The sequence below is a fragment of the Lysinibacillus sp. FSL W7-1291 genome (genome assembly GCF_038593415.1).
GTDB lineage: Bacteria > Bacillota > Bacilli > Bacillales_A > Planococcaceae > Lysinibacillus > Lysinibacillus fusiformis_D.
Map to the genome: position 1 here is coordinate 3631864 of NZ_CP151994.1, position 230686 is coordinate 3862549.

Sequence of the window (230686 nt, forward strand, 5' to 3'; positions counted from 1 at the left end):
TTTATTATCCATTTGGATCCCCTTTCGTACGAAGTCGTTTGACCAGACCTAGATTCATTGTACGGCTGGGGATTTTTTTCTTGTCCATAGCTAAAAGCTTATTGAAACTACTCGTATTGTAAGAGGCTTTCAAAAGAATATAAAAAAAGAGCCTGTTAAACAGACTCTCGTTTCCTCTTCATAATATGGCTGTCTTCACCTCTTTAATTTTTATCGATGATAATAGCTTTCTTCACTACTCAATAACCGTTTGCTATATTTTTTTACTCTTTTCTTGTTCTTCAACTTGCCATTGTTTAATTTGTAGCTACTTTTGTAATAAATCATCAACTTTTATAGTTCCTCTTGCCTTTGGATTGTCTTCCAACATTAAAAGTGATCGATATCGATATGTGAATTATTTCAATCCATTTTTACAATGGGCATATCAATATCGTTTACAAAATAATTTTCATATTAGCATCAAAATAATTCCTATGTAACTATACAACCTTACTATCCATTACTTTCGCAAACTTAATTTTACCCCTTATTCTACTCTATTTATTTCTCTCAACAATCATCGCCTGGCTTCCCAGTTCTTTATAGCTTCTGAAAAACTTCTCGGCATTATGTGAGACTCTTCCTTTTAGCGGATTCATCACATGAACGGTATTATTGAGCTCATTATATCCAACTAACACAACAGCATGTAGATTAATCGGTGCTTTAAAATATTCCTTTGTATCACTGAAATACCAAGAAGACGATACTTTTGGCGTACTTAAATCCAAGGTTACCCAAATGACTACTGGAACGTTATGATTAATTTTCTCATAGAAAAACTCTTTTTCCTTGCCGCTTACATCAGTTGCTGTATATTTAGTCGTTCTTCCAACGAAAAAATTTTCAGCAGCCGCAACAATGGGAGGTGCATAAGAAAAGAAGCCTGTCTCTAAACGAGGGTCACCTGCATATGCCTTATAAGGATTCGGACCGTATCTTTTATTATTTTGATAGGTAAATGATTCCTTTGGTAAATAATTATTGGCCATTTCCATTTTGTTTGTGGAAAATCCATAATAGTTTAAGACAGCTGTTAAAGAGGTTATTTCACAGCCATTTGGCAATTCTGGATTTTGCTTAACAATTGGAACCGTTATGTACATTTTATTTAGCTGAGGTTCTTCTACAGGAGCTTGCGCTTTTGGCGGCTCTGGTGCTACACGATATGTTTCATCTAATAACCTCGCCATCATCACGGCAAATTCTGCTCTCGTTAAAAAGCGTTCTGGTTGAAACGTCCCATCCGCAAAACCAAAAACAATTTCATTTTTCACTAATGCCTGAACAGACGAATAAGCCCAATCGTTCGGTGTAACATCCTTAAATTGAACTGAAGAAAGACCACTTAATTCAAAAGCTCTTGATAGAATCGATGACATTTCCTCCCTTGTCACAAATGCGTTCGGTTTAAATTCTTGCCCCTTTACAACATCATCAAAAACCCCTTCAGCCATGACGGCAGAAATGATATCGAAATGAGCATCTTCATTTTTTACATCAACCAACTGTGGGTCAGGTCGATCGATCACACTATATCCCTTCGCTCTCGTAACCATTAACGCAATTTGTAAACGCGTTAATTTATCATTAGGTGCAAAACTCCCATCCGGACTTCCTTGAATAATATTTTGTTGAGATAAGTATTGGATTTCCTTTGCTGCCCAATGCTTTTGATCCACATCGTTAAAAATCATTTCAGCTGCATAAACATTTGATGCAAAGTAAAGATTATTAATCGCAATCGTTAAAACAACCATTAGTAATAGTATCTTTTTCCTCATATAACGCTCCTCTGTTTTCAAAAATAATCATATTTATACTAAATTACAATAATTATATTTTCTGCATAAGAGGATTTTGTATCATAATAGGAGCTTAGTAAAAAAGGGGGGCATTTTGTAAAAATTTCACTGAATTTGTTTATAGTTTGAACACACCAAATCTACACTATGTAAATTCTAGCTATATTTTACTGCTGGTTGAGGTTGTCTCGCACATATACTGATTCAGTATGACCATCTAGTTGGCTCGTTCTCATCTTTGCAAATAAGAGGGACAAATTAGAGTACATTCACTTTACTACATTTCAACTTCTTTAAAACTTTCAATAGTTTCTTGTGCTTTAGTACGATATAAATAATGAACTCCTTCAAATATCATCACTTTCCCATGTATTAAATCTTTTATTATTTTTTTCCAATGAGAGTGTCTTCCCTATGACAACAAATAAAAAATGCTAGGGTGGGACAAGAAATGTCAAAATCGATTAATGAGGAATCGATATTTGATGAAAGGTTTTCTGTCACCGAATCTGCAATTTGAAAAATTCTACCGTTAATATCAAAGAAAAACATAGGGAGATTTTAGTCTTCCTATGTTTTCATTCAAATTATTAATCTGTTTGTTCTTGCTTCTTTTTCAAATACTCAGCACGTATTTTCTCAAGTTGCTGCTTTTTATCAAATTTGGCCGGCTTATGTTTTTCATGATACTTTGCCACAGCCACCTTACCTTTAGTATCCAATTGATATTTCCCCACTTTGGTTCACCTACTTTTCCTGCCTTTAAAGAAATCTATTCAACAAATATAGTATACCTTATTTTGTTGATGTAAACCTTTTTCCTATATTGGTGTACTGCTTAACCTTAGTTTCGGTAAAAGCTTAGTAAATAAATCATAACCAAATGTATTTAAAATATCTGTATCCGCACACATTTCAGATGATGATCCTTTATTCTTATATACCGCTATAATATTGCTCACCTTTATGTATGGAGACGGCGGGTCTTAAAACAGAAAATATAAAAAGGGCTGAAATACCAGTGTTTTAAATGGTTTTTCAGCACCTGTTTTAAGGCCTGACCCATAGTTTGACCCAAAACGAATTATCGAGAAAAATATTCCTTACGGAGACTACAAAAAAAATTTCCATAAAATAAATTAAAAAGTTCAATAACCTTCAAACATGATTTTAAATCTATGATCCCAATTTGAAAATACAAAACTGTTCAGTAGTAAAAACTTTAACAAAATTCACTGGATAATCTAATAAATACAAGTATAACTTATAAAACTAAATGCTTATTTATACTTGTTATCTATAAGTAAATTTGTATAATATAATTTAAATGGAAAAGTATGATATGTAAATATATACATAATTTATCATCATAATTTTCCCAATCAAAGGAGATTACAATGACAGCTAAATTACTTATTTTCGCCATAATTTGTATATTAATTATTAGAGTATTAATTATTTTTGGCGCACTACTTATCTCTCCAAGTAAAACAAAACACCCTTTAAATTCAAAATACGATGAATCTGAAAAGCTTTGCTATATTAATACTAGGCTTATACCACAGATAAATTGGTTTGATTCGAAAAGTAAAGAATGTAAATATAGGTATCAATGTATAAAAACCATCCAAATTATTTTATTAGCTTCATTACCCTTTTTAGCTGGTTTAGTTGGAGATTACCGTTTTCTGGTTTATGTTATAGGTTTAATTGGAGTTATTCTTTCTATATTAGAGGGGCTTTTATCTTTAAAAAAATATCATGAACATTGGTTGATTTATAGAGCAAAGTGTGAATTTTTACAAAAACAATTAAATTTATACATACATAAAGTTTATCCGTATGATACGGATAAAAGCAATGAAGAACTAATTAAAGCTACAGAAAGTTATCTAGAAAATGAAACTTTAAATTGGCATTTTAGAAATGGTATTAGTTAAAATGAAACTTCCAATAATTGCAATAATATATAACAATTATTGGAAGTCACTAAAATTACGGCAAATATTTAATTAATTTAATCCAACTTTTCATAGGTTTGTTTAAAAATATCTGGCTTTACGGGATACTGCTCCCCATCAATTCCCGTAACAATCCAATCTCCAATATCTGCTTTCATTCTTCCTTCTAATGTGTCAATATACTTTCTAACTTCAGTCTGATAAGCTTCGACTACAACTGGTTTTTTTCTAAATTTATTCTGAATAACGGTTTCTTTTTCACTTTCATTCACCAATTTTACTATTCTTCCCAATTCTTTTTTGTTATTCTCATAATCTTGTGTTGAATATCCCAAATCTCTACATATTTCAAGGATTTGGTGTATGAATAACTCTGATTCTTCTTCATCGATATAAATAGTACCAGAATCATCTCTATAACTGTTGTGCCAAACCATTCCGTTTTTCCTCATAGGTTCACGGGGTTCGAAATTTTTTATATTAAAAATTTTATAGTTTGACTTTGTGACCCAAGAAGCTCCTAGTTCAACTAAGCCACCCCAACTCCCTTCAAGATCATGACTTGTAATAAAGACAACATAGATATTTTGAGTAGAAATACTTTCAACAAAAAATGTACGTAAATAATCAAAAATATCATCTATTTGATTTTCTAATATAGGAATTATTGATTCTGAATCGTCACTATTAGAATAAATAATATCCCGCTTAGGCACACCATTAAAACTCAGCATTTCATACACAATATCAGATAAATCTTTATCCGCTTTAGTTTGACTAATAAGTATCTTTTTCTTATTTGCATCTACCTCTTGCTTCAAGCCAATATCAAAAAAGTTATTATTTAGTTCGTCATTTAATAATTTCTCAATTTCTTCTCCTTGTTCTTTATTAACAGTTACCTTTTCTTTAATTTTATTTGTAACATTACTAGTTATTTTACTTTTAAACATATCAATATCTTCTCTTAATTTTTCTTCCTTCTTTATGGTTCTTTCATATGCTTCTTTATCACTTTGGCTTTTTTTAAAATCCGTATACTTTTTTCTTAAATTTAGTATTTCTGGGAGTAAATCATTTTTTACATACTCTGTAACTATCTGATATCTAGGATCATCAGAGACATAACCTTGTCGATTACTTAATGCCATATCCGGCAACTCTGTCTTTTCAAAAAGATCAACATGTAATTGCCCAACTAAGTAAACCTCATTCAGGTTATTTTTCCCCACTATAGGTAGTATATTAAACTCTCCTAATTTTTTATTCGCATATAAAGAAAGAAAATTATCCGGGAAATCTGTAGGGTAAGATTTCCTGCCTCTAGTAGATTTATAAACTCCTATCCACCCCTCAACTTCTATTTTTTCTTCATCCCATATAGAATCTTCTAATTGATTATACTTTTGAACTAATTCAGGGGTTTTTATATTAACTTCATAAGTCGGTTTCTTAATACACAGTACTTCTTTATCATATTGCGTTTCAAATATCTCACTTAAATAAGTGTATTCTTCTCCTAGTATTATTATTGCCGCAAGATCTTTAATAATTTCTTTGTCAAACTCTTCAATTGTTTCAATTTTTTCATCAATAATTATATGAATTTTAAATTCATTATCAGTTAAAGGAAATAATCTAGCTATATTCTTTTTTATAACAGCTATTTCTTTATGTAATGTATATCGCGGATTATTCATTGTGATAGATGTACCTTTAGTCTTAACTTTTTCAAAAGTTATTTCACTCATAGGAATAGGCTCTAACTCATGATTCTCTGGGACATTTTTAGTCAAAATAAAACCAGACTTTTCACCATCTTCTGTCATAGTTTTAATAATCACATTATTAGAAACTGATAATGCTGCCAACTTTCCGATTCCCTTCCTCCCCATTTTTTTCCTTCCCTTTTTTGTGAAAGTTCCGTGATCATTATTACGAGATACAGCTGCAACATCTAAATATTTTTTAACTTCCCCTTTTTTATAGGACATGCCTTTTCCATCATCTTCTACTACAATTCTTTCTCTATCATTAAGAATAATATACACATTTGATGCATCTGCATCATAAGCATTCGCAATAAGCTCTGCTAGTACATAATATATATTTGTATACAAACTCGGTCCCAAAAGTTCTAATATTCTTGGATCTACATTTATTTCATATTTTCTATTCTCCAAAAAAAATCCTCCTTAGATTCATCTAAAATTATTTTCTATATGCTTTTAATATACTCTCTCCAATTACTTCTCCTAAACGTGGGGGAACAGCATTACCTATATGACGGGCTACTGATTTTAAGGAAAATTTGCCTTCATAGATAAAATCATAATCTAAAGGAAATGATTGTAGTAAAGCTCCTTCTCTTAAGCTTAAAGCTCTATCTTGCTCTGGATGGCCAAATCTACCTGTTCCATATGAATTAAATTGTGTTGTTATAGTAGGTGCGAACCCATCCCATCCCATTCTCCCATAAACTGAACCGTAAGTTTTTCCACTCTCCTTTTTATGACATTTTAAAAGCAATTCATCTGGCCAGTCTCTCCAAGTACCATTTGGTTTGGATATTTGTATTCTCTTTAAATTTATTTCACTTAACCCTGATGTTTGATGTAACTTATCTGACGAAGATATATCCCCAGCTTTAATAGGTTCTAGGTGTCCAATAACATCTCTTACTGTAACTTTTTTTAAACTATGAGTAGGCTCAATCAATTCTATTTTCTTAAGGTTAGATGCCAATAATATTAACCTTTTTCTGTTTTGTGCCAATCCAAAATCAGCCACATTAACAATTGAATACGAGATAAAGTAACCTAAATCCTCTAACTCTGAAATAAAATCAAAAAATACTTGCTCTTTAATTAACGCAGGTACATTCTCCATAGAAATTAGATTTGGTTTAGCTTCTTTAACAATTCGAGCAAATTGATATAGTAAAGCCCAATCTTTATGACTTTTTCTATCTTTTTTATCTTTTTGATAATTAGAAAATGGTTGGCAAGGCGCACAACCCACAATCATTTTTATTTTATAATTTTTCAAAAGTTGATTAACTTCTTGCCCAGTAACATCTTCAACACTCTTATTAATAAATTGAGATTGATTATTTTTTTCAAATGCATATTTACACGAAGGATCCAAATCAATACCCGCAACAACCTTAATTCCTGATTTTTGCAGTCCATTTGTCAGGCCCCCTACACCACAAAATAAGTCAATAGCCCCTATTTTAAATTTCTTCACTCTTTATCTACCCCTAACAAAATTTCTTACGTTTCTTTATCTAGTTTTATTTTGTAAAAATTTTTTCTTACATAATAATTAATTTTTAACTTTTTGTTTTTGCAATTTTTACCAAAAATTCCACTTAATACTTTTGATGCATTATTCACCTACATTATAAATATTTCGAAAAAAGTTCTAATTATTTATCTATTAAAAAATTTTTGTGAAAAGCAATAATTTTAACATAAATTCAATATACATATTCCGTACTATTAACTATATGTATAATCTCTTTTGTAAGTATACTAAAAAAAGCTAATCATTTCTCTTCTTTCAAAATCTAAAGAACTGTACTTCTTACAATACAGCATCTTTCTCAATATTAAGTAGCACTTTCACCTATATTATAATTCTTGATAACTAGACAGTTAATATCGAGCTCAAATTTTACAAACACTGTAAACATTCCAATCAAGTGTTATTGTATCAAAGTTATCATTAATGCTGAAGAAATCAATATTTCTTTCAAGAATGGCGTCAATTATCAGATAACCAGCTAATTGTCATTTAAAAGTCGTTCAAATTTGGTGAAATATTGTTTTTAGATGATACTTACAAAAATTTTTTATTTAATGTCTACCCAGACTATTCAAATATAATATATTGACTGTTATCATATTTAAAAATACTTCATTATTCTTAAACTTTTTTTCTATCAAAAAATTTAAAACGGTCTCTTAGACTGAAAAAACAATTAATTTTTTCTTTTTATTTATAACTCAATTTTATTGAATGTCCCTCAAAAATTTCCTCGTGCTCATTTTAGAGCCTATTTCTTTTTATCAAATAATCCGAATAATTCTTCTAATCGGAGTTTAAACCCATTATTCAATGTAGTATAGAGCAAAAAAGATACGCTGATTTTTTACTCTAACAGAATCAACACAGCGTTTTATATAAAGAAAAAATCCAATATCAGATCGTGCTGTTGCCTAACTCTGTTTTGGTCTGGTTCAAATAGCTGTTGCTTGATACCAGTTGTTCTAAGATCTTATCTCAAGATTAGCTTGGGGATAAAAATTAAATGGTGATAATACACCTAAAAATATAAGAAGCTAACACTCTATGGGCAAGAGTGACGGAAATATCGCCAAGTGCATTAGCGACTACTTTTAAAAGTAGGTTATATGTTAACTTTAGTCATTGGATTTTTTGTCTGCGGACATTGACCTCACTTCTCATTTTTAAAATGAATCTTACTTTAGAGTAAGCATAAGTGAGCTGCACCCGCTAAATTAGCGTTAAGCATCATTGCTTAAAGTTGTGCAAATGTATTACTTAACACTTTTATTATCGTTATGAAATTTTATAAGACCATATAGACAGTATGTATTATGAGAAAAGGACGTTTGCTATTGCGGGCTTTTTCTATATCCCACTATATAAATTTCATAAAGATAAGCTAATTTCATATATGGGTGGGGTCTGCCCTTTTTTATACAGCTATGAAGAAAGGAATGCTTGTTATCGGAAATCGAGGATGGATTAAAACAGAAAGAGAAATTCGTGTGGCCATATCTACTAATGAAGATGTGAGCAATAAAGGAGCCTATTTAAACTTGATGTTGCAATTAAATAAAATTGCTAGACATGCAAAAGGAGTTAGTGTGAATAAAACTCTACCTCAATACTACAATCATATGGACTTATTTTGCCGCTTCATAGCGGACAACTATAATTTAAAAGTACTTGCTAACATTCAGAATAAGCATCTCGTAGATTATGTAAGTGAACGACAAAGCGAGGGCAAATCCGCTTCTACAATTAAAAATGATTTAGCTGCTATCAGATATTTTCATGATCAAATCCCTAATCCTCGTTATCAGCTGAGCAGCAATCAAATTTTAAGCGAAAATTATAATGAATTCCATTTAGAAAGAAGGCGCTTTGGTGGAGTTGATCGTCGTCCTACCGAACTGGAATATCAAGCCTTAGTAACATTGGCACAACAATCTAATTCTCCTTCCCTCGCACTTATTATTATGCTGTGTCGTGAACAGGGCTTACGTGTACATGAAGCGGTTAGATTAAGCCGCGTGGATGCTGAAAAAGCATTACGTGAAGGCTTTCTAACTGTTAAAGGAAAAGGTGGACTAATACGACAAATTCCCTTACAAACACAATCCTTTAGCGTTTTACAAGATGCAATGCAACAGGTCAATCGCGGAGAGAAACTTTTTGTTTTGCGAGATCAGAAAGCGCATCAAGTAATTCAACGTGTGCAAGATTTTATTAGGAATAATCGCCAAAAAGTATTAGACCCACTCAATACTCGGCCAAAGGGTGTTGAAATTACAATGCATAGTTTTAGACATGCCTATGCAAAAGAACAATATGAATTATTTATTGAAAAAGGTTATACAGAAGGAGATGCACGATTAGCAGTCTCCAAATTAATTGGTCACAACCGTGAGGATGTTACACGAATTTATTTAGCTGAATAAAATTTGTAATTACACTAGTAATATCATTTTTTGCAGATATAATGTTTTAAAATATCAAAGGATGTGGTTAAAATACGAAATCAACATGAAGAAAATGAACAAATTGTAGAACTAGAAAAGAAAATTAATTCGTTGGAACGCTTACTAAAAATTGAAACATATCGATTAAAAGAAGCAGTTGGAGCATGGAGACGTAAAATTGAGGGAAGAGGGTTACGTAAAGACTCTATTAGAGAAGGCTTCAATGCTGAAAGAGGAACACATTATAAAGTATTTGTCTTAGATTTACCTGGGGATTTAGAGATTGAGTTTGTGTTAGATATTATTAAAAATGAAATGTTAGAAGACTTATATCCCTTTACTTTTCGCAAGGTTGATTTTTCGCGCCGCTATAAAGGTTGGTTAATGGAGGTAGAAAGAACTTTAAATAAAGAAATGCAACTAGAAACAGATTTTTTAATGAAATACTATAGTCAAAACTAAAAACTCATTTTCCATATAATCAAAACAGAATAATACAAAACACAAAGAAAGGAGATTATTCCATCTCTTTATGTTTTGTATTATTTAGTCATTAATAAGGTACCATCTTTAAACCCCATCAAAATGTCACTCTCTAATAATTCTGACCCCATATTTATTCTAAGTAGATTTTAAATTCAATATAAAAGTATTTATAAATTCTCTATTTCTTTCAGTAAACTCCATTTTCTTAGTAGTTTCTCTCTCAATTTCTTTATATAGTAGAAAGAGTTCTTTTTCTAAATTACTTTTACGTTCTTGTTCAACAATAATTTCATTTTTCAAATCTTGGATTTGTTTACTTAAATATGATGTACATTCACTATCTCTCACATCCAATGGACTGATATTTAATAACCTTTTAAATAAGCCATTCTCATGAATTTTCGAACAATAGTCATTTTTCAACAACAAAATATTAAAATCACTTTCAAGATAAAGTAACTTTCTCAAACAAATATTTATCTCGTCGTTTATCCCAAAAGCTTTCTTATGCATTATATTTAAGGACTGCTCTATTCTAAAAATTTCTTCTTGATTTTCATTCCAAGACAATATTACTTTTTCAATTATCCTCATTTTTTTATTTAATACTTGGACTTCTTCATTCGTTTGCATATTCCCTTTTTCAAACTTAAAAAGGAAGCCAATATATTGATCTAGTCTTTTTATGGCATTCTTTATTAATTTAATTTCTTTTTGATAACTATCAACGCTTTCATGTAACAATAGCTTAACATTATTCAAATTTTTACCTTGCCTCTTTAAAAACTGCTGCACTAAATACAATTTATAAATACTTATATAATTAAACTTATAATTTCTCCCCTCTCTTACATTCTCAAGATACTCAAATTTACAAAGGTTTGTAACATAATAGCGTAAACTACTAACATTCATGTTAAACATTGTAGAGACTTCTAAAGAAGTATAAAGCCTTTTAGCATTTAAAGTTTTAATAAACTCAGGAAAAAGCACCTCTTCCTTATAACCATACTTTGTTAGCGCATTATAGATTTTATCTTCTAAAAATAATGATTTAAATTTCTCAATTTCTATGTTTTCATTATTCAATTACGTCACCTCTTGTATACAAGGATTTCCAAATTGAATTTACAAGTTATAAAAAAGCAGTTTTTTAGAAGATTTTACTTACAAAAAAACTGCAAAATTAAATGCTATTTAAAAAGATATATTTGTTATAGTCCCTTTTCCACGAATATATATTTCACTATTCTTAGCTTCTTTAATAGCTTTATTTACTATTGATTCATATTGTGTAGTAGGTACACCCTCATATTCTAAATTTATCCCCACGTAAGGAACGCGATAGCCTTTTGCTTCTACTAATATCCTTAGTTCTTTTAACAATTCAGATGTAATATCTTCATGTGCAACATTTCGTGTAGCTTCTTCATCCCCTAAACTCTCTACAATTTTGTATACATCCATCGTGAGTTGACCTTTAAAAAGTGCTTTCATCGTTTATCGATCCCCCTGATATTTTTTCTCTGAGTACAATCCCATCTAAAAAGCCTTGCTTGTATATATCTTGAAATAATAAGTGCTGATAATTAAGAATTGATATCTGTATTGACTCAGAAATCTCTTTAACTTCTATTTCACTTATACCTGAAAGAGTTTTGGATAATTTCTGTTTAACATCTTTAACCATTTCATTTTGGTGATTCCTAAAAACTTTATTATGATAAAGCACATCAATCCTTTCATCTATTAATAAAATAAGTGCCGATTCAAAGTTTCCGATAACGTTCAACCCCATTCATTACTTATTATGTATATTTACGTTTTAAGTATAATTTATTTTCTATTGATTGTAAAATACAATAACTGTACGATTAATTAAACGATAAAAGTGGAGTTGAAATAACATTTATGAATAACTTGCAAATAGGACAGTTAATACGTTCGTTACGCAAAGAAAATAATTTAAGTATGAGTGATCTTGCTCAAAAATTAGATATTTCTCAAGCATCTATTTCACGAATAGAAAGCGGTATTCAGGAAGCTAACTATGCACTGTTAAGTGAAATTTGCGAACAATTTGGACTAACGCTTAGCTCATTCTTTTTATTACTGGAAAACAAAGTTGATACAACTATTAAAATTCCACAAGATAAACCTCTACAAAGTGAAAATATAGATGACGAATTATTTAATATAATTAAAAATTTATCAGAGGAACAAAAAAAGGGATTATATGTACTGTTACTTCCCTATATCAGATAATTTCCCACAAGAAAAACCTTAGTTTCTCGTATTCAAACGAAAAACTAAGGTTTTTAAATTGCCTTTTAAATGTTTTATAAATTTATATCTCATTGTATTTAGTATTTTTTCCAGCAAACTTTTCAATTGGATATTTTTCATTATTTTTTTGAAGTTTATTATTTATTATTTTTACTAAGTCCAAATCCGTTTCATTCGCAAACAATATCGCATAAATCAAAACATCCGCTAGCTCCTCCTTCATCTTATCTAAATTCTTTTCAACTGCTTCCTCACTCGTTTTCCATTGAAATAGCTCTAATAATTCACTTGCTTCTAATGATAAGGAGAGTGCTAGATCCTTAGGATTATGGAATTGCTGCCAGTTACGTTGGTCTCGGAATTGCAAAATACTTTCACGTAGTTGTTCTAACTCACTCATACTATTCACCTGCTTTTTGATATTCTAGAAGTTTATTGCGCAACGCTTCATCACTTGAATAAATGTACAGACCCTTAATTCCACGCTTCATCAAGATATTGATTGAGTTTAGGACGATTTTTTCCTTTGCCTCATTGACATTTTCAATTCCGTCCATACCTGTATATGCACCTTTGTCCATATACTTACTCGTATCAATGATGATTTCATCTTTAGCAGCGTTATATTGAACAGATGGCCCAAGCACGACACCAACATAATTTAAATCAAAGCCTTGTATTGTATAAATTGATCCAGCCTCGTGAACGGTTTCTGCTTTTTCTGCCCATGTATATTTCGTACTTGTTGTATTCCATGGCAGTTGGTATTCACCATTTGATTCTTTCACGTAGTAGGTCCCACCATCTTTTTTATGTATATAATCAAACGTTGATACAACACGACTTAAACCGTGCTGTGTATTTTTGTATTTAATTTCATCATGCATGTCCTTCAAAGATTCAAATACTTTAAATTCATAGTTTTTATCTTTAGGAAGGGGCAATAATTTTTTTTGCTTAAATTCATTTATCCAATTGATTACGTCATCATTTGCTTGCATGCGGAATTGGTTTGTTAACTGGTATTCTTCGTGAAAAGTACTTAATTTCTTAAGCCCTTCTAATGTTGCTGCTCCCCATAGACTCTTCAGTTTTAATACTTGATCTTGATCATAGATAATGACAACTACTTTTGCTAGCTTCAAAAACTCCTCTAAATGATTATTGCCATGGAAACCATTATAAGTATCTGGCTTTGTTAGCAATAAATGTGCTTCATCAACGAAAATGATATCAACCCTTTTTCCCTCTTTTTGCAACATATTAATCAGAGACGTAGGTTTTGCAAAGTTTTTCCCTTTTAAATGTTTCACTTGTTTTGCTATATTTTTATATGTTTTAAACATTTCCTCATGGTTCACAGCTAAATAATTTTCTGTACGATATAAATTTGAAGATGCTTCTTCTACTCTTTCTTGAATCGTATTGAAAATAGAACTTAACACAACGCTTTTTCCAACGCCCGCTTCACCTTCAATAACTAATAGACTTCCATATTCATTTGAGTTTTGAGTAACTCGTTTCTCACAAAACTCTAGTACTTTATCTTTTAATTCAAGTTGTTCTAAAGATAAATCTTTGAAAGGAGATAATTTAAAAATATCTTTGTTTTCAATTACATGTAACTCATTGTCGACAAGCTTTTGTTCATATAGTTTTTGCCAAAGTTCTTTAAATAGTTGTTGGTCGTAATAAGGTTTATTGTAGTAGTTATGAGTAAAATCGTTAGCCGTCTTACTTTTATTTTGAAGCGTATATTTTTCATCACCAAGGAAGTAGTTAATTAGCTTTGTCTCTAGATGAAAAGTTGCTGAACGATTAAAGTGTTCATGCTTAATCAAATTTACTTGTTTAATATTTTTACGTGCTTTTAAATGAGCTTTCATACGATTTTTAAAATAAACCGTTTCACCAATATAAGCTTCTTTATTGCCATTCAAAACATAGATAACTGGATAATTTAAATACTGCTCTTTGTTGTTAATTTGATTGATACTTTCTTGTATAAAAGGCCATGATAGTATTTCGATAGCTGTCATTTGTTTTCTCCTTATTACAATACTCTGGTTAAGAATCATTATTTATAGAACTTTCTAACTAAATTTCACGTTATTATTTTATCATAATTACCCCTTTTTGTTTGTAAAGACCGCTAACCAAATAGAGGCTAATATTATTCGAATCATATATTTAATCCATCTCTTAATTCAATTAAGAGTTACTTAGTTGCGTTCTGGTTTCAGGGATGCTATAAATAAAGTTAATTTTTCATTAGATAAACCTTTTTAAAACCAATGTTTTCTATTATTGAATCCGATGTTTTAAAGATGGAGATGCTGAGACATTCAGGTTTTAAAAAATAAATATATAAATTAATACTAGAGGTTAGAGCATCGAAGAGTTTGAAACATGCATTCACTTAAATTCTTTGACCTTCCTTTGAGCCCAAAAGTTTGATCTCAGTTTAAAGAGAAAAACACTTGGTTATCTCACCTCATGACTATCTCCCCTCAATCGTAGTTGGGGCTTAATTGTAATTGCAATATTACACAGCAGATTTTAAGCTTTTTATCAAAACAGAAAAATGTAGTCAAATCATGTAATTTCTGTCCTCAATCGAAGAAGTCGGCCCCAGCTACATGGCTATGTTGTTTCAAATTATCGAGGAACGGATATCTAATGACGAGTTTCTATCGCCACATCTAAAATTCGGGAGAATATTAACCCTACGACCAATTGAAAAGAAAAAACATAGGGAGATATTAATCTTCCTATGTTTTCATTCATATTATTGATCGGTTTGTTCTTGCTTCTTTTTCAAATACTCTGCACGTATTTTCTCAAGTTGCTGCTTTTTATCGAATTTGGCAGGTTTGTGTTTTTCATGATACTTAGCCACAGCTGCCTTACCTTTGGTATCCAATTGATATTTCCCCACTTTGGTTCACCTACTTTTCCTGTCTTAAAGAAAATCTATTCAACAAATATAATATACCTTATTTTGCTGATGTATACATTTTTACTATATCGTTGTACCGCTTAACCTTAAATTCAGTAAAAACTTAGTAAATAATTCATAGCCAAATGTATTTAAAATATTTGTATCCATACATACACATTTCAGATGATGATACCTTTATTCTTTTTTATGTGACGTAAATCATAAAATTTCCGTTGAATAAACGATATAGTTTCCCGCATTAATACAAAAGAGCTTTTCGGGAAAATCCCATTCCAAATTAATATAAAACACCTAGATAAATCATAAAAGTTCATAAAATAGTGCTTCCGAAACTCCAAATTCAACTAGAATTTAAACTTTTGGAAGCATTATGTTTGATATTTTTTTTTTAGGAAATCTTATGGTTTAATCCACTTTGTAACCTAAATTTATTACTACTTCTCTCTAACCCTGCCTAATTTCTTCTTCCCAAAAAATACTTTTGTTACCTAATTCCCTTTGGATTTTCCCTATACTTGGTTAAAAACCTTGGTTATGTAGTGTAGTAGCAGCAACTTCTATTTCAGCTACAATTTTAGCTATTCTTATTTTTCTCAATTCAGATGAGTATGCTTTGTATCGCTTAACAATTTTTTCGCATAAATCTGGCGCATTCTTTCTAAGCATTTTTTTCGAAATAAGCTGTTCAAGAAAAGTTGCGGGATACTTGGTCACCTGAACAAATTGTCGGCCGCTTGTATCAAGGACATCTGCGTTTTAAAACCATCTATCGCTGGATTTAGGATGGTCTTTTAGAAGTGCCTATAACCGTTCTCCGTCAAAAAGGTAAGCGTCAAAAGCCCCGCGAAACAAGGGGTAGATTTAACATTGGTACACCAATTTCTAAACCCCAAAAGAAGTACATAAACGTGAAACCTTTGGACATTGGGAGTTAGATACAATTGTATCTGGACGTGGGAAAGCAAAAGGTTGTGTAGCAACATGTATTGAGCGAATGACACGGTGGTATGTTGGCTTTTTGATACCAAATCGCTCAAGAGCAGTACGTCTTCTTCATACTAAATTACCAAAAGGCACTATAAAAACAGCCACAACAGACAGAGGTAAAGAATTTAGCTGCTATAAAGTGTTAGAAAAAGACTTGAAAATTGATGTTTATTTTGCGGACGCATATTCTTCTTGGCAACGCGGAAGTAACGAAAATGGAAATGGATTACTTCGCGAATTCTTCCCTAAGCAAACAAATTTCGAAGAAGTATCACCAGAAGAACTTACAGAATCATTAAACTATATCAACAATCGACCAAGAAAATGTCTTGGTTGGAAAACTGCAAACGAAGCTTTTAATGAGCAATTGTTGCACTTAATTTGACAAATCATCGTATACAAAAAATAAAGCTGACTTTAATAAGCCAGCTTTACCCACCATTTACTGTTTATTACCTCATGATTACAAAAATGTGCATAAGTAATATACTATGATTTTCTATTATTTATTCTTACAATTTGAACTCCAAATACAATTGAATTGTAATAAAAGTAATTAATACTATCACAATCCACAGGTTGTTAAGCCACTTTGAACCGGTTTTATTATTTATTTTTTTATAATGGATTAAATAAAGCTCAAACATCCAAAAAATCCAAATAAAAATATAAATGATATAAAAGTTTTGTTTTGTAGTAAATATTACTGTAAACATCATTAAAAATATACAATACAAAAATACTCTCATTGAAAGAAATTTTATCATTAAAAATTGAATTATAGGTTAGAGAACGCCTATATTTCCCCTTCTTTTTACTGTAGTAATCTCATCTATTCTACCAACCATTGAAATAACCATTTTTACGTTTTGCATCTCTTCGATCGAGATAATCAAATAGAATTTCACCTGGGCTACCTATATTAACCAAGAAATCGGTAAACACAACTAAACCTGAAATTATACCACTTATCACTAAATTAGACACACCTCTTCTTTGAAGGGATTTTCTAATACTTTTAGCGAATATATGTTTCTTAGCTTGGGCAAGTTGTTTGACGCTTTTCAAAAAGAGTTTACCATTGACTAAGCCACCCAAACCAGATACAGCAACCATTAAAGCCATATTTATTAACGTCGATAATATTTTCTTAGAATTCCAAAGAGCGTTTTTCCAATATTCTCCATAAGGATCCACATTCATCACTGGATTATTATTCGCATAATTATAGCCATTTAATGATAAAGGATTCATTGTATTTCCACGTAAAGGATCTAACGATAAAAACACACCTGTATCTGGATTATAATAACGCGCCATCAAATAGTATAGTTTAGTATCTTCATCATATCGATATCCTGCATAACGATATGGGTTAATAGTTGCCATATTACCTTTTTGGCTCATAATATTTCCCCATGCATCATACGTGTATTCTGCAACAATGTCACCCTTTTTATCTGTTAAGGCTAATACATCTCCTCGATAATTCGTTAAGTAGTAATAAGTTAAGCCCAAATATGTCATTGTTAAAGGGGAACCATTATCGTTATAGGTATAGGATTTGGTAATAACTCCACTTGCATCTTCTTCAAACAAGACTTGATTTGTCAGACCATTATAACGATAATACGTTTCACCATTACTATCTTTACTATATACACGACGTCCGTTTTCATCATAACGATAAGATGCAACTGTTGCACCTGTTGGAGACTTGATTTCTGTTAATTGATCAAAGGCATTCCAAACATATTGGAATACACCATCGTTTTCTACATTTCCGTTGGCACTTACATTATAAGTCTTATCACCAGCAGTCTTCATTTGATTCGCATTATTATAACTATAGCTGGTTGTAGTTGAACTACCGTTTTGCAAAATAGTTTTAGAAGTACGGTTTCCTACTGAATCGTATGTGTATGATATGGATAAACCATTACTGTATTGTTCTTTGATTAGCTGATTTAAAGGGTCATAAGTGTAAGTGACTGTTCCATCATTATTCGTCACTTTAGTAATTTGCTGATTTTTATCATATTCATATGAATTTGTACGCCAAATTGCTTCACTATTTGTTTTCAAAGTTTCAGTTTGTAACTGATTCGCCTTATACTTATTTAAAATAACTGCACCATTTACAAAAGTTGTGCTCTCCAATAAGTTGTTTTTGTTCCATATGAAGCTTGCTGATAATTGCCCATCGAGTGTGACATTGGTTGTTTGACCATTTTCATCTGATGCATACTCAATTGTATTTTGGCCAAATTGAATTCTTGCTAAATCTTTTTCATTTTTGTAAGTATACATAATCGAGCGATTTACAGGTGCGTTAATGTCTACTCTTTGTAATAGTTCATTTTCTGATTGTGTGTACGTAACTTTTTGATTATTTAGAGTATGATTTGTCACAGTAGTGGATAAACCATCTACTTGTGTTGAAAACTGATTAACCCCATTTACTTTCACAGCCTGTGTATTAGTATCACTTGAAGTTGTATAGGCGATTTTTTCACCTGATGCTTTGATAATCTCATTTAATGCTCCGTCAGCATTATAATTATAAGATGTTACTTTTCCCTCGGCGTTTGTTTCTTTTTCTATGGCATTTTGTGCATTATAGCTGAGAGACATTTGTTTTTTACCATCAGCATTTATCACAGATGTTAAATTACTGTTGGCATCATACGTATAAGTCGTTATTTTCTTTGCAGCATCTTCTACTTCTACTAATTCATTTTTAAGATTGTAGCGATACCTAGTTTTCCCCTTTTTTCCGTCTTCATAAGAAAGGATATTTCCATTAAAATCAGTTATAGTTTCAGTTGTGATACCTAATTCAATATCTTGATAGGTTGTTAGTTTTTGATTATTCTCATAGCTTGTACTATACGTTTCGATTTTCCCATCCGGATATTTTACTTGTATCAAATCCCCATGGCCATTATACATATAGGATGTTGTGTCTCCCTTAGGTGTTGTGGAGGTTTTTAGATTACCATTCTCATAAGTGTTGGTAGTTGTTTGCTGATTGGCATCTGTCTGAGTTAAAAGATTACTATACTCATTATACGTATAGGATTCTATCCCACCTTTTGAATCATTAGTGCTTAATAAATTTCCCTTTGTATCATACTTTAAATTTTTAGTGTAAGTAGAACCATCTGAATAGACAATCTTTTGTGAAAGAACATTATAACTATTCTCATCTAGTGTATAGGTTGTTGTATCACCTGAAGGATCAAATATTTTCGTTACGCTAAAGTTGTTATTTAAACCATAGCGTGTAACTATACCTTCGGGGCTAGTAACAGTTACTATATTGTTTGTTCGATCTAAAGAGTAATTGGTCATAGAATCTACTTGACCGTCTAATGAAGGTTCTGTTACAGATACTAAATCTAATTCACTATTATATCCATAAAGCATTATTTTCTGTTTACTATCAATGATTTTCGTTAACTGTCCATTAGTCGTGTAATAGAATGAAGTAGGTGTTGATGTAGTGTCATCTTTCTTAACCAGTACTCGTGTTAAATAACCATCAGTATACGTATACGTTATATCCTGTTTATTGTATTTTGCATTTGTAATAAGCCCATCAGTATAAGTTAATAGTAATTTTGTCCCTAGATTAGTACTGATAGAAGTAAGCTGATTTGATGTATCATAATTATAAGTGATTGTATTGCTATTTAAATCTTTTTGCTCTGTAATGTATGCTACTTCAATATCTGTATCACTAGTGCTTTCTCTAACTTTAAATGTTGTTGTGATACCAGTTTTGCTAGTCAGTCTAAAAGTGTACTTATCCACCATATCTAAACTATCATAATTACCTGCAGGTGCAATATACTTATCTCCATCCCATGAGTAAACATGGACCGTACCATCTGCATCTTTATATTCGACATTAAAATATTTATCATTATAAAATAATTTCTCTGAACCTGTAAAACTCCAACCATAGCCAAATGGAGATTTTTCAAAATCTTTACTATTATAAGTTCTAGTAAAATCTAAACCAAATCCTCCATAGTTGAATAAGCTAAAATCTGTGTATTGAATAACATTATTATTTGTGCCTAAATTTACATAGTTCGTTCCATTTGAAATATCATGTGTGGCATAATCCCAATAATCTTCTAAACCTAAACGGTTAGGTGTTTTATAAGTAACGACAAGTTTTGGTTTATAGGCGAGTGGGTTGGTTGTGCTTTCACTACTGATGAATTTTTTGTAAATCATTGTACTTTCTGAAGTGCTTTTTAATAATAAACCAAGATTTGATTCTGGATTATATAGCCATCCGCTCACCATACTAGTTGGAATAGACCATCGTTTAATACCTTCTTCTACATTACTCGGTACTGAAGAGACTCCTGTAACAGTTGAAAGAGGCGTGGTATTATAATCTCCCCCTACTGTTGTCCAGCCTCCTGCTGTTGAATAGTTATTCCATGTTGCTGTATTTTCATCCCATGAACGTTTCATCGCATGCATACTTAAATTAATTGGGCTTGAATCATTTGTTGAAGAGAGATAAAGACTTACATCCGCAGACATAATAACGCTTTTTTCAGGAATAGGCGTTACATCAAACTTCAATAAGCTTCTTACAATATTTCCGTCTGTGGCTGTACCTGTAGCTAATTCTGTGTCATTTCCTCCGGTTTGCGTTGGAAACTTTTTACGAATTGTTGTATCCACCATTTTTGAGTTTCCTTGAATACGTACAATTGTTGGATCAATGACGATCGGATATTGTCGTTTATTATCCTGTAGCCAAGCTGCATCAGGAGTTAAATCAATCCATAAAGTATTGTTTTCTTCTCGTGTTTTTAACGTAATATCATAGGACTTTGCTTCCTCTGGTATAGAATTTGCACCGTCAATAGATTGAAAGCCTACAGGTTTAGAAGCATCATACATAAACGGAGCTTCTATAACATAAACCATCTCCCCCGTTTTAGCGTCCTTTAAATGGATTTGATTATTAACTTGTTCATATGTCAAACTTTCAAGGGATAGCTGATATGAGAAGGTTTGTGGTAAACCTTTTTCGGGCTTTTTGTTAATTATAATATCTTCTTTTACAAAATTTTCTCCAACAGAATATGTAGTTGAAATATTATCAAAAACATTTTGGTACTCAATTTGGTTATCTGTAGCAACCCCGATAACCTCTTTAGCAGGAATGATTTCACCTTTTTGTTCCATTTCTTTTAATCCAATATTAAGGTTGTATTGGTTATCGGCTACTTGTACGTTGTTTGTTTCCTCTTCAATTTTTTCATCAAATGTCACAGCAAAGTTATTGGCTTTATTTTCAAATTGCCCTTTGCCATTATTTTTCTTTTTTTGTAGATCGTTATCAATATCTTTCCAGTTACCTTTATTATCTTTAAAATGAATAGGTGCTTCATATATTTCAGTTGTATAAGTACCATCAGAATTGTTAAACGTTTTAGAAGTTTGCGTCCGTTCTCCTACTACTTCAGTTTTTTCATTTCCTTCCGTATTTGTTTTGGGAGATTCTTTGGCAGCCACACTTGCAAAATTCCCAATAGGAATAAAGGCAATGAACATTGCCAAAACAATCAATTGAATGAAAATTTTCTTTAGCAATTAGTTCCCTCCTAATAATTGTGATTTTGGAAATATTATCTATTATAGACAGACAATCACTATTAAGATGGTGCTAAACTATCTATTTTTGATAGTATATTATGGATATAAATAGTCATAAAAACCTATCATCAATAACAAGAAAATAACTAAATCTTAAAACCTTTTTGGTAAATAAACAACAGAATAAGATAATTGCAATATTGGCACTATTTTCACTTCAAAATAAAAATCCTGCAGTATATTACAGGATTTTAACTCAATCTTCTTAGTTCCTTACCTTCTCTACAAGCACCTGGTCCCCTAATGAAAAAACACTTTCCTTTATCGAGGAGAGCGCCCGATTGCGGTATCGTTTTCAAAATCAAGCATAAGACTTCCAAAAATAAAATAAAGCATAAAGTTTCCAAACGGAAATTTTATGCTTTACGTCACAGACACTCATTGAAATCATTTGATTTCTACAAAATGGAGAAGGCGGGAGTCTACTGTCATTTTATTAAAAAGGTTATTATATCAACGTTTAGACAGGTTATTTTGATGTATTTTCTTAGATTAACTTTCAAAATAACTTTTTCGAGATTAAGAATACCACTACTTACAGAGAAAAGGTACACTAAAATTTATATTAAGTATTAAACATTATAATAAATGTAGTCACTCGTTAAATTTAACAAGTGACTACATTTATTACATTGGAATTTGATATTGTCCTAGATGAGTAGCTCAAATAAAATTTAAATACAACCAAATAATTAAAGCTAATAATATTTACACCAAGATGGCTGATATTTATGAGTGACTTTCTCTACTTCTGAAATCCACAATGCAATATCAGCAACTTTTTCTTCAAGTTCTTCTATACTCATTTCATTTGAATCTGCTTCTTCCCATAAATTTTCAAAAGCGTACTTTACCCCTTCTTTAGGAAATTGTACCGAATCATGTCTTAAAATATAATACAATCCACTATCTGAATCTCCATCAGGACTTAAACTTTCCCCATTATAGGTACATTCAACATCTTGATATACACCTGAATAAAAAGTCCATCCTACTTTTGTTCTTTTAACAGTATATCTATCATAGTGTCCCCATCTAGTTGTATATATCTTCATTGATATTTCTTTTTCTAAATTAATATCCCCTTGAGTACTTTTCCAATTTATTTTTTTATCACTATTAGTTATCTCTCTATATAAATCCTCTATCATATGAAAATGATAATAATATTCATATAAATTCGTTTCTGGAATCATTCCAGAGTTAGAAATGAATTCTTCTTTATATACAGGAAAATACAGCCAATGTAGTTCTTGAGCTATTCTTGCACCTTTATCTAATAAGTCATTTAAATTTACTTCTCTATCCACATTTGAATAATAGTTTACTAAAGCCTGATATATATCTTTAAATTCATTAACATCACTTTCTTGAACTGTTTCTAAAACAGTATCTCGCTTTTGAATATAATCATTTAAAGTTTCTTTAATTTCTTCTGTAAAATAATTATTATTTATAAACTCTTCTTTAAATGTAATTACATCGCTCTCTTTAAAATAAAATTTTTGCTTCAAGTCACTAACATTGATTTCACTATCAAAATCAAAAGTAGGATTCTCTAGACTATACTTTAAAATATGAAAAATAAGATTTCTTTTTCTTTCTTCAACAAATTTTATCAATGTTATTCTTCCTTTCTAGTAGTAATGTATTTCTCTTTTAAATATCTTGATAAGCCCTCAACATCTGGATAAATTGTAGAACTATTTATTCCCATATCATCTAATTGCTTTACTATGGTCTCTTTAGCTTCCTTAGGAATTAAAATTTTAAAATGATTATCTTTACGCAATATATTATTCATATTATGTTCTCTAGGTATCATTTTATTTAAATAAATCAATATTTTAGATATTTCCCTGATAATACTAATTTTATTTTTTTCGTTGTTAATAGGGAAATCGTCTATAATTTTTTCCGCTTTTTTTTCAAATTGACGATTGTTTTCTACCTCTATAGGGAATCTAAGCTCCTTTATTTTCTTTAAAATGTTATTAATATGTACTTCACTTAAATCTAAATTATTTCCAATAAATCGAATATCATTATACTTTTTATTTTTAATCATTTTAATCTCTTCTTCTGTTTGCTCAAAGTATATAGAAAAGTAGCCTTTTTGATTTCTTATCCTGTCGTTATAATATTTTGTTTTAAAAAAATAATGATATATTCCTTCTTCAGTAATCCTATCAAAAAATTTAAATACATTCTCATAGTTATTTCCGTTTAGATACTTATATTTTATGAAATCAGCAATATAGTCCTCTTCTTCAGAACCAATCTCTATTAAATTATCAACTGATACTAAGAATACAGCACCATCTTCATTTTCATTTTCTTTACTTACACAAGCAAAATATAATGCATGTAGTGAATTGCTCGTCCAATCTAATAGCCTTGTCGGTATTCCATAATGTTGCATATTTACAGCAACTTCAATAAAATCGTCTTTGGTAAAATCTTTATGATTATGTTGTTTTATCTCTGTATAAATCTCTTTTTCAGGTGGTGGAGTCGACCTAAATACACTAGGTAATAAATCCCACTCAAACACTGCCTGCCCTCTATAGAGGTTATTAGATTCAACAGCTAGCGCAACCGAAATATAGTCAAATAAATCTTGAATTTCTAACTTTAATTTTTCTTCAAAAGGTATGAAATCATATAAAACATTTGGACTTTCAGGCAAAACCTTACCTATTAAAGTTTCTTTACCTGAAATAAATTTAACATTCACGCTATCTTGAGTTTTACTTGCGAGCCCGTAAACACTTTCAAATTTATCATTTATTAAATGAATTACTTCTTTACTTTTCAATTTCTTTAAATCTTCATCTGACAACTGAATAGATATGGAATGGAATTTTTCAATATCTATATCGTTTATTAATATTTCATATTTTATCAATATAAATTCTCCTTCTACATTATCTCCTAATATAATTAATGTCTTTAAATCATTATTAATAAACTTTTTCTTCTTTCAGCCGCTTTAATAATTCATCTGCTATTGAAATCCATAGTGCTAGTTTATTGAAAGTATTTCTTCAATTGTTGGTTCTAAACCTTTATCCAATAAAACAGTAACAAATCTTTGTGCTTCGAAACGATTTACACCATAAGCAATATCATTTAATATCCTAGCAGCTATTTCTTTCGTTATATACGATGTATTGTCTAAATTCAAAATATCAAAAGCCAACCTAGAAAAATTATCATATATCGGGAAATCATTGCAATAATCACGATACGTATCTCCAATAAGAGATAATATTTGGTTACCTCTTTTCTCATTTTCTCTTAAAAACCTTATTAATATATCACTAAAATTAGTTAGAGAGATTATATTCATACATAGCTCTTTTTCAGTTAGGTTATAAATATAATTTTCAACATCGTCATCATATTGATTTAAAATAATTTTATTTTTTACTACTTCATTTCTTTCTCTATTTTCACCATAGACTAATCCTTTTTCAACAGCTTCAGAAAGTCTTTTTGCATCTTCATATCTATACTCCGGCGTTTCATTAGTTGCCTTTTCAGCTACGCTTCTTAGTACATGATTATAATCTCTAGGGTCTTTTTTAAAAATAAAATTAATTAGTCTCCCCATCGAAAATACATCACTTCGTTTATCACCATCTCTTAATTGCATAAATTGTTCAGGTGCACAGTAATAAAATTGCCCAAAAGCATTTGTGTGTACTGTTTGATGAGAATGGAATATATCTAAATCTTTCCCTAAACCAAAATCTGAAATGTGTAACATTCCATTTATTATTAGAATATTATTTGGCGAGATATCTCGATGAATGATATTTCTCTCATGTACTCGTGTCATGATATATAGTATTTGTCTCAACATAGTTTTTAGATTCTCATCTGAAAGGCTATTCTTTGTTACGTAATCATATAATGATGTTTCTGCACATTTCATCGTATATGAACAAGAATCATCATCAAAATTATATACTTGAATAATACCCGGTATATCACTAAGTGATTTAGTTAATTCGTACTCTCGTTTGAAACGACTACGAATATCCCTTTTAGTCATAAACTCCTCTCTCAATTTTTTTATAATTAATCCATTTGATTTTCTTTTATGGACTACTGCAAACCCCCCTTCACCAATAAACTCCAAGTCAGTATCTTCTGTAATTAACTGAATTTCTTCACCTTTTTTAACTAAAATTAAGTTATCCGGTTTTAAAATCTTATTAAATGCAAGAATCATTTTTTCACTTAATATTAGCGCATCTACTTCAGTTAATTGTTGCTCATTCATTAAATAACTTTTACTTAAAATTAAACTAAAAAATTTATTACCTTTATTAGAATTTAACAAATTTCTTATCTTCTCTACCGTATAAAGCCATCTTGATGGAAATCCTTGTCCATACCTATCATTAAAGCCAAAATTATCATTAAAGAATTTAACCAACTTAGGTCCAGTTTTATAAGTAAACAATTCTTCTTGGTCCCTTATAAAAACCTCTGCAATATTTCTTAATGCATCTTCTGAAAGCAATTTATTTCCTCCTTACACTCATAGAGATTTCTTCTTAAAAATATATCGTTAGCTATATCTATTTTATTATAATTAGATTATTCTTGACTTTTACTTCAACACCAAACTATTCATTGTAAATTTCAATAATCTCTTGTTCAATTATTATTTCATTCTCTAAAATAAGATTTATAACATCTTCAAATTTGCTAAATTCATTTTGCTTAAGTAATCCATGTAACTTATTCAAATATGTTTTTTCTTTAATAGGTTTTCCAAACTGTAGATACTTCAAATATGTTTGTTCATCCATAAATAGAGGAGTAAATGGAATTCCTGTCTTTTTAATTAAATTTACTAATATTGAAAATCCTCCTAAATCAATATCTCCCCAATGATAAAATTGTATGTTCAAATGATTTGCATTACTAAAAGCAAACAAATTTTTTAATAAATACGTTCGAGTGGTATTATGAAATCCCCCTAGATAGATTACAAGTTCCTCCTCGATATCCTTAGCATTTCTTAAATAATCGTGATAGCTTGTTTTATTTTCAATTGTGATTAAACGCTTTACATTTAATAACTCGATTGCAGCATCCTTAAAAAAGGAAGGGTATGCTGCAATGCCACTATCATCCGTTGAAAAGTCAATTTTTTTATCACTTTTCACCATTACACACTGGCCGTACATATCAATAGGAACTGGATTTTCCAAAATATCGAAGTATCGAATAATACTCTCATCTTCTATATTTTTATATTCTGGGTAGATATCATTAATTAGCACTGATAACACTTTCTTCTCTATCTCTTCCCAGCGCTTTGAATTATTATAAACCTGTATACTCCAATGCCTTTTGCTTAACTCTTTAATTTTAGGTTTTATTAATTCATTAAGCCCCTTCAAACAATTATTCGTTAATAATTCATTATCAAGATTAATAATTTTATGTGGCGTTTCAAAGTTAGCGAGCTTTTCTAAATTATCTTGAATGAATGGCTTTAAATCATCTTCGCAATATTGTAAAAAGTCCTTTAAAATCAACTCGAACTTTTTACATTTCCCCGCTTTAGAAGTTCTATTTAATAATTGATAGATTGATTCTATATAATTTTCATTTAAATAGACTTTATCTAAATATTGATTTAAGCTATGTTTCTCCCACAGTAATTGCACAAATTGATATTCTTCTAACACTTTCATTTCAAAATTAATTTCATTCTTAAACTTGCTAGAACTTACATCCATATACTCTTTAGAAAACTTTTTAATATCGATGCCAATTTTTCTAACGGCAGCTTCTTTACCATAATTCAATCGGTTCTCGTATTTATCAATTAAAGTATTCAAAATCTTTTTTTGATATTCAGACAGTTTCCGGTTCTGTATCATAATCTTCAACCTCAAATTCTAGCATTTCATCTATAGTAATTGGATAAACCATACTTTGATGTTTTTCTTTCATTACAATAATTGAATTATCAAAGTGTGGTGCTAAAAGAGCTACTTTTCCTGTTGGAGCTACTATTAATGTTTGGAAGCCACAACTTTTAATAAACTCTATAGCTTCATCTACTCGATTGCTATCCATTCGATTGAATGCTTCATCAAATATAACTAAACGTAAAGTATCGTCTTTTCTCGACATATGATATGTGTGATAGAAGGATGCTAATATCGAAACATAGAATGGTACTTGTGTCTCGCCCCCCGACTTTTCCAATGCAACTTCTGAATAAGCTGTAGAATTTCCATCTTCATCAATAATGAGTAATTCAAAATCTAAATACGTACGATAATCCAATAAATCAGCATTCTGCTCTGAATTTTCACTACTAATCTCTTCAAACAATTGATTTACTACTTCATTATATTCATCATCAAATGTTGAAGAAAAAATAGAGTATCCATTATCAAGATTAGAGTCCGTTAGCATTTTATAGTACTCTTGATACAATTTATGTCCTGTCACTCTAAACTTATATTGGTCCGTACCAAATTTCAAATCCCTTAAAATATAATTTAATTCTTTAAAATCACTTTTAGCTTTCTCTATCTGGTCTTTTAGTTTTGAAATAAAATCTTCTCTAAAAGATTCCTTTGCCTGCTTATCTGCTTCCTGTGCTTTTTCCTTGTATTCAACAATTGCTGAGTCTTCGAGATTTCTTAAAAATGCTTCATAATCATTATTATGTGTATTTAACGGTTCAGAATTAAAAAGATTCCTATCATTGAATGTTGTTCTTAAATTCGTTAATTTTATAAATGTTTCATCAGAGTTCTTTCTATATTTTTCAACTTGCTCTTTATAGAATTGACTAGTTTGATTATTATCTTTTTCAACTTTCCATCGTTCGATAGCATTATTTATGACTTGCCGAGAGTTATTTCCCATTAAAATATCAACTTCTTTTTGATGTTCTTCTAATGCTCCTCGAATGATTCCAATACCATTATTTAATTTTTCTATCGCTACATTAACCTTAATACTTCTTTCGTAAAAATCTTTTTTATTTATTTCATTAGTTGTCATTAAATTTCGTTTTTGCTCAATTTGTTCCTCAAGTAGTTTAATTGGCGTTGTATCTAAAGAAAATAATTCACGATTTAATTCTGCTAAAAAGTCTTCTAATTCCACTAATTTATTTTCTTCTGTCCATTGACTGCCTATGATTTCTATATAGCCACTCTTACCACCAGAATAATTTAATACCCTACTTAAAGATTTAAGGGAAATTTCAAGTTGGTTTACATGGTAATTAAGTTCTGATAATTCAGTTTTTTTGTTTTGTAATTGCACTTTAACAGCTTCTTTACCGATATACGGTGTAGCATAATTTTTCTTTGGAATTTGACGCGCTACATACCCTTGATACAGCATACAACTTTGCGTGATTGACCTTGAATTATTCCTAATTTGATTTATATCGTTACATTTTATGAGATTCCCCATTAAATAATCGACATATGATTTCACATAGTCCAAATTGTTATTTACTATAATTTCTTCCGATAATGCTCCTACTTGCGCGACACTATTTGCTTTAATTATTTTTTCAGTATCTACCACACCAACATTTTCAATTTTATGCACTGTCTTGTTGTTTTCATATATTTGTATCGCTGCTTTCACGTATTGAGGTGGCACAATAATATTAAATTTTTGGGCATTCAACACCCCTTCAATAGCATTTCGCCATGTTTCATTTTTAATATCAATAACTTCACAGAGCAAATTAATTTCAACAGAACCATTCTCACTTTTCAATTCTCGTTGTAATAGTTTTTTCAATTTCATCTGAGGTGTATTATTTGAAAGTATTTGATTTTTTTCTAGTTCTTGAATCACCTTTTCAACTATACTTTTTTGTTCTTTAAAGCCCTCTAGTTCTGTATTAAATTTATATTCAGTGCTTAATAAATAATTATACGCTGCACTCCAAATTGATGAATAATTCTCTAGATAAGAAGGAGTAAATTCATTATTATTAAATAAAAAACTTTCAAAAATACTTAATTGATAATTAAGTTGGCGTAATAACTGATTATCAACATCATACTCTTTTAAGACTTCTATCATTTCTTGAAGTTGTTCATATTCTACTTTCAACTTTTGCATAATATTTTTATTTACTGCCTTCGCACTATCTATTTGACTACTAACTGTTACAATCTGATTATTAAGTTTCACTTGTTCAACTTTAATAGAATGCTCCGATAATTCTTCACTCAAATTGATGATATTTTGATTTAATTCTGAATTTTGCTCTTCAATAGAATCAATAGTTTTATTTATATCTGTTAATTGAATTTGCTTTTCGCTAACTTCAGTTGTTTTAATTTTTAAATCCTTATTTAGCTGCTCTATTATTGAATTAAATAAAATTAGCTCATATATAACAGCTTCTTCCTTTGCAAACTTATAATCACTATAAACTTGACCAATTTCCTTAAGTGCCTCAATTTGTCTTTCTGCCTTTTCTATTGCTACTACAAATTCATTAGTCTGTTTAACATAGTCTTGCATCAACGAAATATCCACTTGATGTTCATCGAGAATATAGTCATATGCAAATTTGCGTATATTAGTAATAGGAGAAAATGCTATACCTTTAGATAGAATTGAGAAGAAGTTATCTTTTATTCCTCCTAATAAATGAAGCACGTCACTTTTATAGTGTTCAATCGTATTATACTTTTCGTATTCAATTTCATTTACTTTTAAATTATAGAAAAATTGGTCTGATGTTCTTACTAAGTTTTTCTCATCATAAAAAAGATTGTCATTTAATGCTGTCTTATCTATTTTAAAAAACTTAAGTTCTTCGTCGTCTTGGTCAGAACTATAATCAAATACTGCTCCAATTATATATGTAGCAGGTAACATTAGTTTCCCTGAATTCAAATTTATCTCTAAAGCTAAATAAGAAGTAAAATCTCTATTTCTAATGAACCCTCCATAATTGTTGATTTTCCCACGTAAATATGAAATTAGCGTTCTTTCTGATTTTTTTTCGTGAGCAGAAGAATTAAATTTTATATTTGTCAGATTAGCAATAAAAATCATTTGTAATGCATCAATAATTGTTGATTTTCCAGCACCATTGTCTCCAGTTACCAACGTACTCATACCTTTGAAATCAACTACTTGATTATCAAAATAATGCCAGTTTATTAACTGTAACTTATTTATTGACCTCATTATCTTCCCACTCCTCGATATTATTCAATTCATTTATCCATGTATCCATTTCTTTTAATATCGTTGGCTTAATTATTTCAGCGATAGAATCATAGACTATAAATTCTGATGCCTCATCATCCCAATTACCTTGCACTAGTTCTAAAATAGAATGCCTTTGAAACTTTTTTAAAGCTAATGTCATTTTTTCTCTAGGTGGTAATTTATTATGAATGTTTAGATGAAAAAATTGTTCACGTATTTCCAAATTACTTATACGAACATCTCTTACTAATCTTAATGATGTTAGTTGGTCTATATATAATTTATAAATAATAAACAATAATGTACTTTCGAATAAAGTTAAATTCACCTTATTCTTTCCTGTAGTATTCCTTAGAGTAATTACTTTGTTCTCGCTTGTTTTAACTTCCCATCCAGCAAATAAAAAATATTCTTGTATTTCTTCAGCATGCATCTCATAAAATCGATAATGTCTTTTATCACTTTCTTTAGCTGCAACAATAACGGATTGAGCTAACAAAGTGTTTACAAAATCAATAAAATTGACCTTCTCTTCTTCACTATAGTTGTTCAGTTTAGTTAACGAGTCCATTATATTCACTCCTCCATATGTATCTCCACATTAGGTACCACTCCATTTTCTAATTGCACAAAGCTCTTTTCGTCAAAATCTACTGCTAACTTATAAACAGCTTTTTTATTTGTGCTATAAAGGACTGTATAAATAATTTGCATATAATCTTCATGATTTTCGAATGGAAATTGGTCTAAATGTTTTCGTTTAGCATTCCCTAATACTTCTTCTACATATTTATTAACTTTTTGAATTGTCATTTCATTTTTCAAAGTTTGCTTGAATTGATTTAGGTTTTTACTTACCATCTCTGGATTGATAACTCTTGGAGGCTCGGGATTTTGTTTTACTGGAGGTCTTTTTTTAGATTTAAATTTGAAACTTGTCTCATCTATATAACTTTGAGTGTAAATTTGGAGAAATTCATCTAACCCTTCCTCTAAATATTTTAAAGCGAAGCTGTTATCACTTCTTATTGTTGTTGATATTTGTAGTAATAAATTATTAATAATTGAGGTAAAACTTTTTCCTTTATTAAGATGAAAGTTAACTTGTGCGAAAGCTGCTCTATGATATTTTCTATTTTTATCATCAATTTCTGTAAGGAAATCAAATATATTTATAAATGCATTTTCAATGGCTTCTAACCAATCATAAAGTTGATTCTCACCGTCAATAACATCTCTAACAAATCCTAGTTGTACCATTCGTTCAGCTTGTGTTTTTATAATTTCATTACTGTGTCTATATTCCCTAGCTTTATTAATAATTTTAATTCGGTACTTCGCAATATTATCCGATGTTTTTAACCGATAATAATGTTTTCCTAATACTTGTTCTCCATAATTATCAAACAGTTGAACTAAGATTTCTTTCGCATTCTCTTGCTCAAGTAAATTTTCTGTATATTGTTTTATATTATGGTTCAGTTCCTTTAAACCATTGATTAATTCCAGTGTATTTTCAAAAGCTTGTTGCACACCATAAAATGATTCATTTTCTTCGTTTGCTAAATTTGAATAAATCGACATTACAGTACCACTAAATTCTAATTGATAACCTGAAGCTATTTTTTCAAAAGTGTCTAATATTTTCACAGCATAATCTGGAATTGAAACTCTGTATTTATAATCAACATATTGCTCTTGTCTCAACCAACCATGTTCAAAAAACTTATTTAAGTACTGATGCGCTCTTTCTCGCTTATTCCTAATAAAATCAACATTGTTATCATAATCACTTTCATCATCGTATTGCTCTAAGTAATCAACAAATAAATCAATTACCACTTCTTTTTCAATAACGTTTATAGTTTTTTTATAATTTTCGTAAACTAAACCTAATAATTGAATATGTACCTCTTTCAAACTTCCTGAAAGTATTGAAAAGAAATTTGAAGGGATTTGATTAAAGAGATTCATGAAATCACCCCGTCATGCATTATATAAATAATATTCGACAGTATTTATCCGAAAGCCTGTTATTACTTGAAAATAATTACTAATTTTTTAAATTTAAATAGAATATAGCCCTTGGTTCTTCATTATTTTCTGCTAAATATCCTATCGTAGCTGCTTTACAAACAGCTGTCTCTCCATAATAATTAGTCCCCTCCTTCTGAAGAAAGCCTTTAAAAGTTTGGAACATGTTTATGATATCCTTTTTCAGAAATTGCAAGTATTCCTCTATAACTTTTTCCATCTTTTCCGTTACATCTCTGGAAGAACCATAGGATAGCCTATCTTTACCTAGAAAAAAATTAATTACAACCATTTCTTCAATAAATACATTCTCTGCTTTTTTTAAAAACGAAAAAGCTATTGACCCGCGAGCGATTCAGACCGCTCAAGGTTTTAAGGTGTGGGCTATGCAATACGGAATCGAAGATTTAAGAGTTTACACGAACAAAAACAATTTCGTAGTAGACGAAAAAACGCAAGACGATGAAGACCCTTACTAAAACATTTTTTGGATTAGTGATGATTATATCCCTCTGAAAGAATTAGTGTGTGTTTGCGATGAAATACAGTTAGAGGTTGATGATTTATAGGTCAAATCTTATAAGATGAAAAATTTTAAAAACCTGAAAACAGATTTGATTATCTGTTTTCAGGTTTTTGTTTGAGTTTTTTCCAAATCGACTATAAAAATAAGTGTTTGTTTAAATATAACTTCAACTCTGTTTCATCATTAATGAAATACAGTCCGCCAATCATTTCATCTAATAATGAAGCATTTTGTGGTGGTGATTACAAACAACAACGCAGTTCTTGTAATCATCTAGTATCATTTCCGTTTCATCTTCTGCGACAATACTTGTAGACGAAATCGGAATGATGTGATGCATTTCGACATAGTTGAAGCCGTTTGTCATTTCTATAACGGATATTGGATTTTCTGGATTACATAATTGACACTGATGGTTATAAAGTTATTTCATTTTCTTTACAAGCGTCTGAGAACGCTTCTTTTTTCAATAGTTATTGTAGTATTGACTATATCATTTGATAATTCATCTAAAAAGCGTAATAAGGAATCATCATCTAGAGAACTCAAATCTATTTCAGTGGTGGTTTGAGTAGATTCTTCTTTTGAATTATCTTCTGTTGTTGTGTCCGATTTACCTTCTACCTCTGGTTCATCTTCTGCATCTACTTCTTCCTCTTCTATCTCTTCGTCTAATATTTCTTCGAAGACGGAACTTTCATGGTCAAGTTCGTCTTTATCCTCTTGTTTTTCTTCTGCATCTTCTTCAAGTTCATTAGAATCTGAATATTCAGCTACAACTCTATTCAGATAAGTAACGGCTTCTTCTTCTGAAAATGCCAACTCATCAATTAAATATTTTAGTGCCACATTGTAGCTAAGTCTTATTAATTCCCACTTTTCGAAAAACGCTTCTACACTGATACCGATAAGGTTGCAGTATTTCAAAATCGAACCATAGAATTTAGTACTGCTATCGATATAAAAATAAGATTCGTCCTCATCTAGCATCAAGTTGCTCTCGATATATTGAAAGAAGTGTTCTTCTTTGTCTAGATTTTCTTCTGAATCCCCTAATTCGAAAGGAATGTAGCCATCAGGCAGGTCTTTGTGTTCCATTCGCTTCAATCCAAATTCATTCCATAAATATTCAGTCAAATTATAACCAAGCAAACGGCCTTGATTCGTTAAGTGGTTGTATACCTTAGAATACGAAGAAACATAAACTGTATCATCAGTCACTTTGTAATTTTCTAAATGTTTCATTCTTTTCTCTTTCAGGCATTTTTTATGGTCCTTATCGAATTGGCGAATGCGTTTGTAATTGAAATCGAAAAGTTCGATAAACCCTTTCAATTAGTATACACAGTTTTTTGCTAAATTGACGAATCGATGGTATTGAGAGTCGGTTACAGGAATTTTAATGATGTTCGTTCCCGGTATTAAAAACCTCAACAAATCTGCTCGAATCTCTTCATCGGGAATGGTACGTGTATCTTTTACGAAGTCTATATTTTTGTATCGAGCAAATGCTTCGTTTTTATTGCTGGTATCGATGGAGATACGCGTTATAAGTTTCAAATCTATGTGGGGGTTGACCCACTAACTGGGAACGAAAAACGTACTACTCGAAGCGGGTTTAAAACGAAGAAAGAGGCGGAACTAGAACTCTCTCGTATAAAGCTCGAAATTTTTAAGCGAACGTTTCGGAAAATACAGGCAGAAACCTACCAAGATATGTATGAGTTATGGATTAAACAGTACGAAAAACGGTAGAAGAAAGTACATTCGTTAAAACGAGAGGCTACTTCAAGAACCATATATTACCTGCTATGAGCTTATATAGAGTCGATAAGATTAATGTAGATGTATGCCAAAAGCATGTGGATGAATGGGCGGATAAGGTTAAGAAATATCGAGTAATAAAACCCTACACCGCAAAAGTACTAAATTTCGCGATTAAGCGCAGCTATCTACAAACGAACCCTTTTACGCTAGTCGATACGCCGAAGCCCAGCAAGCCCCGCTCGAATTAACGAAGGACGTAGAGGAGAATTTTTATACGCGCGAGCAGTTAAACGAGTTCCTCCGCTATCTTAAAGAGGAAAATAACCCCAAAGTATGTACATTTTTTAGACTCCTCGCCTATTCGGGTATGCGTAAAGGCGAAGCGCTCGCACTTCAGTGGAAGGATATAGACTTTACAAAGTCGGAAATCCGTATTAATAAGGCGCTAGCGAGAGGTAAACATAGTAAGCTCTATCTTAAAAAGACGAAAACGGGTATAACTCGAACGATTAAAATGGATGTGGAGACGATGAAAATATTAGCGCTATGGAAAAAACAGCAACAAAAGGAGTACCTTACGTTAGGCTTTAATACGTTAAATAACGAGCAACTCGTAGTTAGTAACGAAATAAATACGTTCGTACAACCTACAAAAACTCGTAAGTGGCTCGTTCGTATACTCGAAAAGTATAACCTAAAGCCGATTACAACTCACGGACTACGCCATACCCACTGCTCCCTCCTGTTTGAAGCGGGCGCTAGTCTTAAGGAAGTCCAAGACCGCTTGGGACATTCCGATATTAAAACGACGATGGATATTTATACGCACCTTACGCCAGAGGCTAAATCGGGAGCGATTCAAAAGTTCGATAATTACTTGAACCGCTCGCTTTAAAATTAACTACGATTTTAACTACGGTTTGTTTAAAATCCTATAAAACTATACGAAAGAAAAGAACACCGAAATCTCATATATACCATGGGATTTCGGTGTCCATTCAAACCTATAATTTCCATATTATGGAGACGGCGGGAGTCGAACCCGCGTCCAAAGACTCCAATACTTCAGCTTCTACGCGTGTAGTTTGCCTATTTAGGATTCACGTAACATTATGCCGACAAACAGGCGTCCTGTACGCTAACCTGGAAATCTCTTGTCGATGACTCAGGTGGTACCATCGACCGTATCCCACTAAAGTTGGGCCCCACGTTCTCTACATGGGCGATAGAGAGGCAGAGCGCTTACGAGCTTACGCTGCGAAAGCTAAGTTTTGTTGTTTGCCAGTTATTATATAACTGTCGTTGATGACGGAGCCGAGCCCTCCGACGCGCGACTAAAGCTTGAACCATCCCTGTCGAATCCGTAACGTCCCCTTGATATATGAATCAAAGCGGTTGGGCTTCGTTCAAACAAAGAGCTAGAATTGCTTCTAGTACGGTGGGAGCTTAAAGTACGCTTCCATGAAATCTGGCAATCAGTAATACATATTATAAAACAAAACTAGCGATAGTTCAAGTATCCCGCTATTGTATAAAAAATTGGCTTAAATACCTAGGATATCCGCTAGATTGGGCTTTCTATCCATCACTTTTGTTGTTCTATCCACCACATTTCAATCTCTATCCATCGCTTTCGCCGTGCTATCCGCCTCGCCACTCACTACCACCGCACCACGCACAACACCTAAAAAAACTCACCAACAACAAGGTGAGCTTTCTCGAAATCTATTAATATTGATTTTTTGATTTGAAGGTACGTTCCATTTCGCGTTTGGCTTCTTTTTTGCGCATGTCGTTACGTTTATCGTAGTCTTTTTTCCCTTTGCCGACGCCGATTAAAAGCTTGGCATAGCCGTCTTTGATGTACATTTTCAATGGAACAATTGTGTAGCCGTCACGTTTTACGGCACCGACTAGCTCGCCGATTTGCTTTTTATGGAGCAGCAGCTTGCGGGCGCGCAGTGGGTCGTGATTGAAACGGTTGCCTTGATCGAAGGGGCTGACATGCATGTTGCTAATCCATGCTTCGCCATTGGTGATTCGGACATAGGAGTCCTTTAGTTGGGCCTTGCCTGCACGGATGGATTTGATTTCTGTGCCGGTTAGGACCATGCCTGCTTCGATTGTTTCCTCAATAAAGTAATCATGTCCAGCTTTTTTGTTTTGTGCTAATACTTTTCCAGAACCTTTTGCCATATTCTTCACCCTCTACTTAAAGGTTGAGCATTAGCGAAAGCATCCTTACTTAGGACACTTTCGCTAATGCTTATTTACGTTTTGATTTTTTCTTTTTGTTTTTCTTTGCAATGCCCTCGTAAAACTTTTGCTTTTGTTTCACGCGTTTTTTAGGACCTGGGCTTGAGTCATCTTTGCGGCGACCACGCGGGTCACGGTCGCTTTCACGACGTTCACCTTGCTTGGCGCTACGACTTCCACGGTCATCCTCTTGGCGACCGCCTCTACGGTTGCCACCACGTCCGCCTTTTTCTTCGTCGCTGCGTGTACTTCGTTGACTGCGTCCACCCTTGTTATCACTATAATTTTTACGTGCATGGATGACAGTAGGAGCTGCTTTACGTGTTCGTCCATATGAAGTTACCATTCCAACGATTTCAAAGTCAATGGATGACTCCTCAATAATGACATTGGCAACACGGACTGTCACTTCATCACCAATACGGAATTGACGATTTGTTCGTTCACCAATCATAATCATTTGACGATCATCGAAGCGGTAGTAATCATCTGTCATATTACTGATGTGAACAAGCCCTTCGATTGTGTTTGGCAGCTCCACGAAAATACCGAAGTTTGTAATAGATGAAACGATCCCTTCGAATTCCTCGCCAATTTTATCAGACATGTACTGTGCTTTTTTCAAAGCGTCCGTATCACGTTCGGCATCTACAGCACGACGTTCACGCTCAGAAGTATGGTCGGCAATTTCATCCATTGCCATACTCCACTGTGCAATCGTTTCTCTAGAAGTATCCTTATTAATTATATACGTACGAATTAAACGATGTACGATTAAGTCTGGATAACGACGAATTGGTGATGTGAAGTGTGTATAGAAATCCGTTGATAAGCCAAAGTGACCAAGGCTTTCAGGATAATATTTTGCCTGTTGCATCGAGCGTAGTAGCATTGTTGAAATAACTGGCTCCTCTGGCATACCATCAATGGCTTTTAAAACATCTTGCAGTGCCTTCGGATGCACTGTATTACCAGTACCTTTAATTAAAATACCGAAGTTCGTAACAAATTCAAAGAAGCGTTGGAGCTTTTCAGGCTTTGGATCTTCGTGAATACGGTATAGGAACGGTACATTCATCCAGTGGAAGTGCTCTGCAACTGTTTCATTGGCAGCAAGCATGAAATCCTCAATTAGCTTCTCTGCTACTGTACGTTCACGTAATTCAATATCAACTGGCCAGCCTTCTTCATTGACAAGGACTTTGGATTCTTTAAAGTCAAAGTCAATCGCCCCTCGTGTTTCACGTTTACGACGTAAAATACCAGATAGCTCAGCCATATTTTTAAACATTGGCACAAGTGGCTCGTAGCGTTCGATTAGTGCCTCATCCTGCTCCTCTAAAATCATGTAAACGTCCTTATATGTCATACGCTCTGTCGTTTTAATGACACTTTGGAAAATTTCGTGTGAAATGACATTACCATTCCCATCAATAATCATTTCACAGGATAATGTTAGACGGTCAACCTGTGGATTTAATGAACAAATACCATTTGATAGACGATGTGGAATCATAGGGATTACACGGTCTGTTAAATAAACACTTGTTGCACGGTCATAAGCTTCGATGTCAATGACCGAGCCTTGCGTAACATAATAACTAACGTCTGCAATATGTACGCCAAGCTTGTAAGTACCATCTACATTTTTCGTTACGGTTACCGCATCATCCAAGTCTTTTGCGTCTGCACCATCAATGGTCACGATCGTTTCATGTCGCAAATCACGACGACCTACTAAATCTGCCTCTGTAATTTCATCTGGGACGCGTTGAGCAGCTGCGATGACTTCGTCTGGGAATTCAGGTGGAATGTCGTGCTTATATAAGATCGATAAAATATCCACACCTGGATCATTTTTATGCCCTAAAATTTTGGTAATATAGCCTGTTGCGGATTTTAAATCCTCTGGCCATGTCGCAACCTCAACAACAACCTTATGACCGTCAACAGCTCCTAATGTGTCTCCCTTTGCGATAAAGATATCCATCGGTAGCTTTTTATCGTCTAAGACAACAAAGCCAAAGCCTCGATTAGCCTGGAATGTGCCGACAAAGCTTGTTTGACCGCGCTCGACGACCTTTGTGACAGTCCCTTCTCGTCGGTCCCCAAATGATTCTTTTAAGACACGAATTAAAACGATGTCTCCATTAATCGCACCATTAATTTCATGCGGTGGAATGAATACATCATCCATGCCCTCGACATCAGGTGTCACAAAACCGAAGCCCTTCGCATGTCCGATAAATTTACCCCTTAGCAAATTCATACGCTCTGGTAGGCCATAACGATTGGAGCGAGAACGCACAACTAAGCCTTGCCCTTCCATACGGACAAGGGTTTTGACAAGCTCCTTGAACTCCTCAGCATCCTCAAAACCGAATTCATCCTCGATTTCACCGACAGTTAATGGTTTATAATCATCTTTGCTGAAAAAATCGAGTAAACGACTTTGTAGTGTATCTTTTTGGTCTTTCATACATATTCCCTCCTTCATGAGAAAATCCTATTTATAATTATTGTGCCCAATTTAGGCTTTCTAAAAAGCGATAAATATCTTCATGTAATTGATCTTTTTCTTGATCCAATGTAATAACATGTTTTGAGTTTTCATACCACTTGATATGCTTTTCAAGTGACTCAGTTTGATTATATATAATGTTGGCAGATTCTGTCTCTATTACTTCATCATTTGTAGCTTGTACGACAAAAATAGGCGCATAAATCATGTCAATTTCTTGTCGTGTACGGGCAATAAATTCACGTAGCTCCTGTAGAGATGGCATCCCTTTTTCAGCAATGAGTGCTACTTCTGCTTCAATTTGCTCATCTTGTTTTCCTAAAAACTTTTTATAATCCCTTGCATATTTCAAGACACCCTCAAACATAACGTCTGTTGTACGCATTGTCATAGGGGCGCACATTGTGACAATTCCTTTAACAGGATTATTTAATGCCACGTTTAGTGCCATCACACCGCCTAATGAAAGACCAGCGACAGCAATTTCTTGATAGCCAGCATCCTGTAACTGTTTGTAGGCGGCAACGACATCCTGCCACCAGTCTGCTGGACCTGTTGTGATTAGTTCTTCTGGTTCCACACCGTGACCTTTATAGTGAGGTGCCAAAGTAGTATACCCTTTTTTCTCTAAAAATCTACCAAGCATTCGTACATCTGCAGAGCTACCAGTAAAGCCGTGTAATAATAATACAGCACGTGGTCCTGCTTGAAAGAAAAATGGCTGTGATAATGATTTGTTCATTGTAAGCACTCCTTCATCCTAAAACACTCATCCATACTATACCCATTATAGCCATCTCGATTATGTCTAGCGAATAACAAGCTGGATCGCAAATTACAATTCAATTTTTGCTATGGAGAGAGAATTTACCATTTAGTTTTGATAAAAGAAAACGCCCAACCAATTTGGTTAGGCGATATATCTTCAACTATTAGATTTTTGTAATAGCAACTGCTAAAATGAAAAATAGTATAGCTAACACAATTGTTGCACGGTGAAGGATTAAATCCATACCACGTGCTTTTTGCTTTCCAAATAGTTGCTCAGCTCCACCCGAGATGGCACCTGATAAGCCTGCACTTTTACTAGATTGAAGTAATACCACAACGATCAACGCTAATGATACGATAACTAATGAAACTAATACTACTGTATGCATTCACTGCACCTCCCGAACTTTGAAACATCACAACACCTTTTAGTATAACAAAAAGTGGATTATGTGACAACTTTCATGATGAAATCATTTACAAGCTCTATTGGAAATTTACTAGAATCTTGAATTTTATCAATTTCCTCGTATGATCAGGGCTAGCGTTCATTCTAGAAAAATTCTTCCTGAGGTCGCAGTTAGTATACATGCTCTTGTGGTACTGCATTCAACGTGGTGACTATCAGCTATGATGGTTGGACTTTCTTGACAGTAAGTAGCGCTATTACCATGAATATGGCACAGCAGGCAAATAGACTAATTAAAAAAATCCCGCCTACCAAATAACCCCAATATTCCACAAGTGAACCAAAAACCGGTGGAATTAAAAATACACCTATGGATGCCACCATTATACTAAACCCACTTGCAAAGCCACTCATCGATTTTTCTACACTTTCAACAGCTAGCGTCATCCATATACCATTAAAGCCCGCAAGAGAAAAACCTATAATTGCTATACACATCACTATAAAAAAGGTGGAATAGGTAAAATACATAAGGATTATCCCATTTGCACTTAGTATAGTAATGATTAATAATACAGCCCATCGATTTTTATTAAAAAATTTATCACTAATAATCCCCCACAACACTCGCCCACTTGCCCCACTAATTTCAGCAATAGCCAAGCATATGCCAGCACTATAAATGGGCCAGTCCTTTATTTCATACAAAAATAATATAATGTAGGTGTTAAATGTCATTTGAATACCCATTAAGATGAATGCAGAGCTATTCGTAAAAAAGAGCCATTTTGAATGAAGGAAAATGCGTAACTGCTGACGTAAAGGCAATTTAGTAGCTATCTCAGTTTGTGAATCTTCTTTTGTTTTTAATACAAAAGGCATTATGAAACTAAACATTAATAATACTACTGCCGCTACAGACAATGTATAACGCCAACCAATGTAAGCTACTAATGGAATCAGGACAACACTCGAACCTGCTGAACCTAGTGTAATAGACATCTGTTTTAACCCCATTAGTAATGAAACTTGATTTACTGGAAGTATGTTCATAAGGAAACGATTTGTAACAGGATGCATTCCTCCATAACCCATCCCTGCTAATACAACAAATACTAAGGCCAACGTATAATTGTCTATCCAAGCAAAGCTTAAAAAGCCTGTTCCAACAATAATCATTAAGCAAACCATTATTTTACGGGTACTCAATCGATCTGCTAAATAGCCAACTAGCAATGTTGCTATAAATTGACCAATAAAAAGAGCAGTTGGAAGAAATCCTAACTGCCCTTTATTCAATGATAAGTCTGCACTAATATAGAACATTAGAGGGCTAATGCTTCTCCCAACAAAGGCAGTTAAAAATTGAGCAATGATGATCCACATTGCAATACGTTTCATCTGTTGCATAATCCATCAAAACCACCTTTTACGCTCGATGAGCCAATTCATTTCCACCTAATACAGTGGTCAATCTTTCAAGTGTGTTGTGATTAGCCTACTTTAACCATTACTATTAAAGTTGTGATTGATTTCCGCTACAGGATGCTCGTTTTCTGGGCAAGCAGAAGTCGTGCACCCTCCTTCACAATTAACTAAAAAAATGTAGTACCATATATTAATTGACTATAAAAGCAACCATAAGATAGCCTAATATTCTCCTAATTAACGTACCTGCTACTCCCTACATCCCCAACCATCTTGGTACGAATAATACAAGGTCTGGAATATATGTTAGGAATAGTAGCACGATAAAGGAAATAACAATAAAAGGAAAAACACTCTTTACTAGCGTTTCAAACTTCACTTTTGCCATCGATGATACGATGAAAAGTCCTGTCCCTACTGGCGGTGTTAATAAGCCTAACGTTAAGTTAATACAAATGATGACTCCAAAATGCACCGGGTCAATATTAAATGCTATTACGAGTGGCATCATGACAGGTACTAGAATAATTAATGCGGCAATTCCATCTAGTATCATGCCGATTAGTAACAATGCTAAATTCACTAATAATAAGAATACCCATGGACTTTCTGTAATGTTTAACATATTTTCTACTAACAATTGTGGAATTCGTTCAAAGGCAATCATCCATCCAAAAATATTGGCCATAATAATTAAATATGTTACTGTAGCTGTATTTGTCACCGTATTGATTAGCATTTTAGGGAGCTTTTTGATATTTAACTCTCTATAGACAAATAAACCGACAATTACTGCTAGTAAACAAGCGATAGCAGCAGATTCTGTTGCTGTAAATACACCTGTTAGAATACCTACAACAATTGTAATGGGTATTAATAGTGCTGGGATTACTTTTAATGACTTGCTTCGAATATCTGCCCACGAAGCCCGTTCACTTTTCGGGAATTGTTGTTTATAGCCCATATAAGAAATAACTAAAATAAAAACAAGACCATAAATAATCCCTGGGAGAATCCCAGCCATAAATAGAGCGCCAACAGATGTACTTGATAACGTACCGTAAATAATGAAAATCATACTTGGTGGAATAATAGGTGCGATAATAGAAGATGCTAATGTTATAGACGCTGCGAATTCACGTTTATAGCCTTCCTTCTCCATTTGCGGTACCATTACTTTACTCATCATTGCAGCTTGAGCATTTGCTGAACCTAGAATCGATGCTAAAAACATATTAGCAATAACTGTCACATAGGCCAGCCCTCCCCTAAAATGCCCAAAAAGGACACGAGCAAATTGAACAAGCCTCGTTGTAATACCGCCCTCATTCATAATTTCACCCATTAACATGAATAACGGAATCGCTAATAGGCCAAAATTTTCAAGCCCTGAATACATACGTAATGGTGTAGAATCTAATAATGTCACCTGACCATTTAAGATGAAATAAATAACTGTCGTAATACCAAGCACCATTGAGATGGGAATACCAATGATAAGTAAAAGAAAGAAAATAACGAGTACAATATAAGTCATGTATTTTCTCCTTCTCTATTTTTAAGTGTGTCAATTAAATGTGAAAGAAGATGAATTGCTGCAAAAATTAATCCTATAAATACTGCACTATAAGGAATCCACATTGGTAATTGTAAGGAGCTCGATTTTTGTAGCAACATGGCAGGATTCATCATCCATTTGTAAGCGTAATAGATTAATATAAATAAGAACGCAATCATCATGCAATCCTGAACAATTTTAAAAATCCTTTTACTACGCTTAGATACAGCATCATATAAAAATGTAACTGAAGCCTGAGTACCATATTTCAGACCCCAGCTTCCTCCAATAAACGAAGTCCATATTAATAAGAAAATCGAAACTTCACCAGCCCAAGGGATGGGATCTTTAAAGAAATAACGAAAAATAACCGCAAATATCATTAAGATAGCAAGCGCAGCCATTAAAATGATCATCAGTAGTTCTTCGATTTTAGTAATAACTTGACTAATTTTCGCCATCTAGCCATTCCCCCATTTACTTACGGAATTCATTAATAAACTGTTTAATTAAAGCAGATTTTGCACTATACTCGGCGTCAAATGCTTCGATTTGCTCTTTAAATACATCTGCCCCTAACTCATAAACAGTCACTCCTTGACTGGCAAGTTCTTTTTTGAATTCTTCTTCTTGTCCAGTTCGTGTTTCTACTGCATAAGCTATTGTTGCTTGTAAGGAATCAATAATGATTTTTTGAGCATTTTCAGATAATCCATCAAACATTCCCTCATTTGCTACGACAATTGATGGCCATACCATGTGATTTGTTACAGCTACATATTTGGCTACTTCGGAGTATTTATTTGTGATTGTCGCATCTAAGTCCATATCCATTCCGTCAATAACGCCTGTTTGTAATGCTGAATATACTTCTGGTAATGGTAATCCTTCTGGTGCAGCTCCCGCATCTTTATAAAATTTTTGGAGCGGCGGACTTGGTGTTACTCGCATTTTTAAACCTGCTAAATCCGAAGCCTTTTTAACTTCTTTTGATTTCAATACCATCGTACGTTGACCAGCGAATAGATAATCTAACCCTTTTAAGCCCGTTCCTTCTATTTCTCCTAAAATCTCACGTGCAATATCAGTATGACTTGCATCTGAAGCTTCTTGTAAATTTTCAAACATGTATGGTGCGAACCACGCGGCCATCTCAGGTGTACGCGTACTTAAAAAAGCGGCTGTAATAAAAGCAAAGTCTATCGAGCCTGCCTCTACTTGTTGTGCCATATCCGCTTCAGTCCCTAATTGACTTGCAGGGTAAATTTCAAGCTCCATTTTGCCATCTGAGCGTGCCTTTAATTCTTCATTAAATTTTTCAGCAGCTTTATGCCACATATGATCTGTTGATGTAATATGGGCAAGCTTAAATTTCTTCTTTGGAATATCTTCATCCGAACTAGTTGCTGACACAGCTGATTTATTGTCCGTCTTTGCATCTGTTTCATTTGTTGTGTTTGAGTTACCACAAGCTGCCAAAACGAATAAAAGTGCGAATAAACAACTAACTAGCATAAACTTTAGCGGTTTTTTTATCATAAAATATCCCCTCTATTTTTGATTTAATATGTTGCATTGGTTATGGCTCCGCCTTCGTCTTTCCACTAATTCCCCAATGAACGGGTGGCACTTCTATTAAAATAACTCTTACACTATCAATTGGAACTCGTGCCGTTTGAACAATGGTAGTTGTAACTTCCTGTATAATTTTTTTCTTTTGCTCCACAGACCGTCCTTCTAATAACTGAATTTGAACAATTGGCATATTTAGTCCCCGCTACTTCACAACTAATGTTAGCTTGCCAAGTGTCCCATAGTCTGCTTCTATTTCATCACCAGCTTTTACTGGAATTGCATCTGTTATGCCACCTGTTAAAACGAGTTGACCAGGCAAAATACCTCTACCTTCTTTTGCTAACATCGCTAATAATTCAATGACCGAATAAATGGGATGACCAAGTACCGCAGCTCCTGTACCATGTAGTTTCTCTTCTCTATTTTGTTTCAAAATGACTTCTATAGAAGCCCAATCACATGTATAAGGTGAAAATGCTTGCGCACTCAGCCAAATTTTCGATGAAGAAGCATTATCAGCTATTACATCAGGTAAAGTAAATGAAAAGTTTTTATAGCGACTGTCAATGACTTCAAGTGCTAGAAATACGTTTTCAATCGCATCCCATACTTCTAATGGTGTTAAATCCGCACCTTGTAGCTCTTTTTTAAAAACAAAGGCTACCTCTGCTTCCACACGTGGATGAATATATTCAGCAGCTATAATTTCATTTGTCCTAAGATTCATTTGTGAGGTTAAACGCCCATAAATTGGGGAATCCACCCCTACTTGTTGCTGTTTAGCAATACTCGTTAGGCCCATTTTCCAACCGATAAACCGATTGTCAGCTGTCATCGTTTTTTCCATACTAATTTTTTGAATCTCATAGGCTTCTTCTACTGTCAAATTTGGTTTTGAGTTAGTAATCTTTTCAACTGCCTCTTTTGTTGCTTGTGCTTCCGCCACCCGCTCAGCATATTCAAATAAAGACACTATGCACTCCCCACTTTCTGTTGTGCAATTTTTTGTGCTACTTCAATGATCGTATCCTCTTGTCCACCTACAACATTTAATTTGCCTAACTCTACTAAAATATCTCTAGCATCAACACCCACTTTTTCAGCAGCTATATTGGCATGACGTAAAAAGCTCGAATATACGCCTGCATAGCCCATTACTAAACTACCTGTCGTAATATCTTGTGGATGTGGCAAAATATTGGCACGAACATAGTCAGCCAAATCGAGTATTTGGTATAAATCTATGCCTGTTTCAATACCCATGCGATTTAATACAGCGACCAATACCTCAGTTTGTGTATTGCCTGCACCTGCACCTAAACAACAAATACTGCCATCGATACGTGTAGCACCTTCTTGAATCGCTACAAGTGTATTGGCAACAGCCAGAGACAAATTATTATGCGCATGAAAACCAATCTCAATGTTTAAATGAGCACGTAATAAACGAATACGATTCTGTACATCAGCCGGTAGCATAGCTCCTGCTGAGTCCGTAACATACACGGCATCAGCCCCATATGATTCCATTAACAACGCCTGCTCTAATACTTTTTCAGGTGATGCAGAATGTGACATCATTAAAAACCCAAATGCCTCCATCCCTAGTGCTTTTGCTGTTTCAATATGTTGCTTTGATACATCTGCCTCCGTTACATGTGTAGCAACACGAACAACTCGAGCACCTGCCTCATAAGCCTCTTTCAAATGATGTATTGTGCCAATTCCAGGAATAAGCAAAACTGTTATTTTAGAATCTCCAGCAACTTCTGCTGCCGCTCTTATTAACGCAATATCATGCTCTTTAGAAAAACCATATTGAAGGGACGAGCCTCCTAAACCATCTCCATGCGTGACTTCAATATACGGTACACCGGCTTCACTTAATTGCTTCGTTACATAACGAACTTGCTCAGAAGAAAATTGATGGGCAACCACATGGCTACCATCACGAAGTGCAACCTCTGTTAAATAGATTTGACTCATCGCACTTCCACCTCCCTAACGCTCATTGTTTTTGCCATTTCTTCAGCCACCTTCAATCCAGCGGCCGTCATAATATCCAAATTTCCAGCATAGATCGGTAAATAATCTCCCAATCCCTCTACTTCAATAAATACGGTAACTTTCTTTCCATCTACAATCGGATCTAGCTTCAAGCGATAACCTGGTACATATTCATTTACTTTTGCGACCATATTTTTTACGGATTTAATAATCTCTTCCGTATTCGCTTCTTCTTCAAGGAGACATAACACCGTATCACGCATCAATAAAGGTGGCTCTGCTGGGTTTAAAATAATAATTGCCTTTCCTTTTTTTGCACCGCCAATCAGCTCAATTGCATTGGATGTTGTTTCTGTAAATTCATCGATATTAGCTCGTGTTCCTGGACCTGCACTTTTCGAAGCAATTGTTGCAACAATTTCAGCGTAATCAACACTTTGTACACGGCTAATGGCGTAGATGATTGGTATCGTCGCCTGACCTCCACACGTAATCATGTTTACAACAGGCTTTTCCATATGCTCTGTCAAATTCACCGTCGGTACAACAAATGGACCTACAGCGGCTGGCGTTAAATCTATTAGTCTTTTGTTTAAACCTTGTAAAGCTTTCACATGAGCAATATGTGCCTTTGCTGATGTTGCATCAAATAAAATATCCGCCAAATGTGGTTGCTCTAGAAATCCTTCAATCCCATTGGAAATCGTCTGAAAACCTGCCTCTTGTGCACGTCTTAAGCCATCTGATTCAGGATCAATGCCAATAAGTACTGACATCTCTAAGTACGGAGATCTTTGAATTTTCATCATTAAATCCGTACCAATATTACCTGAACCAATAATGCCCACTTTCATTTTTGTCATGGTAGCTTCCTCCCTTTACACAAACTCTAGTTCGACTGTACCTAATAGTTCACCGAAGTCGGCTGTGAACTTATCACCTTGTTCAGCATCCAATGCTGCCGATAAAGCACCTGATAATATAACTTCTCCTGCTTCAACACCAATATCGAAATCTGCTAGACGGTTTACAAGCCAAGCGACACAACTTGCTGGATTGCCTAAAACATCTTCTCCCTTTCCTTCATTCATAAACGCTCCATTTTTATAAAGCTGCATTTCGATTGCTGGTAAGTCAACATTGAAGACCTCACGTTTCACTTGACCTAGTACGTATTTTGCAGAGGAAGCATTATCTGCAATGGTATCGAGCAATTTTATTTGCCAATTGGCAATGCGACTATCTACGATTTCAAGACTAGCTACAATATAATCTGTTGCTTCAAGTACCTCCTTAACAGTGACATTAGGTCCCTTTAAAGGAGACTTCAGTACAAACGCAATTTCGCCTTCGACTTTCGGCTTTAAATAACTTGATCGCTCGGTTTTTCCTTCTGTAATTTCCATATTCGATAAAAGATGCCCATAATCTGGTTCATCCACGTTTAATAGATTTTGCATTGCTAAAGATGTCAAACCAATTTTTTTACCTGTAATTTTATGGCCGTTCAGTAACTTCCTATTAACGATTTCAAGTTGAATGGAGTAAGCATCTTTCAATGAAATATCTTTAGCTGATTGAGTAATCGGCTCAATGCCAATGCGTGTTCTTTCTGCTTCTAATAATTTGTTAGACCATTCAATTAGATTCACTACCATGCTTTCCCCCCAAGTTATAATTTAATTGTTACGTTTGAGACCTCGCAGTAGAATTCAAAGCTGTGTGCGCCACCTTCACGCCCGATTCCGCTATGTTTCATCCCACCAAATGGTGTTCGAAGATCTCTTAAATACCATGTATTTACCCAAACGATGCCTGACTCAATTTGACCTGCAACACGATGTGCACGTCTTAAATCATTTGTCCAAATAGTTGCACCTAAGCCGTAATTTGTATCATTTGCACGGGAAATCACGTCGTCTTCTGTATCAAAAGGTAATACTGTAACAACTGGGCCAAAAATTTCTTCACGTACACAACGGTCCTGATCCGTTAAATCGGTAATAATTGTTGGCTCAATATAGTAGCCTTTATCGATAGTAGCTGGGCGACCACCGCCTGTAAGAATATTGCCACCCTCTTCTCTGGCAATTTGAATGTAACCCATTACTTTTTCATAATGCTCTTTCCCTACGACAGAGCCGATATCTGTCGTTGCATCAAATGGATCTCCAATTTTTAATTCTTTTGTACGAGCTACAAATTTCTCCACAAATTCTTTATAAATATCACGTTCTACATATATACGAGAACCACAGAGACACACTTGCCCTTGGTTTGTAAAGCTTGATTTTAACGTTGTTGCAAGAACTTCATCTAGGTCCGAATCTTTAAAAATAATAGTAGGATTTTTGCCCCCTAATTCAAATGAAACTTTTTTCAATGTAGGGGCAGCAGCCTTCATAATAGTAGTGCCTGTTTTAGTTTCCCCTGTAAATGTAATAGCATCTACATCAGGGTGTTCTGATAGAAAAGCACCTGCTGAATTCCCACCAAAACCGTGAACTAAATTTACAACACCATCTGGTATCCCCGCTTCTTGACATAATTCAACTAAGCGAGTAGCTGTCATTGGTGTAAGCTCCGCCGGTTTCATGACAGCAGTACTACCTGCTGCTAAGCAAGGGGCTAATTTCCAAGTTAAAAGTAGTAATGGTAAATTCCAAGGATTAATCATAGCCACGACACCTACTGGTCGTGTCACTGAATAATGAAGTGCCATATTGTCTTGGTTATAAGATTCATTGCCAAGTGAAGTAACGTAATCCGCAAAGAAGTGGAAATTATGTGCTGCACGTTTAATATCCATTTCTATCGCTAAATGATACGGTTTGCCTGTATCTATCGTTTCTAAAGCAGCAAGTTCTTCAACATTTTCTAAAATGAGGTCGCCAATACGTCGTAACAGTAGAGAGCGCTCTTTGACAGTGAATTTTCCCCACGGTCCTTTCAAAGCAGCTTTTGCAGATTGTACTGCTGCATCGACTTCTTCCCTAGTCGCTTCTGCTACCCATCCAATGACTTCTTCTGTAGCAGGATTTATATTTTCAAACACTTTCCCATCTGTAGCGTCAATGAATTCACCGTTTATGAAATTACGACAATTAATACTTTTCGTTTTAAACGTTGCATGTTGCATCACTTTTCACTCCCTCAATTATGGAGCGACTTTAAGAAAAAGAGTGTTTTACCTTTTTCTTAAAGTCGCTTTTTGATTATTCTGAAATTTCAACAACCATTTCTATTTCAATGGCTGTATTATTAGGAAGTTGGGCCATCCCAACTGCTGAACGGGCATGTTTTCCTCGTTCTCCAAAAACATCCACTAATAAATCTGATGCACCATTCATAACTTTTGGCTGTTGTGTAAAATCAGGCGTAGAATTGACCATTCCTAAAATTTTTACAATACGCTTCACCTTCGATAAATCACCTAATTCAGATTTCAATACAGATAACAGGTTAATCATCGATTGGCGACAAGCTGCATAGCCATCATTTACTGTTAAATCTTCACCTAATTTGCCATGATACTGATCGACACCTTGACCTGATGTAAAAATTAAATTACCTGTTCGTACACAACCAACGTAATTTCCAACTGCTTCCCTTGGCTCAGCAAGTTCTATTCCAAGCTCTTGCAAGCGTTCTTCAGGCGTTTTCACTTGATTTACCATTTAGAACCCTGCTCCTTTCTACATTTAAAAATGACATAGCGTTTTCACCTAGAATGGCTTTACGTACTTCTTCTGATAAGTCCAAGGTTTCATCTATGATTTTTCCAGGGTTAATTTCTCTTAGTAAAAATGGATAGTCTGATCCCATCATAATTTTCTCATGGCCAAAACGTTCAATTAAGTAATGTAGATTTTGTGATTCATATACTAATGAATCAAAGTAAAAATTTTTCGTGTAGTGGCTTGGAGGATATTTTGTACGTCTAAGGCTTGGCCAAACATCCCAACCTTGGTCTAGACGTGGAAGAATATAAGGGAATGATCCGCCACCATGGGCAAAACAAACCTTTAAATTCGGACACTTTTCCATTACACCACTCCACACCAAGCTCGCTGCCGCTAAAGCTGTTTCACTCGGCATGCCAATTGTATATAAAAAGTTATGTCTTGGTGTTCTCTCTTGTGCTAAGGTTTCCCAAGGATGAATAAAGAGCGGCATTTCATATTGTTCTGCCGCTTCAAAAAATGGCAGTAAATACTCGCTGTCCAAATTTTCTCCATTGATATTAGTGCCAATTTCAATTCCGGCTAGACCTATTTCTTTGCACCGTTTTAACTCCACAACAGCCGCTTTTGCATCTTGCAACGGTACAGTTCCTAGGCCGATAAAACGATCTGGATGTGCTTTAACAACATCTGCAATAAAGTTATTTTGGAATTGTGCAAGCTCTACCGCTTGTTCAATAGGTGCCCAATAAGAAAATGTGACAGGTACGGGTGAAATAACCTGCATATCTACACCCTCATGATCCATATCCTCAATGCGTTTTTTTGTGTCCCACACTTGATTGGTCACTTCCCTAAATACTTCACCACTTACCATAATATCCGCTCCACAAGAACATTTTTGCTCTAAGACAGGCCACTTATCATTATCATACTTACTAGCAAAATTCGGTAAATCTCTCGGATAAATATGTGTATGAAAATCGATTCTCATTGCCATTCACTTACAGTCTCAGGCATTACATGTCCACAACTATCACATTGACGTAAATCTTTAGAAGCGTTGAAGTAATCAATACCATCTGAAATTTGTTTCCCAATGTTTGTTACTTGTACGCGTAGACGATACAATTCATGGTCACATTCACTGCATAGCCATACTAAATCCTCTAACTCGCCTTCTTTACGTTTTCTCTCCACGACAATTCCATATGTGTCTGCAACGCGGTGTGGTGAATGAGGGACGTTTGCTGGTAGCATAAACATTTCGCCTTCCTTCACTTCAATTACTTCACGTTTACCTTCATCATTAATAACCTCTACAAAACAAGAACCTTTAATTTGATAGAATAGTTCATCTGATGGGTCAACATGGAATTCACGACGAGCATTTGGACCACCAAGCAACATAATTAAAAACTCAGAGTCTTCCCATAGCACTTTATTATTCACTGGCGGTTTTAGTAAATGCTTGTTCTCCTCAATGATTTTAAAAATGTTTTGAGAACGGGCTTGTAATTTACTTACTTGCGTTGAATTGGACATAATTGAATTCCTCCTAATTTTAAATTTAATAATTTATTGTCATATAGCCTAGTTGTCTCGAAATTAGTTCTGCTGAACGAATTACCTCACGAACAATTGCCTGTTTATCCTTACCGTTCATATAACTTTTTTCACCTACTAAGTTAAGGGCTGCTACAACTTGACCATTATAGGTTTTAATAGGTGCTGCAACCCCATAAGTATTGGACGCATTTTCCTGATCGCTAATGGCATAGCCGTTTTTATAAACTACTTCAAGCTCCTTTTTCAAATCATCTACAGAGGTGATAGTATTGGCAGTTTGCTTAAACATGCCTTTTTCCAACATCGGCAACATAAATGCTGGATTATACGTTAATAATACTTTCCCAATGCTTGTTGAATAAGCAGGATAACGAGTCATACCGACAAATGTTGGTACTATATCCGCATGTGGAGACATAGCCTTGTATACAAATCGAACTTCCCCATTATCAAACATCCCAATATGTGAAGTACCTTTAAAACGCGCAACCAAATTACTTATTATAGGGCCTGCTTCAAAATTAATTTCTTGGTAATACATAACTTTGTTACTCCACTCAAGAATTTTCCAGCCTAATCGGTAACGCTTATCACTGCCTTGCAAGAGAATACTTTCTTGACACATTGTTTTTAAGAAATGATGGACTGAACTCGGAGGTAAATTTAGCTTTTCTGCGATTTCTTTATTACTTAAAGATGGTTCGCCATCCAAAAATAAATCGATAATGCGTGAGATTTTTTTTACCGATGAAATCAAATGCTTCACCTCCAAGTTCAATTTATACTGTTTGTTTCTCGCCTACATCTTCTTTCGCAAGAATGGATTCAACTAAATCAAAGGAGTACCGTTTCTTAAATTTATTGTAGTAAATAGCACGTTTCCGTATTGGATCTCCTGTATAATAGCGTTCGTATTGAAGCGCTCTCATACCAAACCCTTCACCACATAAATCCCAGGCTAGCTTAAAGATTTTCATTCTTAGTTCTGCATCTACACCTTCTCGTCCACCATAATGACGATCAATGCTTGGGCGAAGCTCTGGATTTAAGAAATCAGCTTCAGTTGGCATCATTAGCAAACCGCCTGCACCAATTGTTTGCATGACTTCAATGGCTCTCGGATATATTTCTGGCATCATGCCGCGAATGGTCTCTAAAGCATCTGGATTTAATCGCGCTTCACCATGCTCTGTTACCGTAAATTCATGCTCCGCTGTTCGAATCAATGCACGAATGACTTCTACATATTGCACTAATTCGCCTAGGTCACGTTGCACATTTAAATATTGATCTACACCAATCGAATCAGCGACCTTACAAGCTACCTCTACAGCAAATGCCAGTTTAATGTATCCTCTAACCCCTGACTGATGTGCGGGCTGTTCAGCAATACCTGTCATTGGATACAGCAAGTTCGCAGCCTCAACGTTGTTATATAAAAACACACGATCCCATGGTACTAATACATCTTCAAAAATAAGTAGTGCATCCATTTCCTCATAGCGAGAAGCCAGTGGATGATCGAATGTTGAACGTGTACCATCTTGAACGGGTTCACGACAAATAATTTTTAACCCTTTCACATCAATCGGTACAGCAAAAGCTAATGCATAACGCTCGTCTCCTGGTACAAATCCTGGGTATGAATAGATAATGACTTCATCCGTAAACGCCGCTAATGTTGCTAGCATTTTTGCTCCGCGGACAACTAATCCATCTGGACGTTCTTCTACTACACCTAAGTGCGTAAACTTATCTGTCTGTTCATGTGATGCTTTACTTCGGTCATTTTGTGGATTCACAATGGCATGAGTTAAGAACACATCATTATCTCGTATATAGCGATAATAAGCTTCAATATTCTTAGCCCAATCTTGGTTGTATTTCGCCAAGAACCAAGAATTTTGTGCTAAAGAAGTTACCACTGTATTTAAAAAATCTGGTGTTCTCCCCATCAAGCCAAAAGTTTGGCGAGCTACTACTTCAAAAGCTTTACTACGTTTCATAATATCTTCGTAGGATTTTGCAAAAAGGAATGAAGTGGCTACACGCTCCCCTGTTTCATCACATACATGCGTTAAATCTTCTTGATATTTTGGATCATGTTGTAAATCATATAACTTTGCAATTTCTTTAATTGGTTGTTGAAAATAGGGTTCATCGTAAACACTCTCTACTAAACGACCATTTAGCCATACTTCTGGGTTTCTTGACTTTAATGCATCCATAAATTGTTGCCCTGTTCTAATTCCCATAATTAATAATCCCCTCTACTAAATAACTATTGTTGTATGAACTGTTTTGTCGAGCCCATCTTGCCTTCAAAAAATGTAAGCGCTTCACTATTAGTGCGTCCAAAATTAAGGATTTCTCCTATAAATAAAACATGGTCTCCCGCATCCACTTCTTTCCATGGCTTACATTCGATAAAAGCACAAACATCTTCAATTTTTGGAGCTATACCATCTTTAATCCATGTAATTTCAAGCCCTTCTTGCTTACGTCCTGCAAACTGCCATGCTATAGACTCCTGTTGATCTGATAAAATATTAATTGTAAATGCATTGTTTTTCATTTGAGATAACGCATTTGCTTTTTTATCAATAGATACTAGTGCTAGAGCAGGCTCTAACGAAACTGAAGTAAATGAGTTCACTGTAATCCCATTAATCCCCACACCATCAAACCAAGTAACGACCGTCACACCTGTAGGAAATTTTCCAAATGTTTGTCTAAGTAATTTTGTATCCATTTATAGCACCCCCTTTAATTTATTATCAGTATCATAACAACTTCTCTTCCCCTTGAAATGCATTATATTTCAAATAGTGAAATCAAATAAAATTATTTTTCTACTTTAAACCTCTTTTTTTCTATAAAAAATCATTTTTATCTATTTTAACAAAATGATATTTTTGTTCGATTTGATAATCTACTAGTTTAATATGTTATATTTCGTTTGAACTCTCTTTATCTAAAACTATATCAATATTTTTATCGATTCACACTGGAATTAACTGAAAAATCTAAAAATATTTCTATTTATCGCCTGTTTATAAGCTAAAGGGAAATATCTATATAGATTGCTTCATGCCATTGTTTATTAATAATTGAACTATGGCATGGTGACGGCTTGCCATTTAATAGAACTTGTACTATACACGGTAATAAAAAGTTGCCTCCAAAGCATTTTTACATACTTCTGAGGCAACATATATTTAGTGAACTAATCGGCAATGAAAGTTACCTATTGGCGGCATCATTAGCTACGGCTTTCAAACTAAGCAAACCCACTGTTGAACCAAATGATTTTAAATGCGCAGAAGTTAAGTGTATTTGGCAAGTTAGTGTTGATGGTCATTGGTATCATCTTCATTTAGCCCTACCCTCTGCAGTTTCCTACGAATATTTTTTAGTTTGTGATGAAAAACTAAGTTAAGTCATTTATGGACTACTGATATTTATTTTGCTGCGACTAGTGCCAACTATACTTATGCAAAGACTCCATTTATTGTAGTGACTATGACAATGCTGGCTATTTAGCAATAATTGAAATTGAAAGCGGTTGAAGAAGTATTATTCGAGGATGAAGTTCTTAAATTAGACGGCTCACAGCATCACCAAAGTTATACTGCCTCAATCGAATCCATGTGATAAACGCACAGATTCTTTCCTTCCATTCTTATCTCTTCATTTACAGTATTACCATATTTTATTAACAAATATTTAACAGCAGCTTTACACCCTTCCTTTACACTTACAATTGAAATCATTTAAAGGAGGAAAATCATGAAATACGCAAAAAGATGGACTTCATTGTTTTTAGCAAGTGCTGTAACGTTATCCGCAGTTAGTATCCCACAACAAGAGGTAGAAGCAGCCGAAGTAAAGAAACCGACAAATGTCATTATGCTTGTAATGGATGGGAGCAGTAATAATGCGGTTACCCTTTCTCGTTGGTATAAGGGTGAGGGCTTAGCAATGGATGAGATTTTATCTGGTGCTATGCGCACGTATTCTGCTGAATCAGCCATTACAGATTCTGCGCCTGCTGCTACGGCTTTAGCAACTGGTCATAAATCGAATGATAAATATGTAGGCGTTTTACCATCCGTGATTAATTCCCCTGGTTTAGCACAAATTGCTCAACAAGATGCCTTCCGACCTGTAGCCAATGTGCTAGAAGGAGCTAAACAAAAGGGCAAGGCGACTGGACTGATTTCTACTTCTGAAATTCAACATGCAACGCCAGCTGGTTTTTCAGCGCATGTTAACAATAGAAGTCAATATGGTGATATTGCTGAACAGCAAGTTTACCAAAATATTGACGTCGTTTTAGGTGGTGGCTTAGAGTCGCTGTCACCAGGAACTACAAAAAATGCCCGTCAAGATGGTGAGGATTTAATCCAGGTTCTGAAAGAAAAAAATTATGATTTAGTTCAAACACGTGATGAACTATTCAACAGTCAGTCTTCAAAAATTTGGGGAAGCTTTGCACCAAGTGCACTTGCCTATGATTTAGATCGCGCTAAAACAAGAGCATCTGAGCCTACGCTTGCTGAAATGACGAACAAGGCAATCCATACGCTAAAAAAGGATGAGGACGGCTTCTTCCTCTTTGTTGAAGGTAGCAAGGTCGACTGGGCAGCACATGCCAACGATACAATCGGTATCATTAGCGATATTTTATCGTTTGATGATGCTGTAAAAGAAGCGGTTAATTTTGCGAAGGAAGATGGCAATACATTAGTTATTGCCGTAACAGATCATGGAAATAGCGGGATTACGATGGGGAATGCCAACACGACTAATACCTACTCCAGTATTCCAGTCTCTGCTTACATTGATCCGTTGAAAAAAGCGTCCATGACCGTTGAGGGAGCATTAAGTCAATTAAAAGAAGACCGTTCTAATTTAAAAGAAGTGGCTGCCCTTTATGGCTTAGATCAATTAACAAAGACTGAATTGACTAAACTAAAACTTTCTAAAGACTTAGGCAGTGAAATGGTCAAAATGCTGGCAAATCGTGCGAACATTGGCTATACGACAGGTGGTCATACCGGTGAGGATGTGTTTTTATATTCATTCGGTCCATCTAAGCTGACAGGGCTAGTAGAAAACACTGATTTAGCTCATACAATGGCGCAATTCATGGGCTTTGACTTAAATACACTTACAAATGATTTATATGTGCCAGCAACAAAGGCATTTACGGAAAAAGGCTTTACAACAAAAATTGACTTATCCGATAAAGAAAACCCAATATTTATTGCACAAAAGGCAGATGTGATGGTGAAAATCCCAGTCAATAAAAACACAATGCTGTATGAGCAAACTTCAACAAACACTGTAAAGACCCATACATTTGACACAATAAATATCTATAATGGCTCTGAATTTTATGTATCAAAAAAAGTTTTGAATGCCGTGAAATAAAAACAATAGCGCGAACATAAGTTGAGATTATTCCCTTATGTTCGTGCTTTTTTTACATAAAAAGACCAACCAATAGTTTGTAAAATCCACACTTTCCCCCATAACCTTAAATTTACCTTAAATTAATCTTATGATTTACTGAATTCACCTTAATTCAGCAACATTTTTCTCCACATTCCGTCAAATCAGTGTTAAAAACATAAGGTAAGGATTTTTCACTAGTAAATTACTATTTTTTGAAAATTTAATCCTATACTTTTTTCATTGGAGGTGGACAAATGCAATCCATCAAAAATAACGAGCCTTTGCGCTTTATTGCCTTGACGCTATTTTATTTGATCGTTTTGGTACTGCTGTTTCTTATACATGGTTTCCATGATATGAACGCTGGACCATTTATATATACGGAATTTTAAATAAAGGAGATTTTATAATGTTAAGTATTTTAGCAGCTATTGAACGCGTGGCCCTCCAGCAGCCACAAAAAACTGCTTATCAAACGCACCATGCTTCCTTAACATACGGTGAGCTTTGGCACTTATCGGATAATGTAGCTGATTATCTGATGAAGCTTAACTTGCGGAGACAACAACCTATTGTCGTTTATGGACATATGTCCCCTCTACAAATTGTCGCCTTTTTAGGTGCTGTAAAAGCTGGTCACTCATACGTACCTGTTGACTCTTCAACGCCAATAGAAAGATTACAGCTTATTTTAGAAGCATCTGGAGCAGGTTTATTATTGACAACAGAGCCATTACACATGCTCACAAATATCCCTGTTATGGCGGTGAGTGATATCTTAGCGAGTTCCTCAAAGGACGTTACCCTATCATCAGCGACATGGGTGCAAAACGAGGAAATCCATTATATTATTTACACTTCTGGTTCAACTGGTCAACCAAAAGGTGTCCAAATAACAGCTAGTAATTTAGCACATTTTGTCTCTTGGATGCACGAAAACTTCCCTTTACAGGACGACGGTGTATTTTTAAATCAAGCGCCTTATTCCTTTGATTTATCTGTCATGGATCTGTACCCGGCTCTTGTTGGAGGTCACACACTTTACGCGATTACACAGCAAGAAATCGCCAATCCTAAAGCATTATTTGATTCTTTAGCTACGTCGAATACTCGTGTTTGGACTTCTACACCTTCCTTCGCCAAGATGTGTTTAATGAACAAAGAGTGGAACCAGCAGCTCATACCGACATTAGATACTTTTTTATTTTGCGGCGAGGTTTTACCAATAGCGGTATGTAAAGAGTTAATGTCACGCTTTCCACAGGCTACCATTTATAATTTATACGGTCCTACGGAAACAACGGTCGCGGTATCCTATGTAGAGGTTTCTAAAGCATTAGTGGAACGCTTTGAACAATTACCGATTGCCCCTATAACGGAGCCGAACGTCGCTTTATTAGAAGATGGTGAAATTGTTATTTCAGGCCCAACTGTCAGTGCAGGGTACTTGGGAACGCCTGATTTAACAGCGAAGGTTTTTTCAACAGTAGCTGAACAACGCATCTATCTAACAGGTGATTTAGGCTATGAGCAGGATGGTTATTTATTCTTTTCTGGGCGCAAGGATTTCCAGGTTAAACTACATGGTTATCGTTTGGAAATTGAGGAAATTGAAAAACAAATTAGCAACCTACCACCCGTTTCAAGCTGTGTTGTTGTACCGATTTATAAAGAAAAGGAGATCATCTCGCTTAGTGCACATGTTGTTTTGCGCGAGCCATTAACAGACTCTCCCTTCAAAATGACAAAGCAGTTAAAAACACTTCTATCAGAGTATTTGCCTGCTTATATGGTACCAAAAACGTTTAAATATATGGACGCTTTACCATTAAATCCGAACGGTAAGGTTGATCGTAAAGGATTGGCGGTTATGGAAACAGTATGACGCCTTATGGAAATATAGCATTCTTTGTGATCATCGGACTTTTATTACTACCAACAATCCTATTGGGTTTACAAGGCAAATCTTCTAAATACTATAATCTATTTGTGTCATTGATTGTCTTAGCTCTTATCTTTGGACATTCATTGAATGGGTCCATTTCGCTCATTCTATTTACGGTCTTTCAGATAGTCCTTATTGTGGCTTATCAGCGTTACCGCCTTCAGCAAAATAGTGGAACAATCTTTATAATAGCTGTACTCTTGTCGATATTACCACTTGTCCTTGTGAAGGTACTACCGATTCTTGGATTACATCATTTATTTGGCTTCCTTGGTGTGTCCTACATTACATTTAAAGCAGTGCAAATGATTTTAGAAACCCGTGACGGCTTAATGAAAGAGAAAATTCCTGTCATAGAGCTAGCGTATTTCTTACTATTCTTCCCTACAGTATCATCAGGGCCGATTGATCGCTGGCGACGTTTTACAAAGGATTTTCATACTGTACCTTCCTCGGAGGATTATCAAAAGCTGCTGTTAAGTGGGCTCAACTATATCTTTGTCGGCTTTTTATATAAATTTATTTTGGCGTATTTAATTTACAACTACACCCTCATTTATTTGCCAAATCATACGTATAACTATTTGACACCTTTCCAGGGGCAATTAGCGTATATGTATATGTATAGCTTTTACTTATTCTTTGATTTTGCTGGCTATAGTGCATTTGCTGTTGGTGTGAGCCGAATAATGGGCATACAAACGCCTATTAACTTTAATCGTCCATTCGCAAGTCGCAATATTAAAGACTTTTGGAACCGTTGGCATATGAGTCTTTCCTTTTGGTTTAGAGATTACGTCTATATGCGCTTTGTGCTTTGGATGACGAAGAAAAAGTGGCTGAAAAATAAATTCGCTATTTCGTATATAGGCTTCTTTTTACTATTCTTTTTAATGGGTATTTGGCATGGCCTAGAATGGCACTTTGTGATCTACGGACTCTATCATGCCCTATTAATTATTAGCTTTGATAAGTTTGAACGCTGGAATAAAAAGCATAAGCGCTGGCCTAAAAATAAGTGGACCCATGCTATTGGCGTCTTCATTACATTTAATGCCGTATGCTTTGGCTTCTATATTTTTTCTGGCAAATTATTTTAACCAAGGGCTGAAAGAGCCTGTTCAATAAAGGAGAATTATTAATGGATCAACAACAAGTTTTAGAAATGCTAGTCGAGTTATGTGAAGATGAAATTATTGTAGAGAACCCAGATATTGATTTATTTGAAGAAGGTTTGCTAGATTCGTTTGGGACAATTAATTTATTAGTAGAAATTGAAAACCGCTTTAATATTTCTGTACCTATAACTGATTTTAATCGTGAAGAATGGAATACACCGAATCGAATTGTAGGGAAATTAGCTGAAAGACAATGATGAAGAAAGGCTTTCTCTCTCTATTTATCGCCTTTGCTCTTTTTACTGGCTTTGTCTTCTTTCCGAATGCATGGATCAAGGCGTGGATTTCCGATGAGGATGTGGAGCAAGCCAAAACAAACATGTCTCCACTTGTCTTTCAAGGTACGTATTTACAGGAACGCATGTTACAGGAGCCTCATTCCATGCCTTTGTATGGCTCCTCTGAATTAAATCGTTTTGACCCTTTCCATCCCTATAATTATGCGCGAGCATCTGAAGCGCCGTATTCAACATTTATGATTGGGCGTGGGGGAATGCAGTCCATTACTCATTTTTTAAATTTTGCTGCTCAAGAGGGAAATTTAAAGGATAAAAAATTAGTTTTCATCATCTCCCCACAATGGTTTACAGAAAAGGGCATGGGTGAATTTCACTTTTCACCGAATTATTCGATGTTACATGCCTATGATTTAGCTTTTAATCAAGAGATGGATGCCGACCTTCGTAAACGCGCCATGGAACGACTGCTAGAATTTGATACCGTTGAGCGGGATCGTCTCTTAAAAACGATGTATCAATATCAAATGTCAAACGGTAAGGAAAAGCCGATTACGGGACGTTTGGCGATGGTGGCAGGGCGCTTCCATAAGGAATTGCTAGAAAAGAAGGATTTATATTATTCCCTTTTCCCACGTAAAGGTCATCACTTAAAAAGCAATGACAAGCTCATTGCCAATCAAAGCTTTGAACAGCAATTACAGCATGCTGAGGCGTACGGAAAGAAACGTGTTTCCAATGACTACATGATTGAAAATCGCGCTTACCAGCGACTTGTTAATGCTAATTTTTCAAAGTTTAAAGGAATGCGAAAGAAAGAGGATTACACGAAGTCTCCGGAATATAAAGATTTTCAATTGGTCATGGATGTGTTAAAAGATGCTGGTGCCAAGCCATTATTCGTATCCATTCCGGTTAATGGCTACTGGTATGATTATAATGGCTATCCAGAGGAACGTCGTCAGCAGTACTATGATAAGATGCAGCAAGTATTAAAGGCTGCCAATGTTGACTACGTTGATTTTACAGACCATGAATATGACCCTTATTTTATAATGGATACGATTCATATTGCCTGGAAGGGCTGGGTCTATCTCGATCAAGAACTAGACCAACATTGGGCACAGCCATAAAAAGGAACTGTAGACAAACTCAAAAAAATTGAGAGTTTGTCTACAGTTTTTTTCTTTTATAATGACATAAAGTAAAGCCGTTGATTTCCACTTCAATAGGCACAAAAAGAAATGCCCCAAAGTATCAATAAACTTTGAGGCATTTTTTGTCTATTATTTAAGGTTGTAGAAAGATTGTAATCCAAGGAACTCTGCTGTTGAACCAAGTTGATCTTCAATGCGAAGAAGTTGGTTATATTTTGCTACACGGTCTGTACGTGAAGGAGCACCTGTTTTAATTTGACCAGCATTTGTAGCAACGGCGATATCTGCAATTGTTGCATCTTCTGATTCACCAGAACGGTGAGAGATAACAGCTGTGTAACCAGCACGTTTCGCCATTTCGATTGCTTCAAATGTTTCAGTTAATGTACCGATTTGGTTTACTTTGATTAGGATTGCATTTCCTACGCCTTGCTCAATACCAGCCGATAATTTTTTCGTATTTGTTACAAATAGGTCATCACCTACTAATTGCACACGACTACCGATGCGATCTGTTAATAGCTTGTGGCCAGCCCAGTCGTTTTCGTCTAAGCCATCTTCAATTGAAATGATTGGGTATTTGTTTGTTAACTCTTCGTACCAATCAACCATTTCTTCAGAAGTTTTCACAACACCTTCACCATCTAAGTGATATTTGCCATCTTCTTTGTTGAATAGTTCAGATGATGCTACGTCCATAGCAAGTCGAACTTCTTCACCTGGTTTGTAGCCTGCTTTTTCAATCGCTTCTAAGATAACTGTAATCGCTTCTTCGTTAGAGCCAAGGTTTGGTGCGAAACCACCCTCATCACCTACTGCCGTGTTGTAGCCTTTTGCTTTTAGAACCGCTTTTAGGCTATGGAAAATCTCAGCGCCAATGCGTAATGCATGACGGAAAGATTCAGCCCCAACAGGCATAACCATGAATTCTTGAATGTCTACATTGTTATCTGCGTGAGCTCCACCATTTAAAATGTTCATCATTGGTACTGGTAATTGTTTAGAGTTAAACCCACCAAGATATTGATAAAGAGGTACATCTAAATAATCTGCCGCAGCATGTGCAACTGCCATCGATACACCTAGAATTGCGTTGGCACCTAGCTTGCCTTTGTTTTCTGTGCCATCTAGCTCGATTAAAGCTTTGTCGATGACAACTTGGTCAAGAACTGAATAGTTACCCTCTAATTCTTGCGCAATAATTGTGTTTACATTTTCAACTGCTTTTAATACACCTTTGCCTAGGTAACGAGATTTGTCACCATCGCGTAATTCCACCGCTTCGTATTCACCTGTTGATGCACCTGATGGTACGATTGCGCGTCCAAATGCGCCTGATTCTGTAAATACTTCAACCTCTACTGTTGGGTTCCCACGTGAGTCTAAAACTTCGCGCGCATAAACTTGTGTAATAAATGGCATAATTAATTCTCCTCTTTTTCAATTAATGATTGTCCTGTCATTTCAGTAGGCTGTGACACCTTTAATAATTCTAACATGGTTGGTGCTAAATCGGCTAAAATACCACCATTTCTTAACATTATATTTGCTTTTGTCACAATTACTGGAACAGGATTTGTTGTATGAGCTGTCATAGGCTCACCTGCTAAAGTCAATACTTCATCAGAATTACCATGGTCAGCTGTAATAATAGCTGCGCCTCCTTTTGCAAGAAGAGCATCTACTACTTTGCCTAAACATTCATCTACCGCTTCAATCGCTTTAATCGTTGGCTCAAGCATTCCACTATGACCCACCATATCAGGGTTGGCAAAGTTGAGAATAATGCCATCAAATTTCTCAGCAGCAATTTCTGCAAGCAAGGCTTCTGTTACCTCATAGGCAGACATTTCAGGTTTTAAATCATATGTTGCCACTTTTGGAGAGGCAATTAAAATACGTTCTTCACCTGGGAATTTTTCCTCACGTCCACCACTCATAAAGAATGTAACATGTGGGTATTTTTCAGTTTCAGCAATGCGTAACTGTGTTTTCCCATTCGTTGCTAGTACTTCACCAATCGTATTTTTTAAGTTGTCATTTTCATAAGCAACTTGTGCATTGACGTTATCACTATAGTGTGTGAAGGATACAAATTTTAAATTCTTTGGATGCTTTGCAGATACAGCAAAACCATCAAATCCTTCATTTGTGAACACTGTGGATAGCTGAATAGCACGATCAGGACGGAAGTTAAAGAAAATCACTGCATCATGATCGCTAATTGTTGCTACTGGCTCACCATGCTCTTGAATACTGAAGGGAATCACAAATTCATCGGTTACTTCACGCTCATAGGATGCTGCTACACCACTTTTTGCACTTTCTGCTGTTTGACCAACACCATCAACAAGTACATTGTACGTGAGAGCGACACGATCCCAGCGCTTATCCCGATCCATTGCATAATAACGTCCGTGAATCGAAGCAAACTGACCAATACCCATTTCAGCCATTTGTTTTTCTGTTTCTTCGATATAGTCTAATGCCGTTGTTGGACCAACATCACGTCCATCTAAGAAGCCATGTACATAAACTTCATCTAATCCCTGCTGTTTAGCTAGCTTTAATAGCGCAAACATATGCTCATAATGACTATGAACACCACCATCTGATAATAAGCCCATAACATGGAGCTTGGAGTGATGAGCTTTTACATATGCTACTGCATCTAAAAACGCTTGATTCGTAAAGAAATCCCCTTCACGAATCGATTTATTTAAGCGTGTTAAGCTTTGATAAACAATTCGTCCAGCACCGATATTTAAGTGCCCTACCTCAGAATTCCCCATTTGGCCGTCAGGTAATCCAACGGCTTCTCCCGCAGCAGTTAATGTAGCGTGAGGATATTGACTCCAATATCGATCAAAATTTGGCTTGTTGGCTTGTGCTACTGCATTCCCGAATGTTTCATCTCGAAATGCAAAGCCATCTAAAATAATTAATGCTACTGGCTTTTTAGGCATTTGCTGCCGCCTCCAATAATGTTAAGTAAGATTCTGGCTGTAAGCTTGCTCCACCAACTAAAGCACCATCAATATGCTCTTTCGTTAAAAGCTCCTGAATGTTATCAGGCTTCACACTGCCGCCATATTGAATGCGTACAGCATTCGCCGTTTCAGCATTATATAGCTCTTCGATAACTGCACGAATCGCTCCACATACTTGATTTGCATCGTCTGCTGTAGCAGTTTTACCAGTACCAATCGCCCAAATCGGTTCATAGGCAATGACCATATGCCCAACTTGCTGTGCATCAAAACCAGCAAGTGCCGCTTTAATTTGTCCAGCCACCTTTTGCTCTGTCGTGCCAGCCTCACGTTCCTCTAGTGTTTCACCACAGCAAATAATTGGCACGATATTATGTGCAAGCGCTGCTGCTACCTTTTTATTAATCGCTTCATCTGTTTCATTGTAGTATTCACGACGTTCTGAGTGCCCTAAAATGACATAGTCAACATCTACACTTGCTAGCTGGGCTGGGCTAATTTCACCAGTAAAGGCACCTTCATTTTCAAAGTGCATTGTTTGTGCACCAATCGCCAGCTCTGACTCACTAGCAACCTGCACAAGTGTAGGTAGGTAAAGAGCTGGTGCGCAAACAACAGCATCTACTTTGTCATTGGTAGGAAGTTTATCCTGTACTGCATCTACAAACTGAATAGCTTCTTCAAATGTTTTAAACATTTTCCAGTTACCCGCAATAATTGGTTTACGCATCATGTTGCCTCCGATTGTTTAGTTAGTTTATTTATCGTTTAGTGCTACAATTCCTGGAAGTTCTTTACCTTCCATTAATTCTAGAGAAGCACCGCCACCTGTAGAAATATGATCCATCTTATCTGCTACTTCAAATTTTTCAACAGCAGCTGCTGAATCACCGCCACCGATTACTGTATAGCCTGCTGTTGTTGCCATTGCATCAGCAACCGTTTTTGTGCCGTTAGCAAATTTATCCATTTCAAAGACGCCCATTGGTCCATTCCAAATGATTAATTTAGAGTTTTTAATAACTTCCGCATAGTTTGCAGCTGTTTTTGGTCCAATATCTAGACCCATCCAATCAGCTGGAATAGCATCCACATCAACGATTTGTGTTTCAGCATCTTGTGAAAATTCATTTGCCACAACAGCATCGACTGGCATATGTAATTGCACGCCTTTTGCTTTTGCCTTTTCAATAAAGGACTTTGCTAGCTCAATTTTATCTTCTTCTAACAATGATTTACCGATATCGTAGCCCTGCGCCTTGATGAATGTAAAGGATAAACCACCACCGATAATTAAGTGATCTACTTTCTCTAATAGGCTTTCAATAACACCAATTTTATCTTTTACTTTGGCACCACCAATAATCGCTGTAAAGGGATGCTCTGGGTTCGACAATGCTTTACCGAGTACATCTAATTCCTTTTGCATAAGGAAACCAGATACAGCTGGAATATGCTTAGCAATTCCTTCTGTAGAAGCATGTGCACGATGAGCTGCGCCGAAAGCATCATTGACATAGATATCAGCTAGCTGTGCAAATTGCTGTGCTAATGTTGGATCATTTTTCTCTTCACCTGCATGGAAACGCACATTTTCCAGAAGAAGAAGATCCCCATCATGCATGCTAGCAACAGCCTCTTCCACCACTTGACCAATAGATTCATCCAGCTTCGTAACAGGCTTGCCCATTAATTGTGCTAAGCGAACACCAACTGCTGTTAAACGCATATCTTCTTTTACTTCACCCTTTGGACGACCTAAGTGAGAGGCTAAAATAACTTTCGCACCTTGCTCTACTAAATACTCAATTGTAGGAATAGCTGCACGAATTCGCGTTTCGTCTGTAATGGCACCATCTGCCATTGGAACATTAAAATCTACACGTACAAATACGCGTTTACCCTTTACATCAATATCTTTCATCGTCTTCTTATTTAACATGAAGAAACTCCCTTCAAAGCTGTTTTAGTCTTACATTCTTGTGTTTTACCCATCTTGGCGCGACACCATGCTTGCTAAATTGAAAAGGCACTTTGGTACTTTTTTGGCACATCAGCTAAAAGAATTTCAATCTCCAACTTTTGATAATGCACCCTAATACTTGTTTTTATAGTAGCAAAAGTTAAGTGTTATGTCTTGCAATTGCTTGTCCTGTATAAAAAGAGAGCAAGGGTAAAATCCCTTACTCTCTTTACCCTTGTATATTATATCTATTCGATATTATAAAGGCTATACTTTTTGTGCATAAAAAGCAGTAATATGTCACACTTTTTACTCAAAATGTCGAAATATGATACTTATTTATGGTTTAATCCTTGTTCAGCAATGTATAAAGCTAAATCCATTAAACGAGTAGAGTAACCAATTTCGTTATCATACCAAGCTAGAACTTTCACCATTTTGTTTTCTAATACCATTGTTGAAAGGCCATCAACAGTAGAAGAATGATGGTTACCGTTATAATCAATCGATACTAATGGTAGCTCATTGTAATCTAAAATGCCTTTTAATTCATTTTCAGAAGCTTCTTTTAATACAGCATTAATTGTTTCTTTTGTTACGTCTGCTTTTAGCTCTACTACTAAGTCAACACATGATACGTTAGGTGTTGGCACACGCATAGAGAAGCCATCTAGCTTACCTTTTAATTGTGGTAATACTTTTGATACAGCTACTGCTGCACCAGTTGTTGTTGGAATCATAGATACCGCACCTGCACGAGCACGACGTGGGTCAGAGTGTGGGAAGTCTAAAATTCGTTGGTCATTTGTGTAAGAGTGAATTGTTGTCATCATACCGCGTTCAATGCCAAATTTTTCATCAAGCACTTTAGCTACTGGTGCTAGACAGTTTGTTGTACAAGAAGCATTTGAGATTACGTCATCAGTTGCTGGGTTATAATCCTCGTGGTTTACACCCATAACAAATGTTGGCATTGCCCCTTTGGCTGGTGCAGATAGAATAGCTTTCTTCGCACCTGCTTCAATATGCTTGCCTACTTCTTCCATTGAACGGAAATGTCCAGTACATTCAAGAACTACGTCTACACCTAGCTCACCCCATGGTAACTGTGCAGGGTCTTTTTCAGCATAAACTTTTATGCGTTGACCATTTACTACGAAAGAATCTTCATCTGCATTGACTTCAGCATCATAGATACCGTGGACTGAATCATATTTCAATAAGTGTGCAAGCTGACCAGCATCTGTTAAGTCGTTTACAGCTACTACTTCAAATTCATCATGCTTCATTGCCTCACGAAATACTAAACGTCCAATACGTCCAAATCCATTAATCGCTAATTTTAATGCCATTGTTAATTCCTCCAATAATGTGTAATGTCTGTTTCTAATGAATAGAAACTTTAAATTTGCTTTATGCTCATTCAAAAAGTGTTTCACCACTTTCTGAGATCGAGTGATAAGTTTGGTACTACCCCATCATTTAAGATGGTTGTTTTCTATAGAAGATAAATTCGCCGCAATGGCTTTTGCAGCTGCTTCATCTGTTATAAATATTGTTTGTTTGGGTGCTACTTTAAAATAAGAAAGCATAGCATTGACCTTTTGTTTCCCCGCTGCCACTGCAATAACTTGCTGACTATTTTGTACTTGCTCCAGTTGAATACCAATCGTGCGTATACGATGGACAATTTCACCTTCTGCATTAAAATAATAGCCAAAAGCTTCACTTACAGCACCTTTCTCCTCAAGAATTCGTAAATCCTCAGGAGATGAATTACGACGAATCGCCATTTCCTCTGCGGAGCCAATTCCATGAATGACACAATCTGCTTGATCATAAAATGCCATCATTTCTGTAACCATAGGCTCTGTTAACATGGCTTGATAAGCTTGCTCACTTAAATGCTCTGGTAAAAATAAAGTACGGTACTGTGTCTCCATCTGCATGGCAAATGTTGCAACAAGTGTATTGGCTTGCATTTGCATTTCATGTCCAATACCTCCACGTGCAGCAACAAATGTAATATCCTTTTGTATATCGCCAGGATGTAAAAATTGTGCAAGAGACGCAACGGATTTTCCACCTGTGACAGCTACTACCTGCCCATCAAAGGCTGAAGACATAAATTGTAGTGCCGCTTCTTTGCCAAGTAAGGTTAAAATCGTATCGTCTTCATTGTAATCACCAGGAACTACAACTACACGCTCAATACCAAAATGCTGTTCCAGCTTTTTCGCAAGCTGAGTTAAGCCAGACCATTCGTAAACGATAGCTCTTAGTTTTTCAATAACTATTTCACCATCATCTGTACATACCATACCCGACTTTTGTGAATCTAATAACCCTTGCTCGCGTAAAATATCAGTTTCTTTACGAATTTCTCTTTCTGTCATTTTCAGTGAATCGGCAAGTGTACGTCGTCCGATTGGCTGCATGAGCTGAACAGCTTGTAAAATTCGATATCTTGATTGCAGAAGCGGATACAATTCAGGAAGTAGCCTTTGTTGTGCCTCTGGAACAGTGAACATATTTATCTACTCCCTTATTAATAGATGTGGGTTATTTTTTATCCCACAACATTATTTTGTGTCCCACTTATGGTTTTATTATAATATGCATTGTTTTAAAGCGCAAGTAAATGTATAGTTTTGGCTAAAAAAAAGCCTCATAGCTTTGAAAACAGCTACGAGACTTTGTTGCGTTTATTTTGTGAAAGATAAAATTGCGTTCTTCTTAAATCCTTCTAAAGCTTTTGTTGCTTCACTTTTATTTGTAAATTCAAAAATACGAACATCCTTTTTCTCAAATACTGTAATAACCCACATTGTAAAATCTCCCTTCACATCATTTATTTTTGTAATATAACAATCACGAAACTCTGTGATACATCTGATAATCTGTTTTATAACAACTTCTTACTTGATACCTATTCTACTCCGTTTTTTCTGAAAAGGAAGTCAAATGTGAAGGTCTTCACAAACTGTTCAAATTCAAAACGCTTTCATTGAACAATTTGTGAATTGTGTGGAATACAGCTAACAATAGTGTCATTTATACCGTTATTAATTCTTTATTAGTCTGGTGCATCAACTACTTAATTGCTCCAGCAATATAGCATAATCTAGATTGCCATACTGAATCACAGCACCATCCTTTTCGACTACCGGAATCATTAGCATATATTTTTCATGTATATCATCATCCTGTTCGATATCAACGATATCAATATCGAATGGTAGATCCTCCTGTACAAGCTTTAATGTCTGCAAGCCTTCCACACATAATGGGCAATTTGCTCGACTAAAAAATTTAACAATCATCGATAGCACCTCCTCATCTTATTATAAACGAAAGTGTGATGAAGGAATGTTTTCTATTCTTTGATAACTTTTGATTGAACTGTCTTAGCTTCCCTTTTCGCATCCATATAATGGACTATTGTAATAAAAAAGGCATTGACTGTGCGGAAGCCGCACATCAATGCCTTTCGGTTATAATTATTTTAAATGACTGTCGAAGAATTTCACCATGGCATTGTAGAATTCAATTCTGTTTTCTTCATTAGCGAAGCCATGTCCTTCGTTATCCTTTAGCATGTACTCAACATCCACACCTCTAGCACGTAAGGCTTCCACAATTTGATCGGATTCTGCCTTATTAACACGTGGATCATTTGCACCTTGAGCGACAAATAATGGTGTTTTGATTTTATCTGCGTGGAAAATAGGTGAAACAGCTGTTAATAAGTCTTTGTCCTTTTCTGGATGACCTACGCGTTCATAAAACAAGTTACGCATCGTTTCCCAGTATGGAGGAATGGTATTTAATAAAGTGAAAATATTAGATACTCCTACATAATCAACTGCTGCAGCATATAAATCAGGTGTATACGTAATACCAGCTAATGTTGCATAACCACCAAAGGATGCACCATAAATGCCGATACGCTCAGGGTCTGCAATACCTTGATCAATCGCCCATTGCACACCATCTGTAATATCGTCCTGAATTTTAAGTCCCCATTGCTTATTACCAGCTTGAAGGAATTCCTTCCCATAGCCAGTTGACGAACGGAAATTCACTTGCAGTACGGCATAGCCTCGATTAGCTAATAATTGTACTTCTGGATTGAAGCCCCACATATCGCGTGCCCAAGGTCCTCCATGTGGATTGACGATAAGAGGAAGATCTTTAGCTTCTTGATTTTTCGGTAAAGTTAAATAGCCGTTAATTGTCAAACCGTCTCGACTCTTATAAGAAATTGGATGCATTTCAGCAAGTCCTTCTGGTTTTAACCAAGGGCTTAAAGTAGCCAACTCTGTTAAGTCACCTGTTATGGAATCATAGTAATAATATTTTCCATACACGGTATCACTTGAAACGCTCACAATAAATTTTGTCATCTCTTTATTGTAATCATTGATACCTAATTCACTTTCATGCACGCCAAGCTTATTTTGTATTTTACGGAACAGCTTTTCAAACTTTTTATCAAAGAATTGATAATGCAGCTTATCAGTAACATAAGCACCATATAATAATTTATCTTGTTCAGCGCTATATAAAACACCCGAAACATCTACTTCATCATTGGACATTATAACTTTTTCATTGCCTTCTAAATCATATTTTACAACTTCTACTTTATCTCTACCTTTGTTGGAAGTTGCATAAATTGTTTGATTGTCTTTAGAGAAAGCCAGTGGCACTACTTCATCCCCTGCTTCCACTTCAATAAACGGTTTAAATTCATCCTTTTCAGAATCTCGATAAAGGATTGTTCCTGCCACACCATCTGTTGCTACGGCAATACGCACATTTCCATTCCGATCTGCTAACCAGTTTGTAATATTACCTGGATTTTTAGCAACATGCTTTGTTTTACCTGTCTTGACATTCAGCTTGTACACATCAAAGACAGTGGCATCCTCTTTATTCATCATTATAAGAATTTCATCTTTAACACCCTGTAGGCCACTTAATATTCCTACTGTTACATTTGGATATGGCGTTAAATCTTTTTCCTTTGACCCATTAAATGTAGTAGAATAAATATGGAAGTTTTCATCTCCACCTTTATCCTTTAAATATAATAAACTATTTTCCTTCCAGAAAAATCCTGCAATATCACGATCTTTAGAGTTCGAGACGCGAACAGGCTCACTATCATCATTCATTTTTTTTACGAAAACATTGGATCTGTTGTTCCATGCAGAGGCAAATGTGATGTAATTACCATCAGGTGAAAGTTCATAGCCGAAATTCCCAGGATTCTTCATGAAATCTTCTACAGAAATTTCCTTTACACCTTTATTATTAGAACCATTTTTAATTTGTTTTGCATTGTTTAACATTTTAACTGCATCTTGTTTAGCAATAGCATCCGTGCTTACTGACACATTTTTAAATATACCAAGCTTATTGGCTTTCTCTAAATACTCAGCAAGCGATGCTTCTTTTTCTTCTTTATTTAAAGCTCTTACTAAAATACGAGCGGCTTCATCACGTTTAATCGATAAATTTAAATCCGCGAACTCCTCAGCCTTTACCCATGTATCAATAATTTGTTGCCGCATTGAATCTGATCCGTGTTGGAAAGTTAATGCTGTTACAGCTAAATTCAAAAATTCCTGCACTGAAATGCGCTGCTCCTGCGCTATTACAAAGCTATTTGTTTCATTGGCAGCACGTACTTCTTGCATGGTTGCAGGAATAGCTACAGATGTTGTTAAAATGATCGCTAATGATGCAGATAAAAATCTTTTTTTCAAAATGATTCCTCCCTATATCAGTTTACGTTATATCGAAAGTCGATATATTCAAATTATACCAATTTTTGTATTATTGTCAATGTTTGATATTTTTTATGATCATTACTTTTTCTTCACTCATAATGAAAGCGAACTAAATAATTAGTTCGCTAGGTATTACGATTAAAATTTTCTGCTCGCTCCTCCGCCTGCGGAAGATCCTCCACCGAATCCTCCAAAGCCGCCTCCGCCTGAACGCCCTCCACCAAAGCCACCTGGATAACCACCATAGCCTCCAGCACGAGGACCTCCACCACCTTTCGAAAAGAACGTATAAATAATAAGAACAACGAGAACGATCAATATAATTAACCAAGTTGGCATGTCTTCACCTTCGTCTGCTGTCGCTGGTAATTCACCATTCCAATTATACTCCTCGGCAACAGTGCGAAATATTTCAGCATATGTCGATTGGAAGGCTTGATCTATGTCACCCGTACTTGCAGAAGGATAAAATGCCTCATCTAAAATACGTCCTAATTTTCCATCTGGTAATGGCCCCTCTAATCCTTGACCAACAGCTATTACTACGTCATTATTCCCTTCACCCTGTCCAAATGTAGCTAAAATTAAAACACCGTTATTTTTCTGTTCGTCACCTATTCCCCAAGAACGAATCATTTTTGTAGCATACATCTTTGGCTCCTGTCCATCTAGACTATCAATGGTTACAATCATGATTTCAGCGCCTGTGCCTTGATCCAATTGCGCGGAGTAATGATTTAATTGTTCTTTGATACTTGCAGATAATACATTGGCAAAATCATGTATATACGTATTTTTCATCGGTGACGGCATAGTTGCCTTTGCCATGTTCGTAAATAAAAGAAACACCGAACAAACGATGATTATCTGTACAAGGCTACGCTTCATTAGTGTGTACCTGATTGACTAAAATCGATTGATGGTGCTTTGTCAGCTCCTGCTGCGGCTTTAAAGTATTCTTTTTGTTCAAAGCCAAACATTCCTGCCATCAAATTACCTGGGAAACGTTTAACTTGCTTATTAAATTGCTGAACTTCATTATTGTAATCCTCACGTGCTACCGCCAGGCGATTTTCAGTGCCTGCTAGCTCATCCATTAACTGACGAAAGTTTGTATCTGCCTTTAAGTTTGGATAATTTTCAACAACTACAAGTAAACGACTAAGTGCTCCAGTTAAAGCATCATTTGCAGCAGCTTGCTCCTCTGGAGTGTTTGCACTACCCATTTGTGCACGTGCTTGTGTAATACTTGCAATCACCTCTTGCTCATGGTTCGCATAGCCTTTCACTGATTCGACTAAATTTGGAATCAAATCATAACGACGTTGGAGCTGATTTTCCACTTGTGCCCATTTCGAATCTACATTTTCCTCTGCAGTCACCAGGCTATTATATTTAGGAATGAATAATAAGGCGAATAGAACAAGAATAAGAACAATTATCCCAATTGGTCCAAGCAACTTTTTCAATTTATAGAACCTCCTCGACCTACTTTTCCTTTCTTCAATAGTCTACATTTTTGTCTTTACATTTATACCGTATGAATTTCATTTGACTTGACATACTAATTACTGCATCAAAAAATCATTGAGGAGGCGTTTTTTTTGTCACAATCGTTTTACAATGAATCATCAAATCAAACCAATTTCAATCAACAACATAGTCTAAATCATGGTGGCCATGAAATGATGGACATGCATGAAACAATTGGCGAAATTATCGCAGGTATGAACCAAGCCATAATTTTACGCCCACATGTACAAGATCCGGAATTATTGAATATTTTGGATCGCCAGTATAATTTTACTTTAGGTATGTACAATACAATTGTAGAGTCCTTCAAAACAGGACATGATCCATCTGTTCCAACAGGACGTTACCAAATGGAGACAGGAAATGACTTTAAATATGGCGTAAATCCTGGTCAACCAAAAAAGCCAATGCAAAATGCCAATGAAATTAATGATGAAACTATTTCAGGGTTCTTACTTGGTGCTCAAAAAGGTTCAGCAAAATGTATGACAACGGCTGCTTTAGAGACAACAAACCCAGTTGTTCGTCGCGTTGTTGCTGATAGTATTCCTAACTGCATTGAAATGGGCTACGAATTATCCATCTATCAAAATAAACATGGCTATTATCAGGTACCTCAATACTCACAACAGGATATGCAAACGATGCTGAATGCATATGACACAACAACTAATCCCCTTCATTAACACGAAAGAGCAGTCTCTGGTGGTAAACACCAGAAACTGCTCTTTATTCATTAAGATTATAATACCTTCCCTAAAAACGCCTTTGTACGGTCACTTTGTGGATTGCCAAAGAGTTCCTCTGGAGAGCCTTCTTCTACAATATAGCCACCGTCCATAAAGACTACTCGATCCCCTACTTCACGAGCAAAGCCCATTTCGTGCGTAACAACAACCATGGTCATCCCTTCAGCTGCTAGATTTTTCATAACATCTAGCACCTCTTTGACCATTTCAGGATCAAGTGCTGAAGTGGGCTCATCAAATAAAATGGCTTTTGGCTTCATGGCTAAGGCACGTGCAATGGCTACACGCTGCTGTTGACCACCCGACAGCTGCTCAGGATAGTTATATGCCTTGCTGTCGAGTCCAACCTTTTTTAACAGCCCATGCCCTAATTCTTCAGCTTCTGGACGACTCATTTTGCGAATTTGCATAGGGGCCATCGTGACATTATCGATAACTGTCATATGCGGGAATAGATTAAATTGTTGAAACACCATGCCAACTTCTGCCCGAATCTCATTGATATTCGTTTTTGGCGCATTAATTTTCACATTTTCAATATAAATAGCACCATCTGTTACATCTTCCAGCATATTGATGCATCGTAAAAATGTACTTTTGCCTGAGCCAGATGGTCCAATCACACAAACAACTTGTTTCTCTTGGATTTCATAATCAATGCCTTTTAATACTTCAAGCTTTCCGAAATATTTGTGTAGGTTTTCAATTTTTATCATCTTGCTTCCCGCCCTTCTGCCTTAGCTTTACGAGGGACATAACTATTGCTAAATCGTTTCTCGATAAATGCCACGATCTTCGTTACACCATATGTTAAAACTAAATAGAGTAGTGCAGCAACGATGTACGGTTCCCAGAAGCGGAAGCTTGCACCTGCTACTACCTTACTTGCGTATAAAATATCTGGTGCTGCAATAACTGTTACTAATGAAGAATCTTTTAATAATGCGATAAATTCGTTCCCTAATGGTGGAATCATACGTCTAAATGCCTGTGGTAAAATGACCTTACGCATCGCTTGGTTATGTGTTAACCCTAAAGAACGAGCTGCCTCCATTTGCCCCTTTGCAATACTTTGAATACCTGCACGGAAAATTTCCGCATTGTAAGCAGCACAGTTTAATACGAGCGCTGTAATCCCTGACACCATATATCCTAAAGAATGACCAAAAATTGTTGGAATAACTGCTAAGTGAATTAATAAAATTTGCACAAGCATTGGTGTTCCACGGAATAAATCGATATATAATTTTGATGGCCAATAAATCCATTTTTTACTCGATAATTTTCCTAGGCCTAAAAATAGTCCTAATAGAATACCTCCAAAATAACCACTAAGTGTCAAAATAATTGTTACGCCAATACCCCGTATAAACATATCTCGGTAGTTCCAGACAATGTCCCAGCGTAAGTCAAAGATGTCCATCCGAAAACCCCATTTCCCCTTTAAAGTGAATGAGCCGCTAGCATACTAGGGGCGTCATCATTCATTTATTACTTGAAATCAGAACCTGTAATTTCTTTTAATTTACCGTTTTCTTTAATCTTTTTAAGACCTTCATTTAATTTATCTAATAGCTCTTTGTTTCCTTTTTGAACCATAAAGCCATAATATTCTTTTTCAAATGCATCATCTTCGATTACTTTTAGTTTTTGATCTGGATGCGCTTTAATGTATTCGTAAACTACCGCATTGTCTCCAATAGCTGCATCAACGTTACCGTTTAACATCTCTTGAATTGCGATTGGTTGACTTTCAAACGCCATAATATTTGTACTTGCTTCCCCTTGTAGCTTTTTCGCCGCCATATGACCTGTAGCATTAATTTGTACTGATACCTTTTTATCTTTTAGTTCAGCTAGAGATTTAATTTTTGAATCTTCTTTTACAACAATCAATAATTGAGACTCATAATAAGGCTCTGTAAAATCAAATGATTCTTTACGCTCTTCAGTAATTGTGATTCCTGAAGCACCAATATCTGTTTCACCGTTTTTAATTGTTTGGAAAACTGGCTCCCAACCAATGTTATTCCAGTCAACTTCAAAGTCCATTTCATCAGCAATAGCTTTTAAAACATCGACATCAATCCCCACAATTTTCCCTGAATCGTCAACAGATTCAAATGGTGCGAAAGTTGCCTCTGTACCAACTTTATATATTTTCTTACCATCTTCTGAAGATGAGCTTCCTGAAGATGCACCATCCTTTGTACCACATCCTGCAAGTGCTAATGTTAATGCTGCAACCATCATCAGTAGCATCCAACCTGTTTTCTTCATTGTATTTCCCCCTATTTCAATAATTTTCCGAAATGCGTATTATTTTTCGCAATTCGGAAATGTTAGACTATTAGGTCAATTATATTAATATTATAGTATTTAGACAACAACTTTTCGCATAAAACTAAATATTTTTTCATATTAATTTATAATAAACTTATATAATTAGAAGAAACATGTATAAATAACAAGAAATCTAATCTAAAATTAATATATATACACTACAATCCACACCAAATTTCGATAAATTTAGGCAAAAAAAAAGAATCCCCTCAGATAGGATTCTTTTTTTCGACTATTTCTAGTCTTCACGTACAGTATGTCCACTAAAAAATAATTTGGAGTTATTGCTTTTTTGAAGGTTTGAAAGGAATAAATAGGGGAATAATGCCAAATAGGACAGTATTGCACCTATATCTCCCTCTCGATCTCCGCTAAGCAGGCTGCTAAACTACTTATTAGGAGATGAGCTATAACAAGTCTATCTATATTCAGTAAAATGGCGCCCTCGGAGGGAATCGAACCCCCAGTGCAAGAACCGGAATCTTACGTGTTATCCATTACACCACGAGGGCAAAGGCACAAAAAAAAAGTACTCACTCTAGGCTTACGAAAAGCATGATGTAGATAACCCTCATTTTTTGAAGCATACCTGCAAAATAGTGTACTGTACTTTAAACTTATAACCTCAATTATTATACAAGCCTATCACATATAATTCAACCATAGAATGCAAAAACATTTTATTTTTTTTATTTCACTTTAGCAGGGTTAATATTTGACCTTCCCTGACTATAATGTGTATGATAAGGATACAGCTGAAATAACAATGGAAATTTTCAGCAAAGGTATTCGAATTTAGTTTTTTAAGGAGGATTTAACATGAATTTAATTCCTACAGTTATTGAACAAACAAGTCGCGGTGAACGTGCATATGACATTTATTCACGTCTACTTAAAGACCGTATTATTCTTTTAGGAAGCGCTATTGATGACAATGTGGCTAACTCCATTGTTGCACAACTTCTTTTCCTACAAGCGGAAGATCCAGATAAAGATATCTCTCTTTACATTAATTCACCAGGTGGATCAATTACGGCTGGTATGGCTATTTATGACACAATGCAAATCATTAAACCACAAGTTCAAACAATTTGTATTGGTATGGCTGCATCAATGGGTGCTTTCTTACTAGCTGCTGGTGAGCCTGGTAAACGTTTTGCATTACCAAATGCAGAAGTAATGATTCACCAACCACTAGGTGGCGCACAAGGTCAAGCGACAGAAATTGAAATTGCTGCTAAACGTATTTTATTCTTACGTGAAAAATTAAATGGCATTTTATCTGAACGCACAGGCCAACCACTTGAAGTCATTGCTAGAGACACAGATCGTGATAATTTCATGACTGCTGAACGTGCTAAAGAATATGGTTTAATCGATCACATTATGCACCGTAGCGATAATAAATAAAAATGAGAAGGCATCACAGACTCGCTCTGTGATGCCTTTCGTGTTGTTGAAAAAAGGTGATGTCAACGGCAGAAACAGCCATTTTGAAAGGCGAGGGGTTGATTTCCGTTCCGCCAGCGTCCTTTCCAGGGGGTGTCCGCTGATCACTGCATTCGCTCCAGGGGCTCCTCTAGGACGCTAATCCCCTAGGAGTGACGCTGGCTCCACTCCCATCAACCATTCTGCAAAAGTGTCTTTTCCTGAACAAAATAGCCCTTTATTTATATTATTAGAAAGAGGATAGGCTCTTATTTTCAATGCGGAGAAGTGATGGATGACAACACTTCTCCATAAAGCGTAGTGAATACCTTCACTTTATTTGAAAACCTTTCTAAAAAGAAACATTTTTATGAATTGGGGTGGAAGGCTACTTGACTCCCGTGGGATAGCGAGACAGGCGAGCCTCTAAACGGAGCGGTAGCGGAGGAAGCTGCTCGGCGCTCGCCCACAGGAAAGCAAGTAGCCTGCAATGGAAATCCATTTTCACCTTTCACAAAAACGCTATGGATGGTTTTGTTTTTCAACACTATGAAGGCATCACAGATTTGCTCTGTGATGCCTTTTGTGTTCAATGAATGTTAGTCTTCATTTTCGATAATTGTAGCCAATGCTGTAACCGCTTGCTCCGCATCGCTGCCGTCACTACTTAAAGTAACTTCAGTGCCTTTAGCGACTGCTAAGCTCATGACACCCATAATGGATTTGGCATTTACTTTTTTCTCGTCTTTTTCCAGAAAGATATCCGCACTAAAACGATTTGCTTCCTGCACAAATAGTGCTGCTTGTCTAGCTTGTAGTCCTAATTTTAATTTGACCTGGACTCTTCTCTCAATCATACTCAAAACTCCCCTTCACTACCGTTCATCTATTAGTTTTATCTTACCTCACTTACTAGCAAAAGAACAATAAGCGATTACGCATGACATTCATACCTGAAAAGTATGAAAACTTAACCACCTATTTTTTCACCGCGTCTTAATGCATCAGCAATCTCATCAATTTTTCTCAATCGATGGTTAACACCTGATTTACTAACCGTTCCACTTGATACCATTTCACCAAGCTCTTTTAATGTCACATCCTGATATTCTACCCGTAGACGTGCTATTTCACGTAGCTTTTCTGGTAGCTGATCCAGACCAATTGAATTTTCAATAAATCGAATATTCTCTACCTGTCGTAATGCTGCACCAATAGTTTTGTTTAAGTTGGCTGTTTCACAGTTCACAATACGGTTGACGCTATTTCGCATATCTCGCAATATGCGCACATCCTCAAACTTCATCATGGCCTGATGTGCACCAACAATATTAAGGAAATCTGAAATTTTCTCTGCTTCCTTTAAATAGGTGACAAAACCTTTTTTTCGTTCAATTGTTTTGGCATTAAGTTCAAATTCATTCATCAAATCCATCAATGCCTCACCATGCTCTTTATACAAAGAATAAATCTCTAAATGGTAGGCTGATGTTTCTGGATTGTTGACAGAACCTCCTGCTAAAAATGCTCCTCTTAAATAAGCTCTTTTTTGACCACTCTTTTTGATGAGCTTTCTTGAGATTGTATGGTTAAATTGAAAGTCGTCTGAGATGATTTCTAAATCAATTAGCAGCTCGCGCGCACCTTCTCTTACACGGCAAATATACACGTTATTTTTTTTCAGTCGCATCTTCTTACGAACAAGCAATTCTACATTGTACGGATACAATTTTTTCATAATCGTATATAGTCTTCTAGCAATTGCAGCGTTTTCAGTTTGCACGTCTAAACTTAGTTGTTTATTTGCAAAGGATAATGAACCATTCATACGAATTAGGGCAGAAACTTCTGCTTTCATACAATGATTGTCCGCTTCTATTTGCGTTAATTCCTTTTTTGTTTCTGAAGCAAAAGACATATCATGCCCCCCTTTCAATCATGATTTCTATGTATATGTTCATCTTACCATATACAATCAATCCATTATGTTTCTATAATGGGTCTTCTTACTTTTTGCTGGTAAATATCAGCATAATCTACCAGCCATTCTGCAACATTGATAGCATTATGTCGAACAGTCCCATCTGACCGAATTGTAGCAATATCACGTTGTATAACCTCTAAGCCCATACTTTCAAGCTTTGCCACATCAAATGTCACTGGCTCTGCTCTTTCTTCTTTATATAGTTCTTTTACAGGGTTAGGGAGTTCTTCGTCGTTTACTAAAATAGAATCAATAAAATCGCCGCCAACATGCTTATGTATGGCTGTTACATGATCACCTGCTGTATAAGAAATCGTTTCACCTTTTTGCGTCATTAAATTACAAACATATATTTTTCTGCCTTTCGCTTTCACAACAGCTTCCCCTATCTCCTTCACAAGCAGATTTGGAATAATACTTGTATATAAGCTTCCTGGACCTATTAAAATATAGTCTGCACGCTGAATCGCACGAATGGCTTCTGGTAACGGTTGCACATTTTCGGGTACTAAAAAAACACGATTAATGCGCTTTGATGCTGTTGGAATTTTTGATTCTCCTTCAATAATTGAACCATCCTCTAGCACAGCATGTAAGTTTATTTTTTTATTTGCAGCTGGTATGACACGACCATGAACTTTTAAAACCTTGCCCATTTCACTTATAGCATGATTAAAATCTCCAGTAATATCAGTAAGTGCCGTAAGCATTAAATTTCCTAAGGAGTGACCTTTTAAATCCTCTGATGCTGAAAAGCGATATTGAAACATTTGCTCTACAAGTGGTTCAATATCTGATAATGCCGCAATCACATTACGTACATCACCAGGTGGCGGAATATCGTAGTCATCACGTAAACGGCCTGAAGAACCCCCATCATCTGCCACTGTCACAATGGCAGTAATATCAAATGGGTGATGCTTCAGCCCGCGTAGTAATGTGGAAAGCCCTGTACCACCACCTATTACGACAAGCCTTGTTTGCTTTTTCCCCATTCACTCATTCCTTTCTACGATTAATATCACGATGCGTAATAACCGTATTTTCCTTGCCTGCTAAATATGCCCCAAAAAATTCTGCTAATGTCACTGAGCGATGCTGACCGCCAGTACAACCAAAAGCAATGACAAGCTGTGACTTACCTTCTTGTCGATAAAGAGGAATCATAAAATCTAATAAATCCGTTAGTTTTTTTATGAGTATTTGCGTATCTTCCAAAGCTAAAACATAAGAGGATACCTCTGTTTGTAGTCCTGTTTTGGGACGTAGCTCCTCTACATAATAAGGGTTTTTAAGAAAACGAACATCAAACACTAAGTCTGCATCAATAGGCATCCCATGTTTAAAGCCAAAGGACATAATGTTCACAGTAAAAATAGTATCTGCCTCACTAGCGAATTCATTGACAATTCTTTCACGTAATTGCTTCGGTTTCATGTTCGATGTGTTATACACAAAATTAGCACGGCCCTTTACTTCAGATAAAAGTGCACGTTCCTGTTTAATGCCATCTAAAGGTAAACCATTGACTGCTAGTGGATGGGCACGTCTTGTTTCTTTATAGCGTCTAACTAATGTGGCATCGTCTGCATCTAAAAATAACATACGAGTATCAATATCGCCTTCTTTTAGTATATGGTCTAACGCGCCAATAAGAGCATCAAAAAAGTCGCCACCACGCATATCCATTACGGCTGCAATACGCGTACTATTTTTACCAGAATCTCTTAGCAGAGTTAAAAAAGTTGTAAGTAACGCTGGTGGTAAATTATCAATACAGTAATACCCTAAATCCTCAAAGCTTTGAATAGCTACGGTCTTCCCAGCCCCAGACATTCCTGTAATAATAACCAATTCGTGTGTACATTGTTGGCCTTCAACCACCACTGTCATGCAACTCCTTTATTGTTCTTTTGATATTTGTATTTTCTGATGAAGTAATTCAAAATTCGTTGTATAGTCAAACGTGCCATATTGAATGCCTGATTGCGAAACCGCAAATTGTAAATTAGTTCGATCTCCTTCAGCCATTGGCAAATGTGCTAAATCCTCTACTGGGTGCCATGCAAGCTTGCCTTCTCTCGTTTCTTCGAATGGTATACCTTCTACATCCTTTGCAACAAATGTATAGAGCATCCACTCATCCACTACATCATTATTTTCTTTAATAATCATCGTATAAACACCCTTTAAATGAACATTTAAAGGTGTGACATTTGTTTCTTCTTGAAACTCACGTACAGCAGCCTCAAAGATGGATTCACCGCTCTCCATTTTCCCTCCTGGAGCAACGTACCAGCCTCGTCTTGGTTTCTGAAGTAATAATACTTTACCGTCTTTTACTGCAATTAAATTTGCAATTCTTTGCATAGGCACACCTCTAATCACTTTTGCATTCTACTCCCCATTATAGCAAGACCTTGCAAGATTTGTCCTCATTTACAACTCTCTAGTAAAGACAATTAACAATTTAGGTTTATTCATGTGTAATGCTTTTATGTTAGGCGAAAAATACGTTTATTTTTTTAATTTGTACAAATAAAAAAGTAGGTTGCTCCCACCTAATTGAGGCGGAAACAACCTACTAAACAAAATAAAAGGGGGATTGCTAATTACATTTTTTATCATACACCTTTTATATGTCATTCAAGTTACAGCAATATTAAAACCACATTAAAATTGTATTTTTTTCCTTTAAATAGCCATGTTAGGCATTAATTTTCTCTAATAGCTCTTCCACATAATGCTGTACAGCTTGTGCGGCAATACTACCGTCACCTGTCGCTGTCACAATTTGGCGAAGTGTTTTTTCACGAACATCTCCAGCTGCAAAGATACCTGGGATTTTAGTTTCCATATTGGCATTTGTCAAAATATAGCCAGCATCATTTAAAATGCCTAATGATTCAAATGGTTTAGTTAAAGGCAACATACCAATATAGATAAAGACACCATCTGCTGCAAATTCAGATTCTGTACCATCAACAGTTGATTGTAATGTGACACTACCAACTTTACCATTAGCTTCATTAATTTCTTTTACAGTTGCATTCCAAATGAAATCAATTTTGTCATTGGCAAAGGCACGATCTTGTAGAATTTTTTGGGCACGTAATTTGTCACGACGGTGGACAATCGTTACTTTATCAGCAAAGCGAGTTAAATAAACGCCCTCTTCAACAGCTGAATCGCCACCGCCTACAACTATTAGATTTTTTTGTTTAAAGAATGCCCCATCACATACTGCACAGTAGCTGACACCACGACCGCCTAGCTCTTTTTCACCTGGCACACCCATTTTTTTATACTCCGCACCTGTTGTAATAATAATGGCACGTGTTTTATATTCTTTTGCACCAGATTTAATTGTTTTATATTCTTCACCATCAATGATTTCTGATACATCACCATAGGCATATTCTGCACCAAATTTTTTAGCGTGCTCAAACATTTTTGTAGATAGCTCAGGCCCTAAAATTGTATCAAAACCTGGGTAATTTTCTACTTCCTCTGTGTTTGCCATTTGCCCACCAGGAATCCCACGTTCAATCATTAATGTTGATAAATTTGCACGAGATGTATAAACAGCAGCAGTCATCCCAGCAGGACCTGCACCAATTATTACTACATCATAAATTTTTTCTTCTGACATCAATACTTCCCCCTAAACAGAATACTTTTTATCTTCATTCAACCGATAAGTGTAACGTCACCTACAGAAGAAGATAAAGCCCTTGACGGATAGGATAATGTCGCCAAGGAACATTGGTGATAACGTTAGTATGTTCATCGTATGTGAAAGTATAAAGTTATTCAACTATGTTGCTCACACGTTAATTATGACTATTAGGTAAAAACGTTAGAATTTCATCAATATACTTCGATAACGTTGATACAGATACTCCATATTGTTGGGCAATTTCCTTTTTTGTCACTTTGAGCATCTGTGAAGATCTAAATAAATAATCATTGGCTCCTGCAATTGCTGTTGGGTTTGTAAAACGATAGTTTTGTATTAGCGCTTGTTCACATAGTACAAACCACATTTGAAACATTGGTACAATGAGTGATGAGAGCTTCCCATACTGTTCTAATAAAATTTCTGGTACGTTGACAGCACGTAAAAAGCTCGCTTCTACTTTGTTCTTCTTATCAAATTCGTGGCCGAGTGAATAAGCTAAAAACAATTTCTCAAATGTGTCTAATTGTTCAACATTAACCAATTTCGGATGAGCGATAATTTCTTGCTTATGTGCAGTACCCTTCAGTAAAAACAAACCAAAAATGCGCTCACTCGTATAAGTACTTTCTAATTTTTCAACAATAAAATCACGGTCATGCTCCAATGCATCAAGTGCAAATTCATTTTCTTGTTGGCGCCATGGCTCAAAGCCCTCTTTGTCAGGGTCTAGCTCTAGTAGCTGATCCCATGCACTTTTCGATACTTCCTCATGACCTGAGAAATAGGCCGCATGTGACAACCAAAAGTAAAAACCAGCATCTCCAACATAGCCTCTCTTTTGCATACTACGCAACCATTTATAGGCTAATTCATACTGTCCTATTAAGGCTAATGTAGCCCCTAATTTATAACGGTGCTCCCATGTGTATGGCTGAATTTTGACAAGTATATTTAGTAGTTCTTGTAAATCCTCTTCATTTTTTTCATAATAAGCAATCACCGTTAAATTACATAGTGCATGTAAGTTCCCCTTATTTTCACGTAGCACGGTATGTAAGAGAGCCTTCGCCTGCTCTTCTTCTCCTACATAAAAATAAGCAAGTGCTAAATTATTATAGGCTGACCAAAAGGCTGGTCGATCTTCAATTAAATCTTCTAAAATAGTAATAGCTTCTGGAAAATCCCCTTTTTCCATACAACGACGAGCTTGCTCCTGACGATACAAATCCTCACCAGATTCTTCAGGGTCTTCCAAATCATCCTGCTCAAAAGCGACAAATTCTAGTATTTCTGCTGCTTCATCTGCATAAGCACCCTCTGGTTCTAGCCGCAAATACTCTTCTGCAAAACGTTTCGCATCATGCATGATGCCCACACATCCTGATACTTCTGCCATATAGAAAATGATTTCTGGATTATCTGGATCAATTTGATAGGCATGACGAAGCAGATCATACGCTTCCTCAAAACGTTGACCTTCTAACTCTACGATGGCTAGCTGCAAGATAATCATAGGATCATCAGGGCTTAAATCTACCGCACGTTGTAAATATTTATAAGCTTTATTCATTTGTCCACTATTCATTGCTTGAATTGATTTTTTATAATAATAGTCGCCTGTTGGAATGAACGACACTATATTCGATTGAGTCTCATTTTGACGTTTCTTTTCCAATATATTTCCTCCGAAACAAGAAATAAGGAACGCATTTTACGTTCCTTTACACAGTAATTTCTATTATACCATACAATCAATAATATGCCGTTATTTCTCCTCGTGACGTTTTTCCAACACATGTAGAACATCATAAATACTTACTTTTTGTTCTTGTAGCAATACTAGGAGGTGATAGATTAAATCAGCTGCCTCCCATTTTACTTCTTCGGCATCGCGGTTTTTAGCCCCAATGACAACCTCAGTTGCCTCCTCCCCAACCTTTTTACAAATTTTATCGATACCCTTGTCAAATAAATATGTAGTATAGGCTCCTTCTGGCATTTCCTGCTCACGCTTTGCAATCACACGCACAAGTTTAGCGATGATGTCTACAGAGCCAATCTGCTCATTTTGTTGAATCACCTCTGTAAAGCAAGAAGTTGTACCATTATGACAAGCTGGGCCAGCGGGTAGCACTTCCACCACTAATGCATCCTGATCACAGTCTGCTTTTACGGACACCACTTGTTGTCTATGACCACTTGTTGCTCCTTTATGCCACAGCTCTTGACGAGAACGAGAATAAAACCAAGTTTCTCCTGATTCAATTGTTTTAGCTAATGATTCTTTATTCATATAGGCCACTGTTAGCACTTCTTTTGTGTTGGCATCTTGTACAACAGCTGTAACAAGACCTTTCTCATCGAACCGAATATTCTCTATCATCTTACTGCCACTCCTTTGTCACGTAAGTATTCTTTTACTTGTAATACGTTCGTTTCTTTGTAATGGAAGATTGAAGCCGCCAATGCAGCATCTGCATCTACCTCTTGTGCTAATACTTCGTAAAAATGTTCGGCATGTCCCGCTCCACCACTAGCGATAACAGGAACTGTCACTGCCTCTCTTACCGCTTTAGTTAAGGCCAAATCAAAGCCAGATTTTTCACCATCTTGATTCATACTTGTTAATAAAATTTCCCCTGCTCCTAAGCGCACGGCTTCTTGTGCCCACTCAACGGCTGACCAAGTTGTTTTATTGCGTCCACCATGTGTATAAACCATCCATGTGTCATCTTCTTCACTATAGCGAGCATCGATTGCAACAACGATACATTGTGCACCAAAGAAATCAGCGCCCTCTTGAATAAGAGCTGGTCGCTCCAAAGCAGATGTATTCACGGATACTTTATCAGCACCTGCACGTAAAATACGCTTCATATCTTCCAACGTACGAATACCACCACCAACTGTAAAAGGTATTGCAAGTGTAGCAGCTGTTTGACGAACAACATCTATCATCGTTTCTCGACCTTCATGTGAAGCAGAGATATCTAAAAATACAAGCTCATCTGCGCCCTGCTCATCATAGAACTTTGCAAGCTCCACTGGATCACCTGCATCACGGATAGATACAAATTGGATACCTTTTACAACGCGACCTTCCTTGACATCAAGACATGGGATAATACGTTTTGTTAGCATGCCTTCACACCTTTCAGCCATTGCTCTAATAAATAAATGCCTAGTTCTCCCGATTTTTCAGGGTGAAATTGCATGCCTGTCACGGAACCATTCGTTACAATACCAGGTACTTTTATGCCACAATAGTCTGCATAGGCAACAAGCTCAGATTCCTGAATATGTGTCGCATAAAATGAGTGAACAAAATAGACATGCTTCGCTGATACTTCACCGTCCAACCATGCAGGGCGATTCGTCAAGATCAGTTCATTCCATCCCATATGCGGCACACGATATGCTTGATCTCCTTCGATACCACTAAAGCGTTGAATATGTCCCTTGAAAAAACCTAGCCCTTGTGTTGGGGTTACTTCTTCACTTTGCTCAAACAATAATTGCATGCCTAGACAAATTCCCAATAGAGGGCGATTTTCACTTTGTGCCTTTTGTAAATAACGGTCTATTTTAGTTTCTGCTAAACGCTTGCGAGCATCAGGAAATGCGCCAACCCCCGGTAATAGTAGTGCATCTGTTGCATCTAACACGCTCTCATCAGCCGTCACAACGACCTCACAGTCTAGTCGTTTTAATGCTTGTTCTACACTAAATAAATTGCCCATTCCATAATCAATAACACCTATCTTCACGTTAACAGCCCCTTAGTCGATGGTACTCCTTTAACACGTGGGTCAATTTCAACTGCCGCATCAATCGCACGTGCTAATGCTTTGAAAATCGCCTCAATAATATGATGTGTATTATGGCCATAAGGTACAATCACGTGAACATTCATGCGTGCCTCTAGCGCAAATTTCCATAAAAATTCATGCACTAATTCTGTATCAAACGTTCCCACTTTTTCCTTTAAAGTTGGCACACGATACTCTAAATGCGGACGATTGGAGCAATCTACAACTACCTGTGCTAGTGCATCATCCATCGGCACAAATGCTGTGCCATAGCGTTTTATGCCCTTCTTATCACCAAGTGCTTCACGAACAGCCTGCCCTAAGACAATGCCAAGATCCTCTGTTGTATGGTGATCGTCGATATAGGTATCACCATTTGCTTGTATGGTCCCATTAAATAATCCATGCTTCATAAATAAATCGAGCATATGGTCCATAAATCCCACACCAGTTTGAATATTTGCTTGCCCTTCACCATCTAAATCGATTGCTACTGAAATTTGCGTTTCATTTGTTGTACGCTCTACCTTTGCATATCTCTTCTTTACTGTCATCGCCCTATTCCTTCTCCCATCCGCGTGATTCCACTGCACGTGCATGCCCCTCTAAGCCTTCCATACGTGCTAGACGTGCAATTTTTGGTGCATTTTCTTGCCATGTTTTTTCACTGTAATAAACAATGCTTGATTTCTTTACAAAATCATCTACGTTTAAGCCACTTGCAAAACGAGCCGTGCTATTCGTTGGTAATACATGATTGGTTCCTGCAAAGTAATCTCCCACAGGCTCCGAGCTATACCGACCTATAAAAATACCGCCAGCATGTCTTATCTGTTCAACAATCGTTTCAGCATTTTCTGTCACAATTTCTAAATGCTCAGGCGCTAATGAATTAATGGCTTCCACCGCATGTGACATCGTTTCAGCTACATAAATGACCCCGAAGGTTTCTATGGAGGCACGAGCTACTGCCTGACGTGGCAATTCCAGCAATTGCTTCTCTACTTCCTCAGCTACCCTTTGAGCTAATGGCTCTGAGGTAGTGACAAGGATGGCACAAGCCAATGCATCATGCTCTGCCTGTGATAACAGATCTGCAGCTATTTCATCAGGATATGCTGTATCATCTGCCAAAACCGCAATTTCACTTGGCCCCGCGATCATATCAATTGCTACTTCTCCAAATACCTCACGTTTGGCGAGAGCCACAAAAATATTCCCTGGACCTGTAATTTTATCAACTGGAGCAATTGTTTCTGTACCATATGCAAGTGCAGCAATCGCTTGTGCACCACCAATTTTATAAATTTCATCCACCCCTAAAAGATGAGCTGCCACAAGGACACCTGCTGGCAGTTTCCCATTCTGACCTGCCGGAGAAGTAATGACGATACGCTTCACACCTGCAACCTGAGCTGGAATCACATTCATTAATACAGATGAAGGATATGCTGCTGTACCACCTGGAACATACAATCCTACTGCGTCTAGTGCTGTTACGCGTTGACCTAGCCAAGAACCTTGTCCTAGCTCTAAGCGATAGCCTGAACGTATTTGTTGCTCGTGATACAGACGAATATTTTCGGCTGCTTCTGCTAAATCCTTATGAAGTTGCTGGTCTAGCGTATTTACTGCTTCCTCGATTTCTGCCCCTGTAACACGTAAGCTCTCAGGGGCATAGCCGTCCCATTTTTCAGTATAAGTACGGAGCGCTATATCTCCTTGTGTCCTAACATCTGCTAGCACTTGTCGCACAACTTTTAATTGTTCCTCATTTCCCCCTTCAAGTGGTCTTTTTAAGGAAATGCCTTTTTCAAGCTTTGTTATTTTCATAGGATTAATCCCCTTTAGTCCTTCATATGTAGCTAAATATGATTCCTTTTTTGCTCATTTACACATTTCTTTAATCGCTTCACAAGATCAATAATACGCTCACCCTTCATACGATAACTTACGGGATTTGCAATTAATCGTGATGAAACAGCTGTAATAAACTCATATTCTACTAAGCCATTTTCTTTTAAGGTACGCCCTGTTGAAACGATATCGACAATGCGATCAGCTAAACCAATCATTGGTGCTAATTCAATAGAACCGTTCAGCTCGATGATTTCAACCTGCTCTCCAATGCCCTTGTAGTACTTCATTGCGATATTCGGATATTTCGTAGCGATTCTAGGCGCAATTTCATTCATTGGTGTGTTCGGTAATCCCGCAGATGCGATATAGCAATGACTAATTTTTAAATCTAATAACTCATGCACTTCACGCTGTTGTTCTAACAAAACATCCTTCCCAGCAATGCCAATATCAGCAACACCATGTTCAACATAGACAGGGACATCCATTGGCTTGGATAAAATAAAGCGAATTTTTTCCTCTGGTATCTCAATCATTAATTTACGTGACATTTCTACCTCTTCTGGTAAATTAAAACCTGCCTCTAACAGCATTTGATATGCCTCTTCAAAGATCCGTCCCTTTGGCATTGCAATTGTTAATTCATTCACCGCCTACTTCCCCCTGTCCAACAACCACCACTTCTGTAAAGTATGCTAAAAAGGCTGCCTCATCAACTAGGCTACTACGCAACTGTAAAGTAGCTAATTTTCCTGCTGCCCGTAATGTTTTCACCTTTAGTAATGCTGCCTCGAATTGTTCTTCTTCAAAAAGCACAACTGTTGCTTCCTGTCGTTTCTCTGACTGGCTATTGAAGGTTTCTAATAAACGATCAACTCGAATACTAAAACCTGTTGCACCAACTTTTGAGCCAAATACTTCTAATAAACCATCATAGCGTCCACCATTTCCTAACGGAAAGCCACTTCCTACCGCAAAAACTTCAAAAAGCATGCCAGTGTAATAACTCATATGACTCGAAAGGGTGAAATCAAAAGCTATATACTCAGCTAAGTCAGCCAATTCCAGCAGTTGAGCAAGTTGTTGCATGTATTCTAATGCATCATTTTTACGCACATATTTTTCAATATCCCGGATGTCTTTAACATTCATTGCCTCCCCAATAAATTGTAGGAGGGCATCAGATTTAGCTTTGGGTAGATCAAATGATTCTACTGCTTCTTCAAATCCTACATAATTTCGTTGAACCAACAATGTTCGAAGTGTTGCTTGCTGTTCAATACTCTCTGTGTAATCTTGTAAAATGCAATTTAGTATACCCGCATGACCAATCGTGACTTTAAACTCTTCTAATTTAAAATGTTTTAATAGCTCCATTGCTGTCACAATAACTTCTGCATCGGCAAATACAGATTGATCCCCTATTAACTCAATCCCCATTTGATCGAACTCCGCTGGTCTTCCACCTTCCGTTTCTTGAGCTCGAAAAACACTTGCGAAATAAGCAAGACGTAAAGGAATCATTTCTTTTAATAATTTCGATGTAGCTACTCGAGCAATCGGTGTTGTCATATCAGGTCGTAATACTAATGTATTTCCTTGGCTATCCACTAGCTTAAATAAATGAGCATCAGCAATAGCTGAAGCTTTCCCCACTGTATCGAAATACTCTACAGCGGGTGTTTTAATGAACTCATAACCCCTTTTATATAAAAAGTCTCTGCCAGCATGCCTAACGGCTTCAACCTTCTCATAGATTTGCGGAAATGTATCGCGCATTCCAAGTGGTTTTTCAAACATTTTTATCGACGACATATGAACACTTCCTTACATTTCACTTTAATTCACTAGAGTGTTAGAGAATTAGATTATGAAAGAATTCTAACTTATTTCTTTTAAGCAGTCAACTTTTCTTCTTTAATTAACGAAATCTTTAAATACTTATTATTCTGTTAATTATACCTATTACTTAGTGAACAACGGTATAAAAACAAGACATCATTTCTCTTAAATTTTGACAAAATGTTTTACTGAGAATGAGAATATGTCTAAAATGTGACATGATGATTATAAATCAACTAAAGTATTCACTAAAAAATTGAGAATGATTCTCTCTTATACAATTGTTGGAAAAAATTAAGTTTTATCAACAACCTATTCTCAATACAGTCACGCATATATTATATAGATATAATATTATTGGATGAAATATTAAAAATGATTCTCAATCTCATTATCAATAAGAATACCTTAATATCAATACTTTTATTGATTATTACTCTCATTCTATTTTTTCTTTTACTTTTTTAAAAGCTTAATATAGAATAGCATTAATAACAAAAAACACCATATAAACTACACATTGGAGGGATTTATTATGGCATGTCCATTCGTACAACTAAGTGAGCAAATGATCGTAAGTATTTGTAAAGGTGAGTTTTACCCTGGCGACAAAGTAACACTTCATACAACAGAAGACATAGATGGGACTGCAATTAAATCAACCTTTGTTGAATCAACTTGCTTAGGTGATCACGACAATTGTGAATTCAAATCAGACTATGACGCAGCGCTTGCATAAATATTAAAAGCTACTCCAAAACCGGAGTAGCTTTTTAATATGAAAAAACTCACGAAGTATGTAGTCATACAACGTGAGTTTTTATTATTTTTTTGGTGTACACCATTCTACAACCTCATTGCGCTTACGCTCAGCCATTTGTTCAGCCGTATAAATAATTCGCATAGGATTGCCCCCTGCCAAACACCCTGCCGGCACATCCTTATGTACAAGGGTGGCGGCTGAAACAATGGCACCGTCTCCGATTGTTACACCTGGTAGAATCGTTGAATTTGCGCCAATCATTACTTCATTTCCAATATAAACATCACCTAAGCGATATTCCTCTATTAAATACTCATGCGCTAAAATTGTCGTATTAAAACCAATCACTGTATTTTCACCAATGAAAATACGTTCGGGAAACATGGTATCTGGCATGACCATTAAGGCTAATGAAGTTCGCTCGCCAATAGTCATGTTTAAAAATGTACGATAAAGCCAGTTTTTCACACGTAAAAATGGTGTGAAGCGTCCAATTTGAATGACAATGAAACACTTCATCACCTTCCAAAAGGACACCGTGTCATATATATTCCAAAGCGAATTGGCTCCTTCGACACGATAACGTTCTGTTTTACGCGCCATCTGCCCTTACCCCTCTTTCACAATATCCAATAAATCTGTCATATGCTGTAGCATATATTCTGGTTGATATTGCTGTAAGTATGCCTCACCTTTAATTGCCCAAGCAACACCTGCTGCTCTTACACCTGCACGATGCCCTGCTTCAATATCGTGCGAATTATCACCAATCATAATGGCATCTTCTTTGTCTATTCCTAAACGTTGTAAAGCAAGTAGTACTGGCTCTGGGTCAGGCTTCACATTTTTTACATCATCTGTGCCAATACGCACATCAAATAAATGTGTCGCACCCATAATAGAAAGCCCACGATCAATAGTCTCATTACGTTTTGTTGAAACGATAGCCAATCGAATACCCTGTGCTTTTAATTGCTCTAGTGTTGACACAACATCAGGATATTCGCTAACTAGTTCATCATGATGCTCTATATTCCAAGCGCGATAATTTGCGATCAAAGCTTCCTCTTCATCTGGTGCAATGTCATTAAATGTCTGTTTGAGTGATGGACCAATGAATTTCAAGCAATCTTTTGGCGAATATTGCCCGGGAAATCGCTCATTTAATACATGCATAAATGTTTGAATGATTAAATCATTCGTATTAAGTAACGTGCCATCAAAATCAAACAATAGTGCTTTAACAGCCATATTTTACATCCCCTTATTTATTATCCAAGTATTTTACGGCTGGCTTTACCTTTATTCTGCGATAAATAATGGCACCTAGTCCAACTACAATACCAATAATGGACACTACCTGTGCTGAGCGTAAATCGCCTACTAGGTAGAGACTATCTGTACGCATACCTTCGATATAGAAGCGACCAATAGAATACCAAACTAGATAGCTAAAGAAAATTTCCCCACGATTTAAGTTTACTTTACGTAAGACTAATAAAATGATAAGCCCAATCAGGTTCCAAACGGATTCATATAAAAATGTCGGATGTACATAAGAACCTAATTCTTCGATATACATTTGATTGATAATCCAATCTGGTAGCATTAGATTTTCTAAAAAGGCTTTTGATACTTCCCCACCATAAGCCTCTTGGTTCATAAAGTTGCCCCATCGACCAATAATTTGTCCAATTAAAATACTAGGTGCTGCAATATCTGCTACTCGTAAAAAGCTTACATTTTTTATACGAGTAAATATGTAAGCTGTGACAAATGCTCCAATAAGTGCACCATGGATGGCAATACCGCCATTCCAAATCTCAATGATTTTACCTGGATTTTCACTATAGTAATCCCATCGCATGGTCACATAGTAAATACGTGCACAGATGATGGATATAGGAACTGCCCATAACAATAAATCTGCCAGGAAGTCTTCAGGCAATCCCCGCTTAACGGCCTCTCTCTGCCCGACAATATATGCTAAAATGATTCCCGACACAATTAACAATCCATACCAACGAACCGGAATAGGCCCTAAATGAAAGGCAATCGGGTCAATCTGTAATAGTAGTAAATCCATCTTCTGCTCCTCTCAATATGTCATTCACATAATTTAGTTCACAACTGTTTAATCATCTAACTCATCATTAGATGAAATTACTTCATCTAAACGTCTTGAAAACTCCTCTGCTGCGTTTACGCCCATTCTCTTTAAGCGGTAATTCATCGCAGCCACTTCAATAATAACGGAAACATTCCGTCCTGGTCTTACAGGAATCGTTAGTTTGGTTAGTTCCGTATCAATTATTTTCATTTTCTCTTCTTCTAAGCCTAATCGATCATAAACTTTTTGCGGGTCCCAAATTTCCAGCTCAATAATGAGTGTAATCCGTTTATACGGACGCACTGCACTTGCACCAAATAGCGTCATAATGTCAATAATGCCGATTCCGCGTATTTCCAATAAATGCTCTAGTAAAGGTGGGGGACTACCAATTAAAAGGTTTTCTGATTCTTGACGAATTTCTACACAATCGTCCGCTACTAAACGATGACCCTTTTTAACAAGCTCAAGTGCTGTTTCACTCTTCCCAACGCCACTTTTACCAATAATAAGCACACCAATTCCATACACATCGACAAGCACGCCATGCGCTGCTGTCATTGGTGCTAAGCGTCCCTCTAAATAGTTTGTTAATCTACTCGAAAATTTGGTTGTCGTCATATGTGTTTTAAAGACAGGAACATGCTTTTCGTTGGAAGCCTGAATCAGCTCCTCAGGGACTTCTAAATCTCGAGAAATAATAATAGCAGGTGTATCTTGCGAACAAAGTAAACGCATACGCTCAAGCTTGACATCTGCTGGCAGCATTTCGAAAAAAGACAGTTCCGTTTTGCCAAGCAATTGGACGCGATTTGCCGGATAATGTGTAAAGTATCCTGCCATTTCAAGTCCTGGTCTTGAAATATCACTAGTGACGATCGTTCTTCCAATTCCTTCTTCGCCAGCTAATAACTCTAACTTAAATTTCTCCATAACATCTCTTGTTAATACTACGACCAATGAAAAAGCCTCCAATCAATGGATAAGGTTCTTCTTATTTTAGCATGTCTATGTCTAAAAGGAATGTATTTACTCTCAACACAGCGTTTACCTCCATAAAAAAACTAGCGGCTCTCCAGCCCGCTAGTTTTATAAATACTATTTTTGAGTTGCCAACCATTTGGCTACTGCCTCAGCATCTGCCCCTTTTACAACCCCTGGAGGCATACCGTTTTTACCGTTATTGATAATATCTAAAATTTCTGATTCAGATAAACGAGCACCTACGTCATTTAATGCTGGACCACTTGCACCTTGTAACTCGCCACCATGGCAAGAAACACAAGATTTCATGGCAATCGCTTCACCATCTGGCTCTGTAGCACCTTCATTATTACTTGCAGTTTTATCTCCGCCACCACATGCAGCTAAGAAGATTGCTGATCCGAACACTAATGTTAACATTGCTTTTTTCATTAGTACCCCTCCTCATAATAAATACCTTACGCCGCCATTATACCAAAATTATGCACGTTTGAAACCTTCTCCTAATACCTCATAAGCATCAGAAACGATGACAAACGCTGATGGGTCAACGCTTTTAATGAGTTGTTTCAGCTTTGTGAATTCTGTTTGATAAACAACAACCATGAGAACTGGTCGTGCTTCTCCTGTATAGCCACCGATTGCTGGTAACTTAGTTATACCACGATTGATTTCAGCATAAATGGCTTCTCTTACCTCATCTTGTTTCAATGTAATAATATAGACCATTTTAGATTGGCTAAAACCTAACTGAATGATATCAATCGTTTTTGTTGTAACATAAAGTCCAATCAGAGCATACAAACCTTTTTCTAAATCAAAAACAACTGCTGCACTAATTGCGATGATTCCATCAATTAACAGTACACTTGTTCCAAGCGACAACCCAGTAAACTTCGTTATGATTTGCGCTAGTAAATCAGTGCCACCAGTTGAAGCATTCCCTTTAAAGACCAGTCCTATTCCTAAGCCAACAACAATTCCACCAAAAAGAGCTCCCAGTAAAGCATTATCAGTCCAAGGCTCCCAGCTATTCGTTAACAAGACAATAAAAGGTAACGTAATGGTACCGATAAATGATTTAATCCCAAATTTTTTGCCTAGCAATAATACACCAGCAATAAATAATGGTACATTAAATGCATATTGAACAATTCCCGGATTCCATCCAAACAAACCATGCAAAATCGTACTAATGCCACTTACCCCACCTGAAGCGACTTGATTTGGTAATAAAAAAACATTAAAACCAATAGCAATTACTGCCGCTCCAACAATCACATACACATACTCCACAATGTTATCTCTCACATCATGTCTCATTTCCCCACGCCCACTTCAACTATCAGAATTTTTTAAAGACGAGATGATTATAGCAAATACTCTTCATATTGAGAACTTCATCTTGATGAAGGGAATATGCCATTGTGGAAATATAAAAAAAGCTATCTTAAATGAAACGTTAAGATAGCTTTTGCACAGTTTAAAATGATTTTTCAGCCCATTCCATGGCTTCATAATATAAATGATCAATATCAACTAGTGGAATATTCAACTGTGTCGCTAGCTCTTCTAGACGTGGCCAATCTAACTTCCCTAGTGCGATACTAAACTCTAGATAGGGTGTCATATCCGTTTCAATGCCCAAAATGGTGCTCGTAATATCCTCTGAGAACGGTAATTGTTGTAAAATGACCTCTATAGGTCTTTGAAGCAACGTATCAATGAGTGAAAACATGCCTACTAAGAAATATTCTGAGAAATTCTTTTTGTAAGAAAGCTTCGCTAGCTTTTCACAAACCTTTGCTCGGAATAAAGATGTACACAGCACTTCTTTAAAAAGATCAGAATTGGCGTCTATATCGATTTCTCGCATGGCCAATAAATAGATCCATTTTCGTAAATTTGATACGCCCAGTAACACAATGGCTTGTTTAATGGAGCGTACCTTCGATTTAGATCGTTTAGATGAATTATTAATCATTTGTAATAATTTATACGTCAATGAAATATCACGTTCGATATTTTCCGCTAATAATTGGATATTTGGCTCTTCTTCTTTTAATAAAGAGATGATGTGAATATATTGAATTGTATTCGCTGGAATGTCTGTTGCTCGTATTATTTGAGGTTGTTCAAAAAAATAACCTTGAAATAACACATAGCCAGAAGATTTAGCTACTTCAAACTGATGACGCGTTTCTACTTTCTCAGCGAGTAATTGAATGTTTGGAAACTTATCCTTTACTTTAACTTCAATTTCCATTCGTTTAACGATAGATGATGCTAAAAAATCAACCTTAATATAATCAATCTGCTCAAATAATTCATCATAAATTTCCACATGCTCATCCATAATAAAATCGTCTAAAGCAATTTGGAACCCATGTTTTTTTAGCTCAATTACACGTTCCACTAACTGAGGAGTAAGTGGAACATCTTCTAGTATCTCAATCACAACCTGTGAAGGATTTAAAAATTCATGAATGGAGCTCATCAATAAGTTTTCAGTAAAATTAACAAAACCCGGTTTACCTTTTGTTACCTCTTCAAAACCAATTGAAAGAAATGAGTTCACAAGTACGTCAATCGTTGCTGCATCTGAATCGACCATTGGAAAGGCATTGACGTTTTTGCCACGATATAATAATTCATAAGCAACTACCTGCTCATGAAGATTAAAAATAGGCTGTCTGCCAATAAATACTTCCATTTCGCTGCCCCCATTTCTTCATATTCTAGTAATATATAGTATATCATTTTTACGACCTGTTGTTTATACTTCACACTAATTTAGTATGGTCACTATTAGACATATAACACAAGAAAGGACAGTCCTAGTGATGATCCATTGACCACTTTAGGACTGTCCTCATTATTTACCTACTCTAGATTTGATAGCACCAATAACTGCAGGCACAACTGATATAAAGATAATCAAAATAAGGACAACCGAGAAGTTATCTTTAATAATAGGAATATTACCAAAGAAATAACCTAGTAATGTACAGCTGAATACCCATAATATTGCACCAAAGATATTATAAAATAAGAAATAGCTATATTTCATTTTACTTGCACCCGCCACAAACGGGATAAATGTACGAATAAATGGCATGAAACGAGCTATAACAATCGTTTTCCCACCATGTGTATTAAAGAATTTTTCAGCTGCCTCCATACGTTCTTTTTTAACAACTCTTCCGAGGAGGCTCTTTGGAGGGATTGATGTTCCTACCTTATGACCAATATGATAGTTCATCGTATCTCCTAAAATAGCTGCTGCTAAAAATACAGGAATTAAAATCCACATATCAAAGGCACCCATTGCAGCTGCTAATGTTCCACTTGCAAATAGCAATGAATCACCAGGTAGGAATGGGAAAATGACAACGCCTGTCTCTACAAAAACAATCGCAAATAAAATCAGATAACTCCAATTGCCAAAATCACGAATAATTTCTTCTAAATGCACATCGATATGCACAATAAAGCTTATTAACTCCTTAATGAGTTCTAACATGTTTTTGTATGCTCTCTTTCAATAGTATTTTTACCTAAAAGCTTTGACGTAGCTTCACATCAAAGGGTTCCAGTTTTGTACGTCTTTTTACATTACTTCCTCACTATATGACAAGCTCTTGAAAAGTATGTAGAAGATTTCACATGTTTGATTTTATCACTTACAGACAACTACTCTCAACTGATTTTACTATTATACGAATAATGTACATAAAAAAAAGCTACCATTTTTCAATAGTAGCTATACTCGTTTAAACTTTTTCTTTTAATGAACGTCGTAATATTTTCCCTGTCGTGTTTTTCGGAAGTTCATCCAGTATCTCAATCATCTTTGGCACCTTGTATTTCACCATATGCTTGGCACAATAAGATAGCAGATCTTCTGTCGTAGTGGCTGCTACTTCTTTTAACACAACATATGCATGTACAGCTTCCCCTAAGTTAGGATCTGGAAAGCCTACCACCGCCGCCTCTACAATATTATTATGGGCAAACAGCACTTCCTCAACCTCACGAGGATAAACATTAAAGCCACCTACAATAATCATATCTTTTTTGCGATCGACAATGTAAAAATAGCCTTCTTCATCTACCCTAGCTAAATCCCCTGTATAGAGCCAGCCGTCGCGAATGGCCATGGCCGTTTCTTCAGGCATTTTATAGTAACCCTTCATCACATTAGGGCCACGTACAATCAGCTCGCCAACTTCGCCAACAGGTACTTCCTGACCGTTCACATCAACCACTCTATTCTCCACATTGCTTATCGATGTACCGATAGAGCCAGCTTTTCGATCACGATCAAGTGGATTAAAGCATGTAACAGGCGAAGCTTCCGATAAGCCGTATCCCTCTGACACACGCACATTAAATTTCTGTTCGAAATTATGTAAGAGTGCAACAGGTAAAGATGCCCCACCTGAAATGGCCAAACGTATTGTCGAGAAATCTTCAGGATCACCTTCAGGTAATTGATACAAGAAATTATACATGGTTGGAACACCAGCAAATACCGTTGCTTTTTGCTCTCTCGCTAAAGCAAAAATTTCAGTAGGGCTAAAGCGAGGTGTAAGTAAAACTGTTGCTCCGCTTAATAAAGGCGCATTGACCACAACGGTTAAGGCAAATACATGAAACACTGGTAATGTAGCAATGACGCGATCATCTGCCTTGATTCCTAAATAATGGGCAACATCACGAGCATTTGAATACACATTGCCATGTGTCAGCATAGCACCCTTTGGACTACCTGTAGTTCCTGAAGTGTATAAAATAATAGCATTGTCATTATCTGCAACTTCCACAGGCTCTAAAGATTCAGCAGCAGTGGCAATGACCTGTGTAAATAAATGCGTTTTTTCTTGTGCTTGCGGTGATAACGCTGCCATTTTTTCCGCTATATCTGGCGTGGTTTCACAAACTATAAATGTGCTTACTTGTGGAAATGCTCGTACACCCTTTTCAACTAATGGAAGCAAAGCGTCGAGTGCAATGACTGCTTTTACATCCCCGTTATGCAAAATATAAGAAATTTCATCTGGTGTATAGATTGGGTTAACTGGTATTGCTGTTGCCCCTAAACGCATTGTTGCATACAAGGCAATTAAATAGTGTGGCGTATTGCCGAGTAAAAACGCCACATGGTCCCCTTTTTCAACACCTAAATCTTGTAATCCCTTTGCAAAACGACCAACTGTATGCTCAAATTCCCCGTAAGTTGTATCTTTCCCCATAAAATGATACGCAACTTTTTCCGGCTGCTCTGTTGCCTGTTGGCGAACACGTGAAACTAAATTCAATTACACCATCCCCTTATCGTATAAAATGAATCGTTATTCAGTAATATTATATAAGAAATGTATCTAAAAGACAATGAATCTTTTTATTTCATGTCATAAATTACGTTAAATAATTCATTTTTTTCTCTTTTAAACAAAGACATCATGAGCGGATATGTGAGATGTAACGCCAACGAATTAAATAAAAGTAGACTACTTGTATTAACACAAAGAAGCCAAAAGCAAAGAATACTTCTTTTACAATCGAAATATTTGCTATGTCTCTCAAAATACCTTGTACCATTAGAAAAGCAAAGGCACTATGCATCATTGCAACACCCCAAGGCAAAAAGAATTGAGGAAATAAATGACGATTAACAAGCTTTTTCAGCTCCGCATCAGTTAAGCCCATACGCTTTAACACATCAAATTTACGCTTTTCACGTTCAAGTGATGTATGCAATTTAAAATAGATAAAGCTCCCAGCCGCAAGTAAAAATACAGTGGCAACCAATACACCCACTAAAGTAAATAATGAGTAGGTAGCTAGTATATAAGAATAATTTAATCCTGCATTTTCAAAGTAAAATGGACTAAATTTATCCTTTTTAAGAAAATATAAATTGGATTCTAGATGGTCTATAGCCCTCCCGATATCTTTTGTTTCCATCCATTGTGGTATAACGAATGTAAATAGATGATAACTAGGTTGAATAATATCTTGATCAGAGATCGGATGAATCAGCTTTGCGAAGTCCTCATCACTAATGACAATTGAATTGACACTTACAATTGAACCTGGAAACACTATTTTTGGATAGACACTATCGATGGTAATCGGAATATTATTCTCTTCTAAAACGGTGTGCACAATTCTATTTTTTAATTTTTTTAACGAATCCTCTGAATAAGGGATAAATACTGCCTCACCAGCTCCCAGGTTCAGTAATGGATAACTATACGAAGAAAGCAAAACATTCATATCGGACTCTCGAAATACCTCCACTTCATTTCGAGTGAAAGAAGAGGTTTGCTTCACTACAATAAAACGGGACAGCTGATAAGATAAACCTTTCTCCTCTAATTGCAGTCGCAATGAATTGATATGCTCTCGCTCAAATGGATTATCCACATCTCCTTTATAAACCAGCCCTAATGGATTTAAGCGATCATATTGAGTTGTATAGGAGGACATAGTAGCTAAAACGCCCACAGACAAAAAGGCAAGTGTTGATACCATCGTAACAACGAAAAACATTTTCACATTATCCATCATAATATGGGTTTGTTCAGCTAGTGAGAGAAGACGGTAACGTTGCCAATGAAACTTGCGTTTTCCACGTGCTAAATCTAAAAAGCACGGGACGGAATCACTGAAAAAATAATATGTGCCGAATGTTGCTGAAAATGGTATTAATAAAGTTAGCCAGATGAATGCCGTATGTCCTACAACAAACGCTAAAATATACGTCGTTAAAATTAAAGCAATACCGTAAATAGCTCGGATTTTGGAATAGGTTGTTAAGCTATTTACATAATCACTGCCTTTAATAAGATCTCGTAATTTTCTCTCTCGTGTAAAATACACACTAATAAATGAAATGACGACAAACGCACTTGTAAAAACACCAATTGTTAGTAAAAACGGCTGCCAGGAAACATATAATGGTAATTCATCTAAATGCAAAATTTCTCGTACGATCATAAAAAAGAATTTTGAAAACGAGAAGCCAAACACGATACCTACAATAATAGAGCCTGACCCAATAATCATTGTCTCTAAAAAGACAAGTCTATTCATCTGGCGCTTTTCCATTCCTAAATGCAATAAAATGGCGAATTCATGGGATCTTGCCTCTAAAAAGGCACTCATGGAATAATACAAAAAGAATAATGTAAAGAGGACGAGAACAATTTCAGCACCCACCATCCCGATAAGTGATACCTCTCCTAATATCCCGCGCTCAATATCAGGATGAAACATTAGCATTGAATAGATAAAAAATACAGCCACAGAAAAAAAGCTTGCCATGAAAAAGGCACCATATATCCGGCTGTTCCGCACGACATTACGGTAAGCGAATTGTCGAAAGGTCACCTACTTGCCCTCCTCCTAGTAAGCTCAAAACATTTAATATACGTTGGAAAAACATTTGACGACGATCATCTCGATAAATTTCATTGAAAAATTCACCGTCTTTAATGAACAACACCCGATCACAATAGCTAGCTGCAATCGGATCATGTGTGACCATTACAATCGTCGTTTGTTTATCCTGATTGACTTTTGTTAGCAGTTCGAGCACATCACGTGAAGAATTCGAATCTAAATTACCCGTAGGCTCATCCGCTAAAATCAGACTCGGATTATGGATAAGTGCTCGACCAATAGCCGTTCTTTGTGCCTGTCCACCAGATATTTCATTTGGACGTCTATGAAGGAAAGAAGTTAAGTCGAGCTTTTCTACAATACTAGCTAGACGTTCCTCCATTACTTCTAAAGGCTGTTGGTCTAATGTTAGTGGCAGCACGATATTTTCCTCGACCGTTAGCATGTGCAAAAGATTGAAATCCTGAAACACAAAACCGAGCTGTCTTCTTCTGAAGTAAGCAAGCTCAGTTGCATTTAATTTATGTGGATTCATGCCATCCAGTATGATTTCACCGCTAGTAGGCTCATCAATTGTCGAGATAATATTCAGCAAGGTCGTTTTGCCACTTCCGGAAGGTCCCATAACAGCTAAAAACTCCCCTTCTTCTACATCAAAGCTCAACTGATTTAATGCCCTATGTGTCACTTTACCTTCATATACTTTTGTCACATCTTTAATTTGTAAAATAGGCATACGTCATTCACCTTATTTCTTCATTAATTCTAAGGATTGTGGTAAAAGCCACTGTAATACGACCTCAAAGCCGATTTGAAAATGAGGCTCTGTTAATGTCAGAACGGACTCTTCCTCTACTAAACTAAAGCAATGCTCCCCAACAATCACATCCCAAGCATCTATTTCTCCCTCTAGGATCTCACCGCACACAGTATAATACCCACTGTACATCATCTGTTGACCTTCGATAGGAAATGCATTCAATAATGTAGGTTGCTGTAAGTTTAACCCAAGCTTATTTGAAAAATGCAATAGTTCTTCATCGAGCCTCTCATTTGCCTTCAAGAAATTTTGATAAGCAAAATGATCCCCCTCTTGCATTTGTGTCATATAAAGAGCTTTTGTTTTCTCCTTATCAATAGTTAATACCCAATCTTCTATACGTACTTCTCCCATCCTAGCGCCCCCTAATTTGTAAATGTCACTGTCACAATTGTCCCTTTTCCTACCTCTGATGTAATAGCCAATTCATGTCCTAGCTTTTCACAGATTTCTTTGGCTAAATAAAGGCCCATCCCAGTAGATTCTCCTGTTTTCCGCCCATTTTCACCAGTAAAAAAGGCTTTCGTAACACGTGAAAGATCAGAAGCTGGAATCCCAATTCCCTCATCGCAAATGGCTAGCTGTACATAGTCATCCTTTTCAATGGCAGAAATCACAATTTTTTTATTGCTTTCAAACGTGTATTTCACCGCATTTGTAATAAATTGGCCAAGAATGAAGCGAAGCCATTTCGAATCACTGGCAACAATAAGATCATCCTCAATATGAATTTCTGGGAAAACTCTTTTCGTAATAAATAAACGTTTATTTTCATTAACAGTTGCAGTGACAATTGCTTTCAACGCAACCTGTTCCACTTGCATATCATCCTCAAAATTTTCTAAACGTGCATTAACAAGCACCATGTCCAAGCCTCTACGTAAACGATCAATTTCCTCCTGTACGTTCTTTTTATCAAGAGGTCGGTCATCCTGTAATAATAATTCAATGACTGAAATAGGTGTTTTCATTTGATGCACCCATTGGTTCATAAACTGATCATGTCTTTTTTGACTTGCATATAGCGCATGCAGCTCATGCTGATAAAGGCGATACAACTCGTGCATGTACTTTTCGGTTTGCATAGCTTCTGGCGTTTTTGCGTTTTTTTGTAGCACATCCTCCATTGCTGTTGGGAGATGAGTGATTTTCATCAAATAACGTTGGCGCATTAAATAACGCACAAGTAAAAATGAAGCTAATAGGACAAGGCTAATACAGAAGGAATAAATAGCCGTATCAATATTTCGAAAGCCATCTAGCATATAAATGACCATAATGAAGCCAACTAATAAGAGCTGGAACACAATAAATGATGCATAGTCACGTAAGAATAATTTCCAGCCCACTATAGCTCACCTGCGCTTAATATGAACCGATAGCCCGCACCACGTACGGTTTCAATTGTTGATGCTATGTGATAATCTGCTAACTTTTTTCGTACGCGCGTCATATTAACATTCAACGTGTTCTCATCGACAAATGCCTGATCGTCCCAGAGCTCCTCTAGTAGCTGTTCACGCGTCACGACTTTCGGTGCATTTCCCATAAGCAGCTCTAAAATGATGCATTCTTTTTTCTGAAGTGGAATTTCTAAATCATTTTTATGTAGCTCCATTCTTTCTAAATGAAGTACAAGCTGTCCTTGCTTGATTGTCCGTTCCTCTTGCCTTGCTGCATACTCACCATATGTACGGCGTAGATGACTACGGATTTTAGCCAAAACAATTTCATAGTTAAATGGCTTTGTAATGAAATCGTCGCCCCCATTTTCAAGCGCAAAAATTTGGTCCATTTCTCCAGAGCGAGCAGAAATGAAAATAATCGGGCATGTTGTAAGCTGGCGTAGCTGGCGACACCAATAATAGCCGTCATAAGCAGGTAAATTTATATCAAGCAGCACCATATGTGGATTAAATGCTGTAAATTCTTCGATGAGATGATCAAATTCTTGGATTGTTGCAACTTCGTATTGATATTTTCTAAGCGTTTCCGCTAGTAATGATGCAATCTTGACATCATCTTCTACTATGAATATTCGATGCTTTTCCATATCAACACTCCTTTCTTTCTATATTGTATCAAAAAAAGGTTCGACGACATAATTGTCAGCGAACCTTTAGGCTAAAACATTACACGAAACCGTATTTTCCTTAATAAATTAATTGTAAAAAGTCCTCAGTTGAAATTCCACCAAAATATGTAGGAATATCGATATCTGCTAATGCCTTAGCAATGGCAGCTCTATCATAGTTTGTCCCAACTAAAAGCTGTTCTATATCAGCCATATCCCCTACACCAAAGAAGTCACCAAAAATATGTGCCTCTTCAATCACACCATGATTAACTTCTAGGCGGATATCAATGCCACCTGTTGGGAAACGATGTGTTTTTTGAATATTAAAGCGTGGTGATTTCCCAAAATTCCACTCCCATGTTTGATAACGCTCTGCGGATAACTTGTGTATATTTGCCCAATCTTCCTCTGTTAACTCATAATAGCGAATATTTTCTTCCCCACCGAAAATGGATTTCAAAACTTCAAGACGGAATTCTTCTACTGTCATTTGTTCTTTTAAAAACTCCGAAATATTTGCTACTCGTGAACGGATGGATTTGATACCTTTTGATTCAATCTTATCTTTTTTGACTTTCAAAGCTGACACTACTGCATCAATTTCTGTATCAAACATTAATGTGCCGTGACTGAACATACGTCCTTTTGTAGAGAACTGAGCATTTCCAGAAACCTTTCGCCCTTCTGCTAGAATATCATTACGCCCTGAAAGCTCAGCATTGACACCCATTTTAGCTAGAGCATCTACTACTGGCTGTGTGAATTTTTTATAATTCATAAAGCTATTACCATCATCATTTGTAATAAAGCTGAAGTTAAGATTCCCTAAATCATGATAGACAGCACCACCACCTGATAAACGACGCACAACAATAATGCCATTGTCCTCTACGTAGTCTGTATTGATTTCTTCAACTGTATTTTGGTTTTTACCGATAATAATGGACGGTTGGTTAATATAAAAAAGAAGCACTGGCTCTTTCTCAACGTCCATTGTTTTTAATAAATACTCCTCAATAGCAAGGTTAATACGTGGATCATGGATCCCTTTATTATCAACGAAAATCATAGTTCACGTTTCCTCCTTCACAAACTATCCATATTTATTTTAACGTAAATTAGGCATTTTGTGTTGACGAAAAGCATCTGTTATAATACACTAGGAAATATCAAAACAGTAATAGTACAGATGAACTTAAAGGAGGAGTCCACAATGTTAGAAAACGTAGTTGAATTTTTCAAGAATTTACCTGCAAAGCAATGTACTGAGTGCGGTGAAAAAATGGAAGAACAAAGCGAATGCTACAGCAACACTTGTGAAAAATGTAACCACCTATAAGCATTTGCCTATACTGTAATTTGTCATATACGTGCCCCACACGTAGCAATCATGACACACTTCATCATATTTTGATGAACCCTTAATTAAATCTCTTACACTTACAAAAACAACAGCTGATACGCTCATATCAGCTGTTGTTTTATGTTATTGAAAAAAGGTGGTGTCAAGCGAGGGATTACTTTCCGTCCGTCAGCGTCCTTTTCAGGGGGCGTCCGATGAGCTGCTTCACTCACTGCGTTCGCTCCAATCAAGCATGTGGAGATGTGCTGAGTGACAACACCCCTCTATAAAATGAGTAGTGAACATCTTCCCTTGAACCTTTGCTAAAAAGTTAACATTTTTATAGATTGGCGTGGAAGGCTACTTGACTCCCCTGGGATAGCGAGACAGGCGAGCCTCTAAACGGAGCGGTAGCGGAGGAAGCAGCTCGCCCACAGGAAAGCCAACGGAAATCTATTTTCACCTTTCACAACTATGCTATTGATGGTTTTGTTTTTATTTATATAGAGAGATATTGTGCATTTAGTGGCGACTCCAATAGGGCTAGCGTGCAAGGAAAACGCCAATTCATAGAGAAAACCAATAGTTGCCTATATATCCTTTTACCAAAAGAAGCACTCACCGAATAGTCGATGAGTGCTTCAAGTGTATTATTAGTTTTCTTCTGCTACTTTAGAGTAACGTTTATTGTGAAGTAGCATGAAGTAACCGAATGTAATGGCTAAGAATGCTACTAAGAATCCAGCTAGAACACCATAGTTTTGCATTAAGAATGTCATATCGCCAGTTGAAATACTTGATTTAAATGCTTGAACCGTATATGTCATTGGTAAAAGCTTGTTAAATACTTGTAATGGTGATGGAATTAATTCTAGTGGGAACGTACCTGCACTTGTTGTTAATTGTAAAATTAACACAACAATTGCGATGAAACGTCCTGGATCACCAAAGATCGAAACAAGCATTTGAATTAAGGCTAAAAATACATAGCTTGTTAATAATGCCGTTATGATAAAGTAGCCCATGTTATTTACTTCAAGTCCTAGACCCCATTTTACAATACCTACTGTTAGTAATGTTTGCACTAAACCTACAACGGCTAATACAGTCACTTTACTTGTAAACCAAGCTGCACCATTTTTTGGTCGGATAGCTGGTTCAACAAATGGGAACACAATCGAAATTAATAATGCCCCTACGAATAAGCCAAGAGAAATAAAGTACGGTGCAAAACCTGTACCATAGTTTGGAACATGGTTTACAGACTCTTTTTCAACCTCTACTGGACTACCTACCATATCATATGTGTCTTGATTTGCTTTGACCTCATTTGCTTTTTCACTAGCCTCACCTAATTTGCTAGATAACGTTGTCGTACCATCTGCAAGCTCTGTAGAACCATCTGCAAGTGTTGCGGAACCTTGTGCTAGCTCACCAGATTTCGAAGCAAGCGTAGAAGTACCTTGATTTAATGTTGTTGTACCATTTGCTAATTCATTTAATCCAGATGCTAATGTTTTTGAACCTGTTACAGCTGTATTCACACCTGCATGTAGTTCACCTAATTTTGCAGCTAATGTCGCATTACCTGCTTGTAGACCTTTTGCACCTTCCATTAAAGCATTGCTTTTAGCCGTTAATGCGTTTGCACCAGCTAATACTTCTGCCTGACCTGCTGCAATTTGACTTGCACCAGAGCTTACTTGATTAGCACCAGCCTGTAATTTTTCTGTACCAGCAGATAAAGATGTTAAGCCGTTATGCACGCTAGCACTACCAGCTTGCAGCTCTGCTAATGTTTGCTTTAATCCTGCTGCTTGTTCCTCAGGCATTGAAGCCATCATCGTTTGTAATTGGCTAGATAAGGCTGTAATGCCTGCCTCCACTTTCGCAGAACCAGCTGTTAATTGGTTGGCTGCACCATTTAATGCACCTGCATTTTCAGCAATAGAAGCTGCGCCTGCACTAATTTGTTGTTGTTTATCGTTTAAAGTGTTTAAACCTGCCCCAACTTTTGCAACACCTTGAGTATATTGTGATAACCCTTGTTCAAGACTAGTTGCACCATTTGCTGCTTGCTGTGCACCTTGTTGTAATTGGACAGTACCATCTTGTAGTTTGACTAAACCGCTTGATAAATCATTCGCACCTTTCGCAGCATCTCCAGCACCTTTTGTCAGTTTATCTGTCCCATTCGACAGTTCAACTGTGCTTGAAGCTAATTGCTCTAGATAGCCTTTTAAATCTTTTGCACCATTTGCTACTTTTTGTGCACCCTCATCTAACTTATTCGAGCCATCAGCTGCCTCTGTAAAGCCATCTCCAAGTGTTGCAATGGAATCAAATAATTTTTCAGCATACGTTGCTGATACTTGTGAATTTACTTCAGCACGGACACGATCCATTGCAGTCTCACCAATTTGAGCACCAAGGAAGTTAAGACCTTCATTTGGAATGTAGTTCATCACTAATTTCGAAGGTTTGTCATCTAATAATGTTGTAGCATGCTCAGAGAAATTTGTTGGAATTTCTAAAATCATATAATAATCACGACTATTTAAGCCTTTTTCAGCTTCATCTTTTGAAACCTCTATAAAGTTAAATTGTTCGCTATCTATCAATTTATCAACTAAGGTATCCCCCAAGTCTAATTTAACGCCATCCATCTCAGCACCAGTATCCTCATTAACTACAGCTACTGGGAGATTAGGAAGCCCTGCATAAGGATCCCAAAACGCCCATAAAAACATACCTGCATACATTACTGGAATAAATAATACAGCAATGATTGAAACAAGCATTTTTCTTGTTTTAAAGATCTTCAGCCACTCAGCTTTAATCATATAATATCCTCACTCCTAAACTATTTGACCGAAAACGTCATTTGGTCATTTTCATTCAAAAAAAATAGTCAACCTCGGCAATTTTGCAAAAAGACACTTGATTCGACACTTTTATATCTGTCTTTTACCGAATCAAGTTAGAATCAAACCTCGAAAGATTGTTTCCTTGAAAAGATTAAGAATCTTTTCTTCAGGGATTACATCACCGTGTAACTCATGCCAATCGACAACAAAAGCAAGATATGCCTTTAACAATAAGTAACCGACCAGTTCTGCATCGCAATCTCTAATTTCACCTTTTTTAATACGACGCTGTATTAACTCTGAAACATACGATAAGATTTCTGTTTCGATGCGAAGTAGCACCTGTTTAACAGCTGGTGTTCGTAATTCTTTTTCTTCCTCGATTAGCTTTGCAAATAAAAGATGTTTTTCACGGAACTGTAGCATTTTCATTAAAGCATTATGCGCATTATCCATAAAGCTTGCTGATGCATCCAACACTGCATCTGCTTCCGCCTTCATCTCTCGTACAAGTGACATAGCAATCTCTTGAAATAAAATTTCTTTATTTGCAAAGAATGTATAAATCGTACCTTTACCGACATTAGCGATTTTCGCCACTTGCTCCATCGTTGTTGCTTTGTAGCCAAACAATGTAAAAGATTTTGCAGCTGCTTCAAGAATTTCCTGCCTACGATCCATTAGTAACATCCTTTCTTGTTAGGTTATGTACCTCTAATGTACACTTCAATAAAAATGACCAGAAAACCATTTCGGTCATCTGGTCATTATCATATTCCTATTTTAAAAAAAATGCAAGCATTTAATGATGATTTTTTTCATCTTTTTCTTCGTCATCATGATCAGCATCATTTGACGTACCATTACCATGATTCATCATATTGTTATCCATGCTGTTATTAGATTTCTCATCCTCTGGTAAAACCTGTGTCATATCTGGGCTACCAGCAATAATTTGCTGCTTTGGCATATTATGAACACCATTAGCTGTAGTATGTGCATACATATAGTAAACACCGTCATGATCGAATGTAGTCGTTGCTTTATAGACGCCGTCTTTTTCTAATTTCCCATCAATCATTTGTCCTTCATCACGTTTCCCTGATTCCCAAACTTCGAATTCTACTACAGCATCATCAACGTTTTCTCCACCTTGTTCAACGTGTGCCGCCAGCTCAATTGTTTCATTGAGTACTACCTCTTTTGGTGTTAAAATCTCTACCTCTGGAATTTGAGGTACAACTGGTTCTGGTAAAGCCTCTTTTTTTTCTCCACATCCTACTAATAATGTAGGCACTGCAATTAGCGCGAATAACCACTTTTTCATCTTTTAATCCTCCATTAATGGCAACCGGATTTTAACGGTTGTGCCTTTTTCAACAACACTTTCAATTTCTAACGATCCCTGTAACTGCTTTAATAACTGTTCAACAATGGATAACCCTAATCCACTACCACCGTCTGCACGACTCCGTGCTTTGTTAACACGATAAAATCGCTCTGTGACATGTGATAAATCCTCGGATGGAATACCGATTCCATAATCCTTGATTGTAATTTGTGCACTGCCAGTCTTTTCAACAGCAACAATTTCCACCTTAGAATTTTCATACGAGTAATTAATTGCATTTTCAATAATATTAATAAAGATTTGCTTTAGCTTTACTTCATCCGCTTCAATAATGAGCGCATCATCTACATCTACATGTAATGTTATGTTCTTTTTATCTGCTTGATGTGTTAGGATTTTTTGAACCTCTCGCAATGTCTCCCCTAGTGGAATAGGGTATAAAACTAAATTGGTTTGTTCATTTTCTGTTCTTGCCAGTTGAAGTAATTCGTTTGTTAACCGCTCCATTCGATTCGCCTCACGGACGATCAACTGTATGGTATCTTCTTTTTGACTTTCTGTAATGATGCCATTTTGCATAGCCTCGCTATAGCCTTTTACATAGCTTATAGGTGTGCGTAATTCATGCGAAACGGTTGCTAGAAACGTTTTTTGTGCTTCATCCTCCTGCTGAATGGCCTCTGCCATTTTATTAAAGGTACTAGATAATTTACCAATTTCATCTCGTGAATTGACAGGCACACGTGTCTCATAATTCCCATAGGACATCTGTTCCACTGCAAGTTGTAAATCGTTTAATGGTCGCATAATGTGCCGGATACCTTTATAAATCAAATAGCTAGCCACTACTAAAAATATGAAAGCACTAATAAACAACAAAATCACGCCACTATTAGCTAACTCACTAATTTTGGCTAATGGGAAATAAATATAAATGATACCCTCTAATCGATTTTGATCAACGAGCGGTATAACTACGGAAATAAGTTGTCGATCAAACCGTGGCTCATATCCAATTTTTTGCACATATTTTCCTGCTAATAATTTCTGTCTTTCCTCAGGGCCAATCAGGGTCTCATAATCTATATCAAATGGAACACAGGCACTTAACTCACGTGGATTCCTTACCGCAAATATATTTAAATTTGAGTAATCATTAAATTGTTCAATATCTGCAATAAATTCATCCGTCACCTTCCCATTGTCATACATGGTCTGTAGCTTCAAGCCAACTTCGACCATTGTCTCTTCTGTATCTTGTACATATAAACGTTGATACAAAAAGTTTGTGAGAACATACATAAAGACAACGGTAATGATTAAAAATGCAAAAATTAACAACCAAATGCGAGTGGCAATCTTTTTCATTCGCCAGGATCAAAGCGATAGCCCACTCCCCAAACGGTTTGAATATGCGCAGCCGCATCCTTTCCAAGCTTAATTCGTAAAGTTTTAATATGTGTATCGACCGTGCGTGTGCCTCCTACATAATCAATATCCCAAATACGCTCTAGTAATTGCTCTCTCGTATAGGCATTTCCCGGATTTTTCATAAATAAGTGCAATAGCTCAAATTCCTTTAAGGTAAGCGGAATACTCTTTCCATCAACAGATACTTTACGTGCAATTTCGTCTATTTTAATAGGACCAATAATCACGTACTTTTGCTGTAGCTCTGTAATATTCGCGCCACTTCTTCTTAATACAGCATAAATTCTCGCCACTAGTTCGTCATGTGTAAAAGGCTTAACAATATAGTCATCTCCACCAAGTGTAAGACCTTTCACCTTGTCCTCATTGGCATCACGTGCTGTCAGGAAAATAATCGGTACATTGGACATAGCACGAATACTTTGACAAACGACAAAGCCATCTTCATGGGGCATCATCACATCAAGTAATACTAAATCAATATTTTCACGTACTATCACATCATAAGCCTCAGTACCACTTGCGGCAGTAAATGTCTCTATATCCGAATTATTTAGCATCATCTCAATTAAATTACGCATATCCTGCTCATCATCAACTATTAACACAGTTGTCATCATTGTTCCTCCCTTACTAACAGTTGAAAAGCACCTTTCCCTACATCAACTGTTTTTTCCTTCTGATCACCCTTTATAAAGTACAATGTGTGATCGTCATAACCAGCGACAACAATATAGTCTTTAAACTGGTTCACTACAAAGGGATTTGCACCAACCTCTTGGTGCCATTTAATATGGCCATCAAAATCAGCAACATACAACTCATTGTGACCATGACTTACAACAAGAACGGCATCCTTGGTCTTTTTTAACCCTACTGGCATTAAAGGCATATCAATCTCTCCGTTCAGATGGCCAGTAGTCAAATCATATTTTTTAACGGAGCTGTTGGGCTTACTTCCTTCCCCATGCCCACCTACCCATAGCTCATGTGTCTCTTCTAAAATAGCTATGCCATGTGCGGATTTTTGAATTGGCCACTCTTGTTCAATGGTCAAATCCTTCATGTTTAACACTGATAATTTTGTATCTTTAAAATTAATAACATACAGTTTATCTTTATACGATGCCATTGACATAGGATAATTGCCAAGTTGTTGTCTGACTAGTTCATCTCCCTTTTGATCAAAGCTTGTCACCGTATTCGTTTTACTATTCGTTATAAAAAATTGCTTAATGTTGTCATCATAGTACACATTCGTTGTACCGATCTCTACTTTTTTGGAATAGCGCTTTTCTCCGGTCGATAATGTATAGACGTCGATATTATTTAATTGGTGTCCATACAATAAAATTTGGTCATTCCCTAACAGTATTGCCCCAGAATAAGCTTTATCAAATGACCAAGTAGCAAATACATTGCCATCTTCATCAATAAAATCTAATGATGGTTCTTGTATGTTTAACGAAGCTATAAAATTCCGATCCCTTTCAATGGGTTCATATGATTTTTCAGTACAACCTGCTAACCATATAATTTGTAGTAACGAAAAAATGAAGAATGCCCATTTTTTCAACTTTATCACCTCTGCCCCTTTACTATACTTCACAATTGTGAAATTCGGGTGAAACTTGGAAGGTAAATTTATGACAAACCATAAAAATACTTTTCACACTTTTCACATTTCAAACTCACGAACCTCCTCTCAGTTCAATCATCCAACCCATACTGTCAGCGTTACATATACTACAAAGATACTGGTAAGGAGGAATATAGCGTGATTTCCATTAGCTTATGTATGATTGTAAAAAATGAAGAAGATGTTATTGGTCGATGTCTTGAGTCCGTCAAAGATATAGTGGATGAAATTAATATTATTGACACCGGTTCAACCGATAGTACAAAACAAGTGGTTGCACAATTTACAGACCGAATTTTTGATTTTAAATGGATACATCATTTTGCAGCGGCACGAAACTTTTCCTTTCAACAAGCAACAAAGCAATACATCCTCTGGCTAGACGCAGATGATGTTTTTTTAGAGGAAGATCAAGAAAAATTGAAGTCGCTCAAAGCCTCTCTAACCTCTGATATAGATGCCGTGTCCATGAATTATCATCTAAGCTATGATCATGAGGGAAATGTGGACGCCTTAATAAGGAGATATCGCCTTGTAAAAAGAGAAAAGCATTTTCAATGGATCGGTGCAGTTCATGAATATTTAGAAGTAGGGGGCGTGCTGTTTGATAGTGATATAGCCGTTAGCCATTTACCATTAACACATGATCACTCACGTAATATTACGATTTATAAGCAACTTATTGAAGCAGGAGAAACACTAACACCGCGAGATACATTTTATTTTGCTAATGAATTACTAGATCATGGTCAGTTTGAGGATGCCATTTACTATTACGAATTATTTTTAACCTCAAAGTTAGGCTGGGTAGAAGATAATATTCGCGCCTGTTTTAAATTAGCAGATTGCTATTCCAATTTAGACGATAGAGAAAACAACTTCAGTGCTATTTTACGAAGCTTTGAATACGATGTCCCCCGCCCCGAAGCCTGCTGTCGCCTTGGCTACCACTTCATGGAACAATTCAGGAATTACGAAGCTATTTTTTGGTACGAACAAGCACTGGTAATTAAACAAAATCCAAACGCTCCTTTTCAAAATAAAAGCTTTTCAACATGGCTCCCACACTTGCAGCTGTGCGTACTTTTCGACCGTTTACAGCAATACGAACTAGCAAATACCCATAATGAGCTAGCCAGCTCCTTCATTCCAAATGATCCAAAAATTTTACACAATAAAGAATATTTCAATCGTATTTTAACAATCGATCAAAATGACTCTTAGAAAATATCAATAACTAAATAAAAAGGATTTAGCCCCTATCGATATAGAAAACCTTCTACTATTTTAAGCGTAGTTGCAACGAATCTATAAATAACTTTAATAAGTAGATATGTGTCTACCTCCTCTATCATTGTGCAGAATACGATATTTGAGAGAGGAGGTGAGATTATGCATTTTGGAAAATTTATAGATAGAGTTTGCACTAAGTGTCATTCCTACCCTTGTTGTTGCAAAACTGGACCTATTCCCAGTTGTCCAATTTGGCCTGTAAAACCTACAGGACCTACTGGGGGGATAACTGGACCTACAGGTAGTACTGGGGTTACTGGGGTTACTGGCCCTACTGGCGTTACCGGGGCTACTGGCGTTACTGGGGCTACTGGCGCTACTGGGGCTACTGGCGTTACTGGGGCTACTGGCCCTACTGGAGATATCGGACCTACCGGGGTTACTGGGGCTACTGGCGTTACCGGCTCTACTGGAGATATCGGGCCTACCGGGGTTACTGGCGTTACCGGGCCTACCGGGCCTACCGGGGTTACTGGGGCTACTGGGGATATTGGATCTACTGGTGTTACGGGTGCTACTGGAGTTACTGGCCCTACTGGAGATGTTGGACCTACTGGAGCTACGGGCATTACTGGCGCTACTGGCGTTACTGGTTCTACTGGGGTTACTGGCCCTACTGGAGATATCGGGCCTACCGGGGTTACTGGCTCTACTGGCGTTACCGGGGCTACTGGGGTGACCGGAGCTACGGGCATTACTGGCTCTACTGGAGATATCGGACCTACCGGGGTTACTGGGGTTACTGGGGTTACTGGGGTTACTGGGGTTACTGGGGTTACTGGCTCTACTGGCGTTACCGGGCCTACCGGGGTTACTGGTACTGCTGGCCCTACTGGCGTTACTGGTTCTACTGGGGTTACCGGGCCTACTGGAGATGTCGGACCTACCGGGGTTACCGGCTCTACTGGGGATATCGGACCTACTGGTATAACTGGAGCTACTGGCTCTACTGGCTCTACTGGCTCTACTGGCTCTACTGGCGTTACCGGAGCTACGGGCATTACTGGGGCTACTGGCTCTACTGGAGATATCGGACCTACCGGGGTTACTGGACCTACTGGTGCTACTGGGGATATCGGACCTACCGGGATTACTGGACCTACTGGTGCTACTGGGGATATCGGACCTACCGGGGTTACTGGTGCTACTGGGGATGTCGGACCTACCGGGGTTACTGGCTCTACTGGGGTTACAGGGCCTACTGGAGATATCGGGCCTACCGGGGTTACCGGCGCTACTGGTACTGCTGGCGTTACTGGACCTACTGGTGCTACTGGAGATATTGGACCTACCGGTGTAACTGGACCTACTGGTGCTACTGGTGCTACTGGTGTTACTGGAGCTACTGGGGTTACCGGAGCTACGGGCGTTACTGGGGTTACTGGGGTTACTGGGGTTACTGGCACTACGGGCGCTACTGGCGTTACTGGTGTTACTGGACCTACTGGTGCTACTGGCGCTACTGGGGATATCGGACCTACCGGGGTTACTGGACCTACTGGTGCTACTGGGGATATCGGACCTACCGGGGTTACTGGACCTACTGGCGCTACTGGGGATATCGGGCCTACTGGTATAACTGGAGCTACTGGGGATATCGGGCCTACTGGCGTTACTGGAGCTACTGGGGTTACTGGCTCTACTGGGGTTACAGGGCCTACTGGAGATATCGGACCTACCGGGGTTACCGGCGCTACTGGGGTTACAGGGCCTACTGGAGATATCGGGCCTACCGGGGTTACCGGAGCTACGGGCGTTACTGGGGTTACTGGCACTACTGGCGCTACTGGCGTTACCGGAGCTACGGGCGTTACTGGGGTTACTGGCACTACTGGCGCTACTGGCGTTACCGGAGCTACGGGCGCTACTGGCGTTACCGGGCCTACCGGGGTTACTGGTACTGCTGGGGATATCGGGCCTACCGGGGTTACTGGCTCTACTGGCGTTACCGGAGCTACGGGCGCTACTGGCGTTACCGGCGTTACTGGACCTACTGGCGCTACTGGGGATATCGGGCCTACTGGTATAACTGGAGCTACTGGAGATATTGGACCTACCGGTGTAACTGGACCTACTGGTGTTACTGGGGTTACCGGACCTACTGGGGTTACCGGAGCTACTGGGGTTACTGGAGCTACTGGGGTTACCGGACCTACTGGACCAGCGTTTACAGAAGGATTCTCTGCATTTAAAAATACTTTAGCTGTTAATGCTTCTACCTCCATCACTAACTGGAGTGTAGCATCACCTTACTTTACAACGCCTGCTTTCAATCCAACAACTGGAATATTCACTGTACCAACTACAGGTAGATATTCCTTTGAAGCGACCATTAACTACTCTACTACAGCGGCTATTAGTGTCACTTTAGGGGGTGGAATAAACCCTTCATTTGCAATACGACAAAATACTACTACGAATTTAATCAGTGGCTTATTCCCTGTATTAAACGTAAACGTCGCGCTCATATTAACATTGCGTGCGGTTCTTGGAAATGGAACGGTAACTTTGGCAGGAGAAGTACAATTAAACGCTGGAGACACTATCGATCTGTTCTATGAAGCCAATGGTTTGACAATCGGTCTTACACTAGGTGGTGCTAACTCTGGTGGTATCGTTTGGTCATGTCATCGAATTTCTTAGATTTAGATGGTCATCACTATTTGAAGCAAGTGGAAAAAGCAAACTACGAAATCGTGGTTTGCTTTTTCTTTTTCAAAAAACAAAAAATAGCACAAACATTTGTTATGCATGTTTGTACTATTTTTCATCTATTATTTAAACATTTCCATTAATACTTCATCTGCAACATGTTTACCTTGCTGCACACATTCTGGAATTGATATTCCCTCAAATGAGCTTCCTGCAAGCTTGACATTTGGAAAATGTTCTTGTAATTCCTGCTTTATACGTTGAACTTTCGCCTCATGTCCAACTGTATATTGAGGCATCGCATTTTTCCAACGTGTAACCACTGTCGTTAGAGGGTCCCCATCTATGCCAATCGTTTTCTTTAAATCCTGTAGCACCGTTTTTTCGATTTCAGTATCAGATAGTGCCACAATCGCTTCATCTCCCACTCGCCCAATATAACTACGTAATAGTACATAATCGTCTGGTGTGGTAGCTAGCCATTTTCTGTTCATCCATGTACAAGAAGTGATTGAAAAATCACTATTTCGAGAGACATAAAATGAAAGGGCATCTAGATCACCAAGTTGATCCTTTTTAAAGGCCATTGTAACGGTTGCAATCGTTGCAGCCTTCATTGTTCCCAATTCATGTAACAGATTATGCTTACTAAACATTTTTTCTGCCATATTAAAGGGAGTAGCAATAATAACAGCATCTGCTTTTATATGTGAGAAATTATTGAGCATTACTTGAACTGATCCATCTTTGCCATGCTCTATTTCTTCTACTTTGACACCCTTCATGACTGTCCCAGGAAGTAGTGATTCTTCTATACTTTCAATGAGTGTTTCAAGACCATTACTAAAGGTTTGAAAAATCCCTTTGTTTTCATCAATATGATGATTGCTTAAGAAATTTGTTCCTGACTTTTTCATGCCAATCAACAAACTCCGATATTTTTGCTCTAAACTATAAAGCTGCGGGAAAGTCGAGCTCATACTTAATTGCTCAATATCCCCTGCAAATGTTCCTGCTAGTAATGGTTCTACTAGATTTTCTACTATTTCAGAACCAAATCTTCTTCTAAAAAACGCGCCTAACGGCTGATCGTCATCTTGTGCAGAACGAGGGATGAAAAAATCCCCAGCCGCACGAACTTTACCGCTAAGTGAAAACAGACCTGATGCTATAAAGGATGAGATATGTGGTGTCTCTCCTGACAAGAGATGACTAGGTATTGGATATAACTGACTACCAACAGCAACATAAGTAGGCCCTGCATTGCTTGTCAATAATTTCTGTTCAATCCCGAGATCCTTTGCTAAATCATTAACATAATTTTCACGATCAAAAAAAGATTCTGGCCCACGCTCAATAATAAAACCATCTTTTCTTAAGGTCTGAATTTTTCCGCCAAGACGTAATGACGACTCGACAAGTACGATATCTAATGGCAATCCTTTTGCGCCTGCTTCTTTTTGCATATAGAATGCGGCTGTAAGGCCTGTAATGCCACCGCCTACGACAACTACCTTTCGTCTTTTCTGAGTCACCAACATCATCACTTTCTTTTCGCTTAGCTTAATTTTTTATGAATCGCATCTACCATCGCATCAATAAATAATGGGTGTGTATTTGGCATCGCTGGGCGATAGTATTTTGCGCCAAGTTCATCACAAACAACTTTACATTCAAAATCGTTGTCATATAACACTTCTAAATGTTCTGTTACAAAACCTACTGGTGTATAAACAAATGAACGGAAGCCTTTTTCTTCAAATAGCTCACGTGTTAAATCTTGAACATCTGGGCCAATCCAAGGCTCTGGTGTTTGGCCTGCTGATTGCCAGCCAACCTCTACATTTTTTAGACCTGTCGCAGCTTGAATAAGACGTGCTGTTTCAATTAATTGATCTTCATACGGATCGCCCAAGTTTTTAATTTTTTCAGGCAATGAATGTGCTGACACAATTAAACAAGCTGTTTCACGTTCTTCTTGTGGCATTGCATTAAATGTATCATTTACTTGTTGTTCCCAATACTCAATGAATTTCGGCTCATCATACCAAGATTCTACAGAAGTAATCGTTAAGCGACCTCCTGCTGCCTCTTCCGCACGACCGTTATAAGACTTAATAGAGAACGTAGAGAAATGAGGGGCTAGAACAATAGAAACCGCTTCTTTTATGCCCTCTGCCACCATTTGCTCTACTGCATCTTCAATAAATGGATGAATATGTTTTAAGCCAATAAACAATTTATATTCTACAGCATCCTGCACCTCATTTAAACGTGCACATAGGGCTTCAGCTTGTGCTTGTGTCGCCGCAGCTAATGGAGATAAACCACCGATAGCTTCATAGCGGCTACGTAAATCCTCTAAGTGCTCTGCCGAAGGTTTACGTCCATGACGAATATGCGTATAGTAAGGTTCGATATCTTCTTCTTTATAAGGTGTTCCGTATGCCATTACCAATAAGCCTTTAACTTCTTTCATTACCCTTTTCACCTCTAAAATTGTTTTATGTTTTCATACATTATGTGACAAAAAGAAGCTGCCCAATCTTTAATATTGGACAGCTCCCTTTCTATATGGAAAATAAAATTTCCTATGTAGAAAGGGACATATTTTTCACATTTAATTCACTTCTATTAAGAACGAGCTTGAATTTGTTGTGCACTGTATTCATGAATAAGTGTAGTGAGACGTTTTAAGATATCTGGGTCAACCTCTGGGAAAACACCATGTCCTAGGTTAAAGATATGACCTGGCATTTCTAAACCTTGTTCAATAATATCTTTTGTTCGTTTCTCAATGACTGACCAATCTGCTAATAAAAGGGATGGATCTAAGTTACCCTGTACCGGTTTTGTAATACCATTCGCACGCGCTTCTTTTATTGGCAAACGCCAGTCTAAGCCTACAACATCAATCGGTAAATCATTCCATTCCTTTGCTAAATGGCTCGCACCGACACCGAATTGAATGAGTGGCACATTTTCTTTTTGCAGCTCTGCAAAAATACGAGTCATAATTGGTTTAATAAATACACGATAATCCTCAACATTTAAGGCTCCTACCCACGAATCAAATACTTGGATTGCCTTTGCACCAGCTTTAATTTGAGCAGTTACATCTGCAATAATCATGTCAGCTAGTTTATCCATTAATGCAAACCAAGCTTGTGGCTCTGATACCATAAATGATTTTGTTTTATTATAGTTTCTTGAAGGGCCGCCTTCAATCATGTAGCTTGCAAGTGTAAATGGTGCTCCAGCAAAACCGATTAAAGGAACATTCAATTGCTCTTCTGCCAATATCTTGATTGTTTCTAATACAAACGGTGTATGCTCATTAGCATTGAATTCACCTAATTTTTCTACATCTGCTACTGATTGGATAGGGTTTGAAATAACAGGACCAACGCCTGCTTTGATCTTTACATCTACCCCAATCCCCGGAAGAGGTGTCACAATATCTTTGTATAGAATGGCTGCATCGACATTATAATTTTCTACAGGTAGACGAGTGACATATGCACATAGCTCAGGTTGATGTGTAATTTCCTCTAAGGAATATTTTTCTTTAATGGCACGGTATTCTGGCTGAGAACGTCCTGCCTGACGCATATACCATACTGGCGTGTGTGCTGTCCTTTCTCCACGTGCAGCACGCAGGAGTGTATCATTAAAAGTTGTCATGAATAGTTCCTTCCCCTCGATAAATTCATACTATAAAATTGTCTTAAAAAATGTTTTGTTTATTCCTTTATTATTGATATCCGTTTCCAATAGTAAACGCTTCCTCCGTAATTGTATAGTTTTCCTAGTGAAATGTCATAAAATTGTTCTTTCTCGGCAGATTCTTTTTGAACAGAGCGTTAGACTTACGCTGAAAAGGGTATAATCACGCTATAATTAGTAAGATCGTAAGGAGGATAAATTGATGTATATTTATTTAACTTCTGGCACTGGTGATTTTTTAGAACAGGTAAAAAATAAGTATCCAAATGAGCATATGATTTTAATTCATGGGGATGGAAACTCTGTACTGATTCATGAGACAGAAGGAAAGACAGTTTTTGCGACACCACGTAAATTTGAGGTACTGGATTCAGTAAATGAATTAGAGGAACGAGGCTTCTTTGTATTTAATAATATTCCTGTGACAGATGAAGGACGACCTGTTTTCGAACACCGCTTTTTAGAGCGTTCACGCGCCATTGAAAATGAGCCTGGCTTTGTGGCGTTCCGTTTATTACGTCCGATCAAGAGTGATACTTACATTGTCATGACGCAGTGGAATGGACCACATTCATTTGAAGCATGGAAGAGCTCTAGAGCCTTTGAATCTGCACATGCTAAAAGAGATGATTCATCAGGTGTAAGCCAGCAAAATATCTTTTCAGCAGCTTCTTATGTAACAACTTATAGTGCTATGCCAAATGAGGATACAGAATAGTAGATAAAATAAAAGCTCATTTTCCGAATACTAGCATTGGAAAATGAGCTTTTCAATTTATCAGCTACAATCTATTTATTTGGAAATTTTTGCTGTTAATTCGCTAATTACAATAACAATGACAATGGCTAAATAAAACATTGGCTGTGTGATAGCACATAAACCAACAATAATAGCTTGTGTAACCATTGCTAAACGGACAGTTTGCTTTACAGCTAATTGGCGGGCATGCTCTGGTAAAGGATAGAGCATGTCCATTCGAAATTCACCACTTGATAGTAAGGCTTGTTTTAACTGAATTGTGGTCGCAAAGCTGAGTGCACCAGCAACAATCCATGTCACTACAGGAATATCAACAAAAACTGCGATGACTCCCGAAATGGCCGTAAGACGAAGCCATAAATAGAAATGGTCATCTGTACGGACAAAGGTACGAAACACCAAATATTTTTGAGCATTCTCTTTACCATATGGCACAAATCTATACAGCCAGTCCATCCAGCGTCGACGTCGGATACTTCCGTGTAGATGAGGTACATCTGTAAAATAATTAGCAAAACGGTAAAAGCTCATCATACGATTCTGTTCAATTTTGACAAAATGTTCATAAGGCACAGGTTCGCCAACTGATTTTTTCCTAAAGATAATGATATAAACCACACTAATAACTGTCGCTATTACCGCTAGTATTAGCTGAGCATGAAGCCCCATGTATAAAACAGCCCCGAATATGACAGCTCGAATAAGCCTGTCCACCCAAACCATTTGACCTCGCTCACTGTATCGGTAGCTGAATTCTCCTTGCACACTTATATATTTCAATACAATGATAAGTAAAAAGATCGTCCATATTTCAGTTGTTGTTAATGCCGTTACGGCTTTCAATAATGGAATACATACAATATAAACAATCGCTACAATCCATACTTGGGACCAGAACGTCCAAGCCAATGCTTTGCTAAAATATTGAGACATTTTTGATTCTAAAGGTAATAAGTATACTTGATCTGGTTCTCTCAACAGCGTAGTAGGACGGCTAAAGGCCAATAAAATCCCTATCATAACAGCTATGACGATTTCTGCTGGAAAGTCTGTTTGGACAACTTTCAGCCATTCGCTATATTGGTAGCCCCCTGCTCCAATAAGAAATACAAGTACAATTGCAATATGCCCTGTAAAAATAAATTGCATATACTTTTGTACTTCTCCTATATAATGCATGAAGCGAGAGGACCATACATCACGCAAATTCTTCATGGTCCCGCTCCTTTGTCATGGCAATATAAAGATCATCTAATGTCGCATTCGGCATAGCAAATGATTGACGCAATTCCGCCATCGTCCCCTGTGCTCGCACTCTTCCTTCGTGCAATAAAATAATTCGATCGCAATGCTTTTCAGCCGTCGATAGAATATGCGTAGACATTAATATAGAAGCACCTTCTTTTTTCTTTTCATCCATCTGATCTAGTAATGATTGAATACCTAGTGGATCTAATCCCACAAAAGGCTCATCAATAATATATAGACTTGGATTCACTAAAAAAGCACACATAATCATGACTTTTTGACGCATCCCCTTTGAAAAGTGTGAAGGGAACCAATTTAATCTTTTCTCCATGCGAAACTCTTTTAATAGCACCTCAGAACGAGCATCGAGGGTTGCCCTATTAATCCCATAAGCCATCGCTGTCAATTCTAGATGCTCTCTTAATGTTAATTCATCGTATAATACAGGAGTTTCAGGAATATAGGAAAATGCTGTCCGATATTTGTCCGTATCTTCCTTCAATGTCACACCATTTAAACGAATGTCTCCTTCCTTTGGCAACATCGTTCCGATAATATGTTTAATCGTTGTACTTTTACCAGCTCCATTTAAGCCGATTAAGCCAACTAATTCTCCTTTTCCAATTGTAAAAGATAAATCTTTAATCACAGGCTTTCTTGTATAACCACCTGTCACATGCTGTACCTCTAATACTGACATATCCTCACTCCTCTTCTTGTTTTATATTTTATCAAAAATTAGCAAATGATACAGGTTTGAGTATGATAGAATGTACTTACATATACGTTAAGGGGGAAATTCTCATGAGCGATTGCCTATTTTGCAAAATTATTGACGGATCTATTCCAAGTACCAAAGTTTACGAGGACGATCATGTCTATGCATTTACAGACATCTCACCTGTTGCAAAAGGTCATACATTATTAATTCCAAAGCATCACTGTCAAGATCTATTTGAAATGCCAGAGGATGTAGCACGTAATCTATATGCAGTTGCACCAAAAATCGCTAATGCTATTAAAGCAGCATTTCAGCCAATAGGTATGAATACGATTAATAACAATGGTGCTGCCGCTGGACAAACTGTTTTCCACTACCACTTACATTTTATTCCGCGTTACGATGAAAAAGAAGGACTAGGCTTAATTTGGCAGACTCAAAAATATTCACCAGAGCAGTTAGCCGAAGTTGCAGAAAGTATTAAAGCCAATCTATAAGTCATTTGTAATATATTAACATTAAAATGTTCAGAAAACTGTATTGCAAATTGAAAAATTTTGGCGTACAATCACAAATAAGTTTCGCTAACGATCAAGAGGATACGTTAGGAGACAAATAGATTAGCTTAGTCGAGGAGAGATACAGATGAATACAAAAAATTTAGTATTAATGGCATTATTAGTAGGTGTTGGTGCAGCCCTTTATGTGGTGACACCAGGTATGGTGAATGGCATGAAACCTGATTTCATGTTAACAATGATGTTTATTGGCATTTTATTGTTCCCCACTGTGAAAGAAACGTTCTTACTTTCGCTTTCAACAGGCGTACTTTCAGGTTTATTTACAACATTCCCAGCAGGTCTTGTCCCAAATATTATTGATAAAGCAGTAACAGGCTTTGTCTTTTTAGCCGCTTTATTGATTCTCAAAAAACTAGCAAATCATTTCGCTGTATCAGCTATCTTAGTTGGATTAGGAACTATTCTTTCAGGAACTGTCTTTTTAGCCGTAGCACTTTTTGTGTTCAATGCAAATGTTGGTGCAACGTTTGCGATGTTATTTATTGGCGTTGTCCTGCCAGCTGTCGCATTTAATGTCGTTGCTTTTGCCGTCATTTATCCCATTGTCACAAAATTAGTGAAGCGTTCTAAATTCAATACAGCCATTTCTCAAATATCATAAACACTTACTTAAAATAATTAAAAGAAACTAAACGGTGGTGGTAAATCACTCGTCTAGTTTCTTTTTTCTTTTTGTATTTGTACAATTCATGGTTTAATAGTAGATAAACATGACTAGAAATGAGGTATCAATATGAAAGCAAAACCATTTTTACTTGGACTAACAACAGGCATTATCGGTGGGACAGTCGCTGTACTTTTTTCAACGCCACAATCAGGACAACAGCTACGTGCTTCTGTCAAACAAAATGTCGATCAGACAAAAGGAATGCTCCTTGATGTCAAACAACAAGTAGGGACTGTTAAACAATCTGTCAACACTTTAACAATTGAAGTAAAAAATAATATCCCACAAATAATAAATGATTTAAAACAAACAATTACAACTTTCACTGAAGAAATCGAACCAACTAAAAATAATTTGCAACAAGAATTAGATGCATTACAGAATTCGATTAGCGAAATCGAGAAAAACATTGCACAAATTACAGAAAATAAGAAAAAAACACAAGAAAAAGTTAGTGACTAAAGTCCTTTCCGAATGGTAAAAAATCTATTTTTTTATCAAAAATCATTACTATAATATTATTTTTTAACCACTTTTCAATTTTTTAATTTTTCTAACTTTAAACTTTTTTTCTTTACTGCTATAATATTTTTAAAAATGTGAAAGAAAGCAGTAGGTGATGGCTTTGTCAGAGGAATTATATACACAAAAAGAAGCGATGCTTTATAGTCAAAGAATCGCACAGTTATCTAAAGCGCTATGGAAAGCGGTAGAAAAAGATTGGCAACAATGGATTAAACCTTATGATCTAAATATTAATGAACACCATATTTTATGGATTTCATATCATTTAAAAGGAGCATCCATTTCAGATGTAGCAAAATTTGGCGTGATGCACGTTTCTACCGCATTTAATTTCTCCAAAAAGTTAGAAGAGCGTGGCTTCCTTAAATTTTCGAAGCGCGATGACGACAAACGTAATACTTACGTGGAGCTAACTGAAACTGGGACAGAACTCATTATAGAGATGAATAAAAACTACCATAATACGTATCATTCCGTATTAGAAGGATCACTAGCATTAAAAGATCTATATGGCCGTTTCCCAGATTTTTTAGATGTGATGGCTGTTATTCGTAATATTTATGGTGAGGATTTCATCGATATTTTCGAACGTTCCTTCCAACATTTCCGCGATTCCTTTGACACACTAGAAGAACGCACACCTGTAAAAGGATAAGACGAAGCTTCAAACTGCACAAAATTTTTCCTGCCCTTATTTATTAGTTGAACATAATGAGGTATACTACTGTTCATTCAGGAATAAATCATGTGAAAGGAGGTATTTCAGAAATATTTCTGAAATACCTCCTTTTTCTTGCATTCTAACATCATTCAATTTACATTAAATAGGACACTTCCTATTTCGGAGTTGATACTAAGCCATGCATTGTTGGAAAATTTTAAATCTAGAACATCATTACGGTACTACGCGTATTATTATAATGAGTGTTATTACCTTTTTGTCGGTCTTTTCTGTTTCGTATGTATTGTTTAATTTATTCAACGAGGAGCATTATACAGATCGTTTATTCTGGCTCTTTGTCATAGCAGCCTTAACACTTTATCCAGTTCATAAATTTTTACATTTTCTGGCACTATACGATTTACGCCAGCATTTAAAATTGCGTGTACGTACTCAATTTTATATAATTCCAGTTTTACACATGCGTATTCGTGAGCCTTTATCAAAAAATCGTTACATCTTAGCATTACTTACGCCTTTTATCATTCTAAACACAAGTATTATAATAGGAACTTGGCTTTTACCGGCATATACACATTATGGTACATTGCTGCTAGCCTATCATTGTAGTCTATGTTTGATTGATATCCTTTACGTGAAATACCTTTTGCACTCACCTAAAAATTCGCAAATAGAGGAAACTCCTAAAGGTTATGAAATTTTAGTTCCACCAACCGTTCACTAAATGCTTGTACTTGTTTTTTAATGACGTTCTTTGTTATGCTATTACTATTGAAAGAGGGGAGGAATAGACTTGCTATTAATGATTGTAGTTCTATTCTCGGTATTCTATTTATTTCAAATTAACCGCATGACATATGCTCTATGCATGCGACGTGAAATTCCCGAAGAAAACCAACCAAAAATATTCCGAACTATAAATATACTTATTACCATATTACTTGTCTCATTCTATATTGAAATTTTATATGCAGTATAACAGTACATCCGCGCCCGTCCGCACGCTCGAAGAATAAGTCGAGCCCCCCATGCAACAACTTTTTCTAACCAAGAAGATTGGTAGTATCTAAGGCATGCGGCGCGAATGTCTAACATTGTTAAGAAAAGCTAAGAGTTAGAGCTCTTAGCTTTTCGCTGTTTTATTAATTAGTATAGGAACGCTGCACCAACGATAATTAATAAAATAAATAACACAACTAATAAAGCAAAGCCTGAGCCGTAGCCACCGCCACCGTATCCTCCGTTGCCCATAACTTCACCCCCTTTCTTTTCTATATCCTATGCGCTTCAAAATTTGAAATATAGGCAATACTCAAGGGGGAACCATTTTGTTTTTAAAACGTTTATGTTATAGTAAAAAATGGACGAAACCATGTTAGGAGAGAATATCCACTATGAAAAAGACAGTTTTATCTTTAACTCTAGCTGCATCTGTATTAGCGCTTGGTGCTTGTAGCGGCGGAGACAGCAAAGCCATCGTTACTTCTAAAGTGGGCGATATTTCAGTAGCTGATTTTAATGAAAAGGCAAAAGCTTTAACAGGCTCATATGTAATGCAACAATTGGTGACTGAAAAAGTTTTAGCTGACAAATATGAAGTAACAGATAAAGAAATTAAAGAAGCTTATGACACAACAGCTTCACAATTTGGTGAAGGCTTTACACAAGCACTTGCTGAAAGTGGCTTAACAGAACAGGGCTTTAAAGATTCTTTACGTGTTCAACTTCTTCAAGAGAAAGCTTTAAAAGATCAAGCAATTAAAGAAGAAGATGTGAAAAAATACTACGAGCAAATGAAAACAGAACTTAATGGTCGTCATATTTTAGTAGCAGATGAAAAAACAGCTAAAGAAGTCATTGAAAAAATTAAGGGCGGCGCTAAGTTTGAGGATGTAGCAAAAGAGTACTCAACAGATACAGGTTCTGCTCAAAAAGGTGGAGAGCTTGGATGGTTCTCTGTTGGTGCAATGGTAGATGAATTTAACGATGCTGCTTACGCTCTTGAATTAAATACATTGAGTGAGCCAGTAAAATCTAGCTTTGGTTATCATGTAATTGAAATTACGGAGAAGCGTGATGTAAAAGGTGTCGGTGCATTTAAAGATGAAGAAGAAAACATTCGTTCAACAATGTTAAATAAACTAAACCAAACAGGTGAAGCTCAAGCTATTCTAAAAGATATCATTGCAAAAATGGCTAAAGATGCGAATGTTAAAACATCTGATAAAGATTTAAAAGATTCACTAGAATTCTTCACAACAACAAGTGAAGAACAGGCAAAAGCAGCTGAAGAAGCAGCTAAAAAAGCAGAAGACAAAGCTGCTAAAGAAGATTCTGAAGACAAAGCAGAAGATACGGACAAGGAATCTAAATAATCGAGGGAATATTGTTTATCAATTGAACAATATCCACAACAAAAAGGGGCATCTGACAAATCAGATGCTCCTTTTTCCTTCTCTATTTCACTTTAAATTGGCTAATTTCAGCTTGTAAGTCATTTGACATCGTTTGAAGGACATTTGCCGCGCTCGCAATTTCCTCATTAGAAGTACTTTGTTGCTCTATGGATAAAGCAATATGCTGCATACCTGAAGATGTGCCATTCGCCATACCTACAATTTCTTTTACAGCAGAATCTGTTTGGCTTGCCTTCTCATTAACGCGCCATACGATATCCGTAACTTCCGTTGTACGTTGGCTAATCTGTTGTACATATTCCACAATATTTTTAAAGGCATCACCTGTCTGTTCAACAGCCTCTCGCCCTTCATCTACATATTGTGTGCCACTATTAATAGCGAAAACAGCACCGGAAGTTTGGTTTAATATATCATCCACTAGTGTTCGAATATTGTCAGCAGCCTTCCCAGATTCCTCTGCCAACTTTCTAACTTCATCCGCAACAACCGCGAAGCCTTTTCCAGCCTCTCCTGCTCGAGCCGCCTCAATAGATGCATTCAATGCAAGCAGGTTTGTTTGATCGGTAATGCTTGTAATTAACGAGACAATCGTACTAATTTCCTTTGATTTTTCACCTAAAGCATTCACAACTTCTGTTGATTGGTGAACAGAATCATTAATCGTATTCATTTTATCAATCGTTTGCTCAATTAGCTGTAAACCTAAATCAGCCTTTTGATTTGTTTCATTCGCTATATCTGCAACAGCCTGTACAGCAGAAGATGCATGGTCCATATCTTTGGAAATTAGATTAGCGGATTCAGATAAAAGGTCCATTTGCTTCAATTGTCCTTCCGCACTGGAAACAATATCTCCAATAGCATCAGAAATGGTTTCAACCGTGTGACTACTTTGCTCTGTAATCGTTGTAAATTCCTTTGTATAAGTCGAGACATCCGCAGATGCTTTATTCGTCTTTTCAATAACCGTGCCAATTTGCTCTAACATATGATTAAATTCAGTGGATAATTGTCCAATTTCATCTTTGAAACGGTCGTCAATGCGTACCGTTAAATCACCATCAGCCGCCTGTGTCATAGCCTTTAATACACGCTTTACACGTTTTAGGACGATATATCTCGTACATAACGAAATAATGACTGTACCAATAAATAACGAAATAAACGTATTAATGGCAACACCTGCACTGCCGTTTAAATGTACTACTTTTTCAAATTGATGACTAACAAATTCTGAGATATGCGAGCTAATAAACAAACTTATACCTATAGCTAGTATCATTTTGAAAATTAAACTTTTCCAAAACTTAATTTCCCGTGAAAAAAGTCCCTCTGTTTCCATTGCTCTTCCCCATTCCTATCATTTCTCTCTTTATTCTAAAATAAATACTAGCATTGGTACAATAGTTAGGTACTAAAATTACACATATGCATATTTAGACTTATCGAAATCAGTATAGGTTAGTCAATAAGCAACATCAATTATCAATTTCTCAACAGGTTAGGGGCTTAATCATATTACTTTTTAAATAGAAGGCTTATAGAATGAACGATTATCAAGTGGGAAAAGCCGCTCAGTAAATTCACCTGGTGTCGTTTTCCCTAATGCTCTTGTTAGCATGTTCATCTTCGCGTCTATATTATCAATATAATGTAAGATTTCCGCTTCTTGAAGCATCGGTTTTTTCGGACTCCCCCACTCTTCTTTCCCATGGTGAGACAATACCATATGCTGTAACAGCATGACTTCTTCGCCTTCAATTTCTAGCTCACTTGCAATTTTGGCAATTTCATTCACCATAATGGTAATGTGACCTAATAAATTGCCCTCCACTGTATACATCGTGGCAACAGGCCCAGACAACTCCACAACCTTGCCAATATCATGCAAAATAATGCCTGCATATAACAGGTCACGATTAAGTGTTGGATATAAATCAGCAATGGCTTTTCCTAGTTTGAGCATGGACACCATATGATCTAATAAACCAGACGCATAGTCATGATGGTTTTTAGTTGCTGCCGGAAAAACTAAGATGGCATCATAATGTTTTTTAATAGCCGCTCTTGTAATACGTGAGATATTTGGATTTTTAATATCAAAGAAAAATTGTGTCAATTCTTCATACAATTGTTCTTTTGGTGTTGCAGAGGATGGTACTAAATCATCGATCGCAATACCTTCCTCTGGCTTGGCAACACGAATAGATTTGATACGCAATTGATTCTTTCCTCTATAGTCGTGAATCTCTCCACCTACACGTACAATGGCCTCAGCATGATACATTTTTTCATGATCCTCATTTGTATCCCAGAGCTTTGCCTCAATATCTCCACTTTTATCTTGTAGTAATAGCGACATAAATGGCTTTCCAACGGTTGTAACACCTTTTGTCGCTTGTTTTATTAATAAAAATTGATCAACTGCTTCTCCAACTTGGAGCGTCGTAATCCCTTTCATGTTGACGCCACTCCCCTTTCATTTGCTAATGCTCCTATATCGACAATTTGCTCTTTCTGCCAATGTTTGAGCATTGTATCATGACAAGTAAAATATAAAATTTGACGTTCATATCCTACTTCTTTCATTAATTGTACCATTTTGTTTGTACGGTTTCGATCAAAATGGACAAATGGATCGTCCATAATAATTGGAAATGGAGCAGTGCTCACTAGTGTTTTTGCAAGGGCCAGACGTAATGCAATATAGGCTTGTTCTTTGGTAGCCTGAGATAATTCAGCCATTTGATAACGTAATCCTGCTACATCTTGTGCAACAAAATAACCTTCATCATGAATCGAAAGTTTATCGTATCTTCCCCCTGTTAGTAAACGGAAAATCGCATTCACCTCCACAAGGACATGAGGTAATTTTTCTTCACGTAGGCGGAATAATGTTTCGTGAATGGCTGTCGCAACAGCTTTTTTAGTTGCCCATTGCTCAATCAGCTGCTGCAATTCTGCTTTCTCCTGCTCAAACTGTTGTAGCAATTGCCCATACTTTTCATCATTTAATAGCTGATCTTTTTCAATGAGCAAAGCAGCACGTTGCGCAAGACATTGGTCGATCGCTAGCTGCGTTGAATTTTGCTCTTGTTCTAAAGCATGTATGTCCTCGTTAACAGTGTCCTCCACTAGACTCTCTCGCTGTGGAAGATTGAGTGAGGCGAGTTGAGCCTGAACCGTTTGTAACTCTGTCATGATGTTTTTTTGCTGCTCAAATTGCTCATACATTTCATAATAAGCCTGCTCGTTTGGAACTTGTGCTTCATTCAATAGCTCAGCCATTTCAGTTGTATAACGGTCCAGTTTTGATTGCCCACCATCCATTTTTATCTTCAGGCCAGCTAGCTGTTCTTTTGTTTGCTGTACTTGCTGTTGATGTTGTTGTGCTTCAAGGTAGGCTGTCCGTAAATACATATATATTTCCTGTTCATTATAGGCTCCCTCTAAAACCTGTTGAAGCTGTTTATAAATATGCTGCTTTTCTTTTTGAACTTCTTGCATAAGGCTTAGGGTACTATTTTTTTTAGCTGCTAGCTCTTGCACACTCCGAATACGCATAAATAATTCGGGCATTAACGTTCTGGCGATTGTTCCCTGTAATCGATAACGTTTTAAAAAATGCTGGAGTGTGTGAGTGGCTTCTTCAATCTCTATCTCAGCCTGTTGAATTTTATATTCAAGAGAAGCGTATTGCTGCTCCTTCTCCTTTTGCTGTTCATTGACGTGTACCCAACGATCTTCATATCTTTGCTTCTTTAATAGCACCGCTTGTACCGTCATTTCCTCCTGCTCTAACTCTCGAAGAAGGGAACTATGCTCTTTACTAGTAGGCTCATCCGCTTGTTTAACATATCGGATAAATAACAGAGTCAGCAATGATAAAACAGCTCCGATAATGGTCGTAACTATGTTTTTTTCAAATACACCATAAATCAATGACAATAAACCGATTAGCAGTACAAGCCAGCTAAAATAATGAGGTTGCTTTTGTTTACTACGTTGCGATTTGACCGCACGTAATTGCTCAAGCTTACGCTTTTGTTGGGGCCACTGTGCTAAAATATGTTCTTCTTCATTTGTTAATGACTCTTGCATGAGCCGTTGCTTTTGTTTGGCAATTGTCTCTAATTCTAGATGGACTTGCTCTAGTGAGCGTAGATGAAACTTTAGCTCGTCCTCTGCCTCCTCCAATTTACTTAATTGAAGCTGAAATTGTTGTTCCTGCTGGAGTGAAACCGTTTCTTCGAGAAGATTCTCCTGTGCCTCTGTCTCGAGTACGCCTAATAAACGAAACTGTGCTTTCATTTCTTGCTCAAACATAAAGAGATCATCATGTAAATTTTGCTCCTTCACCATCAGCTGATGCCACGTTGCCTCTTTTTGCATAAGACGAGCCATTTCATTGACCGTATGCTCATCCGCTATGGTAAGTACTTGATTTTGTAATGTTTGATATTGCTCCTTTAATTGCATTAGCTGCTGACTTTCGTGTAATAGACGATCCTTTAATTGCTCATAGCGTCTTATACCTTCTGGCGGAAACTGTACATGTTGATAATTGACCAGTGTCTGCTGTAAAATCTGTTGCTGTTTGAGGAGAGGAAGTGCCTGCTTTTGAATCGTTAACTGCTGCCATTGTTGTTGCAGCAGTTTTTTCGTACTATAAAGCTTTTCTAGATTATGCTCAAGTAGTTGTAATTGCTTTAATTTGTCCTCAAATGTTAGAATCTTTCCCTGCTCCTGTTTAATCGTACGCTCAAGCTGCTTTAATTGCTCAACCTTTTGATTAATTACGGGTACTTTACCTGTTTTTTTAAACAGCTCATTTGCCTCTTTCTCCATCTTCTTTTCAAGAGCTGATAAATGTTGAACCCCCGTTGTGCCAGAAGCTAGTAGCAAATGGGTTAGCTCCTCCTCTGACATTTTTTCAATGCCCTGTAGCTCGTGCAATGAAAATGAAAAAATGGATTCAAAGGACGTTCTAGAATACCCATATAAAAGCTTAGTTAATAGTTCCTCGTGTCCCATTGTCCCATCCTCTAGATAAACAGAAACATCGCCCGCTGCCTTTCCTTTCACACGTTCAATAGTGCACTGGCCATAAATAGGATGCACGAGTGTGAGCTGACCACCATATTTCGTCGAAACTTTTGGTTCATATTTGCGCTGTGCCTGCTGCCGTATAGGGAAACCAAAGAGCATTTGTAGTATAAACTGCTGAATCGTCGTCTTTCCTGCTTCATTTAATCCATAAAAAATAGTGACACCCTCATTTAAGGAAATGGTGATGTTTTCATGCTTACCAAAGCCATATATTTGGATTTTTTGTATAGTCAGCATGTGATCACGCCCTTTGAATTTCTTCTGCCAATAATGCCTGTGCATTTTGCGTTAAGTTTTCAATATCCTTGTCACTTAGTGGCTCTATCAGCCTTGCACCACCAGCATATTGGTATAAATCTTTTAGAATATCTTTCCATTCATTACTGTCCCACTGCTCCATTAAGCTGACAACGGATTGAGTTGCTGCTGTCTGCTCATAAAGACTTGCTGTCTTCTGCAATACCAACTTTTGTACCCAACACATCGGCTCAATGCCTTCCTCCGTCTCTCGCACAGTATCTAACCATGCATCTACAGTTGCGTGTGCAAATAAAGCTTCCGTTTGTTCATCAATGTTTTGCAGGTGAAGCTCAACTACTGATGCCCCGTACTTCGTCCTATTCGTTGTGATCGCTTCCGAACATCTTTTTAGTAATTCATTGGCATGTACAACATTCGTACAATCCACTTCTATCGTGTTATAAACGACAGTAGATGTAGGGATAAAATCTAGCTCATTCGATGTTTGGGATAACGTCACGTCATAAAAGCCTTTCAGTCCTTGTTCTTTACGATGTCGACTTTGAATATTGCCTGGATAAACAATGGGAGGGTTTTGATGTAAAAGCTGTCGTTTATGAATATGTCCCAAAGCCCAATAATGATAGTTCTTTTCTATCAACTGCTGCTTAGTGAAAGGGGCGTAAACATCATGGGTCGTGTTGCCTGCCTCACTGCCGTGTAGCATACCAATATGAATGGCATGCTGATCCTGTGCAATTGGATAACTTTCAATAACTGATTCCTTTAAATGGCGTTCATGATAGCTGAAACCATATATATTTACTTGCTGGCCTCGGATTTTTAATTGAACCACGGTCGTTTCCGCTGGTAGTTCATAGACATTGCTTGGCAAAGCAAAGCGTGTCCAAGTGCCATTTAAATGATCGTGGTTACCATAGCTCACAATTACAGGGATGTTGTGTTGGAAGAGCTTTTCCATTGCATCCTGAAATCTTCGTTGTGCTTGCAAGCTACGATTTTCACCATCATAAATATCTCCAACAATTAATATAAAATCAGGTTTCTCTTGAATTGCTTTATGGATCATTTTATCGAATGCTTCAAAAGTACTCGACCTAATGTTCTTTAAAATGTGCTCAGGTAATCCAAATAAACCTTTAAATGGACTATCTAAATGTAAATCTGCCAAATGAAAAAAACGAATTGCTGTCATCCAATCACCTCAAATAGTAGATAATTATCGCCTCTGTACCGTAATATGTTCACTAAACAAAACCGAATATTTGTTCTATTTTATCATAGTTCACGTTTTATGAAAAATGGTATTACATAAAAAACAGCATTGCCTTACTTTTTCCACAATTTTCGTAATTTATCAAAAAATTCACTAGTTTTACCGTGAAGTTTATAAATCTTCTATGTATAATAGAAATATATTTAAGTAAAAGGGTGGGGTTTGTATGGAGAATTATCGTTTTACAGCTTTTGAAAAAACAGGGGAAACATTATTTGATGAAACTTGGACATTTGAAAATGATGAGGCTGCTAAACTAAACGGACAACAACAAATTGAGGAAAAAGGTGTTGCCGACAAAACTCATCGTCTTGTAAACGCTTCGGGTAAATTAATTTTATTCCATGTTTAGTGGCTAAAAGGCACGTAGTCAATGTTGCTACGCGCCTTTTATGATTGTTATTTTCCTACAAAGACAGGCATTCTTTTCTCTACAAATGCATGAATGCCTTCTAGATGATCTGTTGTTTTACGCATAGCGGATTGCCCCTCTGCTTCTAAAGCTAGGATATTTTCTAGCTGAGGCAAATTTTGAGCATGTAGAATTTTTTTCGTTGTAATCATGGAAGAAATAGGTGACGCAAGCATTTTACCAACAAGCTGATCTGCCATGGCAAATACAGTACCCTCTGGTGCAATAAAGTCAATAAGCCCTTCATCTAATGCTTCTTTTGCTGTTAATACCTTCCCCTCCCAAATCATCTGTTTCGCTTTAACAGTCCCCACACGTTCCTTCATGAAGAAATGACCACCTCCATCTGGGATTAGTCCTATTCCAATGAAATTCATAGCTAGCTTACTATTTTCACAAGCCACAACTATATCTGCCCCAAGTGTTAGACTAAACCCTAGACCTGCCGATGCACCATGAACAGCCGCAATCACAATCATTGGTAACTGATAATACGCTTTCACAATACGTGAAAGATAGACCATTGCCTCATCAATATTTAATGGTTTATTTTCATCTAACATAGCCTTGATATCGCCACCCGCAGAAAAGACTTTTCCTTCTCCACGAATAACAAGCACCTGTATATTTTGTTCCTGTTGGAGAGTCTCAAAGCATTCTGCGAGTTCTCGCATCATAACATCATCCATAGCATTCATCGCCTGCGGACGATTCAATGTTAACGTTGCACGACGTTCTAATTTTTCTAAAGTAATCGTTGAAAATTCCATCTCTATTACCCCCAAATATGAATAGTCATTCACTATGTACTATTCGTGTTTTTTTAGAAAACTCCTTCTACTCTAAGCAAAATTGCTCTTGTTATGCTATATTAAAGGACGAATATTGAGTTAAAGGTGGTAACGTATTTTGATACAGAAGGACTATCGTGTATTACTTTATTATAAATATATTACAATTGAAGACCCTGTAGCATTTGCAGAAGAACATTTAGCATTATGTAAAGAAATTGGACTTCTTGGACGTATTTTAGTAGGCTCTGAAGGCATTAATGGCACCGTTTCTGGTACCGTTGAGCAAACAGATGCTTATAGGAATCATATGAAGGCAGATGCTCGTTTTAGTGATATTATGTGGAAAATCGATGAGGTGGAAGGACATACCTTTAAGAAAATGCATGTACGTCCTCGTCAGGAAATTGTCCATTTAGGTTTGGAGCATGATATTAATCCTTTGGAAATCACAGGCGATTATTTATCGCCTAAAGAATTTATGGAACAAATGCAAGAAGAGAACACTGTGATTATCGACGCCCGAAATGACTATGAATATGATATTGGTCATTTCAAAGGTGCTGTACGACCTGATATTGAAACCTTCCGTGACCTTCCAGCTTGGATGGAAGCACATAAAGAAGATTTTTCAGATAAAAAGATTTTAACTTACTGCACAGGTGGTATTCGCTGTGAAAAATTCTCTGGTTGGCTAAAACGTGAAGGCTATGGTAAAAGTGTTGGTCAATTACACGGTGGTATTGCAACCTATGCAAAAGATCCTGAAGTAAAGGGCCAGCTATGGGATGGTCAGATGTTTGTTTTTGACCGTCGTCGAAGTGTACCGATTAATCAGGTTGAGCATGTCATCGTTGGGAAGGATTACTTCACAGGTGAACCTTCTGAACGTTATACAAACTGTGCAAACCCTGAATGTCATAAATTAATGTTATGTGAGGAAAAACACGAAGCATTTTATATGCGTAGCTGTTCAGATGATTGCCGCCGTGCAGAACGCAATTTCTTTGTCGAAGAGAATGGTTGGACGAAGGAGCAGGTTGAGGAGCAAATTGCTAAGATTGCAGAGATTCAAAACGCAAATCGTTAATACTTGGTGAGATAGGGTTTAGCCGTGTGCGTAAATGGTCTAAACCTTAAAATAGTAAGCCATCTACTAGCCCATCCAAAAAGAGCATCGTCCTGATGAACGATGCTCTTTTTCTTATTATTCCTGCGCTAAATAGCGCCCAACCTGCCGTCCACTAAATAAACAGCCTCCGACAAATGTCCCTTCTAAAGCACGATAGCCATGAACACCCCCGCCACCGAAGCCACTTACTTCACCAGCAGCAAATAAACCTGGTATAGGTTGACCATCCATACCCAACACCGCACCATTTAAATTTGTTTGTAAGCCACCCAAGGTTTTCCTAGTTAGAATGTTTAAACGTACGGCAATTAATGGCCAATTTTTAGTATCTAGAATTTTATGTGGTTTGGCAACACGCACTAATTTATCTCCAATATAATGCCTTGCCCCATGAATAGCGTTAACCTGTAAATCCTTCGTAAACTTATTGTCCATTTCTCGATCCCTTGCCAAGATTTGCTCTTTCACTTTCATGAAATCCAGTAGCTCATTCCCTGCTAGTTTATTCATGCCTTCTACTAGTTCTTTTAAATCATGTGCAATCACAAAATCTTCGCCATGATTTTTAAAAGCTTGGATAGGGGCTGGTGGACCTGGCATTATACGCTTAAGCACATCACTAATGCTTTTGTTTGTTAAATCTGGGTTTTGTTCTGAACCAGATAGTGCAAATTCCTTCTCAATAATTTTTTCCGTTAAAATAAACCAAGAGTAATCATAACCTGTTTTTTGAATTGCCTCTAACGTACTGAGCGTATCAAAGCCTGGGAAGTTGGGTGCATGGAATCGATTACCTTCTGCATCAAACCATAAGGAGGAAGGCCCTGGTAAAATACGAATGCCATGGTTGGGCCAAATTGGATCCCAATTTCTTAATCCCTCTGTGTAATGCCACATGCGATCGCGGTTTACAATACGTCCTCCAGCATGTTCTGTGATTTCTAGCATTCTCCCATCAACGTAAGCTGGCACACCACATACCATATTTTTAGGAGGAGTCCCAAGTCGTGCAGGCCAATTTTTTCTTACTAAATCAAAATTAGCCCCAATACCGCCACTTGCTACAATCACGGCATCGGCTTCGTAGGAAAATTCGCCAATCCCCAATCTCGAACTTTTTTCACCTCGATTAATAAAGGTTTCTGCTAGCACTGTTCCACTGATTCCTGTAATTGTTCCATCATGTTGTATAAATTCATCCACACGATGTCTTGGTCTAAAATCGATAAATCCATCTTTCATAGCTTGCTTTACTTTATTTACAAACGGCTTTACTATGCCAGGACCAGTTCCCCATACAATATGAAATCTTGGTACAGAATTGCCATGTCCTCCCGCTAAAGAGCCTCCCCGTTCTGCCCATCCAACCACAGGGAAAAATTTGATACCTTTTGACTTTAACCAGTCATATTTTTCACCTGCAGCAAAATCAACATAGGCTCTGGCCCATTTATAAGCCCAGGAATCCTCATCTTCTAAACGATCAAAGCCTGCAGTTCCTTGCCAATCTTGCCACGCCAGTTCTTTACTATCTTTAATTCCAAGCCTTCGCTGCTCTGGAGAATTTACTAAAAATATCCCACCAAAAGACCAATATGCCTGTCCCCCTATTGAATTTTCAGGCTCTTGATCTACTAAAAGAACTTTTTTCTTTGCATCGATTAACTCACAAGCAGCAACTAAACCCGCAAGTCCAGCACCAACTATTGCAACATCGTACTGCATTTTTACACCCCCAAATCAAATCATCCTTAACTAACATTCTTCTCTCACAGCCTGTTTACCTTCTAAAATCTAATTTTTTGTCTAAAATGTGACAAGCGAAAATGTTCGCTTTCTTACACTAAAATCATCAAGGAATAGCATAAATCATCTAATTTATTCCATTTAATTACCATATAATTTTTTAACCGTAAACTACATGGAACACTGATACTATCGCACTTTTCAAATATCGTTAACGCTTTCATTGTATCCTCCAAAAAGACGAATATTAAACACTAAGAAAACAAATAATGTTCGTTTTTAGTTATTATTCAGACTTTTGAAGTCTATATTTTTTAAGTTTTTCAGAAATATCGTTGACAAAGGTGAACAATAGGGATTATGATGTTAACAAATTTAATCACACAAAATATAACGACGGAGACATACTAGTCACAAGAAAATCCAAAGAGAGCTGATGGTTGGTGTAAATCAGTGATTTCTACGATAATAGTTCCACTCCAGAATAGATAAGCCGAACAACTTAACAGTAAGCTTATCCGTCCCATGCGCGTTACGCATATAGCTAAGACTGCCAGAATAAATTTTCCAGCAGTGATTAAGGGTGGTACCGCGAACCAATGTTTATTCAGCCTTTCGCCCCTTACAACACAATAACTGTGTCTGTAAGGCGTGGAAGGCTTTTTATATTGTTTTCGATTTAGAAAGGAGATCGTTTGCATGCTGTAAGATGTTCGAATTTTACAAATTTCAGACTGTCGTAGATAAATCCACAACCCATATTTATTAAAAAGGAGCTAATTATAATGACTACTGCAACAAAAAACATTAACGTATTTATCGCTGATCCACTAAGTGAGGATGGTATTTTCCCATTACGTCAGGAGCAAGATTTAGATTTAAACATTATTGTAGACACTGGTCTTGCACCAGAACAATTAATCGCTAAAATTGCAGATGTGGATGTATTACTTGTTCGTTCTCAAACAACTGTGACACGTGAAGTGATCGAAGCAGCTAAAAACTTAAAATTAATTGGTCGTGCTGGTGTGGGTGTCGATAATATTGACCTTGCTGCTGCTACTGAACATGGCATTATCGTTGTCAACGCACCAGATGGTAACACAAACTCAGCTGCTGAGCATACAATCGCAATGATGACTTCACTTGCCCGTCATATTCCACAAGCTTTTAATACATTAAAAAATGGAAAATGGGATCGCAAATCTTATGTTGGTGTTGAGCTAAAAAATAAAACGTTGGGTGTTGTAGGCTTTGGACGAATCGGTGTTGAAGTAGCTTATCGTGCAAAAGGTCAACGTATGAATGTTATGGCATACGATCCTTTCCTAACAGATGAACGTGCAAAAGAATTAGGTGTAACAAAAGCAACAGTTGAAGAAATTTGCGAAGCAGCAGATTTCATTACAGTTCATACACCACTTCTTCCTGAAACACGTAATCTTATTAATAAAGAAAAATTTGCGATGATGAAAGATGGCGTGCGTATCATTAACTGTGCACGTGGTGGAATTATCAATGAAGATGATTTATATGATGCAATCGTAGCAGGAAAAGTAGCTGGTGCTGCCCTAGATGTATTTGTTTCTGAACCAGCAACAGATCATAAGCTACTGACATTACCACAGGTAATCGCAACGCCTCACTTAGGTGCATCGACAATTGAAGCACAAGAATCTGTTGCGGTTGATGTATCAAACGACATCATTAAATTTTATAAAACAGGTACCGTAACAAACCCTGTAAACATGCCATCTATTCCGAAAGAGCTTCTTGCACAAGTTGAGCCTTTCTTTGAATTAGCTGAAAAACTTGGTTCATTCCTATCACAATTAACAACAGAGCCTGTAAAAGAAATCAACCTATCTTATGCTGGTGAAGTAGCAAACTATGATGTACGTCCATTAACTTCAAATGCACTAAAAGGCTTATTAGCAAAAAATCATGGTAATCATGTAAATGATGTCAATGCCCGTTACTTATCTGAACGTATCGGCATGAAAATTAATGAGCACAAAACAACAACTGCTAAAGGCTTTACAAGCTTAATTACAATTGAAATTATTACTGCTAATGAAACGCATACAGTAGCTGGTACATTATTAAACGGTTTAGGTGCACGTATCGTAAAAGTAGAAGACTATGTTGTGGACGTCATTCCACAAGGTCACCTTCTTTACATTAAAAATACGGACAAACCAGGTGCAATTGGCCGTGTAGCAACAAAGCTTGCAGAAAAAGAAATCAATATCGCAACAATGCAAGTTGGCCGTGCACAGGTTGGTGGTACAGCGGTTATGATGCTAACGGTTGATAATGTTGTAACTGAAGAAGATTTAGTTTTTGTAGCACAGCTTGAAAACATTGATGAGGTAAAAGCCATTAACCTATAATTAATCATAACAAGAAGCAGGGAGTCTCTACTCTCTGCTTTTTATTTTGGTAAAATGATACTTTTCTAAGGGTTCTTCGTCTTTAAAGAAAAGGAGGTGTACAGCTTGAAGATAGAAGAAATATTTTACTTACATAACCACACCATTTTTAAATACTTATATTACTTACTAAATGATGAAAAATTAGCGGAGGATTATACACAGGAAACCTTTGTCCGTTATTTGAAACATCACCAAACAATAAAAGAAGGAGCCGATCTCGCTTGGTTGCGGTGCACTGCACGTAACCTTGCCTATGATCATTATCGTCGAAAAAGGATAATTCAGTTTGTCCCTTTTTTACAACAGCATGAAGAACAAGCGTCACCTTCTCCTCATCAATGGCTGATGCAACAAGAAGATGCCAAGATGCTATATCTTGCTATTCGTAAACTAAAAATCACCTATCGTGATGTAATCATTCTGCGCAAAATAGAGGGACTATCCATCGAGGAAACCTGCACTATCCTTGGCTGGAATGAGGGAAAAGTAAAAAACACATTAAAACGAGCACTCATCGCATTAAAAAAACAGTTAGGAGGTGAGATGGATGAAGAATGATAAGAAGACATGGCAACACTTAGATGATTTAATGTTATCTGATCAGCAGCAAAAAAAATTATTACGCAATATGACAGAGCCCTCAGTAATTAATAAACAAAAGACTAAAAATAGATGGAAAATTCCTTCTGTGTCATTGCTATTTATAGTAGTTCTTTCTATATTACTATTATCTTTTGTTCAAAGTCCTACTAATTCTCCTACAACAATGGATTCCTCCAAAGCAATCCAACGAATCTATTTAAAGGAGAATATGAACAAGGAAACCTTTATAGCACAGGATTCTTGCCTTTATGTTCCTCAGCAATGCTATGCTCATGCAAAGGCTATCACACAGCTACAACAAAATTGGGACAACGCTTCTCCTGTAACAATATCCGCTAGTCAGTGGAAAAGTGGTACTATCTATGATATTTTGATTCTCTATAATGACCGTACACAAGAGAAATGGAAGGTACTCAATAACAAGATTTTCTTCAATGTTGAAACACAGCAAGCCTTTCTGATTGAAGAGTCATTTGACTCACTACGCTATTTTTATGATGAGAAGCGGTCGACGAAACTTATTATTGGGAACATTTTCATCCTACTTATGCATTTCATACTGTGGATTGCTAAAAAAAGAATGCCTTATACAGAACGTCGCTTTTTTGCTGCGACAGTTGAGCATGCCATTGCCAATGCCATCATGCTCGTGTTGTTTGGAGGTATTTCATTTGTTATCTATCTTGTACACCATACTATTCATGCAGTAATTATTTATGGCCTTTTCTCACTCTACTCCTTTATGCAAATCTATTATCGTAAAAAGGCTGGTGAACCTCAGGGTTACTTAATAGCTAGCGCTCTTGTCCAGCTTTGTATAGCTATAGCTTTTACATGTTTATATCTTGGACTAAATGTCTATTTTTAACAAAAAATGTACTGACTCCATGAGGGATCAGTACATTTTTATATTATAGCTTATTTACAAGCTCCATCAATGCTGTCAAAGAGTCTACCTCATAGGAAGGTATCACAGCACCATCAGCAATATGGTTTTCACGATTAATCCATACATTGCGCATACCCACACGTGATGAGCCTAAAATATCGGTATTCAAATTATCACCAACCATAATGGCCTCATCAGCGGTAATTCCTACTTTTTCCATAACATATTCAAAAATGGACGCATCCGGCTTCCCTTTACCAAAGTCTCCCGAAATAATAATGTGATCAAAATAGGGGGCAATTTCTGGAGTGATTTCTAGTTTTAAGTTTTGCAGACTTGGTGCACCATTTGTTAGCAAGACAAGCTGATATTTTCCTTTTAATTCATCTAACACCGCAAAAGTATCTTCGTATAAAAATGGCGCTACTTTACGCTCGGCTACAAAGCGCTCTCCTAGCTCGGCTCCAAACGCTGTATCCTCAATACCAAGAGCAGCTAACCCTTTTGTCCAAGCCGCTGCACGATAACTAGGAACAATTTCTTTCATTTTTTTGAAAGAATCTGTAGCGTCATCAAAAGTTCCCCAAAGACCTTCAAACGGATTAATACCAATTAAAACGGTATAATCATATGTTTCATAACCTTCATATAAAGCACGTGCCTCTCGACGAACCGCTTCCTCTAGCTCAGCAGGGTTCACATGATGTACTGTTGCAGCATAGTCACATGTTTTTTCAAATGCTGTTTTGACCGATTTTTTATCCCATAGTAATGTATCATCTAAATCAAAAATAATTGTATTTATCGACATTTTGTCCGCTCCTAGCTCACGATTAATACTACTATTTTAGCATATTTTCAAAATATTTAGGATAACAAATTATGTACAATTCCTCTATCTAAAAACAAGCTGTGCGTCAAATCTTCACAGCTTGTCATTTATTAATTATGTTTATTACGCAAACGGTTCATTAAACTTTGAATGTCTGCTCTTTTTTGTTGTGTTTCATCTTGTAAAATTTCAATATAGTAAATGCCATCTTTTTCTTCTATCTGCACACGATCACCTACTTGCACTGGCTTGTTCATGGCTGACTGTGAAATAATGAGTTGTTCCTCTTCCTCTGGAAACATTAAGAAAATCGCATAGCCATCTTCAATACGGTCTAATGTGTATTTACTCGATCTCACTGACAAGTTCCCCTTTCTCATTGCATAATTGCGCAGCATCTCCATCATTTAACCAAATCTGTTTAGTTGTCCATTTCAAATAATTTTGCCCTTCTCTTGCATTAGCTCCACTTGTAATATAAATTATTTTCCCTGGTTGTAAAGTGAGATTTGGAAAATTAAACACTTGATTCCCTTCAATTGAAACAAGCTGCCAATCCTTTAAAGAAACAGCTTGTTGTCCATTATTTTTAATGCCTACAATTTCAGTAACTAAATCCTTGCTGACGATCTCAATAGCTGGAGCGGATACTTCTATTTCGGTAGGTTTTTTGCTAGTTTCCACTTTAGAAGTTTCCTTCCCATTCACTGTATAGTTTACCCCATCTGTGGATACTGTAATCGTTCCTAAATCCGCTGTGGCATAGATTTTACTACCAATAGCCTGCAAACGATCTACTACTTCTGCATGTGGATGGCCATATTTATTATCTTCCCCGTAACTTAATATCGTGACTTCTGGTTTTACAGCCCGAATGAATTCCTGTGAGCTACTTGTGTTAGAGCCATGATGCCCTGCCTTCAGAACAGTTGCTGTTACATCATACTGCAGCATTTCTTTTTCTAATGCTACTCCAGCATCTCCTGTTAATAAAAAAGAGACATTGCCATAAGTCATTTTTAAAACAATGGAAGCATCATTATTATCTGATGCCTGCTCATTCGCATTCAATACTTTCACAGTTACATCCTTATCAAACTCAATAGTTTCACCTGTTTTTGGCACATAATAAGGGATATTTTTTTCATCAATTAGTGTCAGCATTTCTTCAAAGGTTTGGGATGTATGTACTTTACCCGAATCATAAAATTGCTCAATCGTAAGTGAATTTAACACAGGAATGAGACCGCCAATATGATCTGCATCTGGGTGTGTCGCTACAACTACATCGAGCTTGCTCACTCCAAGTTCCTTTAAATAAGAGACAATCTGCTGCCCTGCACCTTTCACTCCTCCATCCACAAGCATTGTTTTACCATTTGGTGATTCAATCAATATGGAATCCCCTTGACCCACATCAATAAAATGAACGCGCATATCATGACCAGCCGTTACAGCCATTTTCTCTGGCTTGATTGCCTCAGTACAGCCTGCTATTAAAAAAATACAAAGGAGCAATACTATTATCTTTTTCATCAACTAACTTCCTTTCTCTTTTTCTATTATACAAAAAGAGAGCTAGCCATGGGCCGCTCTCCTTCTTCTTTAAACGAATATCCACCATAAAATCATCGTAATTGTAATTGTGACAAGACCCTGCAATAAAGTTGCGACCGTTTGTGCTTTATAGGCCTGTGTGACTTCCATGCCACTATACTGTGTAATTACCCAGAAAAAGCTGTCGTTCACATGACTAACTGTCATTGCTCCAGCACCAATTGCCATCACCACTAATGCTAACGGTACCGCTCCCTCAATTCCTAATGTTACAAGCATTGGCGCTACTAAAGTAGAGGTGATCACAAGTGCCGTTGTGGAAGAACCTTGAGCTGTTTTCAATGCTGCCGCTACAATAAATGGCACAAGAAGGAATAATGTACCTGATGCAAACATGCCTAAATCCATTTCCTGAAGCATTTCTCCAACACCAGCATTTTTAATAACAGTTCCAAATGAACCGCCAGCTCCTGTAATAAGTAAAATAGGAGCCGCTTCTTTTAAGCTATCACCAATCCAGCCCGTTAATGTCGTTTCACTAATTTCAGGTAATAATAAAAATGCCGATGCTACACCTAAAAATAAAGCTACTGTTGGTGAACCTAAAAATTTAAAGATTGTATTGAATGTCGATTCTGTATCACCAACTAATGCTGCTATAGAACCTAGACCAATTAACACAATTGGTAAAACGATTGGCAAAAAGGCTTTAAATGTTGACGGCATTTTGCCAAAAGATTTAATCACTTCCTCATAATCTAATGCCTCTACCTCATCTTCGGGTACTCGAATCTTTGTCGCCACTTTCACCGACCATAGATAACCTATAAATGTCGCTGGTATCGCTACTAATAAACCAATGACAATGACCGTTCCTAAATAATCCGCAGCACCAATATTCCCTGCTGCTGCAATAGGTCCTGGAGTTGGTGGCACTAATACATGTGTAGCAAATAAGCCTGTTGCTAAAGCTACTGCCATTGAAGCAATTGTGACATTTGCTCGCTTTGCCAATGATTTTTGTAAGCTGGATAAAATAATAAAGCCTGAATCACAAAACACTGGAATGGACACGATATAGCCAATTAAAGACATCGCTAATTGAGGACGCTTTGGCCCTACAATTCTTAACACGACTTCCGCCATTCGATAGGCAGCACCTGACTTTTCTAATATTAAGCCTATAATCGTACCAGCGATAATAACTAAGCCAATGCTTGTCATCAAGCCACCAAATCCAGTATTAATGCTTTCAACGACTGATAATAATGGCATCCCTGATGCCATTCCAACAAAGAAAGCACTAATTAATAGCGCTAAAAACGGGTGAAGCTTTAACTTAGCCGTCCCCAGTACAACAAATAATACCCCTATTAAAATAATGATGAACAACATCTAGTCATCCCCCTTTTGTATGGTACGCTCAATCAATCTCTTAGTTTTTAAGCGAATATAGTGCGTAGGATCTTGCATCGCCTGCTGCACACTAGTCTCCTCATCTACTAAAGATTCGACAACTGAAAAATACTCTTGCAGAGCTGCCTTTGCCTTTCCATCGATTCCTCCTGATAATAACAATGCCTCTACCTTAGCAAGTCTAGCAGCCTTTGCCACACCCAATGGTGCCTTACCATGTAATGTTTGTAGATCGGATTTACCTTCTCCTGTTATCACAAACTGTGCCTCTACTAAATGTGCCTGAAGCTGTACAGCATCTAATACAATATCAATCCCTGCATAAAATGTTCCATTTAAAAATGCGATTAAAGCACCACCCATTCCCCCAGCAGCTCCCGCACCTTTATAATCATGCAGCCGAATGGAAAATTGGGCTTCAACAATATCTGCAAAATGCTTTAAACAGCGATCAAATTCGGCAATCTGCTGTTTTCGGACACCTTTTTGTGGACCAAAAATGGCTGTTGCCCCTCGTTCACCAATGAGCGGATTATCAACATCACAGGCTATTGTAAATGTCGCCTCGGCTAATCTAGCATCTAGCTGGCTAATATCTATAACATTTAATTTCACTAAATTAGAAACTCCAGCCTCTAGCTCTGAACCATCCTCCGTCATTAATCGAACGCCTAATGCCTGTAACATTCCAATCCCAGCATCATTCGTGGCACTTCCACCAATGCCGATAATAAACTTTCTATAGCCTTGATCGAGTGCGGCTTTAATTAACTGGCCAGTGCCATAAGATGTAGCTAGCTCTGGATTTTTCTCATTATCTTGTAGCAGCATAATGCCAGATGCTTGGGCCATTTCTATAACACATGTTACTTGATCCCCCAACACTCCATATTGAGCCTGAATTGCCCTTCCCAATGGATCTAGGACGTTTACAGAAAAATATTGACCTTCTGTAGAGGCAATCAGTGATTGTAGCGTGCCTTCTCCCCCATCTGCAACTGGTAATACGATTGTTTCAATCGATTGATCCGCATCCAGGATTCCTTCCTGCATTGATTTTGCTACTTCAACTGCTGACAGAGTACCCTTGTAGGAATCTGGACTAATGATGACCTTCATGCTATACCTCCACTTATGTCGTCCATTGACATTTACGTAAATTTTCATATCCTAAGTTAAGCGCTTACAATTTATTATAATGACAATAAATTCAGAAAACATTATAATGGGTGTACAATTTAACTGTCCTATAACAGGCTGTTTTTTATGCGAGGTGTATAAACATGTTGACGAAAAAATTAGCAGAAGAAATCGTACATCAAACGATGCTACGTTTGCGCCACAATATTAACGTCATTAGCCCAAGTGGCGTGATTTTAGCCTCTGGCGATAAAATGAGGGTGGAAAATATTCATGAAGGTGCCCTTCATGTGACACAAACAAAAGAGACATTAATTATTAACGAAGAAAATATCGAGCAGTATCCGAACACAAAACCAGGCATTAATATGCCAATCATGTATCAGGATGAAGTAGTAGGGGTTATTGGCATCACAGGAGAGTCTGAGGATATGTTTGAAATTGCCAATCTTGTACAACTCACAACAGAAATTATGACACACCAAGCCATTGTTGAATCTAAAAGTGAATGGCAACGAAAAAATAATGATTATATATTTGAAGCACTTGTTCATGGTAGTAAGTTAGATGCAGCCTTAAATGAACGAATTCAAAAATTACCCTTTGCTCTAAAAGCTCCCTTTCAAGTGATTTTAGTGAGCTTTAATGAGACATCTTACGTAGAAAATTCAATTCCCCTCTTTTTTGAGGATTTATTTTATAAACAGCCTATTCTTGCCGGCCATAGCCAATTGCAAGAATACTATATTCTGCTGACAAATTGTGAAGAACAGAGTTGTCGTCCCATTATCAAAGCGCTACGCAAACAGAAACAGAAGCTGCCTTCCCTTCAAATAGGTATTGGTCCTGTTGTGCAACATGTATCACAGCTTCCCTATAGCTACCAAGGCGCTAGAACAGCCCTAGAATTTGCAACAGTCCAGAATGAATTAACCTTTTTTGAAGATGTCGAGTTATTTTCTCTTTTTAAGCCTCGAGAATCAGAAGAAGTACAAGCATTTCATCATCGTATACTGAAAAATATGGATGCTAAACAGTTGGAAACATTACAATCATTTTTTGACTGTAATTTACAATTAAAGCTTTGTGCACAACAACTGGCTATTCATCGTCATACGCTTACCTACCGATTAAATAAAATAAGAGAAATGACAGGCTACGACCCACAATATTTCGAGGATGCCGTTATTTTAAAAATGGCCTGTACATTGCGAACACTACAAATAATGAAGGCAACCTGAACAACGCAGATTGCCTTTACCTTTATGCTTTATATAATTCATCTAAAAACTCTATTTTTTTCCCAATAGCCTCTTCAAAGGTCATAATATAGGCTGCTGGATCTTTCGGATTGTGGAATTGCGTAATTCTTCCTGTCTCAGGATGAACAAATTTAGAGGATGCTCCACAGCCAATCCCTAAGATTGTCTGCACCTCTTCCATAATCACAATATTGTAGATACTTTCTTCACCAGCCTTACTATAGCCGACATTTTCTAAATTACCTAAAATATTTTTTTGACGGTATAAATAATATGGAACATAGTCATTTTCTTTAGTCCAAACCTGTGCCATTTCCATCATTTCGGCCACTGTATCGCGATCCGCTACTTTGTATTTATCCTTATTACGTGTCATCTCTGACGCTCGTTTAAATGATAGCGTATGAACCGTTAATGATTCTGGCTGCATCTTAGCAGATTCTTCTAAAGAATGCTGGAACTCGTCTACCCCTTCATTCGGTAATCCAATAATGAGATCCATATTAATATTGTTCATACCTGATTCTCGTGCAAGCCAAAACTTATCAATGGTTTCCTGAACCGTATGATGACGACCAATTGCTTTTAATGTTTCATCTGTATATGATTGCGGGTTAACGCTAATACGATCAATGCCCCATTTTTTTAGTACCTCTAATTTTTCAGGTGTGATTGTATCTGGTCTGCCGGCTTCAACAGTCACCTCTCGAATTGTTTCGGGATTTGGGAAAGACTCATACATTGTTTGATATAAGGCGTCCATTTCATCTGCCTCAATTGAAGTTGGTGTGCCGCCTCCCCAATAGATAGAGGTGATTTTCATATTATTGTCCTTTAACCATTTGCCCATTTCGCGCAACTCAATATGCAAGCCATCTAAAAAGGTTGCCACACGACCTTGCTTACGGTTACTACCAATCGCATAGGCTGGGAAAGTACAATACGCGCACTTCGTCGGACAGAATGGAATGCCGATATAAACACTAATCTCTTGCCCAATCTCATCTATATCAGGAATGGTTACTAATTGTCGTTCCACAATTTCCTTTAATAGTGCCACCTTGTCCTCTGATAAACGGAAATCTCGAATCAAAAGATCAGCAATCTCTTGTTCACTTTTCCCTTCTTTTCTAAATTTATGATAAAGCTTTGTTGGGCGCACACCTGTTAAAATCCCCCATTGCTGATGCATCCCCGTATGCTGCTCAAGCACATTTAAAAATACATGTGATAATGCACGTTTCATCCGAATATTTAGCTCACGATCAGTCGCTGCTGATTCATATTGAATGCTATATTCATTTGTATATTGCTGTCCATCTACAGTCAATACGGCTTTTGTAGAAATGGAAAAATCGTCCCCAGTCTGATAGTCAAATGATGCAGACATATCTGCTCCCTCTGGTTCTACCTTCAGCTTGGAATCCTCAAAAAATAAATTCGCTATATGATTTAATACCCTTATCCAATCTTCAGGATATTTTTGATCTATGTGAATAATTTTCATCTTGTTTCGCTCTCTTCTTTTCTTATTCCAGATATAGTGCAGATTTAAGTTTAACAAATTTCTATGTCTTTAAGCAAAGTAACAATTATAATCCTAAAATAACAGAATATTCTGTTTTTAAATAAACAAACTATTTCTTTATCATTATAATTTTTAAAAAGGTGGTGTTGATAGTGTTTATTTTAAAAAATAGCAACCGAATAGACATTTCTCGCTTTATACATCAAATAGAAATAACATTTCACCAGTTTGACTTAGAACGTTGTGATGAAAAAACATTATATGTAACGGTTTTATTTAGATATGGCACACATCATGTTCTTTGTGATTTTATCTATATAATCAACCAACAAGACATTTATGGTGCCATCTCTATCAATGAGCACTATGAAAAAGCAAGAGAATTTATTCAACAACACTCCCAGCAATTTTTACTGTATTCAGATGAAATGACATTAGCCAAAAATTTTATGAATACAGTGTCTTTTAAGCAATGTCTTCAACAATTTGCAAAAAGGTATCCTACCTATGCTTCCTTGAAAAACTACTATCCCATAGCAATAGCATAATGACCACAAATGAAAAGAGTATGCCAAAAACTTTCGGCATACTCTCCTAGTGTTAAAAAACAAACAATAAACTTTCGAAAAAGGCTTTTCGTTTTAGGCCACTTACTTGCTGCTTTTACGCCGAACAAAATCAGTTTCGCCGTCTCGCTATCCTCCCAGAGTCGGACGTCCATGGAAAGGACGTTGGCGGAGCGAAAATCAACCTTTTGCCTTGGTCAAAAAGACTTTTTCAGCTATTGATATCATCTTTAATCTTTTATTTTAAATATTCTTCAACAAATTCAACCGGTACATAGGTTTTTGTGTCTTTCAGTGTTGGTGCTACTTTTAGTGTGCGTAATGCTTTATTATAGCCAAATGTTGTTTCTCCACGCGTCAATGTGTAAGACATATTTCCCTTTGTAAGAATAGCCCCTTTACCAGTTGAGTCCACTTTGAAGCCAAGCTTTTCAGCAATTATACGTAATGGCACCATTTTTGTACCAGCTACTTCGTAAGAGTCTGATGTGATAATTTTATCAATTTCTTCATTTACTGGATTCGTCGTAGTTGCGGGATAATCATCCAGTACAATCACTTTAGATGGTGTTGTTTGTGCTGGAATACTTTTAGTAGAGGCTGTATAGAAAACAACTAGGTGCTTCTCTGTTAAATCTTTAGCCTCTACTTTTTCACTTTTTGCGTTTAATAGCTCTGTTTCATTACCGATATTTAGTTTTAACATATCATACGTATTCGTTAAATCCTCAAAGAAATAATCAACTTCAACAAAGCCAACTTCTTCTGATTCTACAATGACAACCTCAGGATTGAATTGTGGTGGATAAATATATTTTTGAGGCTTGTTGGCAAATGTATAAGCGATTACTTTATCTCCTTTTTGAAGATCCACTTTCTTACCTGTATTGTCAAACACAAGAGTATCTTTCGTCATTTCTAATACATTTATTTGCTCGCCGTCTTTTACAGTGTAGTATGTAATGTTTTCTCCAACACGAACATCTTCCACAGTACCACGCGTATTATTGAAAATGTGTACTGGATCTATTTGAATTTGTGGTACTTCTGCTTCTGTAGCATGCTGCTCATTTGCTGAAGCTACTGGCACTATGGCACTTCCAAATAATAATGCAGTCATTGCCACTGGTGCTAACTTTTTCATGTTCATAAAAATCTCTCCTTATTGTTTGGGTTCAAAGGAGTAGTAGCTTTAAAATGGGAAAAGTTTCATCATAAGCAGAGAAATTTATGAAAAAAGGTGATGTCATCAGCAGAAACAGCCATTTTGAAAGGCGATGGTTGATGTCCGTTCTGCCATTGTTCTTTCCAGGGGGCATTCGATGAGCAAGCTTCACTCACTGCGTTCACTCCAATCAACCATGTACAAAAGTGTCTTTTCCTTATCTTTCATACGAGCCGTAGTGAAAATAACTCATTATTTTTTATGAGTAGAGAAAGGATAGTCTCTTATTGTCAATGTGGAGAAGCGATAAGTGACACCCCCTCCAGAAAGAGTAGTGAATACCTTCTCTTTATTTCAAAACCTTTACTAAAGTGAATACTTCACTTTATTTCAAAACCTTTGCTAAAGTGAATACTTCACTTTATTACAAAACCTTTGCTAACAAGAAACATTTTTATGAATTGAAGTGGAAGGCTACTTCACTCCCGATCACCCACAGGAAAGCAAGTAGCCTGCAACGGAAATCCATGTTCACCTTTTGCAAAAATTCTATGGATGGTTTTGTTTTTCAACACTATGAAGAGGTAACAGTCACTACTGCCTCCTCTTCTTCGTTAGTCTTTTACAATCTCTCTCAAGCCCGTAATATTTATACCATTTAACGCTTGTGTAGCAAGACGATCCGCTTCAGCATTATCCTTACGGGAGACCAGCTGATATTCCGGTTGAATGTTAAACTGCTCTAGCTTGGCATCGATTTTATCTGCCCAGCTTGCTAACTCCTTTTCTAAAGCAGGCCATTCCCCATTTAACTGATTGATGACTACTTGCGAATCTCCTATAATTTTCACAGGCAAATGGTGAACATTTAACAATTCCAGCTCCACTAAACCTAAATAAAGTGCCGCATACTCTGCTTCATTGTTTGATTTTAGTTCAGACGAAAAGGCATTTTTTCTTAATCGGAAAGGTTTACCATTTTGTTCATAATAAATGGCACAGCCTAACCCTGCCTGCCTTGTCCCAAGGTCAAACCCACCATCAAAATAGACAGTAATATTATGCGGCTCCGTCTCTATTTCCTTTAAATAGGCTTTTAGCTCTTTCAGTGACCAATTGGTATCTTGCCGATCTATGCAATGTAACGATTTTACTCTTCCCGTTCTTTCCATATCCTCTGCTAGAAATAATGCTTGAGCAGCAGGCATTTCAGCTGAACGTAAAACAGTTGTTGCTCCTTTTGGTGTTTTATAAGTCCATTCAATGATGACATGCATAATCATAACCTCCGATACTCCCTGACTTATACATAAAGTAAAAACGTGTACCGACCACTTGCGGATACACGTTTTCTTCTTACTTGTTATATGTGCAATTCCGAGGACAATTATTCCTTTTTAAATTGCGACTTATCACATTTTTATTTATTGAATTCCTTCGTATAAACCTTGAATAGGTTTTATTAAAATGCGATTCACTTCTTCGATTACTTTACTTAACTTCATTTCTGACTCAAGCATCGTTGAGATTTTTTCATTTTGCTGTGCAAGCTGTGCTGCTTTTTGTGCATAGACAAGCTCATCTTCCAGTATATCCTCACCTGCTAATTGTTTTTTCTGTAAATCAATTTGGATTTTACGGAAGTTTTTAAAGACATTTAATGCCTCTTCATCATTCTTTACAACTTCAACTGCAGCTTTTAAAGCTTCAAACTCAGGAATCTTCCGAAAAGTTGCCTCTAACGCATTAATGTCATTATAAATATTAATCATTCATACATTCTCCTTTTAAATAAAGTAAACAATTAAACCTTGCACAATCCCAATCAATCCACCAAGAACTGCACCTAATACGGTAATCATTTTAAACTCACGTTTTGAAATACCTAATACAAGCTCCTCTAATTTTTCTACTGGGAAAGAGTCTACCTGCTCTCTAACAACCTCTTGTAAGTTTAAACGTTTTAGTACATCCTCAAGTTTTTCCTCAGCTTTCACAAAAGCTTTTTCTATAGCTTGTGGAATCACCGTATACTTCGCCCACTCATTTCCTTCAGGCCAGTAATAAGAAATCGGTTGATTTAAACGTTCAGCGATTGCTAATTGCTCTTTCACGTACACTTGTAATTTCGATAAAATTGGTTCAAATTGAACGTCTTGTAAAAAGTCCATTGCTGGTCGATCTTTTAATTTTTCCAATTCCTGTGTAAATATTTTTGTTAGTAATGTTGACGTTCCTGGCGCTTGTAAAAACTTCACAAGCTCACGTTGAACTTTACCAACAAGTGAGGAGGAATCACCTAAAAACATATTGATCATGCCACCAAGAGAGCCTTTTGATGATAAAAAATCATCAATCATTGCCTTGATTGTCATTTCGCCTTCTGGTGATAAAAAGTAATCCTCACCTTTTTCTAAAATATGATGAACCGCTACAGGAATTTTAGCATCAATCGTATTTTGAATATCATCAGATAGCAGAGAACGAATTGATTTTGTTGATAGTGTATTCTTTACTGCCGAAAATTGTCCCTCAACTATCGCTTCAACCTTCTGCTCAATGGTAGCTGACAGTTGCGAAAATCCTGCTAAGTTTAGCCAATCCTGAATGGTTTTATCGTTTGTAAAGACTGTCTCTTCAACCTTTGCTTGCACAAATTGTTCTACTTTGTCCTGAATATCTTTTGAGAAAAATTTCTTTCTAAATGTTTCAGGCGTTAATAAGTAATTTACTACTGTGAGACCTAGCTGTTTTGCTAATTCATCACGTCGTTTTGGAATAAGACCTGGCGTAAACGGTAATCGCCAGTTTTTAATATATATTGCTTTATGTGGACGAAAAAGCATTTTAATGGCCAGATGATTTGTTACGCCACCAATTGCCGCCCCAATAATCGCCATAAAAAGTAATGTCACGATAAAATTATCCATTAGTATCCTCTCATTTCAATTGTATTCACGATTGGCGTATTTTGTCGCCTTCTGCACTCATTATAGCAGAGCAATGATTTTCTACGAAAGAAATATCCTCTTTAGAATTTCCAATCTTATGCTATTAACTTCTATCCTAAAAGCGAATAGTTGCAAAATTACCATTATCCTTGAATAATATGAACTACATACAATAGAAACGAGGTTTAGATGATGATTCAGCATTTCAGTTTTAAACCATTATTTGACAATGCCCAAATTCCTGGGTGGGCTATTTCATTTTTTTATCAACGACAACGATATCAGGCTGAATATATAAAGGATGGGACAATTCAATGGATAGGACCAATTCCACCAAACGAAGAGGATGTTAAAAAAATGATACATGAACTCATGCTGTTCCACGTATACGACTAAAAAAGTAGTCATTTTTTCGTAATAATTCCGCATAAAACTACCTATATTTACTAACTAATAGCACGTCCTTTAAGCTAATTATGTTGATTCATGTTGAAATTTGTATATTTTTCTTATACATTTATGGTATCAGCTTAATAGTAAATGTTTTTTATGCAGGGGGCCATTTCAATGAGTAAAGTCACACTTTCGGATGACTTAAACAGCTATAATTCAAAAGCATTAATTCGTACAAAAGTAAAAGAATTTTTTTCAGAATTTTCAACCAAAATATTCGAACTAACCGATGAAGCAGGTACTATGAATAGTAAAAAATTCGAAGAACTTTCTGGCTATAAAAGCGACTTCTACAATGAATATTGCAGTCAATTAAAGGGCTTTTTTGATTCTTCTACTAGCTCTTTCGGGAAGAAATCAAGTAAAATGTTCTATTTAACGTATAATGGAAAAAATTATGTATTAACACAGCAGGGCATTACAGAAAAAGCACCTGTATCTATTGCTCCCTTCACAGGCGTAATACCTAGTAAGGAAACCGTTCATGATGTTGAAAAGGCATGTTTAAAATTACGGTTCCAACAAGAATAACCGAGTAAAAAATGGCAATATTTTTTTGCATAGAAAAGGGGAGTCTCAAATAATCGAGACTCCCCTTTTAGCTATAAAAAATAATTCATTTAAAAAAATCCGCAAGCTAAAGCACTCTTGAGATTTTTTGACGTGTCGTAATATATGAGATGCAAAATGCTTCTTTCCCTAAACAAACTATCTTTGCTCTTTTTAAAGTTAGCATATAGCTATGGCAATTACAATCTTTTGGTATTTGAATCTAGTTACTTTTTTCAAAAAGGTACTGGAAAAACTAGCGAAAAAATCGTTGTCAATATTTGTGTTTTTCTTTTAAATAATTTATTATTGAGACATCCAACAATTTTTTAAATCATAGGAGGTGTACACTTTGTTTACTTCCCTCATTCGGGCGGGAACAAAGGAATTATTTGGACGGAGACATATTGGAGATAACCATTAGGTTGGCGGCATTCGCCCTACTAATTATAATGACAGGATTTTTCGTTGCAACTGAATTTGCAATCGTAAAAGTGAGATCTACCCGCATTGATCAATTGCTCGCAGAAGGGCATAAGAAAGCGAAAAATGCAAAACGAGTTGTTTCAGATTTAGATGAGTATTTATCTGCGTGTCAGTTAGGTATTACCATCACTGCACTTGGTTTAGGTTGGTTAGGTGAACCTACATTCGAAATCATTTTACACCCAGTGTTTGAATTTCTAAATTTGAATGGTAGTATTACATCTATCCTTTCATTCATACTTGCATTCTCAATCGTAACGTTTATGCATGTTGTTATTGGGGAATTGGCGCCAAAAACATTAGCCATCCAAAAAGCAGAATTTGTCACATTAAACTTGTCTGGCCCATTAATTTTATTCCACAATATTACGTATCCAATCATTAAGTTATTAAACGGATCTGCCCGTGGTTTAACTGGTCTTTTCGGCTTAAAAATGATGTCAGAATCAGAAGTAGCCCATACAGAGGAAGAGCTGCGAATGATTTTGTCGGATAGTTTAAAAGGTGGAGAAATTAATAACTCAGAATATGAATATGTTAACAGTATTTTTGAGTTCTCAGATCGTCTTGCAAAAGAAATTATGGTTCCTCGGACTGAAATTGTCGGCATTGAAAAAGAGCTAACAATTAAAGAAGTGTTCGATTTAATGGGTGTCGAGCAGTATACTCGTTATCCAATTCTTGATGGGGATAAAGACCATATTATCGGCTTAGTCAACATGAAGCATTTGTTAACCGCTTACATTAAAGACTCCAAAAATGGTGATAAGCCTGTTATGGACTATATGCAACCGATTATTCGAGTGATGGAAACAACGCAAATTAACGATTTGTTACTAAAAATTCAACGTGAACGTATTCATATGGCCATTTTAATGGATGAATATGGCGGAACATCTGGTCTAGTGACGATTGAAGATATTATTGAGGAAATTGTCGGCGATATTCAAGACGAATTCGATGAAGATGAAATCCCAGAAGTACAGGAAATTGCAGAAAATCATTTTATTTTAAATGCTAAGATGCTTCTTGAAAATGTAAATGATATACTAGGTACTGACATAGAAGATGATGATATTGATACGATCGGCGGTTGGTTCATGACGAAGCGTTTTGATGCAGTCGAAGGAGACAGTATTCAGGAGCAAGGTTTTGAATTTATCGCAAAAGAATTAGATGGGCACCATATTTTATACTTAGAAGTTCTGAAATTACCTGAAAGTGATTTATCAAATGAATTTGACGCAGTCATGGACTGAAATTGAATTGCCTCGTTGTACTTGTCATGGTATTATTGAAATCACGCTTGTATAATCCGAGCTATAAATATGGTCTTTCCTTCACATCTTATAGATGGGAGCAAATACCGTAATAAATAGATCAAACGACTCCCTTTTTAAGAGGGAGTCGTTTTCTAATGTCCGAAAGTTTTGCGAGGAGGAAACAAAATGGAGCTCTATACAAATTTACGGCAAGGGGAAAAAGGTGCTTGGCTATCCATTGGTACATATCTAATCCTAAGCTCTACCAAACTTACTATTGGCTACATTGGTACATCAGAAGCATTAAAAGCAGATGGTTTAAACAATACCACGGATATCATCGCCTCCATCGCCGTACTGATTGGATTACGCATTGCTCAAAGACCGCCTGATTCTAACCACCAATACGGACATTTACGTGCTGAAACGGTTGCCTCTTTAGTTGCATCATTCATTATGCTTGTAGTCGGTCTCCAAGTACTTATTAATTCTTTACAAAATTTATGGCAGCCAACTGGTACAACACCTTCCCTGTTAACTGCTTATGTAGCAATCGGTAGTGCCGTTGTCATGTATGTCGTTTATCGCTATAATTTGGCACTATCTAAAAAAATTAAAAGTGCCGCTGTTAAGGCAGCAGCATTTGATAATCGCTCGGATGCCCTTGTCAGTATCGGCACAGCCATCGGTATTTTTGGAGCTATTTTTGGCTTTCCGATCATCGATTCTCTGACAGCCCTCATTGTTGCCTTTTTAATTATTAAAACAGCAGTAGAAATCTTCTGGGAAGCTGTTCAAAGTCTGACAGATGCATTTGATATTGATGAAGTGGAGACATTATCGGTCTTAATCCGTAATGTGGATGGTGTAATCGAGCTCTTGGACTTTAAAGGGCGTGCACATGGAAATATGTACTTCATCGACATAACGGTTACCGTTGACCCTTATTTAAATGTTTTTGAAAGTCACCGCATTACTGAAGAAATTGAGCATACCATTATGCGCGAAAATCGCTTTTGTCAGGTTCTTGTGCATATCGAGCCCCATGTAGAATTGATTCCTCCACAAAACGACGACAAGTCTCCTACCAATTGATTGGTAGGAGACTTGTTTTTATTTAATGGCGATATAAATATCTACCTGTGCTTCTTGTGGATTAGCGCATCGTTCATCATACAATTCAAAATCCCCTGTATATGTTCGTTCAACTGTAGCATTTGCAAACCATGCCCAAATCTCTTGCCAAGCTTGGATAACAACCTCTGGCAAGCTTCCTTTCTCAGATGTAAAAACTAAATATTTAGCTGTTGGCATCGTTTTAACGACTAAACCAGCTGGTGTTTCATCATCATTGCTTGACACTTCTACACCTAGTGTAACGGCGTAATCTCCATTCACATCCGTCTCATAGTCTGAATACAAACCATAAATATTGTTATTTTTACGTTCAGCTATTTGGCCTGAAATATTTTGTTGGTAAAAGTGATCCCATAATTGTGGGATTTTAGCTTGTGCTGTCATTTCATTTGCATTACTTGTTTGAGCTGAAATTCCTATGATTTGAAAGGACTCCAATTCCACCATTTTTGGCTCTTTCCATTCATCTTTTCTCCATCGTTTTAAACTTGGTAAAAAGGATGTCAGCATATGACGTGCCTCATTTTCAGGCATACCATCTTCCTGAAGATGTGGTACGCATATTTCGATCATTTCTTTCACTGTTAATTGAGGTTGTTTAAACTCTCCTCCCTCATAACAATATGTACAATACTCCTGACTTTTGTGCCCTTCTTTTTCACTACCTAATAATGCCTCATCTACTAATGGCATACCACAGCTTTGACAATAGCTTTGCATCGTCATTCCACCTTTCGCTTTATTTGTTCTTACTATAGCAAAGGAAACCTGACAGCTGTATGTCATCAATTGTCTTGATTTTTATATAAAAGGACAATTTCTTGTGCGCGTTTTTGGATAATATCTCTTATATATAGCGGTTCTATGATTTTTATACGATGACCAAAGCTAAGCAAGAAGCCATAAAGCCATTCATCCTCTGGTATGGCAATATTAATGATAGACTGCTCATGATCTATATACTCTGCTCCAAAAGATTCCTCCACCAATGTTGTGATGGCTTTATCAAAAAAAATAACTAAATTGACGACGTTTTGTGGTTGATGCCATTTTTTCCCCCATGGCAGCTCACTTAAATTCACTTCCTTACGCTCAAAGATAGTCTCCTCTTGCAATAAATTCTTGATTCTCGCAAGTTTAAATAAACGAAAGTCCTTTCTTAATGTGCAATAGGCATATAAATACCAGGTCTTTCCTTTCTGAACAATTGTATGAGGTTCAACTATCCGACTTGTTTGTTCACCATGCGTAGTAGAATAGTAAAAGCTTACACAATGCATGCTCTCTATTGCATTCTTTAATGTCGTCATATGCTCTTTAAAAAGAACGTTCGGCCCCCAAGGACTAAAATCTACAAAAAGGTGATCCATAGATTGTTTGACCTGGTCATCAGCAATACATGTTAATTTTTCAAGAACTGCTTCAGCGTGCGAATCCTCATAGGTAGTCAAGGCACTTTTAATAGCTGTAGAAAGTGAAATAAGCTCATCCTTCGTCAACACTTGTTTATCAACACGGTAACCCTCCATTAAATGAATGCCACCATTCACACCTTGTTGACTAATAACAGGGATACCTGCACAGCTAAGTGTTTCAATATCTCGATAAATCGTCCGAACGGATACATTAAATAGCTCCGCTAGTTCTTGTGCCTTAACTTTTTTTCGATTGATTAAAATCATCGTCATTGTTAGCAGACGTTCTAATTTCATAGCGAAATCCTCCTCCATCCATATCCCATAATTCCTATACAACTTTTTGTTTCAATTACTAACAACCTATCTTTTTAAGTATTTTTTAAGTACTTTTTGAGTTTTATTTAAGACAAATGTACTATAATAACGCCTGATTAATTATTACAATGATTATACTATTTTTACAATATAAGAAAATACAATGCTTTGGCTACATGTCCAGCTTTTATTTCCCAATACGATGCTATTTCATTTTTTTATAAGAATAGTTTAATAATAAACGCCTAAACAATTATTTCAATTCTCTTACACAACATAAAAAACTTTTATCTTCTATATAATGAACGGCGAATACTTTCTATGAAGGGATTTGACGTGGTGTGTGACAATATACTACAGGATTCTTTGACTCTCGCCTGTGAAAATCCTACAACATTGATTGCTTTTTTCTAGTATCAAATTTTTAATAGAAAAGTTACGTGATGTTCACTTTTCTTGCCCTTCACTCTATATAGGAAGCCTTTCACCAAAAATGAACTAGAGTTTAATCGTTATCAATTTAATTGTAAAAAGGAGAGTTTGATATGATTCGAGCCGTTTTAATAGACAATGAACCTTTAGCTTTACACTATTTTCAAAATAAACTACATGCCTTTCAACAAATACAGGTTATTCAAACCTTTACAAGTGTCGAAGTTTTTCTGAATGAGCTGCCTAATTTAGAGTTTGAGGTTATCTTTTTAGAGGTAAAACTCCAAGAATTATCTGGACTTGAAGTAGCTGATATTATCAAAACGGAACGTCCACAAGTGAGCGTAATTTTTATTACCTCCTATCATGAATTTGCGTTACAAGCCTATGAGATTGGTGGTCTGGACTATTTATTAAAGCCTATCAGTCCTGCTCGTTTAGAAAAAACGGTAGCTCGCATTGAGCATGAATATTCTATCCAGCAAATGCTTCAGCAAGCTACGCAAACTGTGTTAAACGTACAATGCTTTGATCAATTCGCAGTCTATAGCAATAATAGCTTAGTGGCTTTTAAAACAGAAAAGACGAAGGAATTATTTGCTTACTTTATTTTGCACCCAAACATACCGATTCATCGGGATTACTTAATTGAAATTCTATGGCCAGATTTAGACTATGTACGAGCTAAATCTAATCTCCATACCGCTCTTTCTTATTTAAGAAAGACTTTGAATATGATCGGCTATGAAAACTGTATCGTCTTTTCAAATAAATACTATATCTTTGAGAAACCAACTATTGTGTGTGATCTATATGATTTTCAAAAACTTCATGAAGATTTTTCACGCTTGGAGTTTCCCTCCATATCTTTGATTAATCAATGTCTTTCTATTTATAAAAATGGCCTCTTTGTATTCGATGATTATGAGTGGTCAACTGCCGCTAAAGATAGATTAACGAAATCATACATAGAGTTATTAGAGAAGGGGTTTCAAACAACGTTTCTTTCTGATACTGAGAAGGCTCTTGAATTTCTACATGCTTTATTTGAGTATGACCCTTACAATGAACAAAAGCTTGAACATTATTTATACACGTTGACTCAGGCAGGGCTTCACGAACAAGCTTATAAAATTTTTCAAACATATAAACAAAAGCTTCAGGAAGATTTAGCACTGACACCAAGTGCTACCTTATTAGAGATTTCCCAAAAATTATTTGTTCAATATAAATAATGTAAAAACGGCGAGTACTACTTTGTTTTGTAGTAGCTCGCCTTATATTTTTGTACGTATTTTGAAACATGTTTAAATACCGCTACCCTCTGTTAGACCATGCTTCACCGCATATAGTGCTGCTTGTGTACGGTCTTGCACTTGTAGCTTTGTAAAGATATTGGAAATATGCGTTTTCACTGTTTTTTCTGTGACAAAAAGTGAGGATGCAATTTCTCGATTACTCTTTCCTTTTGTCAGCTCTGCAAGCACATCTTGTTCACGAGGTGTTAGTGGATTTAATAAATGTGGTGCATTTTGTGACTCTTGACGATCCATTTCAAGCGTTGTCGTTGCTTCTGGATGCAATGTATTTTCGCCACGCATAATACGACGAATGGATAAGACCAATTCATCTGGCTCAATATCTTTTAACTGATAGCCTGCTGCTCCCGCCTCCATTGCTGGAACTACATGATCTCGATCCGAAAAACTAGTCAGCATTAGAATTTCTATTTGTGGAAATTTTGCTTTGATGCGTTTTGTTGCCTGAATGCCGTCCATCTCAGGCATCACTAAATCCATTAAGATAATATCTGGTTGAATGCTTTCTGCTAATGATACAGCTTCATGCCCATTTTTCGCCTCTCCCACAACCTCAATATCCTTTTGTGTCTTTAAAAAAAACAATAGTCCTCGACGCACCACATGATGATCGTCTGCAATTAATACACGTATCATGTTCTCTCCCCCTTAATATGGCAAGCGGATGAGCAGCTCCGTACCTTTGCCAATTTCACTTACCCAGTCAGCAGTGCCACCTACTGATTTTGCACGATCCTTGATGGATTGTAAGCCCATTGAAAGCAGCTTTGTATTATTGTCGATGACAAAGCCTCGTCCCTCATCTCGAATCACCAATAAAATATCTGTTGATGTAACCGTAATATACAAGGCTGCTTCTAGCACCCCTGCATGACGACGCACATTATTGAGCGCCTCTTGTGCTACACGAAATAATGTTTCTTCAATACGAGAGGGGAATTGCAGTACACCTGAAACCATAACATGTAGCTTTAAGCCAAGCATTTCAGCGTATACTTTAATGGCTTCAAGTAAACCATTTTCTAATCCCTTCGGTCGCAATTGCCAAATCAGCGCACGCATTTCTGTTAGTGCATCTTGTGTTAAATGCTGGATCTCTTTAAATGTTTCTTTCACATCACAATCATCCGTCATCTCAATACCAGCTCTCGCTGTCAACGTAACAGAAAATAGTAGTTGATTAACGGAATCATGTAGGTCACGTGCTAGACGGTTACGCTCCTTCACAAGTGCCATTTCTTGCTCCTGCTTTGTCAGTAAAATTCGCTTAATAGCTGAACCCATCTGAAAAGCAACAGATTCTAATAAAGCTAGATCCTCCTCTGAAAAGCGTACAGTGTCCTTGGATGCAACATTTAATACACCAAAACGTTCTTGTCCAGATTGAAGGGGTACCGTGGCATGATGTGTAATTCCTTCATGATCGCCAACATTTGCTGCAATGGCACTTTCAATTCGCTGACACTCAATTATATTGGAGGCTTTTTTTAGCTCTTCATTGCGATAACGGGAGACGCACCAACAGCCACCCTTGTTTAAATAATGACAATTATTAAATTCCAATGCCTCTGGTAGATTTTCATGGACAACAAGCTCTGAGCGTCCTTTTGCATCAATAAAAAAAATCCAGCCTGTTTCAAATTTAGTGCCATTTAAAAATTTGATGAGTGCACCTTTTAGCATTGTGACAATTTCAGTTTCTTCATTTAATAGTTCAGCAATTTCCTTTAAAATACTAATATTGGAATGCTCATTCTCCCTCACGAAAACACCTCTTCTTTAGCATTACTACTGTTAATGATACCATTAAGGGATTGGAGACGTCTGCTTGAGTCGTTCATACTTTAGACTGAAATTCATAACATACCTTATTTTGTGTAAGTTGATTTACATATAAAACTAGAACAACTATAATCGAACAAGTACATGGTTTTATGAAGGGAAGAATGGATATGTCTAAAAAAGAGGAAAATGGCTTATTATTTATATGGATAGTGTCTGCTGTAGCGACACTAGGTTCATTATACTTTTCTGAAATTCGTCACTATGAACCTTGTAAATTGTGTTGGATTCAACGTATTTTTATGTACCCAATCGTCATTATGACGACAGTAGCATTGATCCAAAAAAATGCGCGTATCGCTGTCACAACAGCTGTGTTTTCTGTGATTGGAGGCTGTATCTCACTTTACCATTACGGAATTCAAAAGCTAAGTTTTTTAGCTGACAATGCCCCTTCCTGCGGCGCGGTTTCTTGCACAGGACAATATATTAACTGGCTAGGCTTTATTACTATTCCGTTTTTAGCATTAACTGCATTTATTTTAATCGCAGGGGCAAGCTTCTATTTAATAAAAGCTTCAAAAGCTGCAAAATAATCGAGAGACCGTGTTCTACCAATGGAATGCGGTCTTTTCTACGGAGGAAGATCTATGTTTCATTATGAAATAACTGAAGATAACTTACATGTTGAAGAGCTGTTACGCAATCAATGGCGACTTGGCAAAAAGCTAGTCCATGAATTACGTATGGCTAAAGCAATCACTTTGACAAATGATGAGCTGATTCAATGGAATACACCTTTACAGGCAGGGACAATTATAAAATTTACATTTCCTATTCCGACATCTAACTACAAACCAACACCTGTTTGTGCTATTGATGTAGTCTATGAAGATGAACATTGTTTAATCGTCTCCAAGCCAAAGGGCATGGCAACACATCCGAATGATGCTCGTGATACACATACTTGTATGAACCATGTTATGGCACATATTAAAGAACAAGGTGGTGTATACGCCGAGCATGTTCATCGTCTTGATAAAGGGACACAAGGTTTATTACTTGTAGCAAAACACCCATTAGCAAAGTCTATTTTTGATCGAATGATTGAAGAAAAATCCATTATTCGTACGTACGCCGCAGAGGTACAGGGTAATTTACGTACATCATCAGGAACGATTGCTGAACCAATTGGAAAGGACCGCCATCATGCGACAAGACGGGTTGTATCCAACACGGGACAGCATGCCGTAACTCACTATGAAGTGGTGGCCCGCTACAAAAATTCCTGTGTTGTCCACCTCATTCTTGAAACTGGACGAACGCATCAAATTCGTGTTCATTTAGCCTATATCGGCCATCCAATTATTGGTGATACAATGTATGGCGCACGAGAAACAGCAAATGATGACTACGAGCTCCATGCGATTCAATTAGAATTTGAACATCCATTTTTAAATAAACGAATTACCGTCAAGGACGAGCAGTAAGTAAAAAAATCCCGCCCTCTATTTGAGAGCGGGATTTCATAGTGTTGAAAAACAAAACCATCCATAGAATTTATGTGAAAGGTGAAAAAGGATTTCCGTTGCAGGCTACTTGCTTTCCTGTGGGCGAGCGCCGAGCCGCTTCCTCCGTGCAGGGGCTCGCCTGTCTCGCTATGAGCTGCACCCAAAATATTGGACTTAAAAATCTACTATAGGGGGTGCAGGTAGTGATTTCTGATGAACAAAAATTAGCCGCAGTTCTAGCTTACTTTGAAGAAAAAGAAAGTACGTATCAGATTGCCAATCGATTACAGAGGGATCGACAGTACATTCGATTATGGATTGAATTATATCGCTATCATGGCATCGAAGGAATTATTCGTCCTCAAGGGTTCACGAATTACGAAGATTCTTTTAAAATAAAAGTAATTCAACACCTGATAGAGACGGGCGATTCGCTCCTTCAGACCGCTGCGAAGTTTAATATTCCTTCCCGTGAAACCATTCGGAGATGGAAAAAACAATGGATGTCAACGGCTGGTGAGGTGCTCTATCAAGTAGAAAAGGAGCGCCAATCAATGCCAAAAAAACAACCACCTTCGTCCGATTTAAATGGAAAAACAACGGATGAGTTAAAAGCGGAAATTGAGTATTTACGGATGGAAAATGCCTATTTAAAAAAGTTGAAAGCCTTAGTTCAAGAAAAGGATGCCTTCAAATCCAAGAAAAAGTAAGAGCTGTCTATGAGCTAAGGTTGGATTTTCCTCTTCAAGCTCTATTAAAAGTCGCGAAACTTAAGAAAAGTACGTATTATTATCATCTCCAAAAATGGGTAAAACCAGATAAATATCAGGCGATCAAAGAACGAATTCAGACGCTTTTTCATTACCATAAGGGGCGTTATGGCTATCGTCGTATTTGTTTAGCCCTCCGAAATGAAGGGTTTTTCATCAACCATAAAACAGTCCAACGATTGATGCAAGAATTGGGCTTAAAAGGGACGGTACGCCCTAAAAAATACCGTTCGTATAAAGGGACAGTCGGCTATGTCGCAGAGAATGTCATCCAACGTGATTTTGAAGCCACTGCACCCAATCAGAAATGGGTAACCGATGTAACGGAGTTTAAAATAAACGGTCAAAAAATCTATATATCCGCTGTATTAGATTTATTCAATCGAGAAATCGTTGGGTATGAGGTATCAAAATCACCTAATTTTGAGTTAGTTCAACAGTCTTTTAAGAAGGCGTTTACGTATACAAAGTTATCGAAAAAGAATGGCTTAATCGTCCATTCTGATCAAGGATGGTTATATCAAATACCACGTTTTAAAGCGTTATTGGCAACACATGAAATCAAGCAAAGTATGTCACGGAAAGGAAATTGTTTAGATAATGCCGTGATAGAAAGCTTTTTTGGCATTATGAAATCAGAATTTCTATACGCAACAACGTTTAAGAACTACGAAGCATTCAAAAAAGCGTTAGTAGACTATATCCACTACTACAATTTCATAGTGTTGAAAAACAAAACCATCCATAGAATTTATGTGAAAGGTGAAAAAGGATTTCCGTTGCAGGCTACTTGCTTTCCTGTGGGCGAGCGCCGAGCCGCTTCCTCCGTGCAGGGGCTCGCCTGTCTCGCTATTCCCACGGGAGTCAAGTAGCCTTCCACTCCAATCCATAAAATAAAATGTTAACTTTTTAGCAAAAAAGTGAAGGTATTCACTACTCTTTTATGGAGGAGTGTTGGCACACATCACTTCTCCACATTGAAAGTAAGAGGCTATCCTTTCTTAATAATATAAATAATGGGCTATTTTGTTCAGGAAAAGACACTTTTGCAGAATGGTTGATTGGAGTGGAGCCAGCGTCACTCCTAGGGGATTTAGCGTCACAGAGGAGACCCTGGAGCGAACGCAGTGAGTGAAGCGGCTCATCAGACGCCCCCTGGAAAGGACGCTGGCGGAACGGAAATCAACCCCTCGCCTTACAAAATTGCTTATTATGCCGTTGACATTACCTTTTTTCAACAACATGAAATCCCGCCCTCTATTTGAGAGCGGGATTTACTTATTTCCTAAAAATCAAATTTGAAATGATCAGGATCTTGCCCAAATCGTTGATTTCGATTTAATGTAGCCATTTTCTCCATCTGGGCTTGTGTTAATTCAAAGTCAAAAATCTGTGCGTTTTCCTCGATTCGACTTGGTGTCACTGATTTAGGAATAACCAATGTATTGTTTTGTAAATGCCAACGTAACACTACTTGAGCAGCCGTCTTTCCGATTTCTTGCCCTATTTCCACTATTGTAGGGTCAGTAAGTACGCCTCCGCGCCCTAGCGGTGACCATGCAGTAACAGCAATTTGGTGTTCACTGCAAAATGCGCGTAATGGGAGCTGCTGTAAATAAGGATGTAACTCCACTTGATTGACCATCGGAGCCGTATTTGCCTTTGCCAGTATTTTTTCTAAATGATGCTCATGGTGATTCGATACACCTGTCGCACGAATTAATTTTTCATCGTATAGACGTTCAATTGCTCGATAGGTTTCTTCAAAAGTTTCTGGGACAGCCCAATGGGTTAAATATAAATCTAGGTAATCTATATTTAATTTCTTTAATGAAACCTCAAAAGCACGTAATGTGGCATCATACCCTTGGTCATTATTCCACACTTTTGTCGTAACAAATATATCTTCACGTTGAATGCCTGAATGACGAATCGCTTCCCCTACCTCTACCTCATTGCCATATAAGGACGCTGTATCAATAGCTCGATAACCAAATTTAAGTGCTTTATCAATAGCCTGTAATGTTTCTTCACGTTCGGTCATTTTATAAACACCTAAACCAAAGCAAGGCATTTCTACACCATTTGATAATGTTTTCGTTGATTGTAAATGCAAGAAGCACAACCCCTTTCTTTTCCTAGTACCATTATACAAAAAATTGGATTTAAGAAAAATAAAGCAGCTGTTTTAAACCTTACTTTTTCTCGATTTCCGTATCCTCCTCCAATTGTATAGGGTCAGCAATACGTTCATCCTCTGCCAGTTCAAGACCATCTCGTAAATGCTCCATCTGTTTTCCCAAATCTTTTAATTCTTTCATATCTCTAGCCATTGAACCATTTTCAATGTTTGGCACTTTTTTTTCCATAATGATCACCTCATTTATAGTTTTCCCGATATCGAGATGTTTGAACCATTTCTGACATATTTTATTCCGCTATGTCGTTTCATTTTTATAATAGATAGGCTATACTAAAAAGAGATGTCTTTAGAACATGAGGAGGGTACTTCCATGAAATTATTATTAATCATTGGTGTAACAGTTGCTTTCTTAACAGCTATTTTTACCGCTGGATACGAAGGCGACTACAAAGCAGACAAATAATAGCTCAAGAAAATCACTAAGCATTTTGCAAGGCTTAGTGATTTTCTTTTTTTGTAGAACAATAGAAATACTTGACTTTCATTTGTTTTTAAAATAAACTAACTTACATAAAGTAACTTAATAAAAAAAGATAACTATTTGGAGGTATCCTCTATGCATTTCCATGAAAAACCTAACACATATGTAACGAATGTTGAAATAAAAGTAAGCGATCTCCAACGCTCTTTAACCTTTTATCAAGAAATAATAGGCTTTAAAATTTTACAGCAAGAATCACATAAAGCTACGTTGACTACCGATGGAGAAACTGCTCTTTTAACCATTGTTCAGCCTGAAGCAGTGGAAGAAAAGCGAAGCATGACGACAGGGCTTTATCACTTCGCCTTATTATTGCCAACTCGCCGTGACCTAGCCAATGTCATTACTCATTTTCACGACAAAGGTGTACACCTTGGGGCTTCTGATCACGCTGTCAGTGAAGCACTCTATTTAAATGATCCTGACCATAACGGTATTGAGGTGTATGTGGATCGTGATGAAAGCGAATGGACATGGCATAATGATTACGTGCATATGGTGACAGAACCACTCAATATCCGTTCTATTTTAGAAGAAGGAGATGGAAACTGGAATGGACTTCCTGCTGGTACAGTGATGGGTCATATTCATTTATCTGTCTCCAACTTAGCAGAAGCTGAGCATTTTTATACTAAAGGCTTAGGTTTTGAGATTGTCACACGCTATGGTTCCCAAGCACTATTCATTTCAACAGGTCGTTATCATCATCATATCGGTTTAAACACGTGGCACTCAGAAAATGCTCCAAAGCTTGGCCAAAATCAAGTGGGTTTGAAAACATTCTCCTTGCGACTAGATAACGAAGAACAAGCAGCCACTATGAAAGGAAACCTTCGTGTAATGGGTGCACCAGTCATAGAAATTGCTGGTGGATTCCAAACAGAAGACCCTGCTGGTAATGTTGTGTTATTGAAGTTTTAGTATTAAAAAGGCAGTTCTCACATGCGGAGAACTGCCTTTTTAATGTAAACCTGGATAGCCTTGTTGTCGTAATGCCTCATAAATGACAATGGCAGCCGTATTAGACAAATTGAGTGAACGTATATGATCACTTTGCGGAATACGCAAGCACATATCTCGTCGATCATATGCAAAGTCCTTTGGCAACCCTGTCGTTTCTTTTCCAAACATAAAATAAATATCTCGATCTTGATCACTAAAATCATGCGTCGTAAACGGCTCATCACTATACGTTTCGATTAAATAAACATCTCCATTTTTAGAATGCTCTATAAAATCATCCAGTGAATCATGATAGACAATATTCACACTATGCCAATAATCTAAGCCTGCTCGTTTCAACATTTTATCGTCCGTCGAAAAACCTAGTGGACGAATTAAATGTAACGATGTATTCGTACCAGCACAAGTACGAGCAATATTCCCTGTATTAGCTGGAATTTCTGGTTGATATAAAACGATATGCAATGGCATAACGACACACTTCCTTATTCAAAATTTCTTTCAGCAGGCTCTTGAACAGAGCCAGATTTTTTTAGAATGAGTAGCCCCTCGGATAAAATGAGACTCAGTTCTTTTGAGTCGGTTTTCCCTCTCGGTAAGCGGGCCATAGTTCTTTGGGAGCGACTTTTCCACATATTATGAGCAGGCACGGCTCTTTTAGAGCGAACCGACTTCCTTTATGAACGAAACCCCAACCTTTTGGAGCACCCTCCGCTCAAACTAGAGCCGCTTCTCCGACAATTCCAGTGACTGATTTCACCCTCTAATAGAAAGCAAGTAAACCAATTGCCCTGACTCAACTTATTGGAAAAACTGCAACCCTTTATGAATTTCACTGAGTACTTCTTCATCCTGTTCTGTAACTTCCGCTTCATGTAAAGCAGATTGGGCTATTTCTCCACCTATCTTGCCTAAAGCCCATGCAGCTGTGCCACGAATGACAGGACGTTCATCTTTTTGAAGAACATCAATTAAATCTGGTATGGCGGCTTCTTCTTTAAAATGAGCGAGTGCTAAAATGGCATTACGCTGGATAGGCTTTTTCCCACGCCAAGAGCCTGAGACATGACCAAACTTGGCCTTAAATTCTCGATTAGAAATCGTTAAAAGAGGAGTCAATAATGGCTTGGCAAGTTCTGGATCTGGCATAAATTCTTCATGCATCCAATTAATTTTCCCTTTATTTTTAGGACATACTGTCTGGCATGTATCACAGCCATAAAGACGATTGCCGATATGATTTCGGAACTCATCAGGCAGTAATCCCTTTGTTTGGGTCAGAAAGGCAATACAGCGCTGCGCATTCAGTTGTCCTCCTTGGATTAAGGCGCCAGTCGGACAAACATCCAAGCACAATCGACAATCTCCACATTCATCCTCCATTGGCTTATCTGGCGCAAAAGGGATATTTGTGATGAGCTCTCCCAAATACACATAAGAGCCAAATTCAGGCGTTATAATGGAACAATTTTTCCCACTCCAGCCAATGCCTGCACGTTCTGCTACAGCTCGATCTACAAGTGCTCCCGTATCTACCATCGATTCAATTCGCACACCCTCGACGTGTTCCTCAAGCCAAGCAGATAATAACTTCAAACGTTCACGTATTGCTGTATGATAATCGACACCCCATGAAGCTCGACAAAAAATTCCACGCCTTGCACCTTTTTTACCAACTGGTGCATTTTGCATACGCGAAGGATAGGCAACAGCTATCGCTACAATGCTCTCTGCTTCATTTAATAATTGAAGGGGTTCGGTACGTTTTTCAATATTACTTTCTTCAAAACCAGACTGGTAGCCTAGCTCCTGCTGGCGACGCAATCTGTTCTTTAGTTCTGTAAAGGGAGCTGCTGTTGTAAAACCTATTTTATCAACGCCAATGGACATCGCATATGCCACAAAGTCACGTTGTAGGTCATGTATGTTCATTTTATTTCCAACTCCTTACATGGTACAATAATAGAAATAGATAAAGTAGGTGATGTTCATTGGAAATTTCCATTAACCAATCTCTATTAGCACAACATCCCGAGCTAAAAATCGGCATTATTCATTATACCAAAATTGTCGTAGCAGAATCCCCTCAAATGATTAAAGGACGTATGCAATTGTATCAGGAAAATCTCTTTCTAGAAATGCAAGAACAACCCGTGACACAGCGTGAGGGTATCGCAGAATGGAGACAGCTATGGAAAAAGCTTGGTGCTGATCCAAACCGTTACCGTCATTCAGCAGAAAGCCTAATGCGTCGAATTAGTAAGCAAAACTATTTAACACCACTTCATTCAGGTGTTGATTTAAATAATTTCTTTTCTCTCCAATACGAAATGCCAATTGGGCTGTATGATGTCGCTCCAATCAAAGGGTCTGTGGAAATTGCTCTTGGTCATGATGAAATTAGTTACGAAGGTTTAAATGGGCGATTGAATACATTAACAAATATTCTATATAGTCGTGATGAAGTAGGAGCATTTGGCTCACCTTTTGTCGATTCTAAACGCACAGCTGTTACAGAGGAAACGACTGAGGCATTACATATATTTTATCTCCGACCATCGTTAACAACTGAAGCAGCAAACGAACTTCTTTCGTCAGCAGGAAAAATGTTTAATCAAATCCATGGCGGTCATTATCAAACCGCACTTTTGTCAAATAATGCGCCATCTACAACACTATAAAAAGGACGTGTTTTCATGATTAATCTTGCAGAAGCAGTTAAACTAAAAAGTATTTTAGGGAAGAAAACTCAAGAGCTTGTTAGTGAACTACATCGTAGTGCTGTTGTGACAGTAGAAAAAGGACAAGCTCCTAAAACAAGTAATCGTGCTCTCCCCCTTATTGAGGCTGACCTAGCACAAATTCGTCTCGATGCACGTACGCTAGACCGTTTAGTATATGAAGCGAACATTCAAAACTCCGTCGATTTTAAAGGTGAAAAGTTAGCACTAGTAGAAGCTATCGAATTGGCGACACAGCTCCGTGCCGAGGCTGAATTGTGTAAAGAATTTAGTATGCGTGAAAAAGAAAGTGTCCGATTTGGCTATGGTGAAAATGCAATGTTATACGAAATCACTTTGTATGAGCCTGATGCATATCGAGAACGAGCAATTCAACTCGAAAAAGATGCGCATAAACTATCCAATCTTATTAATTCAAAAAATTATAGTATACAAATTAACTTTGACGATTCTCGTTATTTCTAATCTCGGGGCGGTGAGACTCCAAACCGAGTTGGATGTGCTGTTTTCAAATTCAGCTTTTGAGCTAACTTGCCTCAAACCAATAACAAGTTACCTGTTACTGTATGACCGATGACTAATGACCAACTATAGGCAAAAGCCATACTCAACCAACTTGATTCCGTTTGAAAACGCCATCCATGGCTCTCCTACATTTATGTATGGAGAGCCTTTTTATGTAGATTGAGCATTTTTTTAAGGACATAAACGGTAAATCATGGCATATTGATACCAAGTTTAAATGTCGATGAATTCGAATGTCTAGTTTGCCCCATTCAAGGACAAAATGGAAGTATCTATAGGAAAGGGGTCATACTATGACACAGCAAAATGATTCAACACATGAGCAAGATACAACCTTAACAAATCGACAGGGCCATCCGATTACCAACAATCAAAATTTACGAACAATCAGTAATCGTGGTCCTGCAACACTTGAAAATTATGATTTTCTAGAAAAGATGAGTCACTTTGACCGAGAGAGAGTTCCTGAACGAGTGGTCCATGCTCGTGGTGCTGGTGCACATGGTTATTTTGAAACTTATGGTGTTGTGGGTAATGATCCAATTTCAAAGTATACACGTGCAAAAGTCTTTCAGGATAAAGGGAAGAAAACGCCTGTCTTGGTGCGTTTTTCAACTGTGATACACGGCGGTCACTCCCCTGAAACTTTACGTGATCCACGAGGCTTTGCAGTCAAATTTTATACAGAGGATGGCAACTGGGATTTAGTGGGCAATAATTTAAAAATATTCTTTATTCGTGATGCCATGAAATTCCCAGACATGATCCATGCTTTTAAGCCAGATCCTATTACTAATATTCAGAGCGTCGAACGTTTCTTTGACTTTTGTGCTAGCTCTCCAGAAACCTTCCATATGGTCACTTTTGTCTACTCACCTTGGGGGATTCCAGCTAATTATCGTATGATGCAAGGCTCTGGGGTCAATACGTATAAATGGGTTAATGATGAAGGGAATGCGGTTCTTGTCAAATATCACTGGGAACCACTACAAGGCATTAAAAATTTAACACAAAAAGAAGCAGAAGAAATCCAACAGAAAAATTTCAATCATGCCACTCAAGATTTATATGATGCCATCGATCGTGGTGAATATCCTGAATGGGAGCTACATGTTCAAATAATGGAGGATGGTCCACATCCTGAGCTTGATTTTGATCCATTGGATGATACAAAGCTTTGGCCAAACGATCAATTCCCATGGTATGCAGTTGGCAAAATGGTATTAAACAAAAATCCTGAGGATTATTTTGCTGAGGTGGAACAGGCCGCATTCGGCACAGGGGTACTGGTTGATGGCTTAGACTTTTCTGATGATAAAATGCTGCAAGGTCGTACTTTCTCTTACTCTGATACACAGCGTCATCGTGTAGGAGCTAACTATCTACAGCTACCGATTAATGCGCCTAAAAAGCGTGTTGCTACCAATCAACATGGTGGGCAAATGATGTATAAACGTGATTTAGCACCCGGTCAAAATCCACATATAAATTATGAGCCATCTATGCTCAATGGTTTAAAGGAAGCGACACAAGCTGGGAAAGAACATACACCCTATGTAGAGGGAAATCTTGTTCGTGAATCAATCGATCGTCAAAGCAATACTAAGCAAGCTGGCGAAACTTACCGTAGCTTTGAGCAGTGGGAGCGAAATGAACTTCTTGAAAACTTAATACGCGATTTATCAGTCTGTCACGAGGATATTCAAAATGCAATGATTGCGCTAGCAGAGGAAGCGGATGAAGAATATGGTCGTTTACTCAAAGAAGGTTTGCATAAGGCACGAAAAAACGCCTCCGCTTCTAAACCACTTGGCAATATCGATGGCGATCAAGCACCTCAAGATGCTATCAATAAAGGTCATGATGCCGAGCCATATTAACTAAGTTAAAAATAGGCTGGGACAAACCAATGAAAAACCCGATCTATTTTACGAAACACTCCTTTAGTGTTTTGTAGTAGCTCGGGTTTGCTTTTTGTCTTAAAATTATCTGGCTTTCATAATAGCCAAATTAATTATGTATAAGCCTCTTTTTGCATTATTGCTCATAAGCCTTATACCAATGATAGGGTTGAATTTCTTTTAATAACTTAAATACTAATTCACCATTTGCATTCGTAATCGCAGCTTTCACATTCTCTCCTCAATAGAAAAGTCTTTCCTGACAGACCCCGCATGGTGTAAGTTCTGATTTTTCACTTTCTCGAGCAACACAAATTGAATGTGTAACCTTTGTATTGAATTGATGGGCCTCTAGAATGGCTCCCGTTCCCATACATAATTCAGTAGCTGGCATTCATGACCTCTGGTGCGATACTTGTTAAAATCCGCCCATCTTCAGTATACAAAGTTGCAGTTCCTCCCCAGCCAGAGGGATATCTTTTTTCTGCTAATGCTACTGCCGATTCATATAGTGTTTTTTCAATATCCATCCTACATCATTTATGCACGCCAGGTAATATTTTCAATACCTTTTCCTCGGCGTCTAAAATAGCATCCACTCCTAGTGGAATGGCAATATTCGTCGTTTCATGCCCAATCTTAAAGCCAGCCACAACCGGAATGCCCAATTCAGCAAAATACTCCTTCATCAACAGATGCAATGCCGCTTCATCAGCTCCTGTCTGTGTAAATGAGCCAATGATTACACCTGCTAACTGTTCTAACTTCCTAGCCTGTTTTAATTGCTGAAGCATCGAATCAATTCCTGGAATCGTTTCACCTAGTTCTTCTATCAATAAAATTCGACCTTCAGTACGCACTTCAAATTTGGTTCCTAATGTGCTGACAAGACGATAGAGATTGCCTCCGATAATTTCACCTCTTGCAACACCCCCAGCAATTGTTGTTAAAGGAGAAATCGCCTCTGTATACTGAATTTCCATCGGGGAAAATAATTGTAAAAACATTTTCTTTGATAAGTCATCCATCTTACTAGCTGCCATAAGCAGAGGGCCATGAAATGTCACTAGGTTGGCATATTCATTGATGGCACAATGTAAATATGTCAGATCTGAAAAGCCCCAAAAAATTTTAGGGTTTTCCTCTAATAAAGTATAATCAACTTTTTCAGCAATTCGTGCAGAGCCATAGCCTCCCTTGGCACAAAAGATCGCTTTCACTTCAGGGTTTTTCACCATTTCATGCAGATCACCTAACCTGGTCTCGTCATCTCCAGCTAAATAATCATGTTTAGCATGAATCGTATCACCTACAATATAGCGAAGCCCCAATTCGTCCAAAAAAGCTAATGCATCTCCTAGCTTTTCAGGCTCTACCAGACTTGAAAGGGCAATAACACCAACTAAATCACCTTTTTGTAGATACGGTACTGTACTTTTCAACGCAATCACTCCTCTTTTCCTTATTTTAGCATAGCCATACTATGGGAGCATTGATTATTGCGATGCTTCATGCCTAAAATAAACCATAATATTAGAAGTTATCGCTTTATGATAATCTCGCCATAGAGCTTACCTTCCAGACACACTATCTAGCACAAACTTTATTCATTGGAAATAGACAGCAACGATTGCTGGTATTTTTGCTTCTATCGTTGCTTTTTTGCTGGAATAACAGTGTCATACTGTTTGGTGCGGACAAGGTGAATATTTATTTTTTTCGATGAAAATTATCCTACCGGAAAAACAAATAAGCAAAGACTTCCACTATAAGAAGTCCTTGCTTATTCTTGTTAGTTTGTTCCACCATAAATAATCGTAACATTAGGATGGTTTAATAATTGACTTGCTGGGAAATCTTCCGTCACATGACCACTCTTCAATTTTTCCATTGCATCCAACTTCTTCTCTCCAAAGGCAATAAGGACGATTTCCTTTGCCTTCATAATGGATTGAATGCCCATCGTAATCGCATGTGTGGGCACTTCAGAAGGGTCATCAAAGTAAATAGCGTTTTCTGTTCTTGTGGACTCTGTTAACTCAACTATATTAGTCATAGAATCAAACGAAGTGCCGGGTTCGTTAAAGCCTATGTGACCATTCACACCGATTCCAAGCAGCTGTAAATCAATGCCTCCTGCTTCCTCAATACGTCTATCATATGCAAGACATTCGGTAGCTAAGTCGGCTGCCTTGCCATTTGGCAAATGTATATTTTCTTCTTGTATATCTACAAAATTAAATAAATTCTTATGCATGAAAGTCCAATAGCTTGCTGGGCTTGTTTGCTCAAGACCTACATACTCATCCAAGTTAAAAGTTTGAACATCCTTAAAAGATAGATGACCTGCCTGATGTCTCGCCACTAATTTCTTATACATACCAACAGGTGATCCACCCGTTGCTAACCCTAAAATACTATTAGGTTTCTCTTGTATTTGCTTGGAGAAAATATGAGCTGCAACTTCGCTCATTTCCTCATATGTATTTACTTCTATCCACTTCATAGTAATTACGATACCTACCTTACCCTCAATATTATTAACTAATATGTAAAATATTTCACTTTATAGTAGCTAATATATTAATCTTACTAGTTATTTAGCTATTTTTCTATCATTTCCTCCTTCAGTTTATGCGTGTAATCTTAGACTATTTCGGTTATGTTATTAATAAGGAAGTGAGGCGATTTTATGAATTCTCAGATTCATCACTATTTACAGCATATTCAATTTCAAGGATCTTTAGAGCCAACTATACAACTACTTGGACAACTACAAACGAAACATCTATTGACCATTCCCTATGAAAATTTAGATGTTGCCTTGAACCGTGGTATCTCCTTCGCTATCCCTGATTTATATCAAAAAATAATGGTTGAACGACGTGGTGGCAATTGCTTTGAACTCAATATCTTATTTAGCTGGCTCTTGCGGGAACTTGGATTCTCTGTTACGAATCGATATGCGCAGTTTTGGCGTAACGTGGCAGAAGATACACCTACAGAGGAGATTCCTATGCACCAGCTTTTATTAATAAATGAGGGTGGACAGACCTATATCTCAGATGTAGGAGTAGGTGCTTTAGCACCCTGTAAGCCAGTACCATTGATTGCAGGACATCAACATCGTGAAGGCCAAGAGTTATATAAAATAGAACGAGATGAAGCAAATGGTTGGATGCTGTTTGAACAAACAAAACAAAATTGGCGTTTGCTTTATAGTTTTCATGATGATGCAAATGAGGCAAAATTTGCACCTCGACTCTCGCAGCAAAAAAATAAAATTGCTATGATTCGCACTACTCGTGGACGTCATACCATGATGAACAACGAATTTAGAATCTATGAAGGTTCATCCTTAACAATTTATACTACACACAATGACAAAGAATGGCTGCAAGCTCTTCAGCGTTTTTTTCATATTACATTACAAAACTAACAACAAAGCAAGCCCACTTCAAAAAGAGGCTTGCTTTCAATTTATTTCATTGTACGATTTAATAACTCTAACACAACAATGTCATTGTGTAGCTCTTTCACTAAACCAATTCCATCTACAAAATAATAAGTTTTCACCACATCACTATAGATGGATCTTTCTTCAAGTATCACGACACCTGTATATTGAACCTCACCAGCTCGCACAGTACCGTTAGTCGTTTTAACTGTCACTCGTACACCAGACGTCACTCCCTCGTCATCCTCATGTAAAATGACACCTATTCTAAGTGGTAGTTCCAAATACAAATCATAATGTGTGGTAGCATCACTAGCAATAGCTTGACCATATATACGGTCATGTCCATATAACAGTTCATTAGGAAATGTTTGTGCTGTACTTACATTTTGGACTGTCCATACATCATTTTTACCGTCATGATGGTCATATTGATAGTTTAACGTATAGCGTTGATTATCACTTAAAGAATAATGAGCATACGTATAAACAAAAGCAGGATCTTTTAGCAAATCAGGCTTAGTCAGAGTCATCGCTCGTGCCAAAAATGCTGAAAAGTGAGCACGTGTAACAGGCTCATTTGGTTTAAATGCTCCATCCTCATAACCTCTTATTAAATGATTATGAGCCAATGTTAAAATCTCTTTATAGCCTGGTGTCTGCTCCGTTACATCCGAAAAATAATAAGGATCTGAGCCCTTTAATTGAAAGGCTCTGTGCAGTACAATAGCCATTTGTCCTCTTGTAATCATTGCATCTGGATGGAATTTATCGACTGCATTAAAAATGCCCGCATTTTGTACCGCAGCAATTTCTTTATAATACTTATGCGCAGTCGTTACATCCTGAAAATTAGGATTTTTTATATTGATTGTATTTAATCCTAGAGCACGAGTTAACATCACAGCAACCTGTGCTTTCGTAACTTTTTCGTTCGGCTTGAACAGAGTATTTGAATACCCCCTCACAATATCCTGCTCTACTAAATAATCAATTTCTGTTGATAATGTCTCATCAGTTAAATCTTTAAAGCTTGCTGCCCGTACTTCCTTAGGTAATAGACAAACAGTTATCAGGATTGAACATATAATTTTCAATAGGTTCTTCACATTATCCCTCCTCCTTCAATTCTTTACCCATCTAAGTCAATTTTTACTCTTCATATGAAAATACCACAACCATAAAAGATATGATTGTGGTATTTCCAATTAGTACATAGCATTTGGTAACACAAGCCCATCGCTCATTTTAATAATACGATCAGCATAGGCGAGCATTTCTTCATCATGTGTCACCATTAATGTTGTAATCTTTAATGTTTTCGTTAATTCTCTTAGCAACAGCATAATTTCTTTAGAACGCTGGGAGTCTAAACTAGCTGTTGGTTCATCAGCAAACAATACTTTTGGTTGATGAATGATGGCACGTGCGATTGCTACACGCTGCTTTTCTCCACCTGATAAGGAGGAAAGATAAGCCGTTTTACGATGAGCCATTCCAACTAATTGTAGTAGATGATTCACTTCATGCTGCTGTTCGTGCTTCTTTAACCGAGACTCAGCAACATCTAGCATTAACAGCAGCTGCTCCTCCACTGTCAGAAATGGTACGAGATGCGCAAACTGAAAGACAAAGCCAAATTTACTTGCACGTAATTTCCGTACCTGCTCAGTGCTCATCGTTGTAAGATTTTGTTCTTCGAAAAACACTTGCCCATCTGTTGCTGGCTGTAGTCCCGCAGCTATCGTTAACAGTGTACTTTTCCCTGAACCAGACGCACCTACCAATGCAGTAATCTCCCCCTCTTTTAACGAAAGATTGATACCTTTTAAAATTTCCTCCTCCACTTCACCATTTTTAAACGTTTTTCGCACTTCATCAATTGTAAACAATGTCATGATTATGCCTCCCCTTGTTGTATGGCTTGTAACGGTTCAATTTTTTTAATTTGTAGACCCGACAATGTAGCTCCGATAAAGCCAATGATAAGAAACACAATAGATAACTGTGTTGTAGTGCCAATTGCTAAGGTGAAGGGCATTCCCTTAGGTGCAACAACATTAAATAACTGGCTAAGGCTAATGGATATGACAAGTGAGATCATTGTAATAATAGCCATCTGTGTCCAGATCATTTTAAACAACTTACTTGTTTTTAAACCAATTGCTTTTAAGATGCCATACAAACCAATTTTTTGCACATTCATCATATAGAAGAAAATGGCGAATAACATGCCACTAATGACAACTAAGAACCATATAATCATATTTAAAGATAGCTGTTCCGCACTATAGCTGGGAATTGTATTGAGAAATTCTTTATTGTTGTATGCTTGTAGCCCTTTAAACTCTTTTGGCTCGCTATTTGGTACATAAATTAACTGTTTGTCATTTACACGATACATCTCGTGATAGGCCTCTTCACTAATGTAAGCGACAGGTGCGTGGCTATATTTCTTTTGCTCCACAAAGCCTTTAACGATGAACTCACCATTGTATTGATTATTCTTTAATGTATCTCCGACTTTGATTCCTTTATCCTGTAACGAGCTATCTAACAGTACCTCCCCTTGATGCACATTTTGAAACAATCTGGACTCGGTAGATGTAACAAAGGCAACACTCTGCTGTTTATCGTCTTGATCATTTAAAAAGCCCATTTGAATCGAAAAAGCTACTGCTTCTTTCTCTTTCCCCATGACTTCCTGTTGAAGGTCGCTATCAATTCTCGAAAGATTAAACGCCCCCTCTGCATCTTCAGCCATGTAAATTTGTCCTTTCGGTAAATCTTTAATTAAAGCTGCATTATCCTGCGATAGACCATTTGCCAAACCCGAAATAATAAACGTTAAAAAACTAACTAGGAAGATAATGGAGCCTAAGATTAAAAACCGTACTTTATTCTTCTTTATCTCTTTCCACGCAAGATTCATTACTAACCCCTCCATTTCTTTGATTACTCATAGCTTAAAATGTTTACATGAACAGAGCATGAACTAATCATTAAAAATGACCGGGAAAATAAAAAACCGATCTATAAAGGAAGTTTTTATCCTATAGAACGGTTTAAAATATTTTTAATTTAAAAAATTCATATAATCCATTTTTAAAGTAATTGTATTCATTTTGGTCTATTAACTTAACGCCGTACCCTTCATAGAATATCTGTTCGTCTTGTTCTGTTTCAAATACATGTGGTTTAGGGCGTACCGCCAGAGCAACATCATATCGTGGATCACCTAATGCTCCAGCACTCCAATCGATAACTCCTGAAATTTTTCTATTCTGTACAAGAACATTGTCAATTGTGAAATCACCGTGTATAAATGTTTGCTGAATGATTTTTGGTTTTTTCCTTTTCAATTTATCTAATAATTTTGGAGTGCCATCTACTTTAAAATTTTTCAAATTACACTCAGCTTGTCCCAACATATCGTCTATCCATGGTGTGTTTTTTACTAACTCTTGTGGACATCGGGTTGAATGAATGGCAGAAAGGATCTTTCCAAAATTAAATATTATTTCATGTCTGTTTTCCTCTTTAATCTCATTTTCTAGTGCACTTCTAACGGTGTCGCCTTCTAAATATGCCATTAAAGCCCATGACTGATTTTCTAATGGTTGTTCAATAAAATAATGCAACGTTGGAACTGGTAATGTAGATTTTGATAAATGTTTAAGGACAGTTGCTTCTTTCGTTAACCAGGAACAAAATTGTGTTCCTTTTGTTCTTTTTAAAACGAATATTCCTCTTTTAGAATTAAGAATTCCTACATCCGATGTATGTCCTTGTCTTGGAAAATAAATATGGATAACTCCTCCAACATACTCAACTATGTCTTTAGGTATTTCATTTCGTTGTATGGGATGCAAAATTTTCACCACCAATGCTACTTATTTTAATCAGCCTTTCCTATTCCTTTAGTTTGATAAAGAACAGGATCTATATTACTCCACACATAAATTAATAAGTCTAAGTCTTTATTTCCTATATTAATCTTTTCCGTTTTTTCTAATCTAGCACCCAATCTCTCATAAAAACGCTTCGACTGATTATCCTCTAAAACCTCAACAAATATTTTTTCATAGCCTAATGCTTCCAACTTAGTAAACAATTTATTGACTAGTTTACTGCCTATTCCTTGACCCTGAAATTGATCTAAAATGTAGATGGATGTTAAATCCCCAGACCCTTCAATTTCATTTTCAGCTCTCTTACCACCATCAGTAAATCCAATAATTTCCCCATTATCGCTTTCTGCAACAAAGACATAATGATCAACTTTAGAGAAGTTCCTTACCCATAATTCTGTTCTTTGCTCATAAGACAATTTTTCTAAATACTCGGTAGGAAGAATATTTTTATAAGTATTCTTCCAACTATCTACATGAACTTTTGCTATGCCTTTAGCATCCGACAACTTTGCTTCCCTTATAATCATGTTCCACACCTACCTTCGTATTTACTGTTTATTCAATATGTATGTATTTATATCCTCTTTTGGCATAAAAAATTTTAATCATTCACGCGAGGTTTAAAATGCAATATTATTATTGATGACAAATAAAAAAACGCTTCTTACACTAAGTAAGAAACGTTTCTATAGACAGTTTTAACATACTACTGTCTAGGATACCGGTGGTCGGGGTCGAACCGACACTCCAAAGGAACACGATTTTGAGTCGTGCGCGTCTGCCAATTCCGCCACACCGGCATAATGGAGATAAAAAAAATCGGATACACCGATTAGAGTTAAAATATGGAGGCGGCAACCGGATTTGAACCGGTGATAAAGGTGTTGCAGACCTGTGCCTTACCACTTGGCTATGCCGCCATCGAAGTTGGAGCGGAAGACGAGGTTCGAACTCGCGACCCCCACCTTGGCAAGGTGGTGTTCTACCACTGAACTACTTCCGCAAAATGGCTGGGGTACCTGGATTCGAACCAGGGCATGACGGAATCAAAATCCGTTGCCTTACCGCTTGGCTATACCCCAAAAGATAATTATATAAATGGGGCGACTGATGGGAATCGAACCCACGAGTGCCGGAACCACAATCCGGTGCGTTAACCACTTCGCCACAATCGCCATTATATTATAATTTTTATTAATTTTACTTTAAATGGGGCGACTGATGGGAATCGAACCCACGAATGCCGGAACCACAATCCGGTGCGTTAACCACTTCGCCACAATCGCCATAAAATTAATTGGCAGGGGCAGTAGGAATCGAACCCACACCAAAGGTTTTGGAGACCTCTATTCTACCGTTGAACTATGCCCCTATAATAATAAAACTGGTGGAGGGGGACGGATTCGAACCGCCGAACCCTAAGGAGCGGATTTACAGTCCGCCGCGTTTAGCCACTTCGCTACCCCTCCGGGAATACATGGTGCCGGCGATAGGAGTCGAACCCACGACCTACTGATTACAAGTCAGTTGCTCTACCAACTGAGCTACACCGGCAAAAAACATGATGGGTCAGGACGGAATCGAACCGCCGACACTTAGAGCTTCAATCTAATGCTCTACCAACTGAGCTACTGACCCTTGTTATTAAAATAAATGGCGGTCCCGACCGGGGATCGAATCCGGCGATCTCCTGCGTGACAGGCAGGCATGTTAACCGCTACACCACGGGACCATTTGGTTGCGGGGGCCGGATTTGAACCAACGACCTTCGGGTTATGAGCCCGACGAGCTACCACTGCTCCACCCCGCGATAATCATATACTATTGTAAAAATAATGGTGGAGGATGACGGGCTCGAACCGCCGACCCTCTGCTTGTAAGGCAGATGCTCTCCCAGCTGAGCTAATCCTCCATCTGGGTATTTAAATGGTGACCCCTACGGGATTCGAACCCGTGTTACCGCCGTGAAAGGGCGGTGTCTTAACCACTTGACCAAGGGGCCAACTTTTGGAATAAATCAAAGTGCTGGCGGAGAGTAAGGGATTTGAACCCTTGAGACAGTGTTAACCGCCTACACGATTTCCAATCGTGCTCCTTCGGCCACTCGGACAACTCTCCAAGAATGGCTCCGAAGGCAGGACTCGAACCTGCGACAACCTGATTAACAGTCAGGTGCTACTACCAACTGAGCTACTTCGGAATAATTTTAGTATATAGCCTAGCGACGTCCTACTCTCACAGGGGGAAGCCCCCAACTACCATCGGCGCTAAAGAGCTTAACTTCCGTGTTCGGTATGGGAACGGGTGTGACCTCTTTGCCATCATCACTAGACTATTTGAAAGACAATACTTATTATAACATATTTTATAAAAATTACAAGTATATTATAATATTTTTTATTCTTTCAAAACTGGATAAACGTACATTGAATGGTTCAAACATTTTGGTTAAGTCCTCGATCGATTAGTATTCGTCAGCTCCATGTGTCACCACACTTCCACCTCGAACCTATCTACCTCATCGTCTTTGAGGGATCTTACTTACTTGCGTAATGGGAAATCTCATCTTGAGGGGGGCTTCATGCTTAGATGCTTTCAGCACTTATCCCGTCCACACATAGCTACCCAGCGATGCCTTTGGCAAGACAACTGGTACACCAGCGGTGTGTCCATCCCATCCTCTCGTACTAAGGACAGCTCCTCTCAAATTTCCTACGCCCACGACGGATAGGGACCGAACTGTCTCACGACGTTCTGAACCCAGCTCGCGTACCGCTTTAATGGGCGAACAGCCCAACCCTTGGGACCGACTACAGCCCCAGGATGCGATGAGCCGACATCGAGGTGCCAAACCTCCCCGTCGATGTGGACTCTTGGGGGAGATAAGCCTGTTATCCCTTGGGGTAGCTTTTATCCGTTGAGCGATGGCCCTTCCATGCGGAACCACCGGATCACTAAGCCCGTCTTTCGACCCTGCTCGACTTGTAGGTCTCGCAGTCAAGCTCCCTTGTGCCTTTACACTCTACGAATGATTTCCAACCATTCTGAGGGAACCTTTGGGCGCCTCCGTTACCTTTTAGGAGGCGACCGCCCCAGTCAAACTGTCCGCCTGACACTGTCTCCTGCCCCGCTAAGGGGCATGGGTTAGAATTTCAATACAACCAGGGTAGTATCCCACCGACGCCTCCTTCGAAGCTGGCGCTCCGAGATCTCTGGCTCCTACCTATCCTGTACAAGTTGTACCAAAATTCAATATCAGGCTACAGTAAAGCTCCACGGGGTCTTTCCGTCCTGTCGCGGGTAACCTGCATCTTCACAGGTACTATAATTTCACCGAGTCTCTCGTTGAGACAGTGCCCAGATCGTTACGCCTTTCGTGCGGGTCGGAACTTACCCGACAAGGAATTTCGCTACCTTAGGACCGTTATAGTTACGGCCGCCGTTTACTGGGGCTTCAATTCGCAGCTTCGCTTGCGCTAACCACTCCTCTTAACCTTCCAGCACCGGGCAGGCGTCAGCCCCTATACGTCACCTTACGGTTTTGCAGAGACCTGTGTTTTTGCTAAACAGTCGCCTGGGCCTATTCACTGCGGCTCTCATGCGCTTGCACGCTCAAGAGCACCCCTTCTCCCGAAGTTACGGGGTCATTTTGCCGAGTTCCTTAACGAGAGTTCTCTCGCACACCTTAGGATTCTCTCCTCGACTACCTGTGTCGGTTTGCGGTACGGGCACCTCTCACCTCGATAGAGGCTTTTCTTGGCAGTGTGAAACCAGGAACTTCGTCCATACGGACTCGCCATCACAGCTCAACGTTACAGTGTGCGGATTTGCCTACACACACGCCTTACTGCTTGGACGCGCATAACCAACAGCGCGCTTACCCTATCCTACTGCGTCCCCCCATTTCTCAAACGGTGAGGAGGTGGTACAGGAATATCAACCTGTTGTCCATCGCCTACGCCTATCGGCCTCGGCTTAGGTCCCGACTAACCCTGAGCGGACGAGCCTTCCTCAGGAAACCTTAGTCATACGGTGGACGGGATTCTCACCCGTCTTTCGCTACTCATACCGGCATTCTCACTTCTAAGCGCTCCACCAGTCCTTAGGTCTGACTTCAACGCACTTAGAACGCTCTCCTACCACTGACATCGTAGATGTCAATCCACAGCTTCGGTGAATCGTTTAGCCCCGATACATTTTCGGCGCAGCGTCACTCGACCAGTGAGCTATTACGCACTCTTTAAATGATGGCTGCTTCTAAGCCAACATCCTGGTTGTCTGTGCAACGCCACATCCTTTTCCACTTAACGATTACTTTGGGACCTTAGCTGGTGGTCTGGGCTGTTTCCCTTTTGACTACGGATCTTATCACTCGCAGTCTGACTCCCGTGTATAAATATCTGGCATTCGGAGTTTGTCTGAATTCGGTAAACCGGATGGCCCCCTAGTCCAAACAGTGCTCTACCTCCAGTATTCTCATCACGAGGCTAGCCCTAAAGCTATTTCGGAGAGAACCAGCTATCTCCAAGTTCGATTGGAATTTCTCCGCTACCCACACCTCATCCCCGCACTTTTCAACGTGCGTGGGTTCGGGCCTCCAGTAAGTGTTACCTTACCTTCACCCTGGACATGGGTAGATCACCTGGTTTCGGGTCTACGACCACGTACTATTTCGCCCTATTCAGACTCGCTTTCGCTGCGGCTCCGCCTTCTAAAGCTTAACCTCGCACGTAATCGTAACTCGCCGGCTCATTCTACAAAAGGCACGCTATCACCCATTAACGGGCTCTAACTACTTGTAGGCACACGGTTTCAGGATCTCTTTCACTCCCCTTCCGTAAGGTGCTTTTCACCTTTCCCTCACGGTACTGGTTCACTATCGGTCACTAGGTAGTATTTAGCCTTGGGAGATGGTCCTCCCATTCCGACGGAATTTCACGTGTTCCGCCGTACTCAGGATCCACTCAGGAGAGAACGAACTTTCGACTACAGGGCTTTTACCTGCTCTGGCGGACCTTTCCAAGTCGCTTCATCTAACTCGCTCTTTTGTAACTCCGTATTGAGTGTCCTACAACCCCAAGAGGCAAGCCTCTTGGTTTGGGCTCTTCCCGTTTCGCTCGCCGCTACTCAGGGAATCGATTTTTCTTTCTCTTCCTCCAGGTACTTAGATGTTTCAGTTCCCTGGGTCTGCCTTCTAGACGCTATGTATTCACGTCAAGATACTACGCGATTAAACGTAGTGGGTTCCCCCATTCGAAATCTCCGGATCAAAGCTCACTTACAGCTCCCCGAAGCATATCGGTGTTAGTGCCGTCCTTCTTCGGCTCCTAGTGCCAAGGCATTCGCCGTGCGCCCTTAATAACTTAACCTAACGGCTTTCAATAAAAATATCGGAAACCTCTTAATGTTATTAAGCCTATAAAAAAACTTAAAAAAATAAATGTGTTTGTTACAATTTCAATGTCGTTTTATCCAGTTTTCAAAGAACAAGTTTTGAAGCTTTTCATTCAAGAAGAATGAACCTTCAAAACTGAACGCAAAACGTAATCTTACAAACCCTAGGTTTGTATTCCGAAATAATCCTTAGAAAGGAGGTGATCCAGCCGCACCTTCCGATACGGCTACCTTGTTACGACTTCACCCCAATCATCTATCCCACCTTCGGCGGCTGGCTCCAAAAGGTTACCTCACCGACTTCGGGTGTTACAAACTCTCGTGGTGTGACGGGCGGTGTGTACAAGGCCCGTGAACGTATTCACCGCGGCATGCTGATCCGCGATTACTAGCGATTTGGCTTCATGTAGGCGAGTTGCAGCCTACAATCCGAACTGAGAACGACTTTATCGGATTAGCTCCCTCTCGCGAGTTGGCAACCGTTTGTATCGTCCATTGTAGCACGTGTGTAGCCCAGGTCATAAGGGGCATGATGATTTGACGTCATCCCCACCTTCCTCCGGCTTGTCACCTAAGCAGTCACCTTAGAGTGCCCAACTAAATGATGGCAACTAAGATCAAGGGTTGCGCTCGTTGCGGGACTTAACCCAACATCTCACGACACGAGCTGACGACAACCATGCACCACCTGTCACCGTTGCCCCCGAAGGGGAAACTATATCTCTACAGTGGTCAACGGGATGTCAAGACCTGGTAAGGTTCTTCGCGTTGCTTCGAATTAAACCACATGCTCCACCGCTTGTGCGGGCCCCCGTCAATTCCTTTGAGTTTCAGTCTTGCGACCGTACTCCCCAGGCGGAGTGCTTAATGCGTTAGCTGCAGCACTAAGGGGCGGAAACCCCCTAACACTTAGCACTCATCGTTTACGGCGTGGACTACCAGGGTATCTAATCCTGTTTGCTCCCCACGCTTTCGCGCCTCAGTGTCAGTTACAGACCAGATAGTCGCCTTCGCCACTGGTGTTCCTCCAAATCTCTACGCATTTCACCGCTACACTTGGAATTCCACTATCCTCTTCTGCACTCAAGTCTCCCAGTTTCCAATGACCCTCCACGGTTGAGCCGTGGGCTTTCACATCAGACTTAAGAAACCACCTGCGCGCGCTTTACGCCCAATAATTCCGGACAACGCTTGCCACCTACGTATTACCGCGGCTGCTGGCACGTAGTTAGCCGTGGCTTTCTAATAAGGTACCGTCAAGGTACAGCCAGTTACTACTGTACTTGTTCTTCCCTTACAACAGAGTTTTACGAACCGAAATCCTTCTTCACTCACGCGGCGTTGCTCCATCAGGCTTTCGCCCATTGTGGAAGATTCCCTACTGCTGCCTCCCGTAGGAGTCTGGGCCGTGTCTCAGTCCCAGTGTGGCCGATCACCCTCTCAGGTCGGCTACGCATCGTCGCCTTGGTGAGCTGTTACCTCACCAACTAGCTAATGCGCCGCGGGCCCATCCTATAGCGACAGCCGAAACCGTCTTTCAGTGTTTCACCATGAGGTGAAACAGATTATTCGGTATTAGCCCCTATTTCCGGAAAGTTATCCCAAACTATAAGGTAGGTTGCCCACGTGTTACTCACCCGTCCGCCGCTAACGTCGAAGGAGCAAGCTCCTTCTCTGTTCGCTCGACTTGCATGTATTAGGCACGCCGCCAGCGTTCGTCCTGAGCCAGGATCAAACTCTCCATAAAAGAAATTTGAATAGCTCAAATTGTTTTGCTGGCATCATTTTGATGTCCAAAATTTTGTTTCGTTCATTAACCGAAGTTAGTTACTAAAAACTTTATTGATTACGTTTTGCTTGTTCAGTTTTCAAGGTTCATTATTCAAGTCGTTTTTCAGCGACTTCTTAATATTAACATCTCGCTCAAATCATGTCAACTACTTTTTTGAAAAAGTTTTTTGTGTTTTTCATCGAGCATTTCGTTATGTCTTAGCGACAATTAATATAATACAATATCAAGATATCATTCGTCAACTACTTTTCTAAAAAAATATCGAGGTATTTTTAAATACCTCGATTACAAGCATACTACAGTCATTGCCCCATTTCTAGTGCCTCTTTATTGACCTTGTAATGACGGTGAAATATCATCTCATTTTTTGCAGCAATTGGTTCTATTTGAATATAGCCTTTATCCACTAAATATTCGACAAACACTTCTAAATCTACTGAGTAATTCATGAGCTCATGATGGTCATGCAATTCCTGAATCGTCCACATGTCTTTCGTTTGCATAACTTCTAATATATGCTGTGCACCATCACGTGTACGAGAATGAATTAAAAACTCACTTGCTAAAAACAATAATTCTAAGCGCTTTTCTATTGGCTCATTACTCGTCACTAGCTCTTCATACAGCTTGTAGATAGCAGGCTCTATTTTTTTCACTTGTGCCCAAACAGTAACTTCAGGGTATAGTCCGCTATCTATAATAGAAAGACGACCCAAATGATGTAATGAATCGACTACGTGATTATAAGCATCCAAGTAACTTCCTTTATCGAAGTATTCTTTCCCCTCCAGATATCTGCGAATTAACTTTGAGAATTGGATGCCTGTTTTAATTTTACGACCGCTATACGGGAATTCTTGCAATTCTATTTTTAATTTATGCAAAAATTCATTACGATCAAATAACACCCTTCCAAAGAAAATCCAATCGACTACCTTCTTATTAGAACCGATGAGCAACCATTTTCGTATTAACTTCTCTGTAACTGTATGTAGAGCTACTTTATTTCCTTCATATAAGTAATGTTTCGAAAAGACTGGCTGCTCTGCTTCTTTTACGATAATTAATAAAACTGTATCAAATGTATCTGTAACGTTACTATGTTCCTCACGCTTCTCCACTAAAATTACGCCTAATGTATTCGACTGACTCGCACGTTCTTGGTAGATTGGACGCAATACCTGCTCCATGTTCAGCCCCCCTTTATTCATATAGGTTCTCTTGTTCCGTTAAAAATTCGACATACTCTAAAAGTATTCCTTCTTTCATTCATCTCAAAGCTAAAATACTTCGCCCTTATATGTTATAGTAGATTTTAGATTGGGAGGCAAGATGAAATATGAAACCTTACAAAAGTAAAATTAATAAAATTCGTTCATTCGCATTAGCACTAATCTTCTTCGGTTTTATTGTCATGTACGGAGGAATTTTCTTTAAAAATAGCCCGATATTAGTTTTAATTTTCATGTCATTAGGTGTTTTATGTATTATCGGTAGCACAGTCGTATATGCTTGGATCGGGTTGCTTTCAACAAGAGCTATTCAAGTGGAATGTCCTAATTGTCATAAACATACAAAGGTTTTAGGGCGTGTTGATATGTGCATGTACTGTAATGAACCACTAACGCTTGATCCAACTTTAGAAGGTAAAGAGTTCGATCAATCCTATAATAATAAAACAAAAAAATCCTAGCCCTTGTAAGAGCTAGGATTTTTATTGTACTTTAGCAGTAGCAACTTTACATGATGGACAAGTGCCGTATATCTCTAAACGATGCGAGTGCACATCAAAACCAGTTACCTGTGATGCAAAATGCTCTATTTCGTCGAGTCCTGGATAATGGAAATCGACGATCTTACCACAGCATTCACAAATCATATGGTAATGGTCATTTGTCACGAAATCAAAGCGACTTGAAGCATCTCCATAAGTCAGTTCTTTCACAAGACCCACTTCACGAAATACACGCAGGTTGTTATAGACAGTCGCTACACTCATATTAGGAAACTTTCCCTCGAGTGCTTTATAAATTTCATCGGCAGTAGGATGTGCCATTGATTGAATAAGATATTCCAAAATAGCATGACGCTGAGGAGTAATACGAACACCAGTTGTTTTTAACGTGTCCAGTGCATCCTGTAAATGCGTTGCAGACATCGTCATGCACCTCTTCCATAAGTATTATTAATTTATAATTGTTATAAATAGTGTATCCAATTCGCACTACTTCGTCAACAATCACACATTGCTTATTCTCAATAAATCAATGGCTGGCCCTTAATATCCTCTAGATAAATCCATCGTATTTTCTAAATCCGTGTCACCCTTCAGCCATTTTGTTAGGCTTGGCTTGAAAATTTCTAAGCTTCGTTCAACATAACGAGAAGAATGGCTAGATACATGTGGTGATACAATGACATTCGGTAACGTCCATAATGGATTGTCCGTTGACAGAGGCTCTTCTTCAAAGACATCTAAAACGGCGTAACCAATTTGCTCTTTTTTGATTGCTTGAATGAGTACCCTTTCTTCCACTAAATTGCCTCGACCAAAATTCATGAAGATGGCGCTATTTTTCATAGCAGCAAAATGCTCTTCTTTTAATAAATGGGTCGTTTCTTTTGTTTTTGGTAACACCGAAATAACGATATCCGCATTAGGTAAGGCCTCTTTTAATTGAGCAAAGCTAATCATCGTATCCATATACGCCGCTTCTTTTCCAGAGCGGTTGCAGCCAATCGTCGTCACGCCAAAAGCCTGCAATAAACGCCCAACTTCTGAACCAATCGCTCCTGGGCCTAAAATAAGCGCCGTACTATCTCGTAATTCCGTTTGCTGCGCTTTTTTCGACCATTCACTTTTCTTTTGCTGCTCATACATCCAAGGTAACGCACGTTTAATCGCTAAAATATGGGCAAGCATCGATTCAGCCATTGGTGTTTTATGAATACCACGGACATTCGAAACTAAAATCCCACGTTCAATAATCGCTTGAGCTGGCATTTTTTCTATACCTGCTGAGGCAACGAAAATCCATTTTAGCTTTGTCGCATATTGGATACTTTCTTCTGTTAAATCTTCACCATATGTAACTAAAACATCCGCTTGTTGAAGAACTTCATTCGATAAGCCACTTTTGAAGATAAAATCAACCTGTGGAAATTCTGCTAATAACGGCTCTCGTAAATCTGGTCTAGGTTCAAATGTAAAATAGATTTTCACTTTGCTGCCTCCTGATCTGCTAAATAGGTATACACTTCTTCAATATGATTTTTTACACGTACTTTACGCCAAGCTTTTACAAGCTTACCCTCAGTATCAATTAAAAACGTTGAACGCTCTATGCCCATATATTCACGTCCATACATTTTCTTTAAAACCCACACACCATATGCTTCAGCAACGGTATGATCGTCATCAACTAATAATGAAAATGGTAAACCATGCTTATCAATAAATTTTGTATGTTTGTTTGCGTTATCTGGACTAACACCCAGAACAACAGCATTTAAATGACTGAAGTCCTCGAACTTATCGCGAAAATCACAAGCCTCCGTCGTGCAGCCTGGTGTCATATCTTTGGGATAGAAGTATAAAATAACATTCTGTCCTTTCAAATTAGCTAACTGTACCATTTCTCTCTTTTCATTCATTAGAGAAAAATCTGGCGCCTTTTGTCCTTCTAGTAAAGTCATAACAATCTCCTCCTCTGTAGGTTCTATTTTACTCTAAGTAACAAATCAAGTCATATCCCTTAATTTCTTTGGATTTCTTACAACGATAGGTCTACAATAGATTACGTATAAAAAGTTAGGAGGCAATTCTATGAATCACGCAAAATCTGAAGCAATACATGCAGAGGCTATACAGCATATCGTGGGTGGTGTAAACAGCCCTTCTCGTTCATATAAAGCAGTAGGTGGCGGTTCTCCTGTGGCAATGGCTCGAGGAAAAGGTGCTTATTTTTGGGATGTAGATGGCAATCGTTATATCGACTATCTAGCAGCATATGGACCAATCGTTACTGGTCATGGCCATCCTCATATTGCAAAGGCCATTACACATGCAGCTGAAAATGGTACATTGTTTGGAACGCCAACTGAATATGAGGTTACTTTCGCAAAAATGCTAAAAGAAGCCATCCCATCTATGGACAAAGTGCGTTTTAACAACTCTGGTACTGAGGCTGTTATGACAACTATTCGTGTTGCACGCGCCTATACAGGCCGAACAAAAATCATGAAATTTGCTGGTTGCTACCACGGTCACTTCGATTTAGTATTAGTAGCTGCCGGTTCTGGCCCAGCAACATTAGGAACGCCTGATTCAGCAGGTGTAACAACTTCGACTGCTGAAGAAGTTATTACGGTACCTTTCAATAGCCCTGAAGCCTTTACAGAAGCTATGAATAAATGGGGCGAGGAAATTGCAGCGATCTTAATTGAACCAATCGTAGGCAACTTCGGTATTGTGGAACCAAACCCAGGTTTCCTTGAATTAGTACATGCGACAGCAAAAGAAAAAGGTGCTTTAACGATTTACGATGAAGTCATCACAGCCTTCCGCTTCCACTATGGCGGTGCTCAAAATTTACTCGGTCTAACACCTGATCTAACAGCACTGGGGAAAGTTATTGGCGGTGGCTTACCAATCGGAGCATACGGTGGTCGTAAAGAAATTATGGATACAGTTGCACCCCTCGGCCCTGCATATCAAGCAGGTACGATGGCTGGAAACCCTGCCTCTATGCAAGCAGGGATTGCCTGCCTAGAAGTGCTACAAACACCAGGTATTTACGATGAAATGGATCGATTAGGTGGAATTCTAGAAGAGGGTATTTTAGCTGCTGCCAAGAAGCATGGCGTAACCATCACGTTAAATCGCCTCAAAGGGGCACTAACGATTTACTTTACAGATGTGAAAGTAGAAAACTACGACCAAGCTGAAAACTCTGACGGTGAAATCTTTGGTCGTTTCTTTAAATTGATGCTTGAGCAAGGTATCAATCTAGCTCCTTCTAAATATGAAGCGTGGTTCTTAACAACTGAGCATACGGAAGCAGATATTCTTGAAACTATTAAAGCCGTAGATACTGCGTTTTCTCAATTGTAAGCATGTGACAATACAAAGGCGACTTGTTAGTAAAAGTCGCCTTTTTCATATTCAAGCATACAAATCTATGTATTTTATGTGCACTTCCTTCTATAATGTAAAGAAACTAAAAAATATTAGACAGAAAGGACATCTTTATGAAATTAGGTGCCCGTGTATTTAAAACTGGTGTCGCTATTGTCTTAGCACTGTTTATCGCAGAGTTATTAAAGCTCCCTTCACCTGTTTTTGCTGGAATTGCAGCCATTTTTGCGATTCAGCCTTCTATTTATCGTTCATATCAAACTATTGTAGAGCAAGTGCAGGCAAATATTATAGGTGCGACTATCGCCGTTATGTTTGGCTTACTCTTTGGCCATCATGTTGTTGCCATTGGCATAGCCGTCATAATAGCTATTGGTTTAATGTTGAAGTTTAAACTTGAAAAATCGCTTTCGTTGGCGTTGGTGTCAGTTGTGGCTATTATGGAATTTCAAGGCGATGACTTCTTAACGTTTGGATTGATACGCTTTGTTACTATATTAGTTGGAGTGTTAGCAGCATTTGTTGTTAACCTTGTTTTCCTACCACCGAAATACGAGGTAAAGCTATTCCGTAAAATCTATATTTTACAGGACGATATTATTCGTTGGACACGACTTGCTGTACGTCAGGCTTCTGAGCATACATCCACAAAGGGAGCATTAAGTAAATTTAAAAGCCGTATGTTGCGCGTGGATACGCTGTATGATTTATTCAAGGAAGAACGTAATTACTTCAAAAATAAAAAGTATGTGAAAGCACGTAAACTTGTAGTCTATCGTCAAATGATTTTAACTTCCAAAAAAAGCTTAGAATTACTACAGCGTTTGCATAAGCATGAAAACGAATTGGCGCAGCTACCTACGCAATTTCACTTGATGATACAGGAGCGACTTGATTCCTTATTAACATACCATGAACAATTGCTCTTGAAATATACAGGGAAATTAAAGCCTGAGCATTCACAGTGGAGTAAAAGCATCGACTATGTCCAACGCAATGAACTGATGGAAATTTTCATCAAGCAAGTCAACTTTGCTCGTGAAGAAGGCGATATGGAATTTTCTAGCTATCACCTACTTTATATACTATCGCGTATTTTAGATTATGAGGAAAATCTAGAGCATCTAGATACACTCATCGTATCCTATCAAAGTCATCATGGACATGAAATCAATGTAGAATTTGAAGAAGAATTTATTTAACTAGCGTTTTAAGCGACAGATGATCTTAAATCAAGGGAGTTTGAACACCCGCTAAATCAAGATTAATCTGTCGCTTTTACTATACAAAAAAAATCCTCCAAGTAGTGACCTACTTTAGAGGAAGGGTGTTAGTTTCGCAATGTTAGCAGCTGTTGCTCTGCTTGCTGACGTTTTACCGTTTGCTCATCACGTAAATGCTGATAATTTTCAATACCTGAAACAATAATGTCCCACATTTCTTCAAGGCTCTGTGTTGGGCCTGATTGCTGAGCCATAGCAGTGCTTAATTGCACCGCTTCATCGCTAGCTCCTCCGAATTGCTTCATACGATTTTCAAAGGCTGATGCAGATTGATTTTGTAATTGTTGTCGCCTATCATTCACTGCATTCATTAATCCCATTTTAAAAACAGGGATGGTCTTAACAAAAGCGCCATTAATTTGTTCCATCAGTTCACTATTGCCATGACGTAGCATTTCGATTTGCGGAGCTGTTAAAATGGCGACCATACGTGATTTTTCTAATTCATCTATTTTTTGTCGGAGCATTTCAGCAATTGCTTGCAAACTATTCAGCTCCATTTTCGCCACCTGATTACCAGCCTCGCTCTGCTTTTCATACATCGGAATCAATGTTGTTTGTACTTCATGTAATTTTATATCAGTAGCTACGATATATTTTTCTAGTTCAAGATAGTACATCAAGTCCTCGTTATATAATCGTGCAAGTATTCGATTATCCTTCGCTAATTCCTCTTCCATCAACACAAAATGATAATGAATTTTCTCAATATCTCTACCCAGTACATTGTATTTGGCAAATAAATCTTCATCATTTTTAGTTTTACGTGCAAATAGCTTTTTAAAAAAGCCCTTTTGCTCAGTAAAATCTTTTTTATCAAATGTCTGCATTAGAGCTTCAAGCTGCTTAAATAATTCATTTGATTCGAAGGATGTTGAGCGGGTGATAATAGCTAAAATCTGATCTGCAAATGTAGCTAATTTTGTCGCTGGCTCTTTTCCCAGCGCCAATAGTTCTAACTGATTTTTCACATTGATTCGATTAGCAATATGCTGAACCTCTGCATGGTCTCGCAACTGTTCTTTGACGGCGTCAGCGGTTTCTAAGGTCAGCTGCTCCAACGTCTTCGAGATATTTGACATTCGTGCCGCCTCCTTCCTGCCATTAGAAAAAACGATTAAAGAGTTTTTTAATGATTTTATCGGGTGCAGTTTTTTGCTGTTTGGGTTCTTCATAGGGCAAGTCAAATAGCATATGTTCTAAACGATGTACATCGAATGTATCCTCTTGCAAATGCTTTTCTAAGTCAAGTTGGCCTGTCGGATTATAAAATATAATATCCATACCAAAACGATTTAAAAATGCCAATAATGCCATATCCTCACGTGATAAAGCTGGTTGCTGAGGTGCTTGATATAATACCAGTTTGGGTACATCTTGTGAATAATCAAAGCTTTGCATTAATCGCAGGATATCCTGAGGAATCATCGTCATTTGTTTGAATAAAAATAACTGTAAATCATATAAAGTCTCATTTGGCTGTTGTTTCAACATGGGCTGCTCACAGGAAGTTTTTATCGTGTGGGCGATTGCACGCTGTAGCTCCAATGTTAACTCACCATATTGCCACCAATCACTTTGCATAATACGCTCTACTGACAGCTCCCCATTCACTAAGCAATGCTTATAATGAAAATGAAAATTGGCTCTGCTTGTTGCTGCATAAGGAAATTCCTGTACAAAAACGGTTTGCGAACTTGCTAGTAATTGATGCATTTGATGCCAGTATTCTTCTCTTTGGCTTGAAACACCACTAATTTTTGCAAATATAACTGGGATGACTACCTCATCTCCAATCACTTCAAACTGCGGTCGAACCAAAGCCTTCTCTTTTGCATAAATAAAAATATCATCATATGTCATCCGTAGTGTTAATGAACGTGGCATAAAATCTTTAAACTGCCAAGGCTTATAGACACCTGATTGTTGATCATGCATTAATTGTTCAAAATGCTGACTAGAGCGATAACCTACCGTTGCCTGCCGATCACGAAGCTTATCAGGAAATGGCTGTAAAGTTGTTTGATTAGCATATGCGTACGTGATAGAGAATGTATCAGTAGGGTCAATCTCTGCCAATTCATCTATTTTCGCTGGATGGAAAATTAAGACGTCACAGCCAAGCTCCATTAATAGTAATAAGAAATAACGCTGACTTATAGTGGTTTCCCCATACCAAACAACTTTAGGAAAATCATCCGTTGGTTTCATGGATTTTGTCCATATAATCCAATGGTTTTTTAGCCACTTCACTATATCAATTAAAAATCGGCGAAAATCATTTGCTAGCAGACCTAACGATTGTTGTTGTTGAAATAGTTCTACTACTTTAATGGTCGCTAATTGTAAATGGCGATTCATCACACCATCATCATGCTTTGGTATTAACTGATGACCATACATCATCGCCACTAGACGATTAATAGATAGCCCTTTTGGTGTTTGTTGATGCTGCGATAAAATTGTTTGTATGGCTTGAAAATCCTTTTGTTCAATATGCTTATTTAATTCTTCACTTAAAATATGGATATTAGCGTTTTGTGACAATGTAAATAACGAATTGAAATAATCATCTTCTTCGATTGGTACACCTAATACACGAACAGCAATCCTACTAAAACTAACTTGTTGTGCTGTTTCCTCATAAAATGCACGATCCTTTGGTGAATCTTGAAACGCCTGTAGCCAATCATCAGGATGACGCTCCAACACTGATTTAATTGTGATTGTTTGCATACAAACGCACCTCCTAAAATCATCCTCAGCATATGCTGAAGCATTCATTTGTCATAGGACGACTCTATCTTATGACAAAAATAATTGAAAGCTTATACTATTGTCTGTTGTGAAGTCATCTGTAAAACCGTATCTAGCAAATCTTTAGTAAATGCTTCACCATTATAAGCCGAGTAAGTTGTATTTTGTAAAACTTTTGGCTGTTTATCCTTTAAATCTCCATGATTCGGTGTAAAAGCTAAATCAGCCATCGCCAGCATTCCATAATCCATAATAGAATCCCCTGCCGCTATATGCACATCGTATGTACAGAACTCTTTCATATATTCGATAGCCGCTTCCTTCGTCAGTACCTTGGGCATAAAATACAATTTTTCACCTTGTAAAAGAACATACCAGCCATACGTATCAAACTCTTGAATCATAGCTTGTAATTCCACGTGTGGTAAAGTTTCAAGATCCACATGGTGTACATAAAACAGATTATCTATATACAAAGAACGTTGTAGCCATGTATCGGATTTAATTGATTGAAAATGCTTTAACAGATCCTCTCGTGGGATTGAAGAATCTTCAATACGTCTACATAGTGTTTTCGTCCATTTTTCAGAGGGCTGGCCTTTTTCTAATATTGTACCCCCATTGCTTGTAATTGCAAAAGCAGGACACATATCACTAATAAAATGAATTCTTTTATATTGATGTAATGCCCTAGTCGTAACAGGTACAAATATTGTTTGTTGGTGTATCTGTTGCAATAGAGATGCTGTTGCCTGCGTCATCATGCTCATTGCTTTCTCCGCCTTGTGTTCAACGACCACTGTCTCTGTAACTGGTGGAAAACTCTCCATCATACGTTGAGAATAAATAAGCGTTCTATCTAAATCCGATGTAAATAGTATCATCATAATCTCCTCTATAATGCTTTGATTAAGCCACAACATGCATAGGACATATTCGAATATTCTTCTACCTGTACATTTTTTTCTTTGGCTAATAATAAAATATGTTCCAATTCATGCAAGTACTGTGGATTAATTAAAATTTTCCAAGGTAACCGTCGAAGCAACACTCTAGTCGTCTCACCTACACCTGGTTTGATAAAATGAATATTCTCAATGCCAAAATCGCGTTGAATCTTTTGCACAGACTTCATGCCCTCCCAAGTAATAGGAGCGATGACCTGCTCTTGAAATTGTTGCAATATCGTACTCTGTACATGTTCAAAACATGTGACGATACGTTCTATGTACAGGTTAGAGACATCCATATCTTCTAACTCTTTGTAGTATTTAGCACCATGAAAGTCATTTGCATCCATGAACTGTAAATTTAACACCGTTCTACTCACCAATCCAGATACAGTCGAATTTAAACAAGCAGACGGGATTAAAAAGTCTTGACGAGTTCCATAGATGGTAGCACAATGCCCAGGATCAGCCAATACAGCTAAATTGGCATTTAATTGTCCGGGCTGTTGCGCATTAAATTTTTGACAGGAATGGATTAATTCATTGGTAATTGCCCCTTTTCCTGTCCAGCCATCAATAAATTGAAGATTTCCTAGGGGATGCTCTGTCAAAATGTAACGGATCGCTACCTCATCAAACCCTCGACCACGTAGTATAGAAATAGAGTAATGTGGAATATTCACCCTATATCGCATGGCTATATACCGTTTGATTAAAATGCCAATGGGTGTACCTGCCCTTGCTAAACTAACAAGCACTAAGTTTTCTAGCCCTCTATTTTCAATGATTTGCTCTGCCACCACTCCAACAGCGATGGCTACTCTCTCTGCATGCGCATCTAACGTTTTATAAAAAAGATTCATATAGGTGTTAGATGGTTGCCTTTCCATTGGTAGCATTTCAGAATAATGTGTGCCTGATTGAATAAGCTGTTCACGTTTTTCATTATCCAGTTCAAGATAAACATGCCCAATATCACGCAATAAAAATAGAACATCCTCTGGTGCATAGCTCCCCATTTTGTCTGGCTGCAAAGTTGAAATCATTGTTCTACCTCCCATTCATGCATACAAATCACGTAGACTTTGGCGTTACTTAGTATTTGTAACTCATTTACCACACGAGCAACAACCTCTTTACTTGCTATACGTTCCACCATAAAGAAAAGTTCCGTGTAGGATTGGCTTTGTATATTATATAAATAATTATCAACGCCATTATTCTCTGGACTTTCAAAGGCTATTTTTTCAGTAATCGTGTATCCTAAATCGTCCGTACAATAGATCGGACTACGAGTAGTTGATTGAAAATAAACGTCGTTTCCTAAATAAGAGGCAATTTGCATAGGAACATACATAAACTCACCTGTTCCAATAACTAATGCCGGACCATCTGTACGAAGCTTTTGTAATTGCTTGGCGATGGTCTGTAACATTTTCTTTTGTTGAAAATGCTGTTTTGACGTGAGCATAAATCTCCCTGTTGCTACTAGATAGGGTTGACTATTTACGAATTTATTCTCAGCAATAGATCGATAAAACTTACGATCAATAGATTCTTGAATTGGCCATAGTGTCAGATTATTTGTAGGTTGTGTTAGTATATTAGGCTGTGTGCTCGTTAAGCTTGGTATACCAGAACAATTAAAGTGTCCACACATGATTGAGATGAACGTAATGGAAATACCCCATTGCTCTTCTAATTGCTGAAAAATCTTTTGTTGCTGTTCAGAACGCCAATCTAAAATAGAGAGCACAGCATACTGCTTAACTAACGGAAATTTCTGTCTTAATGTTTGAATGATATTAATAACCGTATTTCCAGTAGTAATCTCATCATCAATTAACACAATGCGTTTAGCTTGTAGTAACACTTCTGGCTCCTCAGTATAAATTCTATGGCTTGTCGCATGGGAGTGTTCTTCCTCAAATGTAACAAAGGGCTCAAAATCGGGAAGCACTTCACGTGTTGTGTGAATATACATTGCATTCGAATCGTATGCGTTAAATACCGCATGTCCTAGTGCAGTAGCTGTCTCGGCAAATCCAATGAACAATGTTTCTTGTGCTAACTCGAGGCTACCCTCTGTAGAATTTTGTACTTCTGACAAATCCGCACCCTCTTTTAAAGCTTTAACGACTGCTGATGAAGCTGCTATTTTTTGTCCAGTAAGATGCTGATGATACATCATGGCGAGCAGGGTCCCTGTCAGTAAGGGCACTTGCGGGCGCACAGCTAAATGTTTACCAAGTACGGTGCTCACAAACAAAAATTGTCTCTTCTTATTAATACGAGCAGCCATTTTAAACAAGTTGGTTAGCGCAAAATTATGCGGATTGTGGGTAATTTCTATATCGATTGAATAATCCGGTAAAATGCTTAATTTACTCATTTGTTGTTGCATAAACACTACCACCTATTTCTGAATTTAATAAGAGTGAGGCAAAATCGACAGATTCATGATAGACACCATAGACTTGTGCCTGTTTTAATATTCGCTGTGCCCATCTCATATGTGGTTTGATTTCATTCATCTTGTTCGCATAGTGACTTTTCATCACACCTTTGCGACCATCATTATTCTCTACAATACTTAGCGCATCTAAATATTCTTCATAGGAAATGGCATAGAGGGCATGAACAACACGGATATGACTAGGATGAATAATTGTTTTTCCCACAATACCATTTTGTTTATCCATTAACACTTCTTTCATTAATCCATCTAAACAATCGTCTAATAATGCTTTCCTCGTATCAAGAGCTCCCTTTTCACTAAATGGTGTTTCTCTTAATGCAGGCTTTAATACACGCTGATTACTAAAATACTCCCACACAGGCCCGGAGATAACAAACCCGTCTTCCTCACGACCAAGGACGTTGACAATATCTGCAATACAATCACGGATCACACTGATATCATAAATGGTCGAGTCCATACGACGACGAATTCCATAAATGCCACAGAAATCAGTAGCACCAATACGTACATTTAATACACGAGCTCTGTATTGATGTAGCACTGCCTTAATGTCTAATAATGCTTCCATGCGAGATTCCTTATAGAGCACCTCACGGCTCTCTAAAATCGGCATACCATATAGAATTAAGTCATTTTCTAAAATTGTTTGTTCAAGAAGCTCAAAATAACGGGCACCCTGTGCTGCTGTAAACTTTGGAAATACATAGCCCGTTAGTATTTCTTGCTTTTCCCCTAAAATAGTTGTTAACCTTTGAAATTGCTCAACATGACGTACACGAATAAAAAGTAATGGTAGATCCTGAAGTAATAATTTTTTTTGTTGATAGAGTGCATATAGCTCACTAATATCCTCCATCAACTTCGCTTCACAATCTCGTAATTCTATATCGCCTACTGCATCCTCCAGATCAATGACGAGTGATGTGAGTTCTTCATATTTTTGTGATTGAATCAAACTCACAATCGCAGGCATAGAAGCTGGCATATACAGAGTCGCACCTAGAGCATATGATAAAATATCTGGCGTTTCCCACTTAGTAAAAGGCTGTGGCTTCTTAAAAAAAATCGTCTCTGCTTCTGTTGCAAAGTGTTGCATCTAATCCTCTCCCCGATAACTATGCCTTTTGTGAAAAAAGCACTGTATCAGCCTGTTCTATACAGACCAATACAGTGCCTTGTTTACACTGCTGTTTTCTTATTCATCTTGTGAACAATAAACGTCAATAAGAATGCAGCAATTAAAATAATAAAGAATACTTCATGTGAAAGATGGAATCCAAAAATACTAGCAAACATTTTCAATGCAATAATGGCAATTAAAATATAGGCAGTCGTTTCAAGTTCTGGTACACGTTCAATCAATGAAAGAAATACACCAGCGATGGTACGCATCATAATAATGCCTAAAACTCCACCTAATAAAAGAACCCATACTTGATCGGATATGGCAAATGCCGCTAATATAGAGTCTACTGAAAAGGCGATATCCATTAATTCAACTGAAATAACAGTCGCCCAGAAAGTACCAAAGACTCGAACCATCCAACCTGTCTTCTTAAACTCGTGTGCGTCTCCTTCATCAGTGCTTTTATTTTTAAAATGTAATATGACTAACCACATTAAATAAGTTGCACCGATCACTTTAACAATAGAGAATTTTACGAGGTAAACGCCAATACCGATGAAGAGAAATCGGAAAAAATAAGCCCCAAACATCCCATACATTAGCGCTTTTTTCCGCTGATGCTGTGGAAGATGTTTAACAAGTACTGCTAAAACAAGCGCATTGTCTGCAGACAATAGCCCTTCCATAATAATTAATGAAAAAATAAGGCCCCATGATACTGGATCTGTTAAAACTTGTCCCCACATCTGCCAGTTAAAAAACTGTGCATATGTATTTAATATCTCGTTTATTACATCCACCGAAGATCCCCCGTCATGTACCTATACCCTACTCGTTACTGTAGGCCATATGCGTTGATTAATGCTGCTAGTCCACCCTGATAGCCTGAGCCTACTGCGGCAAATTTCCACTCGCCATTATGACGGTAAAGCTCACAAAATACAACGGCAGTTTCAATACTGAAATCTTCGCCTAAATCATAGCGTAATACCTCTGATCCCGAATCTTCATTTGTCAATCGAACATAAGCATTTAGTACTTGTCCGAAGTTTTGATGACGACCCTCAGCATCATAGATAGTAACCGTTACCACAATCTTTTCAATTTGAGGTGATACTTGCTTTAAGTTGACAAGAATCTTTTCATCATCCCCATCACCTTCACCCGTACGATTATCACCTGTATGAACAACAGATTGGTCTAGACTCGCTAAATTATTATAGAAGATAAAATCTTGTTCATTACGACATTTACCTGATGCATCTAGTAAAAATACAGATGCATCGAGGTCAAAGTCTTGCCCACCATCAAATTGCTTAACATCCCAGCCTAAGCCAATGCCAATGCTATTTAATCCTGGGTCTTGCTTGGTTAAATCAATACGTTGCCCTTTACTTAATTGAATAGCCATTCAAAATCTCCCTTTCTGTCCAAAGATGAAATTTTAGTTTACACTTAAGCCATAATCATTACATAAAGCAGCTAAGCCGCCTTGGTAGCCAGCACCAATTGCATTAAATTTCCATTCTCCATTATGGCGGTATAATTCCCCTACTACGATAGCTGTTTCAATACTGAAATCCTCACCTAAATCATAACGGATAATTTCCTCGTTGGAAGCAGCATTAACAATACGAATATACGCATTAGACACCATTCCGAAATTTTGACTACGAGACTCTGCATCATGGATTGTTACAGTGAAGGCTAGTCGTTGAACATGAGCAGGCACTTGCGTTAATGCAACTTTTACCACTTCATCGTCACCTTCACCAACACCCGTTAAATTATCGCCCGAATGTTCAACTGAACCGTTGCCACCTGTTGTATTGTTGTAGAAAATAAAGTCATTTTGATCAGCTACTTTGCCTGTATCAGCCAGTAAAAATACAGATGAATCTAAATCAAAATCATTACCACCGTCATATTTATTTGTATCCCAGCCTAAACCTACAACAACATTTGTTAATCCTGGATTTGTTTTTGTTAAATCTACCTTTTGACCTTTTTGTAGTGAAATTCCCATACTCTTTATTCCTCCTATATAGTCATTTATTTATTGATATCTTCGAACAACATCGCCAAGTTTTATATCATTCGTTCCCGTACCAACTGCAGCAAATTTCCAGTCACTATTATGACGGTAAATTTCTCCACAGACTAACGTCGTTAAATTCGAATAATTATCAGTTAAATTATAGCGAATTAGTTCGCTTCCTGTCCTGTCATCATACACACGAATATATGCATTTTGAATCATACCGAAATGTTGATTACGACCTGCTGCATCATAAATGTTTACAACAAACACAAGTTTGTTATATTGCGTTGGTACAGACGATAGCTCAATTGTAATTACTTCATCATCGCCATCGCCGTCTCCTGTTAAATTATCACCAGAATGTCGAACAGAGCCGCAATTACTTGTTAATTTTCCAAAGTAAACAACATCGTCTCCCGCTATCACCTTATCATCTTGCAGCATTAAGACTGAAGCATCACAGTCTATGCTTCTGCCACTGCCACTATTTCTACTAGAAAATAAACCACCTAAAAAGCCGCCACTTTTCTCTTGCGCTACAGGGTCCCACCCTAAACCTACTTTAATTTTATTTAAACCTGCGTTACCTTTTGTTAAATCAACTCGTTGCCCTTTTTGTAAATTAATCCCCAATTTTAACACCCTCCTCAAATATGTATTTCAACTGAAAGATTATATGGTAAGTAATAATCTACTAAAATAAAATTTTTCTACTTTTTAAGTCTAAAATAACGTGACAAAAAATTCAATTAATGGCTCCTAAAAGATATTTTCGCTTATTTTTAGAAAATTCCTCCTGTTACCTACTACTCTTTAAAACGACTTTGCTGTAAAAGAGTTCCTTTTATTCCCTTTCGTATAGATGGGCAAAATAGCTAAAAAAACCTTCTAACTAGTAGAAGGCTATAGTATTTAACTAACTTTTCATCTTTGGATCGAGTGCATCTCTTAGGCCATCTCCCATCAGGTTAAAGCCAAGAACCGTTAGCATAATTGCTAATCCAGGGAAAATCATAGTCCAAGGAGCATTTAATAAAAACTTTCGAGCATCTGCTAACATTTTTCCCCACTCAGGTGCTGGTGCTTGAGCGCCCAGTCCGAGGAAGCCTAATGCTGCTGCTTCGATGATGGCAGTCGCAATTGCAAGCGTTCCTTGTACAATAATAGGCGTCATAGAATTCGGCAAAATATGTGAAAATAAAATTCGTGAATCACGCATGCCGATTGCTTTTGCCGAGACAATATACTCTTCTTCTTTGACGCTCAACACTTTGGAACGAATTAAACGTCCAAAATTCGGTATGTTAATAATGGCAATGGCAATTAATGCATTTTGTAAGGATGGTCCTAGTACCGACACAACAGCAATCGCTAATAGCATACTAGGGAAAGCGAGCATAATATCAAAAATACGTGAAATAATTGTATCAATCCATTTACCATAATAACCGGCGATAATACCAAGCAAACTACCCACAATTACCGATAAAACAACTGAAAAAAAGCCTACCCATAGCGAAATCCGTGCACCATGAATGATTCTAGAAAAAATATCTCGCCCAAAATCATCTGTTCCAAACCAATGATCACCTGATGGCGCTAGTAAACGCTTCGATAAATCTTGTTCATTTATCCCTTGTGGTGCAACGAGCGGTCCTACTACAGCAAGTAATATAAAAAATATAACAATCCCTGCACCTATTAAAGAGATTTTGCTCTTTTTAAAGCTTCGCCAGCCCTCTAACCATGGACCGACCGCTCGTTCTTGAACTGGTGCTGCTTCTTTTTTTATGTCAATTGCTCCAGTCATCATTGCAGCTCCCTTCTATTTGTATTTAATACGTGGATCAATCACTGTATACAGTAAGTCCACGATTAAGTTAATCATGATGAAAATAAATGCAACGATTAGAATACCTGATTGAATGACAGGATAATCCCTGAAGCCAATCGCATCATAAATATAACGACCAATTCCTGGCCAACTAAAAATCGTCTCTGTTAGAATGGCTCCCCCTAGCAGTAACCCCGTCTGTAACCCGATTACCGTTATTACAGGAATAATAGCGTTCTTTAGAGCATGCTTATACACAACAATAAACATTTTTTGGCCTTTTGCTCTTGCAGTACGTACATAATCTGAGCGCATAACTTCTAACATAGAAGATCTTGTGATTCTTGCAATAATAGCCATAGGAATGGTTGCCAGTGCAACTCCCGGTAATATTAACCTCTTTACAACTTCAATAAATTGATCGAAGCGCCCTTGAATGAGCGTATCCAATAAATAAAAATGGGTTATAGAGGTTATTGGATTTCGAACATCCTCTCGACCAGAAGTAGGTAACCAGCCAAGCTGACTACTAAATGTCCACTGTTCCATCAAGCCTAGCCAGAATACAGGTACAGATACACCAACTAATGCCACCACCATCGCTGTATAATCGAACCAAGAATTTTGGAACCATGCAGAAATAATACCCGCATTCACCCCAATAACAATAGCAATAATCATCGCGAAAAATGCAAGTTCAGCTGTTGCTGCTAAGTATGGAAAAATTTCTTCTGATACAGGTAATTTTGTACGTAAGGAAACACCTAAATCTCCCTGAAAAATGCCTGCTAAATAACTAAAATATTGTGTATACCAAGGCTTATCTAATCCTAAACTTGCGTTTAATGCCTCGACCGCCTCTTTTGTCGCCTGTTGTCCTAAAATAACTTGTGCTGGATTACCAGGTATTGCGCGTATCAACATAAAGACGATAAAAGTCATTCCAAGCAAAACTGGGATTAGCTGGAGTAAACGTCTCCCCATATAGTGAAGCATCTTCATCACCTCTCTATGATTTTCATAATCTACTTTGAAGTCTTTATATACTGTTGAAAGGTTGAACCTTCACCAAACGATTTTGAATGTTTAGATGAGTGATCTTTCACACAGGAGAAAATGATTGTCTATTACTAGAAAAGAATCTGCGAGATTTCCACGGCTTACCCGCAGAAAAGCAAGCAGATTCTTTTAAACTCCTCTATTCAATTAGAAAATGAAGTTTACTATTGAATATCTACTGCATCTAAACGGTCAGAACCTGTAGGATGCGCAATATAATTCGTCACTTTCGCATTAGCAGCTAAAATTGGAATAGAGTGAGCAAGTGGAACCCATGGAGCATCCTCAGAAATCATGACTTGAGCTTGCTTATAAAGTTCATTACGCTTGTCCTCATCAATTTCAGTTTGAGCAGCTGTCAATATTTTGTGTAATTCTGGATTGTCATAGAATGTATAGTTATTAGAACCGATATTATCGCCGTCTAATAACGTGTATAGGAAGTTATCCGCATCTCCATTATCACCTGTCCAGCCAAGTAAGAATGCATCCGCTTCACCATTTTGTGCTTTTTCTAAATAAGTAGCCCATTCAAATGATACAATTTTAGATTTAATGCCTACATCTTCTAAGTTCTTTTGAATCGCTTCTGCTACTTTTTGTCCGTCTGGCATGTATGGACGTGGTACTGGCATTGCCCATAGTTCAATTTCTTTACCATCATAGCCTGCTTCAGCAAGTAATGCCTTCGCCTTTTCAGGATCATACGTATAGCCTGTAACATCATCGTTATAACCTGAAATTACTGGTGGCATTGGGTTTTTCGCTGGCTCTGCTAGTCCTTCATAAAATGCATCCACCAATGCTTGCTTATCAATTGCATAGTTGACTGCTTGACGCACTTTGACATTATCGAATGGTGGTCGAGTCACTGTTAAACCTAGATAACCAACGTTCATAGATGGACGTTCGATTAATTGTAATTTAGCATCGCCTTCGATTGTTGCTTTATCAGATGGACTTAAACCATCAGCCACATCAATATTGCCTGCTAACAAATCATTTAAACGCGCAGAGTTATCTGGAATAGAACGATAAACAACTTTATCTAATTTTGGATAGCCATCAATATAGTAGTCTGGGTTTTTCTCGATCGTTACAGAATCATTACGTACCCAGCTAACAAATTTGAATGGACCTGTTCCTACTGGATTTGCAGATAAGCCTTCTTCATCTGCCTCAAATGCTGTAGGCGAAGCAATCGCAAATGGGGACATGGCTAAATTCTTTAGGAATGGTGCTTGTGGTTGACTTAACTTAAATACAACCTTATAGTCACCTTCAGCAGTAACTGATTCGATTACTTGTTTGTCTCCAACGACAAATTGGGAGCTAAAATAAGGATATTTATCAGTACTTGACTTCCAACGTTCAATATTTTTTACAACTGCCTCAGCATTAAAATCTGTACCATCATGGAACTTCACACCTTCTTGTAGCTCAAAAGTATAAGTTAATCCATCTTCTGAAGCCTCCCATGATTTTGCTAACCCAGGTTGAATCGTTACATCTTGTTCGCCAAAGTTTACTAATGTTTCATAAATATTAGCTGTGACCGTAAAAGATTCACCATCTGTAACAACAGCAGGGTCTAGTGCTACTGAATCTCCACCACGACCATACACTAATATTTTTGGTTCACCACTGCCAGCTGTATCGCCACCAGTTGATGTATCTTTACTACCCGTATCCTTAGTATCTGAGCCGCCACAAGCTGCTAAGATTGTCGAGAGAATAAGGAGTAGCATTACACCTAAAGTCCAAAGCTTCTTTTTCTTCATTAAATTTCCCCCTATGAGTTTTTATATCATTGAATGTTGAAGCGCCTCATAAAGATGGCAAGCAACATAATGACCCGGTTTTACTTCTTGCATTTTAGGTACTACTTGTGAGCATTGCTCCTTTTTAAAAGGACATCTCGTATGGAAAGTACAACCGCTTGGCGGGTTTGATGCACTCGGAATATCTCCAGAAATAATGATCTGTTCCCGTTCAAACATCGGATCAGGAACAGGGACCGAAGATAAGAGTGCCTGTGTATATGGATGAAGCGGTTCAGCATATAAGTCCTCACTCGCTGTCAACTCTACTAATTTACCTAGGTACATTACGCCAACACGATTGCTGATGTGGCGCACTACCCCTAAATCATGGGAAATAAAAATATAAGTCAGCTTTAAATCCTTTTGCAGCTTTTGCAATAAATTTAATACTTGTGCCTGTATGGACACATCTAGCGCAGATACTGGCTCGTCCGCAATAATTAAGCGCGGGTTGGTCATCAAGGCTCTAGCAATTCCGATACGCTGCCTTTGCCCTCCGCTAAACTGGTGCGGATAACGCTTGATATGATATTCATTCAATCCAACAATCTCAAGTAGCTCCAACACCTTTTGTTTCCGCTCTTTGGCATTTCCTATGCCATGAACAATAAGGGGCTCCTCTAAAATTTTGCCGATATTATGGCGCGGATTTAATGAGGCATAGGGATCCTGAAAAATCATTTGAATATCTCTACGTGCCTTCCTCATTTCATTATTGGATAATTCTGAAATTACTTTACCTGCGAATTCTATTTTACCTTCCGTTGGCTCCAATAAACGCATTAATAAGCGGCCTGTTGTGGATTTACCACAGCCTGACTCTCCTACAATGCCTAATGTTTCTCCCTCAAATACCTCAAATGAAACATCATCCACCGCCTTCACATCCCCGGCATGTGAATTCAGGACACCCTTTCGAATAGGAAAATATTTTTTTAAACCATCAACCTTTAATAACGCTTTCGACACGCTGTTCCACCCCCTGCTTCTCTAGTAAAAAACATCTCGATTTATGGTTCTCTGCTGCCTCAAATAAAGGTGGTGTTTCTTGTAAACAACGTTCCATCGCATGTTCACAGCGTGCCGCAAATCGACAGCCGACCTGGATGCTCCCAGGTTTTGGTACACTACCAGGAATAGAATATAGATTGTCTTTTTTATAACGCATATCAGGTACTGATTGAATAAGTCCTTGTGTATAAGGATGTTTCGGATTAGTAAAAACTTCTTGAATCGGTGCCTCTTCCACGATTTGTCCAGCATACATTACAATCACTCGCTCACAAGTCTCCGCTACAACGCCCAAATCATGTGTAATTAACAACACAGCTGTATTCAACCGTTTATTTAAGTCTTTCATGAGCTGTAATATTTGAGCCTGAATCGTCACATCTAATGCGGTTGTAGGCTCGTCTGCAATTAATACTTGAGGATCACAAACAAGTGCCATGGCAATCATAACCCTTTGACGCATTCCACCAGATAGCTGGTGGGGGTAATCCTTTAACAATTCCTCAGCCCGTGGTAAACCTACAAGTTTCATAATTTCAACCGCTCTTGCAAACGCTTCCTTTTTCGACCATTTTGGATTATGAATTAGAATCGCTTCTTTTAGCTGGTCGCCAATCGTAAACAAGGGGTTGAGAGAAGTCATTGGTTCCTGGAATATCATTGCAATGTCTTTTCCACGAATTTTTTGCATTTGTTTATCCGTACATTTTGCGAGATTTTTGCCATCTAGCAAAATTTCGCCACCTGTTATTTTCCCTGGTGGTGATGGGATCAATCCCATGATGGACAGCGACGTAACGCTTTTTCCGCTTCCCGATTCTCCTACAATTCCTAAAATTTCTCCTTCATGGACAGAAAAATCGATATCATCTACAGCAGGAATTTGTCCATTATCTGTGAAAAAGGTTGTTTTTAAACCTTTTATTTCTAGTAGCTTCTTCCTCATGCGCAACGTCCCACCCTACCTATATTTTACTTAGTTGTATAATGTTATTAATAGCATACTATAACTTTTGTTAAATTCCCTATTTTCAGATAATTCTACCTAAAAATCTTTGCTCTTTCAATCACTAATATTCTCCAAATTACATAGTATTTCTACATTAATCTCATTTCATAATAACTAAATCTTATAAAGAGATAGTTTTTTAGCCTTTATAACAAAAAAATAGCCTTCATTAAATGAAAGGCTATTTTGAAAAAATTCCATATATCATATAAATTTTAATCTAAATGCTGTACTTGGAATAAATTATAATACGTTCCTTGTCTGTCCATTAATTGTTCATGTGTACCATTTTCTATTAATTGCCCATGATCTATGACGAAAATCTTATCCGCATGGGTAATAGTAGACAGACGATGTGCGATGATAATGGTCGTCCGTTCATGAGCAAGTTTATCGAGTGATTCTTGAATCAATGCTTCACTTTCTAAATCTAACGCAGAAGTAGCTTCATCAAGGATTAAAATCGGTGGATTTTTTAAAAATACTCGCGCAATAGCAACCCGTTGTTTTTGCCCGCCAGATAGCTTTACACCTCGTTCTCCAACCTTTGTATCATAGCCATTAGGCAAACCCATAATAAAGTCATGTGCATTTGCAGCTTTAGCTGCCTCAATGACTTGTTCATCTGTTGCATCTGGTCGTCCCATTAAAATATTTTCTTTAACAGAATCACTAAAAAGTATATTATCTTGCAGAACAATACCAATCTGTGAGCGTAACGAATGTATAGTGATATCTCGTACATCGTGTCCATCAATCGTCACCTTACCACTTGTTGTATCGTAAAAACGAGGAATCAAACTGATAATCGTGGATTTACCACCACCACTCATCCCAACAAATGCAACAGTTTCTCCAGGATTAATCGTAAAATCGATAGCATTTAAAATAGATGCGCCAACTTTTTCATATTGGAAGGACACGTTGTGAAAGCAAACTTCCCCATTTGCACGTAGTAGTTCACGAGCATTGTCCTTGTTTTTCACTTCATAAGGCTCATCTATTAATTCAAACATCCGATCCATTGAGGCGATCGACTGCGTCAAAGTAGTCGAGGCACTTACAAGGCGGCGAAGTGGACCATACAATCGTTCAATATAAGCAATAAAAGCAACCATTGTTCCAACTGAAAGTGATCCATTTATGACTTGGTAGCCCGCATAGGCTATGACCAACAATGGCGCTACATCCGTGATTGTATTAACTACTGCAAATGACTTAGCATTCCACTTTGTTTGGTCGAGTGCCTTTTCTAAAAATTCCCCATTTGCTGTATCAAATAATTTTTGTTCATGCTTTTCTAGTGTGAAACTCTTAATAATGCTCATACCAGCTACACGTTCATGTAAATAACTTTGTACACCCGCAAGTGCTTGAGAACGTTTACGTGTTAAAGCTCGCAGTTTGCCAAAAAAGTATTTCACACTTAATGCATAAAATGGGAAAGCGACTAATGCGACTAATGTCAGCTTTACATCCATTGTTAGCATAATGACAATCGCAATAATAATCGTCGCTAGGTCCAGCCAAACATTCATTAACCCCGTCATAACAAAGTTCTTCGTTTGCTCAACATCATTAATGACCCTTGATATAACATCTCCAGCACGTGTATTGGCATAATATTTTAAACTTAATCGCTGTAAATGTGCGTAGATTTCCTTACGAATATCAAACAACACCTTATTACTAACGTGTTGTGCAAAATATTGACGATAATACTCGATTGGTGGACGGATAATAAAGAACACAATAATGGTTCCGCCTAACCAATATAACAGCTCTTTTGTTTTATCTACATCTGTTAGGTCTTCTGCTGCAATAATATCATCTAACACAATTTTAATGAGTAGTGGAATAAACAGGGGAATAGCAAATTTCACTATACCAATGATAATCGTTAAAATAATTTCCCATGTATATGGTTTTACAAAGCGCATATACCGCTTTATGCTTCCCAACTTTTCATCACATCCTTACAAAAAGAAACAGACATTCGATTATGAATGCCCTACGTATTATAGCAATATTTTGATTAAAATACAGTTATATTGACTTTACAGCGAACTATTTTACTTCTCTCTTTACAGTTGGCTGTATCCAACAAAAAAACACCTATTAGGTAAACTAATAGGTGTCACTAACAATCATCTGACTGCATATCAAGCTGGAACTTGTAACGATTTGTCCAGACATCGATGAAGTCGGGTGCAAATGGTCCTCTTTTTTGTTGAATCCAGCTTATTAATTTATCGACATTGCGCTTTAAAATTTTATCAATGACTTCAGGATAAGACATTTCCTTACGATGAAGCTCATATTCATCCTCATCTAAGAGGGTATAAGACATGTCAGGATAAACTTTAATGTCTAAATCATAGTCGATATATTTAATGGCATTATTATCGAAAACAAATGGTGAGCTTAGATTACAATAATAATACACACCGTCTTCACGTAGCATACAGATGATGTTAAACCAGTGTTCCGCATGAAAGTAACAAATAGAAGGCTCTCTCGTTAGCCATGTCCGACCATCGGATTCTGTCACAAGGGTCCGTTCATTCGCACCGATAACGATATTCTTTGTTCCTTTTAAAACCATCGTTTCTTGCCAAACACGGTGGATACGGCCATTGTGCTTATAACTATGTATTTGTATCGTTTCTCCTTCTACCGGTAATGCCATTTTGAAGCCCACCTTTTCGTCTATGCTACCTAAATCTAGCAGTCTCTAGTATATTATAGCAATGTGTACGCGAAAGGTGTAGTTAGAAAACCACAAATTTCACTACGCCATTTTGAATTAGTATAAAATTTAGTCAATTAAAGCGATTTTTATAAGCTTGTCAGCCTCAGTGGGATTATTTAATTAATTGCAACGCTATACCACTTTTAGAGGATTTTCTTAGCAATTAGAAAGGGGCTGTCTTTTTCATCTTTTCGGATTTTAGACAGCCCCTTAGAGGTAAATGCAGTTATGCAGTTACAAAGTGTTACTCACCTAAATCTTGGTTAGTTTTAGAGAAACGGCCTGAAGCTGGAGCTTTCTTTTGCTCTGCTTTTGCATTTTGCTTTTGCACTTCATTTACGTCCGTTTCATAACCAAACTCTTCACTTTGACGTTGCATGTTTTTATTCGGTTGGAAATTTTGGTTGTTTTGTTTTTTCATCCTTCATTCACCTCCACGCTAGTTATTGTGTACTGAGGTGATGACTTTTATGCTCATGAATTGATTATTTTAAGATGGATTTAATTTCCTGCGATTTACTTTTTGACTTCTTCCCAAATTTTTAGCATCGGGACAGGCATCGGCAAACGTTCTATTTGCTCTCGGCTTAGCCAGTCGCCCTCCGCAAAAGACTCACATTTCATATAATAGCTATTTATATGCCAAGTTAAATGTGAAAAAACATGTTTAAATGTAAGCAACTCATGTTCGGCATGAACATTTACTGTAAATTCTTTTTTAAAGTTTTCTACTGTAGATTGGCTTGTGTCAATCATCGGAAATTGCCATAGATTAGCAAGTAGACCTTTCTCAGGACGCTGCTGCATTAAAAATCGTCCGTTTTCATCTTCACATACAAGGACATCATATGTAAGGTGCTTCATTTTTATTTTTTTTGATTTGACAGGTAATTTGTCTGGTTCCCCTTCATTAAACGCCGTACAATATTCTCGTACTGGGCATAATAAACATTTGGGCGAGGTAGGTGTACAAATAAGCGCGCCGAGTTCCATTAAACCTTGGTTAAAAGAGGAAGCATGCTCAGGATCAATGAGTTTCTCCACCGCTACTTCGAAAACTTTCTTCGTTTTTGGCATAGCGATGTCATCATGTATATCAAGTACCCTACTTAAAACTCGCATAACATTACCGTCTACTGCATGTTCAGGCTTGTTGTAGGCAATACTTAAAATAGCACCTGCAGTATAGGGACCAACACCTTTTAATTTTGATATTTCGTGGCGATTGTCTGGTACTACGCCTCCGTAATTTTCTAAAACCTCACGAGCACCTGCTTGTAAGTTGCGAGCTCGAGAATAATACCCAAGACCTTCCCAATGCTTCAGTAAGTATTCTTGTGGTGCTTCTGCGAGCAAATCTAATGTTGGAAAACTTTCCATAAAACGATTGTAATAAGGAATAACTGTGTCGACACGTGTCTGCTGTAGCATCACTTCTGATACCCAAATTTTATAAGGGTCAGTTGTATGTCTCCACGGTAAGTCGCGTTTCTCAGCGTTAAACCAGTCGACTAAAGATTGTCGAAATTCTGTTACATATGGGTAATTCACAGTGACCTCCGTTGTTTTTACGATTTAATTTATGATGAAAAGGGTATACAATTAAGAAAAGAACATTCGGGTTTAGTCGACAAAAATCGTCTCCTTTGCTTGAATGTCATAAAATTTAATAGATCTTTTATTATTATTGAAATAAAGATGTATGCACATTGTACTCGATTTTACCGCATACTAGGAGTGGATATTTTTGGATTCAGGTACACATTTCGTTATGGGTATTGCCCTTGGCGGTCTTGCATTAGCCGACCCTGTAGTAGCCAATCATTCAATGACTTTTACAGCAGTAATGGCAGGGACAATTATTGGCTCACAAGCTCCAGATGTCGACACTGTGTTAAAGCTACGTAATAACGCTATCTATATTCGACATCATCGAGGAATTACACATTCACTACCAGCTGTGGCTATTTGGCCTATTTTAATTACAGTTGTTTTATCGCTTATTTTGCAAGACGTAAATGTGTTTCATTTATGGCTTTGGACCTTTTTAGCTGTTGGCCTTCATGTCTTTGTTGATATTTTTAACGCCTATGGTACGCAAGCAATTCGGCCATTCTCTAAAAAATGGGTAGCATTAGGTGTCATCAATACATTCGATCCAATTATCTTTTCCTTACATTGCCTCGGTATAGTGTTATGGGCATTTGGCACAAATCCAGTTTGGACATTTAGTATCATGTATATCGTAATTGTGATTTATTATATTTTACGATTTGCTGTTCAAAGAGCTGTAAAAAAAGCTGTGCATCATACCATTCAGGACGAGGAATATGTTATTGTAGCACCTACAATGCGCTTCTTCCACTGGCGAATCGCAGCCAAGTCTAAGACTCATTATTATGTTGGGCGTGCTTATGGAAGGACTGTTAATATTTACGATAAATTCGAAATCAAGCCTTTACCTAAAACTCCAGTTATAGATGCGGCAATGAAAGATTCTAATCTAGCTGCATTTGTGTCCTTCTCTCCAATGTACAGATGGGAAATTTCAGAACTTGAAAATGGCTTAACAGAAGTAAGGTTAATCGATTTACGTTATCGTAGTGATAATCGCTATCCTTTCGTAGCTGTTGCACATTTAAACGATGATTATGAAATTGTTACGTCTTATACAGGGTGGATTTTTACAGAAGATAAACTACAGAAAAAGCTACAAATTGGCGCAAGTAATTAAGCAGTAAACCCTGACCAATAGTGGTCAGGGTTTTATTATTGTAACATATCATCACTGGCATCTAAGAAATGAGTATATTTCGGATTGCGTCCTGCAAAAACATGTAATTTATCACCATAGCTTGCAATTAATTGACGCACAAGATTTTCTGTGTACTCTGCCCCACGATAAGCATATCCTGCTTTCGCAGCTGTTGATTCAAAATCACTCCATAATAATTCCACCCAAACTCGTGCCCGTCCAACAGACATTTGTGGATTTTTTGCTAGTAACTCTGCTGTTAATTTTTCAAGTTTTTCTTCCATTTACTTACCCGCCTTTACAGGGGATAATATCGATACAGGTAATGCCTCTTGGTACTTGTCCCCGCCTAAACGATGTCCCCAAGCAAAGCGACCCTTTAAATAATCTACTTGGAAAAACTCATTATCTGAACCATCAATACGATACATTTCTCCAGGAACAATCGTATCCAGATCTACTAAATACGCTGCTGCCATTAAAGCTTTGCGCTCATAAACAGCAAACTCATTGAGAATTCCTAGCTGTTCTGCCTTTCGAGCTTTCTCTTTTAGAAAAGCAATTTCTTCTCGCAGTTCGTGCTCGGTCATCGCAGCATAATTTTTTTCGTTCATTCTTCATTCTCCTTCTCTTCTATAAAACGATCTATTATTTCTATAGGAAAACCCTTTTGATAGAGCGCCTGTTTAACTTTCATCTTTAGCTCATAACCAGTATACTTCGATACATACTTTTTCCAAACTTTTTCGCCTTGAGTATTTAATAACTGCTGCCAGTTATCATCATCCTGCACTATCTCAACTTGGCTAAGCACCTCTTCCACGATCGGAAATGCATAACCTTTTCTTAAAAGAAAGTCCTGGATCTTGGTCTTTATTTGTGTTGGCGTTTTCTTATTCTGTGAGCGAATAATTTTCTCCGCTAACTGCATTGCCAGTTTTAATTGTTCCTCAAAACTATATGTAGCAAGCACTTCATCCTGCAAATTTTTCTCAATGCCCTTTTTAATAAGATCTTGTCTAATGGCTCTCGGCCCTTTTTTCATCGTAGCCTTCTTGGTATCAAGCAATGCCTTTGAATAGTTTTCATCATTGATAAAGCCATAAGACTTTAACTTCTGAATTGCCTCCAATATTACGGCTTCTCCAAAATCTAATGCGAGCAGTTTTTTCTTCACCTCATGCTCGCTTCGCATTTGATAAGAAAGAAAGTTTAACCCCTTATTAAAGGCCTTACGTATTTCATCCTCATAGGCAATCTCTTGGATTTCAAATTCATCAAGCACCTTTCCCTTTGTTAAACCGAATTGAATAAGTATGGCTTCATCAACTGGAAAAGCATATTCCTCATTTATATAGATATTATATCGTTCAGGATTGTTTTTTTGACGTGCAATTTTCGTAATTATACGCATAGCAAACACCTCACTATTGCATATTATAGCATTTCTTTTTTAAGGGAGCAGTGATCTGACAAGAGGGTTTTGCTTTCATTCGCGAGTATTTCTCTTCACTCCGCGAGTATTTCTCTTCACTCCGCAAGTATTCCTCTTCCTTCCGCGAGTATTTACGCTTATTCTGGAATGCACTGAAGATGTTCGCTTTTGAGTTAAGTGTTAAACTTACTAGTAAGTGTTTTTATTCGATCAGAGAAGAGGTGCTTGTTATGAAAATCGTTATTGCAGGTGGCACTGGCTTTGTCGGGAGTGCACTCATAAAGCTATTACAGGATAATGGACATGATGTTTTTGTCTTAACACGTCATCACTCAAGACTAGAAAATGGTATTCACTATGTACAATGGCTACAGCAGCACGAGCAGCCTTTGCCTTTTTTAGAGGGTGCTGATGCCTTTGTTAATTTAGCAGGTGTTTCATTAAATGATGGGCGCTGGACGAAAAAACAGAAGAAGGCTATTTATTGGAGCCGAATGAATGCAACACTTGAATTAGTGAAGATAATGGACTTGCTAACGTCAAAGCCTAAAGTTCTTATCAATGCTAGTGCCGTGGGGATTTATCCTACTTCTACAGATGCTGTCTATCATGAGGATTTTATGGACTATGCCCATGATTTTTTGGGTACAACCGTCCATGATTGGGAACGACATGCGAAACGAGCAGAATCATTAGGGATTCGCGTGGCTTTTGCACGCTTTGGTGTCATCTTAGGCCGAAATAGCGGTGCTCTACCACCTATGCTATTGCCCTATCAAATGTATATAGGTGGAACAATTGGTTCTGGTGAACAATGGCTCTCTTGGGTACATATTGATGATGTAGTACGCGCAATTTATTTTGCGATTATAAATGAAAATATTCGTGGTCCATTTAATGTAACAGCTCCAAATGCTATGCGAATGAAAGAGTTCGGACAAACAATCGCAGAAGTCATGGGCAGACGCCATTGGATGCCTGTCCCAAGTTTTGCGATGCGTTTAGCTCTTGGTGAACAAAGTTCGCTTGTTTTAGAAGGACAACATGTGCTGCCCACTATTTTACAACAACATCATTTTACATTTAAATATCCTGTTTTAAAGCAAGCACTTGAAGATTTGCTAAAAGCTCAGAATTAGAAAAAATTAAGTTGGATAATTTTTTTATAAACTACGCATTCTAATGAAAAAGAAAGGATGCGTTTTTTATGTGGAAACAACATATTGTAGGTGCGGTAATTGCTACTTTTATTATTGCCGCAGGAATTAGTATTAATCCTTATTTCGCTGCTGGTTCTGATGAGCACCATTGGGGCTTTAAGCGTGCTAAAAATGGTGAGCAGGCGGAAGCAGGAGCGCAGCTTGATCAGCTACTTGACCAATATGGTGCGATTTACAAAGGAAAGCCAGATAAAAAAATTGCCTATTTAACATTTGATAATGGCTATGAAAACGGCTTTACTGAAAGTATTTTGGATACATTGAAAAAAGAAAATGTACCAGCAACTTTCTTTTTAACAGGGCATTATTTAGACAGTGCCAGCGATTTAGTGAAACGCATGGTGGAAGACGGTCATATTATTGGGAATCATTCATACGGTCATCCCAATATGGCGCGACTTTCTCCAGATGGAATGCGTGCGGAATGGCGGAAATTTGATGGGAAGTTACGTGAATTAACTGGAATTGATCGTACAACATATGCTCGGCCACCTGAAGGTTCTTTCAATGCAAAACTTTTAGAAGTCGGAAATGCTGAAGGCTATCGCCATATTTTCTGGTCTGTGGCTTTCAAGGATTGGATGAAGGATGAACGTCGTGGTGCGGATTATGCCTATAACGCACTTATGGAACAATTACATCCTGGTGCTGTTATTTTAATGCATACTGTAGCACAGGATAATGCCGAAGCTTTACCAATGTTTATTGCGGAAGCTAAAAAGCAGGGCTATACCTTCTTATCGCTTGACGATTTAGTATTGGAATATGAAGATTTTCCTGTCGCTTTGCAATCGCCTGCTCCTTCGTTATAATGGGGAGATGACATTATAGAGCAGGGACGTGGAATGTTTGACGCAGCAAACAACAATGACCGTGGGACAAAAATTCCCACTAACAATAAAAAGGCTTGGTATTAATGGTGAGGGTGTAGGGTTTTATAAACGTAATGTAGTTTTTGTAAAAGGAGCTATTCCCGGAGAAGAAATTACAGCTCAGGTGACGAAAACACAGCGTAATTTTGCTGAAGCAGAAGTTTTAGACATTCGTAAAGCTTCGAAGCATCGTCAGGAGGCACCTTGCCCAGTTTATAACGAATGTGGTGGCTGTCAACTTCAACATATGACATACAATAAACAGCTACTTGAAAAGCGAGACATTGTCATTCAAGCATTAGAACGTTATGCCAAACCTTTAACTGAAACGATCGAAGTACGTAAAACACTTGGTATGGATAATCCTTGGCACTATCGTAATAAAAGCCAATTCCAAGTACGTAAAGAGGGTAAGCGTGTATACGCAGGTTTATTTGCTGAAGGAAGCAATAAGCTCTTGAATATTAATGATTGTCTCGTACAGCACCCAGTCACTTCTAAAATTACCGTAGCCACAAGAAAGATTTTGCAAAAACTAAATATCACTATATACGACGGTCGTACGCTAGATGGTTTAGTGCGTACGATTGTTGTACGTACAGGGATTCGTACTGGTGAGACACAAGTAGTTCTTGTCACAACACGAAAAGAAATCCCTCATTTAACTGAACTTATCACACGTATAAAAAAAATCGATCCGAGTATCGTATCGATAGCACAAAATATTAATCGTGAAAAAACATCATTAATATTTGGTGATGAAACCATTGTACTGGATGGCAAGGAAACGATTCATGAAGAGCTTGGTGAACTAGCCTTTGATTTATCAGCTCGTGCCTTCTTCCAGCTAAATCCAACACAAACTGTTCATCTTTATGATGAAATAAAAAAGGCCGCTGCATTAACGGGGAAAGAAACAGTTGTTGACGCCTATTGTGGTGTTGGAACAATTGGGCTATGGCTAGCAGATCAGGCGAAAGAAGTACGTGGGATGGATGTCATTCCAGAAAGTATTCAAGATGCGCGTAAAAATGCGCGCAACCATGGCTTCAAGCATACAAAATATGCAGTCGGCACAGCCGAAAGTGTCCTTGCCAAATGGCGCAAGGAAGGTTTTACTCCAGATGTCATTACAGTAGACCCACCACGAACTGGACTAGCACCAGAATTTATTCGAACAGTGCTTAAGCTAAAACCTAAGCGTTTTGTTTATACGTCCTGTAATCCATCCACTTTGGCGAAGGATTTACAACAATTATCAAAGCTTTATCATGTTGAGTATATCCAGCCTGTCGATATGTTCGCACAGACGGCACAGGTGGAATGCGTTTGCAGCATGGTTTTGAAACCTGAGTATCAGAAATAGTTTGGCGACTTTTTAGATGCAGTCTGTATATTACAGGCTGCATCTTTTTTACCTTGGTTTCCTTTTTATATGAATGAATGAATAAATAAAAAACACATCAAAATTAATTGATGTGTCAGACTGTAGACAAACTCAAAAAATTTGAAAGTTTGCCTACAGTCTGAGAGTAGCACATGCTACTCTTTCTCAATAAAAATATTCAATTCAAGCTTCTTCATAAGCATTTTTCATTCCGTGATATAAATTAATATCTTTAAAATCGTCTTTATTAATATGTAGTTGTACACTTACCTCATACAAAAAATAAAGCCATTCCGTATCATTTTCCTCAACAGCTTTAGCACAAGCATTTTCTATATATATACTATTCACATGACGTTCTAGACTCTTTATATAATCTAAGGCTTTTGATGCTCCTGGCCAATTCAAATCCTTAAATAATTCATATAACTTAGGCAAAGCCACTTTGTTATTTGGATAGCCGATAGATATGACGACATCGACTGCGTTCTCCCAACATTCTTTTGAATATTTTTGAAATATAAGTGGCAATAGTTCATTGGGAATTTGACAAAGAAATGCTTTTGCTTCGTTTTGAATTGTCTCTGGCAAATTCCAATTCAAATTATAGGAATAATAAATCACTAAATTATCTTTCATAAAAATGCATACCTTTCAAAGAAACATTGCTTATTCCCCTTTAAGTAGACAATATAAAAAAGACTGTAATTACAGTCTGAAAGGACATCTCAAAATAAATTGAGATGTCCTTTTTATATCACGCACAGCACAGGCTGCCTGGTGGATGATGGACGGTCCAGAAAAGTCGATACCTTAACCAATACCCCAGGATTTAAAAGATTTTTAAATGTTAAACTTTTAGCTTTTATCAAAAGAACTTTGACACGTAAGTTTTGATCTTTCACCTTTAACCTTTAAGCTTTCATATCAGTTTAGTTGAAAGTTTCCTTTGAGTAAGACATGTTTTACGTTTTAACTCGCACACATGCCTTTAAGCGCGAGCGACTTTTCGTTTTCCATTTTCGCTAGACCATGCCTATTTATTTCGTTAAGCTTCCACTTCAATAAATGTCGTAGCATTTGATTCCGATAGGACAGCATCAACCTCTGATTCAAATTCTTCAATACGAGTGCTCAATGACTCAATTTGTTTTTTGACATTTAAAGGATCAATGATTTCATACTCATTTCTCTTCATAAATGTTTCAGTATGTAATTTGACTTCATCTGGAGACTGTTTATCTTTATTACCTAATATGTTAATTAAATAGGTTTCCAGTTTTGCAGGTAATGCATCATTTTCTTTGGCAACGGTATTAATGGTTGAACGATATTGATGCTGCATGATTTCTAGCAAATTCTTTTCATATTGAATAGATTGTTTCCGTTCGATTGCCTCTGCTACAGTCATTTCTTCCTTACCAACTATCACCTTTGTGCTAGCGTTAGACTGTACAACTAGAGCTTTTATTTTATTTCGATAGCTAATCAAGCCTACCACCTTATCATAGGACGCTTGCATTTGCTTTTCATATTCTTGAATGTCTACACCATTCATTTTACGATTACTTTTTCGATTAGCTACTACTGCACTAACCTCATTCGTTGCTGTCTCAATTCGTAGGTTCAGCATCTTTAATTCTGTTAAGGCACGATGAATAGATAGTTTTTTCATTTCAGTCATGATAAAACCTCCTTCTTAAGCAAGTGTTCTTTCATTATAAAGAGAAAGATGTATAAAGTCCAAAATTACCCATTTTATTTTTTATTGCTTTCATAAGAACATGCCTGTATAATACATTTCTAGGTGCCAAACCTATGTAACTTGGACGGAACATCCTTGTTACGCAAAAAAACGCCATAACAGCACGGATTTGCTGGGCGTTTTTTGTTTTTGAGCGGGAGATGAGCCCCGCTCTTTTTATTTTGCCATTAATGTTTGTTTATGCTTTTGGCGTCCAAATACAAGTAGCACCATAGCAACAGCTAGCAACAACATTGCTACAAGTAAAAGGAAGCTATAATTTTTTACATATTCTATATAAACGCCACCTAAAAAAGGCCCTGTTAAACTACCAATACTTAAAGCAATTCCACAAAGTAAATTTCCTGTAGGCAGTAACTCCTTTGGTGTTAGATCAGCCATGTATGTAATCCCTAAAGAAAACATGGAGCCAACTAAAGTGCCTGTTAAGAAAAATGCTATAGCCACAGCTAATTGAGAGTGCTCTAAAAAGCTGGCGATTGCAAAAAGCATAGCGCCTCCAAACGAGCCTACCATCAAGATATTCCGTCTTCCTACTTTATCCCCTAATGCACCAAGTGGTACTTGTGTTAAAATCCCACCAAATGTAAAGACAGATAGAATAATAGGGATCATACCTACTTCGTAGCCTTTGCGTAAAGCATAAACTGGGAATAAAGCATTTAATGAAGACTCAAGGAATCCATAAACGAAAGGTCCTAAAAACGCCATCCATCCAAATAAAATAGCCATTTTGTAGCGTTGCCATCCTCTTGCATTTAAGTCGCCTGTTAGTCGCTCAGGTTTTTCATTTTGTAAGAAAAATACAAAAGACCATGCAAACAAGCACATGATGGATGATATGATAAACGGTAACGCTTCAGCAATCTCAATCAGCTTCACCATAAGTGGCCCTACGGCAAAGCCTATACTAAATGACAAGCCATAGATGGCCATTCCTTTTCCCAAACTTTTATGATCTGCTGTGCTTGTAATCCATGTTTGGGTCGCATAATGCAAGGCATGGTCCCCTACTCCAATGAGCAAACGAAGGACAAACCAGAAGGTCACACTTTTCCAGAAGGGAAATGCTAGCAAAGATGCAAAAACAAGTGCTCCTCCAACTAAAATAATTGGTTTGTAGCCCCATTTTCGTAAAGGCTGCTCGATAAATGGTGAGATTAATAGTGTTCCTATGTATAAACCTGTTGCATTCAAGCCATTCAATGCCGAGGATACGCCATCCCGTTCAAATATGATCGAAATAAGCGGTAACAGCATCCCTTGTGAAAAGCCTGATATGGATACAATTAATACTAAAATGGTAAATCGTTTTTTGCTGTAATCTGAGAAGTATGTCATCTTATCCTCCAATATCGTCATTCTTCCAAAGAACAGCATATCAAAAAGCCTTAGCGCTCACCACATGTGATTTTACGCTAAGGCCTAACTAATCCTTATATTCATTTAATTGTATAAACACGAAATTCGGCTTTTGATTATTACCGGATACTTGTTTAAACTCCCTCCTTTTCGAGTTAGCTTTGCAATGATACTTTTTCCAATCAGCTCCTTTACTTTATCTTAAAACAACTTTAACATACAACCTCAATATTGTAAATATTCTGCCTATTGATTTTTAAAATTAATCTCTTAGTCCTAGGTGTTTACCTAAACATTGAAATTTAAGCCCAAATCAGCTACGATAAAAGGGATGAAATGAGGTGTACGAATGTCAAAGCCAATCACTGATAAAAAACAGCAAGTAACCTACTTAAAAGAGCGTCTTGAAATTTTTTTAGAAGTATTAGATGCCCTTGATCCCGAAACTGCTGAATTAGAGGATATCGATCGCTTAATTCAAATGATGGATGATTTAGAAGATAAAATGGAGCAGTTTAATGCTCGTGAACAATAATGAGTCAAAACAAGCGAGCATATTATATGCTCGCTTGTTTTTTAGTGGCAGTCCCAATTATAAAGTACCTTGCTAAAATCTTTATTGTTTAGCTCTTCTGCTGTAATGAAGAAGTTGCCGACACCACAATCGCCCCAAAGGATATCATCACCTACACTATCAATCTGTAATAACATGATTGTAGAGTCCGTATAATCACCGTATGCTCGTGGATCTTCCTGTGTAAAGTACGGATACCCACCTATTTTATGTCCATCACCAGTCAAAGCATCATAGAAAGCATCTTCTAATGTATCATCATCCTCTATTGATGTTAAGATACTGGCGTACATGTCATTACTTCTAAAATCATCAATGGACAATGGTTCAAAGCCTGCTTGAAAGGATAGTGCCATTTCACGCTCTACAGGAAAATACATCTCCTCATCCACTAATTTGACAAATGAAAAATCTTGAACGAGCTTTGTTTCATCATGCACGATCGATTCATGGAAGATAACACGAAATCCTTCTTGATTTTGTCCATTATCAAAATCCATTCCTAACACATCGTCATAACCATCAATATAAAACTGTAATATTCCCTCTTCTGGAAAATTCGCTAGATGCTTTGGTACTTCTGTAAAATTAATTTGAGCTAATAGCTTCAAAGGTTGTCCATTGTTATTTGTTGGATATTCCATCGACAGTGGAAAATAGGGATCCCCTGCAAACTTACTTTGAAATAAAGATGTTTTGCTTACCTTCGTATCAACCAATACAACAGGCTTCATTGTTTCTTCTATTAATGGTCTATATTTTTCAAATTCTTCCGGTAATTCAAGTAAATTTTTAGCAGCCATTCAAATTCCTCCTAAATGTGGATT

The 230686-nt window shown here is 37.3% G+C and carries 210 protein-coding genes, 17 tRNA genes, 3 rRNA genes, 1 other RNA gene and 4 pseudogenes (1 of these 235 cut by a window edge); 57 read left to right on the plus strand and 178 right to left on the minus strand.

From position 1 onward, the window contains the following. The 3 genes and pseudogenes from NST76_RS17630 to NST76_RS17640 all read right to left on the minus strand — a co-directional run. Positions 1-12: pseudogene (locus NST76_RS17630) on the minus strand (transposase); its annotated part reaches 225 nt to the left of the window's first position; the annotation flags it as partial. A gap of 527 nt (positions 13-539) precedes the next feature. Continuing rightward, entirely contained in the window at positions 540-1826 is a 1287-nt protein-coding gene (locus NST76_RS17635; protein ID WP_051891661.1) for an S-layer homology domain-containing protein, read from the minus strand. Positions 1827-2437: 611 nt separating this feature from the next. Then, positions 2438-2584: a hypothetical protein gene (locus NST76_RS17640; protein ID WP_036122926.1), complete on the minus strand. Its 147-nt coding sequence runs from the start codon at positions 2582-2584 to the stop codon at positions 2438-2440. 660 nt (positions 2585-3244) lie between these two features. Here NST76_RS17640 and NST76_RS17645 point away from each other — a divergent pair. Beyond that, a complete protein-coding gene (locus NST76_RS17645) occupies positions 3245-3787 on the plus strand; it encodes a DUF4231 domain-containing protein (RefSeq protein ID WP_342544231.1) in 543 nt (180 codons plus the stop codon). A 77-nt stretch (positions 3788-3864) separates the two neighbouring features. Here NST76_RS17645 and NST76_RS17650 read toward each other — a convergent pair whose 3' ends face one another. Further along, positions 3865-5991, minus strand: a complete 2127-nt coding sequence (locus tag NST76_RS17650; protein WP_342544232.1) for an ATP-binding protein — start codon at positions 5989-5991, stop codon at positions 3865-3867. A 28-nt stretch (positions 5992-6019) separates the two neighbouring features. Further along, complete coding sequence (locus tag NST76_RS17655; RefSeq protein ID WP_342544233.1) at positions 6020-7057, minus strand: DNA cytosine methyltransferase; 1038 nt, start codon at positions 7055-7057, stop codon at positions 6020-6022. Positions 7058-8556: 1499 nt separating this feature from the next. Here NST76_RS17655 and NST76_RS17660 point away from each other — a divergent pair. Both NST76_RS17660 and NST76_RS17665 read left to right on the plus strand, forming a co-directional pair. After that, the gene (locus NST76_RS17660) at positions 8557-9543 is read left to right on the plus strand and encodes a tyrosine-type recombinase/integrase (protein ID WP_342544235.1); all 987 of its coding nucleotides are present in this window, start codon (positions 8557-8559) and stop codon (positions 9541-9543) included. A gap of 63 nt (positions 9544-9606) precedes the next feature. Next, on the plus strand, positions 9607-10026 hold the full coding sequence (locus NST76_RS17665) for a hypothetical protein (protein WP_342544237.1): 420 nt from the start codon (positions 9607-9609) through the stop codon (positions 10024-10026). Between the two features lie 159 nt (positions 10027-10185). Here the strand turns inward: NST76_RS17665 and NST76_RS17670 are convergent, their stop codons facing one another. The 3 genes from NST76_RS17670 to NST76_RS17680 form a co-directional block, all read right to left on the minus strand. Beyond that, positions 10186-11139, minus strand: a complete 954-nt coding sequence (locus tag NST76_RS17670; RefSeq protein ID WP_342544239.1) for a MerR family transcriptional regulator — start codon at positions 11137-11139, stop codon at positions 10186-10188. 108 nt (positions 11140-11247) lie between these two features. Further along, entirely contained in the window at positions 11248-11547 is a 300-nt protein-coding gene (locus NST76_RS17675; RefSeq protein ID WP_342544240.1) for a hypothetical protein, read from the minus strand. Next, the gene (locus tag NST76_RS17680; protein WP_259949745.1) at positions 11531-11842 is read right to left on the minus strand and encodes a hypothetical protein; all 312 of its coding nucleotides are present in this window, start codon (positions 11840-11842) and stop codon (positions 11531-11533) included. Before NST76_RS17680 ends, NST76_RS17675 begins: the two co-directional genes overlap by 17 nt. Before the next feature lie 119 nt (positions 11843-11961). Between NST76_RS17680 and NST76_RS17685 the strand changes: the two genes are divergently transcribed. Then, the gene (locus NST76_RS17685) at positions 11962-12315 is read left to right on the plus strand and encodes a helix-turn-helix transcriptional regulator (RefSeq protein WP_342544243.1); all 354 of its coding nucleotides are present in this window, start codon (positions 11962-11964) and stop codon (positions 12313-12315) included. Positions 12316-12397: 82 nt separating this feature from the next. Here the strand turns inward: NST76_RS17685 and NST76_RS17690 are convergent, their stop codons facing one another. From NST76_RS17690 to NST76_RS17700, 3 genes are all read right to left on the minus strand, one after another. Next, the gene (locus NST76_RS17690; protein WP_342544245.1) at positions 12398-12736 is read right to left on the minus strand and encodes a nucleotide pyrophosphohydrolase; all 339 of its coding nucleotides are present in this window, start codon (positions 12734-12736) and stop codon (positions 12398-12400) included. A gap of 1 nt (position 12737) precedes the next feature. Next, complete coding sequence (locus tag NST76_RS17695; RefSeq protein ID WP_342544247.1) at positions 12738-14375, minus strand: DUF2075 domain-containing protein; 1638 nt, start codon at positions 14373-14375, stop codon at positions 12738-12740. Between the two features lie 749 nt (positions 14376-15124). Further along, a complete protein-coding gene (locus NST76_RS17700; protein WP_186436198.1) occupies positions 15125-15274 on the minus strand; it encodes a hypothetical protein in 150 nt (49 codons plus the stop codon). Between the two features lie 719 nt (positions 15275-15993). Between NST76_RS17700 and NST76_RS17705 the strand changes: the two are divergent. After that, positions 15994-16670, plus strand: a pseudogene (locus NST76_RS17705) (IS30 family transposase); the annotation flags it as partial. Between the two features lie 452 nt (positions 16671-17122). Here the strand turns inward: NST76_RS17705 and NST76_RS17710 are convergent. The 9 genes from NST76_RS17710 to NST76_RS17750 all read right to left on the minus strand — a co-directional run bounded on the left by NST76_RS17710 (position 17123) and on the right by NST76_RS17750 (position 35024). Next, entirely contained in the window at positions 17123-21913 is a 4791-nt protein-coding gene (locus tag NST76_RS17710; protein ID WP_342544248.1) for a DNRLRE domain-containing protein, read from the minus strand. 761 nt (positions 21914-22674) lie between these two features. Further along, on the minus strand, positions 22675-23598 hold the full coding sequence (locus NST76_RS17715) for a hypothetical protein (protein WP_342544249.1): 924 nt from the start codon (positions 23596-23598) through the stop codon (positions 22675-22677). Between the two features lie 2 nt (positions 23599-23600). Further along, a complete protein-coding gene (locus NST76_RS17720) occupies positions 23601-24884 on the minus strand; it encodes an FRG domain-containing protein (RefSeq protein WP_342544252.1) in 1284 nt (427 codons plus the stop codon). Between the two features lie 117 nt (positions 24885-25001). Continuing rightward, entirely contained in the window at positions 25002-26510 is a 1509-nt protein-coding gene (locus NST76_RS17725; RefSeq protein WP_342544253.1) for a protein kinase, read from the minus strand. Positions 26511-26616: 106 nt separating this feature from the next. Beyond that, entirely contained in the window at positions 26617-27810 is a 1194-nt protein-coding gene (locus NST76_RS17730; protein WP_342544256.1) for a Wadjet anti-phage system protein JetD domain-containing protein, read from the minus strand. A gap of 49 nt (positions 27811-27859) precedes the next feature. Then, on the minus strand, positions 27860-31195 hold the full coding sequence (locus NST76_RS17735; RefSeq protein ID WP_342544258.1) for an SbcC/MukB-like Walker B domain-containing protein: 3336 nt from the start codon (positions 31193-31195) through the stop codon (positions 27860-27862). Then, positions 31179-31790 (minus strand): DUF4194 domain-containing protein, encoded by a 612-nt coding sequence (locus NST76_RS17740; RefSeq protein WP_342544260.1) that lies wholly within the window; start codon positions 31788-31790, stop codon positions 31179-31181. Before NST76_RS17740 ends, NST76_RS17735 begins: the two co-directional genes overlap by 17 nt. A gap of 5 nt (positions 31791-31795) precedes the next feature. After that, complete coding sequence (locus NST76_RS17745) at positions 31796-33193, minus strand: Wadjet anti-phage system protein JetA family protein (RefSeq protein ID WP_342544262.1); 1398 nt, start codon at positions 33191-33193, stop codon at positions 31796-31798. A gap of 1024 nt (positions 33194-34217) precedes the next feature. Beyond that, positions 34218-35024, minus strand: a complete 807-nt coding sequence (locus NST76_RS17750) for a hypothetical protein (protein ID WP_342544264.1) — start codon at positions 35022-35024, stop codon at positions 34218-34220. 321 nt (positions 35025-35345) lie between these two features. Between NST76_RS17750 and NST76_RS17755 the strand changes: the two genes are divergently transcribed. The 3 genes and pseudogenes from NST76_RS17755 to NST76_RS17765 all read left to right on the plus strand — a co-directional run. After that, complete coding sequence (locus NST76_RS17755) at positions 35346-35534, plus strand: Arm DNA-binding domain-containing protein (RefSeq protein ID WP_342544265.1); 189 nt, start codon at positions 35346-35348, stop codon at positions 35532-35534. Between the two features lie 44 nt (positions 35535-35578). Further along, positions 35579-35794, plus strand: coding sequence for a hypothetical protein (locus NST76_RS17760; protein ID WP_342545305.1), 216 nt, complete (start codon positions 35579-35581; stop codon positions 35792-35794). 86 nt (positions 35795-35880) lie between these two features. Beyond that, positions 35881-36441: pseudogene (locus NST76_RS17765) on the plus strand (site-specific integrase); the annotation flags it as partial. Between the two features lie 123 nt (positions 36442-36564). Here the strand turns inward: NST76_RS17765 and ssrA are convergent. The 21 genes from ssrA to NST76_RS17870 form a co-directional block, all read right to left on the minus strand. After that, positions 36565-36920, minus strand: a transfer-messenger RNA (tmRNA) gene (gene ssrA, locus NST76_RS17770). Positions 36921-37274: 354 nt separating this feature from the next. Further along, positions 37275-37742: an SsrA-binding protein SmpB gene (gene smpB, locus NST76_RS17775; protein ID WP_025116583.1), complete on the minus strand. Its 468-nt coding sequence runs from the start codon at positions 37740-37742 to the stop codon at positions 37275-37277. A gap of 70 nt (positions 37743-37812) precedes the next feature. After that, positions 37813-40281 carry a ribonuclease R gene (rnr, locus tag NST76_RS17780; RefSeq protein ID WP_342503455.1) on the minus strand — a complete coding sequence of 823 codons (2469 nt, stop codon included), beginning with the start codon at positions 40279-40281 and terminating at the stop codon, positions 37813-37815. A gap of 37 nt (positions 40282-40318) precedes the next feature. Then, on the minus strand, positions 40319-41065 hold the full coding sequence (locus tag NST76_RS17785) for a carboxylesterase (RefSeq protein WP_342544267.1): 747 nt from the start codon (positions 41063-41065) through the stop codon (positions 40319-40321). Between the two features lie 190 nt (positions 41066-41255). Beyond that, a complete protein-coding gene (gene secG, locus NST76_RS17790; RefSeq protein ID WP_036116760.1) occupies positions 41256-41483 on the minus strand; it encodes a preprotein translocase subunit SecG in 228 nt (75 codons plus the stop codon). A gap of 239 nt (positions 41484-41722) precedes the next feature. After that, positions 41723-42913, minus strand: coding sequence for an MFS transporter (locus NST76_RS17795; protein WP_342544268.1), 1191 nt, complete (start codon positions 42911-42913; stop codon positions 41723-41725). Between the two features lie 274 nt (positions 42914-43187). After that, positions 43188-44468 carry a TRAP transporter large permease gene (locus NST76_RS17800; protein WP_036116764.1) on the minus strand — a complete coding sequence of 427 codons (1281 nt, stop codon included), beginning with the start codon at positions 44466-44468 and terminating at the stop codon, positions 43188-43190. Beyond that, positions 44465-44950 (minus strand): TRAP transporter small permease, encoded by a 486-nt coding sequence (locus NST76_RS17805; protein WP_036116766.1) that lies wholly within the window; start codon positions 44948-44950, stop codon positions 44465-44467. Before NST76_RS17805 ends, NST76_RS17800 begins: the two co-directional genes overlap by 4 nt. Before the next feature lie 16 nt (positions 44951-44966). Continuing rightward, on the minus strand, positions 44967-46028 hold the full coding sequence (locus tag NST76_RS17810; RefSeq protein WP_271910885.1) for a TRAP transporter substrate-binding protein: 1062 nt from the start codon (positions 46026-46028) through the stop codon (positions 44967-44969). Positions 46029-46068: 40 nt separating this feature from the next. After that, complete coding sequence (locus tag NST76_RS17815; RefSeq protein WP_036116769.1) at positions 46069-46254, minus strand: 2-hydroxymuconate tautomerase; 186 nt, start codon at positions 46252-46254, stop codon at positions 46069-46071. 12 nt (positions 46255-46266) lie between these two features. After that, the gene (locus NST76_RS17820) at positions 46267-47037 is read right to left on the minus strand and encodes a fumarylacetoacetate hydrolase family protein (RefSeq protein ID WP_342535075.1); all 771 of its coding nucleotides are present in this window, start codon (positions 47035-47037) and stop codon (positions 46267-46269) included. After that, entirely contained in the window at positions 47037-48050 is a 1014-nt protein-coding gene (gene dmpG / locus NST76_RS17825) for a 4-hydroxy-2-oxovalerate aldolase (protein ID WP_036116773.1), read from the minus strand. The genes NST76_RS17820 and dmpG overlap by 1 nt, the downstream gene beginning before the upstream one ends. Further along, on the minus strand, positions 48047-48934 hold the full coding sequence (locus NST76_RS17830; RefSeq protein ID WP_036116775.1) for an acetaldehyde dehydrogenase (acetylating): 888 nt from the start codon (positions 48932-48934) through the stop codon (positions 48047-48049). The genes dmpG and NST76_RS17830 overlap by 4 nt, the downstream gene beginning before the upstream one ends. 15 nt (positions 48935-48949) lie before the next feature. Next, positions 48950-49729, minus strand: coding sequence for a fumarylacetoacetate hydrolase family protein (locus NST76_RS17835; protein ID WP_271910888.1), 780 nt, complete (start codon positions 49727-49729; stop codon positions 48950-48952). 14 nt (positions 49730-49743) lie between these two features. After that, the gene (locus NST76_RS17840; protein WP_342503451.1) at positions 49744-51210 is read right to left on the minus strand and encodes an aldehyde dehydrogenase; all 1467 of its coding nucleotides are present in this window, start codon (positions 51208-51210) and stop codon (positions 49744-49746) included. Positions 51211-51286: 76 nt separating this feature from the next. Next, positions 51287-51748 carry a RidA family protein gene (locus NST76_RS17845; protein ID WP_036121150.1) on the minus strand — a complete coding sequence of 154 codons (462 nt, stop codon included), beginning with the start codon at positions 51746-51748 and terminating at the stop codon, positions 51287-51289. Beyond that, positions 51723-52754: an amidohydrolase family protein gene (locus NST76_RS17850; RefSeq protein ID WP_036121153.1), complete on the minus strand. Its 1032-nt coding sequence runs from the start codon at positions 52752-52754 to the stop codon at positions 51723-51725. The genes NST76_RS17845 and NST76_RS17850 overlap by 26 nt, the downstream gene beginning before the upstream one ends. After that, a complete protein-coding gene (locus tag NST76_RS17855) occupies positions 52745-53299 on the minus strand; it encodes a 3-hydroxyanthranilate 3,4-dioxygenase (protein WP_036121155.1) in 555 nt (184 codons plus the stop codon). The genes NST76_RS17850 and NST76_RS17855 overlap by 10 nt, the downstream gene beginning before the upstream one ends. Before the next feature lie 25 nt (positions 53300-53324). Then, a complete protein-coding gene (locus NST76_RS17860; RefSeq protein WP_036121159.1) occupies positions 53325-54080 on the minus strand; it encodes an IclR family transcriptional regulator in 756 nt (251 codons plus the stop codon). A 22-nt stretch (positions 54081-54102) separates the two neighbouring features. Beyond that, positions 54103-55578, minus strand: coding sequence for a 4-hydroxyphenylacetate 3-hydroxylase N-terminal domain-containing protein (locus tag NST76_RS17865; RefSeq protein WP_036121163.1), 1476 nt, complete (start codon positions 55576-55578; stop codon positions 54103-54105). 26 nt (positions 55579-55604) lie between these two features. After that, positions 55605-56075, minus strand: coding sequence for a flavin reductase family protein (locus tag NST76_RS17870; protein WP_036121167.1), 471 nt, complete (start codon positions 56073-56075; stop codon positions 55605-55607). A gap of 1037 nt (positions 56076-57112) precedes the next feature. Between NST76_RS17870 and NST76_RS17875 the strand changes: the two genes are divergently transcribed. The 6 genes from NST76_RS17875 (at position 57113) to dltD (ending at position 63275) form a co-directional block, all read left to right on the plus strand. After that, positions 57113-58759 (plus strand): alkaline phosphatase, encoded by a 1647-nt coding sequence (locus NST76_RS17875; RefSeq protein WP_342544270.1) that lies wholly within the window; start codon positions 57113-57115, stop codon positions 58757-58759. 278 nt (positions 58760-59037) lie between these two features. Continuing rightward, complete coding sequence (locus NST76_RS17880) at positions 59038-59175, plus strand: teichoic acid D-Ala incorporation-associated protein DltX (RefSeq protein ID WP_036121175.1); 138 nt, start codon at positions 59038-59040, stop codon at positions 59173-59175. 17 nt (positions 59176-59192) lie between these two features. Continuing rightward, the gene (gene dltA / locus NST76_RS17885) at positions 59193-60668 is read left to right on the plus strand and encodes a D-alanine--poly(phosphoribitol) ligase subunit DltA (RefSeq protein ID WP_342544272.1); all 1476 of its coding nucleotides are present in this window, start codon (positions 59193-59195) and stop codon (positions 60666-60668) included. Beyond that, a complete protein-coding gene (gene dltB, locus NST76_RS17890) occupies positions 60665-61828 on the plus strand; it encodes a D-alanyl-lipoteichoic acid biosynthesis protein DltB (protein ID WP_340809426.1) in 1164 nt (387 codons plus the stop codon). Before dltA ends, dltB begins: the two co-directional genes overlap by 4 nt. A gap of 41 nt (positions 61829-61869) precedes the next feature. Further along, complete coding sequence (gene dltC, locus NST76_RS17895; protein WP_036121183.1) at positions 61870-62103, plus strand: D-alanine--poly(phosphoribitol) ligase subunit 2; 234 nt, start codon at positions 61870-61872, stop codon at positions 62101-62103. Beyond that, positions 62100-63275, plus strand: coding sequence for a D-alanyl-lipoteichoic acid biosynthesis protein DltD (gene dltD / locus NST76_RS17900; RefSeq protein ID WP_058844371.1), 1176 nt, complete (start codon positions 62100-62102; stop codon positions 63273-63275). Before dltC ends, dltD begins: the two co-directional genes overlap by 4 nt. Positions 63276-63428: 153 nt before the next feature. Here the strand turns inward: dltD and eno are convergent, their stop codons facing one another. The 11 genes from eno to NST76_RS17955 all read right to left on the minus strand — a co-directional run bounded on the left by eno (position 63429) and on the right by NST76_RS17955 (position 75519). Beyond that, positions 63429-64721 (minus strand): phosphopyruvate hydratase, encoded by a 1293-nt coding sequence (gene eno, locus NST76_RS17905; RefSeq protein WP_036124037.1) that lies wholly within the window; start codon positions 64719-64721, stop codon positions 63429-63431. Positions 64722-64723: 2 nt separating this feature from the next. Beyond that, positions 64724-66265 (minus strand): 2,3-bisphosphoglycerate-independent phosphoglycerate mutase, encoded by a 1542-nt coding sequence (gene gpmI, locus NST76_RS17910; RefSeq protein ID WP_036124040.1) that lies wholly within the window; start codon positions 66263-66265, stop codon positions 64724-64726. After that, the gene (tpiA, locus tag NST76_RS17915) at positions 66258-67019 is read right to left on the minus strand and encodes a triose-phosphate isomerase (protein ID WP_342545306.1); all 762 of its coding nucleotides are present in this window, start codon (positions 67017-67019) and stop codon (positions 66258-66260) included. Before tpiA ends, gpmI begins: the two co-directional genes overlap by 8 nt. Before the next feature lie 27 nt (positions 67020-67046). Next, the gene (locus tag NST76_RS17920) at positions 67047-68231 is read right to left on the minus strand and encodes a phosphoglycerate kinase (RefSeq protein ID WP_036124045.1); all 1185 of its coding nucleotides are present in this window, start codon (positions 68229-68231) and stop codon (positions 67047-67049) included. Between the two features lie 356 nt (positions 68232-68587). Continuing rightward, positions 68588-69604, minus strand: coding sequence for a type I glyceraldehyde-3-phosphate dehydrogenase (gap, locus tag NST76_RS17925; RefSeq protein ID WP_036124048.1), 1017 nt, complete (start codon positions 69602-69604; stop codon positions 68588-68590). 126 nt (positions 69605-69730) lie between these two features. Beyond that, entirely contained in the window at positions 69731-70783 is a 1053-nt protein-coding gene (locus NST76_RS17930; protein WP_058844370.1) for a sugar-binding domain-containing protein, read from the minus strand. Between the two features lie 174 nt (positions 70784-70957). Further along, the gene (locus NST76_RS17935) at positions 70958-71080 is read right to left on the minus strand and encodes a hypothetical protein (protein ID WP_255358808.1); all 123 of its coding nucleotides are present in this window, start codon (positions 71078-71080) and stop codon (positions 70958-70960) included. Between the two features lie 261 nt (positions 71081-71341). Then, positions 71342-71575 (minus strand): glutaredoxin family protein, encoded by a 234-nt coding sequence (locus NST76_RS17940; protein ID WP_089933864.1) that lies wholly within the window; start codon positions 71573-71575, stop codon positions 71342-71344. 177 nt (positions 71576-71752) lie between these two features. Further along, positions 71753-74026, minus strand: a complete 2274-nt coding sequence (locus NST76_RS17945) for a S9 family peptidase (RefSeq protein WP_089933867.1) — start codon at positions 74024-74026, stop codon at positions 71753-71755. A 162-nt stretch (positions 74027-74188) separates the two neighbouring features. Then, complete coding sequence (locus tag NST76_RS17950) at positions 74189-74938, minus strand: TPM domain-containing protein (RefSeq protein ID WP_089933869.1); 750 nt, start codon at positions 74936-74938, stop codon at positions 74189-74191. Further along, a complete protein-coding gene (locus tag NST76_RS17955; RefSeq protein WP_036125688.1) occupies positions 74938-75519 on the minus strand; it encodes a LemA family protein in 582 nt (193 codons plus the stop codon). Before NST76_RS17955 ends, NST76_RS17950 begins: the two co-directional genes overlap by 1 nt. A 135-nt stretch (positions 75520-75654) precedes the next feature. On the opposite strand from NST76_RS17955, the gene NST76_RS17960 reads away from it, so the two are divergent. Next, on the plus strand, positions 75655-76269 hold the full coding sequence (locus tag NST76_RS17960; protein ID WP_036125689.1) for a spore coat protein: 615 nt from the start codon (positions 75655-75657) through the stop codon (positions 76267-76269). 56 nt (positions 76270-76325) lie between these two features. Here the strand turns inward: NST76_RS17960 and NST76_RS17965 are convergent, their stop codons facing one another. The 4 genes from NST76_RS17965 to NST76_RS17980 all read right to left on the minus strand — a co-directional run bounded on the left by NST76_RS17965 (position 76326) and on the right by NST76_RS17980 (position 79187). Next, positions 76326-77048 carry an amino acid ABC transporter ATP-binding protein gene (locus NST76_RS17965; protein ID WP_342544277.1) on the minus strand — a complete coding sequence of 241 codons (723 nt, stop codon included), beginning with the start codon at positions 77046-77048 and terminating at the stop codon, positions 76326-76328. Beyond that, a complete protein-coding gene (locus tag NST76_RS17970) occupies positions 77045-77755 on the minus strand; it encodes an amino acid ABC transporter permease (RefSeq protein WP_036125696.1) in 711 nt (236 codons plus the stop codon). Before NST76_RS17970 ends, NST76_RS17965 begins: the two co-directional genes overlap by 4 nt. A 68-nt stretch (positions 77756-77823) precedes the next feature. After that, complete coding sequence (locus tag NST76_RS17975) at positions 77824-78612, minus strand: basic amino acid ABC transporter substrate-binding protein (RefSeq protein WP_036125699.1); 789 nt, start codon at positions 78610-78612, stop codon at positions 77824-77826. Between the two features lie 500 nt (positions 78613-79112). Continuing rightward, positions 79113-79187 (minus strand) — tRNA-Arg (locus NST76_RS17980). A gap of 307 nt (positions 79188-79494) precedes the next feature. On the opposite strand from NST76_RS17980, the gene clpP reads away from it, so the two are divergent. Continuing rightward, complete coding sequence (gene clpP / locus NST76_RS17985; RefSeq protein ID WP_004228025.1) at positions 79495-80085, plus strand: ATP-dependent Clp endopeptidase proteolytic subunit ClpP; 591 nt, start codon at positions 79495-79497, stop codon at positions 80083-80085. 617 nt (positions 80086-80702) lie between these two features. Here clpP and NST76_RS17990 read toward each other — a convergent pair. The 14 genes from NST76_RS17990 to NST76_RS18055 form a co-directional block, all read right to left on the minus strand. Then, positions 80703-80960 (minus strand): HPr family phosphocarrier protein, encoded by a 258-nt coding sequence (locus NST76_RS17990; RefSeq protein ID WP_036126715.1) that lies wholly within the window; start codon positions 80958-80960, stop codon positions 80703-80705. Between the two features lie 113 nt (positions 80961-81073). Next, positions 81074-82021: a DNA-binding protein WhiA gene (whiA, locus tag NST76_RS17995; RefSeq protein WP_036126718.1), complete on the minus strand. Its 948-nt coding sequence runs from the start codon at positions 82019-82021 to the stop codon at positions 81074-81076. Between the two features lie 65 nt (positions 82022-82086). After that, positions 82087-83082, minus strand: a complete 996-nt coding sequence (locus NST76_RS18000; RefSeq protein ID WP_330493737.1) for a YvcK family protein — start codon at positions 83080-83082, stop codon at positions 82087-82089. A 4-nt stretch (positions 83083-83086) separates the two neighbouring features. Beyond that, positions 83087-83980 carry an RNase adapter RapZ gene (gene rapZ, locus NST76_RS18005; RefSeq protein ID WP_058844366.1) on the minus strand — a complete coding sequence of 298 codons (894 nt, stop codon included), beginning with the start codon at positions 83978-83980 and terminating at the stop codon, positions 83087-83089. Positions 83981-83989: 9 nt separating this feature from the next. Beyond that, positions 83990-84457, minus strand: a complete 468-nt coding sequence (locus NST76_RS18010; RefSeq protein ID WP_036126724.1) for an 8-oxo-dGTP diphosphatase — start codon at positions 84455-84457, stop codon at positions 83990-83992. Positions 84458-84794: 337 nt separating this feature from the next. Next, positions 84795-85739: a thioredoxin-disulfide reductase gene (trxB, locus tag NST76_RS18015; RefSeq protein ID WP_058844365.1), complete on the minus strand. Its 945-nt coding sequence runs from the start codon at positions 85737-85739 to the stop codon at positions 84795-84797. A 181-nt stretch (positions 85740-85920) separates the two neighbouring features. After that, positions 85921-87444, minus strand: coding sequence for a tetratricopeptide repeat protein (locus NST76_RS18020; protein WP_036126728.1), 1524 nt, complete (start codon positions 87442-87444; stop codon positions 85921-85923). A 90-nt stretch (positions 87445-87534) separates the two neighbouring features. After that, entirely contained in the window at positions 87535-88152 is a 618-nt protein-coding gene (gene hisIE / locus NST76_RS18025; RefSeq protein WP_342544278.1) for a bifunctional phosphoribosyl-AMP cyclohydrolase/phosphoribosyl-ATP diphosphatase HisIE, read from the minus strand. Further along, entirely contained in the window at positions 88149-88910 is a 762-nt protein-coding gene (hisF, locus tag NST76_RS18030) for an imidazole glycerol phosphate synthase subunit HisF (protein WP_036126732.1), read from the minus strand. The genes hisIE and hisF overlap by 4 nt, the downstream gene beginning before the upstream one ends. Next, positions 88904-89536 carry an imidazole glycerol phosphate synthase subunit HisH gene (hisH, locus tag NST76_RS18035; protein WP_058844362.1) on the minus strand — a complete coding sequence of 211 codons (633 nt, stop codon included), beginning with the start codon at positions 89534-89536 and terminating at the stop codon, positions 88904-88906. Before hisH ends, hisF begins: the two co-directional genes overlap by 7 nt. Then, entirely contained in the window at positions 89533-90132 is a 600-nt protein-coding gene (hisB, locus tag NST76_RS18040; protein WP_036126736.1) for an imidazoleglycerol-phosphate dehydratase HisB, read from the minus strand. Before hisB ends, hisH begins: the two co-directional genes overlap by 4 nt. 4 nt (positions 90133-90136) lie before the next feature. Then, the gene (gene hisD / locus NST76_RS18045) at positions 90137-91411 is read right to left on the minus strand and encodes a histidinol dehydrogenase (protein ID WP_058844361.1); all 1275 of its coding nucleotides are present in this window, start codon (positions 91409-91411) and stop codon (positions 90137-90139) included. A gap of 32 nt (positions 91412-91443) precedes the next feature. Next, on the minus strand, positions 91444-92088 hold the full coding sequence (hisG, locus tag NST76_RS18050) for an ATP phosphoribosyltransferase (RefSeq protein ID WP_036126740.1): 645 nt from the start codon (positions 92086-92088) through the stop codon (positions 91444-91446). Next, entirely contained in the window at positions 92081-93253 is a 1173-nt protein-coding gene (locus NST76_RS18055; RefSeq protein WP_036126742.1) for an ATP phosphoribosyltransferase regulatory subunit, read from the minus strand. The genes hisG and NST76_RS18055 overlap by 8 nt, the downstream gene beginning before the upstream one ends. 562 nt (positions 93254-93815) lie before the next feature. Between NST76_RS18055 and NST76_RS18060 the strand changes: the two genes are divergently transcribed. After that, entirely contained in the window at positions 93816-94019 is a 204-nt protein-coding gene (locus NST76_RS18060) for a hypothetical protein (RefSeq protein WP_036126744.1), read from the plus strand. A gap of 84 nt (positions 94020-94103) precedes the next feature. On the opposite strand, the gene NST76_RS18065 is transcribed toward NST76_RS18060, so the two are convergent. The 15 genes from NST76_RS18065 to NST76_RS18135 form a co-directional block, all read right to left on the minus strand. Beyond that, complete coding sequence (locus tag NST76_RS18065) at positions 94104-94646, minus strand: acyltransferase (RefSeq protein WP_036126746.1); 543 nt, start codon at positions 94644-94646, stop codon at positions 94104-94106. A gap of 6 nt (positions 94647-94652) precedes the next feature. Further along, the gene (ppaX, locus tag NST76_RS18070) at positions 94653-95294 is read right to left on the minus strand and encodes a pyrophosphatase PpaX (RefSeq protein ID WP_036126748.1); all 642 of its coding nucleotides are present in this window, start codon (positions 95292-95294) and stop codon (positions 94653-94655) included. Positions 95295-95307: 13 nt separating this feature from the next. Beyond that, complete coding sequence (lgt, locus tag NST76_RS18075) at positions 95308-96129, minus strand: prolipoprotein diacylglyceryl transferase (protein ID WP_036126751.1); 822 nt, start codon at positions 96127-96129, stop codon at positions 95308-95310. A 48-nt stretch (positions 96130-96177) separates the two neighbouring features. Next, entirely contained in the window at positions 96178-97113 is a 936-nt protein-coding gene (gene hprK / locus NST76_RS18080; protein WP_036126752.1) for an HPr(Ser) kinase/phosphatase, read from the minus strand. 138 nt (positions 97114-97251) lie between these two features. Beyond that, positions 97252-97569, minus strand: a complete 318-nt coding sequence (gene cccB, locus NST76_RS18085) for a cytochrome c551 (RefSeq protein WP_036126754.1) — start codon at positions 97567-97569, stop codon at positions 97252-97254. Between the two features lie 48 nt (positions 97570-97617). Then, positions 97618-98460 (minus strand): YitT family protein, encoded by an 843-nt coding sequence (locus NST76_RS18090; protein ID WP_036128012.1) that lies wholly within the window; start codon positions 98458-98460, stop codon positions 97618-97620. A gap of 160 nt (positions 98461-98620) precedes the next feature. After that, on the minus strand, positions 98621-99850 hold the full coding sequence (locus NST76_RS18095; RefSeq protein ID WP_036128015.1) for an HDOD domain-containing protein: 1230 nt from the start codon (positions 99848-99850) through the stop codon (positions 98621-98623). 162 nt (positions 99851-100012) lie between these two features. After that, positions 100013-100660: a VTT domain-containing protein gene (locus tag NST76_RS18100; RefSeq protein ID WP_036128018.1), complete on the minus strand. Its 648-nt coding sequence runs from the start codon at positions 100658-100660 to the stop codon at positions 100013-100015. A 250-nt stretch (positions 100661-100910) separates the two neighbouring features. Then, positions 100911-102458 (minus strand): fatty acid--CoA ligase family protein, encoded by a 1548-nt coding sequence (locus NST76_RS18105; RefSeq protein WP_271910908.1) that lies wholly within the window; start codon positions 102456-102458, stop codon positions 100911-100913. Positions 102459-102600: 142 nt separating this feature from the next. Further along, positions 102601-104535 (minus strand): ABC transporter permease, encoded by a 1935-nt coding sequence (locus tag NST76_RS18110; RefSeq protein ID WP_036128024.1) that lies wholly within the window; start codon positions 104533-104535, stop codon positions 102601-102603. After that, the gene (locus NST76_RS18115) at positions 104507-105283 is read right to left on the minus strand and encodes an ABC transporter ATP-binding protein (RefSeq protein ID WP_036128027.1); all 777 of its coding nucleotides are present in this window, start codon (positions 105281-105283) and stop codon (positions 104507-104509) included. The genes NST76_RS18110 and NST76_RS18115 overlap by 29 nt, the downstream gene beginning before the upstream one ends. A gap of 12 nt (positions 105284-105295) precedes the next feature. Then, positions 105296-105721, minus strand: coding sequence for a hypothetical protein (locus tag NST76_RS18120; protein ID WP_036128029.1), 426 nt, complete (start codon positions 105719-105721; stop codon positions 105296-105298). An 11-nt stretch (positions 105722-105732) separates the two neighbouring features. Beyond that, positions 105733-106716: a sensor histidine kinase gene (locus NST76_RS18125; RefSeq protein WP_036128032.1), complete on the minus strand. Its 984-nt coding sequence runs from the start codon at positions 106714-106716 to the stop codon at positions 105733-105735. Beyond that, positions 106716-107420 (minus strand): response regulator transcription factor, encoded by a 705-nt coding sequence (locus NST76_RS18130; RefSeq protein WP_036128035.1) that lies wholly within the window; start codon positions 107418-107420, stop codon positions 106716-106718. The genes NST76_RS18125 and NST76_RS18130 overlap by 1 nt, the downstream gene beginning before the upstream one ends. Before the next feature lie 100 nt (positions 107421-107520). Further along, on the minus strand, positions 107521-108513 hold the full coding sequence (locus NST76_RS18135) for a lipoate--protein ligase (RefSeq protein WP_036128038.1): 993 nt from the start codon (positions 108511-108513) through the stop codon (positions 107521-107523). A 144-nt stretch (positions 108514-108657) separates the two neighbouring features. On the opposite strand from NST76_RS18135, the gene yhfH reads away from it, so the two are divergent. Beyond that, positions 108658-108783 (plus strand): protein YhfH, encoded by a 126-nt coding sequence (gene yhfH / locus NST76_RS18140; protein WP_004230455.1) that lies wholly within the window; start codon positions 108658-108660, stop codon positions 108781-108783. A 656-nt stretch (positions 108784-109439) separates the two neighbouring features. Here the strand turns inward: yhfH and NST76_RS18145 are convergent. From NST76_RS18145 to NST76_RS18170, 6 genes are all read right to left on the minus strand, one after another. Then, entirely contained in the window at positions 109440-111629 is a 2190-nt protein-coding gene (locus NST76_RS18145; RefSeq protein WP_271910910.1) for a YhgE/Pip domain-containing protein, read from the minus strand. A 132-nt stretch (positions 111630-111761) separates the two neighbouring features. Then, positions 111762-112334, minus strand: coding sequence for a TetR/AcrR family transcriptional regulator (locus NST76_RS18150; RefSeq protein ID WP_036128535.1), 573 nt, complete (start codon positions 112332-112334; stop codon positions 111762-111764). A gap of 121 nt (positions 112335-112455) precedes the next feature. Continuing rightward, complete coding sequence (locus NST76_RS18155) at positions 112456-112980, minus strand: FixH family protein (RefSeq protein ID WP_036128538.1); 525 nt, start codon at positions 112978-112980, stop codon at positions 112456-112458. Between the two features lie 3 nt (positions 112981-112983). Then, positions 112984-114372 (minus strand): ATP-binding protein, encoded by a 1389-nt coding sequence (locus NST76_RS18160; protein WP_036128540.1) that lies wholly within the window; start codon positions 114370-114372, stop codon positions 112984-112986. Next, positions 114369-115052, minus strand: coding sequence for a response regulator transcription factor (locus NST76_RS18165; protein ID WP_036128542.1), 684 nt, complete (start codon positions 115050-115052; stop codon positions 114369-114371). Before NST76_RS18165 ends, NST76_RS18160 begins: the two co-directional genes overlap by 4 nt. Further along, the gene (locus NST76_RS18170) at positions 115052-116020 is read right to left on the minus strand and encodes a YncE family protein (protein WP_230593975.1); all 969 of its coding nucleotides are present in this window, start codon (positions 116018-116020) and stop codon (positions 115052-115054) included. Before NST76_RS18170 ends, NST76_RS18165 begins: the two co-directional genes overlap by 1 nt. A 192-nt stretch (positions 116021-116212) precedes the next feature. Between NST76_RS18170 and NST76_RS18175 the strand changes: the two genes are divergently transcribed. Together NST76_RS18175 and NST76_RS18180 are read left to right on the plus strand one after the other, a co-directional pair. After that, positions 116213-117298: a glycosyltransferase family 2 protein gene (locus NST76_RS18175; protein ID WP_036128547.1), complete on the plus strand. Its 1086-nt coding sequence runs from the start codon at positions 116213-116215 to the stop codon at positions 117296-117298. Positions 117299-117466: 168 nt separating this feature from the next. Beyond that, complete coding sequence (locus NST76_RS18180; protein ID WP_342544280.1) at positions 117467-120010, plus strand: collagen-like protein; 2544 nt, start codon at positions 117467-117469, stop codon at positions 120008-120010. Between the two features lie 131 nt (positions 120011-120141). Here the strand turns inward: NST76_RS18180 and hemY are convergent, their stop codons facing one another. The 3 genes from hemY to hemE all read right to left on the minus strand — a co-directional run bounded on the left by hemY (position 120142) and on the right by hemE (position 123703). Beyond that, positions 120142-121563: a protoporphyrinogen oxidase gene (hemY, locus tag NST76_RS18185; protein WP_058843262.1), complete on the minus strand. Its 1422-nt coding sequence runs from the start codon at positions 121561-121563 to the stop codon at positions 120142-120144. A gap of 14 nt (positions 121564-121577) precedes the next feature. Beyond that, complete coding sequence (hemH, locus tag NST76_RS18190) at positions 121578-122498, minus strand: ferrochelatase (RefSeq protein WP_058843261.1); 921 nt, start codon at positions 122496-122498, stop codon at positions 121578-121580. Positions 122499-122653: 155 nt separating this feature from the next. Beyond that, the gene (gene hemE, locus NST76_RS18195; RefSeq protein ID WP_342535087.1) at positions 122654-123703 is read right to left on the minus strand and encodes a uroporphyrinogen decarboxylase; all 1050 of its coding nucleotides are present in this window, start codon (positions 123701-123703) and stop codon (positions 122654-122656) included. 244 nt (positions 123704-123947) lie between these two features. On the opposite strand from hemE, the gene NST76_RS18200 reads away from it, so the two are divergent. Then, entirely contained in the window at positions 123948-124463 is a 516-nt protein-coding gene (locus tag NST76_RS18200) for an antibiotic biosynthesis monooxygenase (protein ID WP_036117408.1), read from the plus strand. Positions 124464-124538: 75 nt separating this feature from the next. On the opposite strand, the gene NST76_RS18205 is transcribed toward NST76_RS18200, so the two are convergent. Together NST76_RS18205 and NST76_RS18210 are read right to left on the minus strand one after the other, a co-directional pair. Continuing rightward, positions 124539-125720, minus strand: coding sequence for an ABC transporter permease (locus NST76_RS18205; protein WP_058843259.1), 1182 nt, complete (start codon positions 125718-125720; stop codon positions 124539-124541). Next, on the minus strand, positions 125704-126453 hold the full coding sequence (locus tag NST76_RS18210) for an ABC transporter ATP-binding protein (protein WP_036117411.1): 750 nt from the start codon (positions 126451-126453) through the stop codon (positions 125704-125706). The genes NST76_RS18205 and NST76_RS18210 overlap by 17 nt, the downstream gene beginning before the upstream one ends. A gap of 104 nt (positions 126454-126557) precedes the next feature. Between NST76_RS18210 and NST76_RS18215 the strand changes: the two genes are divergently transcribed. The 6 genes from NST76_RS18215 (at position 126558) to NST76_RS18240 (ending at position 129908) form a co-directional block, all read left to right on the plus strand. Further along, a complete protein-coding gene (locus tag NST76_RS18215; protein ID WP_036117412.1) occupies positions 126558-126971 on the plus strand; it encodes an HIT family protein in 414 nt (137 codons plus the stop codon). 148 nt (positions 126972-127119) lie between these two features. Further along, positions 127120-127656, plus strand: coding sequence for a tryptophan transporter (locus NST76_RS18220; protein ID WP_036117414.1), 537 nt, complete (start codon positions 127120-127122; stop codon positions 127654-127656). 132 nt (positions 127657-127788) lie between these two features. Beyond that, positions 127789-128184, plus strand: coding sequence for a YtxH domain-containing protein (locus NST76_RS18225; RefSeq protein ID WP_342544281.1), 396 nt, complete (start codon positions 127789-127791; stop codon positions 128182-128184). A gap of 157 nt (positions 128185-128341) precedes the next feature. Continuing rightward, on the plus strand, positions 128342-128902 hold the full coding sequence (locus NST76_RS18230; protein WP_036117418.1) for an HTH-type transcriptional regulator Hpr: 561 nt from the start codon (positions 128342-128344) through the stop codon (positions 128900-128902). A gap of 205 nt (positions 128903-129107) precedes the next feature. Then, positions 129108-129653: a DUF3267 domain-containing protein gene (locus tag NST76_RS18235; RefSeq protein WP_036118042.1), complete on the plus strand. Its 546-nt coding sequence runs from the start codon at positions 129108-129110 to the stop codon at positions 129651-129653. Positions 129654-129722: 69 nt separating this feature from the next. Further along, positions 129723-129908, plus strand: a complete 186-nt coding sequence (locus NST76_RS18240) for a hypothetical protein (protein ID WP_008173337.1) — start codon at positions 129723-129725, stop codon at positions 129906-129908. A 167-nt stretch (positions 129909-130075) separates the two neighbouring features. On the opposite strand, the gene NST76_RS18245 is transcribed toward NST76_RS18240, so the two are convergent. Next, positions 130076-130180, minus strand: a complete 105-nt coding sequence (locus tag NST76_RS18245) for a YjcZ family sporulation protein (protein ID WP_004230765.1) — start codon at positions 130178-130180, stop codon at positions 130076-130078. A 143-nt stretch (positions 130181-130323) separates the two neighbouring features. Here NST76_RS18245 and NST76_RS18250 point away from each other — a divergent pair, with 143 nt between their 5' ends. Continuing rightward, positions 130324-131304, plus strand: a complete 981-nt coding sequence (locus NST76_RS18250; protein ID WP_340809438.1) for a peptidylprolyl isomerase — start codon at positions 130324-130326, stop codon at positions 131302-131304. 82 nt (positions 131305-131386) lie between these two features. Here NST76_RS18250 and NST76_RS18255 read toward each other — a convergent pair whose 3' ends face one another. The 4 genes from NST76_RS18255 to NST76_RS18270 form a co-directional block, all read right to left on the minus strand. Beyond that, positions 131387-132691 (minus strand): HAMP domain-containing methyl-accepting chemotaxis protein, encoded by a 1305-nt coding sequence (locus tag NST76_RS18255; protein ID WP_058843257.1) that lies wholly within the window; start codon positions 132689-132691, stop codon positions 131387-131389. A gap of 183 nt (positions 132692-132874) precedes the next feature. After that, positions 132875-133810: a 3'-5' exoribonuclease YhaM gene (gene yhaM, locus NST76_RS18260; RefSeq protein WP_271910929.1), complete on the minus strand. Its 936-nt coding sequence runs from the start codon at positions 133808-133810 to the stop codon at positions 132875-132877. Continuing rightward, a complete protein-coding gene (locus NST76_RS18265) occupies positions 133807-136695 on the minus strand; it encodes an AAA family ATPase (RefSeq protein ID WP_342544284.1) in 2889 nt (962 codons plus the stop codon). The genes yhaM and NST76_RS18265 overlap by 4 nt, the downstream gene beginning before the upstream one ends. A 4-nt stretch (positions 136696-136699) precedes the next feature. Beyond that, positions 136700-137914 carry a DNA repair exonuclease gene (locus NST76_RS18270; RefSeq protein WP_089933905.1) on the minus strand — a complete coding sequence of 405 codons (1215 nt, stop codon included), beginning with the start codon at positions 137912-137914 and terminating at the stop codon, positions 136700-136702. A 247-nt stretch (positions 137915-138161) separates the two neighbouring features. Between NST76_RS18270 and NST76_RS18275 the strand changes: the two genes are divergently transcribed. Then, positions 138162-138347, plus strand: a complete 186-nt coding sequence (locus tag NST76_RS18275) for a YhzD family protein (protein ID WP_036075853.1) — start codon at positions 138162-138164, stop codon at positions 138345-138347. A 47-nt stretch (positions 138348-138394) separates the two neighbouring features. Here the strand turns inward: NST76_RS18275 and NST76_RS18280 are convergent, their stop codons facing one another. Then, positions 138395-139177 (minus strand): enoyl-CoA hydratase, encoded by a 783-nt coding sequence (locus tag NST76_RS18280; RefSeq protein WP_342544285.1) that lies wholly within the window; start codon positions 139175-139177, stop codon positions 138395-138397. A gap of 139 nt (positions 139178-139316) precedes the next feature. Between NST76_RS18280 and NST76_RS18285 the strand changes: the two genes are divergently transcribed. After that, on the plus strand, positions 139317-140288 hold the full coding sequence (locus NST76_RS18285; RefSeq protein WP_036118065.1) for a rhodanese-related sulfurtransferase: 972 nt from the start codon (positions 139317-139319) through the stop codon (positions 140286-140288). Between the two features lie 117 nt (positions 140289-140405). Here NST76_RS18285 and NST76_RS18290 read toward each other — a convergent pair whose 3' ends face one another. After that, positions 140406-142055, minus strand: coding sequence for an FAD-binding dehydrogenase (locus tag NST76_RS18290; protein ID WP_036118069.1), 1650 nt, complete (start codon positions 142053-142055; stop codon positions 140406-140408). Positions 142056-142861: 806 nt separating this feature from the next. On the opposite strand from NST76_RS18290, the gene serA reads away from it, so the two are divergent. The 3 genes from serA (at position 142862) to NST76_RS18305 (ending at position 145982) form a co-directional block, all read left to right on the plus strand. Then, positions 142862-144469, plus strand: coding sequence for a phosphoglycerate dehydrogenase (gene serA, locus NST76_RS18295; protein ID WP_036118072.1), 1608 nt, complete (start codon positions 142862-142864; stop codon positions 144467-144469). 96 nt (positions 144470-144565) lie between these two features. After that, positions 144566-145069, plus strand: a complete 504-nt coding sequence (locus tag NST76_RS18300; protein ID WP_230593750.1) for an RNA polymerase sigma factor — start codon at positions 144566-144568, stop codon at positions 145067-145069. Then, entirely contained in the window at positions 145059-145982 is a 924-nt protein-coding gene (locus tag NST76_RS18305) for a hypothetical protein (protein WP_340809440.1), read from the plus strand. The genes NST76_RS18300 and NST76_RS18305 overlap by 11 nt, the downstream gene beginning before the upstream one ends. 43 nt (positions 145983-146025) lie before the next feature. On the opposite strand, the gene NST76_RS18310 is transcribed toward NST76_RS18305, so the two are convergent. The 5 genes from NST76_RS18310 to NST76_RS18330 form a co-directional block, all read right to left on the minus strand. Next, complete coding sequence (locus NST76_RS18310; protein WP_036118079.1) at positions 146026-146814, minus strand: HAD family hydrolase; 789 nt, start codon at positions 146812-146814, stop codon at positions 146026-146028. 131 nt (positions 146815-146945) lie between these two features. Continuing rightward, positions 146946-147194 (minus strand): DUF3006 domain-containing protein, encoded by a 249-nt coding sequence (locus tag NST76_RS18315; RefSeq protein WP_342544288.1) that lies wholly within the window; start codon positions 147192-147194, stop codon positions 146946-146948. Continuing rightward, entirely contained in the window at positions 147181-148371 is a 1191-nt protein-coding gene (locus tag NST76_RS18320) for an MBL fold metallo-hydrolase (protein ID WP_342544290.1), read from the minus strand. Before NST76_RS18320 ends, NST76_RS18315 begins: the two co-directional genes overlap by 14 nt. 69 nt (positions 148372-148440) lie before the next feature. Beyond that, a complete protein-coding gene (locus NST76_RS18325; protein WP_342544291.1) occupies positions 148441-149787 on the minus strand; it encodes a GntP family permease in 1347 nt (448 codons plus the stop codon). Continuing rightward, complete coding sequence (locus NST76_RS18330; protein WP_036118091.1) at positions 149788-150927, minus strand: glycerate kinase; 1140 nt, start codon at positions 150925-150927, stop codon at positions 149788-149790. It abuts the gene before it with no gap. A gap of 164 nt (positions 150928-151091) precedes the next feature. Between NST76_RS18330 and NST76_RS18335 the strand changes: the two genes are divergently transcribed. Then, positions 151092-152189, plus strand: coding sequence for a sugar diacid recognition domain-containing protein (locus NST76_RS18335; RefSeq protein ID WP_340809442.1), 1098 nt, complete (start codon positions 151092-151094; stop codon positions 152187-152189). Positions 152190-152211: 22 nt separating this feature from the next. On the opposite strand, the gene NST76_RS18340 is transcribed toward NST76_RS18335, so the two are convergent. Then, positions 152212-153717, minus strand: a complete 1506-nt coding sequence (locus NST76_RS18340) for a coproporphyrinogen III oxidase (protein WP_058843246.1) — start codon at positions 153715-153717, stop codon at positions 152212-152214. 173 nt (positions 153718-153890) lie between these two features. Here NST76_RS18340 and NST76_RS18345 point away from each other — a divergent pair, with 173 nt between their 5' ends. Next, positions 153891-154286, plus strand: a complete 396-nt coding sequence (locus tag NST76_RS18345; protein ID WP_036118100.1) for a hypothetical protein — start codon at positions 153891-153893, stop codon at positions 154284-154286. Positions 154287-154542: 256 nt separating this feature from the next. On the opposite strand, the gene NST76_RS18350 is transcribed toward NST76_RS18345, so the two are convergent. From NST76_RS18350 to NST76_RS18365, 4 genes are all read right to left on the minus strand, one after another. Beyond that, positions 154543-155454 carry a copper amine oxidase N-terminal domain-containing protein gene (locus tag NST76_RS18350; protein WP_249645961.1) on the minus strand — a complete coding sequence of 304 codons (912 nt, stop codon included), beginning with the start codon at positions 155452-155454 and terminating at the stop codon, positions 154543-154545. Between the two features lie 629 nt (positions 155455-156083). Then, complete coding sequence (locus NST76_RS18355) at positions 156084-156746, minus strand: ribonuclease H family protein (protein WP_342544293.1); 663 nt, start codon at positions 156744-156746, stop codon at positions 156084-156086. 147 nt (positions 156747-156893) lie between these two features. Further along, positions 156894-157241, minus strand: a complete 348-nt coding sequence (locus NST76_RS18360; protein ID WP_036118573.1) for a YlbF family regulator — start codon at positions 157239-157241, stop codon at positions 156894-156896. A gap of 15 nt (positions 157242-157256) precedes the next feature. Then, positions 157257-158399, minus strand: a complete 1143-nt coding sequence (locus NST76_RS18365) for a DUF445 family protein (protein WP_036118576.1) — start codon at positions 158397-158399, stop codon at positions 157257-157259. A gap of 213 nt (positions 158400-158612) precedes the next feature. Between NST76_RS18365 and NST76_RS18370 the strand changes: the two genes are divergently transcribed. The 4 genes from NST76_RS18370 (at position 158613) to NST76_RS18385 (ending at position 162265) form a co-directional block, all read left to right on the plus strand. Next, positions 158613-158816, plus strand: a complete 204-nt coding sequence (locus tag NST76_RS18370; protein ID WP_058843243.1) for a YheE family protein — start codon at positions 158613-158615, stop codon at positions 158814-158816. Positions 158817-158987: 171 nt separating this feature from the next. Beyond that, on the plus strand, positions 158988-159404 hold the full coding sequence (locus NST76_RS18375; protein ID WP_089933914.1) for a hypothetical protein: 417 nt from the start codon (positions 158988-158990) through the stop codon (positions 159402-159404). 443 nt (positions 159405-159847) lie between these two features. Then, a complete protein-coding gene (locus tag NST76_RS18380; RefSeq protein ID WP_170829877.1) occupies positions 159848-161167 on the plus strand; it encodes a hemolysin family protein in 1320 nt (439 codons plus the stop codon). A gap of 189 nt (positions 161168-161356) precedes the next feature. Next, positions 161357-162265: a cation diffusion facilitator family transporter gene (locus NST76_RS18385; RefSeq protein ID WP_089933916.1), complete on the plus strand. Its 909-nt coding sequence runs from the start codon at positions 161357-161359 to the stop codon at positions 162263-162265. An 18-nt stretch (positions 162266-162283) separates the two neighbouring features. Here the strand turns inward: NST76_RS18385 and NST76_RS18390 are convergent, their stop codons facing one another. Together NST76_RS18390 and NST76_RS18395 are read right to left on the minus strand one after the other, a co-directional pair. After that, positions 162284-163027 carry an effector binding domain-containing protein gene (locus NST76_RS18390; RefSeq protein ID WP_340812109.1) on the minus strand — a complete coding sequence of 248 codons (744 nt, stop codon included), beginning with the start codon at positions 163025-163027 and terminating at the stop codon, positions 162284-162286. A gap of 65 nt (positions 163028-163092) precedes the next feature. Next, positions 163093-164019, minus strand: a complete 927-nt coding sequence (locus tag NST76_RS18395; RefSeq protein ID WP_036118592.1) for a YafY family protein — start codon at positions 164017-164019, stop codon at positions 163093-163095. Positions 164020-164585: 566 nt separating this feature from the next. On the opposite strand from NST76_RS18395, the gene NST76_RS18400 reads away from it, so the two are divergent. Further along, positions 164586-165707: a response regulator gene (locus NST76_RS18400; RefSeq protein WP_036118596.1), complete on the plus strand. Its 1122-nt coding sequence runs from the start codon at positions 164586-164588 to the stop codon at positions 165705-165707. A 72-nt stretch (positions 165708-165779) separates the two neighbouring features. On the opposite strand, the gene NST76_RS18405 is transcribed toward NST76_RS18400, so the two are convergent. Both NST76_RS18405 and NST76_RS18410 read right to left on the minus strand, forming a co-directional pair. Continuing rightward, positions 165780-166427: a response regulator transcription factor gene (locus NST76_RS18405; protein ID WP_036118599.1), complete on the minus strand. Its 648-nt coding sequence runs from the start codon at positions 166425-166427 to the stop codon at positions 165780-165782. A 12-nt stretch (positions 166428-166439) separates the two neighbouring features. Continuing rightward, the gene (locus tag NST76_RS18410; RefSeq protein WP_036118602.1) at positions 166440-167555 is read right to left on the minus strand and encodes a GAF domain-containing sensor histidine kinase; all 1116 of its coding nucleotides are present in this window, start codon (positions 167553-167555) and stop codon (positions 166440-166442) included. Between the two features lie 188 nt (positions 167556-167743). Here NST76_RS18410 and NST76_RS18415 point away from each other — a divergent pair, with 188 nt between their 5' ends. From NST76_RS18415 to NST76_RS18430, 4 genes are all read left to right on the plus strand, one after another. Beyond that, positions 167744-168169, plus strand: a complete 426-nt coding sequence (locus NST76_RS18415) for a disulfide oxidoreductase (RefSeq protein WP_036118605.1) — start codon at positions 167744-167746, stop codon at positions 168167-168169. Positions 168170-168223: 54 nt separating this feature from the next. Beyond that, entirely contained in the window at positions 168224-169063 is an 840-nt protein-coding gene (locus NST76_RS18420) for an RluA family pseudouridine synthase (RefSeq protein ID WP_036118609.1), read from the plus strand. A 224-nt stretch (positions 169064-169287) separates the two neighbouring features. Next, entirely contained in the window at positions 169288-169794 is a 507-nt protein-coding gene (locus NST76_RS18425) for a helix-turn-helix domain-containing protein (protein ID WP_180957841.1), read from the plus strand. Continuing rightward, positions 169779-170726, plus strand: a complete 948-nt coding sequence (locus NST76_RS18430) for an IS3 family transposase (RefSeq protein ID WP_342545307.1) — start codon at positions 169779-169781, stop codon at positions 170724-170726. Before NST76_RS18425 ends, NST76_RS18430 begins: the two co-directional genes overlap by 16 nt. 413 nt (positions 170727-171139) lie before the next feature. Here NST76_RS18430 and NST76_RS18435 read toward each other — a convergent pair whose 3' ends face one another. Together NST76_RS18435 and NST76_RS18440 are read right to left on the minus strand one after the other, a co-directional pair. After that, positions 171140-171970: an aldo/keto reductase gene (locus tag NST76_RS18435; RefSeq protein WP_036119032.1), complete on the minus strand. Its 831-nt coding sequence runs from the start codon at positions 171968-171970 to the stop codon at positions 171140-171142. Positions 171971-172049: 79 nt separating this feature from the next. After that, entirely contained in the window at positions 172050-172223 is a 174-nt protein-coding gene (locus NST76_RS18440; RefSeq protein WP_170829926.1) for a hypothetical protein, read from the minus strand. Between the two features lie 390 nt (positions 172224-172613). Between NST76_RS18440 and NST76_RS18445 the strand changes: the two genes are divergently transcribed. After that, positions 172614-173459: a VOC family protein gene (locus tag NST76_RS18445; RefSeq protein WP_089934987.1), complete on the plus strand. Its 846-nt coding sequence runs from the start codon at positions 172614-172616 to the stop codon at positions 173457-173459. A gap of 39 nt (positions 173460-173498) precedes the next feature. Here NST76_RS18445 and trmL read toward each other — a convergent pair whose 3' ends face one another. Both trmL and queG read right to left on the minus strand, forming a co-directional pair. Next, positions 173499-173972: a tRNA (uridine(34)/cytosine(34)/5-carboxymethylaminomethyluridine(34)-2'-O)-methyltransferase TrmL gene (gene trmL, locus NST76_RS18450; RefSeq protein WP_058844476.1), complete on the minus strand. Its 474-nt coding sequence runs from the start codon at positions 173970-173972 to the stop codon at positions 173499-173501. Between the two features lie 330 nt (positions 173973-174302). After that, on the minus strand, positions 174303-175433 hold the full coding sequence (gene queG / locus NST76_RS18455; RefSeq protein ID WP_058844477.1) for a tRNA epoxyqueuosine(34) reductase QueG: 1131 nt from the start codon (positions 175431-175433) through the stop codon (positions 174303-174305). A gap of 59 nt (positions 175434-175492) precedes the next feature. On the opposite strand from queG, the gene NST76_RS18460 reads away from it, so the two are divergent. The 3 genes from NST76_RS18460 (at position 175493) to NST76_RS18470 (ending at position 178647) form a co-directional block, all read left to right on the plus strand. Further along, positions 175493-176182, plus strand: coding sequence for a phenylalanine--tRNA ligase beta subunit-related protein (locus NST76_RS18460; protein ID WP_058844478.1), 690 nt, complete (start codon positions 175493-175495; stop codon positions 176180-176182). A 15-nt stretch (positions 176183-176197) separates the two neighbouring features. After that, the gene (locus tag NST76_RS18465; RefSeq protein WP_058844479.1) at positions 176198-176707 is read left to right on the plus strand and encodes a hypothetical protein; all 510 of its coding nucleotides are present in this window, start codon (positions 176198-176200) and stop codon (positions 176705-176707) included. Positions 176708-177060: 353 nt separating this feature from the next. After that, positions 177061-178647 (plus strand): catalase, encoded by a 1587-nt coding sequence (locus NST76_RS18470; RefSeq protein ID WP_271910948.1) that lies wholly within the window; start codon positions 177061-177063, stop codon positions 178645-178647. Positions 178648-178804: 157 nt separating this feature from the next. Here the strand turns inward: NST76_RS18470 and NST76_RS18475 are convergent. The 3 genes and pseudogenes from NST76_RS18475 to nagB form a co-directional block, all read right to left on the minus strand. Next, positions 178805-179198 (minus strand): annotated as a pseudogene (locus tag NST76_RS18475) (cytidine deaminase). Between the two features lie 6 nt (positions 179199-179204). Next, positions 179205-180110, minus strand: coding sequence for an LD-carboxypeptidase (locus NST76_RS18480; RefSeq protein WP_036119268.1), 906 nt, complete (start codon positions 180108-180110; stop codon positions 179205-179207). Positions 180111-180460: 350 nt separating this feature from the next. Then, a complete protein-coding gene (gene nagB / locus NST76_RS18485; RefSeq protein ID WP_249646140.1) occupies positions 180461-181174 on the minus strand; it encodes a glucosamine-6-phosphate deaminase in 714 nt (237 codons plus the stop codon). A gap of 186 nt (positions 181175-181360) precedes the next feature. Between nagB and NST76_RS18490 the strand changes: the two genes are divergently transcribed. Next, positions 181361-182107 (plus strand): arylamine N-acetyltransferase, encoded by a 747-nt coding sequence (locus NST76_RS18490; RefSeq protein ID WP_089934979.1) that lies wholly within the window; start codon positions 181361-181363, stop codon positions 182105-182107. Positions 182108-182148: 41 nt separating this feature from the next. Here the strand turns inward: NST76_RS18490 and NST76_RS18495 are convergent, their stop codons facing one another. The 25 genes from NST76_RS18495 to NST76_RS18615 form a co-directional block, all read right to left on the minus strand. Further along, positions 182149-183234 carry an S-layer homology domain-containing protein gene (locus tag NST76_RS18495; RefSeq protein ID WP_036119278.1) on the minus strand — a complete coding sequence of 362 codons (1086 nt, stop codon included), beginning with the start codon at positions 183232-183234 and terminating at the stop codon, positions 182149-182151. A gap of 99 nt (positions 183235-183333) precedes the next feature. Further along, positions 183334-184023 (minus strand): ABC transporter ATP-binding protein, encoded by a 690-nt coding sequence (locus NST76_RS18500; protein WP_342544295.1) that lies wholly within the window; start codon positions 184021-184023, stop codon positions 183334-183336. A gap of 2 nt (positions 184024-184025) precedes the next feature. Next, a complete protein-coding gene (locus tag NST76_RS18505; RefSeq protein ID WP_340835185.1) occupies positions 184026-185057 on the minus strand; it encodes an ABC transporter permease in 1032 nt (343 codons plus the stop codon). Positions 185058-185190: 133 nt separating this feature from the next. After that, positions 185191-185997 carry a phosphotransferase gene (locus NST76_RS18510; protein WP_342544296.1) on the minus strand — a complete coding sequence of 269 codons (807 nt, stop codon included), beginning with the start codon at positions 185995-185997 and terminating at the stop codon, positions 185191-185193. A 26-nt stretch (positions 185998-186023) separates the two neighbouring features. Beyond that, positions 186024-186566 carry a GNAT family N-acetyltransferase gene (locus NST76_RS18515; RefSeq protein WP_342544297.1) on the minus strand — a complete coding sequence of 181 codons (543 nt, stop codon included), beginning with the start codon at positions 186564-186566 and terminating at the stop codon, positions 186024-186026. Between the two features lie 192 nt (positions 186567-186758). After that, positions 186759-186839 (minus strand) — tRNA-Leu (locus NST76_RS18520). 46 nt (positions 186840-186885) lie between these two features. Beyond that, positions 186886-186959 (minus strand) — tRNA-Cys (locus tag NST76_RS18525). Between the two features lie 8 nt (positions 186960-186967). Then, positions 186968-187042: transfer RNA gene (locus tag NST76_RS18530), tRNA-Gly, on the minus strand. A 4-nt stretch (positions 187043-187046) separates the two neighbouring features. Continuing rightward, positions 187047-187121: transfer RNA gene (locus tag NST76_RS18535), tRNA-Gln, on the minus strand. Between the two features lie 17 nt (positions 187122-187138). After that, positions 187139-187214 (minus strand) — tRNA-His (locus NST76_RS18540). Between the two features lie 35 nt (positions 187215-187249). Then, positions 187250-187325, minus strand: a tRNA-His gene (locus NST76_RS18545). A gap of 12 nt (positions 187326-187337) precedes the next feature. After that, positions 187338-187411, minus strand: a tRNA-Trp gene (locus tag NST76_RS18550). Positions 187412-187424: 13 nt separating this feature from the next. Further along, positions 187425-187508, minus strand: a tRNA-Tyr gene (locus NST76_RS18555). A gap of 9 nt (positions 187509-187517) precedes the next feature. After that, a tRNA-Thr gene (locus NST76_RS18560) sits at positions 187518-187593 on the minus strand. 11 nt (positions 187594-187604) lie between these two features. Next, a tRNA-Phe gene (locus tag NST76_RS18565) sits at positions 187605-187677 on the minus strand. Positions 187678-187693: 16 nt separating this feature from the next. Further along, positions 187694-187771, minus strand: a tRNA-Asp gene (locus NST76_RS18570). A gap of 3 nt (positions 187772-187774) precedes the next feature. Further along, positions 187775-187849: transfer RNA gene (locus NST76_RS18575), tRNA-Met, on the minus strand. 26 nt (positions 187850-187875) lie between these two features. After that, positions 187876-187951 (minus strand) — tRNA-Val (locus NST76_RS18580). Positions 187952-187966: 15 nt separating this feature from the next. Beyond that, a tRNA-Glu gene (locus tag NST76_RS18585) sits at positions 187967-188041 on the minus strand. Between the two features lie 24 nt (positions 188042-188065). After that, positions 188066-188157 (minus strand) — tRNA-Ser (locus NST76_RS18590). 5 nt (positions 188158-188162) lie between these two features. Then, a tRNA-Asn gene (locus tag NST76_RS18595) sits at positions 188163-188239 on the minus strand. Between the two features lie 16 nt (positions 188240-188255). Continuing rightward, a 5S ribosomal RNA gene (gene rrf / locus NST76_RS18600) occupies positions 188256-188371 on the minus strand. Positions 188372-188483: 112 nt separating this feature from the next. After that, positions 188484-191408: ribosomal RNA gene (locus NST76_RS18605) — 23S ribosomal RNA — on the minus strand. Positions 191409-191626: 218 nt separating this feature from the next. Continuing rightward, positions 191627-193180, minus strand: a 16S ribosomal RNA gene (locus NST76_RS18610). Together the 16S, 23S and 5S rRNA genes with 16 tRNA genes alongside form the textbook arrangement of a ribosomal RNA operon. Positions 193181-193527: 347 nt before the next feature. Then, entirely contained in the window at positions 193528-194415 is an 888-nt protein-coding gene (locus NST76_RS18615; RefSeq protein ID WP_036122165.1) for a nucleotidyltransferase-like protein, read from the minus strand. Positions 194416-194564: 149 nt separating this feature from the next. Here NST76_RS18615 and NST76_RS18620 point away from each other — a divergent pair, with 149 nt between their 5' ends. Further along, positions 194565-194918 (plus strand): YgzB family protein, encoded by a 354-nt coding sequence (locus NST76_RS18620; protein WP_004230509.1) that lies wholly within the window; start codon positions 194565-194567, stop codon positions 194916-194918. Positions 194919-194939: 21 nt separating this feature from the next. Here the strand turns inward: NST76_RS18620 and perR are convergent, their stop codons facing one another. From perR to bcp, 3 genes are all read right to left on the minus strand, one after another. Next, on the minus strand, positions 194940-195383 hold the full coding sequence (perR, locus tag NST76_RS18625; protein WP_004230508.1) for a peroxide-responsive transcriptional repressor PerR: 444 nt from the start codon (positions 195381-195383) through the stop codon (positions 194940-194942). A 120-nt stretch (positions 195384-195503) separates the two neighbouring features. Beyond that, positions 195504-196448 (minus strand): D-2-hydroxyacid dehydrogenase, encoded by a 945-nt coding sequence (locus NST76_RS18630; protein ID WP_271910978.1) that lies wholly within the window; start codon positions 196446-196448, stop codon positions 195504-195506. Continuing rightward, on the minus strand, positions 196445-196921 hold the full coding sequence (gene bcp, locus NST76_RS18635; RefSeq protein ID WP_342544299.1) for a thioredoxin-dependent thiol peroxidase: 477 nt from the start codon (positions 196919-196921) through the stop codon (positions 196445-196447). Before bcp ends, NST76_RS18630 begins: the two co-directional genes overlap by 4 nt. 130 nt (positions 196922-197051) lie before the next feature. Between bcp and NST76_RS18640 the strand changes: the two genes are divergently transcribed. Both NST76_RS18640 and NST76_RS18645 read left to right on the plus strand, forming a co-directional pair. After that, a complete protein-coding gene (locus NST76_RS18640; protein WP_036122177.1) occupies positions 197052-198338 on the plus strand; it encodes a glutamate-1-semialdehyde 2,1-aminomutase in 1287 nt (428 codons plus the stop codon). 137 nt (positions 198339-198475) lie between these two features. After that, positions 198476-199564: an aromatic acid exporter family protein gene (locus NST76_RS18645; protein WP_036122179.1), complete on the plus strand. Its 1089-nt coding sequence runs from the start codon at positions 198476-198478 to the stop codon at positions 199562-199564. A 128-nt stretch (positions 199565-199692) separates the two neighbouring features. Here the strand turns inward: NST76_RS18645 and NST76_RS18650 are convergent, their stop codons facing one another. The 19 genes from NST76_RS18650 to mutY all read right to left on the minus strand — a co-directional run bounded on the left by NST76_RS18650 (position 199693) and on the right by mutY (position 220040). Beyond that, entirely contained in the window at positions 199693-200727 is a 1035-nt protein-coding gene (locus NST76_RS18650; protein ID WP_342544301.1) for a toxic anion resistance protein, read from the minus strand. A gap of 22 nt (positions 200728-200749) precedes the next feature. After that, the gene (locus NST76_RS18655) at positions 200750-202381 is read right to left on the minus strand and encodes a YceG family protein (protein WP_342544303.1); all 1632 of its coding nucleotides are present in this window, start codon (positions 202379-202381) and stop codon (positions 200750-200752) included. Between the two features lie 92 nt (positions 202382-202473). Then, positions 202474-203289 carry a hypothetical protein gene (locus NST76_RS18660; RefSeq protein ID WP_342544304.1) on the minus strand — a complete coding sequence of 272 codons (816 nt, stop codon included), beginning with the start codon at positions 203287-203289 and terminating at the stop codon, positions 202474-202476. 8 nt (positions 203290-203297) lie between these two features. After that, a complete protein-coding gene (locus NST76_RS18665; RefSeq protein ID WP_089934945.1) occupies positions 203298-204398 on the minus strand; it encodes a cysteine protease StiP family protein in 1101 nt (366 codons plus the stop codon). Next, entirely contained in the window at positions 204395-205756 is a 1362-nt protein-coding gene (locus NST76_RS18670; RefSeq protein WP_342544307.1) for a phosphoribosyltransferase family protein, read from the minus strand. The genes NST76_RS18665 and NST76_RS18670 overlap by 4 nt, the downstream gene beginning before the upstream one ends. Further along, positions 205737-206930 (minus strand): HpcH/HpaI aldolase/citrate lyase family protein, encoded by a 1194-nt coding sequence (locus tag NST76_RS18675; RefSeq protein ID WP_342544309.1) that lies wholly within the window; start codon positions 206928-206930, stop codon positions 205737-205739. The genes NST76_RS18670 and NST76_RS18675 overlap by 20 nt, the downstream gene beginning before the upstream one ends. Positions 206931-207013: 83 nt before the next feature. After that, positions 207014-207760, minus strand: coding sequence for a TerC family protein (locus tag NST76_RS18680; RefSeq protein WP_058844622.1), 747 nt, complete (start codon positions 207758-207760; stop codon positions 207014-207016). 35 nt (positions 207761-207795) lie between these two features. Beyond that, complete coding sequence (locus NST76_RS18685; protein WP_036122208.1) at positions 207796-208371, minus strand: TerD family protein; 576 nt, start codon at positions 208369-208371, stop codon at positions 207796-207798. A 33-nt stretch (positions 208372-208404) separates the two neighbouring features. Then, entirely contained in the window at positions 208405-208986 is a 582-nt protein-coding gene (locus tag NST76_RS18690; RefSeq protein WP_036122212.1) for a TerD family protein, read from the minus strand. Positions 208987-209016: 30 nt separating this feature from the next. Continuing rightward, entirely contained in the window at positions 209017-209634 is a 618-nt protein-coding gene (locus NST76_RS18695; protein WP_036122214.1) for a TerD family protein, read from the minus strand. Between the two features lie 283 nt (positions 209635-209917). Then, positions 209918-210814: a nickel transporter permease gene (gene nikC, locus NST76_RS18700; RefSeq protein ID WP_036122217.1), complete on the minus strand. Its 897-nt coding sequence runs from the start codon at positions 210812-210814 to the stop codon at positions 209918-209920. A 12-nt stretch (positions 210815-210826) separates the two neighbouring features. Next, positions 210827-211831, minus strand: coding sequence for an ABC transporter permease (locus tag NST76_RS18705; protein ID WP_036122220.1), 1005 nt, complete (start codon positions 211829-211831; stop codon positions 210827-210829). A 227-nt stretch (positions 211832-212058) separates the two neighbouring features. Next, a complete protein-coding gene (locus NST76_RS18710) occupies positions 212059-213675 on the minus strand; it encodes an ABC transporter substrate-binding protein (protein WP_342544311.1) in 1617 nt (538 codons plus the stop codon). A 21-nt stretch (positions 213676-213696) separates the two neighbouring features. Then, positions 213697-214686 carry a dipeptide ABC transporter ATP-binding protein gene (locus NST76_RS18715; protein WP_036122226.1) on the minus strand — a complete coding sequence of 330 codons (990 nt, stop codon included), beginning with the start codon at positions 214684-214686 and terminating at the stop codon, positions 213697-213699. Further along, complete coding sequence (locus NST76_RS18720; RefSeq protein WP_342504424.1) at positions 214661-215674, minus strand: ABC transporter ATP-binding protein; 1014 nt, start codon at positions 215672-215674, stop codon at positions 214661-214663. The genes NST76_RS18715 and NST76_RS18720 overlap by 26 nt, the downstream gene beginning before the upstream one ends. Before the next feature lie 278 nt (positions 215675-215952). Beyond that, entirely contained in the window at positions 215953-217677 is a 1725-nt protein-coding gene (locus NST76_RS18725) for an ABC transporter ATP-binding protein (protein ID WP_170829920.1), read from the minus strand. A gap of 200 nt (positions 217678-217877) precedes the next feature. Next, entirely contained in the window at positions 217878-218426 is a 549-nt protein-coding gene (locus tag NST76_RS18730; RefSeq protein ID WP_036122234.1) for a DUF402 domain-containing protein, read from the minus strand. Positions 218427-218733: 307 nt separating this feature from the next. Then, positions 218734-218910, minus strand: coding sequence for a gamma-type small acid-soluble spore protein (locus NST76_RS18735; protein WP_008173504.1), 177 nt, complete (start codon positions 218908-218910; stop codon positions 218734-218736). A gap of 95 nt (positions 218911-219005) precedes the next feature. Further along, entirely contained in the window at positions 219006-220040 is a 1035-nt protein-coding gene (gene mutY / locus NST76_RS18740) for an A/G-specific adenine glycosylase (protein ID WP_342544312.1), read from the minus strand. A gap of 196 nt (positions 220041-220236) precedes the next feature. On the opposite strand from mutY, the gene NST76_RS18745 reads away from it, so the two are divergent. Then, positions 220237-221223, plus strand: a complete 987-nt coding sequence (locus tag NST76_RS18745) for a metal-dependent hydrolase (RefSeq protein ID WP_036122239.1) — start codon at positions 220237-220239, stop codon at positions 221221-221223. 35 nt (positions 221224-221258) lie between these two features. On the opposite strand, the gene NST76_RS18750 is transcribed toward NST76_RS18745, so the two are convergent. From NST76_RS18750 to recX, 3 genes are read right to left on the minus strand one after another with little or no spacing between them, the layout of a single operon-like run. Further along, entirely contained in the window at positions 221259-221528 is a 270-nt protein-coding gene (locus NST76_RS18750; protein ID WP_342544314.1) for a YfhJ family protein, read from the minus strand. Further along, the gene (locus tag NST76_RS18755; RefSeq protein ID WP_036122247.1) at positions 221529-221858 is read right to left on the minus strand and encodes a YfhH family protein; all 330 of its coding nucleotides are present in this window, start codon (positions 221856-221858) and stop codon (positions 221529-221531) included. Further along, positions 221855-222658 (minus strand): recombination regulator RecX, encoded by an 804-nt coding sequence (recX, locus tag NST76_RS18760; RefSeq protein WP_036122249.1) that lies wholly within the window; start codon positions 222656-222658, stop codon positions 221855-221857. Before recX ends, NST76_RS18755 begins: the two co-directional genes overlap by 4 nt. A gap of 251 nt (positions 222659-222909) precedes the next feature. On the opposite strand from recX, the gene NST76_RS18765 reads away from it, so the two are divergent. From NST76_RS18765 to rlmD, 3 genes are all read left to right on the plus strand, one after another. Then, a complete protein-coding gene (locus tag NST76_RS18765; RefSeq protein WP_036122251.1) occupies positions 222910-223818 on the plus strand; it encodes a TIGR01777 family oxidoreductase in 909 nt (302 codons plus the stop codon). Positions 223819-223886: 68 nt separating this feature from the next. Then, the gene (locus NST76_RS18770) at positions 223887-224711 is read left to right on the plus strand and encodes a polysaccharide deacetylase family protein (protein WP_036122253.1); all 825 of its coding nucleotides are present in this window, start codon (positions 223887-223889) and stop codon (positions 224709-224711) included. A gap of 37 nt (positions 224712-224748) precedes the next feature. Further along, a complete protein-coding gene (gene rlmD / locus NST76_RS18775; RefSeq protein ID WP_036122258.1) occupies positions 224749-226137 on the plus strand; it encodes a 23S rRNA (uracil(1939)-C(5))-methyltransferase RlmD in 1389 nt (462 codons plus the stop codon). A 204-nt stretch (positions 226138-226341) separates the two neighbouring features. On the opposite strand, the gene NST76_RS18780 is transcribed toward rlmD, so the two are convergent. The 3 genes from NST76_RS18780 to NST76_RS18790 form a co-directional block, all read right to left on the minus strand. Continuing rightward, positions 226342-226797: a hypothetical protein gene (locus NST76_RS18780; RefSeq protein ID WP_271910993.1), complete on the minus strand. Its 456-nt coding sequence runs from the start codon at positions 226795-226797 to the stop codon at positions 226342-226344. 409 nt (positions 226798-227206) lie between these two features. Beyond that, positions 227207-227842: a hypothetical protein gene (locus NST76_RS18785; protein WP_036122261.1), complete on the minus strand. Its 636-nt coding sequence runs from the start codon at positions 227840-227842 to the stop codon at positions 227207-227209. A gap of 237 nt (positions 227843-228079) precedes the next feature. After that, positions 228080-229264, minus strand: coding sequence for an MFS transporter (locus NST76_RS18790; protein ID WP_036123066.1), 1185 nt, complete (start codon positions 229262-229264; stop codon positions 228080-228082). A gap of 370 nt (positions 229265-229634) precedes the next feature. Here NST76_RS18790 and NST76_RS18795 point away from each other — a divergent pair, with 370 nt between their 5' ends. Beyond that, positions 229635-229820: an SE1561 family protein gene (locus tag NST76_RS18795; protein ID WP_036123069.1), complete on the plus strand. Its 186-nt coding sequence runs from the start codon at positions 229635-229637 to the stop codon at positions 229818-229820. Positions 229821-229861: 41 nt separating this feature from the next. On the opposite strand, the gene NST76_RS18800 is transcribed toward NST76_RS18795, so the two are convergent. Beyond that, positions 229862-230662, minus strand: a complete 801-nt coding sequence (locus NST76_RS18800) for a YwqG family protein (protein WP_089934591.1) — start codon at positions 230660-230662, stop codon at positions 229862-229864. Positions 230663-230686: the final 24 nt, after the last annotated feature.

What these genes read in the sequence shown, in the direction of transcription:
- NST76_RS18225 (WP_342544281.1), top strand. Translation starts at nt 127,789, where the DNA reads ATGAAAGCAAAACCATTTTTACTTGGACTAACAACAGGCATTATCGGT.
- NST76_RS18645 (WP_036122179.1), top strand. Translation starts at nt 198,476, where the DNA reads ATGAAATTAGGTGCCCGTGTATTTAAAACTGGTGTCGCTATTGTCTTA.
- lgt (WP_036126751.1), bottom strand. Translation starts at nt 96,129, where the DNA reads ATGGATTTACTACTATTACAGATTGACCCGATTGCCTTTCATTTAGGG.
- NST76_RS17645 (WP_342544231.1), top strand. Translation starts at nt 3,245, where the DNA reads ATGACAGCTAAATTACTTATTTTCGCCATAATTTGTATATTAATTATT.
- NST76_RS18235 (WP_036118042.1), top strand. Translation starts at nt 129,108, where the DNA reads ATGCATTGTTGGAAAATTTTAAATCTAGAACATCATTACGGTACTACG.
- nikC (WP_036122217.1), bottom strand. Translation starts at nt 210,814, where the DNA reads ATGATGACTGGAGCAATTGACATAAAAAAAGAAGCAGCACCAGTTCAA.
- NST76_RS18280 (WP_342544285.1), bottom strand. Translation starts at nt 139,177, where the DNA reads ATGGAATTTTCAACGATTACTTTAGAAAAATTAGAACGTCGTGCAACG.
- NST76_RS18200 (WP_036117408.1), top strand. Translation starts at nt 123,948, where the DNA reads ATGTATATTTATTTAACTTCTGGCACTGGTGATTTTTTAGAACAGGTA.
- NST76_RS18400 (WP_036118596.1), top strand. Translation starts at nt 164,586, where the DNA reads ATGATTCGAGCCGTTTTAATAGACAATGAACCTTTAGCTTTACACTAT.
- tpiA (WP_342545306.1), bottom strand. Translation starts at nt 67,019, where the DNA reads ATGCGTAAACCAATTATTGCGGGTAACTGGAAAATGTTTAAAACATTT.
- NST76_RS18010 (WP_036126724.1), bottom strand. Translation starts at nt 84,457, where the DNA reads ATGCAAAGAATTGCAAATTTAATTGCAGTAAAAGACGGTAAAGTATTA.
- NST76_RS17840 (WP_342503451.1), bottom strand. Translation starts at nt 51,210, where the DNA reads ATGCAACATGCAACGTTTAAAACGAAAAGTATTAATTGTCGTAATTTC.
- NST76_RS18115 (WP_036128027.1), bottom strand. Translation starts at nt 105,283, where the DNA reads ATGCCTATTTTACAAATTAAAGATGTGACAAAAGTATATGAAGGTAAA.
- NST76_RS17735 (WP_342544258.1), bottom strand. Translation starts at nt 31,195, where the DNA reads ATGAGGTCAATAAATAAGTTACAGTTAATAAACTGGCATTATTTTGAT.
- NST76_RS17785 (WP_342544267.1), bottom strand. Translation starts at nt 41,065, where the DNA reads ATGAACAAATCATTATCACAGCCATTTTTCTTTCAAGCAGGACCACGT.
- NST76_RS17795 (WP_342544268.1), bottom strand. Translation starts at nt 42,913, where the DNA reads ATGCAACAGATGAAACGTATTGCAATGTGGATCATCATTGCTCAATTT.
- rnr (WP_342503455.1), bottom strand. Translation starts at nt 40,281, where the DNA reads ATGAAAGACCAAAAAGATACACTACAAAGTCGTTTACTCGATTTTTTC.
- NST76_RS17970 (WP_036125696.1), bottom strand. Translation starts at nt 77,755, where the DNA reads ATGGACATCTTTGACTTACGCTGGGACATTGTCTGGAACTACCGAGAT.
- NST76_RS18120 (WP_036128029.1), bottom strand. Translation starts at nt 105,721, where the DNA reads ATGGGAGAAGTACGTATAGAAGATTGGGTATTAACTATTGATAAGGAG.
- NST76_RS18210 (WP_036117411.1), bottom strand. Translation starts at nt 126,453, where the DNA reads ATGTCAGTATTAGAGGTACAGCATGTGACAGGTGGTTATACAAGAAAG.
- yhfH (WP_004230455.1), top strand. Translation starts at nt 108,658, where the DNA reads ATGTTAGAAAACGTAGTTGAATTTTTCAAGAATTTACCTGCAAAGCAA.
- NST76_RS17875 (WP_342544270.1), top strand. Translation starts at nt 57,113, where the DNA reads ATGAAATACGCAAAAAGATGGACTTCATTGTTTTTAGCAAGTGCTGTA.
- NST76_RS18090 (WP_036128012.1), bottom strand. Translation starts at nt 98,460, where the DNA reads ATGAGACATGATGTGAGAGATAACATTGTGGAGTATGTGTATGTGATT.
- NST76_RS18155 (WP_036128538.1), bottom strand. Translation starts at nt 112,980, where the DNA reads ATGAAAAAGTGGTTATTCGCGCTAATTGCAGTGCCTACATTATTAGTA.
- ppaX (WP_036126748.1), bottom strand. Translation starts at nt 95,294, where the DNA reads ATGGCTGTTAAAGCACTATTGTTTGATTTTGATGGCACGTTACTTAAT.
- NST76_RS18465 (WP_058844479.1), top strand. Translation starts at nt 176,198, where the DNA reads ATGATTAATCTTGCAGAAGCAGTTAAACTAAAAAGTATTTTAGGGAAG.
- NST76_RS18445 (WP_089934987.1), top strand. Translation starts at nt 172,614, where the DNA reads ATGCATTTCCATGAAAAACCTAACACATATGTAACGAATGTTGAAATA.
- NST76_RS18730 (WP_036122234.1), bottom strand. Translation starts at nt 218,426, where the DNA reads ATGGCATTACCGGTAGAAGGAGAAACGATACAAATACATAGTTATAAG.
- gap (WP_036124048.1), bottom strand. Translation starts at nt 69,604, where the DNA reads ATGGCATTAAAATTAGCGATTAATGGATTTGGACGTATTGGACGTTTA.
- NST76_RS18415 (WP_036118605.1), top strand. Translation starts at nt 167,744, where the DNA reads ATGTCTAAAAAAGAGGAAAATGGCTTATTATTTATATGGATAGTGTCT.
- NST76_RS18405 (WP_036118599.1), bottom strand. Translation starts at nt 166,427, where the DNA reads ATGATACGTGTATTAATTGCAGACGATCATCATGTGGTGCGTCGAGGA.
- whiA (WP_036126718.1), bottom strand. Translation starts at nt 82,021, where the DNA reads ATGTCTTTTGCTTCAGAAACAAAAAAGGAATTAACGCAAATAGAAGCG.
- trmL (WP_058844476.1), bottom strand. Translation starts at nt 173,972, where the DNA reads ATGCCATTGCATATCGTTTTATATCAACCAGAAATTCCAGCTAATACA.
- NST76_RS17695 (WP_342544247.1), bottom strand. Translation starts at nt 14,375, where the DNA reads ATGACAGCTATCGAAATACTATCATGGCCTTTTATACAAGAAAGTATC.
- NST76_RS18800 (WP_089934591.1), bottom strand. Translation starts at nt 230,662, where the DNA reads ATGGCTGCTAAAAATTTACTTGAATTACCGGAAGAATTTGAAAAATAT.
- NST76_RS18725 (WP_170829920.1), bottom strand. Translation starts at nt 217,677, where the DNA reads ATGCGCTTTGTAAAACCATATACATGGGAAATTATTTTAACGATTATC.
- NST76_RS18130 (WP_036128035.1), bottom strand. Translation starts at nt 107,420, where the DNA reads ATGGAAAAGCATCGAATATTCATAGTAGAAGATGATGTCAAGATTGCA.
- NST76_RS18735 (WP_008173504.1), bottom strand. Translation starts at nt 218,910, where the DNA reads ATGAAAAAACAAAACAACCAAAATTTCCAACCGAATAAAAACATGCAA.
- NST76_RS17965 (WP_342544277.1), bottom strand. Translation starts at nt 77,048, where the DNA reads ATGATAAAAATTGAAAACCTACACAAATATTTCGGAAAGCTTGAAGTA.
- NST76_RS17930 (WP_058844370.1), bottom strand. Translation starts at nt 70,783, where the DNA reads ATGTTCACTGTTCCAGAGGCACAACAAAGGCTACTTCCTGAATTGTAT.
- NST76_RS17850 (WP_036121153.1), bottom strand. Translation starts at nt 52,754, where the DNA reads ATGGCAATGAGAATCGATTTTCATACACATATTTATCCGAGAGATTTA.
- rapZ (WP_058844366.1), bottom strand. Translation starts at nt 83,980, where the DNA reads ATGACAGTGGTGGTTGAAGGCCAACAATGTACACACGAATTGGTTATT.
- NST76_RS17950 (WP_089933869.1), bottom strand. Translation starts at nt 74,938, where the DNA reads ATGAAGCGTAGCCTTGTACAGATAATCATCGTTTGTTCGGTGTTTCTT.
- serA (WP_036118072.1), top strand. Translation starts at nt 142,862, where the DNA reads ATGACTACTGCAACAAAAAACATTAACGTATTTATCGCTGATCCACTA.
- perR (WP_004230508.1), bottom strand. Translation starts at nt 195,383, where the DNA reads ATGTCTGCAACGCATTTACAGGATGCACTGGACACGTTAAAAACAACT.
- cccB (WP_036126754.1), bottom strand. Translation starts at nt 97,569, where the DNA reads ATGAAAAAAGCAATGTTAACATTAGTGTTCGGATCAGCAATCTTCTTA.
- secG (WP_036116760.1), bottom strand. Translation starts at nt 41,483, where the DNA reads ATGCATACAGTAGTATTAGTTTCATTAGTTATCGTATCATTAGCGTTG.
- NST76_RS18795 (WP_036123069.1), top strand. Translation starts at nt 229,635, where the DNA reads ATGTCAAAGCCAATCACTGATAAAAAACAGCAAGTAACCTACTTAAAA.
- NST76_RS18330 (WP_036118091.1), bottom strand. Translation starts at nt 150,927, where the DNA reads ATGAAGGTCATCATTAGTCCAGATTCCTACAAGGGTACTCTGTCAGCA.
- NST76_RS17690 (WP_342544245.1), bottom strand. Translation starts at nt 12,736, where the DNA reads ATGAGTGAGTTAGAACAACTACGTGAAAGTATTTTGCAATTCCGAGAC.
- dltD (WP_058844371.1), top strand. Translation starts at nt 62,100, where the DNA reads ATGATGAAGAAAGGCTTTCTCTCTCTATTTATCGCCTTTGCTCTTTTT.
- NST76_RS18440 (WP_170829926.1), bottom strand. Translation starts at nt 172,223, where the DNA reads ATGGAAAAAAAAGTGCCAAACATTGAAAATGGTTCAATGGCTAGAGAT.
- NST76_RS18660 (WP_342544304.1), bottom strand. Translation starts at nt 203,289, where the DNA reads ATGATGATACTATTTACATCGGATTTAGATAGAACGCTTATTTATTCT.
- NST76_RS18320 (WP_342544290.1), bottom strand. Translation starts at nt 148,371, where the DNA reads ATGAAAAAGATAATAGTATTGCTCCTTTGTATTTTTTTAATAGCAGGC.
- NST76_RS18220 (WP_036117414.1), top strand. Translation starts at nt 127,120, where the DNA reads ATGAATACAAAAAATTTAGTATTAATGGCATTATTAGTAGGTGTTGGT.
- NST76_RS18615 (WP_036122165.1), bottom strand. Translation starts at nt 194,415, where the DNA reads ATGGAGCAGGTATTGCGTCCAATCTACCAAGAACGTGCGAGTCAGTCG.
- NST76_RS18335 (WP_340809442.1), top strand. Translation starts at nt 151,092, where the DNA reads ATGTTGACGAAAAAATTAGCAGAAGAAATCGTACATCAAACGATGCTA.
- NST76_RS18135 (WP_036128038.1), bottom strand. Translation starts at nt 108,513, where the DNA reads ATGATTTTCGTTGATAATAAAGGGATCCATGATCCACGTATTAACCTT.
- dmpG (WP_036116773.1), bottom strand. Translation starts at nt 48,050, where the DNA reads ATGAGTCAAATCTATTTAACAGAGGTTGCACTTCGTGATGGTAGCCAT.
- NST76_RS18685 (WP_036122208.1), bottom strand. Translation starts at nt 208,371, where the DNA reads ATGGCTATTCAATTAAGTAAAGGGCAACGTATTGATTTAACCAAGCAA.
- NST76_RS18385 (WP_089933916.1), top strand. Translation starts at nt 161,357, where the DNA reads ATGGAGCTCTATACAAATTTACGGCAAGGGGAAAAAGGTGCTTGGCTA.
- NST76_RS18390 (WP_340812109.1), bottom strand. Translation starts at nt 163,027, where the DNA reads ATGCAAAGCTATTGTCAAAGCTGTGGTATGCCATTAGTAGATGAGGCA.
- NST76_RS18180 (WP_342544280.1), top strand. Translation starts at nt 117,467, where the DNA reads ATGCATTTTGGAAAATTTATAGATAGAGTTTGCACTAAGTGTCATTCC.
- NST76_RS18515 (WP_342544297.1), bottom strand. Translation starts at nt 186,566, where the DNA reads ATGATTATAAGGGAAGCAAAGTTGTCGGATGCTAAAGGCATAGCAAAA.
- NST76_RS18505 (WP_340835185.1), bottom strand. Translation starts at nt 185,057, where the DNA reads ATGAATCTTGCGTGGAAAGAGATAAAGAAGAATAAAGTACGGTTTTTA.
- yhaM (WP_271910929.1), bottom strand. Translation starts at nt 133,810, where the DNA reads ATGAAAGGGATTACGACGCTCCAAGTTGGAGAAGCAGTTGATCAATTT.
- NST76_RS17810 (WP_271910885.1), bottom strand. Translation starts at nt 46,028, where the DNA reads ATGATAAAAAAACCGCTAAAGTTTATGCTAGTTAGTTGTTTATTCGCA.
- NST76_RS18265 (WP_342544284.1), bottom strand. Translation starts at nt 136,695, where the DNA reads ATGCTGACTATACAAAAAATCCAAATATATGGCTTTGGTAAGCATGAA.
- hisB (WP_036126736.1), bottom strand. Translation starts at nt 90,132, where the DNA reads ATGACAGTAAAGAAGAGATATGCAAAGGTAGAGCGTACAACAAATGAA.
- NST76_RS17935 (WP_255358808.1), bottom strand. Translation starts at nt 71,080, where the DNA reads ATGTGGGTTATTACAGTATTTGAGAAAAAGGATGTTCGTATTTTTGAA.
- NST76_RS18340 (WP_058843246.1), bottom strand. Translation starts at nt 153,717, where the DNA reads ATGAAAATTATTCACATAGATCAAAAATATCCTGAAGATTGGATAAGG.
- NST76_RS18785 (WP_036122261.1), bottom strand. Translation starts at nt 227,842, where the DNA reads ATGACTGAAATGAAAAAACTATCTATTCATCGTGCCTTAACAGAATTA.
- NST76_RS18500 (WP_342544295.1), bottom strand. Translation starts at nt 184,023, where the DNA reads ATGACATTGTTTACAATTGATGAAGTGCGAAAAACGTTTAAAAATGGT.
- NST76_RS17800 (WP_036116764.1), bottom strand. Translation starts at nt 44,468, where the DNA reads ATGACTTATATTGTACTCGTTATTTTCTTTCTTTTACTTATCATTGGT.
- hemH (WP_058843261.1), bottom strand. Translation starts at nt 122,498, where the DNA reads ATGAAAGAAGTTAAAGGCTTATTGGTAATGGCATACGGAACACCTTAT.
- NST76_RS18095 (WP_036128015.1), bottom strand. Translation starts at nt 99,850, where the DNA reads ATGGAAGTATTTATTGGCAGACAGCCTATTTTTAATCTTCATGAGCAG.
- NST76_RS18060 (WP_036126744.1), top strand. Translation starts at nt 93,816, where the DNA reads ATGGCATGTCCATTCGTACAACTAAGTGAGCAAATGATCGTAAGTATT.
- NST76_RS18675 (WP_342544309.1), bottom strand. Translation starts at nt 206,930, where the DNA reads ATGCAACACTTTGCAACAGAAGCAGAGACGATTTTTTTTAAGAAGCCA.
- NST76_RS18165 (WP_036128542.1), bottom strand. Translation starts at nt 115,052, where the DNA reads ATGACAACTGTGTTAATAGTTGATGATGAGCAGGATATGCGTAATTTA.
- gpmI (WP_036124040.1), bottom strand. Translation starts at nt 66,265, where the DNA reads ATGCCTAAAAAGCCAGTAGCATTAATTATTTTAGATGGCTTTGCATTT.
- NST76_RS18395 (WP_036118592.1), bottom strand. Translation starts at nt 164,019, where the DNA reads ATGAAATTAGAACGTCTGCTAACAATGACGATGATTTTAATCAATCGA.
- NST76_RS17745 (WP_342544262.1), bottom strand. Translation starts at nt 33,193, where the DNA reads ATGAATCTCTTTAATCAAATCCCTTCAAATTTCTTTTCAATACTTTCA.
- dltB (WP_340809426.1), top strand. Translation starts at nt 60,665, where the DNA reads ATGACGCCTTATGGAAATATAGCATTCTTTGTGATCATCGGACTTTTA.
- NST76_RS18215 (WP_036117412.1), top strand. Translation starts at nt 126,558, where the DNA reads ATGAGCGATTGCCTATTTTGCAAAATTATTGACGGATCTATTCCAAGT.
- NST76_RS18375 (WP_089933914.1), top strand. Translation starts at nt 158,988, where the DNA reads ATGAGTAAAGTCACACTTTCGGATGACTTAAACAGCTATAATTCAAAA.
- NST76_RS18365 (WP_036118576.1), bottom strand. Translation starts at nt 158,399, where the DNA reads ATGGATAATTTTATCGTGACATTACTTTTTATGGCGATTATTGGGGCG.
- NST76_RS17855 (WP_036121155.1), bottom strand. Translation starts at nt 53,299, where the DNA reads ATGTCCAATTCAACGCAAGTAAGTAAATTACAAGCCCGTTCTCAAAAC.
- NST76_RS18150 (WP_036128535.1), bottom strand. Translation starts at nt 112,334, where the DNA reads ATGGATCGTAGGCAGGAAATTCTTGAAGCAGCTGCAAAATCTTTTACA.
- NST76_RS17660 (WP_342544235.1), top strand. Translation starts at nt 8,557, where the DNA reads ATGCTTGTTATCGGAAATCGAGGATGGATTAAAACAGAAAGAGAAATT.
- NST76_RS17830 (WP_036116775.1), bottom strand. Translation starts at nt 48,934, where the DNA reads ATGACAAAAATGAAAGTGGGCATTATTGGTTCAGGTAATATTGGTACG.
- NST76_RS17975 (WP_036125699.1), bottom strand. Translation starts at nt 78,612, where the DNA reads ATGAAGAAAACAGGTTGGATGCTACTGATGATGGTTGCAGCATTAACA.
- bcp (WP_342544299.1), bottom strand. Translation starts at nt 196,921, where the DNA reads ATGACTTTACTAGAAGGACAAAAGGCGCCAGATTTTTCTCTAATGAAT.
- nagB (WP_249646140.1), bottom strand. Translation starts at nt 181,174, where the DNA reads ATGAAGTGGATAGAAGTAAATACATATGAGGAAATGAGCGAAGTTGCA.
- NST76_RS18250 (WP_340809438.1), top strand. Translation starts at nt 130,324, where the DNA reads ATGAAAAAGACAGTTTTATCTTTAACTCTAGCTGCATCTGTATTAGCG.
- NST76_RS17870 (WP_036121167.1), bottom strand. Translation starts at nt 56,075, where the DNA reads ATGGATACAAAATTACTTAGACAAACATTTGGAAAATTTCCTACAGGT.
- recX (WP_036122249.1), bottom strand. Translation starts at nt 222,658, where the DNA reads ATGCGTATAATTACGAAAATTGCACGTCAAAAAAACAATCCTGAACGA.
- NST76_RS18790 (WP_036123066.1), bottom strand. Translation starts at nt 229,264, where the DNA reads ATGACATACTTCTCAGATTACAGCAAAAAACGATTTACCATTTTAGTA.
- queG (WP_058844477.1), bottom strand. Translation starts at nt 175,433, where the DNA reads ATGAACATACATGACCTACAACGTGACTTTGTGGCATATGCGATGTCC.
- NST76_RS18765 (WP_036122251.1), top strand. Translation starts at nt 222,910, where the DNA reads ATGAAAATCGTTATTGCAGGTGGCACTGGCTTTGTCGGGAGTGCACTC.
- NST76_RS18360 (WP_036118573.1), bottom strand. Translation starts at nt 157,241, where the DNA reads ATGATTAATATTTATAATGACATTAATGCGTTAGAGGCAACTTTTCGG.
- NST76_RS18470 (WP_271910948.1), top strand. Translation starts at nt 177,061, where the DNA reads ATGACACAGCAAAATGATTCAACACATGAGCAAGATACAACCTTAACA.
- NST76_RS18720 (WP_342504424.1), bottom strand. Translation starts at nt 215,674, where the DNA reads ATGAGGAAGAAGCTACTAGAAATAAAAGGTTTAAAAACAACCTTTTTC.
- NST76_RS17940 (WP_089933864.1), bottom strand. Translation starts at nt 71,575, where the DNA reads ATGATTGTTAAATTTTTTAGTCGAGCAAATTGCCCATTATGTGTGGAA.
- NST76_RS18620 (WP_004230509.1), top strand. Translation starts at nt 194,565, where the DNA reads ATGAAACCTTACAAAAGTAAAATTAATAAAATTCGTTCATTCGCATTA.
- NST76_RS18665 (WP_089934945.1), bottom strand. Translation starts at nt 204,398, where the DNA reads ATGATTTCAACTTTGCAGCCAGACAAAATGGGGAGCTATGCACCAGAG.
- dltA (WP_342544272.1), top strand. Translation starts at nt 59,193, where the DNA reads ATGTTAAGTATTTTAGCAGCTATTGAACGCGTGGCCCTCCAGCAGCCA.
- hisD (WP_058844361.1), bottom strand. Translation starts at nt 91,411, where the DNA reads ATGAAAATAACAAAGCTTGAAAAAGGCATTTCCTTAAAAAGACCACTT.
- NST76_RS17675 (WP_342544240.1), bottom strand. Translation starts at nt 11,547, where the DNA reads ATGAAAGCACTTTTTAAAGGTCAACTCACGATGGATGTATACAAAATT.
- NST76_RS17750 (WP_342544264.1), bottom strand. Translation starts at nt 35,024, where the DNA reads ATGAAACATTTAGAAAATTACAAAGTGACTGATGATACAGTTTATGTT.
- NST76_RS18065 (WP_036126746.1), bottom strand. Translation starts at nt 94,646, where the DNA reads ATGGCGCGTAAAACAGAACGTTATCGTGTCGAAGGAGCCAATTCGCTT.
- NST76_RS18370 (WP_058843243.1), top strand. Translation starts at nt 158,613, where the DNA reads ATGATTCAGCATTTCAGTTTTAAACCATTATTTGACAATGCCCAAATT.
- NST76_RS18055 (WP_036126742.1), bottom strand. Translation starts at nt 93,253, where the DNA reads ATGTCGTCGATAAAAATGTTTGAAAAACCACTTGGAATGCGCGATACA.
- NST76_RS18230 (WP_036117418.1), top strand. Translation starts at nt 128,342, where the DNA reads ATGGCTTTGTCAGAGGAATTATATACACAAAAAGAAGCGATGCTTTAT.
- NST76_RS18245 (WP_004230765.1), bottom strand. Translation starts at nt 130,180, where the DNA reads ATGGGCAACGGAGGATACGGTGGCGGTGGCTACGGCTCAGGCTTTGCT.
- NST76_RS18350 (WP_249645961.1), bottom strand. Translation starts at nt 155,454, where the DNA reads ATGAACATGAAAAAGTTAGCACCAGTGGCAATGACTGCATTATTATTT.
- NST76_RS18690 (WP_036122212.1), bottom strand. Translation starts at nt 208,986, where the DNA reads ATGGGAATTTCACTACAAAAAGGTCAAAAGGTAGATTTAACAAAAACA.
- NST76_RS18770 (WP_036122253.1), top strand. Translation starts at nt 223,887, where the DNA reads ATGTGGAAACAACATATTGTAGGTGCGGTAATTGCTACTTTTATTATT.
- NST76_RS18325 (WP_342544291.1), bottom strand. Translation starts at nt 149,787, where the DNA reads ATGTTGTTCATCATTATTTTAATAGGGGTATTATTTGTTGTACTGGGG.
- hemY (WP_058843262.1), bottom strand. Translation starts at nt 121,563, where the DNA reads ATGATGTTGGTGACTCAGAAAAGACGAAAGGTAGTTGTCGTAGGCGGT.
- NST76_RS18160 (WP_036128540.1), bottom strand. Translation starts at nt 114,372, where the DNA reads ATGAAAAAGATTGCCACTCGCATTTGGTTGTTAATTTTTGCATTTTTA.
- NST76_RS18205 (WP_058843259.1), bottom strand. Translation starts at nt 125,720, where the DNA reads ATGAAGAATTTGCGTGATGTATGGTCCTCTCGCTTCATGCATTATATA.
- dltC (WP_036121183.1), top strand. Translation starts at nt 61,870, where the DNA reads ATGGATCAACAACAAGTTTTAGAAATGCTAGTCGAGTTATGTGAAGAT.
- NST76_RS18650 (WP_342544301.1), bottom strand. Translation starts at nt 200,727, where the DNA reads ATGTCAAATATCTCGAAGACGTTGGAGCAGCTGACCTTAGAAACCGCT.
- hisIE (WP_342544278.1), bottom strand. Translation starts at nt 88,152, where the DNA reads ATGATAGAGAATATTCGGTTCGATGAGAAAGGTCTTGTTACAGCTGTT.
- trxB (WP_058844365.1), bottom strand. Translation starts at nt 85,739, where the DNA reads ATGTCAGAAGAAAAAATTTATGATGTAGTAATAATTGGTGCAGGTCCT.
- smpB (WP_025116583.1), bottom strand. Translation starts at nt 37,742, where the DNA reads ATGGCAAAAGGTTCTGGAAAAGTATTAGCACAAAACAAAAAAGCTGGA.
- NST76_RS18290 (WP_036118069.1), bottom strand. Translation starts at nt 142,055, where the DNA reads ATGCAGTACGATGTTGCAATAGTTGGTGCTGGACTTGCGGGTTTAGTT.
- NST76_RS17880 (WP_036121175.1), top strand. Translation starts at nt 59,038, where the DNA reads ATGCAATCCATCAAAAATAACGAGCCTTTGCGCTTTATTGCCTTGACG.
- NST76_RS18755 (WP_036122247.1), bottom strand. Translation starts at nt 221,858, where the DNA reads ATGAACGAAAAAAATTATGCTGCGATGACCGAGCACGAACTGCGAGAA.
- NST76_RS17845 (WP_036121150.1), bottom strand. Translation starts at nt 51,748, where the DNA reads ATGGTAAATCAAGTGAAAACGCCTGAAGAACGCTTGCAAGAGCTTGGA.
- NST76_RS17920 (WP_036124045.1), bottom strand. Translation starts at nt 68,231, where the DNA reads ATGTTAAATAAGAAGACGATGAAAGATATTGATGTAAAGGGTAAACGC.
- NST76_RS18355 (WP_342544293.1), bottom strand. Translation starts at nt 156,746, where the DNA reads ATGCATGTCATCATTGAATGGACTTATAAAACACCAAAAGGAGCAACA.
- NST76_RS18310 (WP_036118079.1), bottom strand. Translation starts at nt 146,814, where the DNA reads ATGTCGATAAATACAATTATTTTTGATTTAGATGATACATTACTATGG.
- hisF (WP_036126732.1), bottom strand. Translation starts at nt 88,910, where the DNA reads ATGCTAACAAAACGTATTATCCCATGTCTTGATGTCAAGGAAGGTCGC.
- NST76_RS17805 (WP_036116766.1), bottom strand. Translation starts at nt 44,950, where the DNA reads ATGGCGAAAATTAGTCAAGTTATTACTAAAATCGAAGAACTACTGATG.
- NST76_RS18705 (WP_036122220.1), bottom strand. Translation starts at nt 211,831, where the DNA reads ATGCTTCACTATATGGGGAGACGTTTACTCCAGCTAATCCCAGTTTTG.
- NST76_RS17835 (WP_271910888.1), bottom strand. Translation starts at nt 49,729, where the DNA reads ATGGTAGTGAATCTAATTGAATGGTCTAACAAATTATTAGAAGCAGAA.
- hemE (WP_342535087.1), bottom strand. Translation starts at nt 123,703, where the DNA reads ATGACAACTTTTAATGATACACTCCTGCGTGCTGCACGTGGAGAAAGG.
- NST76_RS18100 (WP_036128018.1), bottom strand. Translation starts at nt 100,660, where the DNA reads ATGTTAGAACTCATTAAGGAGTTAATAAGCTTTATTGTGCATATCGAT.
- NST76_RS18750 (WP_342544314.1), bottom strand. Translation starts at nt 221,528, where the DNA reads ATGGAAGAAAAACTTGAAAAATTAACAGCAGAGTTACTAGCAAAAAAT.
- NST76_RS17990 (WP_036126715.1), bottom strand. Translation starts at nt 80,960, where the DNA reads ATGATTGAGAGAAGAGTCCAGGTCAAATTAAAATTAGGACTACAAGCT.
- NST76_RS18145 (WP_271910910.1), bottom strand. Translation starts at nt 111,629, where the DNA reads ATGATTAAAGCTGAGTGGCTGAAGATCTTTAAAACAAGAAAAATGCTT.
- NST76_RS18275 (WP_036075853.1), top strand. Translation starts at nt 138,162, where the DNA reads ATGGAGAATTATCGTTTTACAGCTTTTGAAAAAACAGGGGAAACATTA.
- NST76_RS18270 (WP_089933905.1), bottom strand. Translation starts at nt 137,914, where the DNA reads ATGACAGCAATTCGTTTTTTTCATTTGGCAGATTTACATTTAGATAGT.
- NST76_RS17685 (WP_342544243.1), top strand. Translation starts at nt 11,962, where the DNA reads ATGAATAACTTGCAAATAGGACAGTTAATACGTTCGTTACGCAAAGAA.
- NST76_RS18490 (WP_089934979.1), top strand. Translation starts at nt 181,361, where the DNA reads ATGAATTCTCAGATTCATCACTATTTACAGCATATTCAATTTCAAGGA.
- NST76_RS18255 (WP_058843257.1), bottom strand. Translation starts at nt 132,691, where the DNA reads ATGGAAACAGAGGGACTTTTTTCACGGGAAATTAAGTTTTGGAAAAGT.
- NST76_RS18000 (WP_330493737.1), bottom strand. Translation starts at nt 83,082, where the DNA reads ATGGGGAAAAAGCAAACAAGGCTTGTCGTAATAGGTGGTGGTACAGGG.
- NST76_RS17740 (WP_342544260.1), bottom strand. Translation starts at nt 31,790, where the DNA reads ATGGACTCGTTAACTAAACTGAACAACTATAGTGAAGAAGAGAAGGTC.
- NST76_RS18420 (WP_036118609.1), top strand. Translation starts at nt 168,224, where the DNA reads ATGTTTCATTATGAAATAACTGAAGATAACTTACATGTTGAAGAGCTG.
- NST76_RS18640 (WP_036122177.1), top strand. Translation starts at nt 197,052, where the DNA reads ATGAATCACGCAAAATCTGAAGCAATACATGCAGAGGCTATACAGCAT.
- NST76_RS18305 (WP_340809440.1), top strand. Translation starts at nt 145,059, where the DNA reads ATGAAGAATGATAAGAAGACATGGCAACACTTAGATGATTTAATGTTA.
- NST76_RS18710 (WP_342544311.1), bottom strand. Translation starts at nt 213,675, where the DNA reads ATGAAGAAAAAGAAGCTTTGGACTTTAGGTGTAATGCTACTCCTTATT.
- clpP (WP_004228025.1), top strand. Translation starts at nt 79,495, where the DNA reads ATGAATTTAATTCCTACAGTTATTGAACAAACAAGTCGCGGTGAACGT.
- NST76_RS17815 (WP_036116769.1), bottom strand. Translation starts at nt 46,254, where the DNA reads ATGCCAATTGTTCAAATTCAGTTATTAGAAGGACGGTCTGTGGAGCAA.
- NST76_RS17635 (WP_051891661.1), bottom strand. Translation starts at nt 1,826, where the DNA reads ATGAGGAAAAAGATACTATTACTAATGGTTGTTTTAACGATTGCGATT.
- NST76_RS18655 (WP_342544303.1), bottom strand. Translation starts at nt 202,381, where the DNA reads ATGCAAACAATCACAATTAAATCAGTGTTGGAGCGTCATCCTGATGAT.
- eno (WP_036124037.1), bottom strand. Translation starts at nt 64,721, where the DNA reads ATGCCATTTATTACACAAGTTTATGCGCGCGAAGTTTTAGACTCACGT.
- NST76_RS17865 (WP_036121163.1), bottom strand. Translation starts at nt 55,578, where the DNA reads ATGGGAATTAGAACAGGGCAACAATTTATGGATGCATTAAAGTCAAGA.
- NST76_RS18670 (WP_342544307.1), bottom strand. Translation starts at nt 205,756, where the DNA reads ATGCAACAACAAATGAGTAAATTAAGCATTTTACCGGATTATTCAATC.
- NST76_RS18780 (WP_271910993.1), bottom strand. Translation starts at nt 226,797, where the DNA reads ATGAAAGATAATTTAGTGATTTATTATTCCTATAATTTGAATTGGAAT.